The organism is Micromonospora sp. L32 (assembly GCF_052068055.1).
Lineage (GTDB): Bacteria > Actinomycetota > Actinomycetes > Mycobacteriales > Micromonosporaceae > Micromonospora > Micromonospora purpureochromogenes.
On record NZ_JBQHDD010000004.1, the window covers coordinates 171,251 to 395,272 of the forward strand.

The 224,022-nt window shown below is 74.0% G+C and carries 213 protein-coding genes, 1 tRNA gene and 1 other RNA gene (2 of these 215 only partly in view); 103 read left to right on the forward strand and 112 right to left on the reverse strand.

The genetic code is table 11. The annotated features are described in order from the left end of the window. Together ACTMTB_RS12670 and ACTMTB_RS12675 are read right to left on the reverse strand one after the other, a co-directional pair. Positions 1 to 418, reverse strand: partial view of a hypothetical protein gene (locus tag ACTMTB_RS12670; protein WP_441145237.1) — the 5' portion only. Its footprint begins 314 nt before the window's first position; the window shows 418 of its 732 coding nt (coding positions 1-418); the start codon lies at positions 416 to 418; its stop codon lies beyond the left edge, outside the window. Positions 419 to 512: 94 nt separating this feature from the next. Then, positions 513 to 962 carry an SAV_6107 family HEPN domain-containing protein gene (locus ACTMTB_RS12675; RefSeq protein WP_088961099.1) on the reverse strand — a complete coding sequence of 150 codons (450 nt, stop codon included), beginning with the start codon at positions 960 to 962 and terminating at the stop codon, positions 513 to 515. 1,021 nt (positions 963 to 1,983) lie between these two features. Here ACTMTB_RS12675 and ACTMTB_RS12680 point away from each other — a divergent pair. Genes ACTMTB_RS12680 through ACTMTB_RS12705 form a run of 6 tightly spaced genes read left to right on the forward strand, consistent with a single transcriptional unit; the run spans position 1,984 to position 7,252 of the window. After that, the gene (locus tag ACTMTB_RS12680) at positions 1,984 to 2,472 is read left to right on the forward strand and encodes a YbaK/EbsC family protein (RefSeq protein ID WP_357913360.1); all 489 of its coding nucleotides are present in this window, start codon (positions 1,984 to 1,986) and stop codon (positions 2,470 to 2,472) included. Continuing rightward, positions 2,469 to 3,230 carry a monooxygenase gene (locus tag ACTMTB_RS12685; RefSeq protein WP_441145240.1) on the forward strand — a complete coding sequence of 254 codons (762 nt, stop codon included), beginning with the start codon at positions 2,469 to 2,471 and terminating at the stop codon, positions 3,228 to 3,230. Before ACTMTB_RS12680 ends, ACTMTB_RS12685 begins: the two co-directional genes overlap by 4 nt. Further along, positions 3,227 to 3,811, forward strand: coding sequence for a GNAT family N-acetyltransferase (locus tag ACTMTB_RS12690; protein WP_441145242.1), 585 nt, complete (start codon positions 3,227 to 3,229; stop codon positions 3,809 to 3,811). The genes ACTMTB_RS12685 and ACTMTB_RS12690 overlap by 4 nt, the downstream gene beginning before the upstream one ends. After that, positions 3,811 to 4,626: a carotenoid biosynthesis protein gene (locus ACTMTB_RS12695; RefSeq protein ID WP_441145905.1), complete on the forward strand. Its 816-nt coding sequence runs from the start codon at positions 3,811 to 3,813 to the stop codon at positions 4,624 to 4,626. Before ACTMTB_RS12690 ends, ACTMTB_RS12695 begins: the two co-directional genes overlap by 1 nt. Beyond that, positions 4,623 to 5,753, forward strand: coding sequence for a glycosyltransferase (locus ACTMTB_RS12700; protein ID WP_441145244.1), 1,131 nt, complete (start codon positions 4,623 to 4,625; stop codon positions 5,751 to 5,753). Before ACTMTB_RS12695 ends, ACTMTB_RS12700 begins: the two co-directional genes overlap by 4 nt. An 11-nt stretch (positions 5,754 to 5,764) precedes the next feature. Beyond that, a complete protein-coding gene (locus ACTMTB_RS12705) occupies positions 5,765 to 7,252 on the forward strand; it encodes a phytoene desaturase family protein (protein ID WP_441145246.1) in 1,488 nt (495 codons plus the stop codon). Positions 7,253 to 7,259: 7 nt separating this feature from the next. Here ACTMTB_RS12705 and ACTMTB_RS12710 read toward each other — a convergent pair whose 3' ends face one another. Then, positions 7,260 to 7,949, reverse strand: a complete 690-nt coding sequence (locus tag ACTMTB_RS12710) for a CDP-alcohol phosphatidyltransferase family protein (RefSeq protein WP_441145248.1) — start codon at positions 7,947 to 7,949, stop codon at positions 7,260 to 7,262. Between the two features lie 44 nt (positions 7,950 to 7,993). Further along, positions 7,994 to 8,911: a methylenetetrahydrofolate reductase [NAD(P)H] gene (gene metF / locus ACTMTB_RS12715; RefSeq protein WP_441145250.1), complete on the reverse strand. Its 918-nt coding sequence runs from the start codon at positions 8,909 to 8,911 to the stop codon at positions 7,994 to 7,996. A 274-nt stretch (positions 8,912 to 9,185) separates the two neighbouring features. Between metF and ACTMTB_RS12720 the strand changes: the two genes are divergently transcribed. Continuing rightward, positions 9,186 to 10,607, forward strand: coding sequence for a helix-turn-helix domain-containing protein (locus ACTMTB_RS12720; RefSeq protein WP_441145252.1), 1,422 nt, complete (start codon positions 9,186 to 9,188; stop codon positions 10,605 to 10,607). Positions 10,608 to 10,616: 9 nt separating this feature from the next. After that, on the forward strand, positions 10,617 to 11,699 hold the full coding sequence (locus ACTMTB_RS12725) for a polyprenyl synthetase family protein (RefSeq protein WP_441145254.1): 1,083 nt from the start codon (positions 10,617 to 10,619) through the stop codon (positions 11,697 to 11,699). 109 nt (positions 11,700 to 11,808) lie between these two features. Here ACTMTB_RS12725 and ACTMTB_RS12730 read toward each other — a convergent pair whose 3' ends face one another. Next, complete coding sequence (locus tag ACTMTB_RS12730; RefSeq protein ID WP_441145256.1) at positions 11,809 to 12,198, reverse strand: Rv2175c family DNA-binding protein; 390 nt, start codon at positions 12,196 to 12,198, stop codon at positions 11,809 to 11,811. Between the two features lie 143 nt (positions 12,199 to 12,341). On the opposite strand from ACTMTB_RS12730, the gene pknB reads away from it, so the two are divergent. Together pknB and ACTMTB_RS12740 are read left to right on the forward strand one after the other, a co-directional pair. Continuing rightward, positions 12,342 to 14,324, forward strand: coding sequence for a Stk1 family PASTA domain-containing Ser/Thr kinase (gene pknB, locus ACTMTB_RS12735; protein WP_441145258.1), 1,983 nt, complete (start codon positions 12,342 to 12,344; stop codon positions 14,322 to 14,324). Positions 14,325 to 14,326: 2 nt separating this feature from the next. After that, positions 14,327 to 15,178 (forward strand): deoxyribonuclease IV, encoded by an 852-nt coding sequence (locus ACTMTB_RS12740; protein WP_441145907.1) that lies wholly within the window; start codon positions 14,327 to 14,329, stop codon positions 15,176 to 15,178. A 91-nt stretch (positions 15,179 to 15,269) separates the two neighbouring features. Here the strand turns inward: ACTMTB_RS12740 and ACTMTB_RS12745 are convergent, their stop codons facing one another. The 3 genes from ACTMTB_RS12745 to ACTMTB_RS12755 form a co-directional block, all read right to left on the reverse strand. Further along, positions 15,270 to 16,298 (reverse strand): threonine aldolase family protein, encoded by a 1,029-nt coding sequence (locus ACTMTB_RS12745; RefSeq protein WP_441145260.1) that lies wholly within the window; start codon positions 16,296 to 16,298, stop codon positions 15,270 to 15,272. Then, on the reverse strand, positions 16,291 to 17,697 hold the full coding sequence (locus ACTMTB_RS12750; RefSeq protein WP_280838227.1) for a class II 3-deoxy-7-phosphoheptulonate synthase: 1,407 nt from the start codon (positions 17,695 to 17,697) through the stop codon (positions 16,291 to 16,293). Before ACTMTB_RS12750 ends, ACTMTB_RS12745 begins: the two co-directional genes overlap by 8 nt. 69 nt (positions 17,698 to 17,766) lie before the next feature. Further along, on the reverse strand, positions 17,767 to 18,249 hold the full coding sequence (locus tag ACTMTB_RS12755; protein ID WP_441145263.1) for a hypothetical protein: 483 nt from the start codon (positions 18,247 to 18,249) through the stop codon (positions 17,767 to 17,769). A 265-nt stretch (positions 18,250 to 18,514) separates the two neighbouring features. Here ACTMTB_RS12755 and ACTMTB_RS12760 point away from each other — a divergent pair, with 265 nt between their 5' ends. Next, positions 18,515 to 19,489, forward strand: coding sequence for a helix-turn-helix domain-containing protein (locus tag ACTMTB_RS12760; RefSeq protein ID WP_441145265.1), 975 nt, complete (start codon positions 18,515 to 18,517; stop codon positions 19,487 to 19,489). Between the two features lie 68 nt (positions 19,490 to 19,557). On the opposite strand, the gene ACTMTB_RS12765 is transcribed toward ACTMTB_RS12760, so the two are convergent. Then, positions 19,558 to 21,186: a glycosyl hydrolase family 18 protein gene (locus ACTMTB_RS12765; RefSeq protein WP_441145267.1), complete on the reverse strand. Its 1,629-nt coding sequence runs from the start codon at positions 21,184 to 21,186 to the stop codon at positions 19,558 to 19,560. A gap of 143 nt (positions 21,187 to 21,329) precedes the next feature. Between ACTMTB_RS12765 and ACTMTB_RS12770 the strand changes: the two genes are divergently transcribed. Beyond that, positions 21,330 to 21,818 carry a glutathione peroxidase gene (locus ACTMTB_RS12770; protein WP_441145269.1) on the forward strand — a complete coding sequence of 163 codons (489 nt, stop codon included), beginning with the start codon at positions 21,330 to 21,332 and terminating at the stop codon, positions 21,816 to 21,818. Between the two features lie 129 nt (positions 21,819 to 21,947). Here ACTMTB_RS12770 and ACTMTB_RS12775 read toward each other — a convergent pair whose 3' ends face one another. Next, entirely contained in the window at positions 21,948 to 22,751 is an 804-nt protein-coding gene (locus tag ACTMTB_RS12775; RefSeq protein WP_441145271.1) for an SGNH/GDSL hydrolase family protein, read from the reverse strand. A 238-nt stretch (positions 22,752 to 22,989) separates the two neighbouring features. Between ACTMTB_RS12775 and ACTMTB_RS12780 the strand changes: the two genes are divergently transcribed. Further along, on the forward strand, positions 22,990 to 23,676 hold the full coding sequence (locus ACTMTB_RS12780; protein WP_441145273.1) for an NADPH-dependent F420 reductase: 687 nt from the start codon (positions 22,990 to 22,992) through the stop codon (positions 23,674 to 23,676). Between the two features lie 140 nt (positions 23,677 to 23,816). Here the strand turns inward: ACTMTB_RS12780 and ACTMTB_RS12785 are convergent, their stop codons facing one another. Then, complete coding sequence (locus ACTMTB_RS12785) at positions 23,817 to 24,041, reverse strand: GNAT family N-acetyltransferase (RefSeq protein ID WP_441145275.1); 225 nt, start codon at positions 24,039 to 24,041, stop codon at positions 23,817 to 23,819. A gap of 9 nt (positions 24,042 to 24,050) precedes the next feature. Then, positions 24,051 to 24,533, reverse strand: a complete 483-nt coding sequence (locus ACTMTB_RS12790; RefSeq protein ID WP_441145277.1) for a GNAT family N-acetyltransferase — start codon at positions 24,531 to 24,533, stop codon at positions 24,051 to 24,053. A 147-nt stretch (positions 24,534 to 24,680) separates the two neighbouring features. Between ACTMTB_RS12790 and ACTMTB_RS12795 the strand changes: the two genes are divergently transcribed. Together ACTMTB_RS12795 and ACTMTB_RS12800 are read left to right on the forward strand one after the other, a co-directional pair. Further along, entirely contained in the window at positions 24,681 to 25,544 is an 864-nt protein-coding gene (locus ACTMTB_RS12795; RefSeq protein ID WP_441145279.1) for a DUF4397 domain-containing protein, read from the forward strand. After that, positions 25,541 to 26,221 (forward strand): class F sortase, encoded by a 681-nt coding sequence (locus tag ACTMTB_RS12800; RefSeq protein ID WP_441145281.1) that lies wholly within the window; start codon positions 25,541 to 25,543, stop codon positions 26,219 to 26,221. Before ACTMTB_RS12795 ends, ACTMTB_RS12800 begins: the two co-directional genes overlap by 4 nt. 16 nt (positions 26,222 to 26,237) lie before the next feature. Here ACTMTB_RS12800 and ACTMTB_RS12805 read toward each other — a convergent pair whose 3' ends face one another. From ACTMTB_RS12805 to ACTMTB_RS12825, 5 genes are all read right to left on the reverse strand, one after another. After that, positions 26,238 to 26,588, reverse strand: coding sequence for a DUF2203 domain-containing protein (locus ACTMTB_RS12805; protein ID WP_441145283.1), 351 nt, complete (start codon positions 26,586 to 26,588; stop codon positions 26,238 to 26,240). 95 nt (positions 26,589 to 26,683) lie between these two features. Then, positions 26,684 to 27,502, reverse strand: coding sequence for a pyrroline-5-carboxylate reductase (proC, locus tag ACTMTB_RS12810; protein WP_441145285.1), 819 nt, complete (start codon positions 27,500 to 27,502; stop codon positions 26,684 to 26,686). A 73-nt stretch (positions 27,503 to 27,575) separates the two neighbouring features. Beyond that, positions 27,576 to 28,604, reverse strand: coding sequence for a 6-phosphofructokinase (locus ACTMTB_RS12815; RefSeq protein WP_357913608.1), 1,029 nt, complete (start codon positions 28,602 to 28,604; stop codon positions 27,576 to 27,578). Positions 28,605 to 28,783: 179 nt separating this feature from the next. After that, positions 28,784 to 29,287: a pyridoxamine 5'-phosphate oxidase family protein gene (locus ACTMTB_RS12820; protein WP_441145287.1), complete on the reverse strand. Its 504-nt coding sequence runs from the start codon at positions 29,285 to 29,287 to the stop codon at positions 28,784 to 28,786. Positions 29,288 to 29,354: 67 nt separating this feature from the next. Continuing rightward, on the reverse strand, positions 29,355 to 29,852 hold the full coding sequence (locus tag ACTMTB_RS12825; RefSeq protein WP_441145289.1) for a polyadenylate-specific 3'-exoribonuclease AS: 498 nt from the start codon (positions 29,850 to 29,852) through the stop codon (positions 29,355 to 29,357). Between the two features lie 283 nt (positions 29,853 to 30,135). Between ACTMTB_RS12825 and ACTMTB_RS12830 the strand changes: the two genes are divergently transcribed. Then, entirely contained in the window at positions 30,136 to 30,828 is a 693-nt protein-coding gene (locus ACTMTB_RS12830) for a Crp/Fnr family transcriptional regulator (protein WP_088961072.1), read from the forward strand. Between the two features lie 57 nt (positions 30,829 to 30,885). On the opposite strand, the gene ACTMTB_RS12835 is transcribed toward ACTMTB_RS12830, so the two are convergent. Further along, positions 30,886 to 31,101, reverse strand: coding sequence for a hypothetical protein (locus ACTMTB_RS12835; RefSeq protein WP_154943926.1), 216 nt, complete (start codon positions 31,099 to 31,101; stop codon positions 30,886 to 30,888). A 162-nt stretch (positions 31,102 to 31,263) separates the two neighbouring features. Here ACTMTB_RS12835 and ACTMTB_RS12840 point away from each other — a divergent pair, with 162 nt between their 5' ends. Then, positions 31,264 to 34,848 carry an ATP-binding protein gene (locus ACTMTB_RS12840; RefSeq protein WP_441145291.1) on the forward strand — a complete coding sequence of 1,195 codons (3,585 nt, stop codon included), beginning with the start codon at positions 31,264 to 31,266 and terminating at the stop codon, positions 34,846 to 34,848. Between the two features lie 288 nt (positions 34,849 to 35,136). Here the strand turns inward: ACTMTB_RS12840 and ACTMTB_RS12845 are convergent, their stop codons facing one another. Then, positions 35,137 to 35,847, reverse strand: a complete 711-nt coding sequence (locus ACTMTB_RS12845) for a lysophospholipid acyltransferase family protein (protein WP_441145293.1) — start codon at positions 35,845 to 35,847, stop codon at positions 35,137 to 35,139. Between the two features lie 247 nt (positions 35,848 to 36,094). Between ACTMTB_RS12845 and ACTMTB_RS12850 the strand changes: the two genes are divergently transcribed. Both ACTMTB_RS12850 and ACTMTB_RS12855 read left to right on the forward strand, forming a co-directional pair. Further along, the gene (locus ACTMTB_RS12850) at positions 36,095 to 36,943 is read left to right on the forward strand and encodes a DUF308 domain-containing protein (protein WP_441145295.1); all 849 of its coding nucleotides are present in this window, start codon (positions 36,095 to 36,097) and stop codon (positions 36,941 to 36,943) included. A gap of 181 nt (positions 36,944 to 37,124) precedes the next feature. Further along, positions 37,125 to 38,549 (forward strand): alpha,alpha-trehalose-phosphate synthase (UDP-forming), encoded by a 1,425-nt coding sequence (locus ACTMTB_RS12855; protein WP_441145297.1) that lies wholly within the window; start codon positions 37,125 to 37,127, stop codon positions 38,547 to 38,549. 10 nt (positions 38,550 to 38,559) lie between these two features. On the opposite strand, the gene ACTMTB_RS12860 is transcribed toward ACTMTB_RS12855, so the two are convergent. The 6 genes from ACTMTB_RS12860 to ACTMTB_RS12885 form a co-directional block, all read right to left on the reverse strand. After that, positions 38,560 to 39,354: an alpha/beta hydrolase gene (locus tag ACTMTB_RS12860; RefSeq protein WP_441145910.1), complete on the reverse strand. Its 795-nt coding sequence runs from the start codon at positions 39,352 to 39,354 to the stop codon at positions 38,560 to 38,562. Between the two features lie 76 nt (positions 39,355 to 39,430). Continuing rightward, positions 39,431 to 40,837, reverse strand: coding sequence for a flavin-containing monooxygenase (locus ACTMTB_RS12865; protein WP_441145302.1), 1,407 nt, complete (start codon positions 40,835 to 40,837; stop codon positions 39,431 to 39,433). Between the two features lie 107 nt (positions 40,838 to 40,944). Next, positions 40,945 to 41,661 (reverse strand): endonuclease/exonuclease/phosphatase family protein, encoded by a 717-nt coding sequence (locus ACTMTB_RS12870; RefSeq protein WP_441145304.1) that lies wholly within the window; start codon positions 41,659 to 41,661, stop codon positions 40,945 to 40,947. Beyond that, positions 41,658 to 42,605 (reverse strand): ROK family glucokinase, encoded by a 948-nt coding sequence (locus ACTMTB_RS12875; RefSeq protein ID WP_280838246.1) that lies wholly within the window; start codon positions 42,603 to 42,605, stop codon positions 41,658 to 41,660. The genes ACTMTB_RS12870 and ACTMTB_RS12875 overlap by 4 nt, the downstream gene beginning before the upstream one ends. Positions 42,606 to 42,678: 73 nt before the next feature. Beyond that, positions 42,679 to 43,347 (reverse strand): hypothetical protein, encoded by a 669-nt coding sequence (locus ACTMTB_RS12880; protein ID WP_441145307.1) that lies wholly within the window; start codon positions 43,345 to 43,347, stop codon positions 42,679 to 42,681. A 31-nt stretch (positions 43,348 to 43,378) separates the two neighbouring features. After that, complete coding sequence (locus tag ACTMTB_RS12885) at positions 43,379 to 43,834, reverse strand: SRPBCC family protein (protein ID WP_088961061.1); 456 nt, start codon at positions 43,832 to 43,834, stop codon at positions 43,379 to 43,381. Between the two features lie 209 nt (positions 43,835 to 44,043). Between ACTMTB_RS12885 and ACTMTB_RS12890 the strand changes: the two genes are divergently transcribed. The 5 genes from ACTMTB_RS12890 to ACTMTB_RS12910 all read left to right on the forward strand — a co-directional run bounded on the left by ACTMTB_RS12890 (position 44,044) and on the right by ACTMTB_RS12910 (position 51,052). Next, entirely contained in the window at positions 44,044 to 45,852 is a 1,809-nt protein-coding gene (locus ACTMTB_RS12890) for an AMP-dependent synthetase/ligase (RefSeq protein ID WP_441145309.1), read from the forward strand. A 14-nt stretch (positions 45,853 to 45,866) separates the two neighbouring features. Further along, the gene (locus ACTMTB_RS12895) at positions 45,867 to 47,558 is read left to right on the forward strand and encodes a GAF domain-containing sensor histidine kinase (protein WP_441145311.1); all 1,692 of its coding nucleotides are present in this window, start codon (positions 45,867 to 45,869) and stop codon (positions 47,556 to 47,558) included. A 7-nt stretch (positions 47,559 to 47,565) separates the two neighbouring features. Further along, the gene (locus ACTMTB_RS12900; protein ID WP_007072219.1) at positions 47,566 to 48,234 is read left to right on the forward strand and encodes a response regulator transcription factor; all 669 of its coding nucleotides are present in this window, start codon (positions 47,566 to 47,568) and stop codon (positions 48,232 to 48,234) included. A 213-nt stretch (positions 48,235 to 48,447) separates the two neighbouring features. Then, a complete protein-coding gene (locus ACTMTB_RS12905) occupies positions 48,448 to 49,260 on the forward strand; it encodes an SAM-dependent methyltransferase (RefSeq protein WP_441145317.1) in 813 nt (270 codons plus the stop codon). Positions 49,261 to 49,348: 88 nt separating this feature from the next. Beyond that, positions 49,349 to 51,052: a putative bifunctional diguanylate cyclase/phosphodiesterase gene (locus ACTMTB_RS12910; RefSeq protein WP_441145912.1), complete on the forward strand. Its 1,704-nt coding sequence runs from the start codon at positions 49,349 to 49,351 to the stop codon at positions 51,050 to 51,052. Here the strand turns inward: ACTMTB_RS12910 and ACTMTB_RS12915 are convergent. Further along, positions 51,041 to 51,754, reverse strand: coding sequence for a response regulator transcription factor (locus tag ACTMTB_RS12915; RefSeq protein ID WP_334573163.1), 714 nt, complete (start codon positions 51,752 to 51,754; stop codon positions 51,041 to 51,043). The genes ACTMTB_RS12910 and ACTMTB_RS12915 overlap by 12 nt on opposite strands. Continuing rightward, complete coding sequence (locus ACTMTB_RS12920) at positions 51,706 to 53,010, reverse strand: histidine kinase (RefSeq protein WP_441145319.1); 1,305 nt, start codon at positions 53,008 to 53,010, stop codon at positions 51,706 to 51,708. The genes ACTMTB_RS12915 and ACTMTB_RS12920 overlap by 49 nt, the downstream gene beginning before the upstream one ends. 142 nt (positions 53,011 to 53,152) lie before the next feature. Here ACTMTB_RS12920 and ACTMTB_RS12925 point away from each other — a divergent pair, with 142 nt between their 5' ends. Then, a complete protein-coding gene (locus ACTMTB_RS12925) occupies positions 53,153 to 55,270 on the forward strand; it encodes an MMPL family transporter (RefSeq protein WP_441145321.1) in 2,118 nt (705 codons plus the stop codon). Positions 55,271 to 55,677: 407 nt separating this feature from the next. On the opposite strand, the gene ACTMTB_RS12930 is transcribed toward ACTMTB_RS12925, so the two are convergent. The 4 genes from ACTMTB_RS12930 to ACTMTB_RS12945 form a co-directional block, all read right to left on the reverse strand. Beyond that, positions 55,678 to 56,802 (reverse strand): glycosyltransferase family 4 protein, encoded by a 1,125-nt coding sequence (locus ACTMTB_RS12930; RefSeq protein ID WP_441145323.1) that lies wholly within the window; start codon positions 56,800 to 56,802, stop codon positions 55,678 to 55,680. Continuing rightward, on the reverse strand, positions 56,799 to 58,058 hold the full coding sequence (locus tag ACTMTB_RS12935) for a M48 family metallopeptidase (protein WP_441145325.1): 1,260 nt from the start codon (positions 58,056 to 58,058) through the stop codon (positions 56,799 to 56,801). The genes ACTMTB_RS12930 and ACTMTB_RS12935 overlap by 4 nt, the downstream gene beginning before the upstream one ends. A 140-nt stretch (positions 58,059 to 58,198) precedes the next feature. After that, positions 58,199 to 58,411, reverse strand: coding sequence for a hypothetical protein (locus ACTMTB_RS12940; protein WP_154943950.1), 213 nt, complete (start codon positions 58,409 to 58,411; stop codon positions 58,199 to 58,201). A 121-nt stretch (positions 58,412 to 58,532) separates the two neighbouring features. Further along, positions 58,533 to 59,936 carry an NYN domain-containing protein gene (locus ACTMTB_RS12945; protein ID WP_441145327.1) on the reverse strand — a complete coding sequence of 468 codons (1,404 nt, stop codon included), beginning with the start codon at positions 59,934 to 59,936 and terminating at the stop codon, positions 58,533 to 58,535. 127 nt (positions 59,937 to 60,063) lie between these two features. On the opposite strand from ACTMTB_RS12945, the gene ACTMTB_RS12950 reads away from it, so the two are divergent. The 5 genes from ACTMTB_RS12950 to ACTMTB_RS12970 all read left to right on the forward strand — a co-directional run bounded on the left by ACTMTB_RS12950 (position 60,064) and on the right by ACTMTB_RS12970 (position 65,618). Continuing rightward, positions 60,064 to 61,821 (forward strand): DEDD exonuclease domain-containing protein, encoded by a 1,758-nt coding sequence (locus tag ACTMTB_RS12950; RefSeq protein WP_210776390.1) that lies wholly within the window; start codon positions 60,064 to 60,066, stop codon positions 61,819 to 61,821. A gap of 128 nt (positions 61,822 to 61,949) precedes the next feature. Beyond that, the gene (locus tag ACTMTB_RS12955; protein WP_441145914.1) at positions 61,950 to 63,737 is read left to right on the forward strand and encodes a RelA/SpoT family protein; all 1,788 of its coding nucleotides are present in this window, start codon (positions 61,950 to 61,952) and stop codon (positions 63,735 to 63,737) included. A gap of 79 nt (positions 63,738 to 63,816) precedes the next feature. Next, a complete protein-coding gene (locus ACTMTB_RS12960; protein ID WP_441145330.1) occupies positions 63,817 to 64,353 on the forward strand; it encodes an NUDIX hydrolase in 537 nt (178 codons plus the stop codon). A gap of 50 nt (positions 64,354 to 64,403) precedes the next feature. Then, positions 64,404 to 65,249, forward strand: coding sequence for a sugar phosphate nucleotidyltransferase (locus ACTMTB_RS12965; RefSeq protein ID WP_441145916.1), 846 nt, complete (start codon positions 64,404 to 64,406; stop codon positions 65,247 to 65,249). 81 nt (positions 65,250 to 65,330) lie between these two features. Continuing rightward, positions 65,331 to 65,618 (forward strand): Lrp/AsnC family transcriptional regulator, encoded by a 288-nt coding sequence (locus tag ACTMTB_RS12970; RefSeq protein ID WP_210776388.1) that lies wholly within the window; start codon positions 65,331 to 65,333, stop codon positions 65,616 to 65,618. Between the two features lie 67 nt (positions 65,619 to 65,685). Here ACTMTB_RS12970 and ACTMTB_RS12975 read toward each other — a convergent pair whose 3' ends face one another. The 5 genes from ACTMTB_RS12975 to ctaE form a co-directional block, all read right to left on the reverse strand. Next, the gene (locus ACTMTB_RS12975; protein ID WP_441145331.1) at positions 65,686 to 66,351 is read right to left on the reverse strand and encodes a DUF4142 domain-containing protein; all 666 of its coding nucleotides are present in this window, start codon (positions 66,349 to 66,351) and stop codon (positions 65,686 to 65,688) included. Positions 66,352 to 66,530: 179 nt separating this feature from the next. Beyond that, the gene (gene qcrB / locus ACTMTB_RS12980) at positions 66,531 to 68,159 is read right to left on the reverse strand and encodes a cytochrome bc1 complex cytochrome b subunit (protein WP_441145333.1); all 1,629 of its coding nucleotides are present in this window, start codon (positions 68,157 to 68,159) and stop codon (positions 66,531 to 66,533) included. Further along, complete coding sequence (gene qcrA / locus ACTMTB_RS12985) at positions 68,156 to 69,244, reverse strand: cytochrome bc1 complex Rieske iron-sulfur subunit (RefSeq protein WP_441145335.1); 1,089 nt, start codon at positions 69,242 to 69,244, stop codon at positions 68,156 to 68,158. Before qcrA ends, qcrB begins: the two co-directional genes overlap by 4 nt. Positions 69,245 to 69,311: 67 nt before the next feature. Continuing rightward, positions 69,312 to 70,145: a cytochrome bc1 complex diheme cytochrome c subunit gene (gene qcrC / locus ACTMTB_RS12990; RefSeq protein WP_280841516.1), complete on the reverse strand. Its 834-nt coding sequence runs from the start codon at positions 70,143 to 70,145 to the stop codon at positions 69,312 to 69,314. A 72-nt stretch (positions 70,146 to 70,217) separates the two neighbouring features. Beyond that, complete coding sequence (ctaE, locus tag ACTMTB_RS12995; protein WP_280841517.1) at positions 70,218 to 70,817, reverse strand: aa3-type cytochrome oxidase subunit III; 600 nt, start codon at positions 70,815 to 70,817, stop codon at positions 70,218 to 70,220. A 108-nt stretch (positions 70,818 to 70,925) separates the two neighbouring features. Here ctaE and ACTMTB_RS13000 point away from each other — a divergent pair, with 108 nt between their 5' ends. The 4 genes from ACTMTB_RS13000 (at position 70,926) to ACTMTB_RS13015 (ending at position 73,889) form a co-directional block, all read left to right on the forward strand. Further along, entirely contained in the window at positions 70,926 to 71,921 is a 996-nt protein-coding gene (locus ACTMTB_RS13000; protein WP_441145338.1) for a cytochrome c oxidase assembly protein, read from the forward strand. Between the two features lie 106 nt (positions 71,922 to 72,027). Continuing rightward, the gene (locus ACTMTB_RS13005; RefSeq protein ID WP_154943960.1) at positions 72,028 to 72,423 is read left to right on the forward strand and encodes a hypothetical protein; all 396 of its coding nucleotides are present in this window, start codon (positions 72,028 to 72,030) and stop codon (positions 72,421 to 72,423) included. Positions 72,424 to 72,512: 89 nt separating this feature from the next. After that, entirely contained in the window at positions 72,513 to 73,559 is a 1,047-nt protein-coding gene (gene trpD / locus ACTMTB_RS13010) for an anthranilate phosphoribosyltransferase (protein ID WP_441145340.1), read from the forward strand. Between the two features lie 117 nt (positions 73,560 to 73,676). Continuing rightward, positions 73,677 to 73,889, forward strand: coding sequence for a hypothetical protein (locus tag ACTMTB_RS13015; RefSeq protein ID WP_357616437.1), 213 nt, complete (start codon positions 73,677 to 73,679; stop codon positions 73,887 to 73,889). 185 nt (positions 73,890 to 74,074) lie between these two features. On the opposite strand, the gene ACTMTB_RS13020 is transcribed toward ACTMTB_RS13015, so the two are convergent. Further along, on the reverse strand, positions 74,075 to 74,503 hold the full coding sequence (locus tag ACTMTB_RS13020) for a cytochrome c oxidase subunit 4 (protein ID WP_441145342.1): 429 nt from the start codon (positions 74,501 to 74,503) through the stop codon (positions 74,075 to 74,077). Positions 74,504 to 74,513: 10 nt separating this feature from the next. Continuing rightward, complete coding sequence (ctaC, locus tag ACTMTB_RS13025; protein ID WP_441145344.1) at positions 74,514 to 75,485, reverse strand: aa3-type cytochrome oxidase subunit II; 972 nt, start codon at positions 75,483 to 75,485, stop codon at positions 74,514 to 74,516. 170 nt (positions 75,486 to 75,655) lie between these two features. Here ctaC and ACTMTB_RS13030 point away from each other — a divergent pair, with 170 nt between their 5' ends. Continuing rightward, positions 75,656 to 76,807 (forward strand): cysteine desulfurase family protein, encoded by a 1,152-nt coding sequence (locus tag ACTMTB_RS13030; protein ID WP_441145346.1) that lies wholly within the window; start codon positions 75,656 to 75,658, stop codon positions 76,805 to 76,807. Further along, positions 76,804 to 77,031 carry a sulfurtransferase TusA family protein gene (locus ACTMTB_RS13035; RefSeq protein WP_088961034.1) on the forward strand — a complete coding sequence of 76 codons (228 nt, stop codon included), beginning with the start codon at positions 76,804 to 76,806 and terminating at the stop codon, positions 77,029 to 77,031. Before ACTMTB_RS13030 ends, ACTMTB_RS13035 begins: the two co-directional genes overlap by 4 nt. Positions 77,032 to 77,080: 49 nt before the next feature. On the opposite strand, the gene ACTMTB_RS13040 is transcribed toward ACTMTB_RS13035, so the two are convergent. The 4 genes from ACTMTB_RS13040 to ACTMTB_RS13055 form a co-directional block, all read right to left on the reverse strand. Continuing rightward, positions 77,081 to 77,587, reverse strand: coding sequence for an AAA family ATPase (locus tag ACTMTB_RS13040; RefSeq protein WP_441145348.1), 507 nt, complete (start codon positions 77,585 to 77,587; stop codon positions 77,081 to 77,083). Continuing rightward, positions 77,584 to 78,561 (reverse strand): carbohydrate kinase family protein, encoded by a 978-nt coding sequence (locus tag ACTMTB_RS13045; RefSeq protein WP_210776408.1) that lies wholly within the window; start codon positions 78,559 to 78,561, stop codon positions 77,584 to 77,586. The genes ACTMTB_RS13040 and ACTMTB_RS13045 overlap by 4 nt, the downstream gene beginning before the upstream one ends. Before the next feature lie 183 nt (positions 78,562 to 78,744). After that, positions 78,745 to 79,113, reverse strand: a complete 369-nt coding sequence (gene erpA, locus ACTMTB_RS13050) for an iron-sulfur cluster insertion protein ErpA (protein ID WP_088961031.1) — start codon at positions 79,111 to 79,113, stop codon at positions 78,745 to 78,747. 173 nt (positions 79,114 to 79,286) lie between these two features. Beyond that, positions 79,287 to 80,423 (reverse strand): glycerate kinase family protein, encoded by a 1,137-nt coding sequence (locus ACTMTB_RS13055; protein WP_441145351.1) that lies wholly within the window; start codon positions 80,421 to 80,423, stop codon positions 79,287 to 79,289. A 68-nt stretch (positions 80,424 to 80,491) separates the two neighbouring features. Between ACTMTB_RS13055 and nadA the strand changes: the two genes are divergently transcribed. The 3 genes from nadA to ACTMTB_RS13070 all read left to right on the forward strand — a co-directional run bounded on the left by nadA (position 80,492) and on the right by ACTMTB_RS13070 (position 83,961). After that, entirely contained in the window at positions 80,492 to 81,691 is a 1,200-nt protein-coding gene (nadA, locus tag ACTMTB_RS13060) for a quinolinate synthase NadA (protein WP_441145353.1), read from the forward strand. 230 nt (positions 81,692 to 81,921) lie between these two features. Beyond that, positions 81,922 to 83,277: a UDP-N-acetylglucosamine 1-carboxyvinyltransferase gene (murA, locus tag ACTMTB_RS13065; protein ID WP_441145355.1), complete on the forward strand. Its 1,356-nt coding sequence runs from the start codon at positions 81,922 to 81,924 to the stop codon at positions 83,275 to 83,277. Positions 83,278 to 83,319: 42 nt separating this feature from the next. After that, positions 83,320 to 83,961 carry a DUF3043 domain-containing protein gene (locus ACTMTB_RS13070; protein ID WP_441145357.1) on the forward strand — a complete coding sequence of 214 codons (642 nt, stop codon included), beginning with the start codon at positions 83,320 to 83,322 and terminating at the stop codon, positions 83,959 to 83,961. Between the two features lie 53 nt (positions 83,962 to 84,014). On the opposite strand, the gene ACTMTB_RS13075 is transcribed toward ACTMTB_RS13070, so the two are convergent. Together ACTMTB_RS13075 and ACTMTB_RS13080 are read right to left on the reverse strand one after the other, a co-directional pair. Beyond that, the gene (locus tag ACTMTB_RS13075; protein ID WP_280841526.1) at positions 84,015 to 84,323 is read right to left on the reverse strand and encodes an AzlD domain-containing protein; all 309 of its coding nucleotides are present in this window, start codon (positions 84,321 to 84,323) and stop codon (positions 84,015 to 84,017) included. Beyond that, complete coding sequence (locus ACTMTB_RS13080; protein WP_441145360.1) at positions 84,317 to 85,135, reverse strand: AzlC family ABC transporter permease; 819 nt, start codon at positions 85,133 to 85,135, stop codon at positions 84,317 to 84,319. Before ACTMTB_RS13080 ends, ACTMTB_RS13075 begins: the two co-directional genes overlap by 7 nt. Before the next feature lie 67 nt (positions 85,136 to 85,202). Here ACTMTB_RS13080 and ACTMTB_RS13085 point away from each other — a divergent pair, with 67 nt between their 5' ends. Further along, positions 85,203 to 85,763: a helix-turn-helix domain-containing protein gene (locus tag ACTMTB_RS13085; RefSeq protein ID WP_441145362.1), complete on the forward strand. Its 561-nt coding sequence runs from the start codon at positions 85,203 to 85,205 to the stop codon at positions 85,761 to 85,763. A 24-nt stretch (positions 85,764 to 85,787) separates the two neighbouring features. Here ACTMTB_RS13085 and ACTMTB_RS13090 read toward each other — a convergent pair whose 3' ends face one another. Genes ACTMTB_RS13090 through ACTMTB_RS13100 form a run of 3 tightly spaced genes read right to left on the reverse strand, consistent with a single transcriptional unit; the run spans position 85,788 to position 88,427 of the window. After that, a complete protein-coding gene (locus tag ACTMTB_RS13090; protein WP_441145364.1) occupies positions 85,788 to 86,774 on the reverse strand; it encodes an ABC transporter ATP-binding protein in 987 nt (328 codons plus the stop codon). Continuing rightward, the gene (locus ACTMTB_RS13095) at positions 86,771 to 87,583 is read right to left on the reverse strand and encodes an ABC transporter permease (RefSeq protein ID WP_441145366.1); all 813 of its coding nucleotides are present in this window, start codon (positions 87,581 to 87,583) and stop codon (positions 86,771 to 86,773) included. The genes ACTMTB_RS13090 and ACTMTB_RS13095 overlap by 4 nt, the downstream gene beginning before the upstream one ends. After that, complete coding sequence (locus ACTMTB_RS13100) at positions 87,576 to 88,427, reverse strand: ABC transporter permease (protein WP_441145368.1); 852 nt, start codon at positions 88,425 to 88,427, stop codon at positions 87,576 to 87,578. Before ACTMTB_RS13100 ends, ACTMTB_RS13095 begins: the two co-directional genes overlap by 8 nt. A gap of 161 nt (positions 88,428 to 88,588) precedes the next feature. Between ACTMTB_RS13100 and ACTMTB_RS13105 the strand changes: the two genes are divergently transcribed. Together ACTMTB_RS13105 and ACTMTB_RS13110 are read left to right on the forward strand one after the other, a co-directional pair. Then, positions 88,589 to 93,418: a WG repeat-containing protein gene (locus ACTMTB_RS13105; RefSeq protein WP_441145370.1), complete on the forward strand. Its 4,830-nt coding sequence runs from the start codon at positions 88,589 to 88,591 to the stop codon at positions 93,416 to 93,418. 57 nt (positions 93,419 to 93,475) lie between these two features. Next, on the forward strand, positions 93,476 to 94,474 hold the full coding sequence (locus ACTMTB_RS13110) for an aldo/keto reductase family protein (protein WP_441145372.1): 999 nt from the start codon (positions 93,476 to 93,478) through the stop codon (positions 94,472 to 94,474). An 88-nt stretch (positions 94,475 to 94,562) separates the two neighbouring features. Here the strand turns inward: ACTMTB_RS13110 and ACTMTB_RS13115 are convergent, their stop codons facing one another. Together ACTMTB_RS13115 and ACTMTB_RS13120 are read right to left on the reverse strand one after the other, a co-directional pair. Beyond that, entirely contained in the window at positions 94,563 to 95,363 is an 801-nt protein-coding gene (locus ACTMTB_RS13115) for a site-2 protease family protein (protein ID WP_357913484.1), read from the reverse strand. After that, the gene (locus ACTMTB_RS13120; RefSeq protein WP_088961023.1) at positions 95,363 to 95,563 is read right to left on the reverse strand and encodes a hypothetical protein; all 201 of its coding nucleotides are present in this window, start codon (positions 95,561 to 95,563) and stop codon (positions 95,363 to 95,365) included. The genes ACTMTB_RS13115 and ACTMTB_RS13120 overlap by 1 nt, the downstream gene beginning before the upstream one ends. A gap of 145 nt (positions 95,564 to 95,708) precedes the next feature. Here ACTMTB_RS13120 and ACTMTB_RS13125 point away from each other — a divergent pair, with 145 nt between their 5' ends. The 4 genes from ACTMTB_RS13125 (at position 95,709) to ACTMTB_RS13140 (ending at position 101,972) form a co-directional block, all read left to right on the forward strand. After that, entirely contained in the window at positions 95,709 to 97,883 is a 2,175-nt protein-coding gene (locus tag ACTMTB_RS13125) for a protein kinase domain-containing protein (RefSeq protein WP_441145375.1), read from the forward strand. Positions 97,884 to 97,931: 48 nt separating this feature from the next. Continuing rightward, on the forward strand, positions 97,932 to 99,848 hold the full coding sequence (locus ACTMTB_RS13130; protein ID WP_441145376.1) for a bifunctional adenosylcobinamide kinase/adenosylcobinamide-phosphate guanylyltransferase: 1,917 nt from the start codon (positions 97,932 to 97,934) through the stop codon (positions 99,846 to 99,848). Continuing rightward, positions 99,838 to 100,611, forward strand: coding sequence for an adenosylcobinamide-GDP ribazoletransferase (gene cobS / locus ACTMTB_RS13135; RefSeq protein ID WP_441145378.1), 774 nt, complete (start codon positions 99,838 to 99,840; stop codon positions 100,609 to 100,611). Before ACTMTB_RS13130 ends, cobS begins: the two co-directional genes overlap by 11 nt. 65 nt (positions 100,612 to 100,676) lie before the next feature. After that, positions 100,677 to 101,972: a DUF2314 domain-containing protein gene (locus ACTMTB_RS13140; protein WP_441145380.1), complete on the forward strand. Its 1,296-nt coding sequence runs from the start codon at positions 100,677 to 100,679 to the stop codon at positions 101,970 to 101,972. A gap of 107 nt (positions 101,973 to 102,079) precedes the next feature. Here the strand turns inward: ACTMTB_RS13140 and ACTMTB_RS13145 are convergent, their stop codons facing one another. Next, positions 102,080 to 102,436, reverse strand: coding sequence for a winged helix-turn-helix transcriptional regulator (locus ACTMTB_RS13145; RefSeq protein WP_441145382.1), 357 nt, complete (start codon positions 102,434 to 102,436; stop codon positions 102,080 to 102,082). A 66-nt stretch (positions 102,437 to 102,502) separates the two neighbouring features. On the opposite strand from ACTMTB_RS13145, the gene ACTMTB_RS13150 reads away from it, so the two are divergent. Then, positions 102,503 to 102,808 (forward strand): putative quinol monooxygenase, encoded by a 306-nt coding sequence (locus tag ACTMTB_RS13150; RefSeq protein ID WP_441145384.1) that lies wholly within the window; start codon positions 102,503 to 102,505, stop codon positions 102,806 to 102,808. A gap of 81 nt (positions 102,809 to 102,889) precedes the next feature. Here ACTMTB_RS13150 and gcvT read toward each other — a convergent pair whose 3' ends face one another. Further along, positions 102,890 to 104,020: a glycine cleavage system aminomethyltransferase GcvT gene (gene gcvT / locus ACTMTB_RS13155; RefSeq protein WP_441145386.1), complete on the reverse strand. Its 1,131-nt coding sequence runs from the start codon at positions 104,018 to 104,020 to the stop codon at positions 102,890 to 102,892. A gap of 164 nt (positions 104,021 to 104,184) precedes the next feature. On the opposite strand from gcvT, the gene ACTMTB_RS13160 reads away from it, so the two are divergent. Further along, complete coding sequence (locus tag ACTMTB_RS13160; RefSeq protein WP_441145388.1) at positions 104,185 to 105,756, forward strand: leucyl aminopeptidase; 1,572 nt, start codon at positions 104,185 to 104,187, stop codon at positions 105,754 to 105,756. Between the two features lie 228 nt (positions 105,757 to 105,984). Here ACTMTB_RS13160 and ACTMTB_RS13165 read toward each other — a convergent pair whose 3' ends face one another. After that, complete coding sequence (locus tag ACTMTB_RS13165; RefSeq protein WP_441145390.1) at positions 105,985 to 106,314, reverse strand: hypothetical protein; 330 nt, start codon at positions 106,312 to 106,314, stop codon at positions 105,985 to 105,987. Positions 106,315 to 106,492: 178 nt separating this feature from the next. Between ACTMTB_RS13165 and lpdA the strand changes: the two genes are divergently transcribed. Both lpdA and sucB read left to right on the forward strand, forming a co-directional pair. After that, positions 106,493 to 107,881: a dihydrolipoyl dehydrogenase gene (gene lpdA / locus ACTMTB_RS13170; protein WP_441145392.1), complete on the forward strand. Its 1,389-nt coding sequence runs from the start codon at positions 106,493 to 106,495 to the stop codon at positions 107,879 to 107,881. Between the two features lie 73 nt (positions 107,882 to 107,954). Beyond that, positions 107,955 to 109,805 carry a 2-oxoglutarate dehydrogenase, E2 component, dihydrolipoamide succinyltransferase gene (gene sucB, locus ACTMTB_RS13175; RefSeq protein ID WP_441145394.1) on the forward strand — a complete coding sequence of 617 codons (1,851 nt, stop codon included), beginning with the start codon at positions 107,955 to 107,957 and terminating at the stop codon, positions 109,803 to 109,805. A gap of 100 nt (positions 109,806 to 109,905) precedes the next feature. On the opposite strand, the gene ACTMTB_RS13180 is transcribed toward sucB, so the two are convergent. Next, on the reverse strand, positions 109,906 to 110,850 hold the full coding sequence (locus ACTMTB_RS13180; protein WP_441145396.1) for an SDR family NAD(P)-dependent oxidoreductase: 945 nt from the start codon (positions 110,848 to 110,850) through the stop codon (positions 109,906 to 109,908). A gap of 202 nt (positions 110,851 to 111,052) precedes the next feature. Between ACTMTB_RS13180 and ACTMTB_RS13185 the strand changes: the two genes are divergently transcribed. Together ACTMTB_RS13185 and ACTMTB_RS13190 are read left to right on the forward strand one after the other, a co-directional pair. Next, a complete protein-coding gene (locus ACTMTB_RS13185; protein WP_441145398.1) occupies positions 111,053 to 112,396 on the forward strand; it encodes a low temperature requirement protein A in 1,344 nt (447 codons plus the stop codon). Between the two features lie 242 nt (positions 112,397 to 112,638). Further along, positions 112,639 to 113,553 carry an LLM class flavin-dependent oxidoreductase gene (locus ACTMTB_RS13190; protein ID WP_441145400.1) on the forward strand — a complete coding sequence of 305 codons (915 nt, stop codon included), beginning with the start codon at positions 112,639 to 112,641 and terminating at the stop codon, positions 113,551 to 113,553. 309 nt (positions 113,554 to 113,862) lie between these two features. Here the strand turns inward: ACTMTB_RS13190 and ACTMTB_RS13195 are convergent, their stop codons facing one another. Beyond that, complete coding sequence (locus ACTMTB_RS13195) at positions 113,863 to 114,090, reverse strand: winged helix-turn-helix domain-containing protein (protein ID WP_441145402.1); 228 nt, start codon at positions 114,088 to 114,090, stop codon at positions 113,863 to 113,865. Positions 114,091 to 114,355: 265 nt separating this feature from the next. On the opposite strand from ACTMTB_RS13195, the gene ACTMTB_RS13200 reads away from it, so the two are divergent. From ACTMTB_RS13200 to ACTMTB_RS13215, 4 genes are all read left to right on the forward strand, one after another. Continuing rightward, the gene (locus tag ACTMTB_RS13200; RefSeq protein ID WP_441145404.1) at positions 114,356 to 114,724 is read left to right on the forward strand and encodes a hypothetical protein; all 369 of its coding nucleotides are present in this window, start codon (positions 114,356 to 114,358) and stop codon (positions 114,722 to 114,724) included. Between the two features lie 34 nt (positions 114,725 to 114,758). Then, positions 114,759 to 114,992: a hypothetical protein gene (locus ACTMTB_RS13205; protein WP_441145406.1), complete on the forward strand. Its 234-nt coding sequence runs from the start codon at positions 114,759 to 114,761 to the stop codon at positions 114,990 to 114,992. Next, positions 114,989 to 115,249, forward strand: coding sequence for a hypothetical protein (locus ACTMTB_RS13210; protein WP_441145408.1), 261 nt, complete (start codon positions 114,989 to 114,991; stop codon positions 115,247 to 115,249). The genes ACTMTB_RS13205 and ACTMTB_RS13210 overlap by 4 nt, the downstream gene beginning before the upstream one ends. A 227-nt stretch (positions 115,250 to 115,476) precedes the next feature. Further along, entirely contained in the window at positions 115,477 to 116,376 is a 900-nt protein-coding gene (locus ACTMTB_RS13215; RefSeq protein WP_441145410.1) for a TIGR01777 family oxidoreductase, read from the forward strand. Between the two features lie 93 nt (positions 116,377 to 116,469). Here ACTMTB_RS13215 and ACTMTB_RS13220 read toward each other — a convergent pair whose 3' ends face one another. Next, on the reverse strand, positions 116,470 to 117,663 hold the full coding sequence (locus ACTMTB_RS13220; RefSeq protein ID WP_441145412.1) for an extracellular catalytic domain type 1 short-chain-length polyhydroxyalkanoate depolymerase: 1,194 nt from the start codon (positions 117,661 to 117,663) through the stop codon (positions 116,470 to 116,472). Positions 117,664 to 117,818: 155 nt separating this feature from the next. Next, positions 117,819 to 118,208, reverse strand: coding sequence for an SCO5389 family protein (locus ACTMTB_RS13225; protein WP_088961009.1), 390 nt, complete (start codon positions 118,206 to 118,208; stop codon positions 117,819 to 117,821). 153 nt (positions 118,209 to 118,361) lie between these two features. Here ACTMTB_RS13225 and ACTMTB_RS13230 point away from each other — a divergent pair, with 153 nt between their 5' ends. From ACTMTB_RS13230 to ACTMTB_RS13245, 4 genes are read left to right on the forward strand one after another with little or no spacing between them, the layout of a single operon-like run. Beyond that, positions 118,362 to 120,212 (forward strand): DUF2079 domain-containing protein, encoded by a 1,851-nt coding sequence (locus ACTMTB_RS13230; RefSeq protein WP_441145415.1) that lies wholly within the window; start codon positions 118,362 to 118,364, stop codon positions 120,210 to 120,212. Positions 120,213 to 120,240: 28 nt separating this feature from the next. Further along, positions 120,241 to 120,879, forward strand: a complete 639-nt coding sequence (gene lipB, locus ACTMTB_RS13235; protein WP_154943993.1) for a lipoyl(octanoyl) transferase LipB — start codon at positions 120,241 to 120,243, stop codon at positions 120,877 to 120,879. A gap of 5 nt (positions 120,880 to 120,884) precedes the next feature. After that, positions 120,885 to 121,277, forward strand: coding sequence for a VOC family protein (locus ACTMTB_RS13240; RefSeq protein ID WP_210779345.1), 393 nt, complete (start codon positions 120,885 to 120,887; stop codon positions 121,275 to 121,277). A gap of 39 nt (positions 121,278 to 121,316) precedes the next feature. After that, entirely contained in the window at positions 121,317 to 121,898 is a 582-nt protein-coding gene (locus tag ACTMTB_RS13245) for a mycothiol transferase (RefSeq protein WP_441145418.1), read from the forward strand. Between the two features lie 42 nt (positions 121,899 to 121,940). On the opposite strand, the gene ACTMTB_RS13250 is transcribed toward ACTMTB_RS13245, so the two are convergent. Both ACTMTB_RS13250 and ACTMTB_RS13255 read right to left on the reverse strand, forming a co-directional pair. Then, the gene (locus ACTMTB_RS13250; protein ID WP_441145420.1) at positions 121,941 to 122,699 is read right to left on the reverse strand and encodes an SRPBCC family protein; all 759 of its coding nucleotides are present in this window, start codon (positions 122,697 to 122,699) and stop codon (positions 121,941 to 121,943) included. Positions 122,700 to 122,774: 75 nt separating this feature from the next. Continuing rightward, positions 122,775 to 123,380, reverse strand: a complete 606-nt coding sequence (locus ACTMTB_RS13255; RefSeq protein WP_441145422.1) for an ArsR/SmtB family transcription factor — start codon at positions 123,378 to 123,380, stop codon at positions 122,775 to 122,777. Between the two features lie 152 nt (positions 123,381 to 123,532). Here ACTMTB_RS13255 and ACTMTB_RS13260 point away from each other — a divergent pair, with 152 nt between their 5' ends. The 3 genes from ACTMTB_RS13260 to ACTMTB_RS13270 are packed head-to-tail and all read left to right on the forward strand — an operon-like array spanning position 123,533 to position 125,552. Beyond that, the gene (locus tag ACTMTB_RS13260) at positions 123,533 to 124,243 is read left to right on the forward strand and encodes an SRPBCC family protein (RefSeq protein ID WP_441145424.1); all 711 of its coding nucleotides are present in this window, start codon (positions 123,533 to 123,535) and stop codon (positions 124,241 to 124,243) included. Next, complete coding sequence (locus ACTMTB_RS13265; protein ID WP_280841110.1) at positions 124,240 to 124,914, forward strand: DUF4166 domain-containing protein; 675 nt, start codon at positions 124,240 to 124,242, stop codon at positions 124,912 to 124,914. Before ACTMTB_RS13260 ends, ACTMTB_RS13265 begins: the two co-directional genes overlap by 4 nt. Before the next feature lie 14 nt (positions 124,915 to 124,928). Then, positions 124,929 to 125,552 carry a TetR family transcriptional regulator gene (locus tag ACTMTB_RS13270; protein WP_441145426.1) on the forward strand — a complete coding sequence of 208 codons (624 nt, stop codon included), beginning with the start codon at positions 124,929 to 124,931 and terminating at the stop codon, positions 125,550 to 125,552. A 42-nt stretch (positions 125,553 to 125,594) separates the two neighbouring features. Here ACTMTB_RS13270 and aspS read toward each other — a convergent pair whose 3' ends face one another. Further along, the gene (gene aspS / locus ACTMTB_RS13275; RefSeq protein ID WP_441145427.1) at positions 125,595 to 126,881 is read right to left on the reverse strand and encodes an aspartate--tRNA(Asn) ligase; all 1,287 of its coding nucleotides are present in this window, start codon (positions 126,879 to 126,881) and stop codon (positions 125,595 to 125,597) included. Between the two features lie 409 nt (positions 126,882 to 127,290). Here aspS and lipA point away from each other — a divergent pair, with 409 nt between their 5' ends. Both lipA and ACTMTB_RS13285 read left to right on the forward strand, forming a co-directional pair. Continuing rightward, on the forward strand, positions 127,291 to 128,280 hold the full coding sequence (lipA, locus tag ACTMTB_RS13280) for a lipoyl synthase (protein WP_088960998.1): 990 nt from the start codon (positions 127,291 to 127,293) through the stop codon (positions 128,278 to 128,280). A 60-nt stretch (positions 128,281 to 128,340) separates the two neighbouring features. Further along, positions 128,341 to 129,963: a DUF423 domain-containing protein gene (locus ACTMTB_RS13285; RefSeq protein ID WP_441145429.1), complete on the forward strand. Its 1,623-nt coding sequence runs from the start codon at positions 128,341 to 128,343 to the stop codon at positions 129,961 to 129,963. A 113-nt stretch (positions 129,964 to 130,076) separates the two neighbouring features. Here ACTMTB_RS13285 and ACTMTB_RS13290 read toward each other — a convergent pair whose 3' ends face one another. Further along, on the reverse strand, positions 130,077 to 133,232 hold the full coding sequence (locus ACTMTB_RS13290) for a helix-turn-helix transcriptional regulator (RefSeq protein ID WP_441145431.1): 3,156 nt from the start codon (positions 133,230 to 133,232) through the stop codon (positions 130,077 to 130,079). A gap of 5 nt (positions 133,233 to 133,237) precedes the next feature. Continuing rightward, positions 133,238 to 133,408: a hypothetical protein gene (locus tag ACTMTB_RS13295; protein ID WP_210779766.1), complete on the reverse strand. Its 171-nt coding sequence runs from the start codon at positions 133,406 to 133,408 to the stop codon at positions 133,238 to 133,240. A gap of 193 nt (positions 133,409 to 133,601) precedes the next feature. On the opposite strand from ACTMTB_RS13295, the gene ACTMTB_RS13300 reads away from it, so the two are divergent. Next, positions 133,602 to 134,288 (forward strand): DUF4191 domain-containing protein, encoded by a 687-nt coding sequence (locus tag ACTMTB_RS13300; protein WP_441145433.1) that lies wholly within the window; start codon positions 133,602 to 133,604, stop codon positions 134,286 to 134,288. A gap of 168 nt (positions 134,289 to 134,456) precedes the next feature. Here ACTMTB_RS13300 and ACTMTB_RS13305 read toward each other — a convergent pair whose 3' ends face one another. Next, entirely contained in the window at positions 134,457 to 134,870 is a 414-nt protein-coding gene (locus tag ACTMTB_RS13305) for an RDD family protein (RefSeq protein WP_441145435.1), read from the reverse strand. 276 nt (positions 134,871 to 135,146) lie between these two features. On the opposite strand from ACTMTB_RS13305, the gene glnA (ACTMTB_RS13310) reads away from it, so the two are divergent. Then, entirely contained in the window at positions 135,147 to 136,571 is a 1,425-nt protein-coding gene (glnA, locus tag ACTMTB_RS13310; protein ID WP_441145437.1) for a type I glutamate--ammonia ligase, read from the forward strand. Between the two features lie 148 nt (positions 136,572 to 136,719). Here the strand turns inward: glnA (ACTMTB_RS13310) and mptB (ACTMTB_RS13315) are convergent, their stop codons facing one another. Further along, positions 136,720 to 138,207, reverse strand: a complete 1,488-nt coding sequence (gene mptB / locus ACTMTB_RS13315; RefSeq protein WP_441145439.1) for a polyprenol phosphomannose-dependent alpha 1,6 mannosyltransferase MptB — start codon at positions 138,205 to 138,207, stop codon at positions 136,720 to 136,722. Positions 138,208 to 138,214: 7 nt separating this feature from the next. Beyond that, positions 138,215 to 139,624 (reverse strand): polyprenol phosphomannose-dependent alpha 1,6 mannosyltransferase MptB, encoded by a 1,410-nt coding sequence (gene mptB / locus ACTMTB_RS13320; RefSeq protein WP_441145441.1) that lies wholly within the window; start codon positions 139,622 to 139,624, stop codon positions 138,215 to 138,217. Between the two features lie 35 nt (positions 139,625 to 139,659). Here mptB (ACTMTB_RS13320) and ACTMTB_RS13325 point away from each other — a divergent pair, with 35 nt between their 5' ends. Continuing rightward, the gene (locus ACTMTB_RS13325; protein WP_441145443.1) at positions 139,660 to 141,237 is read left to right on the forward strand and encodes a hypothetical protein; all 1,578 of its coding nucleotides are present in this window, start codon (positions 139,660 to 139,662) and stop codon (positions 141,235 to 141,237) included. A gap of 175 nt (positions 141,238 to 141,412) precedes the next feature. On the opposite strand, the gene ACTMTB_RS13330 is transcribed toward ACTMTB_RS13325, so the two are convergent. After that, on the reverse strand, positions 141,413 to 142,036 hold the full coding sequence (locus ACTMTB_RS13330) for a helix-turn-helix domain-containing protein (RefSeq protein WP_441145445.1): 624 nt from the start codon (positions 142,034 to 142,036) through the stop codon (positions 141,413 to 141,415). A gap of 86 nt (positions 142,037 to 142,122) precedes the next feature. Here ACTMTB_RS13330 and ACTMTB_RS13335 point away from each other — a divergent pair, with 86 nt between their 5' ends. Beyond that, on the forward strand, positions 142,123 to 143,817 hold the full coding sequence (locus ACTMTB_RS13335) for an FAD-dependent oxidoreductase (RefSeq protein ID WP_441145447.1): 1,695 nt from the start codon (positions 142,123 to 142,125) through the stop codon (positions 143,815 to 143,817). A gap of 6 nt (positions 143,818 to 143,823) precedes the next feature. Here the strand turns inward: ACTMTB_RS13335 and ACTMTB_RS13340 are convergent, their stop codons facing one another. Continuing rightward, positions 143,824 to 146,838 carry a bifunctional [glutamine synthetase] adenylyltransferase/[glutamine synthetase]-adenylyl-L-tyrosine phosphorylase gene (locus ACTMTB_RS13340; RefSeq protein WP_441145449.1) on the reverse strand — a complete coding sequence of 1,005 codons (3,015 nt, stop codon included), beginning with the start codon at positions 146,836 to 146,838 and terminating at the stop codon, positions 143,824 to 143,826. A 1-nt stretch (position 146,839) separates the two neighbouring features. Then, positions 146,840 to 147,607 (reverse strand): type 1 glutamine amidotransferase, encoded by a 768-nt coding sequence (locus ACTMTB_RS13345; RefSeq protein WP_441145451.1) that lies wholly within the window; start codon positions 147,605 to 147,607, stop codon positions 146,840 to 146,842. Between the two features lie 78 nt (positions 147,608 to 147,685). Between ACTMTB_RS13345 and ACTMTB_RS13350 the strand changes: the two genes are divergently transcribed. Together ACTMTB_RS13350 and ACTMTB_RS13355 are read left to right on the forward strand one after the other, a co-directional pair. After that, complete coding sequence (locus ACTMTB_RS13350) at positions 147,686 to 148,615, forward strand: S66 peptidase family protein (RefSeq protein WP_441145453.1); 930 nt, start codon at positions 147,686 to 147,688, stop codon at positions 148,613 to 148,615. Positions 148,616 to 148,722: 107 nt separating this feature from the next. Next, positions 148,723 to 149,181, forward strand: a complete 459-nt coding sequence (locus tag ACTMTB_RS13355) for a hypothetical protein (protein ID WP_441145455.1) — start codon at positions 148,723 to 148,725, stop codon at positions 149,179 to 149,181. Positions 149,182 to 149,325: 144 nt separating this feature from the next. Here ACTMTB_RS13355 and ACTMTB_RS13360 read toward each other — a convergent pair whose 3' ends face one another. From ACTMTB_RS13360 to glnA (ACTMTB_RS13380), 5 genes are all read right to left on the reverse strand, one after another. Beyond that, positions 149,326 to 149,703: a VOC family protein gene (locus tag ACTMTB_RS13360; protein WP_441145457.1), complete on the reverse strand. Its 378-nt coding sequence runs from the start codon at positions 149,701 to 149,703 to the stop codon at positions 149,326 to 149,328. 96 nt (positions 149,704 to 149,799) lie between these two features. After that, positions 149,800 to 153,159, reverse strand: a complete 3,360-nt coding sequence (locus ACTMTB_RS13365; RefSeq protein WP_441145459.1) for an NACHT domain-containing protein — start codon at positions 153,157 to 153,159, stop codon at positions 149,800 to 149,802. 66 nt (positions 153,160 to 153,225) lie between these two features. After that, on the reverse strand, positions 153,226 to 153,918 hold the full coding sequence (locus ACTMTB_RS13370) for a helix-turn-helix transcriptional regulator (protein ID WP_280841377.1): 693 nt from the start codon (positions 153,916 to 153,918) through the stop codon (positions 153,226 to 153,228). Positions 153,919 to 153,953: 35 nt separating this feature from the next. Continuing rightward, the gene (locus ACTMTB_RS13375; RefSeq protein ID WP_441145461.1) at positions 153,954 to 154,379 is read right to left on the reverse strand and encodes a DUF350 domain-containing protein; all 426 of its coding nucleotides are present in this window, start codon (positions 154,377 to 154,379) and stop codon (positions 153,954 to 153,956) included. A gap of 80 nt (positions 154,380 to 154,459) precedes the next feature. Beyond that, positions 154,460 to 155,809, reverse strand: a complete 1,350-nt coding sequence (gene glnA, locus ACTMTB_RS13380; RefSeq protein WP_357612314.1) for a type I glutamate--ammonia ligase — start codon at positions 155,807 to 155,809, stop codon at positions 154,460 to 154,462. Positions 155,810 to 156,023: 214 nt separating this feature from the next. Here glnA (ACTMTB_RS13380) and ACTMTB_RS13385 point away from each other — a divergent pair, with 214 nt between their 5' ends. Together ACTMTB_RS13385 and panB are read left to right on the forward strand one after the other, a co-directional pair. Further along, complete coding sequence (locus tag ACTMTB_RS13385; RefSeq protein ID WP_441145464.1) at positions 156,024 to 157,784, forward strand: NAD+ synthase; 1,761 nt, start codon at positions 156,024 to 156,026, stop codon at positions 157,782 to 157,784. A 162-nt stretch (positions 157,785 to 157,946) separates the two neighbouring features. Next, complete coding sequence (gene panB, locus ACTMTB_RS13390; RefSeq protein WP_441145466.1) at positions 157,947 to 158,792, forward strand: 3-methyl-2-oxobutanoate hydroxymethyltransferase; 846 nt, start codon at positions 157,947 to 157,949, stop codon at positions 158,790 to 158,792. An 85-nt stretch (positions 158,793 to 158,877) separates the two neighbouring features. Here the strand turns inward: panB and npdG are convergent, their stop codons facing one another. Both npdG and ACTMTB_RS13400 read right to left on the reverse strand, forming a co-directional pair. Beyond that, a complete protein-coding gene (gene npdG, locus ACTMTB_RS13395; RefSeq protein ID WP_441145468.1) occupies positions 158,878 to 159,576 on the reverse strand; it encodes an NADPH-dependent F420 reductase in 699 nt (232 codons plus the stop codon). A gap of 107 nt (positions 159,577 to 159,683) precedes the next feature. After that, positions 159,684 to 161,117, reverse strand: coding sequence for an RNB domain-containing ribonuclease (locus ACTMTB_RS13400; protein ID WP_441145470.1), 1,434 nt, complete (start codon positions 161,115 to 161,117; stop codon positions 159,684 to 159,686). A gap of 73 nt (positions 161,118 to 161,190) precedes the next feature. On the opposite strand from ACTMTB_RS13400, the gene ACTMTB_RS13405 reads away from it, so the two are divergent. Beyond that, positions 161,191 to 162,237, forward strand: a complete 1,047-nt coding sequence (locus tag ACTMTB_RS13405; protein WP_441145472.1) for a hypothetical protein — start codon at positions 161,191 to 161,193, stop codon at positions 162,235 to 162,237. On the opposite strand, the gene ACTMTB_RS13410 is transcribed toward ACTMTB_RS13405, so the two are convergent. Further along, on the reverse strand, positions 162,234 to 162,437 hold the full coding sequence (locus tag ACTMTB_RS13410; RefSeq protein ID WP_280841559.1) for a hypothetical protein: 204 nt from the start codon (positions 162,435 to 162,437) through the stop codon (positions 162,234 to 162,236). The genes ACTMTB_RS13405 and ACTMTB_RS13410 overlap by 4 nt on opposite strands. A gap of 166 nt (positions 162,438 to 162,603) precedes the next feature. Here ACTMTB_RS13410 and ACTMTB_RS13415 point away from each other — a divergent pair, with 166 nt between their 5' ends. Further along, positions 162,604 to 163,047: a hypothetical protein gene (locus ACTMTB_RS13415; RefSeq protein WP_441145474.1), complete on the forward strand. Its 444-nt coding sequence runs from the start codon at positions 162,604 to 162,606 to the stop codon at positions 163,045 to 163,047. A 105-nt stretch (positions 163,048 to 163,152) separates the two neighbouring features. Then, positions 163,153 to 163,656 (forward strand): NUDIX hydrolase, encoded by a 504-nt coding sequence (locus tag ACTMTB_RS13420; RefSeq protein WP_441145476.1) that lies wholly within the window; start codon positions 163,153 to 163,155, stop codon positions 163,654 to 163,656. A gap of 19 nt (positions 163,657 to 163,675) precedes the next feature. On the opposite strand, the gene ACTMTB_RS13425 is transcribed toward ACTMTB_RS13420, so the two are convergent. From ACTMTB_RS13425 to ACTMTB_RS13440, 4 genes are all read right to left on the reverse strand, one after another. After that, on the reverse strand, positions 163,676 to 164,641 hold the full coding sequence (locus ACTMTB_RS13425) for a hypothetical protein (RefSeq protein WP_441145478.1): 966 nt from the start codon (positions 164,639 to 164,641) through the stop codon (positions 163,676 to 163,678). Then, positions 164,635 to 164,961 carry a PadR family transcriptional regulator gene (locus tag ACTMTB_RS13430; RefSeq protein ID WP_441145480.1) on the reverse strand — a complete coding sequence of 109 codons (327 nt, stop codon included), beginning with the start codon at positions 164,959 to 164,961 and terminating at the stop codon, positions 164,635 to 164,637. The genes ACTMTB_RS13425 and ACTMTB_RS13430 overlap by 7 nt, the downstream gene beginning before the upstream one ends. Before the next feature lie 116 nt (positions 164,962 to 165,077). Beyond that, a complete protein-coding gene (locus ACTMTB_RS13435; protein ID WP_441145481.1) occupies positions 165,078 to 165,848 on the reverse strand; it encodes a PH domain-containing protein in 771 nt (256 codons plus the stop codon). Between the two features lie 43 nt (positions 165,849 to 165,891). Beyond that, positions 165,892 to 166,464: a GNAT family N-acetyltransferase gene (locus tag ACTMTB_RS13440; protein WP_441145483.1), complete on the reverse strand. Its 573-nt coding sequence runs from the start codon at positions 166,462 to 166,464 to the stop codon at positions 165,892 to 165,894. Positions 166,465 to 166,782: 318 nt separating this feature from the next. Between ACTMTB_RS13440 and ACTMTB_RS13445 the strand changes: the two genes are divergently transcribed. Beyond that, a complete protein-coding gene (locus ACTMTB_RS13445; protein ID WP_441145485.1) occupies positions 166,783 to 167,262 on the forward strand; it encodes a hypothetical protein in 480 nt (159 codons plus the stop codon). A gap of 332 nt (positions 167,263 to 167,594) precedes the next feature. Further along, positions 167,595 to 168,875 (forward strand): low temperature requirement protein A, encoded by a 1,281-nt coding sequence (locus tag ACTMTB_RS13450; RefSeq protein ID WP_441145487.1) that lies wholly within the window; start codon positions 167,595 to 167,597, stop codon positions 168,873 to 168,875. Positions 168,876 to 169,450: 575 nt separating this feature from the next. Here ACTMTB_RS13450 and ACTMTB_RS13455 read toward each other — a convergent pair. Together ACTMTB_RS13455 and ACTMTB_RS13460 are read right to left on the reverse strand one after the other, a co-directional pair. Continuing rightward, positions 169,451 to 170,236, reverse strand: a complete 786-nt coding sequence (locus ACTMTB_RS13455) for a maleylpyruvate isomerase N-terminal domain-containing protein (protein ID WP_441145489.1) — start codon at positions 170,234 to 170,236, stop codon at positions 169,451 to 169,453. 159 nt (positions 170,237 to 170,395) lie between these two features. Next, positions 170,396 to 170,812 (reverse strand): tyrosine-type recombinase/integrase, encoded by a 417-nt coding sequence (locus ACTMTB_RS13460; protein WP_441145491.1) that lies wholly within the window; start codon positions 170,810 to 170,812, stop codon positions 170,396 to 170,398. Between the two features lie 10 nt (positions 170,813 to 170,822). Between ACTMTB_RS13460 and ACTMTB_RS13465 the strand changes: the two genes are divergently transcribed. Further along, a complete protein-coding gene (locus ACTMTB_RS13465) occupies positions 170,823 to 170,975 on the forward strand; it encodes a hypothetical protein (protein ID WP_441145493.1) in 153 nt (50 codons plus the stop codon). After that, on the forward strand, positions 170,972 to 171,661 hold the full coding sequence (locus ACTMTB_RS13470; protein ID WP_441145495.1) for an HAD family hydrolase: 690 nt from the start codon (positions 170,972 to 170,974) through the stop codon (positions 171,659 to 171,661). The genes ACTMTB_RS13465 and ACTMTB_RS13470 overlap by 4 nt, the downstream gene beginning before the upstream one ends. Positions 171,662 to 171,767: 106 nt before the next feature. Here ACTMTB_RS13470 and ACTMTB_RS13475 read toward each other — a convergent pair whose 3' ends face one another. After that, positions 171,768 to 171,962 carry a helix-turn-helix transcriptional regulator gene (locus tag ACTMTB_RS13475; protein ID WP_408630742.1) on the reverse strand — a complete coding sequence of 65 codons (195 nt, stop codon included), beginning with the start codon at positions 171,960 to 171,962 and terminating at the stop codon, positions 171,768 to 171,770. A 562-nt stretch (positions 171,963 to 172,524) separates the two neighbouring features. Here ACTMTB_RS13475 and ACTMTB_RS13480 point away from each other — a divergent pair. Further along, entirely contained in the window at positions 172,525 to 172,758 is a 234-nt protein-coding gene (locus ACTMTB_RS13480; protein ID WP_441145918.1) for a hypothetical protein, read from the forward strand. Positions 172,759 to 173,632: 874 nt separating this feature from the next. Here the strand turns inward: ACTMTB_RS13480 and ACTMTB_RS13485 are convergent. The 5 genes from ACTMTB_RS13485 to rnpB all read right to left on the reverse strand — a co-directional run bounded on the left by ACTMTB_RS13485 (position 173,633) and on the right by rnpB (position 177,832). Next, the gene (locus ACTMTB_RS13485) at positions 173,633 to 174,208 is read right to left on the reverse strand and encodes a hypothetical protein (RefSeq protein ID WP_441145498.1); all 576 of its coding nucleotides are present in this window, start codon (positions 174,206 to 174,208) and stop codon (positions 173,633 to 173,635) included. A gap of 233 nt (positions 174,209 to 174,441) precedes the next feature. Continuing rightward, complete coding sequence (locus tag ACTMTB_RS13490) at positions 174,442 to 175,131, reverse strand: hypothetical protein (protein WP_441145500.1); 690 nt, start codon at positions 175,129 to 175,131, stop codon at positions 174,442 to 174,444. A gap of 284 nt (positions 175,132 to 175,415) precedes the next feature. Then, positions 175,416 to 176,360, reverse strand: a complete 945-nt coding sequence (locus tag ACTMTB_RS13495; RefSeq protein ID WP_441145502.1) for a hypothetical protein — start codon at positions 176,358 to 176,360, stop codon at positions 175,416 to 175,418. Next, positions 176,357 to 176,689, reverse strand: a complete 333-nt coding sequence (locus tag ACTMTB_RS13500; protein ID WP_441145504.1) for a PadR family transcriptional regulator — start codon at positions 176,687 to 176,689, stop codon at positions 176,357 to 176,359. The genes ACTMTB_RS13495 and ACTMTB_RS13500 overlap by 4 nt, the downstream gene beginning before the upstream one ends. Positions 176,690 to 177,416: 727 nt before the next feature. Continuing rightward, positions 177,417 to 177,832: RNase P RNA component class A (gene rnpB / locus ACTMTB_RS13505), an RNA gene on the reverse strand. Between the two features lie 223 nt (positions 177,833 to 178,055). Between rnpB and ACTMTB_RS13510 the strand changes: the two genes are divergently transcribed. Together ACTMTB_RS13510 and ACTMTB_RS13515 are read left to right on the forward strand one after the other, a co-directional pair. Further along, positions 178,056 to 178,817, forward strand: coding sequence for a sulfite exporter TauE/SafE family protein (locus ACTMTB_RS13510; RefSeq protein ID WP_441145506.1), 762 nt, complete (start codon positions 178,056 to 178,058; stop codon positions 178,815 to 178,817). A 73-nt stretch (positions 178,818 to 178,890) separates the two neighbouring features. Beyond that, positions 178,891 to 179,367 (forward strand): MarR family winged helix-turn-helix transcriptional regulator, encoded by a 477-nt coding sequence (locus ACTMTB_RS13515; protein WP_441145508.1) that lies wholly within the window; start codon positions 178,891 to 178,893, stop codon positions 179,365 to 179,367. A gap of 192 nt (positions 179,368 to 179,559) precedes the next feature. Here ACTMTB_RS13515 and mctP read toward each other — a convergent pair whose 3' ends face one another. Together mctP and ACTMTB_RS13525 are read right to left on the reverse strand one after the other, a co-directional pair. After that, a complete protein-coding gene (gene mctP, locus ACTMTB_RS13520) occupies positions 179,560 to 181,215 on the reverse strand; it encodes a monocarboxylate uptake permease MctP (protein ID WP_441145510.1) in 1,656 nt (551 codons plus the stop codon). Further along, positions 181,215 to 181,481, reverse strand: coding sequence for a DUF3311 domain-containing protein (locus ACTMTB_RS13525; protein WP_357919046.1), 267 nt, complete (start codon positions 181,479 to 181,481; stop codon positions 181,215 to 181,217). Before ACTMTB_RS13525 ends, mctP begins: the two co-directional genes overlap by 1 nt. 204 nt (positions 181,482 to 181,685) lie before the next feature. Here ACTMTB_RS13525 and ACTMTB_RS13530 point away from each other — a divergent pair, with 204 nt between their 5' ends. The 5 genes from ACTMTB_RS13530 to ACTMTB_RS13550 are packed head-to-tail and all read left to right on the forward strand — an operon-like array spanning position 181,686 to position 183,726. After that, positions 181,686 to 181,988: a hypothetical protein gene (locus ACTMTB_RS13530; RefSeq protein WP_441145512.1), complete on the forward strand. Its 303-nt coding sequence runs from the start codon at positions 181,686 to 181,688 to the stop codon at positions 181,986 to 181,988. 13 nt (positions 181,989 to 182,001) lie between these two features. Then, positions 182,002 to 182,736, forward strand: coding sequence for a hypothetical protein (locus ACTMTB_RS13535; RefSeq protein ID WP_441145514.1), 735 nt, complete (start codon positions 182,002 to 182,004; stop codon positions 182,734 to 182,736). Then, on the forward strand, positions 182,733 to 183,146 hold the full coding sequence (locus ACTMTB_RS13540) for a YbaB/EbfC family nucleoid-associated protein (protein WP_441145516.1): 414 nt from the start codon (positions 182,733 to 182,735) through the stop codon (positions 183,144 to 183,146). The genes ACTMTB_RS13535 and ACTMTB_RS13540 overlap by 4 nt, the downstream gene beginning before the upstream one ends. Then, positions 183,146 to 183,517, forward strand: coding sequence for a YbaB/EbfC family nucleoid-associated protein (locus ACTMTB_RS13545; RefSeq protein ID WP_357618111.1), 372 nt, complete (start codon positions 183,146 to 183,148; stop codon positions 183,515 to 183,517). Before ACTMTB_RS13540 ends, ACTMTB_RS13545 begins: the two co-directional genes overlap by 1 nt. Beyond that, positions 183,514 to 183,726, forward strand: a complete 213-nt coding sequence (locus ACTMTB_RS13550) for a hypothetical protein (RefSeq protein ID WP_441145518.1) — start codon at positions 183,514 to 183,516, stop codon at positions 183,724 to 183,726. Before ACTMTB_RS13545 ends, ACTMTB_RS13550 begins: the two co-directional genes overlap by 4 nt. Positions 183,727 to 183,745: 19 nt before the next feature. On the opposite strand, the gene ACTMTB_RS13555 is transcribed toward ACTMTB_RS13550, so the two are convergent. The 5 genes from ACTMTB_RS13555 to ACTMTB_RS13575 all read right to left on the reverse strand — a co-directional run bounded on the left by ACTMTB_RS13555 (position 183,746) and on the right by ACTMTB_RS13575 (position 188,650). Beyond that, positions 183,746 to 184,906 (reverse strand): bifunctional RNase H/acid phosphatase, encoded by a 1,161-nt coding sequence (locus tag ACTMTB_RS13555; protein ID WP_441145520.1) that lies wholly within the window; start codon positions 184,904 to 184,906, stop codon positions 183,746 to 183,748. 3 nt (positions 184,907 to 184,909) lie between these two features. Then, positions 184,910 to 185,647 carry a zinc ribbon domain-containing protein gene (locus ACTMTB_RS13560; RefSeq protein WP_441145522.1) on the reverse strand — a complete coding sequence of 246 codons (738 nt, stop codon included), beginning with the start codon at positions 185,645 to 185,647 and terminating at the stop codon, positions 184,910 to 184,912. Further along, positions 185,644 to 186,510 carry a Nif3-like dinuclear metal center hexameric protein gene (locus ACTMTB_RS13565; protein WP_441145524.1) on the reverse strand — a complete coding sequence of 289 codons (867 nt, stop codon included), beginning with the start codon at positions 186,508 to 186,510 and terminating at the stop codon, positions 185,644 to 185,646. The genes ACTMTB_RS13560 and ACTMTB_RS13565 overlap by 4 nt, the downstream gene beginning before the upstream one ends. 318 nt (positions 186,511 to 186,828) lie before the next feature. Then, a complete protein-coding gene (locus ACTMTB_RS13570) occupies positions 186,829 to 187,407 on the reverse strand; it encodes a flavoprotein (RefSeq protein WP_441145526.1) in 579 nt (192 codons plus the stop codon). 16 nt (positions 187,408 to 187,423) lie between these two features. Next, positions 187,424 to 188,650 (reverse strand): helix-turn-helix domain-containing protein, encoded by a 1,227-nt coding sequence (locus ACTMTB_RS13575; protein ID WP_154942682.1) that lies wholly within the window; start codon positions 188,648 to 188,650, stop codon positions 187,424 to 187,426. Positions 188,651 to 188,899: 249 nt separating this feature from the next. On the opposite strand from ACTMTB_RS13575, the gene ACTMTB_RS13580 reads away from it, so the two are divergent. After that, positions 188,900 to 189,571: a bifunctional DNA primase/polymerase gene (locus ACTMTB_RS13580; protein ID WP_441145528.1), complete on the forward strand. Its 672-nt coding sequence runs from the start codon at positions 188,900 to 188,902 to the stop codon at positions 189,569 to 189,571. Between the two features lie 261 nt (positions 189,572 to 189,832). Here the strand turns inward: ACTMTB_RS13580 and ACTMTB_RS13585 are convergent, their stop codons facing one another. Genes ACTMTB_RS13585 through ACTMTB_RS13605 form a run of 5 tightly spaced genes read right to left on the reverse strand, consistent with a single transcriptional unit; the run spans position 189,833 to position 196,078 of the window. Continuing rightward, positions 189,833 to 190,555 carry an FAD:protein FMN transferase gene (locus tag ACTMTB_RS13585; RefSeq protein ID WP_441145530.1) on the reverse strand — a complete coding sequence of 241 codons (723 nt, stop codon included), beginning with the start codon at positions 190,553 to 190,555 and terminating at the stop codon, positions 189,833 to 189,835. 58 nt (positions 190,556 to 190,613) lie between these two features. After that, entirely contained in the window at positions 190,614 to 191,201 is a 588-nt protein-coding gene (locus ACTMTB_RS13590; RefSeq protein WP_441145532.1) for an FMN-binding protein, read from the reverse strand. A 13-nt stretch (positions 191,202 to 191,214) separates the two neighbouring features. Continuing rightward, positions 191,215 to 192,636: a ferredoxin reductase family protein gene (locus tag ACTMTB_RS13595; RefSeq protein WP_441145534.1), complete on the reverse strand. Its 1,422-nt coding sequence runs from the start codon at positions 192,634 to 192,636 to the stop codon at positions 191,215 to 191,217. Continuing rightward, positions 192,633 to 194,012: a DUF1501 domain-containing protein gene (locus tag ACTMTB_RS13600; RefSeq protein ID WP_441145536.1), complete on the reverse strand. Its 1,380-nt coding sequence runs from the start codon at positions 194,010 to 194,012 to the stop codon at positions 192,633 to 192,635. Before ACTMTB_RS13600 ends, ACTMTB_RS13595 begins: the two co-directional genes overlap by 4 nt. Positions 194,013 to 194,020: 8 nt before the next feature. Beyond that, positions 194,021 to 196,078, reverse strand: a complete 2,058-nt coding sequence (locus ACTMTB_RS13605) for a DUF1800 domain-containing protein (protein ID WP_441145537.1) — start codon at positions 196,076 to 196,078, stop codon at positions 194,021 to 194,023. 454 nt (positions 196,079 to 196,532) lie between these two features. Between ACTMTB_RS13605 and ACTMTB_RS13610 the strand changes: the two genes are divergently transcribed. Further along, complete coding sequence (locus ACTMTB_RS13610; protein WP_179801196.1) at positions 196,533 to 196,790, forward strand: DUF3040 domain-containing protein; 258 nt, start codon at positions 196,533 to 196,535, stop codon at positions 196,788 to 196,790. Positions 196,791 to 196,902: 112 nt separating this feature from the next. Here ACTMTB_RS13610 and ACTMTB_RS13615 read toward each other — a convergent pair whose 3' ends face one another. Further along, a complete protein-coding gene (locus ACTMTB_RS13615) occupies positions 196,903 to 197,766 on the reverse strand; it encodes an SWIM zinc finger family protein (protein ID WP_441145920.1) in 864 nt (287 codons plus the stop codon). Between the two features lie 107 nt (positions 197,767 to 197,873). Beyond that, complete coding sequence (locus tag ACTMTB_RS13620) at positions 197,874 to 200,975, reverse strand: DEAD/DEAH box helicase (RefSeq protein WP_441145539.1); 3,102 nt, start codon at positions 200,973 to 200,975, stop codon at positions 197,874 to 197,876. 66 nt (positions 200,976 to 201,041) lie between these two features. Between ACTMTB_RS13620 and ACTMTB_RS13625 the strand changes: the two genes are divergently transcribed. Together ACTMTB_RS13625 and ACTMTB_RS13630 are read left to right on the forward strand one after the other, a co-directional pair. Further along, positions 201,042 to 201,917, forward strand: coding sequence for a carbohydrate kinase family protein (locus tag ACTMTB_RS13625; protein WP_441145541.1), 876 nt, complete (start codon positions 201,042 to 201,044; stop codon positions 201,915 to 201,917). 110 nt (positions 201,918 to 202,027) lie between these two features. Continuing rightward, positions 202,028 to 202,225, forward strand: a complete 198-nt coding sequence (locus tag ACTMTB_RS13630; RefSeq protein WP_441145543.1) for a hypothetical protein — start codon at positions 202,028 to 202,030, stop codon at positions 202,223 to 202,225. Between the two features lie 23 nt (positions 202,226 to 202,248). On the opposite strand, the gene ACTMTB_RS13635 is transcribed toward ACTMTB_RS13630, so the two are convergent. Together ACTMTB_RS13635 and ACTMTB_RS13640 are read right to left on the reverse strand one after the other, a co-directional pair. Continuing rightward, positions 202,249 to 203,397: a polysaccharide pyruvyl transferase family protein gene (locus ACTMTB_RS13635; RefSeq protein WP_441145545.1), complete on the reverse strand. Its 1,149-nt coding sequence runs from the start codon at positions 203,395 to 203,397 to the stop codon at positions 202,249 to 202,251. A gap of 86 nt (positions 203,398 to 203,483) precedes the next feature. After that, positions 203,484 to 204,056, reverse strand: a complete 573-nt coding sequence (locus ACTMTB_RS13640; RefSeq protein WP_441145547.1) for a TetR/AcrR family transcriptional regulator — start codon at positions 204,054 to 204,056, stop codon at positions 203,484 to 203,486. Between the two features lie 76 nt (positions 204,057 to 204,132). Between ACTMTB_RS13640 and ACTMTB_RS13645 the strand changes: the two genes are divergently transcribed. The 4 genes from ACTMTB_RS13645 (at position 204,133) to ACTMTB_RS13660 (ending at position 206,780) form a co-directional block, all read left to right on the forward strand. Continuing rightward, positions 204,133 to 204,702 carry a dihydrofolate reductase family protein gene (locus tag ACTMTB_RS13645; RefSeq protein WP_441145549.1) on the forward strand — a complete coding sequence of 190 codons (570 nt, stop codon included), beginning with the start codon at positions 204,133 to 204,135 and terminating at the stop codon, positions 204,700 to 204,702. Positions 204,703 to 204,743: 41 nt separating this feature from the next. Further along, complete coding sequence (locus ACTMTB_RS13650) at positions 204,744 to 205,679, forward strand: phosphotransferase family protein (protein WP_441145551.1); 936 nt, start codon at positions 204,744 to 204,746, stop codon at positions 205,677 to 205,679. An 80-nt stretch (positions 205,680 to 205,759) separates the two neighbouring features. Further along, entirely contained in the window at positions 205,760 to 205,969 is a 210-nt protein-coding gene (locus tag ACTMTB_RS13655; RefSeq protein ID WP_441145553.1) for a DNA-binding protein, read from the forward strand. Positions 205,970 to 206,033: 64 nt separating this feature from the next. Continuing rightward, entirely contained in the window at positions 206,034 to 206,780 is a 747-nt protein-coding gene (locus ACTMTB_RS13660) for an SDR family NAD(P)-dependent oxidoreductase (RefSeq protein WP_441145555.1), read from the forward strand. Positions 206,781 to 207,014: 234 nt separating this feature from the next. Here the strand turns inward: ACTMTB_RS13660 and ACTMTB_RS13665 are convergent, their stop codons facing one another. Further along, positions 207,015 to 207,812, reverse strand: coding sequence for an alpha/beta fold hydrolase (locus tag ACTMTB_RS13665; RefSeq protein WP_441145557.1), 798 nt, complete (start codon positions 207,810 to 207,812; stop codon positions 207,015 to 207,017). Positions 207,813 to 207,940: 128 nt separating this feature from the next. Here ACTMTB_RS13665 and ACTMTB_RS13670 point away from each other — a divergent pair, with 128 nt between their 5' ends. Beyond that, complete coding sequence (locus ACTMTB_RS13670) at positions 207,941 to 208,636, forward strand: hypothetical protein (RefSeq protein WP_441145559.1); 696 nt, start codon at positions 207,941 to 207,943, stop codon at positions 208,634 to 208,636. Between the two features lie 50 nt (positions 208,637 to 208,686). On the opposite strand, the gene ACTMTB_RS13675 is transcribed toward ACTMTB_RS13670, so the two are convergent. From ACTMTB_RS13675 to ACTMTB_RS13695, 5 genes are all read right to left on the reverse strand, one after another. Next, positions 208,687 to 208,761 (reverse strand) — tRNA-Val (locus ACTMTB_RS13675). Between the two features lie 93 nt (positions 208,762 to 208,854). Continuing rightward, a complete protein-coding gene (locus ACTMTB_RS13680; RefSeq protein ID WP_210776123.1) occupies positions 208,855 to 209,322 on the reverse strand; it encodes a peroxiredoxin in 468 nt (155 codons plus the stop codon). 81 nt (positions 209,323 to 209,403) lie between these two features. Continuing rightward, positions 209,404 to 209,841, reverse strand: coding sequence for a DUF3052 domain-containing protein (locus ACTMTB_RS13685; RefSeq protein WP_154942662.1), 438 nt, complete (start codon positions 209,839 to 209,841; stop codon positions 209,404 to 209,406). A 111-nt stretch (positions 209,842 to 209,952) separates the two neighbouring features. After that, positions 209,953 to 212,544: a transketolase C-terminal domain-containing protein gene (locus tag ACTMTB_RS13690; protein ID WP_441145561.1), complete on the reverse strand. Its 2,592-nt coding sequence runs from the start codon at positions 212,542 to 212,544 to the stop codon at positions 209,953 to 209,955. Positions 212,545 to 212,595: 51 nt separating this feature from the next. Continuing rightward, on the reverse strand, positions 212,596 to 213,075 hold the full coding sequence (locus ACTMTB_RS13695; protein WP_210776121.1) for a MarR family winged helix-turn-helix transcriptional regulator: 480 nt from the start codon (positions 213,073 to 213,075) through the stop codon (positions 212,596 to 212,598). An 81-nt stretch (positions 213,076 to 213,156) separates the two neighbouring features. Between ACTMTB_RS13695 and ACTMTB_RS13700 the strand changes: the two genes are divergently transcribed. After that, positions 213,157 to 213,744: an NADPH-dependent FMN reductase gene (locus ACTMTB_RS13700; RefSeq protein WP_441145563.1), complete on the forward strand. Its 588-nt coding sequence runs from the start codon at positions 213,157 to 213,159 to the stop codon at positions 213,742 to 213,744. 245 nt (positions 213,745 to 213,989) lie between these two features. Further along, positions 213,990 to 215,657, forward strand: coding sequence for an alkaline phosphatase D family protein (locus ACTMTB_RS13705; RefSeq protein ID WP_441145565.1), 1,668 nt, complete (start codon positions 213,990 to 213,992; stop codon positions 215,655 to 215,657). A 132-nt stretch (positions 215,658 to 215,789) separates the two neighbouring features. Here ACTMTB_RS13705 and ACTMTB_RS13710 read toward each other — a convergent pair whose 3' ends face one another. Next, positions 215,790 to 216,194 carry a YjbQ family protein gene (locus ACTMTB_RS13710; RefSeq protein ID WP_441145567.1) on the reverse strand — a complete coding sequence of 135 codons (405 nt, stop codon included), beginning with the start codon at positions 216,192 to 216,194 and terminating at the stop codon, positions 215,790 to 215,792. Positions 216,195 to 216,217: 23 nt separating this feature from the next. Continuing rightward, positions 216,218 to 216,643, reverse strand: a complete 426-nt coding sequence (locus ACTMTB_RS13715) for a hypothetical protein (protein WP_441145569.1) — start codon at positions 216,641 to 216,643, stop codon at positions 216,218 to 216,220. Between the two features lie 182 nt (positions 216,644 to 216,825). Between ACTMTB_RS13715 and aceE the strand changes: the two genes are divergently transcribed. After that, complete coding sequence (gene aceE / locus ACTMTB_RS13720) at positions 216,826 to 219,570, forward strand: pyruvate dehydrogenase (acetyl-transferring), homodimeric type (RefSeq protein WP_441145571.1); 2,745 nt, start codon at positions 216,826 to 216,828, stop codon at positions 219,568 to 219,570. A 264-nt stretch (positions 219,571 to 219,834) separates the two neighbouring features. Here the strand turns inward: aceE and ACTMTB_RS13725 are convergent, their stop codons facing one another. Continuing rightward, positions 219,835 to 220,281, reverse strand: a complete 447-nt coding sequence (locus tag ACTMTB_RS13725) for an SRPBCC family protein (RefSeq protein ID WP_210776116.1) — start codon at positions 220,279 to 220,281, stop codon at positions 219,835 to 219,837. A 201-nt stretch (positions 220,282 to 220,482) separates the two neighbouring features. On the opposite strand from ACTMTB_RS13725, the gene ACTMTB_RS13730 reads away from it, so the two are divergent. The 3 genes from ACTMTB_RS13730 to gltX all read left to right on the forward strand — a co-directional run. Continuing rightward, positions 220,483 to 221,793, forward strand: coding sequence for a GH1 family beta-glucosidase (locus ACTMTB_RS13730; protein WP_441145921.1), 1,311 nt, complete (start codon positions 220,483 to 220,485; stop codon positions 221,791 to 221,793). After that, a complete protein-coding gene (locus ACTMTB_RS13735; RefSeq protein ID WP_441145574.1) occupies positions 221,790 to 223,067 on the forward strand; it encodes an MFS transporter in 1,278 nt (425 codons plus the stop codon). Before ACTMTB_RS13730 ends, ACTMTB_RS13735 begins: the two co-directional genes overlap by 4 nt. A 157-nt stretch (positions 223,068 to 223,224) precedes the next feature. After that, on the forward strand, positions 223,225 to 224,022 hold the 5' portion of the coding sequence (gltX, locus tag ACTMTB_RS13740) for a glutamate--tRNA ligase (RefSeq protein WP_441145575.1). It continues 612 nt past the right edge of the window; 798 of the gene's 1,410 nt are visible here — the first part of the coding sequence; it begins with the start codon at positions 223,225 to 223,227; its stop codon lies beyond the right edge, outside the window.

Sequence of the window (224,022 nt, forward strand, 5' to 3'; positions counted from 1 at the left end):
AGACGGAGACGGTCTGCGGCACGGCGGTCACCACCACGTCGACCCCGTCGATCAGCGCCGCCACGACGGTGGGCCACTCCGGGCCGGGGTCGGGCACCAGGGCGAGCCGGTCCAGCGCGATCCCGATCTCGGCGGCCGCGCCGGCCCCGAAGGTCGGCACCCCGACCACCGCGCACCAGGAGCCGGCCCGGGACGCCTCGGCGAGCAGCGCCAGGACCAGGGAGGTGCCGCCGCTGCGTCGGGGTTGGCCGGCGGAGACCGCGATCGTGCTGCCCCGGCGCAGCCCGCGGTTGGGCAGCAGGCCGGTCAGCTCGGGCGCCACCGGGAGCACCCGGTGGCCGCCGGCCGGATCCGGCGCGCTCGCCGGGCGCACCAGATCGGCCAGTGCGGCGGAACCGACCACCATGCGGCCCGCCATGGGACCAACCCCCCGTCGTGTTTCTGCTGGATCAGGTGTCGCTGTCGGATGGACGCCGGATGTGCCCGGCGGGGGAACCCGGGCGGGTGCCGGGTCAGGCGGCGAGGCCGTCGAGGGTCGGTTGGTGGGCCAGGCCGAGGGCGGTCTCCACCACCGAGACGAACTGCTCGGCGGCCCGGAGCAGGTCGTCGGCCTCCCGGGCGCTCACCACGCGGGGTATCCCCGCCTCGGCGGCGGCCCGCTTGCCGGCGCCGGCGGCGAAGTAGGCGGACCACTCGTCGAGCTCGGGGGCGACCGTGGAGAGCAGGACCCAGACGCTGGTGATCCGGTGGCGGCGGGCGGGCGCGGGGCGGGCGCGGGCGGCGAGCAGGGCCGCGGCCGCGCGCAGCGCGGCGAGGTGGGCGGCGGCGTAGCGCAGCCCGTCGGGGCGGGTCTGGGCGGCCTCGCTGAGCCCGATCCGGGCCACCGCGAGGAGCTGGGCCGGGGTGCGGTGCGGCAGCACGTGCGCGGGCACCGTCGGTGCCTGGGCCGGGTTGGTCGGCATGACTGTCTCCTCCGCGTGACCGGGGCGGGCGCGGCGCGCGGCGGAAGGATCCGTCGGCGGGCGCCCGGAGCGGGTGGTGCGGAGGAAGACGCACCGGATGGGGGCCGGCCGGGTGTGGACGCTTCCCCACACCACACCCGGCCGGCGAACCGGCGGGTTCGTCGTCCGCCGCCCGGGGGTCGTGGGCGGCGGACGACGATCCTGCCTTGACGGGACCGGGCTCGCGACTGCCCGGAACCCGGTGCGGTCCGCGAAACCGCACCTCTCCCGGAAGCCGGAGCCGCGAAACACCGCTCCCGGGTGTTGGAACGGGCGTACGACTCAATCGAACACTCGTTCTAACTGCTCTGACAGTACACCCTCCCTCCGACGAAAACGCAACGTGTGGCGCCCGGCGGGTACGCCACCGCCGCGCTCGTCCGGGGCGCGGACGCGCGGGACCGGCTGGCCACCCTGGACGGGCACGAGACGCTGGTGGTCGACGCCGCCGGCAGGGTGGCACCACCACCACCGCCGGCTGGCCGGGGCGGGGCCGGCACGCGCGATCGGCTGGCCGGGGCGATAGGGACTCACGGTGGGTCACGATCGGCCTCGACCCCGGCGTCGTTACCGTGCGTGACAGCTTCGTCCGGTGTGGCACCGACCCGCCCGGCGTCCCGCCGGCCCGTCTCGTCGTTGACCAGGGCGGGCGCCCGAAGACCGCCAGGGGCGGCACCAGCTCTCGCGCCCCCTTTGCTCTGCTGCCGCCGACGCAACAGTGACACCGCGTGCCTGTCGCGTCCGGGGCAGCAGAGCAAAGGACGAACGGGGGGTGCGGCCTGCCGGAAGCCCGGGTGACGCCGTGTGACGGTGACCGGGTCGTCGTCGCCCGCCGCCCCGACACCCACCACATCGGCCGGACCGGCCGGACCGGCCGGACCGGCCGGCTCCACCGGGTGCCGCCCGCCGCGCACGGCACCCGCCACGCCGACCGGACCCAACCGGCTCCACCGGGCCGGGGCGTACCGGGAAGAATGGGGGCATGCAGCCACACCCGAACGTGCAGGCGGTGCAGGCGGCCCTGGACGGCGCGGGCGCGCGTGACAGCGCGGGCGCGCCCAGCCTGGTCCGTCTGCTGCCCGAGGCGGTCCACACCGCGGCCGCGGCCGCCGCGGCGCTCGGCGTCGACGCCGGCGCCATCGCCAACTCGCTGGTCTTCGAGGCCGACGGCGAGCCCCTGCTGGTGCTGACCTCCGGCGCGCACCGGGTGGACACCGCCGAGCTGGCCGCCCGGCTGGGGGTCACCCGGCTGCGCCGGGCCACCCCGGAGTTCGTCCGGGAACACACCGGCCAGGTGATCGGCGGGGTCGCCCCGGTGGGCCACCCGCGCCCGCTGCGCACCCTGGTCGACACCGCTCTGCAGGAGTACGCCGAGATCTGGGCGGCCGGCGGGGTGCCCCAGGCGGTCTTCCCCAGCACGTACGCGGACCTGCTGCGGATCACCGCCGGCACCCCGACCGAGGTGGCGTGAGCGAGCCCGGTGGGGCGACTGCCGGCGACACGGTTCCCGAGCTGGTCACCCTGCACGTGTGGCGGATCTCCCGGGCCGCGCTGCCCCGGGCGCTCACCCGGATGGCGCTCGACCCGCGCCGGCTGCGCGCCACCCCCGGCGTACGGTTCGGCAAGCTGCTCGGCACCGGGACCGGCACCGGCTTCGGGCCCGGCGACGCCGACCTGACCCGGTGGGCGGGGCTGATCGTCTGGGACTCCCCCGACGCCGCCGACGGCTTCGACGCCTCCCCGGTCGGCCGGGCCTGGGCCCGGATCGCCCGGGCCGCCGTCCGGGTCGACCTGCGCCCGGTGAGCAGCCGGGGCGAGTGGTCCGGCCGGCGCCCGTTCGGCGACCCGCCCGGCGGCCGGGTCGGCGGACCGGTGCTGGCGCTCACCCGGGCCCGGCTGCGGCCCCGCCGGGCGGCCACCTTCTGGACGGCGATCCCCCCGGTGGCCGCCGCGCTGCACGCCGCGCCCGGGCTGCTCGCCCGGTTCGGCGTCGGCGAGGCCCCGCTGGGCTGGCAGGGCACGGTCAGCGTGTGGCGTGATCCCGCAGACCTCGTGGCGTTCGCGTACCGTCACCCGGAGCACCGCGCCGCGATCAGCCGCACCCCCACCGAGGGGTGGTACGCGGAGGAGCTCTTCGCGCGGTTCGAGGTGCGCGACGTGGTCGGCGACCGGACGGTGCTGGGGTGGGTCGCCGACGGCGACGCGGCAACGGTGAAGGGACACGCATGAGGTTGGTGCGGTGGACGCCGGACGATCTCGTCCGGCGGCTGGACGACGTGGTCGCCGTCTACGGGGAGGCGATGAACTACCGCACCGACCTGCTGGAGGCCCGCCGCGGCTACATCGCCACCCACGTGCGCCGCCCCGGCTTCCGCGCCGTCGCCAGCCTCACCACTGACGGCCGGCTGGCCGGCTTCGGGTACGGCTACCTGGGCGCGCCCGGGCAGTGGTGGCACGACCAGGTGCACCGGGCACTGGACCCGGAGGCCCGCCGGCGCTGGCTGACCGACTGCTTCGAGGTGGTGGAGCTGCACGTCCGGCCACCGGCGCAGGGGCACGGCCTGGGCACCCGACAGTTGACCGCCCTGCTCACGCTCGCCGAGGGCGCCACCACCCTGCTGTCCACCCCTGAAGCCGACGAGCAGACCTCGCGCGCCTGGCGGCTGTACCGGCGGTTCGGCTTCGTCGACGTGTTGCGGCACTTCCAATTCCCCGGCGACGAGCGGCCCTTCGGCGTGCTCGGCCGGGACCTGCCGCTGGCCGTGGCCGACCCGGCCGCCACAGTGCGGTCCGGCCCGGCCGCGCCGTGATCCGACGGCGAGCCCCCTGGGCGTTGCTGACTGTCCTCGTCCTCGCCCAGATCTGCTACCCGCTCACCACCGGCACGACCCGGGCCCGGCTGACCGTGGCCACCGTGCTGCTGGGCTACCTGCTCGCGGTCGGCCACGCCCTGCTGCACCGCGGCCCGCGTACGGCGGGGGCGCTGGTCGCGGTGGCCACCGGCGGCGGCTTCGCAATCGAGGCCCTGGGGGTCGCCACCGGCTTTCCGTTCGGCAGCTACGACTACTCCGGCGAACTCGGTCCGAAGCTGGCCGGGGTCCCGCTGATCATCCCGCTGGCCTGGACCTGGATGGCGTGGCCCGCCTGGCTGGCCGCCGTCCGGCTGACCTCGTCCGGGCCCGGGCGGATCGCGCTGGCCGCCGTCGGGCTGGCCGCCTGGGACCTCTTCCTCGACCCGCAGATGGTGGCCGAGGGCTACTGGGTGTGGCGCGACGCCGACCCGGCCCTGCCCGGGCTGCCCGGCATCCCGGTCAGCAACTACCTGGGCTGGCTGCTCTTCGCGGTGCTGCTGATGAGCGCGCTGCGCCCGCTGGCCGGGCCGTCCGTCGCGGTCACCGACTCCCGGGACGACCCGATGTTCGCGCTCTACCTGTGGACGTACTTCTCCAGCGTGCTGGCCCACGCGGTCTTCCTCGACCTGCCCGCCTCGGCGGCCTGGGGCGCGGCCGGCATGGCGGTGGCGGCGGTGCCGCTGGCGGTGACGCTGGTCCGCGCCGGCCGGCACGGCGACGACCGGCGGGCACCCCGCCGACCGGCGCGTCCCGGCGTCGACGCCACCGCATGAGCGCGGCGGTCCTCGCCCTGGTCCTCGCGCTCGCCGCGTTGACCGCGCACACCGGGGTCAACGCGGGCCGCTGGCTGCGCCGCCCCGCCGGCGGGCCGGTCGAGGTCACCGAGCCGGTGGCGGTGCTGCTGCCGCTGCGCGACGAGGCGGCCCGGCTCACGCCCTGCCTGCGGTCGCTGCTCGCCCAGCGGGGGGTGCCGCGGCTGCGGATCGTGGTGCTGGACGACGGGTCCACCGACGGGACCGCCGACGTGGTCCGCGCCGTGGCCGGCGACGATCCCCGGGTCACCCTGCTCACCGGGGTCACCACGCCACCGGGCTGGCTGGGCAAGCCGCACGCCTGCCACCAGCTCGCCGGCCGGGCCGATCCGACCGCCACCGCGCTGGTGTTCGTCGACGCCGACGTGGTGCTCACCCCGTACGCGGTCGCGGCGGCGGTCACCGAGCTGCGCGCCGCCGGGGCGACGCTGCTGTCGCCGTACCCCCGGATCGTGGTGCGGACGGCGGCCGACCGGCTGGTGCAGCCGCTGTTGCAGTGGTTGTGGCTGACCTTCCTGCCGCTGCGCGCGATGGAACGCTCGCCGCGGCCGTCGCTGGCCGCCGCCGGCGGGCAGTTCCTGGTGGTGGACCGGGCCGGCTACGACCGGGCCGGCGGGCACGCCGCGGTGGCCGACAAGGTGCTGGAGGACATCGAGCTGGCCCGGGCGGTCAAGCGTTCCGGCGGGCGGATCGCCCTCGCCGACGGCTCCCGGTTGGCCGCCTGCCGGATGTACGAGGACTGGCCGCAGTTGCGCGACGGCTACACCAAGTCGCTCTGGGCCTCCTTCGGTCACCCGGCCGCGGCGGCGGTCGTGGTGGCTCTGCTGCTCCTGCTCTACACCGCTCCCCCGCTGGTCGCCGTCGCGGCTCTGGTTGCCGGCGCGCCGTTGTCGGCCGCGCTCGCCACCGGCGGCTACCTGCTCGGGGTCGCCGGGCGGGTGCTCAGCGCCCGGGCCACCGGTGGGCGGGCCTGGCCCGACGCGCTGGCACACCCCGTGTCGGTCGTGGTCCTCGGTTGGCTGACTTTGCGGTCGTACCATCTGCGGAAGCGGCGACGTCTGTCCTGGCGGGGCCGCCCGGTCAGCTAGGAGGACGCGGCATGGCGCGGATCGTGGTCGTCGGCGCCGGGGTGGGCGGCCTGGCCGCCGCCGCCCGGTTGGCCGTCACCGGGCACGAGGTCACCGTCTTCGAAAGCGCCGACACCGTCGGCGGCAAGCTCGGCCGGTACGCGCACCACACCCCGGCCGGCTCGTTCCACTTCGACACCGGCCCCAGCCTGTTCACCCTGCCCCAGGTCTTCCACGATCTGTTCGGGGCCACCGGGGCCAAGCTCGACGAGTACCTCGACCTGGTGCCGCTGGACCCGATCGTGCGGCACGTCTTCCCCGGCGGCGGGCCGGCGCTGGACTCCTGCGCCGACCCGGCCGAGTTCGCCGCCCGGATCGGCGCGGCCCTCGGCGACCGGGCGGCCGCCGACTGGCAACGGCTGTGGCGCCGGGCCGCCCGGGTCTGGGAAGCCTCGCACCGGGACATCCTGCGCCGGGCCGTCGGCTCGCCGCGCGACCTCGCCGCGCTGGCCTGGCGGCTGGGCGACCTGGCCGCCATCGGTCCCGGCCGCAGCCTGCGCGGGCTGGGCCGGTCGCAGCTGTCCGACCCGCGGCTGCGGATGCTGCTCGACCGGTACGCCACCTACACCGGCGCCGACCCGCGCCGCGCCCCGGCCGCGCTGGTCGCCGTCCCCTACGCCGAGCTGACCTTCGGCGGCTGGTACCTGCGCGGCGGGCTGGGCACCCTGGCCGACGCGCTGCTGTCGCGCTGCCTGGACCTCGGCGTGGTCGTGCAGACCGGTGCCACGGTCACCCGGATCGACGCCGCGGGCGGCCGGGTGCACGGGGTACGCCTCGCCGGCGCCGCCGCGCCCGTCCCCGCCGACGTGGTGGTGGCCAACACCGACGCGCTCACCCTCTACCGGGACCTGCTGCCCAGCCCGCGCCGGCTGGCCGGGCTGACCGACCGCAGCCTGGCCGGCTTCGTGCTGCTGCTCGGGGTACGCGGCGACTCCGGGCTGGCCCACCACAACGTGTTCTTCCCGCGCGACCACGACGCCGAGTTCGACGCGGTCTTCGGCGACCCGGGGCGGGGCGTACGGGCGCGACCGGCGGTCGACCCGACCGTCTTCGTCACCGTCGCCGACGACCCGATGGTCCGCCCGGACGGGCACGAGTCGTGGTTCGTGCTGGTCAACGCCGCCCGCCACGGCACCGCCGCGGGGGCGGTGGACTGGCGCCGGCCGGGGCTGGCCGAGGCGTACGCCGACCGGATCCTCGACGTGCTCGCCGAGCGGGGCGTCGACGTCCGGGACCGGCTGGTGTTCCGGGAGGTGCGTACCCCGGCCGACCTGGACGCGGCGACCGGCGCGCCGGGCGGCACGATCTACGGCACCGCGGGCGGGCTGCTGCGCCCGGCCAACCGGGGCCCGGCCCACGGGCTCTGGCTGGTCGGCGGCTCCAGCCACCCCGGCGGCGGCCTGCCGATGGTGGCCCTCTCCGCGCAGATCGTCGCCGAGGAGATCGGCCCGGCCTGGTAGGCCGCCGTCAGCCGGCGTCGACGAGGGCGCGGCGCACGGTCGACAGCAGCTGTCCCAGGCCGAACCCGGCCAGCAGCACCCAGACCGCGGTGGCCATGGTGATGGTGCCGGCGGCCAGGTCCGGGTCGATCAGGCCGGTCAGGCCGGCCAGCAGCAGCCCCACCAGGGCCACGCAGACCCGCGTCGGGCGCTCCCCCACGGTCACCGCGCCGATGTCGCGCATCCCGGCGGCGACCGCGCGGGCCCGCACGTACTCGTGCAGCCAGGACAGCGCGCCGCCGGCGACGACCAGCGCTCCCGGCGCGCCGACCAGCCAGAACGCGGCCAGCCAGGCGACCTCACCGAGCCGGTCGGCGAGCGAGTCGTAGACGTAGCCGAGGCGGGTGGTCCGGTTGGTGGCCACCGCCACCGCCCCGTCGACACTGTCCGCCACCGAGGCGAGCAGCACGAACAGCGCGCCCACGATCGGCCCGTTGACCGACCGTACGGAGAACAGCGGCACGCAGAGGCAGAGCAGCACGCCGGCGACGGTCACCGCGGTCGGGGTGATCCGGAGCCGGCCCAGGATGTATCCCACGTGGTAGGCGAAGCGCAGCCAGGCCCGGACCACCGGCGCGGCGGCACGCGGGTCGAAACCGCCGTGCAACCGTGCCCAGGCGGTGGCGTAGTCGTCCCACTTCAGCTGTGTGCCCACCATCGGTCAACCGTCGTGGCGTGGTTCAGGTGGCGGGGTGCCCGCGTTCACACCCGGGCGCCGGCCTGGAGACTGCGCCAGACCTCCCGCGTCGCGGTGGACCGGTTGAGGGTGATGAAGTGGATCCCCGGCACCCCCTCGTCCAGCAGCCTGGCGCACATCTCGCTGGCCTGCTCGATGCCGAGCCGGCGCACCGCCTCCGGGTCGTCGGCCACCCGCTCGAAGCGCTCGGCGAGGGCGGGCGGGAACGGCGCCCCGGACAGCTGCACGGACCGCTCGATGGTGCCGATCTGGGTCACCGGCATCACGCCGGCCAGGATCGGGGTGTCGCAGCCGGCGGCGGCGACCCGGTCCCGCAGCCGCAGGTAGTCGTCGGCGTCGAAGAACATCTGGGTGATCGCGAACTCGGCGCCGGCCCGGCACTTGCGGACGAAGTGCGCGGTGTCGCTGGCCACGTCCGTCGAGCGCGGGTGCTTGTACGGGAAGGCGGCCACGCCGACGCTGAAGTCCCCGGCGTCGCGGACCAGCCGGACCAGTTCCTCGGCGTAGAGCACGCCCTCGGGGTGGCGGACCCACTCGCCGCCCGGGTCGCCGGGCGGGTCGCCGCGCACGGCGAGCACGTTGCGCACCCCGACGCCGGCCAGCCGGCCGATGACGTTGCGCAGCTCGGCGACCGAGTGGTTGACCGCGGTCAGGTGGGCCATCGGCAGCAGAGTGGTCTCGGTGGCGATCCGCTCGGTCACCGCCACCGTGGTGTCCCGGGTCGACCCGCCCGCGCCGTAGGTGATGGACACGAACGAGGGACGCAGCGACTCCAGCTCCCGGATGGCCTGCCAGAGCAGCCGCTCGCCCTCGGACGTCTTGGGCGGGAAGAACTCGAAGGAGAAGGTCGGCTGGCGCTCACGGATCAGCTCCCCGATCGCCGGCTGGGGATTGGGGAGGACGGAGGGAAGACCGAGCGCCACGACCCGACTCTAGCGGGCGGCGGCCCGCCGACCCACGATCTTCCCATCGCGGCATCGACGACGGTCTCCGAATGCCGGCGGGCCGCTCGGTACGGCGACGCACGGCGGGTCCGACGCGACGTCGTACCCCCGGGGTAGGAAGGAGCCAGCGCGGGTGGCGCCGGTCGGGGCCGGCGCCCGGGGGCACGCGCGGGGGTCAGCACCGACCGACGGCGCGCCGTCCCGTCCCGCGGGGCGGCCGGCGTCGCCGCGCCGACGCCCGACCGGAGGACCGATGACCCCGCCCGACCCGCGCCTGCTCGGGCCGCTGATCGCCCAGCTGCGGCTGGCCCGCGGCTGGAGCCAGCAGCGGCTCGCCACCGAGCTCTGCGCCGCCTCCGGCGCGGCCACCGTGACCCGGCACGAGATCTCCCGCTGGGAGCGCCAGGCCCGGGTGCCGGGCGACCGCTGGCTGCGCCGGCTCGCCCTCGTGCTCGACGCGCCGGCCGGGCTGCTGGTCGAGGCCGCCGGGCGCAGCCGGCACCACGGCCCGGTGGGCGCGGGCGGGTCCCGGTCCCGGTCGGCCCTGCTCGCACTGGCCCAACGCTGGGTGGCCGACCCGCACGCTCCGCTGCTGGTCGCGCCGGCGGCGCACCGGTCCGCCCCGGCGGGCGCACCCGGCCGGTCCGCCCCGGCGGGCGCACCCGGCCGGTCCGACCCGGGCGGGCCGGCCGGCCCCGGCGAGCTGGCCGAGCTGCGCCGGCTCGACGACCTCACCGGCGGCGCCGACCTGGCCCCGGCCGCGGCGTACCGGCTGCGGCGGGCGGCCCGGGCGCTGGCCGGGGCGGGTCCGGCCGAGCGGCGGCGGCTGCTGCCGGTACTGGCCGAGACGGCCCAGCTCGCCGGGTGGCTGCACGCCGACGCCGGCGACCCCACCGCCGGGCTCGACGCCTACCGGCTCGGCCTGCGGGCCGCCGCGGCGGCCGGTGACCCGGCGCTCGCCGGGCACGTGCTCGGGTCGGCCAGCCATCTGCTGGCCGGGGCCGGCGACCCGGAGGGCGCGCTGCTGCTGGCCCGCACCGCGTACGCGGGGGCCCGGCGGTCGGCCGGTCCGGGGCTGCGGGCGCTGCTGCTGCACCGGGCGGCGCTGGCGGCCGCGCTGGGCGGGCGGGCCCGGGCCGCCCGGCAGGCCCTGGACGCGGCGCGGCGGACGGCCGGCGCGGTCGAGCCGGGTGCCGAGCCGGCCTGGCTCTACTGGCTCGACGACACCGAGCTGGCGGCGATGACGGGCCGCGCCCTGGTCGCGCTCGGCCGACCCCGGCCGGCCCTGCCGCTGCTGCGCGCCGCCCGGCGCGGTGGCCGGCCCCGCCGGGCGGCGGTCTACGGCGGCTGGCTGGCCCGCGGCCTGCTCCAGCTCGGCGAGGTGGAGCAGGCCTGCGCGGTGGCCGGGGCCGCGCTGCTGGACGCGGTCCGCGCCGGGTCGGCGCGGGCCGCGACCCCGCTGGTCGAGCTGGAGCGGCGGCTGGCCGCGCACCGCACCGAGCCGGCGGTACGCCGCTACGCCGCGCTGCTCGCCGACGCCCGCGGCTTCCTGCCCCGCGGCCCGGTCACCGCCCCCTCCCGACCGCCCGCGCCCGGGCGGCGGGGCGGCACGGCGGGCGTGGCGGGCGCGACGCGCCGGCCCGGTGGGGGGACGCGGCCAACCCCGACCGGCTAGCGTCGGTACGTGACCCACGCTGCTCCCGTCTCCCCCGTCGACCGCGCCGGTCTGCGTCAGCGCGTCGACAAGGCCCTGGCCGAGTTCCTGGCCAACCAGCGCACCTGGATGACCGGCGTCGACGACGCGCTGGTGCCCGTCGCCGAGGCGATCGAGGCGTTCGTGCTGGGCGGCGGCAAGCGGCTGCGCCCGGCGTTCGGCTACTGGGGGTACCGGGGCGCTGGCGGGGTCGACTCCGACCACGTGGTGACCGCGCTGGCGGCGTTGGAGTTCGTGCAGGCCAGCGCCCTGATCCACGACGACCTGATGGACCGCTCCGACACCCGTCGCGGCGAGCCGGCGGTGCACCGGCGGTTCGCCGCCCGGCACCGGGCGGCCGGCTGGGGCGGCGACCCGGACGGGTTCGGCGACGCGGCGGCGATCCTCCTCGGCGACCTCTGCCTGGTCTGGTCGGACGAACTGCTGCACTCCGCCGGCCTGGATCCGCGGACGGTGGCCCGGGCCCGGCCGGTCTTCGACGAGATGCGCACCGAGGTCACCGTCGGGCAGTACCTGGACGTGCTGACCCAGGTCACCGGGGACACCTCGCTGGAGCGGGCCGGCAAGGTCGCCCGGTACAAGTCGGCCAAGTACACGGTCGAGCGGCCGCTGCTGCTCGGCGCCGCGCTGGCCGAGGCGTCGGCGGACGTACGGGCGGCGTACTCGGCGTACGGGCTGCCGCTGGGCGAGGCGTTCCAGCTCCGCGACGACGTGCTGGGGGTCTTCGGTGACCCGGCGCAGACGGGTAAGCCGGCCGGCGACGACCTGCGCGAGGGCAAGCGCACCTACCTGGTGGCGGCGGCCGTGGAGGCGACCGACGACGCCGGTCGGGAGCTGCTGCTCGGCCAGTTGGGCGATCCTGGGCTGGACGAGGCCGGAGTGACGCGGCTGCGGGAGCTGATCAGCGCCAGCGGCGCGCTGGCCCGTACCGAGCAGCGGATCGTCACCCTCACCGACGCCGCGCTGGCCGCGCTGACCACGGTCGACCTCGACACCGAGGCCCGCCAGGCCCTGGTCGACCTCGCCATCGCCGCCACCCGCCGCGCCGACTGACCCCCTGCCCCCTCCCCCTGCCAGAGTTGATCATGAAGTTGTCGCCCCGACACACCGGTGCCGGTGGCAACAACTTCATGGTCAACGGGGCGTTGGGACCCGGGGAGGGTCAGAAGCCGAGGGCCTGGGCGCGGCGTTTGACCTCGCGGGCGTGGTCGCCGCCGAGGGTGGCCGCGGCGGTGCCGCCGGAGAGGGTGTCGTCGGGCTCGTAGAGCCAGCGCAGGGCGGCCTCGTCGTCGTAGCCGGCGTCGGCCAGCAGGTTCAGGACGCCGGGCAGGTGCTTGAGCGCCGTCTTGTTCGCCACCAGGTCGACGGGAATCCGGCGGACGCCGTCGCGGCGGACGGCGATCAACTCCCGGTCACGGATCATCTGGTGGACCTTGCTGATCGACAGCTCGAGGCGCTCGGCCACCTCGGGCAGGGTCAGCCAGGCGGCCGGGTCGGACGGGCCGGCGAGAGCGGCGCCGGAAGCCTGGTCGGCGGGTACGGAATCGGTCACCCGACCACCCTGCCACGTCGCCCCGACCCGGGCGCAACGGCACCCCGGGTGGCCTGCGACAGCACGGCGGGACGGACCGGATCGTGTCCCGGCTGTAGCATCCTGTTCAACCTTCACCCTCCGGACACATAGACTGCCTGCCGATGGACACACAGGTCGCCGACACGTTGCTGGGCTCGCTGCTCGACGGGCGTTACCGCATTCGCGGGCGCGTCGCGCGCGGCGGGATGGCGACCGTGTACACCGCCACCGACGAGCGCCTGGAGCGCACCGTGGCGGTCAAGATCATTCACCCGACCCAGGCGCCGGAGGCCCGCGGCCGGACGGCCGGGTTCATGGCGCGGTTCACCGACGAGGCGAAGACGATCGCCCGGTTGACCCACCCGAACGTGGTGGCGGTCTACGACCAGGGCACCCACGGCGGGCTGCCGTACCTGGTGATGGAGTACGTCCGGGGTCGCACCCTGCGCGACGTGCTGGCCGAACGGCGCCGCCTCAACCCGGACGAGGCGCTGGCGATCATGGAGCAGATGCTCGCCGCGATCGCCGCCGCGCACCGGGCCGGGCTGGTCCACCGGGACGTGAAGCCGGAGAACGTGCTGGTCGCCGAGGCGCCCACCGGCGGCGTGGCGAACCTCGTCGACAGCGTGGTGAAGGTCGCCGACTTCGGCCTGGCCCGCGCGGTCGAGGCCAGCGCCGAGGAGGAGAACGGCAACCAGCTCATGGCGACCGTCGCGTACGTGGCGCCGGAGCTGGTCACCGACGGGCACGCCGATCCGCGCACCGACGTCTACTCGGCCGGCATCGTGCTGTTCGAGATGCTCACCGGGCGGGTCCCGTACGACGGGGACCGGCCGGTGGACGTCGCCTGGCAGCACGTCGACCGGGACGTACCGGCCCCGTCGACCCTGGTACCCGCGCTGCCCAAGGCACTCGACGACCTGGTGGCGCGGGCCACCCGGCGCGACCCCGGCGCCCGCCCGACCGACGCCGGCGCCCTGCTGGCCGAGGTGCAGGTGGCCCGGGACGACCTGGGCAACCCGAACACGCACACCGCCGTGCTGCGCCCGGTGGGCGACGAGACCTCGGCGGTGGCGCAGCCGACCATGGTCGTGGCGGCGGTCCACCCGGTCCAGCGGCCCGCCTGGGCACGGCTGCCCGAGGGGGGCCAGCAGCGGCCGCACCGCCGTCGGGCCGCCCCGGAGTCGGACCTCGGGGCCCGGTTCGCGGCGCTGCGCACCCGCCTGATGGGCAGCCCACGCGGCCGACTCTCGGTCGCCGCCGCGGTGGTGGCGCTCGGCCTGCTCGCCGCGCTGGGCGGCTGGTGGGTCGGGGTGGGGCGCTACACGGTCGCCCCGGAACTGGTGAGCCTGAGCAAGGCCGAGGCGCAGGCGCAGGCGGACCGGGCCGGTTTCACCCTGGTCTACGCCGAGCCCCGCTACGACGAGAAGACCCCCCGGGACAGTGTCGTGGCGCAGGATCCGGTCTCGGCCGCCAGGATCCTCAAGGGTGGCACCATCACGCTCACCCTGTCGCTGGGCCCGGAGCGGTTCCCGGTGCCGGACGTGGTGGGCAAGGAGTTCGAGCTCGCCGAGGTGGATCTGACCAGCGCGAAGCTGCTGGTGGCCAAGGGCACCCCCCGCTACGACGACAATCTGCCGGCCGGGGTGGTGCTGGAGACCAACCCGAAGGTCGGCGCCGAGGTGAAGCCGGGCACGAAGATCACCCTCATCCTGAGCAAGGGCCGGGCGCCGATCTCGGTGCCGAACCTGCTCGGCAAGAACGTCAACGAGGCGCGGGCCGCGCTGGCCCAGCTCGGCTTGGTGCCGGTGGAGACGTACAAGGACTCGGACAAGCCGAAGGACGAGATCCTCGGGCAGAGCCCGGCCAACGGCGCCGGAGTCGAGAAGGGCGCCCAGGTCCGGCTCGAGGTCAGCAAGGGTCCGGCCCAGGTGATCATGCCCCGGGTGGTCGACCTGCCGTGCCCGCAGGCCAAGCAGCAGCTGGAGAGCCAGGGCTTCCCGGTGACGGTGCAGTTCAACCCGAACGGAATCGTCCGGTTCCAGAACCCGCCCGAGAACTCCCCGGTGCCGCCGGCCACGCCGGTCACCATCGGGTGCCTGTGACCATGCGACCCGTCGGCTCGCACACCCCCACCTCGGGCGGACTGGCCCGGGCGGCCCTGCCGTACGTCGACGCGGCCGGCTCCGAGGTGGTGCAGGTCTACGTCTCCAACTCGCGCGGCTGGGCGCTGCCGGCCGGCGACCCGGCCCAGGACGCGCTGTTCCGGGACGGCTGCGCCGAGCGGGACGTCCCGGTCTTCATCCACGCCTCACTGCTGGTGAACCTCGGCTCCCCGACGCCGGCGACGGTCCAGCGGTCGGCGGAGACCCTGGCGCACGCGCTGCGCCGGGGCCGGGCGATCGGCGCCCGGGGCGTGGTGTTCCACGCGGGCAGCGCGGTCGACGCGGGGCACGCCGAGGCCGCCATGCGGCAGGTCCGCGAGACGCTGCTGCCGTTGCTGGACGAGGCGGCGGCCGCGGGCGGGCCGATGCTGCTGGTCGAGCCGAGCGCGGGCGGGGGCCGCTCGCTGGCCTCGCGGGTCGAGCAGCTGGGCCCCTACCTGGACGCGGTGGACCGGCACCCCGGGCTCGGGGTCTGCTTCGACACCTGCCACGCCTGGGCCGCCGGGCACGACCTGGCCGCCGAGGGCGGCATGACGGCGACCCTGGACACCCTGGTGGCGACCGTCGGGGCGGACCGGCTGCGGCTGGTGCACGCCAACGACTCCAAGGACCTGTGCGGTTCCACCCGGGACCGGCACGAGAACATCGGCAAGGGCAGCATCGGCGAGCCCGCGTTCGCCGAACTGATGGCCCACCCGGCCACCGCCGGCGTCCCCGTGGTGGTGGAGACCCCCACCGAGAAGCACGAGGGCCACGCCGCCGACATCGCCACCCTCAAACGCCTCCACCCCTGACCCACCCCCGCGGCCCCGCGGCCCCGCTCGGGCGGGCGAACGCGGCCGAGCCCCGGGCCGGGTCGGCGCGGGGCTCGGGTGCGGAGGTGGGTCAGGCGCGCAGCAGGCGGGTGAGGATCTCCACCGCGCGGTCGATCCCGGCGTCGTCGACGTCCATGTGGGTGACCAGGCGAGCGGTGCGCGGGCCGAGCACCGAGACCAGCAGGCCCTCGGCACGGGCGGCGGTGGCCAGGGCCTTCGCGTCCAGCGGGTGCTTGGTCAGGTCCAGCGGGACCAGGTTGGTCCGGACCGGCGCGGTGAGCACCCCGAACGGGGCGACCGCCTCGGCCAGCCGGGCGGCCTTGGCGTGGTCCTCGGCGAGCCGGGTGACGTGGTGGGCCAGCGCGTACCGGCCGGCGGCGGCGAGGACGCCGACCTGCCGCATGCCGCCGCCCATCCGCTTGCGGATGAACCGGGCCCGGTCGATCTTCTCGGCGCTGCCCAGCACCAGCGAGCCGACCGGGGCGCCGAGGCCCTTGGACAGGCAGACCGACAGCGTGTCGAAGAGCGTGCCGTACTCGGCCAGCGGCACCCCGTCGGCGACGTGCGCGTGCCAGATCCGGGCTCCGTCGCAGTGCAGCGCCAGCCCGTGGTCGTCGGCGACCCGGCGCAGCTCGCGCAGGGTGGTCAGCGGGATCACCCCGCCGCCGCCCCGGTTGTGGGTCTGCTCGACGGCGATCGCCCGGGTGGGCACCGCGAAGTACCCGTCGGGCCGCACCATGCCGGCGACCACGTCCGGGTCGATGTCCGCGCCGACCGCCGGCCAGGTCCGCGAGGAGATCCCGCCGTACGCGGCGGCGGCGCCGATCTCGTACGTGACGACGTGCGCGTCGGCGTCGCAGAGCAGCTCGTCACCGGGGGGCACGACGAGCTGGAGGGCGATCTGGTTGGCCATCGAGCCGGTCGGGGCGAACAGCGCCGCCTCGTGCCCGAAGAGCGCGGCGACCTCGGCCTCCAGCGCGGCGACTGTCGGGTCCTCGCCGTAGACGTCGTCGCCGACCTCGGCGGTGGCCATCGCCTCCCGCATCCCGGCGGTGGGCCGGGTCACCGTGTCGGACCGCAGGTCGATGAACTCAGCCACGCAGCATCTCCGCCACCAGGAAGGCCAGCTCCAGCGACTGCTGGGTGTTCAGTCGCGGGTCGCAGGCGGTTTCGTACCGATCGGGCAGGTCGAGGTCCTCGATGCCCTGGGCGCCGCCGAGGCACTCGGTGACGTCCTCGCCGGTCAGCTCCACGTGCAGGCCGCCCGGGTGGGTCTCCAGGCCGCGGTGCACCTCGAAGTAGCCGAGCACCTCGTCGACGATCCGGTCGAAGTGTCGGGTCTTGTAGCCGTTGGACGACTCGTGGGTGTTGCCGTGCATCGGGTCGCACTGCCAGACGACCTTGGCGCCGGCGGCGGTCACCTTGGCCACGATCGGCGGCAGCGCGTCGCGGACCTTGTGGTTGCCCATCCGGCTGATCAGGGTGAGCCGGCCGGGGACGTTGTCCGGGTTGAGCTTCTCGCAGAGCTCGATGGCCTCGTCCGGCGTGGTGGTCGGGCCGAGCTTGACGCCGATCGGGTTGGCGATCCGGGAGATGAAGTCGATGTGCGCCCCGTCGAGCTGCCGGGTCCGCTCGCCGATCCAGAGGAAGTGCCCGGACAGGCCGTACGCCCGGCGGTCGGAGACCCGGGTGAGCGCCCGGTCGTACTCCAGGGCCAGGGCCTCGTGGGAGCAGTAGAGGGTGACGGTACGCAGCGCCTCGTCCTCGGTCATCCCGCAGGCGCGGATGAAGGCCAGCGCCCGGTCGATCTCCCGGGCGATCGCCTCGTAGCGCTCGCCGGCCGGCGAGTTCTTGACGAAGCCCTTGTTCCAGTCGTGCACGGCGTGCAGGTCGGCCAGCCCGCCGGCCAGGTACGCGCGGAGCATGTTCATCGCGGCGGCCGAGTTCGCGTACGCCCGGATCATGCGCTGCGGGTCGGCGATCCGCGCCTCCGGCGTGGCCTCCAGCGCGTTGATCATGTCCCCGCGGTACGCGGGCAGCCCACGGGCGTCGGTCGGCAGGGACCGGGGCTTGGTGTACTGGCCGGCGACCCGGGCGACCTTGACCACCGGCAGCGAGGCGCCGTAGGTCAGCACGATCGCCATCTGGAGCAGGGTGCGGGCGTTGGCCAGCAGGTGGCTCTCGGTGTTGTCGGCGAAGGTCTCGGCGCAGTCGCCGCCCTGGAGCAGGAACGCCTTGCCCTCGCAGACCAGCGCGAGGCGCTGCCGGAGCTGGTCGACCTCGTAGGGCGCGACCACCGAGGGTACGACGTCGAGCACCTTGCACACCTCGGCCACCTGCGCCGGGTCGGGCCAGGGCGGGGTCTGTTCCCGGGGCAGGTCCCGCCAGCGGTCCAGGCCGAGGGCCGCGTCCTCGGCGGAGTCGACGGTGGGTCGGCTGGTCTGCAGCCCGGGGCTGCTCACGGCGGGGTAGCTCAGCTGATGCCACTCATGGCGCATGAGGGAAAGCGTACGGCGACGGTCGGGGTGACCGGCCGTCGAGGGGGACGGTTCCGGCAGATGGGAGGGTCAGGGGTTGACCGACGGCTCCGGGGTGTGCCCGCCGGGCGCTTCGCCGGAGATGCACCAGTCGGCGCCGCTGCGGGTGACCGTGAACAGCAGCGACCGGGGCACGTCCCGGGCGCCGACCGAAACGGTCACCGAGGCGCTGACCTCCTGCCCGCGCGGGCCGGAGCGCACGTCGGTGATGGCCGCCTTGGGCACCTCGAAGTGGTCGGCGAAGTCCCCGTTCGGGCCGGTGGCCGCCGCGTCGAAGGCCTGCTGCATCGGCGCGCAGAGCTGGCTGCGGCCGGCCGCGACGTCCTTGGCGGCCATCGCGTCGAGGTAGGCCTGCACCCGCTCGCGGGACTTGGTGGCCGCCTCCTCGGCGGGGGCACGCCCGACCGCGGGGCCGTCGCCCGCGTCGTCGTCGCCGCCGATCCCGCAGCCGAGCAGGGACAGCGGCAGCAGTGCCAGCGCGGCGACGCCGGCGGCGCGGTGCCTCGGGCGCATGGGTCCTCCCCTCGCTGCGGACATCGAGAGATGCCGAGCGGCGAGTCTGTCACATCGACCGACCTGCATGGCACGCCGTCATGGCCCCGCCGCTCTCCAGCCGACAACCCGCACGATCGAAAAGGGGTGACGGATACCCGACGACGGCCCCCGGCGGCCGGCCGGGGCACCGTCGCCGCGCGCACCCGACGGAGGCTGGCTAGTCTGCGGTGGTCGACGCGCCCGGGCGCGTCGCCGTGGCAGGAGGTGACCGCCCATCCTTTCCGTGGCGTCGGTCGACACCGGGTGGCTGCCACCGGCCGAGCGGTTCGACTTCTGGCAGGACCTGGTCGCCCGGGAGTCGGCGCCGGCCCGGATCAGCAGTGACCACGCCGCCGACTTCACCGCCTCGGCGCGGGTGGTCGACCTGGGCGTGGTCCGGCTCGGGGTGTGGCGGTACCCGTCGCTGGAGCTGCACCGGACGCGCCGGATGATCCGCAGCACGGATCCGGAGCTGTACCAGCTGGCCCTGCCGCTGTCCGGGCACGGCGCGATGTCGCAGCAGCGGCGTCAGGCGCCGCTCGCCCCGTCCAGCTTCGCCTTCGTCGACACCGTCCGCCCGCACGGGTCGTCGCACCGGGCCGACGGGACGGCCGCCGGTCCGCTGCGCACGCTGACCGCGCTGGTGCCCCACGCGGCACTGCCGCTCCCGGCGCACCGGATCGAGGAGCTGCTCGCCGCCGAGCTGCCCGCCGGCAGCGGGATGGGGCTGCTGCTGGCCCGCTTCCTGCGTCAGGTCGCCGACCACCCCGAGCAGTACGCGCCGACCGACGCCGCCCACCTCGACCAGGTCGCCCTGGCGCTGATCGCCGGCACCCTGGCCGGCCGACTCGACGACGAACGCGCCCTGCCGCTGGACGTCCGGGTCACCGGGCTGCGTACCCGGATCGAGGCGTTCGTGCAGCGGCACCTGGCCGACCCGGAGCTGACCCCGGCCGCGGTGGCCGCGGCGCACCACCTGTCGCTGCGGTCGCTGCACCGGCTCTTCGAGGGCACCGGCACCACGGTGGCCGGCCTGATCCGCGCTCGCCGTCTGGAGCGCTGCCGGCGCGACCTGGCCGATCCCCGGCTGGGCGGCCTGGCCGTGCACGAGGTGGCCGCGCGCTGCGGGTTCCGCGACCGGGCCCACTTCAGCCGGGCCTTCCGCGCCCGGTACGGCATGTCGCCGGGCGAGCACCGGGAGCGGGCCGCCCGACGGTGAGCGCACGGGGGCGGGGAGGGACCGTGGGTGTCCCTCCCCGCCGTGTGGGTGGTGCGTCGGCGCTCGGCTCAGCCGAGACCGCCCTTGATGGCGCCGATCAGCTCGCCGTTGCCGGTGTCACCGGAGAGCTCCCAGAAGAAGGCGCCACCGAGGCCCTGGTTCTTCGCGTAGGTCATCTTGCCGCCGATGGTGGACGGGGTGTCGTAGCTCCACCAGTTGCTGCCACACTTGGCGTACGCCGTGCCGGCGATGGTGCCGGTGGCCGGGCACGTGTTCTTGAGGACCTTGTAGTCATCGATGCCCTGCTCGTAGGTGCCCGGGGCGGGGCCGGTGGCGGTGCCGCCCGGAGCGGTCTGGGTGACCCCGGTCCAGCCCCGGCCGTAGAAGCCGATGCCGAGCAGCAGCTTGCTGGCCGGGATGCCCTTGGCCTTGAGCTTCTGGATCGCGGCGTCGGACCAGAAGCCCTGCTGCGGGATGCCGGTGTACGACGTCAGCGGCGAGTGCGGGGCGGTGGGGCCCTGCGGGTTGAAGGCGCCGAAGTAGTCGTAGGTCATCGGCATGATCCAGTTGAGGTACGACGAGGCCCCGGCGTAGTCGGTGGCGTCGATCTTGCCGCCGTTGCTGCCGTCCGCGGTGATCGCGGCGGTGACCAGGGCCGACGAGCCGAACTTCGACCGCAGCGCGCTGACCACGTTCCTGAAGGCGTTCGGGCCGCTGGAGTCACAGGTCAGGCCGCAGGCGTTCGGGTACTCCCAGTCGACGTCGATGCCGTCGAAGACGTCCGCCCAGCGCGGGTCCTCGACCAGGTTGTAGCAGCTGTCGGCGAAGGCGGCGGGGTTCTGCGCGGCCTGGGTGAAGCCACCCGACCAGGTCCACCCGCCGAAGGACCAGATCACCTTCAGGTGCGGGTACATCTTCTTGAGCTTGCGCAGCTGGTTGAAGCTGCCGCGCAGCGGCTGGTCCCAGGTGTCCGCGACACCGTCCACACTGTCGGCCGCGGTGTACGCCTTGTCGTAGTCGGCGTAGCTGTCACCGATGGTGCAGCGCCCTCCGGTGGTGTTGCCGAAGGCGTACAGGATGTGGGTCAGCTTGGCCGCGGACCCGCTGGTGTGGATGTTCTTGACGTGGTAGTTGCGGCCGTAGACGCCCCACTCGGCGAAGTACCCGACGACCTTCTTGTCCCCGGTCGGCGGCGGGGTGGTGGGCGGGGGCGTGGTGGGCGGCGGCGTGGTCGGCGGGGTCGTGGTGGGCGGGGTGGTGGTCGGCGGCGCGGTGGTGGTCGGCGGCGGGGTGCTGCCGCCGCCGCACGGCGCGCCGTTGACGGTGCAGTTCAGCGGCGCCTTGAACGCCCCGGTGCCGTTGTAGCCCCAGCTGAAGCTGGCGCCGGGGCCGAGCGGGCCGGCCCAGCTCTTCTTGACCGCGACGTAGTGGTTGCCGCTGCTGGTGACGTCGGCGTCCCAGAAGCTGCTGATGGTGGTGCCCGACGGCAGGTCGAACTCGATGCGCCAGGTGTCGACGCTGGCGCTGGAGCCGTTGGCGACGGTCACGCGGGTCTCGTGGCCGGTCCCCCAGTCCTGCGCCTTGGCGAACGTGGCGGTCACGCTACCGGCGCCGAACGCCGAGGTCACCGGCACCGCGGCGACGGTCAGCGCGACCACGGCGCCGGCCCAGAGGGCGCGGCGGAGCGATCTGTTCATGTGGCACCTCCTCCAACAGTTAGGAAACTTTCCAGAAGATGGGGAGACGCTACTCACGCTGTCATCACTTCGTCAAGATGTGCATTTATCGATTTCCCCGTGGGTCGCGGTGGCGCGTCGGCCGGGACGCGTAGCCTCGCGACATGACCGTCTTCAACATCGAGATCGACGCCCTGGCCGGCGGCCCGGCCGACCTGGCCGCGTACCGGGGCCGGGCGCTGCTGGTGGTGAACGTGGCCTCCCGCTGCGGCCTCACCCCGCAGTACGCCGGCCTCCAGGAGCTCTACACCACGTACGCCGACCGGGGCCTGGTGGTGCTCGGGGTGCCGTGCAACCAGTTCGCCGGGCAGGAGCCGGGCACGGCCGACGAGATTGAGGACTTCTGCCAGGTCAACTACGGGGTCACCTTCCCGCTGACCGAGAAGGTCGACGTCAACGGCCCGGCGCGGCACCCGCTCTACGCGGAACTGGTCGGCACCCCCGACGGCGAGGGGCACACCGGGGACGTGCGGTGGAACTTCGAGAAGTTCCTCGTCGCGCCGGACGGCACGGTCGCGGCCCGGTTCGCCCCGACCGTCACCCCGGACTCCGCCGAGCTGCGCGCCGGCATCGAGAAGGTCCTGCCGGCCTGAGCCGCCGCCTGAACCACCGCCCGCCCGGCCAGTGCGGGCCGGGGCGCGGCGTCACACCGGACGAAGGCGCGACCGTGCCGCCCACCGGTCAGTGGGCGGCGCGGCGCCGCTGGGAGCGGCGGTGGCGCGTCAGCCGGCCGCCGAGCGGAACACCGGGTAGTAGCCGCCGGACTGGCCGGCCGCCGTCGGGTGGTACGAGATGCCGATGTTGGCGTAGTTCAACGCGTGCAGCCACTTCTCCCCGTAGCTGCACAGCTGGTGCCCGACGAAGATCGAGCGGACGTCGGCGAAGGTGAAGCCGGCGGCGGCCGCGGCGCTGCGGGTGATGTCGTCGACCAGGTTGATGCCTTCGTTGATCTTCGCGCGGGAGGTGGCGCTGAGCCCGACGCAGAACGTGCCGAGCTGGTAGAAGACCGGGTAGCCGACGACCACCACCCGGGCGGACGGGGCCCGGCTGCGGATGCCGTTGTAGACGCCTGCCAGCAGGCCGGCCAGCTGCGCCCGGGCCTTGTCCTCGGCGGCCTGCACCGCGGCCACGCACTGCGTCTCACCCTGCAGCACGCAGGTGGTCATGATGCTGGAGAAGCCGACGTCGTTGCCGCCGACCGTGATGCTGACCAGCGTGGTGCTCGCCGAGAGCGCGGAGAGCTGGGTGTTGGTCACGCTGGTGGTGGTCGCCCCGGAGCAGGCCACCGAGCGGTACGAGGCGGGCCTGATGTTGGTGTTGTACAGCGCCGGGTACGCGCTGGTGCTGCGCTGACAGGAACCGCTCTCGGCGGTGTAGTTCCCGGCGCCGACGCCGGAGGCGTACGAGTCGCCGAGGGCGACGTACTGGTCGCTGGGGGATGCCTGGGCGGGCACCGCGATGCCGAGCGTGACGCCGAGGGACGCGGCGAGGCTCAGGGCGAGGGTCACGAAACGGGATCTCCGCACGTCGCACTCCTGGGGGTGGGAAGTGGTGGTGTGAGATAGATATCAATTGATCGGTGCGGGTCGGAAGATCACCGATTGCGCGGCAGGTGAAGATAGATCCTTAGCGATACAAACCATTGCCAGTGATGCGATCGACGATGAAGGATTCCTCCACGGGACGATCCGTGCGCGCCGCCGGCCGAATAACCAAGCACGGCGGTGGGGAATGCCGACGTCCACACCGGAGTTGGCAACGGACATGACAACTGTGGGACTGATCGGCAGCGGCAACATCGGTGGCACCGTGGCCCGGCTGGCGGTGGCCGCCGGTCACGACGTGGTGCTCAGCAACTCGCGCGGACCGGAGACGCTGCAGGACCTGGTGGCGGAGCTGGGCCCGCGGGCCCGGGCGGGCACGCCGGCCGAGGCCGCCGCGGCGGGGGACCTGGTCGTGGTCACCATTCCGCTGCGGGCCTACCGCGAGGTGCCCGCCGCGCCGTTGGCCGGCAAGACGGTCATCGACACCAATAACTACTACCCGGAGCGGGACGGGCACTTCCCGGAGCTGGACGACGAGTCGACCACCACCAGTGAGCTGCTCCAGGCGCACCTGCCGAAGTCCAGCGTGGTCAAGGCCTTCAACAACATCTACTTCGCGCACCTGCACGCCCTGGCCCGCCCGGCCGGGGCCGCCGACCGCAGCGCGCTGCCGATCGCCGGCGACGACGCCGGCGCCAAGGCCGCGGTGACGGCGTTCCTCGACTCGCTCGGGTACGACACCGTCGACGTCGGGCCGCTGGCCGAGGGCTGGCGGTTCCAGCGGGACACCGCCGCGTACGCCGCCCTCTACTCCGCCGACCCGGCCGACTGGGAGCGGCCCGCCGCGAGGAACGCGGAGCAGGTCCGGGCCGCGCTGGCCGCCGCCCGCCGCTACGCCGACAGCTGAGCGGCGACGCTCCATCCGGTGGCGGTGCCGGTCCGGCACCGCCACCGCTGCGGGCCGGCCCCCGTCGCGGCGTTCCGGCGGCCCGGGGCCTCAGCCGGAGCAGACCCGGCCGGTCGGGACGCCGAGCGGACGGGCCGGCGTCAGGCCGGCGAGCTCCACTCGTCGGCGAGCACCGACCAGACCTCGAGGTCGATCCGACCAGCCGGACCCGGGTAGAGCTGCCGCAGCGTGCCGTCCCGGCGCATGCCGAGCCGCCGGGCCACGGCGATGCTGCGCGTGTTGGTGGCGTTGGTGCGCCACTCCACCCGCTGGATGCCCCGCTCGCCCACCGCCCCGGCGGAACCGGTCAACGGCAGGGCGAACACGGCGACTCCTCAGGACGCGGGCAGGCTCAGGCGCAGGGTGGGGCCGGGGGTGTCCCGGAAGCCGAGCGAGCGGTAGAGCGCCTCGCCGGGCACCGACGCCCGCAGGTCGATCTTCAGTACGCCGCGATCCCGGTACCAGTCGAGCAGGCCCGACATGCACGCCCGGGAGTAGCCGCGCCGCCGGTACCCCGGGTCGGTGACCACGTTGAAGACGTACCCGGTCAGTCCACTGGGGTTGCCCGGCCCGCCCAGGCGACGCTCGATGGTGCCGGTCGCGCAGGCGGCGAGCACGCCGGGCCGGTCGGGGGCGTCCACCACGAAGACGGCCATCAGGTCCGCCGGGTCGGCGAGCCGCTCGCGCAGCACCTCCCGGGCGGCCGGCTGCCACGGCCCGGGCGGCGGCTCCGCCCCCTGCATCGACGCCAGCATCACCCCGCGCAGCCGGACGATCTCCGCCGCGTCACCGGGTCCGGCCCGCCGCACCTTGATCATGACCGGACGGTACCGCACCCCGGCGGCCGGGCGTGGCAGGTGATTCCGCTGTCGGGAACGGCGACGACACGCGCGCCGACAGTTGCGCCGCAGTCCCGCAAACGAGACTCTATGACCGGTCCCCCTGACACGCCTCGGAGGCGACGTATGCCCCAGCTCCGTACCGCGCCCCGCCGGCTGGTCGCCGCCGCCGGGGCGCTGCTGCTCGGCGCCGCGCTGACCGCCGCCGCCCCGCCCGCCCGGGCCGCCGCCCCGCAGGACGTCGGATACGTACGCCTCGCGCACCTCTCCCCCGACACCCCCGCCGTGGACGTCTACCTCTCCGCGCCGGGCGCGGCCGAGCCCCAGGTCTTCCCCGCCGTCGGCTATGGCGTGGTCTCCGAGTACCTGACCCTGCCCGCCGGCCGGTACGCGGTGGCGATGCGCGAGGCGGGCGCCCCGGCCAGCCAACCACCGGTGCTCACCACCGAGGTGGCCGTCGAGGCCGGTGCGGCGTACACGGTCGCCGGGGTGGGCCGGCACGCCGACCTCGGCCTGCGGGTGCTCGCCGACGACCTCAGCGCCCCGGCCCCCGGGCAGGCGAAGGTCCGCGTCGTGCAGGCGTCGGTCCGGGCGCCGGTGATCGACGTCGCGGCGACCGACGGGCCGGCCATCGCCGACGCGGTCCGCTTCGCCACCACCACCGACTACCGCGAGGTCGAGCCGGGACGCTGGCGGCTGCGGCTGGGCGGGGACAACGGCCCGACCACGGACGCCGAGGTCACCCTGACCGGCGGCCGGGTCTACTCGCTGCTGGTGCTGGACGGCCGGCGCGGTGGACTCGCCACCGAGCTGCGCGAGGACGCCCGGGGCGGGGCGGTCACCCCGGCCGGCGGGGTGCCGGCGGGAGCCGGTGGGCTGGCCGGGCGCGGGCTCGGGGCGTACCCGATGGTGGCCGGCGCCCTGCTCGCGGCGGCCGTGGTGGTCGGGGCGGCGCTGCTGGTGCGGCGCCGGCGGCGACCGGTCTGGTGACCAGCCGGCCCGGCTTCACGATCCGGCGGCACCGCGACCGCCGGGCGCCGCTGGCCGCGCTGGTCGCGGCCGGCGCGGCGGTCTGCCTCGCCGCCGGCACCGGCGTCGGGCTGGCCGGCGAGGCCGCGCCGGTGCCACCGGCGAGCTGGCGGCCGGGCTGCGCCGACGGTTGCGCGACGACCGCCGCGCCGCTGCCCGCGCCGCACGGTCCCCCCACCCGGGTACGCGTCGCGCGGATCGGCGTCGACGCCGACCTCGCGGTGCTCGGGCTGGACGCGGCCGGCCAACTGGTCCCGCCGGCCGACCACGACCGGGCCGGCTGGTACGGCGGTGGCCCCGCGCCCGGCGACCCGGGGCCGGCGGTGATCGCCGGTCACCTCGACTCCCGCCGGGGACCGGCCGTCTTCGCCCGCCTCGGTGAGCTGCGCGCGGGCGACCGGATCGAGGTCTGGCGCGGCGGGCAACGGCTGGCCTTCCGGGTCACCGGATCGCTGCGCACCCGCAAGGACGCCTTCCCCACCGCCACCGTGTACGGCCCCACCCCCGGCCCGGAGCTGCGCCTGGTCACCTGCGGCGGTGCCTTCGACCGGCGCACCGGCCACTACCGGGACAACGTGGTGGTCTTCGCGGTCGCCGAGCCGTCGGCCGACCCGCTCCCCCGCTCGGCGGCCGACTGAGCGTCCGGGCGGTGCGTCAGACCGGTCGGCGGCCGGCGAAGCCGCACTCGGCGCGGTGGTACCAGCGCACGTCGGTGTCCCCCTCCAACCAGCACCACAGCACCGGCCGGCCGTCGCGTTCGCCGGGGAAGTCCAGCAGCACCGGGGCGATGCCCTTGACCTGGATGTCGTGCGAGTTCAGCTCCTCCAGCACGGTGTGCAGCCGGGCCTCCAGCCCCTTGATCTCGGCTCGGCCGCCGAGGGCCGAGACCCCCGAGGCCGCCAGGTCGGCGCGGAGTTCGGCGAGGTCGGCGCGGAGCCGGATCAGCTCGTCGACGCGGGGGCGCAGGGTGGCCACCAGGTGCCGGGCCTGGGCGAGAGTGAACACCCGGCAAGTATGGGCCACCGGGACGTCCTCGACCGGACGAGCCCGCGCTCGGACCACCCCGGAACGGGTGTGCCCCGGCCGCCCGCCGGCGGGGCTCAGTCGGCCTGGGCGGCCAGCTCGCGGGCCCGGTCGCGGGCCGCCTCCAGCGCCGCCAGCATGGCCGCGCGGACGCCGTGGTTCTCCAGCTCACGGATGGCGGAGATGGTGGTGCCGGCCGGTGAGGTGACCGCCTCGCGCAGCTTCACCGGGTGCTCCCCGGAGTCGCGCAGCATCACCGCCGAGCCGATCGCGGTCTGCACGATCAGCTCGTGCGCCACCTGCCGGGGCAGGCCGAGCAGGATGCCCGCGTCGATCATGGCCTCGACCAGCAGGTAGAAGTACGCGGGACCGGAGCCGGAGAGCGCGGTGACCGCGTCCTGCTGGGACTCGGGCACCCGGATGGTGGCGCCGAGCGGGGTGAACATCTCCTCGGCCAGCTCCAGGTGCGCGCCGGTGGCGTGCGCGCCGGCCGAGATGGCGGTCATCGCCTGGTCGACCAGGGCCGGCGTATTCGTCATCACCCGGACCACCGGGGTGCCGTCGGGCAGCCGGCGGGCGAAGAAGCCGGTGGGCAGGCCGGCGCAGAGGGAGATGACCAGCTTGTCCGGCGGGACCTTGGGACCGATCTCCTCCAGCAGGGTCGCCGCGTCCTGCGGCTTGACCGAGATCGCCAGCACCGCCGCCTCCTCGACCGCGGTGAGGTTGTCGACCACCCGTACGCCGTACCGGGCGGTCAGCTCCTCGGCGCGCGCCGGACGTCGGGCGGTGGCCAGCAGCCGTTCCACCGGCCAGCCGGAGCGCAGCAGCCCGGAGAGCATCAGCTCGCCGATCTTGCCGGCGCCGATCACGGCGACCGTGTGCCTGCCCGCTGCCATCGCTGTGGTACCCCTTCCGTCACGGTGGCCGGCGGGGCGGCGGGTGATCCGCCGCGCCGCCGGTACCGGTCGATCAGCTGCCGAAGAAGACCTCGGCCTCGGCGTACCGCTCCAGCGGCACGGTCTTCAGCTCGCGGGTGGCCTCGGCCAGCGGCACCCGGACGATGTCGGTGCTCTGCATCGCGACCATCTTGCCCCAGTCGCCCTCGTGCACCGCGTCGATCGCCTGCAGGCCGAGCCGGGTGGCGAGCACCCGGTCGAAGGCGGTCGGGGTGCCGCCACGCTGGATGTGGCCGAGCACGACGGTGCGGGCCTCCTTGCCGGTCTTCGCCTCCAGCTGCTCGGCGAGCCACTGGCCGATGCCGCCGAGGCGGACGTGCCCGAACGAGTCGAGCTCCTGGTTGTGCAGCACCATCTGGCCGTCCAGCGGCTGGGCGCCCTCGGCGACCACCACGATCGGGGCGTACTGGTGCTGGAAGCGCTTCTCGACGTACCCGGCGACCTGGTCGACGTCGAACTGCCGCTCCGGCAGCAGGATCACGTTGGCGCCGCCGGCGAGGCCGGCGTGCAGGGCGATCCAGCCGGCGTGCCGGCCCATCACCTCGACCACCAGGGTGCGGTGGTGGCTCTCGGCGGTGGTGTGCAGCCGGTCAATGGCCTCCATCGCGATGTTGACCGCGGTGTCGAAGCCGAAGGTGTAGTCGGTGGCGCCGAGGTCGTTGTCGATGGTCTTCGGCACGCCGATCACGTTGACGCCCAGCTCGTGCAGCTTGGTGGCCACGCCGAGGGTGTCCTCGCCGCCGATCGCGATCAGGGCGTCGACGCCCTGCGCGGCGAGGTTCTCCTTGATCCGCTCCACCCCGTTTTCGATCTTGAACGGGTTGGTCCGGGACGAGCCGAGGATGGTGCCGCCGCGCGGCAGGATGCCGCGGACCTCCGCGATGCCCAGCGGCCTGGACAGGCCCTCCAGCGGGCCCTTCCAGCCGTCCTGGAAGCCCACGAACTCGTGACCGTAGGTGGCGACGCCCTTGCGGACCACCGCCCGAATGACCGCGTTGAGACCTGGGCAGTCGCCGCCGCCGGTGAGCACGCCGATACGCATGATCTGCTCATCCTCCTGGAGCATCAGGTGAAGCCCGGATAAGCCCCAGGATATGTGTCAGATCAGACCATCGGCGCCATTGCCGGCCCGGGGCGGGCCGTCAGTGCGCACTGTAGTCGGCGCGGGTGTCCGCCGACAGCGCGCCCCGGCCCGTCCCACCCGCCGAACCGGGCTACCGGTCAGTAGCTGACCTCGTGGTTCTCGCCCGCCTTCGGCGGCCTGCCGGTCACCGCCGCCCGGGCGAACCCGAGCAGGTTGACCACCGCGCCGCCCGGCGAGTCCCAGTACTCGGCGGAGTTGGCGTGCACCTTGATCAGCGTCAGGCCGGGGGTGTCGAGGCCGTCCGGGAACCAGGTCTTCAGCAACGGGTTCCACACCTGCTCGGCCTTCGCCCGGTCGTAGCTCTCCTGGGCGGTGCCGGAGACCGACACCCAGGCGTCGTGCCGCTGGTCGGAGAAGGCGACGTTCACCTCCGGGTTGACCCGGATCTGGCGCACCTTCGGCGAGTCCGCGTAGGCGAAGAACCACAGGTCGCCGTCGAACTCCGCCTCCTGCAACCCCATCGGCCGGCTCACCATCCGCCCGTCCACGCCGATGGTGGTCAGCATGCAGATCCGAGCCCGCCGGATCAGCTCGGTCACCCGGCGGCGGGCGTCGGCGGCGCTGGTCGGGTCACTACTCATCGTGAACTCCCTCGCATCGGCTCGTCGAACCGGTGCCCCGGACAGAACGGGTCAAACCCGCATGGCCTCACCGGCCCGTCATCGCCCGCCACCGCGCCAGGTTGTGCCGGGCGTCGACCAGGGCGTCGTGCCGGTCGGCGTCGGCGTCGGGCAGCTTCGGCCGACCCCGGTCGTCCCAGAGCTGGCGCAGCTCCTTGGTGAAGCGGGGGATCTCCCGGGGCAGCGCCGGCATCGCCCCCCAGAGCTGCGCCAGCACCACGTGGTCGTACGCGGCGTACCAGGCCCAGAGTTCGAGCTGCTCGCCCGGGCGGTCGCGGATCGGCTCCAGCAGGAAGTCGTAGAGGTCGTCGCGGATGCGCTCGCGCGAGCGCCAGGCGCGGTCGGCCGGGGACGGCAGCTTGTCGAGCACGTTGCGGCGCACCCAGGGCACGGCGCGGGAGTCGTCGAACTGGGTGGAGACCGCGTAGAACTCGCGGCCGTACTCGTCGACGACACCGATCGACACGAGGTCGACGATCTGGCCGTCCTCGATGAATTCGCAGTCGTAGAAATAGCGGTAGACCATCGCGTCAATCCTCGCGTACGCCCGGCGGCCTCCGCCGCCCGGGTCCGTTCCCGACCGGCTCCCCACCCTTGCCACGGGGGCGAAACCGCACCTCAGCCGGCACCCCGACCCCGGCCGGCGGCGTCACGCAGACGATTTGAGGGGTGTACAGCAAGCGACTGGACCGTCATGATCTGATGTGTACCGCTACCGGACGCCGAATTGGTGTCAGTTCACCTCTTCAGGGGCCGTCAGGTTCACCCGGTGAGCGAGTTGTGGTCCTTGACCGGGGAGGGGTTGGGCCGTGGAGATGCGCCTGCCGGAGCCGGGTGACGCCCTCACGGGCGTGGAGATGTTCGCCGGGCTGGAGCCGGAGGTGCGGCAGCGGGTGATCGCCGCGGCGGTGCCGCGCACGTACCGCAAGGGCCAGCTGCTCTTCGTGGAGAACGACCCGGGCGAATCGCTGATCGTGCTGCGCCGGGGGGCGGTGGCGGTGTTCCGCACCGCGCCGACCGGCGAACGGGCGGTGCTGTCGGTGATCCGGCCGCCGGACGTGCTCGGCGAGGTCTCGCTGCTGGACGCCTCCACCCGCTCGGCGTCCGCCGAGGCGATCGAGGACAGCGCCGCGCTGGCCCTGTCCCGACCCGCCTTCATGGAGCTGGTGCACTCCAACCCGCGCATCCTGGACGCGGTGATGCGCTCGCTGGGTGGCCTGATCCGCCGGCTGACCGAGCAGAACGCCGACCATGTCTTCCTGGACCTGCCCGGCCGGGTGGCCAAGACCCTGGTCCGGCTGGCCGGCGAGAGCCAGGCCCCGATGATCACCATCGAGCTCAACCAGAGCCAGCTCGCCGAGATGGCCGGCGGCTCCCGGCAGAGCGTCAACCAGGCGATCGGCTCCTTCGCCAGCCGGGGCTGGCTGCGGACCGAGGGTCGCCGGATCGTCGTCACCGACGTGTCCGCGCTGCGCCGCCGGGCCGGGATGAACGACCGCTGACCGCGCGACGCGGCCGGGCGCTGCCTGCGCCGGCCGCGTCGGCTCACTGCCCCCGGCTCACGGGGTGGTGCTGGTCGGCCCCGCCCAACTGGTGGTGGTGCCGGTCGGCCCGGCCCAGTCGGTGCCGTCCTTGCCGCCACCGGACTGCTCGCTGACGATCCCCTCGGCCTGGAGCACGGCCAGCGTGGCGGCGTCGACGTCGACCGACTCCCCCGCGGAGTGGGCGACGCCGTCACCGTCGGTCCAGTCGCTCTCGAGCTTCACATACACCATGATCTCTCCCCTTGATCATTGATGGGATTTCGGCCGCCTGAATGTAGCTCTCCCAACCGGCCGGAGGAGTGTCCACAAGCCAACAGCCCGGTACCCGACAGCGCCGGCAACGGCGATACTCACGGTGGACACCGGGCGACGACCGGCAGGCAGACCCACCCAGTGGAGGGCGTCATCTCCGCGCAGTGTGACCGTTGTGGACGTACCGCCGCCGACGGCGACCGCTTCTGCGGTGGCTGTGGGACGGAGCTGGGTGCGCTCTGCCCGCACTGCCTGCGGCCGCTCGCCACCGACGCGGTGTTCTGCACCTCGTGCGGCGCGCCCCGCGCCGGCTCCGGCCGGCCCGTCGCGACCCCGCAGGAGGACCGCCGCCGGGTCAGCGTGCTCTTCGTCGACCTGATCGACTTCACGCCGTACGTCGAACGGGCCGACCCCGAGCAGGTCCGCGGCATGCAGACCGGCTTCTTCTCCGCCGCCAAGCGGGTCGTCGGGCAGTACGGCGGCGTGGTCGAGAAGTACATCGGCGACGCGGTGATGGCGCTGTTCGGCGCCCCGGTGGCCACCGAGACCGACGCGCTACGCTGCGTCCGGGCCGGGCTGGAGCTGCAACGGGTACTCACCCGGTTCGCCCCCACCGGCGCCGACGAGCTGCGCTTCCGGGTGGGCGTGGCGACCGGCGAGGCGCTGGTCGACGTGGCCGCCGCCCGCGACGGCGGGCAGGCCATCGTCGCCGGCGACGTGGTCAACACCGCCTCCCGGATGCAGTCCGTGTCGCCGCCCGGCGGCGTGCTGGTCTGCGGCACCACCCACGCGCTGACCAAGGACGCCATCCGGTACGCCGAGCAGCCGCCGGTCACCCTGCGCGGGCGTTCCTCGCCGACCGAGGTCTGGCTGGCCCTGTCCCCGGTACGCCGGCAGCCGACCGACCGGGAACCCGACACCACCCCGCTGATCGACCGCGAACACGAGCTGGGCCTGCTGGTCAACGCCCTGCACCGGTCGCTGCGGGACCGCCGCCCCCAGGTGGTGACGCTCTTCGGCCGGGCCGGCATCGGCAAGAGCCGGCTGATCCGGGAGCTGTACCGGCACTCCGGGCGGCTGGTCGACGAGCCGGTGAGCTGGCGTACCGGGCGGTGCCCGCCGTTCGGCGAGAACGTCACGTTCGCCGCGCTGGCCGACATCGTCAAGACCGAGGCCGGCATCCTGGACACCGACCCGGCCCCCACCGCGTCCCGCCGGCTGAGCGCGGCGGTGGCCGAGCTGGTCGGCCCGGGCGAGCGGGACCGGCTGGTCGACGCGCTGCGCCCGCTGGTCGGGCTCGCCGGCGTCACGCTGCCCGCCGAGGAGACCGAGTCGGCCTGGCGTCGCTTCCTGCTGGCGCTGGCCGCCCGCCGCCCCACCGTACTGGTCTTCGAGGACCTGCACTGGGCCGACGACGCGATGCTGCGCTTCGTCGAGCTGCTCGGCGCCGGCGCCCGGGACGTGCCGCTGCTGCTGCTCTGCACCGCCCGCCCGGAGCTGGTCGACCGGGACCCGAGCTGGGCGGGCACCATCACCGGCTCGGTGACGATCACCCTCCCGCCGCTGCGCGACACCGGCATCGCCTCGCTCTACGCGCACATGTTCGGCCAGGCGGCCTTCTCCGCCGACATGCTCAGCCCACTGATCGAGGTGGCCGGCGGCAACCCGCTCTACGCCCACGAGTACGTGCGGATGCTGATCGAACAGGGCGCGCTGCGCCAGTCCGGGCGGGGCTGGTCGCTGGAGAAGCACCTCGACCTGCCGATGCCGGAGAGCGTGCACGCGGTCATCGCCAACCGCGTCGACCTGCTCGACGCCAAGGACCGCGCGGTGCTGCTGGCCGCCTCGGTGGTCGGCGTGCAGTTCTGGCCGGGCGCGGTGGCCGCCGCGCTGGGCCAGCCCGTCGAGTCGGTGGAGCGGTGCCTGCGCCGGCTGGAGCAGCGCGACTTCGTCCACGAGCAGGCGGCGTCCACGATGGCCGGGCAGCCGGAGTTCCGGTTCCGGCACGTGCTGGTGCGCGACGTCTGCTACCAGCGGCTGCCGCGTACCGAGCGGGTGGCCCGGCACGAGCGGACGGCCGGCTGGCTGGACGCGCTGTCGCAGAGCCGGGACACCGACCTGGCCGAGGTCCTGGCGCACCACCGCTGGGCGGCCCACGAGATCGCCCGCACGCTGGGCATGCCGATCCAGCGGTACGCCGGCCCCGCGCGGGCCGCGCTGCACCGGGCGGCCCGCCGCGCGTACGCCCTGCACGGGCTGGACGCCGCAGCCAGCCACGCGGGCCGCGCCCTCGGCCTGGCCGACGACAGCGACCCGGTCGACCGGCTGCAACTGGAGCTGCTGAGCACCGAGATCTCGTTCTACCGCGACGGCAACGCCTTCCTCTCCGGCGGCGGCCCGGAGCAGCTGCACGCGCTGGCCGACCGGCTGCTCGCGCACGGCGACGACGCCTGCGCCGCCCGGGCCTGGACGCTGCTCGGCCAGGCCGCCTGGCTGCGCGCCGACCGCAGCGCCGCGGTGGCCTGTCTGGACCGGGCGGTCGCGCTCTTCGGGCCGCTGCCGGACAGCGCCCAGAAGGCGGACGCGCACGCCGAGCTGGGCCGGCTGCACATGCTCAACTACGAGCGGGACGCGGCGGTCGCCGCCGCCGAGACGGCGGCCGGGATCGGCGAGCGCCTGGGCCTGGCGGAGATCCGCACCAACGCCCGGATCACCGCGGCCACCGCCCGGTACCAGGCCGGCGACCGGGCCGGCCTGGACGAGCTGCACGCGCTGGTCGAGTTGAGCCGGACCCAGCAGCTGCTCGCCCTGCCCCGGGCGCTGCAGAACCTCGCCTTCGCGCTGCGCGAGGAGGGCGACTGGTTGCGCTCCGACGCGCTGCTGTCGACCGCGCCGGCCGCCCGGGGCAGCGGGCAGACCCTCGCCACCAGCTACTCCGGCGAGGCGATGCGGGCGTACTTCGACGGGGACTTCGGCCGGCTGCTGGCCGCCGCCGACGCGTTCGTGGACACCCCCACCGGCGGCTGGGACATGCAGGTGCGCGGCCTGCGCTCGTGCCTGCTGGTGCTGCGGGGCCTGCCGGTGCCGCCGGCGCCGCGACCGCTGCCGGCCGCCGGGGACGGGCCGGCCGCCGTGGGAGCCGAGCGGCACCGCGACGACGTGGCGGCGGCGCTGGAGACGGCCCGCCGCAGCGGGTTCCACCGGCCCTACTGGACGATGCTCGGGATGGCCGCGCTCTGCCGGGCGTTGCAGGGGCGACTCGACGAGGCAGCCGCGCTGGTGGACGAGCTGGCCGACGCGTGGACGGCCGTGCCGGCGCTGGCCAGCGGCGAGTGGATCGCCGCGGCGGCGTACGCGGCGACGCTGGCCGGCCGGGACGCCGCCGTACGGGTCCGGGCGATGCTGGACCAGTTGGCCCACCGCACCCCGTGGTCGGAGGCGGCGCTGCGCACCGTGACCGGGGCGCTGGCCGCGGCGGACGGCGACCACCGGCGCGCCGGCGAGTTGCACCTGGCCGGGGCGGAGATCTACGCCCGCATCCCGGACGTCACCGACCGGGTGCTGGCCCTGGCGCTGGCCGCGGCGGAGCTGACCCTGGCCGGCGACCCGGCGGCCCGGGCGCCGCTGGCCGAGGTGCGCACCTTCGCCCTGCGCAACGACGCCCCGGGCCTGCTGGACCTGGCCCGCGGCCCGGTCCCGCAGGCCGGCCCCGCCCTGGCCTCCTGACCCCCGGCCGCCACCCGCCCGGCGACGCCACTCGCCGGCTCCCACCGCGCCCCGCCGCGCCGTTCCCACCCCACCCCGCCGGGCCTTGATCGGCACGAGATGCGGCGAGTCGCGGTGTCCAGCCGGTCCAGCCGCCCCGCCGGGCCCGTGATCGACGCGGTTTGCGGCGAGTCGCGGTGTCCGGCCGAGCGGTGACCGCGACTCGCCGCAAACGGAGTTGATCAGCCCGCCGCGAGCCGGGGTCGGTCACGCCGGGTGGTGGGGCGGTGGTGCGGCCGGCCGGGTCGGTCAGGCGGCGATCGGCTCGCGGGTGACCGGTTCGGTGGGGGGCTGGTTCTTCAGCTTGGCGGCGTACATGTCGATGTACTCGCGACCGGAGAGCTCCATCAGCTCGTACATGATCTCGTCGGTCACCGCCCGCTCGACGAAGCGGTCGCCGGCCAGGCCGGCGTAGCGGGAGAAGTCCAGCGGCGGGCCGAACCGGATCCGGACCCGGGCGATCTTGGGGATCAGCTTGCCGGGCGGCTGGATCTCGTCGAGGTTGAGCATCGCCACCGGGATCACCGGGGCGCCGCTCTCCAGCGCGAGCCGGGCCACCCCCGTCTTGCCCCGGTAGAGCCGCCCGTCGGGCGACCGGGTCCCCTCCGGGTAGATCCCGGCGACGCCGCCGGCCCGCAGCACGCTGAGCTGGGTGTCCAGGGCGGCCTGGGCGGCGCGGCCGCCGGATCGGTCGACCGGGATGCAGCCGGTGCCGGCGAAGAACGCCTTGGTGAGCCAGCCTTTGATGCCCTTACCGGTGAAGTATTCCGCCTTGGCCACGAAAGTGACTTTTCGCGGCACGATCAGCGGGGTGAAGATCGAATCCGAGAACGACAGGTGGTTGCTGGCGAGGATCACCGGACCGGTCTCCGGAACGTGGTGCAGCCCCTCCACCCGGGGACGGAAGATCAGCCTGAGCAGCGGGCCGAGGATGATGTACTTCATCAGCCAGTACAGCAACGGTGTCCTTCCGGAGCAGGGGCGGGCGACACCACCGGAGAAACGGGCCGGTGGGCCGCCGGGCGGACCCGGCGACCGCGCCGGGAATGGCCGTCGGCGGGCGGGATCGTCGGCCATGAGCCTACGAACCGGGAGCGGCACGCCACAACGCACTCCCGGAACCGGGTCCGGACGTGTCACGATTCAGGGCACGGCGTACGGGGCGCCGACACAACCGCACCGTGAGGTGCGCCGAGGAGGATGTCCGGTGTCAGCGGGTGGGGCCCGCCGGGGGCGGCGGGACAACGGGCTCGACGCGAGCGAGTACGCCGTCGCGGGCGACGTCGATCCGCGCGTCGGCGAGCACCTGCTCGACGTGCTCGCCGCCGGCGGGATCGCGGCCTACCTCCAGCCGTCGGCCGACCTCAATCCGATCACCCGCACCACCACCGTCCCGGCCCGCCCGGTCGACCGGCTCTACGTGGACCGCTCGCACCTGACCACCGCCCGGGACTACCTCACCCAGCTGGCCGACGAGTCGACCCCGGAGCCGCCGCGCGGCGAGCCGGACGTCGACGCCGAGTGGGACCGGATCGTCGCCGCCTTCCACACCGCCCCGGCCGCCGGCAGCCACCCCTGGCCCGCTGCCGAGGACGTCGACGACGACCCGACCGACCAGACCGACCCGACCGGCGCGGCCGGTGCGCCGGCGACCCGCGCCGAGGAGGCCACCGGCCCGACCGCCACCGACGTGCGGCGGCTGCCGTACGCGGCGGACATCTCCGGCGTCTCGGTGGACCGGCCGCGGGCCGAGGAGCCCTCGCTGCTGGACGGGCTGGACACCTTCGGCGCCGACCTGCCGGGCGAGGAGGACGAGGGCTACACCCCGCCCCCGCCCCCGCCGCTGCCCCGGGTGTCGAAGTACGCGGTGGTGGGCGTCCTGGCGATCGTGCTCGGCTTCGTACTCTTCCTCAACCCGGCGCTGCTGCCGGTGGACGCCTCGGTGGTGACCCTGCTCGGGTTCACCGGCATCCTCGCCGGCTTCGTCACGCTGATCTGGCGGCTGCGCCCCGGCGACGAGGACGACGAGGATCCGGACGACGGCGCGGTCGTCTGACGCTCCCCCGTCCTTTCGGCACGCTTCGCCCGTATCCCGGGACGCCCACGCCCCCGCCGCCGAGGTAACAGTGGTGTAACTTACGGTCAGTAGGAATACCGCTGTCCGTCAATTTCCCCTCCGGCTGCCCGGTTGTTCCTCCCTCGCGGTGGTCGGCCCGCTGCGGATCGGAATGCCCGAGATGCGACAGAATTCCAGTTCCCTCGTCGTGGTGGCCAATCGGCTCCCCATCGACGACAGCGTGGCGCCCGACGGCGCCTGCGAGTGGCGCCGCAGCCCCGGTGGGCTGGTGAGCGCGCTGCACCCGCTGCTGCGACACACCCCGGCCACCTGGGTCGGCTGGGCCGGCGGCACCGGTCCCGCGCCCCGCCTGCCCGACATCGACGGCGTCCGTATGCACTCCGTCGCGCTCACCGCCGAGGATCTGCGCGACCACTACGAGGGCTTCGCCAACGCCACCCTCTGGCCGCTCTACCACGACGCCGTCGAGCAGCCGGTATACCACCGCCGCTGGTGGGAGGCGTACCAGCGGGTCAACCGGCGGTTCGCCGAGGCGGCCGCGGCGGTGGCCGAGCCGGGCGGCCTGGTCTGGGTGCAGGACTACCACCTGCAACTGGTCCCCGGCCTGCTCCGGGCGCTCCGGCCGGACCTGCGGATCGGCTTCTTCCTGCACGTGCCGTTCCCGCCGCCGGAGCTGTTCATGCAGCTGCCCCGGCGGGCCGAGCTGCTGCGCGGCATGCTCGGCGCCGACCTGATCGGCTTCCAGCGGGCCCAGGCCGCGCACAACTTCGCCCAGCTGGTGACGAAGGTGCTCGGCCTCCCGGCCACCGACCGGCGGATCGGCGTCGACGACCGGGTGGTGCGGGTCGGGGCGTACCCGGTCTCGATCGACACGGCCGAGATGGCCGCGCTCGCCGGCCGTCCCGACGTGACCGCCCGGGCCCGCCGGCTGCGCCACGACCTCGGCGACCCGCAGCAGGTGATCCTCAGCGTCGACCGGATGGACTACACCAAGGGCATCGAGCAGCGGCTCAAGGCCTACAGCGAGCTGCTGGCCAGCGGTGACGTCAAGGTCCGGGACACGGTGCTGGTCCAGGTGGCGGTGCCCAGCCGCGAGCGGGTCGGCCAGTACCAGATCCTGCGGGACCGGGTGGAGCGCGAGGTCGGCCGGATCAACGGCGAGTTCGGCCGGGTCGGCGAGCCGGCCATCCACTACCTCAACCAGCCCTTCGACAGCACCGAGCTGGCCGCCCTCTACCGGGTCGCCGACGTGATGGCGGTGACCCCGCTGCGGGACGGGATGAACCTGGTCGCCAAGGAGTACGTCGCCGCCCGGGTCGACGACACCGGCGCGCTGCTGCTCAGCGAGTTCGCCGGCGCGGCGGCCGAGCTGGAGCAGGCGTACCTGGTCAACCCGCACGACCTGGAGGGCCTGAAGCAGATGCTGCTCACCGCGCTGCGGGCCGGCCCGGACGACGTCGGCGACCGGATGCGGGCGATGCGGGCGCACCTGCACCGCCACGACATCCACGCCTGGGCCCGCTCCTACCTCAGCGCCCTGGACCAGACCGGCTCGCTGCTCACCCGGCTGGGCAGCACCGGCTGACCCGGCCGGGTCACACCCGCTGCGGGTCCTTGACCAGCCAGTCGAGGATCGCGTCGATCGGCTCCCGCCACCGGGCGTCGAGCATCAGGTCGTGCCCCATGCCGGGGAAGAGCAGCGGAGCCGAGCCGTACCGGCGGGCGGCCCGGGTCAGCGCGGCCGGCGGCACCACCCGGTCGTCCGGGCTGCCCAGCACCAGCACCGGCGGGCGACCCACCGGCGGCTCCGGCTCCCGGCCGGCCAGCAGCTGCCACTGCGCGCGCCGCCCGGCCCGGCCGAGCCGCGCCACGTGCCGGCGGGCGTCCGCCTCGGGCAGTTCCCTGCTGAACAGCTGCCGGCGGTGCAGCCGCAGGCCGCCGCCGAACAGCGCGGGCAGCGTGCCGACCGGGTTGCGGCGCAGCGCCACGCCGGCCGTCGACCAACCGCCCAGCACCGGCGCGACCAGCACCGCGGCCCGGGCCGGGTAGCGGGCCAGCGCATGGGTCACCACGAGCGCCCCGGCGCCGTGCCCCACCAGCACCGCCTGGCGCGGCAGGCCCGCCGCCACCTGGACCACGTCATGGGTGTACGCCCGCAGCGTCGCCTCCGGCGCCGGCTCGCTGCCGCCATGCCCGCGCAGGCTCAGCGCGTACGCCGCGAAGCCGCGCGACGCGGCGTGCTCCAGCCAGTGCTCGGCGAACGCCCAGGCCCCGTGCCCGAAGCCGGGGACGAAGAGCAGCGGGGGCCGCCCCTCCTCCAGCTCCGGGGCCGCGCCCAGCACCTCCCGTCGGGCCGGGCGGACCGGGCGGGCCCACTCCCGGCCCCGCATGATCCGCAGCCGCTCGCTCACCGGGCCTGCCTTTCGTTCGCGCCTGCGGGACTCCGCTGCGCTGCGTTCCTCGCGCTCACCGGTCACCCTCCAGCTCGTGCAGGGCGCGCTGGACGGCGCGCAGGTAGTCGGCGTGGCCCACCTCGAACCAGTGCCGGCTGCTGTCCTTGACCTTGCCGGAGTACCGCTCCCCGGCGCGGGCCTCCACCTTGGCGGCGAACGCGGCGGCCCGCTCCGGGCGGCCCAGCCGGGCCTGGAGCAGCCGGGCGAAGAGCACCGCCTGCCAGTGCGACAGGGTGAAGATGCCCGAGTCCGGCTGCACCAGGCCGGCCACCGCGAGCGTGGGGTACCCGGGGACGAGGGCGTTGAGCCAGAGCCGGGGGCGGCCCGAGGCCTCGTCGTCGCCGAGCACCTTCGGGTCGAGGAACTCGAAGCGGGGCAGGTAGCCGGTGGCGAAGACGACCAGTTCCGGGTCGATCTCCCGCCCGTCGGTGAGGGTGACCCCGCCGGCGTGGAACCGGGCCAGCTCCGGCACCGGGGTGATCTCGCCGTGGCCGACGTAGTAGACCAGCTGGCTGTTGGCGATCGGGTGGGTCTCGTAGACCCGGTGGTCGGGCTTCGGCAGGCCGAACCGGGTCAGGTCGCCGACGGTCAGCCGCAGCGTCCAGTGGTAGAGCCACTGCCGGACCCGCAGCGGCACGCGCAGCGCGAGCAGGCCGTCGTTGACCTGGTCGGCCGGGCGGCCGAGGACGTACTTGGGGGCGTACCAGTAGCCGCGGCGGGTGGAGTGCCAGCAGCGCGACGCCTGCTGGGCGGCCTCGACCGCGATGTCGCAGCCGGTGTTGCCCGCGCCGACCACCAGCACCCGCTTGCCGCGCAGCTGCGCGGGGTCCTTGTAGGACGAGGCGTGCATGACCTCGCCCCGGAACTCCTCCAGCCCCTCGTAGCGGGGCAGCTTCGGCGACCAGTTGTGGCCGTTGGCGACCACCACGGCGGCGTAGCGGGAGGTGCGCTCCGGGCCGTACCCGCCGGTGCTGCGGGTGGTGACGTCCCAGCGGTCGCCGGCCACCGGCTCGACCCGGACGACCTCGGTGCCGAACCAGATGTGCTGGCGCAGGTCGAAGTGGTCGGCGTAGCGCTCGAAGTAGGACAGCAGCTGACTGTGGTGCGGGTAGTCCGGCCAGGAGTCCGGCATCGGGAAGTCGGGGAACTGGGTGAACGGCCGCGACGAGATCAGGTGGGTGCTGGCGTACACCGGGCTGCGGTCGTGCCGCCAGTTCCACGCGCCGCCGACGCCGGTCTCCCGCTCGTAGCAGTCGACGCCGAAGCCATGCTCTTTCAGGTTCTTCACGGCGGTCAGGCCGCTGGCGCCGGCGCCGATGACGCAGACCGTGTCGCCCCGGTCGGAGACCGGGCGGCCGTCCCGGCTCGGGGTCAGCGTGGTCTCCGGATCGGGCCGGCCGTGCTCGGTGGAGGGGGGCACCGGGGAATCTCCTTATGTGCGGCACGAACGCCGGTTCGACGGGCATCCTCCCCGTACCCGGAGCCGGTTGTCCAGCCCGGCACTCCGGGCGCGGACCGGCGCCGGGCTCAGGCGGTGGCCGGCAGGAGCAGGTCGACCAGGACCGGGAAGTGGTCGCTGGCCCGCCGGGTGAGCGGGGTGTCGACCACGTCGTAGCCGACCACGGTGACCCGCGGATCGACGAAGAGCGCGTCGATGCGCCGGCGCGGGTTGGCGCAGGAGTAGGTGTGCCGGTCGGCGGCGTCGGCGGCCACCGCCGCGTCGGTCAGTCCCTTGCCGACGGTGCGCCAGGCCTCGCCGTCCGGGCCCTCGTTGAGGTCCGCGCCCAGCACCACCGGCAGGTCGGCGCCGGCCAGCTCGCGCTTGAGCAGCGCAGCCTGGCCGGGCCGCTCGGCCGGGTCGGTGGACAGGTGCGAGCCGGCCAGCAGGAACCGCGCGCCGCCGACCGCGCACTCGGCGTACGCCGCCCCGCGCAGGTGCCGCCCGGGGGTGAGCGGGAACCGCTGGCAGCGGGTGGCCAGCACCCGCACCCTGAGGCTGGTGAGCAGCAGGTTGCCCAGCGACGGCAGGCCACCGGCGGCCACCACCAGGCCGAAGGACTCGGCGAGGGTGGCGCAGCGCTGCCGCCAGCGGAACCGGCGCGGGGCCTCCTGCACGATCACCACGTCGGGGGCCGCCGCGCGGACCACCGCCGCCAGCGCGGCCGTGTCGTCACGCTGGCTGTGGATGTTGTAGGACACCACCCGCAGCCGCACCGCGCCGGCGGGGGCCGGCGCGACGGTCACAGCCGGCGGGCGAGGTCGGCGGCGCCGATGACGCCGGCGGTGTTGCCCAGCTCGGCGGGGCGCACCTCGGCCACCGGGAGCCGGCTGCGCTGGGCCAGCGCGTCGGTGAACGAACGCCGGGTCGGGCCGAGCAGCAGGTCGCCGGCCTCGACGACGCCGCCGCCGACCACCAGCACCTGCGGGTCGAGGATCTGGGCCATGTCGGCGAGGCTGGTGCCGAGCCAGCGTCCGACCTGGGCGAACGCCTCGGCGGAGACCGGGTCGCCGGCCTTCGCGGCGGCGGTGACCATCGGGCCGGTGACCGCCTCGGCGTCGCCACCGGCCAGCTCCAGCAGGGCGGTGGCGCGCTGCGGCTCCTGCCGCGCGGCGGCCCGGGCGAAGCGGACCAGGGCGCTGCCGCTGGCGTACTGCTCGATGCAGCCGAGCCGGCCGCAGCCGCACTGGTGGCCGTCCGGGACGGTCAGCATGTGGCCCAGCTCGGCCGCGATGCCGTTGGCGCCGCGCAGCAGCTCGCCGCCGAGCACGATGCCGCCGCCGACGCCGGTGCCGATGGTGAACATGACCATCGAGTCGTCGGCGTCCCGGGCCGCGCCGTAGCGGAACTCGGCCCAGGCGGCCACGTTGCCGTCGTTCTCCACGATCACCGGCAGGCCGGTGGCGGTGCTGACGTACTCGCGCAGCGGTTCGTCCCGCCAGGCCAGGTTGGGGGCGAAGAGCACGGTGGAGCGGGAGGCGTCGATCCAGCCGGCCGCGCCGATGCCGACCGCGCCGATGTCGTGGCCGGTCGCCAGTTCGGTGACCAGCTCGATGATGACGTCGCGGGTCTTGCCGACGTCGTCCGCGGGGGTGTCCCGTCGGGCCTGCACGAGAACCTTGCCGGTGTCGTCCACGACACCGCCGGCCACCTTCGTGCCACCGACGTCGACTCCGATGGTCAGCGTCACCGCTGCCACTCCCCTCTGCTGTGCTGCCCGACATCGGCCGGACCGGCCGAATGCGATGTCGGATGTCCCGTGTTCAGGCCTCGTCGCCCGGTGCGTCCCCGCCCGCGCCGGCCGGCGCTCGCGAGGCGGGCACCACCGGACGGTCGGCCGTCGACCGGACCTGGGCCGGCGCGACCGGCCCGGCGTCGTCGACGGGCGCGGCGGCGGCCGGCACGACCACGTCCTCCGCCCGCGTGGCGGCGGACCAGACGTCCCGCTCCGGCGCCGACGGAGAATCATGCCCGGTACGGGTCGCCTCGCGCCACACGTGGTCGGCGTCGGCGTCCGACCCGGCGGCGGGTCCGGGCGCGCCGGCCGCTCCGGCCGCCCTCTCCGGGGCTTCCCCGCTGTCGGCGGGAGCGAACGCGCGCATCAGACTGGCGATCCCGGCGGCCAGATCACCCGCGCCGGTGGCGAGCCGCTCGGCGAATTCCGGACTCGGATCGCGTAGCGCCGCGATACCGCGGCAGACCGGGCAGACGCAGCATTCCGGCGATCCGGTGGCGAATCTTCCGGTGCCGCCGGCACCCCCGGCCGGGCCGGACGCTCCGCCACTGTGACCGAGGACACCGGAGAGGATCCCACCGAGCGGACCCCACGGAGCGCCGCCGGAGCCGGCGTTGGCCAGCCGTGCCGTGGCGAGCAGCGTGGCGACGAGCCGCTCGGCCTCCTCCCGGGCGGAGCCCGGTTGCGTACCCGCCATCGTCGGCTCCTCTACCGTGCCGCCGGCTGCGTCACTGTGCCGCACCGGTTGCTTCTACCCGGCGCTTGAGCTGCTTCAACGCCGTATCCATGATCATTTTCTCGGCCTTGCGGCGAAACATGCCGAGCATGCCGACCGACAGCTCGACCTCGAGGGTGTAGGTGACCGTCGACGTCCCGTCCGGGTTGCCGACGATGTCGTACGACCCGCGCTGGGACTTCTGCATCTTCGACGGCGCCACCAGGTGCCACTCGATCCGGGACAGGTCCTCGGCGTACTCGTACGCCAGCACGTACTCGTCGGCCATCACGCCGGCGTCGATGGTGAAGTGGACCTGGCTGGCGTAGCCGTCCTCGTACTCCTCGACCACCTCGGCCCGGCGCACCGCCTCGGTCCACTCGGGGTAGCTCGCGAAGTCGCAGATGACCGCCGCCACCCGGTCCGGTGACGCGCCGATGATGATCGACTGGGTGGAGGAGTCCGCCATGGGGGGGAGGCTACCCGGAGCGACCCCGGCGCGCGGCGCTTGACCCCGGCCATGCCTGGCGCGGCGGCGCCGACGGCCCGCGACGGCGGCGTCCCACCAGTCGGGCGGGCAACCTCCCTACCTCGCCCACCCGGGCGTGCGGGTAGGTTTCGACAAAGCCGACCCGCCACGGCGGCCGGCCCGGCCAGTGCGAGCACGAGGGAGTGCAGGTGCGCGAGTTCTCCGTCCCGCCGATCGTCACCATCGGCGACGCGGCCAACCTGACCGACCCGGTCTGGGACAACGCCGAGGCCGCGCCGGACGCGGTCCAGTTCGTCCGGCCCGCCGCCCGCGCCGAGGGTGCCGCCCAGGTGGACGTGACCTGCCGGCAGTTCCGCGACGAGGTCGTCGCCGTGGCCCGCGGCCTGGTCGGCTCCGGCATCAATCCGGGCGACCGGGTCGCGCTGATGAGCCGCACCCGCTACGAGTGGACCCTGCTCGACTACGCCATCTGGGCGGCCGGCGCGGTCACCGTGCCCATCTACGAGACCTCCAGCGCCGAGCAGGCCGCCTGGATCCTCGCCGACTCCGGCGCGGTCGCCGTCGTGGTGGAGTCCAACGCGCACGCCACCCTGGTCGCCGGCGTCCGCGACCGGCTGCCGGAGCTGCGCCAGGTCTGGCAGATCGAGCTGGGCGGGGTGGACGAGATCGTCGCGGCCGGCGCGTCGGTCGAACCGGAGGAGATCGAGCGGCGCCGCAAGGCGGTCCGCTCCGCCGACGTCGCCACGATCATCTACACCAGCGGCACCACGGGCCGGCCCAAGGGCTGCGTGCTGACCCACCGCAACATGTACGCCGACATCGCCAACGCGGTGCCGGTGCTGCCGAACCTGTTCCGGCCCGGCGCGTCGACCCTGCTCTTCCTCCCGCTGGCGCACGCCTTCGCCCGGCTCATCCAGATCGGCGTGGTGCAGGCCCGGGCCACCATGGCGTACTGCCCCGACACCAAGAGCCTGGTCGCCGAGCTCCAGGCGTTCAAGCCGACCTTCGTGCTCTCCGTGCCCCGGGTCTTCGAGAAGGTCTACAACGGCGCCCGGCAGAAGGCCGAGGCGGACGGCAAGGGCAAGATCTTCGACCGGGCCGAGCGGGTGGCCATCGCCTACAGCGAGGCGCTGGAGACCCCCGACGGCCCGGGCCTGACCCTGCGCGCCCAGCACGCGCTCTTCGACAAGCTGGTCTACCGCAAGCTGCGCGCCGCGCTCGGCGGCCGCTGCCGGGACGCGATCTCCGGTGGCGCCCCGCTCGGCGCCCGGCTCGGGCACTTCTTCCGCGGCATCGGGGTGACCATCTGCGAGGGCTACGGCCTGACCGAGACCTCCCCCGCCGCCGCCGCGAACCTGCCCACCGCCACCCGGGTCGGCACGGTCGGCCGGCCGCTGCCCGGCGTCACCATCCGGATCGACGACGACGGCGAGATCCTGATCTCCGGCGACCTGATCTTCCAGGGCTACTGGCGCAACGAGGCGGCGACCGCCGAGGCGATCACCGCCGACGGCTGGTTCCGCACCGGCGACCTGGGCCACATCGACAGCGACGGGTTCGTCAGCATCACCGGCCGCAAGAAGGAGATCATCGTGACGGCCGGCGGCAAGAACGTCGCCCCGGCCGTGCTGGAGGACCAGGTGCGGGCGCACCCGCTGGTCAGCCAGTGCCTGGTGGTCGGCGACCGGCAGCCGTTCATCGCGGCGCTGGTCACCGTCGACGAGGAGGCCCTGCCGAAGTGGCTGGCCGCGCACGGCCTGCCGGAGGACACCCCGGTCGGGGAGCTGCTCGACCACGAGGAGCTGCTGGTCGAGATCCAGGGCGCGGTCGACGTCGCCAACCAGGCGGTCTCCAAGGCCGAGGCGATCAAGGTCTTCCGGATCCTGCCCCGGGACTTCACCGAGGCCACCGGCGAACTGACCCCGTCGCTCAAGGTCAAGCGGCAGGTCGTGCACAAGACGTACGCGTCCGAGATCGCCGAGATCTACCGGAGCTGACTACCATCCGTCACGTGCCCGCCTCCACACCCGTCCGGCCCCAGCCGCATCCCCTCGCCGTCGCGGCGCGCGGGGTCATGCTCGTCCTGGTCGGCGTCCTGACCCTGGTCGTCACCCGCGACCCCGCCCAGCTCTGGTGGATCGCCCTGCTGGCGGCCGCCGGCCTGCCGGCGGTGCTCGCCCCCGAGCACCGGCTGCTCGGCCCGCTCAGCCGGGTCGCCGAGGCGGTGGTGCTGGGACTGGCCGCCAGCCAGGTCGCCGTCGAGTCCGCCCTCGGCGGATCGGTCGGTGGGCTCGGCGCCTCGGCGGTACTGCCCTACCTCGCGGTGCCGGTGACGGTGACCGCGCTGCGCCGCCGCTTCCGCGAGGGAGCGGCGCTGCTCGGCGTCGCCGCGGCGACCCTGCTGATCGCCGGGGCGTTCACCGAGGTGGACGGCGGGCGGCAGCTCGGCCAGCCCGGCTACCTGGCGGTCTGCGCGCAGTGGCTGATCCTGGCCGGGCTCGGCCTCTACGCGGCCGGCACGCTGCACCAGGTGATGCGGGTCCGGGGCGAGGGCAAGCCGCAGCCGTACGCGGAGGCGACCCGGCTGCTGACCCAGCTGCGCACGGTCGCCCGGCAGCTGCCCGGCGCGACCCTCGACCCGGGCGGCATCTCCGAGCACCTGCTGGAGGAGCTGCGCACCGTCGCGCCCAACAACCGGGCCGCGGTGCTCTCGGCCAGCGGCGGCGGCCGGCTCGTGGTGCTCGCCCAGGTCGGGGTGGACCGGGTGGACTGGGAGACGACGCTCGACGCGGACTCCGCCATCGCCGACGCGTGGGCCAGCCAGCAGCCGCAGACCGCGGCCCGGTCGCAGGCCCGCTCGCACCGCGGCGGGGACGTCTCGGCGCTGATCGTGCCGCTGGTCGCCGGCGTGCGCACGGTCGGGCTGGTGGTGCTGGAGGCGGACGCCGCGCACGCGTACCCGCCGCCGGTGGTGTCCCGGGTGACCGCGCTGACCGGCCCCGCCGCGCTGCGGCTGGAGGCGGCGCTGCTCTTCGACGAGGTGCGCTCGCTGGCCACCAACGAGGAACGGCAGCGGCTGGCCCGGGAGATCCACGACGGGGTCGCCCAGGAGCTGGTGATGGTCGGCTACGGCATCGACAACGCCCTGGCCACCGTCCACGACGACGCCGACGAGACCGCCGAGGGGCTGCGTACGCTGCGCGGCGAGGTGACCCGGGTGATCACCGAGCTGCGGCTGAGCCTGTTCGAGCTGCGCAGCGAGGTGGACCGGCACGGCGGCCTGGCCGCCGCGATCGCCGAGTACGCGCGCACCGTCGGCGCCTCCGGCGGCCTGCGGGTGCACCTGTCGTTGGACGAGTCCACCGCCCGGCTGCCCGCCGCCACCGAGGCCGAGTTGCTGCGCATCGCGCAGGAGGCGGTCACCAACGCGCGCAAGCACGCGGGGGCCTCGAATCTCTGGGTCACCTGCGAGGTGGACCCCCCGTACGCGCAGATCGAAGTGTCGGATGACGGTCACGGCATCGGTGACCAGCACGCGGACGGGCACTACGGTCTTGCGATCATGGCCGAGAGAGCGGAACGTATCCGGGGCCGGTTGGAGATCAGGCCGCGGCAGCCCAGCGGCACAACCGTGGCGGTGGTGGTCGGTTCCTCGCCCCGGCGCGATAACGTGCGTGGCAGCGCAGCAGCAGAAGGGGAGTAACCCGAGGATGACCACAAGCCCGACACCGGCCACTCGTACCAAGGTCCTCCTTGTCGACGATCACGACCTGATCCGCAAGGGGCTTCGGCACGCCTTCGAGCGCGACCGGCAGTTCGAGGTCGTCGGCGAGGCCGCCACGGCGGCGGAGGGCGTACGCCAGGCTGGCGCGCTGCAGCCGGACGTCGTGATCATGGATCTGCGCCTTCCGGACGGCAGTGGCCTCGAGGCCACCCGGGCCCTGCGCAAGTCCAGCGCGTCGATGGGGATCGTCGTGCTGACCATGTACGCCGGTGACGACCAGCTCTTCGGCGCGCTGGAGGCCGGGGCGAGCGCGTTCGTGCCGAAGACCGCGCCGGCCGACGAGGTGGTGGCCGCCGCCCGGCACGCCGCCTCCTCCCCCAGCGCCTTCACCGCGGCCGACCTGGCCGAGGCGATGAAGCGCCGGCTGGCCCCGTCCGGTCCGCAGCTCTCCCCCCGCGAGGGGCAGGTGCTGCGGCTGCTGGCCGACGGCATGAGCGTGGCCGGCATCGCCAAGCAGCTCTTCGTCAGCGAGTCCACCGCCAAGACCCACATCTCGAAGCTCTACGAGAAGCTGGGCGCGGCCAACCGCGCCCAGGCGCTGATGACGGCGCTGCGGCTGGGCCTGCTCGAGGCCCCGGACGCGCCGAAGTTCTGAGGGCTCCGGCCCGTCGTCGAGAGGTCCGCGCCGCCCACCGGTCGCGGACCTCTCGCCTGTCCGGGGCACGGCCGCGGCAGCGCCGCCAGCGCCCTGAGTGAGCGTGCCGTCGCGCAATGACCGTGGTCTTTGCACCGGGGCGAAGCGAGGGCAGAATACCCGGGTGGCCCGCGCGGGCGACGATCCTCGCGTTTGTCGACTAAAGGGGTGGGCATGCAGCGGCCGGACTGGGCACCCGACGACATCGACATCGAGCGCCCCAGCGTCGCCCGCATGTACGACTACTACCTCGGCGGCTCGCACAACTTCGCCGCCGACCGGGCGGCGGCCCGGGCAATGATGGAAGCGGTCCCCGAGGCCCCGCTGATGGCCCAGGCCAACCGGGCGTTCATGCGTCGGGCGGTGCAGTACCTGGTCGACTCCGGCGTCCGCCAGTTCCTCGACATCGGCTCGGGCATCCCCACCGTCGGCAACGTGCACGAGATCGCCCAGCGCGCCGCGCCCGACTCCCGGGTGGTCTACGTCGACGTCGACCCGGTGGCGGTGGCCCACAGCCGGGAGATCCTCCAGGGCAATCCCGGCACCGCGGTCGTCCAGGAGGACCTGCGCCGACCGGCCGCGATCGTGAGCCATCCCGAGGTGACCAAGCTGCTCGACCTCTCCCGGCCGGTGGCCGTGCTGATCGTGGCGGTGCTGCACTTCGTCCCGGACGCCGACCGGCCCGAGGAGATCCTGCGGACGCTGCGCGAGACGCTGGCGCCGGGCAGCTACCTGGTGATGTCGCAGGCCACCGACGAGGACCGGGGCCACACCGGCGAACGGGCCGAGGCCGAGCGGGTCTACCGCCGCACCGACAGCCCGCTCTCGATCCGCAGTCGGGCCGAGCTGACCGCGCTCTTCGACGGCTTCACGCTGCTCGAACCGGGCGTGGTGTGGGTGCCGCAGTGGCGGCCGGAGTCGCCGGAGAGCGCCGAGGACGCCGCGCAGGCGGTCTTCATGGGTGGCGTCGGACGCCTCGGTGGGTGAGACACCGGACCTGCCGGCGCACCCGTCGTGCCCCGGCGCGTTCGCCCGGGCCTGGGCCAAGGCGGTCTCGGGCACCAGCTACCTGCCGATGACCCAGGCGCAGCTGGAGCTGCTGCTGCAACGGCTCACCGAGCGGTTGGCCGGGGCACTGCGGGCCGAGCCGTTCGACCCGCGCGTCGGGCACCAGGTGGGCGCGGAGCTGGTCGCCGCCCACATCGCCTCGGCCGAGGGTCTCGGTCGCACCGTGGAGGTCATCCAGCTCCGCCTGATCCGCGACCTGGGGCTGGTCGCCGACGACGTCGAGGACCGGATGGCCCGGCTGCTGGCCACGGTCGCCACCGGGTACGCCCGGGCGCTGCGCGACCGGACGCTCGACGAGCAGGAGTCGATCCGCCGGGCCGCGACGGTGGCCCGGGCCCAGGCCGAGCGGGCGCTGCGCGACAGCGAGACCCGCTTCCGCCACCAGGCCACCCACGACCCGCTGACCGGCCTGCCCAACCGGGTCCTGTTCACCGAGCGGCTCACCGCGGCGATCGGCGCGCCGAGCCGGGGCGCCGACCGGGTGGGCGTCTGCTTCCTGGACCTCGACCGGTTCAAGGTGGTCAACGACTCGCTCGGGCACCAGGTCGGCGACGCCCTGCTGGTGTCGGTGGCGCGGCGGCTGCGCGCGGCGCTCGGCGAACACCTGCTGGCCCGTCTCGGCGGCGACGAGTTCGTCATCCTGGTCGAGCGCACCGCCCGGGTCGACGACGCGGTCGCGGTCGCCGAGGCGGCGCTGGCCGCGCTCGCCGAGCCGGCCCTGGTCGACGGGCACGAGCTGACCGTGACCGCCAGCATCGGCATCGTGGAGCGCCCGGTGGCCGGCACCACCCCCGGCGAGCTGATGCGGGCGGCCGACAGCACCCTGCACTGGGCCAAGGCGGCCGGGGGCGCCCGCTGGTCGGTGTTCGACCCGGACCGGCACCGCGCCGACCTGGCCCGGTACGCCCTCGCCGCGGCGATCCCCGCCGCGATCGACCGGGGTCAGTTCTTCCTCGACTACCAGCCGCTGACCTCGCTGCGCGACGGCACCTTGCTCGGCGTGGAAGCGCTGGTCCGCTGGCGCCACCCGGAGCTGGGCGTGCTCCGGCCGGGCAGCTTCATCGGGCTGGCCGAGGAGACCGGCCTGATCGTCCGGCTCGGCGGCTGGGTGCTCGCGGCGGCCTGCCGCGAGGCGGAGAGCTGGGGCGCCCGGGGCCCCTTCGTCAGCGTCAACCTGGCCGTCCGCCAGGTGCACCGGCCCGGCCTGGTGCAGGAGGTGCGCAGCCTGCTGGCGGCCACCGGCCTGCCGCCGGAACGACTCCAGCTGGAGATCACCGAGAGCACCATGATGAGCACCGCGGAGGAACCCGTCCGGGCCCTGCGGGTCCTGGCCGACCTCGGCGTACGGATCGCCATCGACGACTTCGGCACCGGCTACTGCAACCTGGCGTACCTGCGGGACCTGCCGGTGACCGAGCTGAAGGTGGCCGGGGAGTTCGTCACCGGGCTACGGTCGCCGGCGGTCGACCCGGCCAGCCGCACCGACGAGCGGATCCTCGCCTCGCTGGTGTCGCTGGCCCACGCGCTGGACCTGACCGTCACCGCCGAGGGGGTGGAGACGGCCGGGCAGGCCGAACGGCTGCGGGCGATCGGCTGCGACGCCGGCCAGGGCTGGTACTTCGGGCGGCCGGGGCCGGCCGAGGGCTGCCTCGGCCGCTCCCCCGCGCTGTCCACCGTGGCCGGTGTCGAGCCGGTCGCCTCACCCGGGTAGGGACGGCCCGGCGGCGGTACGCCGCGGCGCCCGGCCCGGCACCGGCAACTGGCTGTCGTCCCCGTTGAGGTACGTCAGCACCGCCAGCACCCGCCGGTTGTCGTCGTCCGACGGCGGCATCCGCAGCTTGCTGAAGATGTTGTTGATGTGCTTGCTGACCGCCTTCTCGGTGACGAAGAGCCGCGCGGCGATCGCCGCGTTGGACCGCCCCTCCGCCATCAGGCCCAGCACCTCGCGCTCACGGGCGGTCAGCTCCTGCAACGGCTCGGCCCCGGACCGGCTGGCCAGCAGTTGGGAGACCACCTCCGGGTCCATCACCGTGCCGCCGCCGGCCACCCGGCGTACCGCGTCGACGAACTGGGCCACGTTGGAGACCCGGTCCTTGAGCAGGTAGCCGACGCCACCGGCGCGGTCGGAGAGCAGCTCCCGGGCGTAGAGCTGCTCGACGTGCTGGGAGAGCACCAGGATCGGCAGGCCGGGGATCTCGGCGCGGGCTCCGATGGCGGCCTGCAACCCCTCGTCGGTGAAGGTCGGCGGCAGCCGCACGTCGAGCACCGCCACGTCCGGGCGGTGGGTGACCAGGGCCGACAGCACCGACGGTCCGTTGTCGACGGCCGCGACCACCTCGAAATCGAACGCCTCGAGGATGCGGGTCAGCCCGTCCCGGAGGAGGGCGAGGTCTTCGGCGATGACAACTCGCAAGGCAGCTCCATGGTCACGACTGTGGGCCCGCCGGGCGGACTGGTCACCACCATCGTTCCATCAAAGGCCGCGAGCCGTCGTCCGATCCCGGCCAGTCCGCTGCCCGCCGCCGGGTCGGCGCCGCCCCGGCCGTCGTCACCCACCACCATGGTCAGTCGACCGTCGCCGTAGCTCAGGTGGATCCAGGCTTGCGCGGCGCCGCTGTGCTTGGTGACGTTCGCCAGCCCCTCGGCCACCGCGAAGTACGCCGCGGACTCCACCGGCGCCTCCGGGCGGCCCGGCAGGTCCACCTCGACCGCCACCGGCAGCGGCACGGCCAGCGCGAGCGCCCGGACCGCACCGTCCAGGCCGCGCTCGGCGAGCACCGGCGGGTGGATGCCACGCACCAGGCCGCGCAGCTCGACCAGGGCCTGACCGCTGGTCTCCCGCGCCTCGGCCAGCAGCTTCCCGGCGGCGGTCGGGTCCTGCTCCAGCAGTTGCTCGGCCAGGCCGATGCTCATGCTCAGCGCGACCAGCCGGGCCTGCGCCCCGTCGTGCAGGTCCCGCTCGATGCGGCGCAGCTCGGCCGCCTGGGCGTCGACGGTGTCGGCCCGGGTGACGGTGAGCTGGCGGACCCGCAACGCCAGTTCCGCCGCCCGGGTGGGGGCCAGGAAGAGCCGGGCGAAGCGCAGGTGCAGCCAGACCAGCCAGGGGGCGACGGCCAGGCCGCCGAGCAGCAGCAGCCAGCCCTGCGGCAGCGCGGCCAGCGCCTCGGCCAGGTTGGTCATCGGCCAGAACAGGCCGTAGCCGTAGGAGTCGGCGATGAGGTAGACCAGCAGCGGCACCCCGAGCGAGCCCTCCAGCCCGTACAGCGGCAGGGCGAACGCGAGCAGGCACGCCCCGCCGGTGACCGCGCCGGGGACCAGCCAGGCGAAGTCCCGCCAGGTGGCCGGGTCGCCCACCACCCACCGGAAACGCCGCCAGGTGCCGAACTGCGCCCCCTCCGGCAGCGGCCGGTACGGCGTGGCGATGGGTACGCCGCCCCACCGGGCGAGCCGGCGCTGCAACCCGGTCGACAGCCGCACCAACGCCGTCGCCATCGGGAACAGCGCGAAACCGATGCCGAAGGCGGGGATGAGCAGCAGCGACACCAGCGACAGCACGAACAGCGCGACGTTGGTGGTCAGGGAGAGCACGGCGACGGCCAGGCCCTGGAGGGCGGCGGTCGCGCCGGGCCGGACCGTCTGGCGGGCGAACTCTCGTACGGGGCTGTCCACGGTTTCCATTCTCGGTCACGACCGCCCGGTGTTCGGTGGTGCTAGGACCACCGCCGTCGGGGACGTGGCACTCCTGTCCGCACGCCCGCCGGCCAGAAGGATCTGAGGCAGGAAGCGAACCCGATCCTCGGAGGAACCCGACATGTCCCGGCAAAGACTGGCCGGTCTGCCGTCCGGCCGACGCAGCAAGTACGCCCTGATCGTCTTCTGGCTGGTCCTCGTCGCGGTGGCCGGCCCGCTCGCCATCAAGCTGAGCGAGGTGCAGAACAACGACACGCTCGGCATGCTGCCCGCCAGCGTGGAGAGCAGCCGGGCCGTGGAGCGGGCCGAGGCGGCCTTCCCGGACTCGAAGAAGCCCGTGGCGATCGCCGTCTACGTCCGCGACAGCGGCCTCACCGACGCCGACCGCGCCAAGGCCGAGGCGGACCGGGCCGTCTTCGTCCGGTACGCCGACGGCGGCGCGGTGTCGCCCCCGGTGCCCAGCGAGGACGGGAAGGCGCTGCTGGTGTCCTTTCCGGTCGCCGGTGACGACACCCAGCGCCCGGAGGCGGTGACCGACGTCAAGGAGCGCCTCGCCCTCGACCAGCCCGCCGGCCTGCGCACCGCGCTGACCGGCGACGCGGCGGCGGAGAGCGACGTCCTCGACGCCTTCGGCGGGATGGACACCACGCTGCTGCTGGCGACCGCGGCCACCGTCGCGGTGCTGCTGCTGGTCACCTACCGCAGCCCGGTGCTCTGGCTGATCCCGCTGATCACCGTCGGCATCGCCAACCAGTTCGCCGGCGGCATCGTGTACCTGATGGCGAAGTACGGCGGCGTGACCGTCGACTTCCAGAGCCAGACCATCCTGACGGTGCTGGTCTTCGGCGTCGGCGTGGACTACGCCCTGCTGCTGATCGCCCGGTACCGCGAGGAGCTGCGCCGGCACGCCGACCGGCACGAGGCGATGCGCGTCGCGCTGCGCCGGTCGTTCGGCGCGATCTGCGCCTCGGCGGCGACCGTCGCGATCGGACTGCTCTGCCTGCTCGCCGCCGACCTGCCGTCCACCCGTGGCCTCGGCCCGGTCGGGGCGGTCGGCATCGGCGCCGCCCTGCTCGCGATGACCACCCTGCTGCCGGCGGTGCTCGTCCTGTGCGGCCGGTGGCTCTTCTGGCCGTTCGTGCCGCGCTACACGCCGACCGCCGTCAGCGCCGACGTCACCGCCGACCACGGGATCTGGCGCCGGATCGCGGGGCTGGTCGGGGGCCGTCCCCGCGCGGTCTGGATCGGCACCGCGGCGGCGCTCGTCGCGCTGACCTTCGGCATCGGCAACCTCAGCATCGGCCTGCCCAACGAGGAGTCCTTCACCTCCGAGGTCGGCTCGGTGACCGGCCAGCGGCTGATCGCCGCGCACTACCCGAGTGGTTCCGCGTCGCCGGCGGAGATCCTGGCCACCGCCGGTGCGGCCGACCAGGTGATCGCCGCCGCCCGGGCGGTGCCCGGCGTCGCCCGGGTCGACGAGCCGGAGCGCTCGCCGGACGGCGCCTGGGTACGGGTCCCGGCGGTGCTGGCCGACACGCCGGACAGCGACGCCGCGATGGAGACCGTGCAGCGGCTCCGCACGGCGGTGCACGAGGTGCCCGGCGCCCAGGCGCTGGTCGGCGGCAGGACCGCAGTGCTGGTGGACGAGGAGCGCATCGTCAGCCGCGACAATCGGGTGGTCATCCCGCTGATCCTCGCCGTCGTCCTCGTCATCCTGGTGCTCCTGCTGCGGGCGCTGGTCGCGCCGCTGCTGCTGATGGTGAGCGTGGTGCTGTCGTACGCCGCCGCGATGGGGGCCGCCGGCTTCGTGCTGGACGCGCTGGGCTACACCAAGCTCTTCGTGGGCATCCCGCTGCAGGCGTTCCTGTTCCTCGTCGCCCTCGGCGTCGACTACACGATCTTCCTGATGACGCGGGCCCGGGAGGAGGCGACGCAGCTGGGCCACCGGCCGGGCGTCCTGCGGGCGCTGACCGTCACCGGCGGCGTCATCACCAGCGCGGGGATCGTGCTCGCGGCCACGTTCGGCGCGCTGGGCGTGCTGCCGCTGGTGCCGTCGATGCAGACCGGGGTGATCGTGGCCGTCGGCATCCTGCTCGACACGCTGCTGGTCCGCAGCCTGCTCATCCCGGCGCTGGCGCTCGACCTGGGCGCCCGCACCTGGTGGCCGGGGAAGCTGTCCCGGCGGACCGCCCGGACCGCCCCGGCGACCCCGGCCGAGCGGGTGCTGGCCGGTCCCTGAGCCCGGGCACGACGCCGCGAGACCGGGCGGGCACGGGCGCGACAGCGTCCGTGCCCGCCCCAGCGCCGATCGCCACCAGGCACCCCGTCGACCACCGCGTCTTCCCGTGCCCCACACCGTGACTGACCGTGACGCCCGTGCCCTTGGATACGGCGAAGAGCGATATGCCTGTCAGGCATATTTATGACTGACAGGCATATCGCTCATCGGGAAATGTGCCGGCTCGGCGACGACCCGCCGGCTCGGCTCGCGGCCGCTGGCTTCGACGGTGGCCAGCGGCGCGGCACCGGGAGCTCGGGCGGCCGTTGCGGTGAGCCGGATCCCGGTTCCACACCCAGCCGATGAGCCGGGCCGCTCGTTCCACGCCCCACCGGCTGTAGCGGCCCCCAGAACCGGCCGGCGGGTGGTCAGCCGGCGAGCAGGGCGGCCATCCGCTGCGCCTGGGTCTCCCAGCGCCACTCCCGCTCCACCCAGGCCCGGCCGGCCGCCCCGAGCTGCCGGGCCAGGTCCCGGTCGGCGAGCAGGGTGGCCACCCGGTCGGCGAGCTGGGCGACGTCCCGGCCCCGCACCACGTACCCGGTCTCCCCCTCGCGGACCGCGTCCGGCGCGCCGCCGGAGTCGCCGGCCACCACCGGCAGGCCGGTCGCGGAGGCCTCCAGGTAGACGATGCCGAGCCCCTCGACGTCCAGGCCGCGGTTGCGGGTGCGGCACGGCATCGCGTAGACGTCACCGGCCGCGTAGTGCGCGGGCAGCTCGGCGGCGGGCACCGAGCCGGTGAAGACCACGTCGCGCTCCACGCCGGTGTGCCGGGCCAGCTTCTCCAGCGCCGCCCGGTACGGCCCGCCGCCGACCACCAGCAGCGCCGCGTCCGGCACCCGGCGGTGGATCTCCGGCATGGCCCGGATCAGCATGTCCTGCCCCTTGCGGGGCACCAGCCGGGACACGCACACCACCACCGGCCGGTCGGCCAGGCCCAGCCGGACGCGGACCGGCTCGCCGTCGACGGCCGGGTGGTAGGTGTCCACGTCGACGCCGGGAGCCAGCCGGTGCAGGTCGGTCACCCCGTGCAGCGCCCGTTCGAGCCGTACCCGGGTGTAGTCGCCGAGGTAGGTGACCACGTCGGTGCCGCGGCCGATCCGGCGCAGCGCGGCCCGGGCGGCGGGCAGCGCCGCCCAGCCGACCTCGTGGCCGTGGGTCTGCGCGACCACCCGGCGGATCCCCGCCCGACGGCGCAGCCCGGCCGCCAGCAGGCCGAGCGGGGCCGCGGCGCCGAACCAGACGGTGTCGCAGTCGTGCTCGCGGGCCAGCCGGGCGGCCCGCCGGGCCACCAGCGGGGTGGGCAGCAGCACCCGGGTCCGCTCCCGGACCACCTCGAAGGGCTGGTCGGCGTCGAACTTCGCCGCGCCCCGCCAGCTGGAGGCGTAGACCACCACGGAGCCGGAGGGCTGGCGGACGGCGAGGTTGTGCACGAACGACTGGATGCCGCCGGGGCGGGGTGGGAAGTCGTTGGTGATCAGCAGCGTCCGGCTCATCTGCCGGCCTCCCTGGCATAGGCGCGGGCGGCGGCCATCCGCTCCACGGTGGACGGGTGTGACGCCGACCAGAGGTACTCCCAGCGCGGCGGGTCGGGATCGGCCAGGTTGACCCCGGCCAGCCGGCGCTGCATCGCCTCGAAGGTGGCCGGGTCGCCGGTCAGCGCGAGGGCGTGCGCGTCGGCGCGCGCCTCGACCCGGCGGGAGATCAGCGCCTGCGCCGGCGCGGCGACCAGCCCGGCCACCGTCACCAGGGCGATCAGCAACGGGAACGCGCGCGGCTCGGCGACCGAGTCGACCCCGGCCAGCCGCAGCAGCGGCCCCCAGGAGCCCAGCAGGTAGAGCGCGACGACCGCGAGGGCGGCGCCGAGCGCGCCGGTGAGCGTGCCGGTCCAGACGTCCCGGTCCTTCGCGTGCCCCAGCTCGTGCGCGACCACGCTGGTCACCTCGGCCGGGGTGGCCTCACGCAGCAGGGTGTCGTAGACCACCACCCGCCGGGTCGGCCCCAGCCCGGAGACGTACGCGTTGACCGCCTTCGTCCGCCGGGAGGCATCGGCGACCAGCACGTCGCGCACCGGCACCCCGTCGCGGGCCGCCATCGCCATCAGCTCGGTGCGCAGCGGACCCTGCTCCATCGGGGTGAACCGGTTGAAGACCGGCTCCACCAGCACCGGCAGCACGAACGACAACAGCACGACCAGGCCGGCCGCCCCGGCGGCGCCGAACGCCCACCACCAGCGCGGGGCGAGCCGGGTCACGGTGTAGAAGCCGAGCAGCGCGATCGCACCGATGACGGCGCTGACCGCGTACGACTTAAGCAGGTCGACGGCCCAGCCGCTCCAGCCGTGGGTGCTCAGCCCGTACCGGGTGAGCACGGACTGCCGCCAGGCGGCGAAGGGCAGGGTGAGCAGGTCGGCGAGGAGCACCACGGCGAGCCCGCCGAGCACCGCGCGGGCGGTCCAGTGACCGCCGAAGGGGCGCCCGGCCAGCTCGACCAGGCGGGCGCCGAGCGGGGTGAGCCCGAGCAGCAACGCCACCAGCAGCCCGACCACCAGCGCGCCGTACGCGCCGGGGCGCAGCGCGGAGCGGAACTCGCGCGCGTGGGCCACCTGGTCGACGGGGAGTTCACCCAGCGCGGCGACCTGGTCGGCCCGGGGCGCCGGCGGCCGGCTCCACGGCACCAGCACGACGCTGGCGACCAGCAGCGCCAGCACCAGCCCGCCGAGGGTCAGCACCGCCCACCCGCGGGGGGTCACGCCGGCACCTCGTCCGCCGGCCCGCCGCCACCACGCCGTAACCGCGTCATGCCGCCGCTCCTCCCGCCGTGAGCGCCCATCCTATTGCCCGCCGCCGTCGGGGCCGGCCGACGGGAGCCGTGCCGGTGGCGGCGTGCTGGTCAGGCCACCCGGCGCCGGCGGGCGGCACGGGTCGGCGCGGCCTCGTGGGCCAGCACCGCCACGTCGAAGCCGGCCCGGGCGAACACCTCGACCGCCCGGAGCTCGGCCGGCCCGAGGTCGGCGGCCGGCGAGTCGGCGTCGAGCAGGGCGGTCACCAGGCAGCCGTTACAGCCGGCGCCCCGGATCCCGCACCTGTCGCAGTCGATGAGCATCGTGCCTCCCTGACGGAGTGCGGCGCGGCGGGGGCGACAGCCTGGTCACCACCCGCGCACCGTCGGTCAGGTCGGACACTAGTCACCGGGTACGACAGAACCGGACAACAGTGATCAAGAGTCAGGAACGGGCCAGCCGGCGCAGCAGCGAGTCCGCGCCGAGCGGATACGCGCCGTGCCGGCGCACGCCGTCGGCGACCTCGCGGTCCGACGAGACCACCACCACCGGCCGGCCGGCCGGCTCGGCCCGGACCAGGCGGCGGATCAGCTCGTCGGCGGTCTCCCCCTTGCGGGAGAAGAGCACCCGGACGCCGCGCGGGGTGGGCGGCAGCCCGTGCATCCGCTCCGCGCCGTCGAAGACCACGGTGACCTCGTCGCCGGTCTGCGCGGCGATCCCGCCCAGCCCGGTGATCAGCCGTTTGCGCTGCTGTTCGAGGGACATCTCGCCGAAGCCGCGCTTGGTGACGTTGTAGCCGTCCACCACCAGGTGCGCCCGGGGCAGGGCGAGCAGCTGGTCCAGCCGGGCCGGGTCGTCGGTGTCCCGGGCGCGGGCGGCGGTGCCGGCGGGCGTGACGGCCGACGAGTCGGCGAACGCGTCGGCCACGAAGTCGGCCGGCAGCTTCTCCACCGGGTCCAGCGCCAGCTCCCGGCGCAGCCCGACGGCGGCCTGGCCGATGGTCTCCAGCAGCAGCCAGAGCCGGGCGTCGTCGACCGAGCGGGCCTCCTTGGCGCTGGCCCGGGCGACCCCGGCCGCCGCCTCGGCCTCCGCCAGCCGGGCCCGCGCCCGGCGCAGCTCGGCGTCGCTGTCGGCGGCCGCCCGGGCCGCCCGGCCCCGCTCGGTGGCGAGCAGCTCGTTGGCCCGGCGTTCGCGCGCCTGCGTCTCCCGCAGCGTCCGCTGGACCTGGCGGTTCTCCTCCCGCAGCTGCCCCAGCTCCTCGCGGACCCGGGCCAGCTCGTCGCGGAGCTTCTCCGCCTCGACCCGGGCCACCGCCCGGTCGTGCTCGGCGCGGGTGGCCCGCTGCTCGGCCTCCCGGACCAGCTCGGCGATGACGGCGCTGTCCGCCTCGGCCCGCACGGCGGCGCCGCTGGCCTCGATCAGCTCCCGCCAGCCGCGGGGCCGGGCCAGGTACGCCAGCGCGGCCACCTCGACCGGGTCGGCGGCGGCCGGCGCGGTGCCCTCGACCACCGCGGCGCCCAGGTCGCCGGCGTCGGCGAGCACCCGCGCGGTGACCCGCTGGCGGAACAGCGGGTCGGCGGTGAGTTGGGCGGCGATCACCGGCGCGCCCAGCCGGGCGCGGCGGTTCGGGGCGAACTTGGCCACCCGGCGCAGCGGCACCGGCAACTCGTCGGCGGGCAGCCCGGGCAGCACCGCCGCGGTGAGCGTGACGATGCGCTGGCGGACCGGCTCGGGGAGGGTGGGCTCCGGCTCGGGCGCCCCCGCACCCGGTTCCGCTCCGCCCTCGGGCGCGGCGGTGGACGACCCCTCCTCCGGGAGGTGGTCGTCGTACGGCTCGGTGAGGGGCATGGGGCAAGTCTCCCACCGCGACCGGGCCCACCGCCGGGTGAGTGAGCCGATCTCTCATCCTAGACCGGCGGTGACGGCTGGGGCGCCTGCGACAGCAGTGTCGGACCGGCCCGCTAGCCTGCCGCGCGTGGCACCTGGCGAGTACGTCCAGCAGACGCTGGCCGGTCTGGATCCGACAGCGGGCGGCGGGGTGGACCCGGCGCTGCCGCTCTACGCGACGACCTTCGTGGTGGTCGACCTGGAGACGACGGGTGGCGCCCCGGACGGCGGCGGCATCACCGAGATCGGCGCGGTCAAGGTGCGCGGCGGCGAGGAGCTGGGCGTGCTGGCCACCCTGGTCAACCCCGGGGTGCCGATCCCGCCGTTCATCACCGTGCTGACCGGCATCACCCAGGCCATGCTGATCCCGGCCCCGCCGATCGAGCAGGTGCTGCCGAGCTTCCTGGAGTTCATCGCGGACGCCGTGCTGGTCGCCCACAACGCCCCCTACGACGTGGGCTTCCTCAAGGCGGCCTGCGCGAAGCACGGCTACCGCTGGCCCAACCCGCGGGTGCTCGACACCGCCGCCCTGGCCCGCCGGGTGCTCACCCGCGACGAGGTGCCCAACCGCAAGCTCGGCACCCTCGCCGCCTACTTCCGCACCGCCACCCAGCCCACCCACCGCGCGCTGGACGACGCCAAGGCCACCGTCGACGTGCTGCACGGGCTGATCGGGCGGCTGGGCGGGCACCGGGTGGACACGGTCGGCGAGGCCATCGAATTCGCCCGCGCGGTCACCCCCACCCAGCGCCGCAAGCGGCACCTCGCCGAGGGCCTGCCCAAGGTGCCCGGGGTCTACATCTTCCGGGCCGCCGACGACCGGCCGCTCTACGTCGGCACCTCCGGCGACATCGCCACCCGGGTGCGCAGCTACTTCACCGCCGCGGAGAAGCGGGCCCGGATCTCGGAGATGCTGGCCGCCGCCGAGCGGGTGGAGGCGGTCGAGTGCGCCCACCCGCTGGAGGCCGAGGTCCGCGAGCTGCGGCTGATCGCGGCGCACGCCCCGCCGTACAACCGGCGCTCCAAGTTCCCGGAGCGGATGGTCTGGCTCAAGCTGACCGACGGCCCCTATCCGCGGCTGTCGGTGGTGCGCAGCCTCGCCCCCGGCGACACCGCCTACCTGGGGCCGTTCCGCTCGAAGCAGGCCGCCGAGCTGGCCGCCGCCGGTTTCCACGACGCCGTCCCGCTGCGCCAGTGCACCCACCGGCTCTCGCTGCGCACGGTCACGCCGGCCTGCGCGCTGGCCGAGCTGGGTCGCTGCCCGGCGCCCTGCGAGCACCGGATCACCCCGGAGGAGTACGACCACCGCGCCGCCGCCCCGTTCCGTACGGCGACGGCCAGCGACCCGCAGGTGGTGGTCGACGCCCTGCTCGCCCGGATCGAGACGCTGTCGGCGGGCCAGCGCTACGAGGAGGCGGCGGTGGTGCGCTCCCGGCTGGCGGCGGTGCTGCGGGCGAGCGTACGCATGCAACGGCTGGCCGGGCTGACCCGGATCGCCGAGCTGACCGCGGCCCGGCGTGCCCCCGGCGGCGGCTGGGAGCTGGCGCTGGTCCGGCACGGCCGGCTCGCCGGGGCGGGGGTCTCCCCGCCCGGGGTCCATCCTCGACCGACCATCACCGCGATCCGGGCCACCGCGGAGACGGTGGAGCCCGGTCACGGGCCGGTGCCCCGCGCCTCGGCGGAGGAGACCGAACGCATCCTGTCCTGGTTGGAGCGACCGGAGACCCGGCTGGTGGAGATGTCCTCCGAGTGGTCCTCGCCGGTGTCCGGGGCGGGCCGCTTCCGCGACCTGCTGGCCAAGGCCGAGAACGGCGGATCCCACCAACTCTCGACCGAACGCTCATGAGCAAGTGACCGATCGGACGACGGTGACTGACTTAGGCTGTTAAGGGAGTGCAGTCCTGCCCGTTTCGTGGGCCTGCTTCCGGTTACCAGAGATGGTGATCGCGGAGCCGGGGTGAGGAGGTGTCCCTCGTGGACGTCGACGCCGGACACGGCGCCGCCCTGGGGGGCGCCCTCCCGACCCAGCCCGGGGAGCTGCCGCTGGCCCGCCGGCTGCGGTCACTGCTCACCTGGCCGACCAACGACACCGACCCGGTCAACCACCTGGTCCGCACCCACCGGGGCATCCACGCCAACGCCGAGACGTCGGTGCTGCGCCGGGCCTACACGATCGCGGAGAACATGCACCGCGGCCAGTTCCGCAAGAGCGGCGAGCCGTACATCACCCACCCGCTGGCGGTCGCCCAGATCTGCGCCGACCTCGGCATGGACACCACCACCCTGGTGGCGGCGCTGCTGCACGACACGGTGGAGGACACCCGCTACACGCTCCAGGCGCTCTGCGAGGACTTCGGCCGCGCGGTGGCCCACCTGGTCGACGGGGTGACCAAGTTCGACAAGGAGTTCTACGGCAACGCCGCCGAGGCGGAGACGATCCGCAAAATGATCATCGCGGCGGGCAAGGACGTCCGGGTGCTGATCATCAAGCTGGCCGACCGGCTGCACAACATGCGTACCCTCGGCGTGCGCTCGGCGGCGTCCCGCGAGCGGATCGCCCGCAAGACCCAGGAGGTGCTCGTCCCGCTCTGCGACCGGCTGGGCATCCAGACCCTCAAACGCGAGCTGGACGACGTGGTGCTGCTGCACCTGCATCCCGAGGAGCACGCCCGGATCGCCCGGCACGTGCACGACCGGCCCGGGTGGGACGCCTACCTGGACGACGTGGTCGCCCAGACCAGGACGGCGCTGCGCCGCAGCCGGGTCGACGCCGAGGTGAGACCCCGGCCGCGGCACCTCTACTCGATCTGGAAGGACACTGTCGCCGGTGGCCACACCGCCCCGTTCGACCTGCCCCGGGTCGTGATCGTGGTGGACGGCCCGCCCACCGACTGCTACGCCGCGCTCGGCGCGGTGCACGGGCGCTGGCGGCCCGTCCCCGGCCGCTTCAAGGACTTCATCGCCTCCCCGAAGAACAACCTCTACCGGTCGCTGCACACCAGCGTCTGCGGCCCGCAGGACCGCACCGTCGAGGTGCTGATCCGCACCCGCGAGATGCACCGCTCCGCCGAGTACGGCGTCGCCGCCGACTTCCGCTTCCCCCGCTCCTCCGGCGACGCGGCCCAGGCCGAGCAGCTGGCCTGGCTGCGCCGGGTGCTCGACTGGGAGCAGGAGGCCCCCGACCCGGCCCAGTTCCTCCAGTCGCTGCGCTGCGACCTGGCCGAGACCCAGATCCAGGTGGTCGCCGACGGCCGGCAGGTCGTGCTCCCGGCCGGGGCCACCCCGGTGGACTTGGCGTACGAGCTGGGCGCCGAGTGGGGTGACCACTGCCTGGCCGCCCGGATCAACGGCCGGCTGGCGCCGCTCTCGTCCGAACTGGACGAGGGCGACGTGGTGGAGATCTTCACGGAGAACGACGCGGAGAGCGGCTTCGAGGCCGACTCGGCGCCGCGCGGGCCCCGGCGCGAGTGGCTCGGCTTCGTCAAGTCGCCGCACGCGCAGATGCAGATCAGCCGCTGGTTCGCCGAGCACACCGAGCCGGGCATCTCGATCGCCGACAAGGTACGCCTCGGCCGGGCGACGATCGGGCTGGCGCTGCGCAAGCACGACCGGGGGCTGGCCAGCGACCTGCCGCTGCTGCGGCTCTCCGAGGAACTCGGCTACCCCGACCTGGAGACCCTGCTGGTGGCGGTCTTCGACCGGGCGGTCGAGCCGGATACCGTCGTCCGGCAGCTCATCGACCTGGTCGACCATCGCCAGTGATCCCCGCCCGGCCCAGCCGTCCCGGGGCGGGTGGTGGGGCCGGGGCGCGGGTGGGGGCCCGAGGGCCTAGCCTGGAGTCATGATCCCCCGCTCGCGCGCCACCGGCCGGGCCGTCGCCTACAAGGTCTTCTACCGCCTTCCGGTGGGGATGCGCCGCCGCCTGGTCCGGCTCGCCGTGCCGAAGTACGTCGTCGGCGCGGTCACCCTGGTCCGGGACAGCGAGGCCGAGGGGACCGGCCGGCTCCTGCTGCTGCGCCAACCGCCCGGGTACAGCTGGACCCTCCCCGCCGGCCTGCTCCAGCGCGCCGAGGCCCCGGTCGTCGGCGCCGCCCGCGAGCTGTACGAGGAGTCGGGCATCCAGCTCTCCCCCGACCGGCTCCGCCCGGCCGTGCCGAACGCCCTGGTGCACGCCAAGGGCTGGGTCGACATGGTCTTCGAGGCGGAGGTGCCGGCGTCGACCACCGAGCTGACGGTGGACGGCGCGGAGGTCTACGAGGCCGCCTGGCACCCGCTGGACGACCTGCCCCGGCTCAGCCGGGCCACCGCCTTCCTGCTCGGCCACTACGGCATCGGTCCGCTGGCCGGGCAGATCCCGCCCACCGGCCGAGCGGCGTGACCCCGATCCCCGACCGGCCGTCGCCCCGGCCGGCCGGTCACCCGGCGCCCGTGCCGCCGGCGGGGATCTGCGCCGTGGTGCTCGCCGCCGGCGAGGGGACCCGGCTGCGGCCGCTCACCGAGCGGGTGCCCAAGGCGCTCTGCCCGGTCGGCAACGTGCCGCTGCTGGACCGCGCGCTGGCCCGACTCGCCGGCCTGGGCATGGCCGGTCCCGGAACGGTCGCGGTCAACGCCAGTTACCTCGCCGACCAGGTGGTCGCCCACGTCGGCGCGCGGGCCCACCTCTCCGTCGAGCCGGACGGCCCGCTGGGCACCGCCGGGGGCGTGGGCAGGCTGCGGGACTGGATCGCCGGGCGCGGCGTGCTGGTCGGCAACGCCGACGCGTACCTCGCCGATCCGGCGGCCGCCCCCGGGCCGGACGTCGCCGCGCTGCTCGACGGCTGGGACGGGCGGAGCGTACGCCTGCTCGGCCAGCCCGCCGCGGACCCGGCGGCCCCCGGCACGTTCGACGGGCACGAGTTCACCGGGTTCTCCCTGCTGCCGTGGCGGCTGGTCCGGGAGCTGCCGGCGACCTTCGGCGACCTGGTCCGGGCGGTGTGGCGGCCGGCGGAGGCGGCCGGGGCGCTGGAGGTGGTGGCGTACCCCGGCACGTTCTACGACACCGGCACCCCGGCCGACTACCTGGCGGCCAACCTGCACGCCGCCGGCGACGGCGAACTGCTCGATCCCGGCGCCACCGTGACCGGCCGGGTGCGCCGCGCGGTGGTCGGGGCGGGCGCGGTGGTCCGCGGCGACGTGGAGCGGGTGGTGGTCTGGCCCGGCGCCACCGTCGACGAGGGCGAACGGCTGTGCGACGTGATCCGGGCCGCCGACGCGCTGACCGTGCCGGCGGCCTGAGCGGCCCGCGCCGGACCGGTCCTGCGCCGGCCGGTGAACATCTAGCATGAGCCACGACGTCGACGAACGGAGAAGCGTCCAGTGATCACCGCGATCGTCCTGATCGACTGCGCCACCGACTCGATTCCCGAGGTGGCCGAGACCCTGGCGAACCTGCCCGGCGTCAGCGAGGTCTACTCGGTGGCCGGGCACGTCGACCTGATCGCCATGGTCCGGGTCCGGGAGTTCGAGCAGATCGCCCAGGTCATCGCCGGCAGCATCTCCAAGGTGCCCGGCGTGCTCAACACCGAGTCGCACATCGCGTTCCGGGCGTACTCCCAGCACGACCTGGAGGAGACGTTCGCGATCGGGCTGGCCGGCGCCGACTGACCGGTGAACGCGCGGTGGCCGGCCCACCCCGGAGGGCGGACCGGCCACCGTCGGCCGTGCGGTGACGTCAGCTGGTGCCCGGAGCCGGCGTCCCGGTGGTGCCACCCGGCGACTCGGGCGTGCCGCCCGGGGTCGGGGACTCGGTGGGGCCGCCCGGCGCCGGCGTGGTGGTGCCGGTCGGGCTGGGCGTGGCGGTGGCCTCCGGCACCGGGATGCCCAGCTGCCGCGCGAGGTTCACCAGCTCGTCGTAGTGCGCCTGGAGCACCGGCAGCGCGGTCTGCGCCAACTGGATCACCGACTGCTCCTGACCCTGTGAGATCTCGGTCTGGGTGGCCTGGATCGCCTGGATGTGCGCGGCGAGCTGCGCGGTCACCCACTGGCGGTCGAACTCCTCGCCCCTGGCGTTCTCCAGCCGGTCGAGGATCTGCCGCTGGTCGGCGGTCGGCTCATTCGGCAGCTGCACACCCAACTGGGAGGCGGTCTGCTGGACCGACTGGTCCAGCTGGGTGTGGTCGGTCTTGAACATCTCGCCGAGCCGCTTGACCTCCTGGTTCTGGCCCTTCTCCCGGGCCAGCTCACCAGCTCTGATCTCGAACAGGTTGGACTGGTGCACCGCCTGCAGGTACTGGCTGTCCTGCGTCGACGGCTGTGCCGCGGCCTGCGCAGCCGCGGCAGGCGCCAGACCGACCAGCACCAGTGCGGCCAGCAGGCCGAGGCGCTTGATTCCCAACATGTTTCCCTCCCCGTTGACGTTGGACCGCACGGATACCCGGCTGGCGGGGGTTATTCCTGCGTTTCCACCCGTCAGTGGGCGGGTCGCGGGGTGGGCAGGGCGGACCCGGACGAACGTCGCGGAAATGGACGTGGCGCCCGCCGGAGAACTCCGGCGGGCGCCACGATTGGGGTACGTCGTCAGCGACGGCTCTCGCCGCTGCCGATCTCCTCCCGCTCGGGGCGGGGCTCGACCGGCGGGTGCCCCGGCGAGACCGGCGCCTCGGCCGGCTTCTCGATCGGGTAGAAGAAGCCCCGGATGGCCGGGCCGAGCGCCCCGAGCCGGTTCATCTTCTTCGGCACCACCCAGCCGACGTAGTCCAGCTCGCCGTGCCCGTCGTGGCCGTCGGCCGCGCTGAGCGGCTGGTGGACCTCGACGAACCGGCCGTCCGGCAGGCGCCGGATGATGCCGGTCTCCACACCGTGGGCCAGCACCTCCCGGTCGTGCTGCTGGAGACCGAGGCAGAGCCGGTACGCCACGTAGTACGCCAGCGGCGGGACCACCAGCAGGCCGATCCGGCCCGCCCAGGTCATCGCGTTGAGGCTGATCTGGAACTTGTCCGCGATCACGTCGTTGCCGCCGGAGAGGGTCAGCACCACGAAGAACGACACCGCCATGGCGCCCGCCGCGGTCCGGGCCGGCACGTCCCGGGGCCGCTGGAGCAGGTTGTGGTGCTTGCGGTCCTTGAGGTGCCGCGCCTCCATGAACGGGTAGAACAGGGAGATCGCGACCAGGATGCCCGGCAGCACGACCGTCGGCCAGAACAGCGGCGGGATGACGTACCCGTCGCCGATCGGGATGGTGATCTCCCAGGCCGGCATGAGTCGGGTCGAGCCGTCGAGGAACATGACGTACCAGTCGGGCTGGCTGGCGGCCGAGACCACCCACGCCTCGTACGGGCCGAAGTACCAGATCGGGTTGATCTGGAAGAGGCCACCCATCAGCGCGATCACGCCGAAGACGACCATGAAGAAGCCGCCCTGCTTGAGCGCGTAGCGCGGGAACATCCGCTCGCCGACCACGTTCTCGTTGGTCCGGCCGGGGCCGGGCCACTGGGTGTGCTTCTGCTTGAACACCAGGCCCAGGTGGACAGTGATCAGCGCCACCAGCAGACCCGGGATCAGCAGCACGTGGGCGATGAAGAAGCGGCTGATGATGATCTCGCCCGGGAACTCCCCGCCGAAGATCGACGAGGTGACCCAGGAGCCGATCACCGGGATCGACAGCATGATGGCCGAGGCGATCCGCAGACCGGTGCCGGACAGGCCGTCGTCCGGCAGGGAGTAGCCGGTGAAGCCGGCCAGGAAGCCGACCCAGAACAGCAGCGAGCCGATGATCCAGTTCGTCTCACGCGGCTTGCGGAACGCGCCGGTGAAGAAGACCCGCAGCATGTGCACGACGATCGAGGCCATGAACAGCAGCGCCGCCCAGTGGTGCATCTGCCGCATGATCAGACCGCCCCGGACGTCGAACGACAGGTCCAGGCTGGAGGCGTACGCGGCGGACATCGGCGTGCCCCGCAGCGGGGCGTAGCTGCCGTCGTAGATCACCTCGGTCATCGCCGGCTCGAAGAAGAAGGTCAGGAAGACACCGGTCAGCAGCAGCACGACGAACGAGAAGAGCGCGATCTCGCCGAGCAGGAAGGACCAGTGGTCCGGGAAGACCTTGTTGAGCAGCTTGCGCAGTGGGGTGGCCACCTGGAACCGGTCGTCCACCGCCCCGGCCGTCTTGGCCGGCACCGCTGCTACGTCGAACTTTCGGCGCTTCATGGCCGCTCCCAGAAGTCGGGGCCGATGGTTTCGGTGTAGTCGGACTTCGCCACGAAGAAGCCCTCCTCGTCCACCTCGATCGGCAGCTGCGGCAGCCGACGGCTGGCCGGACCGAAGATGGGCCGGGCGTTGTCGGTGATCAGGAACTGCGACTGGTGGCACGGGCAGAGCAGCCGGTTGGTCTGCTGCTCGTACAGGCTCGCCGGGCAGCCGGCGTGCGTGCAGATCTTGGAGTACGCCGCGTAGTTGCCCCACATGAAGTCCTGGCGGCCCAACCGCGCGTTGGCCTCGCGGGACTCCTGGGCGTCCGTCTCGCGCAGGTGGATCAGCAGGGTCGGCGAGTCGGCGTGCTTGTTGCTCACGCCGTGCTCGATGCCGGGGAAGACGGTCAGCTGGCCACCGGCGCTGATGTCGGCCGGGCGGATCGGCCGGCCGTCCTCACGGACCAGCCGGATCTTGCGGCCGCCCTCGGCCGGCGCGAAGCCGGTGGTGAACATCTGGTTGTTCTTGTGCGGCTGCGAGATCAGGCCACCGATCAGCGGGGCCGCGACGACCGCGCCCACCGGCAGCAGGCCCGCCGCCAGCGAGACGCCGAGCAGCGGACGACGCCGCACGCCCATCTCGTCGGCCAGGTAGAGCATGGTCTCCCCGGTGATCTTGCGATCCTCCGGCGCCCCCGGCTGGTCGTGCCGGCCCTGGATCGAGACCTCCTTGGGCAGCAGCTTCTTGCCCCAGGTGAGGATGCCGAAGCCGACGGCCAGGAGCGCGACGCCCAGGGTGACGCCGAGCAGCGGGGTGTACCACTTGTCACCGCCGCGGCCGGCCTCCCACTTCCACGGCCACCAGATGTAGATGACCAGGAAGGCGGTGGCCGCGAGGCCGGTGAGGAGGAAGAAGCTGGCGACCGTACGGGTCAGCCGGCGCTCGGCCTTGCTGCCCGGCGCGACCTGCTCCTCGTAGTGGACGATCTCGATGTCGTCCCGACGCGCGCCCTCCAGGACGACGTCGAACCGGGACAGCCGGGGGTCCATGACGTCGAGCGGCTCCGGACCCTGCGGGGCCTGGTGCTCGGTGTGGGTGCTCATGCCGTCACCTCGCTACGGGCGGTGCCGACGCACGGCACCACGGCAATGGTACTGACGTTCGACCGGGTCACGACTTGCCCGCAATCCACAGGCTGGCGAAGACCAGCGCGACAATGCCGAACAGGAAGGCCGCCAGACCCTCGGTGGAGGGGCCGTACCGGCCGAGGTTGAACCCACCCTGGTCCTGGTCGTGCTTCAGCGTCTCCTGGATGTAGGCGATGATGTCCGCCTTCTGCTCCGGGGTGATCTGGTTGTCGCCGAACACCGGCATGTTCTGCGGGCCGCTCAGCATGGCGGCGTAGATCTGCCGGTCGCTGGCCGGGCGCAGGCTCGGGGCGAACTTGCCCGAGGAGAGCGCCCCGCCGCCACCACCGAAGGCGTGGCACTGCGAGCAGTTGATCCGGAACAGCTCGCCGCCGGTCGCCAGGTCGGCGCCCTCACGCAGGTGACCCTCGGGGACCTGCGGGCCGCCACCGAGCTCCTGGACGTACTGGGCGAGCTGGCGCACCTGCTCGTCGGTGAAGACCGGGGGCTTGCGCTGGGCCTGGGCCTCCTGTCGGGCCATCGGCATGCGGCCGGTGGCCACCTGGAACTCGACCGAGGCGGCGCCCACGCCGACCAGGCTCGGGCCACGACCGTCGACACCCTGCGCGTTGCGACCGTGGCAGGTCACGCAGCTCACGTCGAACAGCGCCTTGCCCTCGGCGGCGGCGCCGGTCAGCGGCGGGTTTTCCTGCGCCTGCACGCCAGGGGCGAAGACGGTGTAGGCGCCGCCTGCCAGCGTCAGCGCGGCGATCAGCCGGACCGCGGCGCCCAGCCGGCGGCGGCCCCTGCTGCGCGCTACGGGCCGCCCGCGCAGGCGCGCGAGCAGACCGCGTCGGCGGTCGTTGTCAGAAGTCATGACCTGTGTCCTTAACCGGTTGGACCTTGTCTCAGGGGACGGAGCAGCGGCGCGGTTCGTGACGCGCCAAGATCACTGGAGCCAGTAGATCATGGCGTAGAGCCCGATCCACACCACGTCGACGAAGTGCCAGTAGTACGACACGACGATCGCCGAGGTGGCCTGCGCCGGAGTGAACCGGCCCATGGTGGTGCGGATCATGAAGATGACGAAGGCGATCAGGCCGCCGGTCACGTGCAGGCCGTGGAAGCCGGTGGTGAGGTAGAACATCGACCCGTAACCGTCTTCGTTGATCTTCACGCCCTCGTGCACCAGGGTGCGGTACTCGTTCACCTGGCCGAGCACGAAGATCAGGCCCATCACGAAGGTGATCGTGAACCAACGCCGCAGGGCGTGGACGTCGCCCTTCTCCGCCGCGAAGACACCGAGCTGGCAGGTCACCGAGGACAACACCAGGATCACCGTGAAGGTGGTCGCGTAGGGGATGTTGAGGTGCTCGGTGTGCTTCTCCCACTGCTCCGGCGCCGCCGCGCGGATGGAGAAGTACATCGCGAACAGCGCCGCGAAGAACATGAGTTCGCTGGAGAGCCACACGATCGTCCCGACGCTGACCATGTTGGGTCGGGTCAGGGAGTGGATCCGGCTCTTGTCAATGGCTGGGGCCGCAGTCACGCGGTCATTATTGCCCTTGACCGGGGCGGGCGATCAGCGGGGGGCCAAACCCGGGCGGGGGATGGCCCGATCGTGGTGGTCCGGTTCGCCTGGCCTAGCCTGAAAAGCGTGCTGCACGTCGATTCGATCTTCGCCGCGACCTCGGCGGGCCCGTCGGCGGTCCTCGCCGCCGGAGGCGAGGCCGTCCCGCCGCCGTTCACCGTCACCCGGGTCTTCACCGAGACCCGGCTGGACAGCTGGCTCGCCCTCGGGCTGGTGCTGGCCGCCGGACTCTACCTCTACGGGGTCTACCGGTTGCGGCTGCGCGGGGACGCCTGGCCGGTCCTCCGGACGATCTGCTTCCTCGGCCCGGGCCTGGGCGGCATCGCCGCGGTCACGGTCAGCGGCCTGCACGCGTACGACACGGCGCTGCTGTCGGTGCACATGGTCCAGCACATGGTGCTGTCGATGATCGCGCCGATCTTCCTCGCCCTGGGCGCCCCGGTCACCCTGGCCCTGCGCACCCTGCCGGTACGCCCCCGCAAGCGGCTGCTGGCGATCGTGCACAGCCGGGTCGCGAAGGTCTACAGCTTCCCGCTGGTGGCGTTCAGCATCTTTGTGGTGAACCCGTTCGCGCTCTACTTCAGTGGCCTCTACCACTACACGCTGGAGCACGCCTGGGCGCACGAGCTGGTGCACGCGCACTTCATCGCCACCGGCTGCGTGTTCTTCTGGCCGCTGCTCGGCCTCGACCCGCTGCCGGGGCGGTGGCCGTACCCGGCGCGGGCGTTGCTCATGCTGCTCTCCGTGCCGTTCCACACGGTGCTCGGCCTCACCATCATGCAGAGCACCACGCTGCTCGGCGGCGACTGGTACCCGTCGCTCAACCTGTCCTGGTCGAACCCCTGGAACGACCAGGTGGTCGCCGGCGGCATCCTCTGGGCCGGCGGCGAGTTCGTCAGTGTGACGATGCTCGCGGTGCTGGTCGTGCAGTGGATCCGGCAGTCCGAGCGGGAGGCCCGCCGGCTCGACCGCGAGCTGGACCGCCAGGAGGCCCGCGACCGCGCCGCCGACGCCGCCGCCACCGCAGCGACCGCGACCCCCGCTCCGGGCAGCCCGGCCTGAGCTGCGCCGACGCGGCGTCCGCGCCGCCCGGCCGGGCGGGATGTCGGGTACGCCACACCGGCGGGTACCATCAGCGGGCAGCTACGAGGTGGGAGCCAGTCCAGCGATGAGCGATCGTCAGTGCACCGTCCTGCTCTACAGCGACGACCCGCAGGTCCGTGACCGGATGCGGCTGGCCGTCGGCACCCGCCCGGCGCCCGGCCTCGAGATCGAGTTCGTCGAGGCCGCCACGTACGCCGAGTGCATCCGACTGGTCGACGACTACGAGATCGACCTCATGCTGCTCGACGGCGAGGCCAGCCCGGGCGGCGGCATCGGCATCGCCCGCCAGATCAAGGACGACCGGGACGACGCCCCGCCCACCTGCGTGGTCATCGCCCGCTCCGCCGACCGATGGCTCGCCGCGTACGCGCAGGTCGACGCCACGCTGGTGCACCCGCTCGACCCGGTGACCACCGGCACCACGGTCGCCGAACTGCTGCGTACGCACGCCGCCGCCTGAGTCTGCGCGCTCGGCGGCGCCTCCGGCGCCCGGGCTGACGGGCGCCGCCCCCGTCCCACCCGCACCCACGCCCGCTCGGGAGGCCCACCATGGGCGAACGGACCTGGCCGCACCTGCTCAACGCGCTGCTGCGCGGCGACGAGCTCTCCACCGCGGACACCGCGTGGGCGATGGACGAGATCATGACCGGCGCGGCCGCCCCGTCCCAGGTCGCCGGCTTCGCGGTGGCGCTGCGGGCCAAGGGCGAGACCCCCGCCGAGCTGGCCGGCCTGGTGCAGGCGATGCTCGGCCGGGCGGTGCCGGTCGAGCTGCCCGAGGAGCTGCGGCGCACCGCGCTGGACGTGGTCGGCACCGGCGGTGACCTCGCCCACACGGTGAACATCTCCACGATGACCGCGCTGGTGGTGGCCGGCGCCGGGGTCCGGGTGGTCAAGCACGGCAACCGCGCCGCCTCCTCGCTCTGCGGCACCGCCGACCTGCTGGAGTTCCTCGGCGTGCCGCTGGACCTGGCGCCCGAGCAGGTCGCCCGCTGCGTCGAGGAGGCCGGGATCGGGTTCTGCTTCGCCGGCCGGTTCCACCCGGGGATGCGGCACGCCGGCCCGGTCCGCCGCGAGATCGGCGTACCCACCTTCTTCAACTTCCTCGGCCCGCTGACCAACCCGGCCCGTCCCCGGGCCGGCGCGGTGGGCTGCTTCGACGCGCGGATGGCACCGGTGATGGCCGCCGTCTTCGCCGGGCGGGGCGACTCGGCGATCGTGATGCGCGGCGAGGACGGCCTGGACGAGTTCACCACCGCCGCCCCCACCCGGGTCTGGGTGGCCCAGCAGGGCACCGTCAGAGAGGCCGTGCTGGACGCGACGGACCTCGGGGTGCCCCGGTCCACCCTGGCCGACCTGCGGGGCGGGGACGCGGCGTACAACGCCGGGGTGGCCCGCCGGCTGCTGGCCGGGGAGACCGGCCCGGTGCGGGACGCCGTGCTGGTCAACTCCGCCGCCGCGCTGGCCACCCAGGGGCCGCTGGACGGCGACCTGACCGAGGCGCTGCGGGCCGGGCTGGGCCGGGCCGCCGAGTCGATCGACTCGGGCGCGGCGGCCGCCGTCCTGGAGCGCTGGGTCGAGGTGGCCCGCAGCCTCTGAGCGGGTGGCGCGGCGGAACTGTCGGAGGGGCGTGCCAAACTACACGGGAGTAATTTTCCGTTTTCCGCCGATGGCTCCGATGGTCGTCGGCGGGCACCGGAGCGAGAGGAGACGCCCGTGTCGGACCGCGAGCTCTACTGCGACACCTGCGAGGGCGTGCAGCCGTTCGAGGTCCCGCCCTGCGTCGACGGTCACGACCTCGACTGCCCCGAGCTGATCTGCACCGGCTGCGGCGCGGCCGTGCTGATCGCCACCTTCGCCTTTCACGCCCCGCGCCTGGCCGACCGGCGCCCACGGGCGACATCCCGGTCGGGCCGCCGCGCGGCCTGACCCGCGGCCCCGCCCTCATCGCGCGCTCTCACTCGCCGTGCCCGCCGGGCCGTTGGCCCCGCCGGCAACCGCACCCTCGGCTCACCGATCCTGTCGACCTGATGTCGTGGACGACTCAGGGGGCCGGAACACGCGTAGGCCCGCGTCCCGGAGCGGGACGCGGGCCTACGGGCGAAGCCGTCGGATCAGTGCTCGGCGGTACGCCGGGTGCCGGTGTAGTACTCGAAGAGCAGGCCGCACGCGGCGAAGATGACCGCGACCAGGCCGACGCCCACCAGCCAGAACTGCCAGTACACCAGGCCCATGCCGGCCACCGCGGCGGCCAGCGCCAGGCCGAACGGCCAGTAGCTGCCCGGGCTGAAGAAGCCGATCTCGCCCGCGCCGTCGGCGATCTCGCCGTCCGGCCGGTCCTCCGGCCGCAGGTCGATCCGGCGGGAGACGAACCAGAAGAAGCCGCCGCACATCGCGCAGAGCAGGAACGACAGCAGCAGGGCCACGGTGCCGACCCACTCGACCCGGCCGCCCGAGTCACCCCAGGTCCAGACGCCGTAGAGCACCGTCGCGCCGAGCAGGAACGCGGCGATAACCAGGAAAATACGCCACTCGGTCTTCATGTCGGCTCCCTCAGTTCCTCGGGTCGGAGTGCGACTTGTCGGGGTTGAAGGTGGCCACGTTGCGCCGCGTCTTGAACGGCTCGGTGGTCTTCGCGTACGGGTCCTCGCCGATGGCGCTGAGCGCCTCCTGCGTCGACTTGCCGTCCCGCTTGGCCGCCAGGAACTGGTCGTACTTCTCGGGGGAGACGACGCGCAGCTCGAAGTTCATGAAGGCGTGGTAGCTGCCGCAGAGCTCGGCGCACCGGCCGACGTACGCGCCCTCGGACTCGAGCTTGGAGATCTCGAAGACGTTGCGGACGTTGCCCGGCATGACGTCCCGCTTGAACAGCAGCTCCGGCACCCAGAACGAGTGGATGACGTCGCGGCTGGTCTCCTCGAAGCGGATCGACCGGTCGGTCGGCAGGACCAGCACCGGGATGACCTCGCTGGTGCCCAGCACCGACGCCACGGTGTTCGCCTCGGGGCCCTGACCGTCGCGGTAGTTGAACTGCCAGTTCCACTTGAACGCGACGACCTCGACGGTCACGTCGGGGTTCTTCGTAATCCGCACCACATCGGTCTGCACGACCGCCGTGTAGTAGAAGAGCACGGAGACGATCAGGATCGGCGCGATGGTGTAGAGGAACTCCATCGGCAGGTTGTACCGGGTCTGCACCGGCAGCTCGTTGCCCCGCTTGCGGTAGCGCACGACGCACCAGAAGATCAGGCCCCAGACGAAGACGCCGACCGCGAGCGCGGCGATGCAGGAGGCGATCCACAGGTCGTACATCCGGTGCGACTCCGGCGAGATGCCGCCCTGCGGCCAGCCGAAGCCGTCGACCGCGCTGCCGACGTTGCAGCCGGTGAGCAGAACCAGCAGCGCCGCTCCGCCGAGACCGAGCCCGGCGAGTCGACCAGCACCACGCCGCCGGCGCCCACCGGCTCCTGGGGAAGCGCTGTGCCGTACGGCCGAGGGCCGTACCTCCGAACTCCTTGCGACCACCTGGTCCTGCCTCCCTAGCGCGCCGCGGTGGGTTTCCCTGAAGCACCGACGGCAAAGGCGTCACCGACGGTCGCAGATTACTCGACCATGACGGGCTCGACCGTGTTGGGGTCACTGTGCGCCCCCATCGGGGGGCTCGTGGGCATACCGACCCGATAGCGTGGGCTGTCGTGAGCCCTACCCCCGTCTACCTGGATGCCGCCACCGCCGCGCCGCTGCACCCGGTCGCCCGGCAGGCGCTGCTCGCCGCCCTCGACGACGGCTGGGCCGACCCGGCCAGGCTGTACACCCAGGCCCGCCGGGCCCGCCAGCTCCTCGACGCCGCCCGCGAGGCCACCGCGGCCACGCTCGGGGTCCGCGCCGACGAGCTCTCCTTCACCCCCAGCGGTACGACCGCGGCGCACGGGGCGGTGCTGGGTGGCCTGGCCGGTCGGCGGCGGGTCGGGGCGACGCTGGTGCACTCGACGATCGAGCACTCCGCGGTGCTGCACGCCGCCGAGCGGCACGTGGCCGGTGGTGGCGCCGCGGTCGCCGTGCCGGTGGACCGGCTCGGCCGGCTCGACCTGTCCGCCTGGTCCGACGCGGTACGGGCCCCCGGGGTCGCGCTGGCCGCGCTGATCGCCGCCAGCCACGAGGTGGGCACGGTCCAGCCGGTGGCGCGGGCGGCCGCCGAGTGCGCCGACGCGGGTGTCCCGCTGTACGTCGACGCGGCCCAGGTGGTGGGGCGGGCGCCGGTGCCGGCGGGCTGGTCGGTGCTGACCGCCAGCGCGCACAAGTGGGGTGGGCCACCCGGGGTGGGGCTGCTGGTGGTGCGCAAGGGCACCCGGTGGGAGTCGCCCTGGCCGGCCGACGAGCGGGAGTCGGGGCGTACCCCGGGGGTGGTCAACCTGCCGGCGGTGGTGGCGGCGGCGGCGAGCCTGCGCGCGGCGGCGGCCGACGCCGCGGCCGAGGCGGCCCGGCTGGCGCCGCTGGTGGACCGGATCCGAGCCCGGGTGGCGGCCGAGGTGCCGGACGTGGAGGTGGTCGGCGACGCGAGCGACCGGCTCCCCCACCTGGTCACCTTCTCCTGCCTCTACGTCGACGGCGAGGTGCTGCTGCACGCGCTGGACCGACGCGGCTTCGCGGTCTCCTCCGGCTCCTCCTGCACCTCCTCGACGTTGCGCCCGTCGCACGTGCTGGAGGCGATGGGGGTGCTCTCGCACGGCAACGTGCGGGTCTCGCTGCACCGGGAGACGACCGAGGCGGACGTCGAGCGGTTCCTGGCCGAGCTGCCCGGGATCGTCGCCGAACTGCGCGCCGAGGCGGGGGTGGTGGGGCTGTGACCGACCCCACGGAGGTGCTCGACTGCCGGGGCCAGCGCTGCCCGCTGCCGGTCATCGCGCTGGCCCGCCGCCTGCCCGAGCTGCCCGTCGGCGCGGTGCTGCGCGTCCTGGCCGACGACCCGGCCGCCGCCGTCGACATCCCGGCCTGGTGCCGCATGCGCGCCCAGGACTTCGTCGCCGCCCACCCCGACACCACCGCCTACGACGTCCGCCGCACCCACTGACCCCCTCCCCCCACCCCCAGACCTGTGCACTTTGAGGGGGGCGCCGGGGTCAGGTCAGGTAGGTGAGGATGGCGGGGAGGGGGTCCAGGTCCACGGCGGTGTCGACCACGAGGCGGGGGCCGATGACCGGCTCGTACTCGGCGCGGCGGAGCAGGGTCTGGTCCCAGGTGGGGAGCAGCGGGTCGGGCTCGGCGGGCAGCCGCGCCTCGACCCGGCGGCGGTGCTCCGCCTCGTCGCCGCAGTGCACCTCGATCAGCCGTAGCGGCACCCCGGCCCGCTCGGCCAGGTCGTGCCAGAGGCCGCGGGCGCTGGCCACCGGGTTGACCGCGTCGACCACCACGGTCAGGCCGAGCCCCAACTGCACCTCGGCCAGCCCCGCCACCGCCTGGTACGCCGCCATCCCGGGCACGTCGCCGACCAGCCCGTGGTGGGCCAGCGCCCGCTCGACCGGGTCCACCGGCAGCACGGGCGCGCCCAGCGCCGCGCCGACCCGCCGGGCGAGGGTGCTCTTGCCCACCGCCGGCAGGCCGGCGAACGCGACCAGGACGGGCCTCACGGCAGCAGGTACGGCCGCACGTCCTCGGCGGCGGCGTCGCCGTACGACTCGGCCAGGCGCTTCACGAACAGGTCGCGGCGGACGTCGTACTCCTGGGTGCCGACGGTCTCCAGCACCAGGGTGGCCAGCAGCGAGCCGACCTGCGCGGCCCGCTCCAGGCCGAGGCCCCAGGAGAGCGCGGCGAAGAAACCGGCCCGGAAGCCGTCGCCGACGCCGGTCGGGTCGACCGCCTGGATCTCCCGGGCGATCGGCACGTGGATCGTCCCGAAGTCCCGGCCGGCGATCTCCGCGCCGTCCTTGCCCAGCGTGGTGACCCGCACCTTCACCCGGTCGAGCAGCTGCTCGTCGGTGAGGCCGGCCTTGCTCTGCAGCAGGGACTTCTCGTAGTCGTTGGTCATCAGGTAGTCGGCGCCGTCGATCAGGCCGATCACGTCCGCGCCGTCCATCCGGGCGAGCTGCTGGGACGGGTCGGCGACGAAGGCGTACCCGCGCTCCCGGCACTCGGCGGAGTGGCGGATCATCGCCTCCGGGTCGTTGGCGCTGACCAGCACCAGGTCGAGACCGCCGAGGCGCTGGGCCACCGGGGACAGCTCGATGTTGCGGGCCTCGCTCATCGCCCCGGCGTAGAAGGAGGCGATCTGGCACATGTCGGTGTCCGTGGTGCAGACGAACCGGGCGGTGTGCGCCACCTCGCTGACGTGCACCGACTCGCAGTCGACGCCGTGCCGCTCCAGCCAGGAGCGGTAGTCGGCGAAGTCGGCGCCGACCGCCCCGAGCAGCACCGGGCGCAGCCCGAGCTGCGCCATGCCGAAGGCGATGTTGGCGGCCACCCCGCCGCGACGCAGCACCAGGTCGTCCACGAGGAACGACAGCGACACCTTGTGCAGCTGGTCGGCGATGAGCTGGTCGGCGAAGCGACCGGGGAAGCTCATCAGGTGGTCGGTCGCGATCGAGCCGGTCACGGCGATCTTCATGTCAACCCTCGGGGTCGGGAGCACGGCGCCGGTCAGCCTACCGGGCCGCCCCGGGAGCCGGTCCAGGGTCGGTCGACAATGCGCCACCCGCCGCTCATCCGGACGTCACCCCCCGCGGAGGCGCACAGACGGCGGCGGGGCCGCCCCGAAGGACGGCCCCGCCGGACGCAGGTGCTGGTCGACTCAGCTGAACGAGTCGCCGCAGGCGCAGGAGCTGCCCGCGTTGGGGTTGTCGATGGTGAAGCCCTGGGCGTCGATCCGGTCGGCGAAGTCGATGGTGGCGCCGGCCAGGTAGGGGGCGCTCATCCGGTCGACGACGACCTCGACACCGTCGAAGTCGGTGACGACGTCACCGTCGAGCGACCGCTCGTCGAAGAACAGCTGGTACCGCAGGCCGGAGCAGCCGCCCGGCTGCACCGCGACCCGGAGCCGCAGGTCGTCGCGGCCCTCCTGCTCGATCAGGGCCTTGACCTTCTGCGCCGCGACGTCGGTGAGGACGACGGAAGTAGGGGCCTGGGCCTCGGTCGACTCGGTCTGCGCTGGCGTGGTCACGTGGAAATCTCCCTGCGCGGTATGGGTCCGGACGCACTGGCCAACGTCGCGCGTCGTCCAGTGATTCCCGGTGTGGTCCAGATCCGATCGTACGCCGTCCCGGCCGGCGCGACCCGGGGGCGTGACCAGACGGTCGTCACCCGCGCCGCAGGTCCGCACCTCCGGCCGGGTGCTCAACGGCTCCACTGCCCGGCCAGCCGGGCGCCCAGCGCCCGTAGCCCCTCGGCCGGGCGGCTCATCGCGGCCTCGACGCCGCCGCGTTCCTCCCCGCCGAAGTGCTCCACCAGGCTGTACGTCTCGGTGACGCCGACCGAGGCGGCCTCCCGCCGCCCCGTGCTCACCCGCCCCGCCAGCACCACGCAGGGCACCCCGCGGTCGCGGGCGGCCCCGGCCACCCCGGCGACCACCTTGCCGCGCAGCGACTGGTGGTCGAAGGACCCCTCCCCGGTGATCACCAGGTCGGTGGCGTCGAGGGCGGCGTCCAGCCCGATCGCCCGGGTCACCAGGTCGATGCCGGACTCGCAGCGTCCGCCCAGGGCGAGGATCGCCGCGCCGAGGCCGCCGGCCGCGCCGCCGCCCGGGAGCGCGCCCAGTCCGGGTGGGCAGCCGGGCAGGTCCCGTTCGAGCACCGCCGCCCAGCGCTCCAGCGCGGCGTCGAGCAGCAGCACGTCCGCCCTGGTGGCGCCCTTCTGCGGGCCGTAGACGTTGCTCGCGCCGTGCAGCCCGAGCAGCGGGCTGTCGACGTCGGTGGCGGCGACCAGGGTGGCCCCGCGCAGCCGGGGCGCGCCGTCGAGGGTGGCGACCGCGGCCAGCGCCGCCCCGCCGTACGGCAGGGCCCGGCCGGCGTCGTCCAGCGGCGTCGCGCCGAGCGCGGTGAGCAGGCCGGCCCCGCCGTCGTTGGTGCCGGAGCCGCCCAGCCCGACCACCACCGTGCGCGCCCCGTGCTCGACGGCCGCGGTGACCAGCGCCCCCAGCCCGTACGAGGTGGTCGCCTTCGGGTCCCGCTCGGCGGCGGAGAGCAGGTGCAGCCCGCAGGCCTGGGCGCTCTCCAGGTAGGCGGTGCCGTCGTCGGTGAGCAGGATCTCACCGGTGGCCGGCCGGCCGAGCGGGTCGACGGTCGGCACCGGGATCCGCCGCCCGCCGAGGGCGTCGGCGAGCACCGCGACGAAGCCCGGCCCGCCGTCGGCGAGCGGTCGGATCAGCAGCTCGTCGCCGGCGGCGACGGCCCGCCAGCCCTCGGCGACGGCGGCGGCGACCTCCGGGGCGGCGAGGGTGCCGGCGAACTTGTCCGGACACAGCAGCACGCGCATGCCTGGCAGTGTGGCAGCCCACACCGGCGGAGGCTGCGCGGCAGCCACGCTGTGGGACCATGGGAGGCGTGACTTCGACCTGGGTGGAACCCTCCAACACCGCCACTGCGCTGCTGCTCCTCGGCCGCGGCAGCGATCCCGCCACCGAGCGTGGCGTGGAGTGTCCGGGCGACCTGCCGGCGCCGAGCGACCCCGACCTGGTGGCCCGGGCGGCGGCGGCGAAGGCTGCGCTCGGCACCAAGGTGTTCGTGCTGGGTCACCACTACCAGCGCGACGAGGTGATCCAGTTCGCCGACGTGACCGGCGACTCGTTCAAGCTGGCCCGGGAGGCGGCGGCCCGGCCGGACGCGGAGTACATCGTCTTCTGCGGCGTGCACTTCATGGCCGAGAGCGCCGACATCCTCACCTCGGACGCGCAGAAGGTGATCCTGCCCGACCTGGCCGCCGGCTGCTCGATGGCGGACATGGCGGTGCTGTCGCAGGTCGAGACCGCCTGGGACGTGCTGACCGAGCTGGGCGTCGCGGCGGACACCGTCCCGGTGACGTACATGAACTCCTCGGCCGACATCAAGGGCTTCGTCGGACGCAACGGCGGCGTGGTCTGCACCTCGTCGAACGCCAAGCGCGCCCTGGACTGGGCGTACCAGCAGGGGTCGAAGGTGCTCTTCCTGCCCGACCAGCACCTGGGCCGCAACACGGCGGTGCTGGAGATGGGCCTCTCGCTGGACGACTGCGTGCTGTACGACCCGCACAAGCCGGGCGGCGGGCTCACCCCGCAGCAGCTGCGCGACGCGAAGATGATCCTCTGGCGGGGCCACTGCTCGGTGCACGGCCGGTTCACCCTCGACAGCGTCAACGACGTGCGCGCGCGGGTGCCCGGGGTCAACGTGCTGGTGCACCCGGAGTGCCGCCACGAGGTGGTCACCGCCGCCGACCACGTGGGCTCCACCGAATACATCATCAAGACCATCGAGGCGGCTCCGGCCGGCTCGGCCTGGGCGGTCGGCACCGAGCTGAACCTGGTCCGCCGGCTGGCGCTGGCCCACCCGGACAAGCAGATCATGTTCCTGGACAAGGCGGTCTGCTACTGCTCGACGATGAACCGGATCGACCTGCCGCACCTGGTCTGGGCGCTGGAGGAACTGGTCGCCGGGCGGGTGGTCAACCAGATCACCGTCGATCCGGACACCGCGCACCACGCGCGAGTGGCGCTGGACCAGATGCTCGCCCTGCCGGGCGCGGACACTCCGCCGCCCACCGCCCGCTGATCACCCACGGTCACATCGCTGGTACGGAAACATGCCGGAATCCCCGGTTCGTTCCGTGCCTGGCGATGTGACCGATTCCGTTTTCGTCACCGAGGGCTATGCTGCCGGGGCGACGACATCGCGGACCGTTTTGCGCCGGTCCCATTCCGGGTAGCTGAACAGCCGGCAAGAGCTGGACAGCTCGACCCCACCCTCGACACAGCACCACCCGACGCGCGCTGGAGGTTGCGTTGACCGACGACGTCCTGGTCGTACACGGAGGCACGCCGCTGGAAGGGCGGATCCGCGTGCGCGGCGCGAAGAACCTGGTCTCGAAGGCGATGGTCGCCGCCCTGCTGGGCGACACCCCCAGCCGGCTGTTCGACGTGCCGCGCATCCGTGACGTCGAGGTGGTCCGCGGGCTGCTCGGCCTGCACGGGGTCAAGGTCACCGACGGCGCGGAGGAGGGCGAGCTGGTCTTCGACCCGGCCAACGTCGAGAGCGCCAGCACCGACCAGATCAACGTGCACGCGGGCTCCAGCCGGATCCCGATCCTGTTCTGCGGCCCGCTGCTGCACCGGCTCGGGCACGCCTTCATCCCGGACCTGGGCGGCTGCCACATCGGGCCGCGCCCGATCGACTTCCACCTCCGGGCGCTGCGCGAGTTCGGCGCGACGGTCGAGAAGACCCCGGAGGGGCTGCACCTGTCGGCGCCGAACGGGCTGCACGGCACCAAGTTCGCGCTGCCGTACCCGAGCGTGGGCGCGACCGAGCAGGTGCTGCTCACCGCGGTGATGGCCGAGGGCGTCACCGAGCTGCGCAACGCCGCCGTCGAGCCGGAGATCATCGACCTGATCTGCATCCTGCAGAAGATGGGCGCGATCATCAAGGTCCACACCGACCGGGTGATCGAGATCCAGGGCGTCAAGCGGCTCAGCGGCTACACCCACCGGCCGATCCCCGACCGGATCGAGGCGGCGAGCTGGGCGGCGGCGGCGCTGGCCACCCGCGGGCACGTCGAGGTGCTCGGCGCCCAGCAGGTCGACATGATGACCTTCCTGAACATCTTCCGCTCGGTCGGCGGCGCGTACGAGGTGACCGACGCCCGCGCGCCGAAGCTCGGCGACCCGGGCCAGGAGGGCGGCATCCGGTTCTGGCACCCGGGCGGCGAACTCAACGCCGTGGCGCTGGAGACCGACGTGCACCCGGGCTTCATGACCGACTGGCAGCAGCCCCTGGTCGTCGCGCTGACCCAGGCCCGCGGCCTGTCGATCGTCCACGAAACGGTCTACGAGCAGCGGCTGGGCTACACCGAGGCGCTGAACACGATGGGCGCCAACATCCAGGTCTACCGGGACTGCCTGGGCGGCACCCCGTGCCGCTTCGGCCGGCGCAACTTCAAGCACTCCGCGGTGATCGCCGGGCCGAGCAAGCTGCACGCGGCCGACCTGGTCATCCCGGACCTGCGCGCCGGGTTCAGCCACCTGATCGCGGCGCTCGCCGCCGAGGGCACCTCCCGGGTGTACGGCGTCGACCTGATCAACCGCGGTTACGAGGACTTCGAGGCGAAGCTGGCCAGCCTGGGCGCGCACGTCGAGCGGCCGTAACCGAACTCCCCTGAGCTCCGAACGAGCGCCCGGTGCACCGTGATGTGCACCGGGCGCCGTCGTTTGGCTACCCTTCACCTCGTGCCGTCGCTGTTTCGCCGCAAGTCCGCCGACCCCGACTCCTCCGCCACCGACGTGGTGACCGAGGAGCAGCCCTCCGCGCACCCCCGGGGCTACACCCCGAGCAAGAAGGAACTGGGCCTGCAGACCCCGAAGCGGCCGGTCGCCGGTCGTCGCCCCGCCGGGCCGACGAAGCCGCTGACCAAGGAGGAGGCGCGGGAGCAGCGCCGGCTGGCCCGCGCCGAGGCGGCGGCGGAGTTCCGCCGCGAGGGCGGCCCGCGCGACCGCGGCCCGGAGCGGCTGCTGGCCCGCAACGTGGTCGACTCCCGGCGTACGGTCGGCACCTGGTTCTTCGGTGGCGCGCTGATCGTGCTGATCGGCTCCAACCAGGCCATGCCGCCGGCGATCCGGCTGGCGTCGAACATCGTCTGGGGTGCGCTCGCCCTCGGTGTGGTGATCGACTCGATCCTGATCTCTCGCAAGATCAAGAAGCTGGTGCGGGAGCGCTTCCCGAACAGCGGCGAGCGGATGGGGTCGCTCTACCTCTACGCGATCATGCGCTCGATCACCTTCCGCCGGATGCGGGCGCCCGCGCCGCAGGTCAACATCGGCGACAAGATCTGACCCCACCCGGTCCGGACCTGGCCCCTTCCCGGCGTAAACGGGGAGGGGCTTCGTCATTGCACCCCGAGCAGGCGCAGCAGGGCCGTGGTGCCGGCCGCCGCGACCACCACCAGGACGAACGGTGCCCGCCGCCAGGCGAGCAGCACCCCGACCAGCACGCCCGCCGGCCGGGCGTAGCCGGCGAAGCCGCCCGCCTCGGTCAGCGCGGCGGTCGCGGCCAGCGCGGCCAACAGGGCGGCGGCCCCGACCGGCAGCAACCGCCGGGACCACTCGGGCAGGTCCAGCCGGTCCCGCAGCAGCACTCCGGCGACCCGGAAGCCGTACGTTCCCGCGGCCAGGGCAAGGATCACGGCGATCAGCACGAGGTCTCCTCCGTCCGGACGGCCTGTCCCGGGCCGGCTTCCCGGGCGAGCCCGTCGGCGGGTCCGCTTCCTGCGAGCGAACCGACGGTGGCCGGGGCGTCCGCTCCGCTCTCCGGGCCCGGGCCGACCGCTGCCTGGCCTTGCCGGTGGCGGCGTACCAACGGCACGACCAGGCCAGTGAGCGCGAGCAGCACCGGCAGCCCGGCCGGCAGCACCGGCGTGGCGAGCACCGCAAGCGCAGCGCCGGAGAGCGCGACCTGACGGGTCTCCCGGTCCCGCAGCGTTGGCAGCAGCAGGGCGGTCAGCCCGGCCGGGAACGCGGCGTCCAGCCCCAGGGTGGTCGGGTCACCGACCGCCCCACCAGCGAGCACGCCGAGCAGGGTGCCGGCGTTCCAGGCCAGGAAGAGCAGCGCCCCGGCGAGCCAGAACGCCCGGTGGCGCGCGGGGCCGGCCGGTCGGGCCAGCGCGAACGCGGTCGCCTCGTCGGTCATCAGATGGCTGCCGACCAGCCGCCGCCAGCGCTGCCCGCCGAGGCTGTCGCCCAGGGTCAGGCCGAACGGCAGGTGCCGGGCGTTGAGCAGCAGGCCGGCCAGGACGGCGGCGAGCGGGCTGCCGGCCGCCACCAGCCCCACTGCCATGAACTGGGCTCCGCCGGCGTAGACCAGCACCGACATCGCGACGGTCGCCCAGGCGGGCAGGCCGGCGGCGACGGCGACCGCGCCGAAGGAGGCGCCGACCGCGATCATCGCCGCGCCGATGGCGGCGACATCGCGGAGCATGCCGCTGCCGGCCGTTCGCTCTACCGTACGCATGGTCCATTATGATGAACACAGCCCCCGTGTTCGTCAAACCGAACAAACAGACCTCTGGAGCGAACAAATGGCCGGAGAACCCGCTCCGCCGTTGGCCACCATCGCCGCCGCCCTGCGTCGCGAGCGCGAGCGGGCCGGCATCTCGCTGACCGAGCTGGCCCGCCGCGCCGGCATCGCCAAGTCCACCCTGTCCCACCTCGAATCCGGGGTGGGCAACCCGAGCGTCGAGACGCTGTGGGCGCTGGGAGTCGCACTCGGCGTACCGTTCAGCCGCCTGGTCGAGCCACCCGCGGCCACCGTCCGGGTCATCCGGGCCGGCGAGGGCCCCCGGGTCCGCTCGGACCACGCCGACTTCGCCGCCACCCTGCTCGCCGCCGGCTCGGCGCACAGCCGGCGCGACGTCTACCTGATGGAGCTCGAGCCGGGGGCGGTCCGCATCGCCGAACCGCACACGCCGCGCAGCGTCGAGCACATCGTGGTCGCCGCCGGCCGGATGCGGGTCGGCCCGGAGCCGGACCTGGTCGAACTCGGTCCGGGCGACTACGCGACGTTCCCCGGCGACGCGCCGCACCGGTACGAGGCGCTGGCGCCCGGCACCTTCGCCGTCCTCGTGATGGAGCACCCCTGACCGCCGCCGCGGCCGGGCCCAGGGTCAGCCGGTGACCGGGGCCGCCCGGCTCGCCGGGGACCGGTAGAGCCGGGTCACCACCTCCTCGATGTCCGGCTCGACGATCGAGATGTCGCGGAGTGTGGCCAGACCGGCGAGCCCGGCCACCACCTCCGCCGCGCCGGCCGACTCGCAGGCGTAGACCAGCCGGCGCCCGTCCGCCTCGATGCGTTCCAGCGGCGCGCCGGGCAGCGTCGGCGGGGTGGCCAGCGCGGTGTCCAGCTCGGCGACGACCAGCCGGCGGGAGCCGTACCGGCTGTGCAGGGCGGCGATCGAGCCGTCGTGCACCACCCGGCCGTGGTCGATCACCACGAGCCGGCGGCAGAGCCGCTCGATGTCGGCCAGGTCGTGGGTGGTGAGCACCAGCGTGGTGTCGCCGGCCTGGCGCAGTTCGCCGAGGAAGTCGCGGACGGCCTGCTTGCTCACCACGTCCAGGCCGATGGTGGGCTCGTCGAGGAAGAGCACCCGCGGGCCGTGCAGGAGGGCGGCGGTCAGCTCGCCGCGCATCCGCTGCCCGAGGGAGAGCTGCCGCACCGGGGTGTCCAGGAACTCATCGAGGTCCAGCAGCGCGCGGCAGCGGCGCAGCCGGGTCGCGTGGTCGCCGGCCGGCACCCGGTAGACGTGCCGGAGCAGGTCGAACGAGTCGCGCAGCGGCAGGTCCCACCAGAGCTGGGAGCGCTGCCCGAAGACCACGCCGATGCCGAGGGCCAGCCGGGTGCGCTGGGCGACCGGGCGCAGCCCGCAGACGCGTACCTGCCCGGCGGATGGGGTGAGCACGCCGGTGAGCATCTTCAGGGTGGTGGACTTGCCCGCCCCGTTCGGGCCGATGTAGCCGAGCGTCTCGCCGCGCTCCACCCGCAGGTCCACGCCGTCGACGGCGGTGACCGTCCGCTTCTCGCGGCGCAGCCGGCCCACCTTGACCCGGACCGTGAACTCCTTGCGCAGCCCCTGCGCGTCGATCACCAGGCTCATGATCCCGTACTCCGGTAGTGGCGGACACCGACGCGCCAGGCCGCCGCCGCGCCGGCGGCGGCGACCAGCGCGACCCCGGGCGCGGCCCAGCCGGCCCAGGCCGGCAGGCCCAGCGGGTCGGCCCGGCCGAGCAGCGCCAGCGCCGGCTGGTAGCTGACGAAGGCGAATCCCAGCCCGTACGCGAAGGCCGCCCGGAACCAGCCCTCGAAGATCGTGACCGGGTACGAGGTGAAGTCCCGTCCACCGTAGGTGACCGAGTTGGCCAGCTCCCCCGACTCCACCCAGTAGAACGAGACGGTGGCGGTGGCCACGAAGAGGGAGCCGAAGAAGACCACCCCGGCCAGCGGGGCGACGACGGCCAGCGCCACCCGGCCGGGCGTCCAGTCGATTCCGGCGGTGGCCAGCGCCACCACCAGCACGGCCAGGCCGAACAGCGCCCGGGACACCTTGCGCAGCGGCAGGTCCATCAGCAGCAGCTGGGGCAGCGCGCCGAGCGGTCGCAGCAGCACCGCGTCGAGCAGCCCGGTGCGCACGTACCGCGGCAGCCGCTCGATGTTGCCGACCAGCAGGTCGGCGGTGGCGAAGGCGCAGGAGGAGAGGCCGACCATCACCAGCGTCTCGCGAAGGGTGAAGCCGCCCAGCTCGTGGGTCACCCCGTAGAGCACCAGGACGGTGACCACGTCGAAGACGGTGGCCCCGACGTTGCCCAGCAGGTCCACCACGAACGACGTCCGGTACGCCGTCTGCGACCTCGCCTGCGCCCGCAGCAGCGCCCGGTACGCGGTGGCCGCGCCGCCAACCTCAGCCACCCTGCACCACCAGCCGCCGTTCGGCCCGCCGCTGCACCAGCCGACAGGCGGCCAGGATCAGCACCGCCCAGCAGAGCTGAAGGGCGACCAGCCCGAGCTGGGTGGCCGGCGGGTCGCGCTCGACCAGCACGTCCAGCGGGGTCTGGAGCAGGCTCGGGAAGGGCGTCCCGAGCCAGAGGGCGAGCTGGAGCGGCTCGGGCAGGAAGCGCAGCGGGAAGTAGAGCCCGGCCAGCACCCCCGAACCGAGCGTCCAGAGGATCATCGGGCCGCGGACGTCCTGCAACCAGTACGCCGTGGCGTTGACCAGGTACCGGCAGCCGAAGCAGAGCACCAGCGCGGTGACCACGGAGACACCGAAGAGCGGCAGGGTCGACCAGCGGGTGGGCAGGTACACGTCGAAGAAGAGCGGGCCGATGAGCAGCGGCGGCAGGAAGCGGGCCAGCACGGCGTACCCGGCGCGGCCCAGGTCGGTGGCGAGGTAGCTGGTCACCGGGTGCACCGGGCGGAGCAGGTCGCCGGCGATGTCACCGGTGCGGATCCGGTCGGCCAGGTCGCTCCAGCCCCACAGCAGGATCACCGCCAGCAGGCCCTGCGCGACCCAGACGAAGGTGGCGAGCTGGGCCCGGTCGTACCCGCCGACGCTGCCGGCGGTCCCGGCCGCCGCGAGCAGCACGTAGCAGTGCAGGAACCCGAAGACGGAGTTGGTGACGGCACCGGCCAGCGCGGCCTGACGATAGGTGGCGTATCGTCGGAAGCCGGATCGGGATATCGCCCAAAATGTCCGAAACCATAGGATAACGTTTGAGTCCGTGGACGGTGCCACAGTGGCGGTGACCGAGCCCACGCCGTTACCCTCCATCCGCAGCCATGCCGTGCCGGGTCGGGCGACTCTACCGGCAGGTGGAGGCCCCGGCACGACAATTTCCAACGAGGTGACACCGCCGTGAGCGAGCGACGCGAGCCGGGCATCGGGCCGCGCCGCACGGGCGGCGACGAGGGCCCTCGATGACGGGCGGCTACCGCGACCGCTGGCACGACCCGGCCGAGCCCTCCTGGGTCGTCGAGCCGACCACCGAGTGGCAGCCGCAGTTCCCCGGCCAGCGCTACCCCGGCGACATCGGCGCCCGGCACCTCCCGGCACCGCCCCCGCGCGGGCGGGCCGCCGTGGTCGGCCGGGCCGAGGTGCCGCCGCTCGCCCCGACCCGTCCCGACGGGACGTACCTCGGGCGGTCCTGGGACGACCACGACGAGGAACCGCCGCGCTGGGGCGGCCCCCCGGTCGCCGATCCGCAGCCCCACGCCGACGAGGCGCACCGGCGCGACGACGACCTGTACCGGCGGCCGGCCTCCGACCTGACCTGGCAGCGCGAGCGCCGCCGGCCGGAGCCGGAGGCCCCGGCCCCGCGCACCGCCCGTACCGCCTGGGCCGACCGCCACCCCGATGTCGCAGACCGGCCACGCGAAGGTGCCGACCGGCCACGCGAGGGCGCCGACCGGCCGCGCGAGGCGGCGTGGCACCGCGACCGGGGCGCCGCCGACCGGTACGACGGCCGTCCGCAGCGCCCCGCCCCGGGCGTCGCCCCGGTCTCCCCCGGGCCCAGGCACGAGCCGGCCCGTGGCGTCGAGCCCGGCTGGGTGCCCGAACCCGACGAGGCGCCGCCGGCGCGCCGGCCCGGCACCGGGTACGACCGCCGTCCGGCCGACGACGGCCGCCGGCGGGACGGTCACGAGCAGTTCCCGGCCGACCGGCGGACCCGCCCCGACCAGGAGGTCCCCGGCCGGTACCGCGAGCCGGACGAGCGCCGCCCGGCGCGCCACGACGAGCGCCCGCCGGGCCCGCCCGGATACGACGACCGCCCGCCCGCCCGCGACCACGCCGGCCACCGACCCGGACCGAACGGGTACGCGGACCGGCCCACCCCGAACGGGTATGCCGAGCAGCGGCCGGCACCGAACGGGTACGCCGAACAGCGGCCCGCGCCGAACGGGTACGACGACGCGCGCCGCCCTTCGTCCCGAGGGTCGGACGAGCGCTGGCAGCGCGGGTACGACGAGCGCCGCCACCCCGAGGAGCGGGGACCGTCGCGCGAGGCGGCCGCCCGCGCCGAGGCGTACCCGGACCGCCGGCCGCGCGAGGCGACGCCGCCCGCCGAGGCGTACCGCGAGCAGTGGAGCCGGCCCGGCGCGGACCGCGACGGCCGGGGCGGCCCCGGCCCGGAACACGGCCGGCACCCGGAGCAGCGGCCCGCCCGCCCCTCGTGGCACGAGGAGCGGCCCGCCGCCCACGGCCCGGTGCGTCCGATCTCTCCCGCGCCGGTCTCCGGGGCGCCGTCGTCCGGCGGCCCGGCCCCGGCCACACCCGTCTCCCCCGCCCCCACCTCGGGCGCGCCGGTCTCCGGCGCTCCCGTCCGCCCGGTCGCCGATTCGCGTGCCCCGCACGGCCGGGACCAGTTCCCGCCCCGCGCCGCCGGCACGCCGCCCTTCGCCGGGACCATGCCCCCGGTCTCCGGTCCGCCGCGCCCCGCGCCACCGGCCACCGGCGGCTCACCGGGCCGGACCCGCGACGACCGACCCACCTCGGCCCCGCCCGGCCCGGACCGGGACGCGCCGATCTCGTCGCCCCCGGCGGCCCGGCCGCGGTCTGAGTTCCGGCCCGGCCAGGAGGGCGCGGCGCGCCCCATCGCGCCCGGCGATGCCGGCCCGACCGCCCAGCGCCCCGTCCCGGCCGACCACCGGCCGGCGTCCGCGCCTCCGGCCGACGCGCGACCGGTCTCCGGTGCCCCCGGTGCGGGGTTCCGGTACCCCGCCGACGACCGGGTGCCGCCGGCGCACGGCCGGCCGTTCCCCGGCCAGCAGCCGACGCCCGGTCCGACGCCCGACCGACGCCCGGTGTCGGGAGCGCCCGTCGGGCACCAGCCCGTGCCGGGACCGTCCGTCGGCCACCGGCCGGTCTCCGGGCCGCCCGTCGGCCCGCCCCCGCCGCCCGAGGCCCGGGTCGCCCCGCAGCGGCCCGCCGGCCCGGCCCCCGCACCGTCCACCCCGGCGAGCACGGGCTCGGCCGCCGGCCCGTCGCTGGAGATCACGCCGGACAAGCCGCGCCGCTACATCCCGCCGGCGCCGCAGCCCACCACTCCCGTGCCCCCGGTGGCCCGCAGCACGGAGCCGAACAGCTCCGAGGCGTGGTTCCGGCCTGCCCGCCCGACGCCGGCCGACGAGGCCGACGACCGCCCGGTGTCCGCCCCGTCCGGCGCGGCGGGCCCGTCCGCGCCGGCGGCCCGCCCGTCCCCGGACGCGGACCGGCCGACCCCGGTCGATCCGCCCCGGGACGCGTCCCGGTCGGCAGCCCCGGTGTCCGCGCCGCCCGGGCAGCCGGCCGAGGCCACCCACCCCTCGGACGAGCGGTCCCCCGTGCCGTCGCCGGACGCCGAGCCGTACCGGCCGGTCTCCGCGCCGCCGGCGTTCCGGCCGGTCGCCGACCGGGCCGCGTCCGACGTCACGGCACCGGCAGCGGCGCCTCCGGTCGCGGCCGGCTCCGGGCCGGCCGCCGCACCGGTCGAGCCCGCGGCTCCGACGCCGGAGCGGGACACCGCCGACGAGATTGCCGCACCGCTGCCGGCCGAGGCCACCGCGTCCGCGCCGGGGACCTCCGCCGCGCCGGCACCGGTCCCCGCGGCCCACCATGACGCGGCGGCGGTCCGGCCGCGCTCGGCACCACCGGTGCCTTCGGACGCTCCCGCCGGCCCGGCTTCCGACGACGCCCACCACCCCACCTCCGCGCCCTGGGCCGAGATCCCGGGGCCGTCGGTCCCGGTGTCCGCGCCGCCGGCGGACGCCGCTGTGGAGTCGCCCCGGCCCATCTCCGCACCTCCCGCCGATGCCCTGGAGCCGGTCCGACCGATCTCCGCGCCACCGGCCGAGGCTCTGGAGAGGGCCCGACCCGTCTCCGTGCCACCGGCCGACAACTGGGCGGCCGGTACGGCCGAATCAGACGCGTCCGACGCAGCCGAACCGGCCCGACCGGTCACCGCAACGCCGGCCGAGCCCGACCCGGCCGGAACGGACGCCATCAGCACGTCGACCCGACCCGTCTCCGCACCGCCGGCCGGCACGCCCGAGCAGTCCGCCCGGCCGGTGCCGGAAGTCCCGTCGCCGGTGGCCGACGCAAGCGATGCGCCGTCCATCCGGCCGGTATCCGCACCGCCCGGGGTGGACACCGACGAGGAGCCCGTCCATCCGGTCTCGGCTCCGCCGTCGCCGACCGGTGCGGGTCCGACCGCACCCGAGGCGTCGACGCCGCCCGCCACCGCTCCGGAGCAGTCCGCCGGGCTCGTTCCGACGCCCCCGGTCGCCGCTGCCACCACCGAAGCGGCACCCGACCCGGACCCGGCCGACACGGCCACCCCGCCGGCCGACACGGCCACCCCGCCGGCCGACGTGACCGCGCCGCCGGTCGCCGAGGCGGAGCCGGCCCCGGCGGACCCGCCGGCCACCACCGCCGCGGAGACCACCACCACCGTGCCGGACGAGCCGCCGGCCGACCCGGAGCAGGTCCTGGCCGCGTACCGGTGGCGGCTGGACCCCGAGACGCTGCGCGAGGTCGTCGACGACGCCGACGAGCTGCGGACGCTACGCCGGCGGCTGACCGAGAAGCTCGGCGCGTCCCTGGACAACCGGGCCCGGGCGCGGCTGCTCAGCCTGCGCGCGGTGGTCTCCCGGGTCGTCCACGACCTGGACGACGCGCTCGCCGACGGCCGGCTCGCCCTCACCTACGCGGAGGCGACCGGCGAGCTGCGGCGAACCGCGCTGGCCCGGGCCCGGCTGGCGGAGGTGCTGCGCTGGAAGGGCGAGTTCGCCGAGGCGGACCGGCTCTTCGCCGAGGCCAACTCGGCCGAGCTGCCGGACCGGCTGCGGGCGGCGCTGCACGAGCACGCCGGCCGCTCCTGCTACGACCAGGGCCGGCTGATGGAGGCCTGCGAGCACTTCGAGCGCGCCCTGGACCTGCGCCGGGCCGACGACCCGGAGCTGACCGAGCGGATCCGGGTCTGCCTGGACGCGGTGCACACCCGGGCCACCGCCCGGGGCGGCTTCGGGCCGTACCCCCGCAGCCGGGAGGAGGTGCTGCGTGGGCGCACCTCCCCGGTGCCCACGCTCGACGGCGGCCTGGGCCGGTGGGGGTACGCGGACGCCGACGGCGAGCTGGTCCTCGACTACCGGTACGCCGAGGCGCAGCCGTTCCGCGAGGGCCTGGCCTGGGTACGCCGCCCCGACGCCCCGGGCTGGGAGCTGATCGACGAGGCCGGCCGCACCCTGATCGGCCCCTCGTACGCGGCGGTGCGGGCCTTCTCCGACGGTCTGGCCTGGGTCTCGCGCCGCGGCGAGGCGGACTGGATGGCGATCGACTCCGAGGACACCGTGGTGGTGCCGGCGGGCTTCGAGGACGCCCGGCCGTTCACCGCCGGGGTCGCCGCGGTGCGCCGGGGCGGCTGGGGCGCGGTGGACCGCAACGGCCGGCTGGTCGTCCCGACCCGCTACCACGGCTTCCGCACCGCGCTGGCCGACGGCCGCCGGCTCGACGGCTTCACCGACGAGGGGCTGGCCGTGGTGGAACTGGGCGGCTTCCGGGGCGTGGTGGACCGCACGGGCCGGGTGCTGGTCGCACCGGCCCACCCGGATCTGGTGATCCACCCGGTGGCGTTCCTGGCCAACGACCGCACCGGCCGGTGGGGCGCGCTGGACCGGCGGGGCGAGCCGCTCATCGACCCGGTGCACCCCGGCCCGGACGCGGTGCTGGCCGAGATCGACCTGCTGCTGACCGACGCGCATCCGGTGCTCTGAACCACGCCGCCGCCGCGCCGTCCCCTGGTCATGATCGGAGCGGACTAGGGTCGGGGCATGGAATTCCGACACCTGGGCCGTTCCGGCCTGATGGTCAGCGAGATCTCGTACGGCAACTGGATCACCCACGGTTCGCAGGTCGAGGAGGACGCGGCGCTGGCCTGCGTCCGCGCGGCCCTGGACACCGGCATCACCACCTTCGACACCGCCGACGTCTACGCCGGCACCCGCGCCGAGGAGGTGCTCGGCAAGGCCCTCGCGGGCGAGCGCCGGGAGGGCCTCGAGGTGTTTACCAAGGTCTACTGGCCGACCGGGCCGGGCCGCAACGACCGGGGCCTGTCCCGCAAGCACATCATGGAGTCGATCGACGGCTCGCTGCGCCGGCTGCGCACCGACTACGTGGACCTCTACCAGGCCCACCGGTACGACTACAGCACCCCGCTGGAGGAGACGATGTCGGCGTTCGCCGACATCGTGCACGCCGGCAAGGCGCACTACATCGGCGTCTCGGAGTGGAAGGCCTCGCAGATCCGCGAGGCCCACCAGCTCGCTCGCGAGCTGCGCATCCCGCTGGTGTCCAACCAGCCGCAGTACTCGATGCTCTGGCGGGTCATCGAGACCGAGGTCGTCCCGACCAGCGAGGAGCTGGGCATCGGGCAGATCGTCTGGTCGCCGATGGCCCAGGGTGTGCTCTCCGGCAAGTACCTGCCGGGCCAGCCGCCGCCGGCCGGCTCCCGCGCCACCGACGAGAAGTCCGGCGCCGGGTTCATCGCCCAGTGGCTGACCGACGAGGTGCTGACCCGGGTGCAGCGGCTCAAGCCGCTGGCCGAGCAGGCCGGGCTGACCATGCCGCAGCTCGCCATCGCCTGGGTGCTGCAGAACCCGAACGTCTCGTCGGCGATCGTCGGGGCGTCCCGCCCCGAGCAGGTGCACGACAACGTCAAGGCGGCCGGCGTGAAGCTCGACGCCGACCTGCTCAAGGCGATCGACGAGATCGTCGAGCCGGTCACCGAGCGAAACGCGGCGAAGACCGAGAGCCCGGCCCAGCGGCCGTGACGCTCCCCCGGGCCGGCGCGGCGTCCGCGCCGGCCCGGGCTCTTCCCCGGGTACGCCGGCCGCGCAGCGCCCCGCCGGCTCGGCGGACTCAGCCCTGCCAGAAGCGGATCAGGTCCAGCCCCAGGCCGTAGAGCCAGCTCGGCAGGCCGAGCAGGTCGCCGATCGCGAAGACCGCGTCGAAGAACCAGCCGCCGATGCGCGGGTTCCACAGCAGCGCGAAGAGCAGGATGAAGCCGTACGGGGCGAACATGTCGTACATCCGCCGCCACTGCGGGTTCAGCCAGGGCTGGATCATGTTGCCGCCGTCCAGTCCGGGCACCGGGAGCAGGTTGAGCACGCTCGCGGTGAGCTGGAGGAACGTCAGCAGCGCCACCCCGGCCCAGAACTCGATCGGCCCGCCGACGGTCCCCGTGCCGATCCGCAGCGCCGCCACCAGCAGCAGCGTGAACAGCACGTTGGTGGCCGGGCCGGCGAGGCTGACCAGGGTGTGCCGTAGCCGGCCCGGGATGGCGTGCCGGTCCACCCAGACCGCGCCGCCGGGCAGGCCGATGCCGCCGAGCAGCACCACCACCACCGGCAGCACGATCGACAGCAGCGGGTGGGTGTACTTGAACGGGTTCAACGTCAGGTAGCCCCGGTGGGCGATGTCCCGGTCGCCGGCCCGGAACGCGACCACCGCGTGGGCGTACTCGTGCAGGCAGAGCGAGACCAGCCAGCCCGAGACCACGAAGAGGAACACGTCGAACTTGACGTTGCCGAACCGGTTCCAGGCCATCACCCCGCTGGCCACGAAGAGCGCGACCAGGGCCAGGAAGACCGGGCTGGGCCGGAACGCCGCCCGGGGCACGCCGAGCACGAGCGGCTCGCCGCCCGGGCGGTCGTAGCCCATCACTCCGCCGTCGGGAGCAGGCTCATCCGGTACTCCACCCGGTCGTCCTCCACGAGCGCGACCGAGGTGACGCCGGACGCCGCGAGCTCCCGCCAGGTCTGGCCGATCCACGATTCGGCGTCCGCCTGACTGCCGAACGACTCCGCCGGTCCATCGACCGACGCGCCGTTCGCGCCCTCGTACCGCCAGCTCCACGCCATGCCGCGTCTCCCCTCGCCGCTACACCGTCCCCCGGGGACGGACCCCCGCAAGCGTAGTCGGCCGTCCGCGCGCCGGCCCGACGCTCACCCCCGCCGGGGCCGGCCGGTGATCACCATGAGTGTCCCCGGCCGGTACGGTGGCGCGGTGCTGACTCAAGGAGTGGTGCTCAGCAACCGGTACCGGCTGGGCGAACGGGTGGCGACCGGCGGCATGGGCGCGGTCTGGCGGTGTGTCGACACGTTGCTGGACCGCGAGGTGGCGGTGAAGGTGCTGCTCCCGGCGCTGGTGGAGGACCCGGAGTTCACCAGCCGGTTCCACGCCGAGGCCCGGATGATGGCGGCCCTGCGGCATCCGGGCATCGTCGCGGTGCACGACTTCGGCTCGGCGACGCTGGCCGACGGCAGCCAGGTCAGCTACCTGGTGATGGAGTACGTCGACGGCGAGCCGCTGGTCACCTGGATCCGGCGCGCCGGCCGGCTCGACCCGACGTCGACCATGTCGGTGGTGGCGCAGGCCGCCGCCGCGCTGCACGCCGCGCACACCGCCGGCATCGTGCACCGGGACGTCAAGCCGGGCAATCTGCTGGTGAAGCGGGACGGGACGGTGGTGCTGGTCGACTTCGGCATCGCCCGGTCCAGCACGATGGCTTCGCTGACCGCCGCGCACATGGTGCTCGGCACGGCCTCGTACATGTCGCCGGAGCAGGCGGTCGGCCAGCCGGTCTCGGCGGCCACCGACGTCTACGCGCTCGGGGCGGTCGCCTACTACTGCCTGACCGGGCAGCCGCCGTTCGTCGGGGAGAACCCGTTGCAGGTGGCGCTGCGGCACGCCCAGGAGGAGCCGGCGCCGCTGCCGCCGGGCACCCCGCCGGCGGTGGCCGAGGTGGTCGCGCGGGCCCTGGCCAAGAGCCCCGGTGACCGCTGGCCCAGCGCCGCGGCCCTGGCCGACGCCGCCCTGGACGCCCGGGACGCCACGCTGGCCGTGCTGCGGGTGCCGCCGCGTCCGCCGTGGGCGCTGGCGGGTCCGGCCCTGCCGGCGCCGACCGGGCCGTTGACGCCGTCCGGCCCGTTGACGCCGTCCGGCCCGGCGGGCGACCCGTCGAAGGCGGCGTCCGCCGGAGCGCGGGACACCGGCACGGGGACCGGCTCGGGAGCACTTCCGGCCGGACCGCCGACGCCGCCCGCCGCGGGGACCGGGGCGCTGTCCGGCGCGGTCTCCACGCCACCCGCGCCGCCCGCCGGCCCCGACCGGCGTTCCGGCCCGGGCGCTGCTCCCCTCCCGCCCGCCGGGCCTGGAACCGGCCCGGCACAGGTTGCCGGCCCAGGGCACGGACGCGGACCCGGGCCCGCCCACGGTGGCGCTACGCCGGCGGGGCAACTGGGCGGTGAGGGGATTGGCGTCGGCCCCGGAACCGTGGCGCCGCGGTGGCAGCAGAGCGGCCCACCCGCCACACCGGCGGGCGGCACACCCGCTCCGACCGGGCACCCGGCTGGCGCGCCCTTCCCGGCCCCCGGGCAGCCGTATCCGGGCGGGCCGTACCCGGCCGTGGTGGGCGGCCAGCAGGCGACCCCGCCCGCCGGCTACCCCAGCCGGTTCGTCGTACCGGAGACCACCCCGACCCGGGAGGACCGGGCCGGCGGCGCGGCCCGGCGGCGCCGGCTCGCCCTGGCCGGCGCGGCGGGCGGGGTGGTGGCCGTGGTGGCCGCCGTGGCCGCCGTGGTGGCGCTCCAGCCCGACGAGCCCGCCCGGGGCGGCCCGGCGCTGACCGCCGAGTCGGAGTCGGCGGCACCGGTGCTGCCGGGCCCGAGCGTCAGCACCCGGGGCGGGAAGCCGAGGCCCAGCGCGAGCGCCACCGGCTCCCGGCCGGCCTCGGCGACGCCGACCGCCGGGTCGACCGGCACGACGACGGGCCCGGGACCGAGCGCGTCTCCCACCACCTCCGCTCCGCAGCCGGGGACGACCACCACCCCGCCGGCGAGGACCAACCCGTACACGCCGGCCCAGGTCTGCGGCAGCGGCTACCAGGTGATCGACTCCGCCTCGTTGACCGCGAACGGGGTCCGGCGGGGAAAGGTCTACCTGCTGTGGAACGAGGCGGCCAAGGCCAACTGCGTGGTCACCATGAAGGTGACCGCGGTCGGCGAGCGCACCACGGCGTCGGCGTTCCTGGAGGTGCAGGGGAAGACCCGCGCCACCGACAGCGGCGCGTTCGAGTACTACGCCGGCCCGGTCCGCGCCGGAGCCGGCGGGACCTGCGTGAAGTGGGGCGGGGCGACCGGCGGCGCCAGCTACGCCAGCGGATTCGAGCACTGCGGCTGAGCCCGGGCCGGGCGGCGACCGCAGCCCGGGCGGCTTTAAGGTACGGGCATGTCCGTTGACGGCTGGAACACGGTCCTGGTGCTCGGCGGTATCCGCTCGGGCAAGTCGGAGTTCGCCGAGTCCCTGGTGGGTGACGCCCCGTCGGTGCGCTACGTGGCGACCTCCGCCGACGCGGACCCGGACGACACCGAGTGGGCCGCCCGGCTGGCGGCGCACCGGGAACGCCGGCCGGGCAGCTGGACCACCGAGGAGACCGCCGACGACCCGCGCCGGCTGGCCGACGTGATCGCCTCCGCCGGGCCGAACGAGACGCTGCTGGTGGACGACCTGGGTGGCTGGGTGACGGTGCTGCTCGACCCGGCGCACCAGCCCGCCGACGACGTGGCCACCATCGCCGAACTGGCCGCGGCGGTGCGCGCCAGCGAGGCGCGGATCGTGCTGGTCAGCCCCGAGGTGGGGCTGTCGCTGGTGCCGACCACCCCGCTGGGTCGGGCCTTCACCGACGCGCTCGGCGCGGCGAACCGGGCCGTCGCGGACGCCTGCGACGCCGTGGTGCTGGTGGTCGCCGGTCAGCCGACCTGGCTCAAGCCTGCCGTCACTCCGCGCGCGGCCGGGGTGCCCGCCCAGGCCGGCCCGGCCCGCCACGACGTGACCGCCGCCGCCGCGCCGGCCGAGGCGCCGCTGCCGGACGTGCTGACCCCGACCGCACCCGCCGCGCCCGCCGCACCCGCGGAGACCAACGGGACCGCCTGGGCGGCGCCGACCATGGCGCTGCCGATGGTCGCCACCGGCCTGGTCATCCAGCCCGGCATGGAGCTGCCCATGCCGGACGAGTACGCCGGCCCGCAGGCCGTCGACCGGCTCGCCACGCTGGACCTGGCGGGGGCCGGCTTCGGCGAGCTGGAACGGGTCGTCGGCTTCGCCGCCGCCACCCAGGGCACCGCGACCCCCGCCCCGTGGGCGAGCGTGCGGGTGCTGCTGCTGCACGGGGACCACCAGGGCGGCGCCGCCGCCGGCACGGTCCCCGGCGAGTCGTCGCGCCGGGCCCGGCAGGCGCGGGCCGGCCGGGGCGCGCTGGCGAGGCTGGCCGCCGAGAACGGCGCCAGCCTCCAGGTGGTGGACACCCCGTCCTCGGCGCCGATGGAGCAGGAGCCGGCGCTGGCCGGCGCCGCCGTCGAGTCGGCCCTGCGCTACGGCTGGCGGCTGGCCGAGGAGGCCGCCGACGCGGGCGTACAGCTGCTGGTGCTGGGGGCGTGCGGCGCCGGCACGGAGGCGGCCGCCGCGGCGGTGCTGGCGGCGACCGCCGGCGCGGAGGCCCCGGCGGTGCTCGGCCGGGTGATCACCGCCAGCGGCGAGATCGACGACGCGGCGTGGATGACCCGCTGCGCGGCGGTCCGGGACGCGCTGCACCGGACCCGCCGCTCCCCGCGCGACGCCAAGGACGTGCTGGCCGAGCTGGGCGGCGGCGACATCGCGGTGGCCACCGGCGTGCTGCTCGGCGCGACCGCCCGCCGGCTGCCGGTGATGCTCGACGGGCCGGTCGGCGTGGCCGCCGGCATGATCAGCCGCGACCTGGCCGGGCAGGCCCGGCACTGGTGCGTGCTGGCCGACCACGGCGGCCACCCGGCGGTCCGGCTCGCCGCCGACGTGCTCGGCCTGACCCCGCTGCTGGACCTGCGGCTGGACCTGGGCGAGGGGGCGAACGCGCTGACCGCGCTGCCGCTGCTGCGCTCGGTGCTGGCGCTGGCCGCCGCGCTGCCCGCGCACCCCCGGCTCGGCGGCGGGGACCCCGACTCCGACGAGCCGGACTTCGCCGAGCCGGAACCGGCGGGCCCCGGCCCGACCACCGTGGAGCCGGACGGCACCGAGCCCGACTTCAGCGAGCCAGACTTCAGCGAGCCGGAGCCCGCCGGCCCGGGGCCGACGACCACGGAGCCGGACCCGTCCGGCCGGCGTGCCGGCTGAGTCGCGGGTCGTCGACGGCCTGCGGCTGGCGCTGACCACCTTCACCACACTGCCGGTGCGCGCCGGCCGGATCGACCGCCCGACGGCGGGCGCCGCGATGGCGCTCGCCCCGTTGGTCGGGGCAGTGCTCGGCGCGGTGCTCGCCGGGGTGCTGCTGCTGTTGGCCGCGTTCGCTCCCCCGCTGGTCGCCGCCGGGGTGACGGTGGGCTGCGCCGCCCTGCTCACCCGCGGGCTGCACCTGGACGGGCTGGCCGACACCGTGGACGCGCTGGGGTCGTACCGGCGGGGAGCGGCGGCGCTGGAGATCATGAAGAAGCCGGACGTGGGGCCGTTCGGGGTGGTCGCGCTGGTGGTCGTACTCCTGCTCCAGACGGCGGCCCTCGCGGAGCTGGCGGGGCGGTCGTGGCCGGCGGTGCTCGCGGGCGTGGTGGCCGCGACGGCGGCGGGGCGGCTCGCGGTGACGGTGGCCTGCCGGCGCGGGGTGCCGGCGGCCCGGCCGGAGGGGTTGGGCGCGCTGGTCGCCGGGACGGTGGGACCGGTGGCGCCGGCGGTCGGCGCGGTCGCCGTCGCGCTGGCGGCGGTGGCGGCGGTGCCGGGCCGCCCGTGGCAGGGGCCGCTCGCCGTCGCGGCGGCGCTCACCGTCGCGGTGGGGCTGCTGCGCCACGTGGTACGCCGGCTCGGCGGCGTCACCGGCGACGTGCTCGGCGCCACCGTCGAGGTGGTCACCACGCTGGTCTACCTGGGACTGGTGCTGTCCGGCTGAACGCGGCACCCGGCGGCGGGTAGCGTTTGCCCCGACAGCACCGGCACGGCCTTCCGGGGGACGACTTGCTCATCACGGACGACTTCCTCCCCATCCCGGTGCCGGAGTCGCTGAGCGCGACGTACCTGGTGCCGATGGCGGGGCTGCCCCGGGTGAGCCCGAAGACGGCGGTACGGGCGCTGGAGGGCCGGCTGGCCGAGCCGGTGCACGGGCTGGCAACGCAGATGCTGGACAGCCCGCTGATGACGGTGGACACCCGGTCGATCGACGAGTTTCCGCAGCTGCCGCCGGACCTGCTCACCGCGTTCGGCGCCACCGAGGCGCAGCTCGGTCGGCTGGCCGCGGCCAGCCATCTGGTGGTGGTGCAGGCCGAGTACCGGCCGGGCTGGCCGCCGGCGCACGAGTGGGCGGCCCGCGCGGTGGCCGCCGCGGTCGCCGAGTCCGTCGACGGCGACGTGGTGGACGTGTTCGGGTTGCAGTTCCTCGACCCGGCGGCCGCGCTGCGCTCGCTGCCGGACGCCGAGGGCCGGGTACGCCTGGTCGACTGGGTGCTGGTGCCCTACTCCTCCGACGCGGAGGGGCTCTGGTTCACCACCAAGGGGCTGCGCCGATTCGGCCTGCTGGAGTTGCAGACCCAGGGCGTGCCGGACCACCTCACCCGGGCCTGGGGCGCGGTGATGACCGGGGCCGCCCGGCGGCTGCTGCGGGACTGGACCGACGGGCTGGCCGGCGAGGAGGTGCCGGCGTTCGTGCAGCTGCCCGTGCTGGCCACGGTGACCGGGCACGACATCGCGGTGGCGTACGGCAATCCGGAGCAGCACGGCGCGACGGCCCCGGTGCTGCTGCGGCTGGAGCTGGACCCGGCCACCGACCCGGAGGCCGACTCGTTCCTCAGCCTGCGCCCGCCGCCCGGGCACCCCGGCCCGCCCGGGAAGTACTTCGCCGCGGCCTGCGCGACGCTCTTCTCCGGCATCCAGCCCGACGTCCGCTACGCCCGGCCGGGTGACGCGATGAGCAAGGCGATCGCCACCGCGCGGGCCGGGCTGGACGACATCCGGGCCCGGTTCCTCGCCGGCAAGCTGCCGCCGGAGTCGCAGCTCGTGGTCAAGTACGGCCTGCCCGGCGACGAGGGCCCCGAGTTCGTCTGGGCCGGGGTGACCTCCTGGGAGGTGCCGGAGCGGCTCGTCGGCGCCAGCGCCAGCGACGCCAACACCGACCCCACCGTCCGGATCGGCTCCCCCGTCGTGATCGAGGCCACCGACGTGGTCGACTGGGCCCTCCTCGACGGCACCGGCGTCATCGAGGGTGGCTGGACCCAGGCCGTCCTCGACGCCGGCGAACGGCCCGGCCCCACCCACTGACCCCTCCCCACCCGCCCGACCTGCCCCGCCCGACCTGCCCCGCCCGACCTTGTTGATCAAGAAGTTCGCGTCAGGATCCGGGGGTCCGGGCGACGCAAACCTCTTGGTCAACGTGGGTCAGGTAGCGGGGGTGGGGCGATCAGGGTGTTGGTGCGGGCGGCGCGGGCGGCGCCCCAGGCGTGGAGGGCCTCCAGCACCGGAACGAGGGTGCGGGCCTCGTCGGTGAGGTGGTACTCGACGTGCGGAGCGCGCGGGGTGCCGCGGTCCACCCGGGTGACCAGGCCGTCGGCCTCCAGCTCGCGCAGGCGCTGGACGAGCATCTTCTCGCTGACGTCCGGCATCCGCCGGCGCAGCTCGCCGTAGCGGTGCACGCCCTCCTTGAGGTGGGCGAGGATCACCGGCCGCCACTTGCCGCCGATCACGTCGACGGCCAGCTCCACCGCGCAGTGATAGCGCTTCGGCATCGGGCACCCTACTTACCGGAAAGTGCGTACTTGATCACGCGTCGGATCGGGTGGTGGGCTGTCGGCATGATCGTCGAGTACATCAGGTACCGCGTACCGCAGGAACGCCGGGCGGAGTTCGTCCCGGCGTACGCCCGGGCGGCCCAGGCGCTGGACGCCGCCCCCGAGTGCCTCGGCTACGAGCTGAGCCGCTGCGTGGACGACCCGGCCGCCCACATCCTCCGCATCCGCTGGACCTCCGCCGAGGCCCACCTCGACGCCTTCCGCACCGGCCCGCACTTCCCCGGCTTCCTGACGGAGATCCGCCCCTGGATCCAGGACATCGAGGAGATGCGCCACTACACCCCCACCGAGGTCACCTCCACCCCCTGACCCGCCCCCGGCCCGCGTCGATCATGAGGTTGACGGCGATGTCGATCTCCCGGACCGCGGCCAACCTCATGATCGACCGAACTACTTGACCGAGGGGGTCACGAACGGGGGGCGGGTGACGCGCATCTGGGCGCGGCGGCCGCGGATGTCGACCTCGACGAGGTCGCCGTCGGCGAGCTTGGCGTCCGTGTCGAGCAGGGCCAGGGCGATGCCCTGCTTCTTGGTGGGCGAGAACGTGCCGCTGGTGATCGTGCCGAGCTCGGTGTCGCCGGCGTAGACGGTCATGCCGGGGCGCGGGATGGCCCGGTCGACGGCCTCGAGGCCGCGCAGCGTACGGCGCGGGCCGGCGGCCTTCTCGGCGAGCAGCGCCTCGCGGCCCCAGAACGCCGGCTTGTCCCAGCCGACCGCCCAGCCGGAGCGGGCCTGCACCGGCGTGATCTCCAGCGACAGGTCCTGCCCGTGCAGCGGGTAGCCCATCTCGGTGCGCAGCGTGTCCCGGGCGGCCAGCCCGCAGGCCCGCAGCTCGTACGCCGCACCGGCGGCGAACAGCGCGTCCCAGACCGCGACGGCGTGCTCCGCCGGCACCACCAGCTCGTAGCCCAGCTCCCCGGTGTAGCCGGTGCGGCAGACGGTCAGCTCCACTCCGGCCAGGGTGGCGGCGGAGAAGCTCATGTAGCCGTGCTCCACCGGCAGGCCCAGCCCGCCGAGCAGTTCCGCCGAGCGCGGGCCTTGCACGGCCAGCACCGCGTACGCCTCGTGCTCGTCGGTGACCGTGATCCCGGCCGGCGCGGCGGCGCGCAGCCGGCGCACCACCTCGGCGGTGTTCGCCGCGTTCGGGATGAGGAAGACGTGGTCGTCGGCGTGCAGGTAGGCGATGATGTCGTCCACCACGCCGCCGGTCGCGTCGTCACAGCAGAGCGTGTACTGCGCCCGGCCCGGGCCGATGCGGCTTAGGTCGTTGCTGAGGCAGGCGTTGACGAAGTCCGCCGCGCCCGGCCCGGTGACCCGCGCCTTGCCCAGGTGGGAGACGTCGAAGACACCCACGGCGGTACGCACCGCCGTGTGTTCCTTCAGCACGCCGCCGCCGGCGTACTCCAGCGGCATCTCCCAACCCCCGAAGGGGGCGAACTTGGCGCCGAGAGCGGTGTGCCGCTCGTGCAGCGGGGAACGGCGCAGCCGGGTCGCGGCGGCGTCGGAGGTCACGTCCGTCATGGGTGGCAACTTACCGGGGTACCCGCCGCTGGTTAGCATCGGCGGGACCCGCCGCGACAGCCATCGGCGGGACAGCCAAGCTTCCGGCGGGTAGGTTGCCGCCGGAGACCTTCATCGCCGGTACGCGACGACGCGACCGGCCCGGCCCGCCCGGAGTAGCTTCAGTGACATCGCCCAGCACCACCCTGAGCCTGGTCGACACCGACCCCGCCGAGCTTGCCGTCGACGCGATCGTGATCGGCGTGCACAGCCAGACCGGAGAGCAGGACGCCACGAGCGGCCTCGCCGGCACCCTGCTGCTCGCCAGTGGCGCGGAGAGCATCGCCGCCGCCTTCGACGGCAAGCTGACCGAGACGCTGGCGCTGCTCGGCGCGACCGGCGCTCCGGGCGAGGTGACCAAGCTGGCCACGCTGGGCACGGTGACCGCGCCGATCGTCGCCGCGGTCGGGCTCGGCCCCGAGCCGACCGGCGCCGCCCCCGCCCCGGAGACGCTGCGCCGGGCCGCCGGCGCCGTCGTCCGGGCGCTCGCCGGCGCGCCCCGGGTGGCGCTGAGCATGCCGCTGCCCGACGACGCCGACGCCCCGGCCGCGCTGCGCGCGGTCGCCGAGGGCGCGCTGCTCGGTGGCTACCGGTTCGCCGGCTACAAGACCAAGCCGCAGCCGACCCGGCGTACGCCGGTGGCCGAGGTGCTGATCTCCGTGCCGGACGCCGGTGACGCGACCGCCCGGGGCGAGATCGACCGGGCCACCGCGGTGGCCGGTGCGGTGCGTACCAGCCGGGACTGGGTGAACACCGCCCCGAACGAGCTGCGTCCGCCGGCCTTCGCCGAGGCCGTCGCGACGGCCGCCCGCGCGGCCGGGCTCGGCGTCGAGGTGCTGGACGAGGAGGCGCTGCGCGCCGGCGGGTACGGCGGCATCGTCGCCGTCGGGCAGGGCTCGGAGGCCCCGCCGCGCCTGGTCAAGCTCACGTACACCCCGTCGGGCGGCGGCAGCGGCAAGCGGGTGGCGCTGGTCGGCAAGGGCATCACCTTCGACACCGGCGGCATCTCGATCAAGCCGGCGCAGGGCATGTGGGAGATGAAGTCGGACATGGCCGGGGCGGCCGCCGTCGGCGCCGCGATGCTGGCGATCGCCGCGGTGAAGCCGTCGGTGGCGGTGACCGCGTACCTGCCGATGGCGGAGAACATGCCGTCGGGCACCAGCTACCGGCCGGGTGACGTGATCACCATGTTCAACGGCAAGAAGGTCGAGGTGCTCAACACCGACGCCGAGGGCCGCATGATCCTGGGCGACGCGATGGCGCGGGCCTGCGCGGACGGCACCGACTACCTCTTCGAGACGTCCACTCTCACCGGTGGGCAGGTCATCGCGCTGGGCAAGAAGATCGCCGGCGTGATGGGCACCCCGGAGCTGTGCGAGCGGGTCAGGGCCGTCGGCGAGTCCGTCGGCGAGCCGGCCTGGCCGATGCCGCTGCCGGACGACGTGCGCAAGGGCATGGACTCCGACGTCGCGGACATCTCCCAGGTCAACGCCGGCATGGACCGGGCCGGGCACATGCTGCAGGGCGGCGTGTTCCTGCGCGAGTTCGTCACCGAGGACGTGGCCTGGGCGCACATCGACATCGCGGGCCCGGGCTACCACTCGGGCGAGGCGACCGGCTACTGGACGAAGGGCGGCACCGGCGTCCCGGTCCGCACCCTGGTGCAGCTCGTCGAGGACGTCGCCGCCAACGGCTGACGCCCACCCGCGACCCACGATCGGGGCGCCTCCCACACTTGGGAGGCGCCCCGCCCGCATTCCACCCGGCAGCCGGCCCCGCTTCCCACGCCCCGCGCCAAGGTCGACCCCGTTTGCGGCGTGTCGCGGTGTCAGCCCGCCCGGACACCGCGACACGCCGCATCTCGCGGGACGGCGCACGGCGACGCCCGGCCGGGCGAGGCAGGGCCGGGCAGGGCCGGGCAGGGGTCAGAAGAGTTCGGGGCGGCGTTTGCGGCGCTCGTTGTAGTCGCGCATCCGCTGCGGGTAGCCCATCAGGCGGACGTCGTAGATGGGGATGGCCAGCCGGTGGGCGAAGCGGCGGGCCCCCTCGGGGCCGTCGACGCGGCGGCGGGTCCACTCCCCGTCGTCGGCGATCAGGATGACCGTGGTCTCGGTGACCGTGGTCCGCGGCTCGATGTACGCCTCGACGCCCCGCCGGGTCCGGACGAAGTCCTCAAGATGGTCCAGATCGGCCCGGTCGGCGGGGCGGCCACGACTGACCGCGCCCGTCTGCTTTCGTCGCCGGAATAGCCCCACCGACTGTCTCCTCCCCCGTCCGTCATCGAAGACGGTGCCAAGAGTACGTGTCGACGACGTGTCGTTGGGCACCTCGGTACGCGCCCCGCATCCCCTAGTGACAAGATGACCGAGGTGGGGTGTGTCCCTGTTACCCCTCCGTGACCCCCGATGCAGCGACGCGACCTGGGAGTTGGACGTGAGCGAGCCGAACGAGACCTTCGACATCGTCATTCTCGGAGGTGGCAGCGGCGGCTACGCGGCGGCGCTGCGCGCCGCCCAGTTGGATCTCTCGGTCGCGCTGATCGAGAAGGGGAAGCTCGGCGGCACCTGCCTGCACAACGGCTGCATCCCCACCAAGGCGCTGCTGCACGCGGCCGAGATCGCCGACCAGACCCGCGAGTCCGAGCAGTTCGGCGTGAAGGCCGAACTGGTCGGTATCGACATGGCGGGGGTCAACTCGTACAAGGACGGCGTGGTCTCCCGCCTCTACAAGGGCCTGCAGGGCCTGGTGGGCAGCGCCAAGAACATCACCTTCGTGGCCGGCGCCGGCAAGCTGGTCGGCAAGAACGTCGTCGAGGTCGACGGCAAGCGCTACACCGGCCGCAACGTCGTCCTGGCCTCCGGCTCGTACGCCAAGAGCCTGCCCGGCCTGGAGATCGACGGCGAGCGAATCATCACCAGCGACCACGCGCTGACCCTGGACCGGGTCCCGGCGTCGGTGATCGTGCTCGGCGGCGGCGTGATCGGCGTCGAGTTCGCCAGCGTGTGGAAGTCCTTCGGCGTGGACGTCACGATCGTCGAGGCGCTGCCCCGCCTGGTCGCCGCCGAGGACGAGGAGTCGTCCAAGGCGCTGGAGCGGGCCTTCCGCAAGCGGAAGATCAACTTTAAGGTCGGCAAGCCGTTCGAGAAGGTCGAGAAGACCGACAACGGCGTCAAGCTGACCATCGCCGGCGGCGAGACCGTCGAGGCCGAGCTGCTGCTGGTCGCCGTCGGGCGTGGTCCGAACACCGCCAACCTCGGGTACGAGGAGCAGGGCGTGAAGATGGACCGCGGCTACGTGCTGACCGACGAGCGGCTGCGCACCAGCGTGCCGAACGTCTACGCGGTCGGTGACATCGTGCCCGGCCTCCAGCTCGCCCACCGCGGCTTCCAGCAGGGCATCTTCGTCGCCGAGGAGATCGCCGGCCAGAACCCGGCCGTGATCGACGAGGCCGGCATCCCGCGGGTCACCTACTCCGACCCGGAGCTGGCGTCGGTGGGTCTGACCGAGACGAAGGCCAAGGAGCAGTACGGCGCGGACAAGGTCAAGACCTACAACTACAACCTGGGTGGCAACGGCAAGAGCCAGATCCTCAAGACGGCCGGCTTCGTGAAGCTGGTCCGGGTGGAGGACGGCCCGGTGGTCGGCGTGCACATGGTCGGCGCCCGGGTCGGTGAGCTCGTCGGCGAGGCGCAGCTCATCTACAACTGGGAGGCGTACCCGGCCGAGGTGGCGCAGCTCGTGCACGCCCACCCGACGCAGAACGAGGCCCTGGGCGAGGCGCACCTGGCCCTCGCCGGCAAGCCGCTGCACGCGCACGCCTGATCGAGAACTGATTCCGCGGCGTCCGGCGGCAGACGGGCGAGATCGCACCAGGGGAATGAAGGAGTCATAAGAGATGCCGGTATCGGTCACCATGCCTCGGCTCGGCGAGAGCGTCACCGAGGGCACCGTCACCCGCTGGCTCAAGCAGGAGGGCGACACCGTCGAGGTCGACGAGCCGCTGCTCGAGGTGTCGACCGACAAGGTCGACACCGAGATCCCGTCCCCCGCGGCGGGCGTGCTGAGCCGGATCGTGGTCGGCGAGGACGAGACCGCCGAGGTGGGCAGCGAGCTGGCCGTCATCGCCGGTGAGGGCGAGCAGGCCGGTGGCGGCGAGGCCGCCCCGCAGCAGGCGGCCGAGCCGGCCGCCGAGCCCACCGCCGCCGCGGCGGGCACCGGCCCGGAGCCGGAGCAGGAGCAGCCCGCCGCGCCGCAGCCGCAGGCCGAGGCCGCCCCGGCGCCGTCCGGCGAGGGCACCGCGGTGAAGATGCCGGCCCTGGGCGAGAGCGTCACCGAGGGTACGGTCACCCGCTGGCTCAAGCAGGTCGGCGAGACCGTCGAGGTGGACGAGCCGCTGCTGGAGGTCTCCACCGACAAGGTCGACACGGAGATCCCGTCGCCGGTCGCCGGCACCGTGCTGGAGATCAAGGTCGCCGAGGACGAGACCGCCGAGGTGGGCGCCGACCTGGCGATCATCGGTGCCGCCGGGGCCGCCCCGGCGAAGCCGGAGCCGAAGCCCGAGCCCAAGGCGGAGGCCAAGCCCGAGCCGAAGCCCGAGCCGAAGCCGGAGCCGAAGCCGGAGCCGAAGGCCGAGGCCAAGCCGGAGCCCAAGGTCGAGGAGCCGACCCCGGGTCTGTCGTACAACGAGCCGGCGGCCGAGGCGGAGACCGCCGCCGAGCCGGCCAAGGCCGAGCAGGCGGCGCAGCCGTCCGCGCCGACCCCGACCCCGCAGCGGCCCACCGCCCCGGCCCAGGGCGGCGAGGAGGCGGCCGGCTACGTGACCCCGCTGGTGCGCAAGCTGGCCGGCGAGCACGGTGTCGACCTGTCCTCGGTCAACGGCACCGGTGTCGGCGGCCGGATCCGCAAGCAGGACGTGCTGGAGGCGGCGGAGAAGGCCAAGGCGGCCAAGGCCGCGCCGGCCCCCGCGCAGCAGCCCGCCGCGGCTGCCCCGGCCAAGCCGGCCGCGAAGCCGCAGCCGAGTGGCAAGCGCGGCACGACCGAGAAGCTGCCCCGGATCCGCAAGGCCATCGCCAAGCGGATGCACGAGTCGCTGCACGAGATGGCGCAGCTCACCACGGTGATCGAGGTGGACGTCACCAAGATCGCCAAGCTGCGGGCGCAGGCCAAGGAGTCGTTCCAGCAGCGGCACGGCGTCAAGCTGTCGTTCCTGCCGTTCTTCGCGCTGGCGGCCATCGAGGCGCTGCAGGCGTACCCGATCGTCAACGCCAGCATGGACCTCGAGGCCGGGACGATCACCTACCCGGACGCCGAGCACCTGGGCATCGCCGTGGACACCGAGCGGGGTCTGCTGGTCCCGGTCATCCACAACGCCGGTGACCTGAACCTGGGCGGCATCGCCAAGCGGGTCGCCGACCTGGCCGAGCGGACCCGGACCAACAAGATCAGCCCGGACGAGATCGCCGGCGCGACCTTCACGCTGACCAACACCGGCAGCCGGGGCGCGCTCTTCGACACCCCGATCGTGCCGTCGCCGCAGTCGGCGATGCTCGGCACCGGTGCCGTGGTCAAGCGCCCGGTCGTGGTCAACGACCCGGAGCTGGGCGAGGTCATCGCGGTCCGCTCGATGATCTACCTGGCCCTCTCCTACGACCACCGGCTGATCGACGGCGCCGACGCGGCCCGTTTCCTGGTCGCGGTCAAGGAGCGCCTGGAGGGCGGCAACTTCGAGGCCGACCTCGGCCTCTGATCCTCCCGTACGCGCAGGGCGCCCCGGTCACACCGACCGGGGCGCCCTGCGCCGTTCCGCCCTGTGTGCGGCGACCGCGGAACCGGCGCCGCACCCCGCGTCAGGCCCGGAGGGTCTCCTCGGAGACCGCCCAGAGCCGCTCCGCGGCCTCCGGGTCGCGCGCGTACGGCGCGTAGCCGGTGCGGGTGCCCGGCTGGTTCGGCCCGGCCTCCTGGCAGTCCTCGAAGTAGCGCCCGCCGATGCCGTCGAGCAGCGGTGAGGTGGCGACCAGCACGGACGTGGCCGCGCCCTGCTCGGCGCTCTTCCAGTAGGCCGCGCCGCCGCCGCTCTGCGCGCGCATCCGGTTCAGCTCCTCCTCGCTGATGTAGCGCTGGAGGTTGGTCCGGATCGCCCCGGGCATCAACGCGTTGCTGGTGATGCCGTCGTCGACCCAGCGCCTCGTCAGCTCCACCGCGAAGAGCACGTTGGCCGTCTTGGACTGCCCGTAGGCCTCCCACGGGTCGTACGGACGCCGGGTGAAGTGGATGTCGTCGAAGACCACCGGCGAGCGCAGGTGGGCCGCCGAGCTGACCGACACGACCCGCGCGCCCCCGGCCGCCGCCAACGCCCGGTGCAGCCCGGTGGCCAGGGCGAAGTGGCCCAGGTGGTTGGTCGCGAACTGCATCTCCCAGCCCTGCGGGGTGCGCATCTCGGGCGAGGCCATGATGCCGGCGTTGTCGACCAGGATGTGCAGCGGCCCGTCCCAGGTCCGCACGAACCCGGCCACCGACGACTGGTCGGCCAGGTCGAGCGGGGCGACGAGGATCCGGTCGTTGCCGGTGGTGTCCGTGATGTCCGCCGCGGCCCGCTGGCCGGCGTCGAGGTTGCGTACGGCGAGGGTGACCTCGGCCCCGGCGGCGGCGAGCGCACGGGCGGTCTCCACGCCGATGCCGGACGCCCCACCGGTGACGACGGCCCGTCGACCGGTGAGGTCGATGCCGCGCACGACCTCCATGGCGGTGGACTCGCGGGAGAACGGCGTGCTGACAGGTGTGCTGGTGGTCATGATCCATCCTTGTCCGAGGCGGGGGCGGGCGGCTGCTGGACGCCGCGGTGCGGGCGTTTTCCCACCAGGGCGCGGAGGTAACGCGGACGTCGGCAGCCGGGCCAGCGCGACCTCGCCGGCCGGCGGCTGGACCTGCTGATGGACGGTCTGCAGGCTGAGGGGAATCGCCTCCGGGCCGAGCCGACGCTGCGAGAGTGGACGGGTGGGCAGCGGGCGGTGGAGGCGGCGCGGGACGCTGGGGCCCGCCATCTCCGTCGCCCCCGGCGCCCGGGTGGACCGCTTCGAGGTCTTCTTCGACCTGGTCTTCGTCTTCTCGTTCTTCATCATCACCCGGGCCACCGCCGTCCAGATCACCGGTTCGGCGTTGCTGCACGGCATGCTGGTGCTGGCGGTGCTCTGGTGGGCCTGGGTGGTGCACAGCGTGGTGGCCACCCGGGTGCGGCTCGGCGAGGGTTTCGTGCCGGTGCTGATGGTCGTCGGGATGGCTGCGCTCTTCTGCTTCGCGCTGGCCCTGCCGCAGGCGTTCGGCGACCCCCGTGCGGCGGCGGCCGGGCCGGTGGTCGTAGCGGTCACCTACGTGGTGATCCGCGCGGTGCACTTCCTCCTCTACCTGCACGTCGTACGGGACAGCCCACGGGAACGCAAGCAGCTGATCCGGTTCGCGCCGGAGTTGGTGTTCAGCACCCTCCTGCTGCTCGGCGCGGCGTTGATCCCCACCCGGATCGACGACCCCGACATGGCGGGGATGGTGCGCGACGGCCTCTGGCTGTGCGTGGTGCTGCTCCAGTACGGGTCCGGACTCCTCGGCGGCACCGGGGGCTGGGGGGTGGCCTCGGCCGAGCACTGGACGGAGCGCTACGAACTCATCCTGATCATCGCGCTGGGCGAATCGGTCATCTCGGTCGGCGTCGGCAGCAACCTGCTCGGCCAGCCGCCGACCTGGCCGGCGGTCGCGGCGGCGACGCTGGGCATCTTCTTCACCGCCGCGCTCTGGTGGGCCCACTACGACGTCATCGGCCCGGCCGCCCGGATCGCCCTGCACGTCGCGGAGGGGCGAGAACGGGTGGCGATGGCGCGGGACGCGTATGCCTACCTGTACCTGCCGATGATCGCCGGGATCATCCTGTTCGCCCTGGGCTCGGAGGGGATCGTGCACGAGATCGCCGATCCGTCCGTGCCCCTCGAGGAGCCGGCGCACGGCCCGAGCGTGCCTCTGCTCTTCGGCGGGGTGATCTGTTACCTGTGCGGGAACATGCTCTTCCAGTTGCGCACGCTGCGCACGCTGTCCTGGACCCGGGTCGCCGCGGTGCTCCTGCTCGCCCTCGGCATCCCGGTCGGCTCCCACCTGCCCGGGCTGGCCACCCTGACTCTGCTCACCGCGATCTGCGTCGGGTTGGTGGTGGTCGAGGTGGTGACCATGGAGGAAGGCCGGCGCGCGCTGCACGAGGTGGTCTTCCACGAAAGGACCACCTACGAGGCGCACGAGGCGGCCTTCCGGGCCCGGTGGAAGGAGACCGGGACGGACGAGACGGGCACCTCGACGTAGGAGCTGGCCGATGACCCGGCCGGCGTCGACGGGGTACGCGCCGAACTGGACGGCCTGAGCGCGCTGCTCGAATCGCACTTCCTCTACGAGGAGAAGAAACTGGTGGCCGCCCTGAACGCGGTGCGCGACGGGGCCACCGAAGAGCTGCTCAGCGTGCCGCTGCCCGAGTGAGGATTCGCCGGTCAGCAGAATCGGCCCCTCCGGGCTGGCCGGCGAGGTCCCCGACGGCGCAGGCTGGCCCGGTGACCGTCTTCTGCCTCCAGGCCACCCCCACCGACGCGGCGAGCTGGCTGGACCTGGCCCGCCGCGCCGAGGCCGCCGGCTTCGACGCGCTGCTCGCCGCCGACCACCCCGGGGCCGTGACGTCCCCGTTCGTGGCGCTGGCCGCCGCCGCGTCGGTGACCTCGACGATCGGCCTCGGGTCGTACGTGTCGAATCTCGGCGTCCGCGAGCCGATGCTGCTCGCCGCCGACGTGGCCACCCTCGACCTGGTCTCCGGCGGGCGGGCCCGGCTCGGCGTCGGTGCCGGCCACACCCCGGCCGAGTGGCGCGCCGTCGGCCGCGAGCGCCCGGACGTCGCCGGCCGGGTACGCCGTTGCGTGGCCGTCGCCGAGGCGGTCCGCGCCCTGCTCGACGGCGACGAGATCACCGTGGACACCCCCGAGCTGGCGGTCCGGGAGGCCCGGCTGACCGCGCCCCGCCCGGTGCAGGACCGGATCCCGCTGACCATGGGCACCGCCAACTCGACGCTGCTGCGCTGGGCCGGCGCGCACGCCGAGGTGGTCGGGCTGACCGGCTTCGGGCGTACCCTCGTCGACGGCCACGCCCACGACGTGCGCTGGCGGACCGACCAGATCGAGGCGCAGCTCGACCACGTCGCCGCCGGCGCAGCGGGTCGGGACGACCCGCCGGCGCTGGAGGCGCTGGTGCAGAGGGTGGTGGTCACCGACGACGCGGAGGCCGCCGCGGCGGAGACCGCGCGCGAGGTCGGGCTGACCGTCGCGGAGGTGCTGGCCACGCCGTTCGTGCTGATCGGAACGGCGGACGAGATCGTCGCGGCGGTCGCGGAACACCGGCGCCGCTGGGGCGTCACCCGCTTCGTGGTACGCCGGGACGCCCTCGAACCGCTGGCTCCGGTGCTCGCCCGGCTGTCCTGACCGCTGGCGTTTGGCGGCCGGTTGTCAGCGGCGAGCCGACGCCGGCCCGGGAGCCGAGCGTCTCATCGAGACGCTTTAGAGCTGATGACGTAAACGATTCAGGGTCGGCGGCGTCGGCGTCAGCGGCAGACCCAGCCGGGGGCACGGGTGACCCGGCCGTCGCCGCGGTCGACGCAGAGCTCGTCGGTGTCCCGGTCGATCCAGTAGGTCTGGCCTGGCCAGACCAGCACCGGTCGGTCGAGGTTGAACTACTCGACCTGGTTGAGCAGGACGAGCCGGTCCGCCCTCACCCGGTCCTGCATCGTGCTGTCAGTCCCTGGGCCGCTCGGTCACAAAGACGCCCAGGCCATGGACGCCCTCGACCAGTCCCTCGGTCTTGAGCACGATCATGGCGTGATTGACCACGCCGGCTGACACGCTGTGCTCAAGGCACAGCTGGGACGTGGACGGCAACTTGTCGCCGGGGGCGAGTTCTCCGGACGCGATCTGCTCGCGGATGAGGTCCGCGAGCTGCGCCCACTTGGGCTTGGCGGGCATGTCATCTCCCTGGTCTGCACCGCCATTTGATCACGCCTTCCTTCTACCGACAAGTAAGAGGTAGTCGGTAGTTGACCTATGAGCAGTACTAAGTACAAGTTCGTGGCGGCTGGCTCCCTGGTCTGCAAACCCGGAGCTGGTTGTCCTGCAGGACGCACCCGGCCGACCCCTCCCCCGGAGGTCGGTCGGGTGCCAAGGATGCCCGCGACCCCAGGTCGACGGGCTCAGAGCAGGCCCGGGGCGGGTGCTGGGCCACCGGTCATCCGTGGAGGGGCGGACGACCGACCCCGCCCGCCTCGGTGCCGCACCCCTGATCAGCGAGAGGACGGCCGTACGCGTGCAGCCCCTGGTCAACGAGCCGATCGACGCGGTGGAGAAGGTGCTCGGCGAGCTGCCGATGCCCCCGTACGTGACGGGCGAACACGTCCGGCTGGCCGTGCGGGCGGTGGTGGTCCACTCCCCCGAGTCCTGGCCGGCCGGCCCGATGTGCCGCAGCGACCGGACCCCGTACCCGTGTCGCCTGCACCGTTGGGGGCGGCGGGTGCTGCACTCGCGGGGCCTGTCCGAGCGGGCGGTCGACGAGCTGGCGGCCCGCGCCGAGCGGCAGCTCCGCGTACCGGAAGGGCGGCCCTGAGGTGTGGCCGGGCCGGCGGCGCAACGACGGCCCAGTGCCGCTCGGGCCTCGGCACCGGCGGACCTGGCGGCGCGGGCGGCGCTGGTGCTCGTGCGGCCTGCGCTGGGCCGCCTGCCCGGACCGGCACGCGCCGGTCCCGACCGAGCCGCCCACGCCGCCGCTGAACACCCGCTGGTGGGACGAGGCGACCTGGGCGAACCCACAGGTCGGCCGGGTCGGGCGGCTCACCCCGGCGCAGACCTGGCGGGCCAAAAGCGGCCGCTGGTGAGCCCGCCACGCCCGCACCTGCCGATCCGTCCGCTCTGGCTCTGCCGGATCTGCGCCGCGCCCTGGCCGTGCGCGACCGCGCGACTCACCCTGCTGCGGGAGTACGCGCACGACCGGGTGGCGCTGCTGGTCTACCTCGGCGGGCTGCTGCACGACGCGGCCGGCCAACTTCACACCCTCAACCCGCACGAGTACCCCAAGCCGGCTCAGCTCTTCGACCGCTTCCTGGGCTGGGCACTGCCCCGCAGACGAACCTGAGGGGTCGTAGTCACTCTGGGGATCTGCCACCGGCGGGCTCAGCCCTCGTCATTCGAATTGGTGTTCTGGCGGACCGTGGCGATGGTGCCGGCGATCCCGAGGAGCAAGGCTGCAGCACCCGGCAGCCTCGGCCCCGCCTGCCGTCCATCTGACGTACGGCGGACAGCCCGGACTTGTGATGTCCTTCATCCGAATCCAAATCGGGCCACGTACCCGAAGATATGAACATGCGGATCCTCATGGCCGGCGCGTCCGGCTTCCTCGGCACCCGGCTGGTCGACCGCCTCACCACCGACGGGCACCAGGTCACCCGCCTGGTGCGACGGCCGCCGCGTACCCCCGACGAGCGACAGTGGACCCCGTCCGCCGCGCAGCTCGACCCGGCCGTGGTGGCCGAGGCCGACGCGGTGGTCAACCTGGCCGGCGCGGGCGTCGGCGACAAGCGCTGGAACGACGACTACCGGAGGCTCATCCGGTCCAGCCGGGTGGACACCACCACCACCCTGGCCATCACCATCGCCGGGCTGCCGGCCGCCGACCGGCCGACGGTGCTGCTCAACTCCTCCGCCGTCGGCTGGTACGGCAACACCGGTGACCGGGCGGTCGAGGAGGACTCCCCGGCCGGCGAGGGTTTCCTGGCCGACGTCTGCCGGGTCTGGGAGGCGGCGACCCGGCCGGCCGAGGACGCCGGGGTGCGGGTGGTACGGCTGCGCACCGGGCTGCCGCTGCACCGCGACGGCGGGCTGCTCAAGCCGCAGCTGCTGCCGTTCAAGCTGGGCATCGCCGGGAAGCTGGGCAGCGGCCGGCAGTGGCTGCCGTGGATCTCGATGCGGGACTGGCTGGACGCCGCGCTGTTCCTGCTCGACCGCGACGACATCGGCGGCCCGGTCAACGTGGTCGGTCCGGCCCCGGTCACCAACGCCGAGTTCACCCGGGAGCTGGCCCGCCAACTGCACCGTCCGGCGATCATGCCGATCCCCGCGCTGGCCCTGAAGGTCGCCCTGGGCGGCTTCGCCCAGGAGGCCCTGACCAGCACCCGCGTCCTCCCCGGCGTCCTCACCAAGGCCACCTTCCGCTACACCCACCCCGATCTGGCCGGTGCGCTACACGCGGCGCTGACGGAGTGACCCTCCGCCCGAGGCGGTGATCATGAAGTTGTTGCCCCGACCCGCCGATGCGCGGGGCAACAACTTCATGATCGACGGGGTGGGGACGGGGGGTCAGCAGCCGATGACCCAGTAGGAGGGGGCGGTCTGCTTGAGGGTGCTGGTGTTGAAGGTGTTGTAGAGGCCCATCCGCTGGTTGCTGCCGAGGGCGTAGGCGTAGCCGCCGGACTGGTAGGCGCGGCCGGCGGTCACGTGGGCGTAGTTGCTGGCGGTGACGCAGGTGGGGGCGGTGGTCGGGGTCGGGGAGGCCGTCGCGGTGGGGGTGGGGGTGACGCCGCCGCCGAGGCCGAAGAAGAGGGCGTCCCGGTAGGTCGAGCAGATGGTGTCCAGGAAGTACGCGGTCGCGGTACCGCACTGGTCGGCGGCCGAGCCGGGGTCGACCGGCGTGCCGTGGCCCATGCCGGAGACCCGGTAGAGCCGGACGGCGTCGTTGCCGTACACCTCCAGGCTGGTGCCGCCGGTCAGCGACGCGGTGCTGGTCGGGGTCTGTGACACACCGAGCACGTTGGTCCACTGGTCGCGGGACTCGGTGGCGTTCATCGGCACCACGGTGGTGTCCGAGGTGCCGTGCCAGATGGCGACCCGGGGGCGGCGGCCGGTGTAGCCGGGGTAGGCGTTGCGGACCAGGTCGCCCCAGGCCGCCGGGCTCTTGTCCACCCCGGTGTACTGGCAGGTGTTGGTCGACGCCGGCGGCGAGCAGCGGTACGGCAGGCCGGCGATGACCGAGCCGGCGGCGAAGACGTCCGGGTAGGTGGCCAGCATGACCGAGGTCATCGCCCCGCCGGCGGACAGCCCGCTGACGAAGATCCGGTTGCCGTCGAGGCCGTAGTTGGTCCTGGCGTGGTCGACCATCTGCTTGATCGACAGCGCCTCGCCCTGGCCCCGGCTGATGTCCCCCTCGACGAACCAGTTGAAGCAGCTCAGCGACTGGTTGGCGCTGGACTGCTGAGGCACGATCAGGGCGAACTTCCACTGGTCGGCGTACTTCTGCCAGCCGGAGTTGGCGAAGTAGCCGGTGGCGTTCTGGGTGCAGCCGTGCAGCAGCACCACGGCCGGTGCGTTGGCCGGCAGCCCGTCCGGGCGGTAGGCGTACATGGCGAGGTTGCCCGGGTTCGAGCCGAAGCCGGTGACCTGGGTCAGCGTGGCGGCCTGGGCGGGCACGGCGACCGCGACCAGGGCGGCCGCGGCGACGACGGCCCCGGCCAGTGCCCCGGCGAGCCGGGCGAGGACGGATGGGGAACGGTGCACGGCGACCTCCTGTTGCGGCGTGTGAACTGGGTCACCCCCGAGTTGCCGAGACGTTACGTCCGTGTTTCAAACCAGCGACATGGTCGCCGCTCACACATTCGTCGTCGCCGATGTGGCGGTCGGGGGCCCGGCAGCCCGGACCCCGACCCGACCCCTCAGCAGTTGCGCAGCTCCGGGCTCTGGTTACGGATCTGCGCCAGCGGCGAGACGAACTGCCGGTGGGCGTCGCCGCCGACCAGCGCCGGCGGGAAGGCCGCCACCCGGTGACAGTTCTGGAAGGCCAGCGTCACGTTGAAGTGCCGCTCCAGCCCGCCCCGGATGGCGTCGCTGGCCAGCGCGCGCAGCAATTGCCCGCGCTCGGCCTCCGACGGCGGCGGCACGGCGTGCTCGGCCATCCGGCCGCCGTCGGCCGCGCGCGCGGCGACGTCGGCGACCACCGACCAGGCGTACGGCAGGGACCGCCGGACACAGTCGACGAACTCCTCGTCGTCCACCCGGCCGGCCTCGGCCCGCTCCAACAGGGCGGTGGGTACGTCGAGAGACATGGTGCTCCTCCGATCTGCGCACTGACGCGCGATCTGCGCGATGGCGCAACTCCTGCAATTGGAAGTCATTTCCAACAAGGAATCAAGATTCTGCGTCCGACCGGCTTTCGTGTCTGAGCGGTGCCGCCAGATCCGGTTGGTAACGTCCGCTCCGTGCCGACCTCCCCGACCCTGGCCGCCGACCAGCCGCCCGCCGCCGCACCCGCCACCGGCCAAGGTCGCCGGGCCGATCTGAGCGTGGTGCTGGCCGCCGTGGTGCTGGCCGTCTGGGTGACCAGCGGCCTCTGGCGCGACCCGAACAGCCGGGCGATCACGGTCAACTCCAGCGACCAGGCCCTCTTCGAGTGGCTGCTCGCCTTCGGCGGGCACGCGCTGACCCACGGGGAGAACCCGTTCTTCACCCAGCTGGTCAACGTCCCGGACGGAGTGAACCTCGCGGTCAACACCTCGATCACCGTCTACGCGGCGGTCTTCGCCCCGCTGACGTACCTGATCGGGCCCCCGGCGACGTTCCTGGTGATCCTCACCCTCAACCTGGTCGCCACCGCGCTCGCCTGGTACTGGCTGCTCTCCCGGCACCTGGTCCGCAGCCGGCTGGCCGCCGGCGTCGGGGCGCTGTTCATCGCCTACTCCCCCGGCATGGTCTCGCACGCCAACGCGCACCTGAACTGGACCGCCGGCTGGCTGGTGCCGCTGCTGACCTGGGGGGTGTTCGCGCTGCGCCGGCCCGGGCGCTGGCTGCGCGGCGGGATCGTGCTCGGCGTGCTGGTGGCGGTCGCCTTCTCGATCGCCGCCGAGGGGCTCTTCTTCACCGCGCTGGCGCTCGCCGTCTTCCTCGCCGTCTGGGCGTTGCACCCGGCCCGGCGGGCCGAGGCGCGGGCGGCGCTGCCCACCTTCCTACGCGGGCTCGGCGTCACCGCGCTGGTGGCCGGGGCGCTGCTGGCGTACCCGCTCTGGCTGCACTTCGCCGGCCCGCAGCGCTTCCACGGCACCGGTTTCGACGCCGTGATCCACTCCGAGGACATCGCCGCGTTCGGGGCGTACCCGCAACGGTCGCTGGCCGGCGCGGCGGGCCTGGGCACCAACCTGGCACCCAACCCGACCGAGGAGAACTCCTTCTTCGGACTGCCGCTGCTGCTGCTCGCCGTCGCCTGCTTCGTGGCGCTGTGGCGGCGGGCCGACCCGGGCCGCCGGGCCACGCTGGCCGCGCTGGGCGTCACCGCCGCGCTCTTCTCGGTGCTCTCCTGGGGGTCGCTGGCGAAGTGGGACGGGCGGCGCACCGACCAACTGCTGCCGTTCGGCCTGCTGGACGGGCTGCCGGTGGTCAACGCCGCGCTGCCGTCCCGGCTGGCGCTGGTGGTCGCGCCGGTGATCGGCCTGCTGCTGGCGTACACCGTCGACCAGCTCCGGGCCGACCCACCCAGGCGGCGGGGGGTGGCGACGGCGTGGGCTGCCGGCTTCGCGGTCGCGCTGCTGCCGCTGCTGCCCACGCCGCTGGCGACCAGCGCCCGGCCGCCGGTGCCGGAATTCATCACGGCCGGAACCTGGCGACAGCACGTCTCGCCCGGCGGGGTGCTCACCCCGCTGCCGCTGACCCTGGACGTGACGCCGGACGGGCAGCGCTGGCAGGCGTACGCGCTGGCGCACCGGCAGGGCGAGTTCCGCATCCCGGCCGGCTTCTTCCTCGGCCCCGGCGGCCCGGACGGCCGGGGCCGGATCGGCCCGCCGCCGCGTACCTTCGACACGCTGATGGACCAGGCCGGCCGCACCGGCCTGGTGCCGATCGTCACCGAGGGCAGCATCCAGCTCTGCCTGGCCGACCTGCGGTACTGGGGCGTCGAGGCGGTGGTGCTGCCGGACGAGGTGCACGGGGCCAAGTACGACCTCGACGAGGACGCCCTGCGCCGTACCGCGACGGCCCTGCTCGGTCCGCCGCGGCGGGTCGACGACGTCTGGCTCTGGGAGGTTCCGGCCGCCCGACGCGACGAGGCTCACCCCCGGTGAGCCCCGGTGGCGGGTCTAGGCTGGTGAGGTGACCGCGACGACTTCCGGCCTGACGGCCGTCCGCGCCGGCCTGCTCGACTACCAGGCCGCCTGGGACGAACAGCGCCGCCTCCACGAGTCGGTGGTGGCGGGTGAGCGCGGCGACACCGTGCTGCTGCTGGAGCACCCGAGCGTCTACACCGCCGGCAAGCGCACCGAGCCGTGGGACCGCCCGATGGACGGCACCCCGGTCGTCGACGTGGACCGGGGCGGCAAGATCACCTGGCACGGGCCGGGCCAGCTCGTCGGCTACCCGATCCTGCGCCTGCCGGACCCGGTGGACGTGGTCGCCTACGTGCGCCGCACCGAGCAGCTGCTGATCGACGTCTGCGCCGAGTTCGGGCTGGCCGCCGGCCGGGTCGAGGGGCGCAGCGGCGTCTGGGTGCCCGAGGACGACCGGGGTCCGGCCCGCAAGGTGGCCGCCATCGGCATCCGGGTGGCCCGTGGGGTGACCCTGCACGGCTTCTCGATCAACTGCGACTGCGACCTGACGTACTTCGACCGGATCGTGCCCTGCGGCATCCGGGACGCCGGGGTCACCTCGCTCACCGCCGAGCTGGGCCGACCGGTCAGCGTCGCCGACGTCCTCCCGGTGGTCGAGCGTCGCCTGCCCACCCTGCTCGGCTGAGCCGCGTGCACGTCGATCTCGTCACCGTCGTCGTCGCCGAGTACGACCCGGCGATCGCCTTCTTCACCGAGGTGCTCGGCTTCGACCTGGTCGAGGACTCCCCCTCGCTGACCACCGACGGGCGCCCCAAGCGCTGGGTCGTCGTCCGCCCGCCCGGGGCGCAGACCGGCCTGCTGCTCGCCCGCGCAGACGGAGAGCGCCAGGAGCGCGCGGTGGGCGACCAGGTCGCCGGTCGGGTCGGCTTCTTCCTCCAGGTCGACGACTTCGACGCGGTGCACCGGCGGATGGTCGACGCGGGCGTCGAGTTCGTGCGGCCGCCGCGCACCGAGCCGTACGGGCGGGTCGCCGTCTTCCGCGACATCGCCGGCAATCGCTGGGACCTGCTCGGCCCCGCGTAGGGCCGTCCGACGGTCGTACCCCGGCTCTACGGTGGTGCGATGACGGACAACGACACCCCCTGGGAGCCGCCCCTCGCGGGCACCGAGGTCGCGCAGCTGGTCGGTGCGCTGGACCGCCTGTGTACCACCTTCCGCTGGAAGGCCGACGACCTCGACGCGGCCGGGCTGCGGGCCCGGGTCGGCGCCTCCGCGCTGACCCTCGGCGGCCTGCTCAAGCACCTCGCCGTCGTGGAGGACCACATGTTCACCGTCCGGCTGAGCGGCGTGCCGCTGGGCCCGCCGTGGGATATCGCCGCCTGGGACAGCGAGGCGTGGCCGTTCACCTCCGCGGCCGCCGACAGCCCGGACGAGCTCTACGCGCTCTGGGACGGTGCCGTCGCCCGGTCCCGCGCGCGGCTGGCGGCGGCCCTCGCCGACGGCGGGCTCGACCAGCTCGTCCACGCCTCCGCCCCGGACGGCACCCGGGCCAGCCTGCGCCGGCTCGTCTGCGACCTGATCGAGGAGTACGGCCGGCACACCGGCCACGCCGACCTGCTCCGCGAGGCGGTGGACGGGCTGACCGGTGAGGACCCGCCGCCCGGGTGGCGCCCACGAGCGGGGCAGCCGATCCCGGGCAGCTGACGCGGACGAGGCGAGCCCCGGCCGGACCCGGGCCGGACCCGGTCAGCCGATCGGCAGCCGGGTCAGCCAGTCCTGCCAGGCCTGCTCGGCGCGGGCCGGGTCCGGGTCGGCGGCGAAGAGGTGGTGCCCGAGCACCAGGACGTTGCCCCGGTCCGTGCCGGAGTGCAGGAACCGGTAGAGCGCGTCCGAGGTCCGTACGCCGAAGTACGTCGGCAGGCCGACGAGGTCGACCACGCCGTCGACCGGCGGCAGCCCGGGCAGCTCGAGCCGGACCGGCTCACCCCCGGTGACCGGGCCGGTGAGCCCGAACGCGCCGGCCACGGCCGCCCAGACCTCATCCGGTTCGCCCGCCCCGGGCCGGAACGCCGCGACCGGGGTACCGGACCGACCGGCGAAGTGCGCCAGGTACGCCGCGAGCGTCTCCAGGTACATGTCCCAACCGGTCCGCATGGCCTCGTACTCGGTCTCCCAGTTGTCCCCGAGGACGCCGCTCTGGACCAGCCGCAGCACGGTGCCGCCCTGCTCGCGGCCCTCGATCAGGTACTCGATGGCCATGAAGGTGCCGTCCGGCCCCGGGTCGCTCCGGTACGCGAACCGCTTACCGGGCTCCCAGGCCGTCACGGTCGACTCGGCGACCTCACCGGCCATGGTGAACCGGGTCCGGCCGCCCTCGCGGGGCTCGACCTCGCTGCGGCCCATGAACCAGGAGTCGATGCCCGGGCCGGTCGCGATCGCCGCCCACACCTGCTCCGGCGTGCCGGGCAGCGCGATGTCCTTGCCGAGTTCGAACGGGTGTCCCATGGTGGTGCCTCTCTCTGTGAGGTGTGCGGAGTGGGTCGTCGAGCGGGATTCAGTTGGCGCGGGCCGGGGTGATCGTCAGGAGTCCTCGGCGGCGCCGGTCGGGAGGTCGACGCTGGGGTGCAGGGCGAGGACCACCCGGTGCCGCCGGCCCCCGGGAGCCTGCTCGTCGTGGTACCGGCCGACCAGGCCGGCGACGGCGGCCGCCAACTCCTCGGCGAACGCGGCCCGGTCGGTCGCCGAGGCGAACCGGACGTCGGCGTCCACCGCGAAGGTGGCGACCCGCTTCCCGGCCCGGTCCGCGCCGGTGATCAGCGCGCCGACGTCCTGGACGAGCCGGGCGGCGAGCGCCAGCAGCCACCGCGCGGAGAGCCGGTCGGGTGCCTGGGCCGGGTCCGGGCGCACGGCGCCGAGGGCAGCCGGCGAGATGACGTACGACGCCGCGGTGGCGCGCATGACCCGCTCGGTCACGTTGCCCTTGCGGCGCTCCTCGACCAGCTCGATCAGGCCGTGCTGCTCCAGCGCCCGAAGGTGGTAGTTGACCTTCTGGCGGGCCAGCCCGACCCGGGCCGCGAGCATCGTCGCCGAGGCCGGCTCGGCGAGCGCGGCGAGCAGCCGGGCGCGTACCGGGTCCAGCGACGCCTCGGCGGCCGCCGGGTCCTCGATCACTGCGATGTCGAACATGCCCACAGCCTCCCACCGACAATATTTCTTGTCAAGACAATGCAAGTTGTCGGTGGACCGCCCGCGCCGCCACGCTCCCCCACGCGAGGGATTGAGCGGTCGCTCAACCGCCGATACCGTTCGTTGAGCGACCGCTCAAAAGGGAGGCTGACGTGCGGGGCATCTACGTGGAGACACTGATCGACGCGCCGGTGGAACGGCTCTGGCAGGCGACCCAGGACCCGGCGGCGCACCGCCGCTGGGACGCGCGGTTCGGCCGGATCGACCCGGTGCCGGGCAACACCCCTGCCCGGTTCCGGTACGCCACCACCGTGCTGCCCGGCGTGCGGATCGCCGGCCACGGCACGCACGCCGGTGAGCAGCACCGCCCGGACGGCACCCGCACGTCGGCGCTGCGCTTCGGCTCCGACGACCCGCGTTCGCTGATCGCCACCGGGTCCGGGTACTGGCGCTACCTGCCCGGGCCGGACGGCGTGCGGTTCCTGACCGGCTACACGTACACCCCGCGCTGGGGGCTCGCCGGCCGGCTGGCCGATCTCGCCTTCCGACCGCTGTTCGGCTGGGCGACCGCGTGGTCGTTCGACCGGCTGCGGCTCTGGCTGGAACGGGGCGTACCGCCCGAGCGCGCCCGGCGGCAGGCGTGGCGGGAGGTGGCCCTGCGGGCGCTCGCGGTGGCCTGCGTCGGCGCGCTGGCCGCCCGGCTGGGCGCGGGCGGCGCGGGCCTCACCGGCACGGTGCTCGCCACGGCGGCGGTCGCGCTGGCGGTGCCGCCCCACCCGCACACCCCGGCCGCCCGCCGGTGCCGACGCCGGCCGGCGGACCGCCTCGCCGCCCGGACGCCGTCGCTGCTGGAGCAGCTGTGACCTCCGTCTTCCAGCGCGCCCTGGGCGCCGACTTCGACCGGCTGCACCCCCGACTGCGGCGGCGCTTCGGCGTCGACGGCCGTACCGACCTCGGCTGTGTGGGCACCGGCGTGATGGACCGGGTCTGGCGCGGCGCCGCCTTCACCGCGCCGTTCCTGCGGCTGGGCACCCTGCGGCACGTGCTGTTCCCGGAGACCGGCACCGGCGTGCCGTTCACCATCGAGAACTACGCCTACACCGACTCGTACCGCCGCCCGACGCTGACCTTCGTGCGTACCTTCGAGGTCGCCGCGCACCGCCGCCGCCGGTTCGACGCCACGATGGTGTGGAGCCCCCGGCGCGGCGTCCTGGTGGACTACCTGGGCACCCACCAGCACCTCGCGGTCGACCTGCACCTCGGCGTCGACGCCGCCGGGGCGCTGACGATCCGCAGCGGCGCCCAGCGCTTCCGCGGCGGGCTGCCCTGCCCGCCGGCGCTCAGCGGCGAGGCCCACCTGCGCGAGTGGTACGACGACCGAACCGGGCGGTTCCACATCGAGGTACGGGTCACCAACCGCCGCTTCGGGCCGCTGTTCGGGTACACGGGCAGCTTCACCGTCGACTACGTGCCGCCGGACGGGGCACCGGTGCCCGCCGCCGTGCGGCCGCTGCGGGAGAATCCCCGGGACTGACGGAGAGGATCACCATGGCCGCCACCCGGCAGAAGCTGATCGACGGGGCGCTCGCGGCGATCCGGTCCCACGGCATCGCCGGCGCCTCGGCCCGCACGATCGCGGCGGCCGCCGGGGTCAACCAGGCCCTGGTCTTCTACCACTTCGGCACCGTCGACGCGCTGCTCGCCGAGGCGTGCCGCAGCGCGACAGCGGCCCGGGTGGCGGTCTACCGGGACCGGTTCGCCGAGGTCGGATCGCTGCGCGAGCTGCTCGACCTCGGGCGCGCGCTGCACGAGCAGGAACGCTCCGCGGGCAACGTGGCCGTGCTGGCCCAGCTGCTCGCCGGGGCGCAGACCGACCCGACGCTCGCGCCGGCCACGGCCGCCGCGCTCGGGCTCTGGACGGCCGAGATCGAGACGGTGCTGCGCCGGCTGCTGCGCGACTCGCCGGTCGCCCCGGTCGTCGACCCGGCCGGGCTGGCCCGCGCGATCTCCGCCGCCTTCATCGGGCTGGAACTCTTCGAGGGCGTCGACCCGGCCGGCGCCCACGACGCGTTCGACGCCCTGGAACGCCTCGCCGTCCTCATCGAGGTCGTCGAGGACCTCGGACCGCTGGCCCGCCGTACCCTGCGCGCCAGACTCCGCCCGCACACCTGACCCGCCCCAGCCCGGTGCCGACCGGGCCGGGGCGGGGACCCGTCAGGGGGTGAGGCGGTGCAGGTCGCGGGGGAAGGCGGTGACCTCGCGGACGTTCGCGGCGCCGGCCAGCCGGGCGACGAAGCGTTCCAGGCCGATGGCGAAGCCGCCGTGCGGGGGCATGCCGTGCCGGAACGCGTCGACGTAGCCGGCGTACGGCTCGACCGGCTCCCCGCGCACGGCCAGCGCCGCCAGGTAGTCGTCGTACCGGTGCAGCCGCTGCCCGCCGGTCACCAGCTCCATCCCCCGGAAGAGCAGGTCGAAGCCGTTGGAGTACGCCGGCCGCCGCGGGTCCGGGTGGGTGTAGAAGGGCCGCTTCGCCATCGGGTACCCGGTGACGAAGAGGAAGTCCGAGCCGTGCTCGGCCCGCGCCCACTCCCCCAGCGCCCGTTCGTGGGCGGGGGCGAGGTCCGGCTCGTCGGCCGGCGCGCCGGCGATCCGCAACGCCTCGGTGAAGTGCACCGCGGGGATCTCGGCCGGCACCTCGGGCAGCCCGACGCCGAGGGTCGCCACCGCCGCGCCGGCCCGGTCCGCCACGCCGGCCAGCATCCCGGCGAGGGTGGCGCGCAGCACGGCCATCACGTCCCGGTGGTCGGCGACGAAGCCCAGCTCCACGTCGAGCGAGGTGTACTGGGCCAGGTGCCGGACGGTGTCGTGCGGCTCGGCCCGGAACACCGGACCGACCTCGTAGACCCGCTCGAAGACCCCCACCATCAGCTGCTTGTAGAACTGCGGCGACTGCGCCAGGTACGCGGGCCGGCCGAACCAGTCCAGCGCGAAGACGTTCGCCCCGCTCTCGGTGGACGAGCCGACCACCTTCGGGGTGTGGACCTCCACGAAGTCACGGGCGTCGAGGGTGGCCCGGAACCCGGCCACCGCCGCCGCCGAGATCCGCAGCGCCGCCGAGCGGGTCGGGTGCCGCAGCGCGGTGGGCGCGTGGTCGAGCTGGGTGGGCAGGGTCGCGGTCAGCGTCGGCCGGTACAGGTTGAACGGCGGCGGCACGGCGGCCGGGCCGAGTGGTCGTACCGTCGGGTCGGTCAGCTCGACCCCGGCGGGCGCCGTCGGGTTCGCGACCACCGTGGCGGTGACCTCGACGACCGTCTCCTCGGTGAGCTTCTCCAGCGCGGCGCGGACGGCCGGGTCGGTGACCACGACCTGGCTCAGGCCGGCGGCGTCCCGCACGATCAGGAAGGCCACCGACTTGAGCAGCCGGCGGCGGTGCACCCAGCCGGCGATCCGGACGGTCTCGCCCACCTGGGCGGGAAGTTGGGTGGAGAGGATGCGTTGCACGGTGGTACCTCCTCGATCGATCGCAACGCGATCCCAGGGAGGTGTGGGCGAGCGGGAACCTCGCGGTGCCACCACACCTTCGCCCCCGCGGGCGGAGGCCTCGTTCGTCGCCTTTTCACCGGGGCCGGCCGGGCGGGCTCTACTGGGCGCGAACGCCGTTCTTCCCGCAGCTCAGGAGGGTCTTCGCGCCCCGGCGCCAGACCGCCTTCCAGCATCCGGCGGCTCTCTGCACTGGCGGGTCGGGGCCCTACTCGGCTCCGTCACAGCTCTGCGGCAGACGCTAGCACCACTCCCGGGACCGGTGTGACGTGGTTTTTCGGCCCCCGGTGTCCGGTGTCACAACATCTGCGGCGTGACGCCGGTCGCCCGCGGTTCATCGACCGCCACCGCCGGGCGTAGTCTCGGTTTCGTGACGATCGAGCACTCCACGCCGACGACCGAGCAGGCCGGCCGCACCGCGACTGCCGCACCTGAGGGGCGGCGGCTGCTGCGGATCGAGGCCCGCAACGCCGAGACGCCGATCGAGCGCAAGCCGCCGTGGATCAAGGTCAAGGCCAAGATGGGCCCGGAGTACACCCAGCTGCGCGGCCTGGTCTCGCGCGAGGGGCTGCACACCGTCTGCCAGGAGGCCGGCTGCCCCAACATCTACGAGTGCTGGGAGGACCGCGAGGCCACCTTCCTCATCGGCGGTGACCAGTGCACCCGGCGCTGCGACTTCTGCCAGATCGACACGGGCAAGCCGGCCGAGTTCGACGCCGACGAGCCGCGCCGGGTCGCCGAGTCCGTCGCCGCGATGGGGCTGCGCTACGCCACCATCACCGGCGTCGCCCGCGACGACCTGCCCGACGGCGGGGCCTGGCTCTACGCCGAGACGGTCCGGCAGATCCACGCCCTGCAGTCCGGCTGCGGCGTCGAGCTGCTGATCCCCGACTTCAACGCGGTCCCCGAGCAGCTCGCCGAGGTGTTCAGCTCCCGTCCCGAGGTGCTGGCGCACAACGTCGAGACGGTGCCGCGGATCTTCAAGCGGATCCGGCCGGCGTTCCGCTACGAGCGCTCGCTGGACGTGATCCGCCAGGCCCGCGCCGACGGCCTGGTCACCAAGAGCAACCTGATCCTGGGCATGGGCGAGGAGCGCGCCGAGGTCTCCCAGGCGCTGCGCGACCTGCACGAGGCGGGCTGCGAGCTGATCACCATCACCCAGTACCTGCGCCCCTCCCCCCGGCACCACCCGGTCACCCGCTGGGTCAAGCCGGAGGAGTTCGTCGAGCTGCGCGAGGAGGCTGAGGAGATCGGCTTCGCCGGCGTGATGAGCGGGCCGCTGGTGCGCTCGTCGTACCGGGCCGGGCGGCTCTACAAGCAGGCGCTGGAGGCCCGCGAGGGCGTCACCGCCGCCGGCTGAGGCCGGCCGACGGCCGCGTCACCGGCCGCCGGCCCCGGTCCGGATGCCATGATCGCAGGCATGACCACCGGGGTACGCCAGGCGGCGCGCGACGCCACCCGCCCGCGCGCGCCCCGGTGGCCCGCGCCGGTGGTGCTCGCCCTGCTGGTCGGCCTGGCCGGGGTGGGGTACCGGCTCGCGTTGCTGCTCGGGGACACCCCGCGCACCAACAGCGACGAGGCGACCATGGGGCTCGCCGCGCTGCACATCGCCCGGGGCGAGGACTTCCCGGTCTTCTTCTACGGGCAGGCGTACATGGGTGCGCTGGAGGCGTACCTGGCCGCGCCGCTGGTCGCGCTGGCCGGGCCCTCGGTGCTCGCGCTGCGGCTGCCGCTGCTCGCCCTGTACGCGCTCTTCCTGCTCCTGAGCTGGCGGCTGACCCGCCGCCTCGGCGGGGACCGCTGGTTCGCGCTGCTGGTGGTCGGGCTGCTGGCGCTGGGCGCGGACCGGATCGTCAAGAACCAGCTCATCGCCGGGGGCGGCTATCCCGAGCTGAACCCGATCGGGGCGGGCCTGGCCCTGCTGACCCTCGACCTGGTCGCCGGCCGGCCGGCGGGACGCCGGTGGCGCCTCGCCGGGTTCGGCTTCCTCGCCGGGCTGACCGTCTGGGTCGACCCGCTGCTGCTGCCGTACGTGCTGGCGCTCGGGGCGGTGCTCGTCACGATCACCTGGCGGGACCTGCGCGGGCGCCACGGCGTCCTGCTGGCCGGGGCCGCGCTGGTGGGGGCGGCGCCACTGCTCGGGTACGGCCTGGCGCACGGCCACAATCCGCTCGCCGCGGCCGTCACGGCTGGCGGCGGGGACGCGGTGGCGAGCTGGGCGGACCGGCTGCACGGCGGGCTGGTGCTCGGGCCGGCGCTGGGCATGGGCCTCTGCTCCCCGGGACACTGCGCGACCTGGCAGCTCTGGTGGGCGCTCGCCCTGCCGCTGCTGCTGGTGCTGGCGGGGTTGTCGGCCTGGCGGACGGTGCGCGCCGACGGCGTGCGGGCAGTGCGGGCTGACGACGCTCGGGCGGTGCGGGCTGACGGCGCTCGGGTGGTGCGGGCCGGCGCGGCGGTCCGGCTCGGGCTGCTCGCCGGGGCGGTGGGCACGCTGGCGGCGTACACGGTGAGCAGCGCCGCCGGGCGGACACCGGTGGAGAGTTCCCGCTACCTGTCCTGCCTGGCCATTTCGCTCCCGGCACTGCTCTGGCCGCTGTGGACCATGGCGCGGCGACGCGGTCCGGTCGACCTCCCGCGACTCGCGGCCGTCGGCGCGCTGGTGGCCCTGCTCGGCACCGCCACGGTCGCCACCGCCGGCGCGCTGGCCACCGTGCCCACGAACCGGGCGGAGGCGCAGCGGCACCGCGCGCTGGTCGAGGCGCTGCGCGAGCGGGGCGTCCGGCACGTGTACGGCGAGTACTGGACCTGCAACCGGCTCACCTACGCCACCGGCGAGGAGATCGTCTGCGCGGTGCTCGACGAGACGCTGCGCCCCGGCTTCGACCGGCTGCCCGCCTACCCCCGCGCCGTCCGCGACTCACCGGCCCCGACCTACGTCGCCCCGGTCGGCTCCCCCCTCGCCCGGCGCCTGGACCGCTCCCCGCCCCCCGCCCGACACCCCCACACGGTCGCCGGCTGGCGCCTCTGGCTCCCCCACCCCTAACCCACCGCCGCGTACTCCTTTGCCGTGCACTCCTCCGCCGTGCACTTTCAGAGAAAGCGTGGCCTCCTGGGCGGAAATAGCCACGCTTTCTCTGAAGGTGCGGCCCCTGGAGGTCAGGGTGGAGGGGTTAGGAGGTTGAGGCGGTGGGCCAGGGCGGCGGCCTCGACGCGGTTGGTGACGTCGAGCTTGGCGATGATCCGGGAGACGTGGACGCTGGCGGTCTTCGGCGAGATGAACAGCTGCTCGGCGATCCGGCTGTTGCTGTGCCCCTCGGCGACCAGCCGCAGCACCTCCTGTTCGCGGGAGGTGAGCAGGTCCGCGCCGGGGCGGCCCCGGCTCGCCCCGCGCAAACCGACCCGGCGGGCCAGGGTGGCGGCCTGCTCGGCCAGCGGGGTCGCGCCCAACCGCTGGGCGATCCCGGCGGCCTCCGCCACCGCCTCGGCGACCTCGTCCCGCTCCCCCGCCGACGCGGCGGCCTCGGCCAGTGCCAGCAGGGCCCGGCCCAGCGGGTACGGCTGCCCGTCGGCCCGCCACGCCGCGACCGCCGTACGCCAGGCCGGCAGCGCGCGACCGCCGGCCGTCAGCAGCGCGGCGACCTGGGCCGCGTGGGCCTGCTCGGCGGGCTGCCGGACGGGCAGCTCGGCGGCGAGCGCGGTGACCGCCGCGGCCAGCTCCCGGTCCTCGACCCGGGCGGCGGTACGGGCGACGGCGCTGAGCACCGGCCACCCCTCGCGGGGCAGGTGCGGCAGGCGGTCGTCGGCCAGCGCTGCGCGGGCCGCCCGGACCGCCTCGACCTTGTCGTCGGCCGCCAGCGCCGCTTCGATCCGCAGTTCGTGCAGGGGCAGCCGGTGGTTCGGCCACAGGTACGGCCGGGCGAGGAAGCCCAACGCGCGGCCGACCAGCTCGTCGGCGGCCGGGTGGGCCCGGGCCAGCCGCAGCCCGGCGCGCAGCTGGAGCCAGTGCAGGCCGGAGACGCCGGGCGGGTCGATCCGGGCCGCATCGGCGCAGGCCGCGTCGGCCTCGTCCCAGCGGCCCAGGGCGAGCAGCGCCTCGGCCTGGTTGGACAGCAGGTACGCCCCGCCGGAGCGGCTGATGCCGACCCGCCGCGCCTCGCTCACCCCGACGGCGGCCGCGTCGGCGGACTCGGCGTAACGGCCCAGCTCGAACAGCACGTCGGAGAGGTGGACCAGCGCGCTGACCAGCGCCGGGGCGTTGCCGGCGGCGCGGGCCAGCGCCTCGGCCCGGCGCAGCTCGGCCAGGCCGAGGTCCGGGGCCTGGTCGGTGCGGCAGAGCATGGCGATCCGGGTGGGCAGCAGGGCGAGGTCCTCGCCGACCGCCTCGGCGACCGTGCGCGCCTCGGCGGCGACGGCCGCGGCCAGCTGCGGATCGATCTTCACCAGGTGCGCGGCGATGTCGGCGAGGAGTCGGACCCGCTCCGGTCCGTCCGGCACCCCGCCCGCCAGCCGGTACGCCTCGCGCAGCTCGGCACTGCCGTCGCTCTTGCCGAGCAGGGCGAGCAGCCGGCCCCGCCGGTCCAGCAGCCGGGCGGCGCGCAGCGGCGCGGCGTCGGCGTCCACCTCGGCCAGCGCGGCCCGGGTGAGGGTGAGCGCGCGGCTGTAGTCGCCGGCCGTGGTGGCGGCGCCCAGGGTCTCCTCCAGCACCGCCAGGTGGTCCATGCCAAGCCGGTCGGCGGCGTCGGGCACCAGCTCCCACAGCTCCAGCACCCGTTCCAGCAGCCGGCTCTGCTCCGCGTACGCGTACCGTTCGGCGGCGGCGCAGGCCGCCGCGCGGGCGGTGACCAGGGCGCGGGGGTGGTCGTGGGCGGCGTACCAGTGGTGGGCCAGCTCGGCCGGGGCGCGGCCGGCGGCGACCAGGTGCGGCTGCGCCTCGATGGCGGCGGCGTACCGGGCGTGCAGCCGGGCGTGCTCGCCGGGCAGCAGCTCGTCGTGGACGGCCTCGCGGACCAGGGCGTGCCGGAACTCGTAGTCGCCGTCCGGGTCGGCGACTACCAGCTGGGCGGCGACGGCGGCGCGCAGCGCGTCCTCCAGCTCGGGCTCGGGCAGGCCGGCGACCTCGGCGAGGAGCTGGTGCGCGAAGCGGGTGCCGCCGGCGGCGGCGATACGCAGCACCCGCTGCGCGGCGTCGGGGAGCCGGTCGACCCGGGCCAGCAGCAGGTCGCGCAGGGTCTCCGGCAGGGTGGCGCAGCCGACCGGGTCGCCGGCTGCGGCCAGCTCCTCGATGAAGAACGGGTTGCCCTGGGTACGTTCGTGGACGTCGTCGACGGCGCGGGCGGCCGGCTCGGCGCCGAGGATGTCGGCGAGGATCGCGGCGGTGCCGTCCCGGTCGAGGCGGCCCAGCTCGATCCGCTCGACGCTGCGGACCCGGTCCAGCTCGGCCAGGAACGGCCGCAGCGGGTGACCCCGGTGCAGCTCGTCGGTGCGGTACGTGCAGACCAGCAGCACCCGGGCGGTGCGGGCGGCCCGGACCAGGAAGCCGATCAGGTCGCGGGTGGACCGGTCGGCCCAGTGCAGGTCCTCGATCACCAGCACCAGCGGCTGGTCGGCGGCGAGCCGGTGGAACAGCTCCCCGACCAGGTCGAACAGGTAGCCCCGGGGGGCGTCGGAGAGGGCCGGCCCGGCCGGCGCGGCGACGGCGGCGGGCCCCCGGCCCAGCTCGGGCAGCAGGCGGGCGAACTCCGGCTCGTACCCGTCGAAGACGCCGGGACCGTCGCGGCGCAGCACCTCGCGCAGCGCGGCGGCGAACGGCGCGAAGGGCAGGCCGGCCTCGCCCAGCTCCAGGCACTGGCCCACCAGCAGTCGGGCGCCGGCGGCGCCGGCCAGCGCGCCGAACTCCTCCAGCAGCCGGGTCTTGCCGACGCCGGCCTCGCCGCCGACCAGGACGGTGGTGGGTTCCCCGGCCCGGGCGCGGGCCAGGGCGGTGCGCAGCGACCCGACCTCGCCCTGGCGGCCGACGAGGACGGTGCTGGCGGCGCGTACGGTCACGGCACCGAGCATGCCACGCCCGCCACCGGCACCGGCCCCACCGACCGGGCGGTCCGCGACCGCCGCCGCGGTGGGGCCGGTGGTCGCCGCCGCAGCGGTGGGGCCGGTGGTCGCCGCCGCAGCGGTGGGGCCGGTGGTCGCCGCCGCAGCGGTGGGGCCGGTGGTCGCCGCCGCAGCGGTGGGGCCGGTGGTCGCCGCCGCAGCGGTGGGGCCGGTGGTCGCCGCCGCAGCGGTGGGGCCGGTGGTCGCCGCCGCAGCGGTGGCCACGGTCGTCACCGGCGGGCGGCGTCGGTGCGGCCCGGGCGGCTGCGGCGGCTCAGCCAGCTACGGCCGTGCCGGCGCGGCAGGGACCGGGCGAGCCGGGCCGCCTCGGCGTCGGCCTGGAGTTCGGCGGCGTGGCTGCGGTGGATGGAGAGGAGGAAGTCTGCGTCGTTGCCGAACATGTCGGGCTCCTTCGGGGTCGTCGTTCGCTGATGTCGACTTTCCGCGCGAAGGTGCCCCCGGGGCATGGGTGCGCTGCCTGATCTTCGGGCCTGCGCCCTCCTTACCGGGGCCGGAAACGCCCGCTGAGGCGGCGTAAGGTACTCAGCCGGCCGCGGATCATTCGCGGCGGCGGGGACCACTAGACTCTGGGGCATGGCAAAGCCCCAGGAGAAGGTCTCGTTCGGCCAGCGGCTGAAGCAGATCGGGATGGTGTTCCGGTTCACCGCCAAGCAGGACAGGTGGTTCGCGCCGCTGACCGCTGCGGCGGTGCTGATCCCGCTCGCGCTCACCGTGGTCGCGGTGATCCTCTGGAGCTGGATCTGGCTGCCGGTGGGCATCCTGATCACCCTGCTCGCCGTGCTGATCGTGCTCAACCTGCGGTCGAACAAGGCGATGATGAACGCGGCCGAGGGGCAGCCCGGCGCGGCGGCGCAGATCATGGAGAGCATGCGCGGCGACTGGCGGGTCACCCCGGCGGTCAGCTCCACCACCCAGATGGACATGGTCCACCTGGTGATCGGCCGCCCCGGCGTGATCCTGCTGGCCGAGGGGAACCCGCAGCGGGTGCGCGGCCTGCTCGGCCAGGAGAAGCGCCGGCTGGCCAAGGTGATCGGCTCGGCGCCGCTCTACGACTACGTGATCGGCCAGGGCGAGGGCGAGCTGCCGATCCGCAAGCTGCGGACGACCCTGATGCGGCTGCCGCGCAACCTCCAGGGCAAGGACGTCAACGCCCTGGACAAGCGGCTCAAGGCGCTCACCGCCCGCCCGCAGATGCCCAAGGGCGCGATCCCGAAGAACATGCGGCCGCCGCGCGCGTTCCGCCAGACCCGGGGCCGCTGACCCCCGACGTACGCGAAGAGCCGGGCCCCTTCGGGGGCCCGGCTCTTTCGTGCCGCCCGGAGGCGGTGATCCACTCCGTTCCGCCGATACGGCGGGATCCGGACGACCGGGACAGGCCCATGTCGGCGACCTGGAGTCGATCATGCCCCGGAACCGGCCGGCGGCGCGTCAGGGGCGGGTGGGGCGGGGCGCGTCGGTGATCACCGAGCCGGTGAGCCGGTCGTGCAGGCCGCGCCGGTGCTCGTCCATGAGCAGCGCGGGCACCACCAGGGCGAGCAGCAGGCCACGCAGCAGCGCCCGGAGCAGCCCGATCCGGCCGCCGTCGGCCCAGCCGACGCAGCGCACCTTGGTGACGAACATGCCGGGGGTCTGCGCGAAGAGGCCGAGGAAGAAGCCGTACTCCAGGATCAGCACCAGCGGTGGGGCCCAGCCGTCGCTGACCGGGTCGGCGAAGCCGCGGGCGACCAGCAGGCAGAGCACCCAGTCGATCACCAGGGCACCGAACCGGCGGCCGAGGCTCGGCGGGGTGAAGGACGGGTCGGCGGCGGGCGGCACCGGTGCCGCGGCGTGCGGGTTGGTCACGACGGTCAAGGGTAGTCAGCGCCCCGCCGACGGCGGCCGGGGCGGGCGGCGGACGCCGGATCGGCACGTATCGCAGAATCGGGCCAACCGCATCAATTAGCTATACACCCTCCCAGCGGGTATCGTCCGAACGGTGACCCGCCGAGGGCTGAGCGGCGCCGATGACGCTCCGCGAGCGACGTAACACGGCGGAAACAGAGGAGACACGGCCGGGCAACCGCACGGCCATAGCGTCGTCAGTGCCCAGCCACCGGAGTGGACGTGCCAGGAGGACGTGTGTTTGCCAATCCCGAGGAACTCCTGCGATACCTCAAGAACGAGGACGTGAAGTTCGTCGACGTACGTTTCTGTGACCTGCCCGGCGTGATGCAGCACTTCAACCTGCCGGTCGAGTCCTTCGACGACAGCGTCTTCACCGACGGCCTCGCGTTCGACGGCTCGTCGATCCGCGGCTTCCAGGCGATCCACGAGTCGGACATGCTCCTGCTCCCGGACGTCGCGAGCGCCTTCATCGACCCGTTCCGCGCGCAGAAGACCCTCGCGCTGAACTTCTTCATCCACGACCCGTTCACCCGCGAGGCCTACTCGCGGGACCCGCGGAACGTGGCGAAGAAGGCCGAGGCGTACCTGGCGGCCAGCGGCATCGCCGACACCGCGTACTTCGGCGCCGAGGCCGAGTTCTACATCTTCGACTCGATCCGCCACGAGACCTCCGCCCACCAGTCGTTCTACTACATCGACTCGATCGAGGGCGCGTGGAACACCGGCCGTGAGGAAGACGGCGGCAACCGCGGCTACAAGACCGCCTACAAGGGCGGCTACTTCCCGGTGCCGCCGGTGGACCACTACGCCGACCTGCGCGACAGCATGGTCCGCCGCCTCATCGACGCCGGCTTCACCGTCGAGCGCTCGCACCACGAGGTCGGCACCGCCGGCCAGTCGGAGATCAACTACAGGTTCTCCACCCTGCTGCACTCCGCCGACCAGCTGCAGCTGTTCAAGTACCTGATCAAGAACGAGGCCTGGGCCGCCGGCAAGACCGCCACCTTCATGCCCAAGCCCCTGTTCGGCGACAACGGCTCCGGCATGCACACCCACCAGAGCCTCTGGCTCAACGGCGAACCGCTGTTCTACGACGAGACCGGCTACGCCGGCCTGTCCGACACGGCCCGCTGGTACATCGGTGGTCTGCTGCACCACGCCCCGTCGCTGCTGGCCTTCACCAACCCGACGGTCAACTCGTACCGCCGGCTGGTGCCGGGCTTCGAGGCGCCGGTCAACCTGGTCTACTCCCAGCGCAACCGCTCCGCCTGCACCCGCATCCCGGTCACCGGCAGCAACCCCAAGGCCAAGCGGGTCGAGTTCCGGGTGCCGGACCCGTCCAGCAACCCGTACCTCGCCTTCTCCGCGATGATGATGGCCGGCCTGGACGGCATCAAGAACAAGATCGAGCCGCCGGCGCCGATCGACAAGGACCTGTACGACCTGCCGCCGGAGGAGTGGGGCGACGTCAAGCAGGTGCCGGGCTCGCTGCCGGCCGTGCTCGACGCCCTCGAAGCCGACCACGACTACCTCCTCGACGGCGGCGTCTTCACCCCCGACCTGATCTCCACCTGGGTCGGCTGGAAGCGCGCCAACGAGGTCGACCCGGTCCGCCTGCGCCCGACCCCGCACGAGTTCGCCATGTACTTCGACTGCTGAACAGTCGACCGACACCGGCCCGGGCCGGCTCCGCGATTCGCGGAGCCGGCCCGTTCCGTCGTACGGCCCCCTTGATCGACCCCGTTTGCGGCGTGTCGGGGTGTCGGACGACGCGGACACCGCGACACGCCGCAAACGGGGGTGCAGGTCAGGGTCGGGCGGCCGGCGGGGCGAGGCGGCCTCGGCGCCACGCGCGCCAGGCCCGTGCCGCGAGCACCACCACCAGCACGGTCATGGCGATCGCGCCGGGCGCCTTGGTGTACCGGGCCAGGGACGTGCCGTCCGGCAGGGCCAGGAAGGTGGCCACCGCGGCGGGCAGCACGAACCACCCCGTCCGGGTCGCCGACACGGCGAGCAGCAGCAGCGGCCACGTCGCGTACCAGGGGTGGAAGACCGGGGCCAGCACCACCGTGGCGGCCAGCGCGACGCCGGCGGCGTGCAGGGTCACCCGGGGACGGGCCGCCGCCAGCCGGCGTACCCGCTGCCGGACGTCGTTGAGGGCGCGCAGCACGGTCCAGGCCCGCCAGAAGAGCACCACCAGCAGCACCGTGAGCAGGACCAGCGCCACCACCCGGGTGACCGCCACCGCGGCCGGCTCCCGCCCGGCCCACTCGCCGAGGTAGTCCGCGACGATGCCCACGGCGGTGGGCGGGGAGGTCCACTGCTCGGTGTCGCCGCTGCGGGCCAGGCCGGCGAGCCAGCCCAGGCCGAGCCCGGACAGCGCCGAGGTGGCGGCCAGCGCGGCCAGCACGCCGCCGGCCAGCCAGCCCCCGTCCCGCAGCAGCCCACGCGGGGTGTACCGGCCGAGCACCGCCGCGAGGGCCGCGAACGGCAGCACCACCACGGCGGTGGCCTTCACCGTCACCGCCAGGCCGAGCAGCACCCCGGCGACCATCAGCGCCTTCGGCTTGCCGGGCAGCCGGACCAGCACCAGCAGGCCGAGCAGGAGCAGCCCGAGCATCACCGCGTCGTTGTGCGCCCCGGCCACCAGGTGCACCCCGACCAGCGGGCAGGCCAGCGCCAGCCAGGCCGCCCGGGCGGTGGGGACTCCGGCGGCCCGGGCCAGCCCGGGCAGGCAGAGCGCGGCCAGCAGCACCCCGGCCAGCGCGACGAGCCGCAGCAGCACGACGGTGCCGACCAGGCCGCCGCCGAGGGTCGCGGCCAGCGCGGCGAGCAGCATGAAGAACGGGCCGTACGGCGCGGGAGTGTCCCGCCAGATCGGCGCGACCGACTCGACCCAGGGGCAGCCGGCCGCCGCCACCCCCATCTCGTACGGGTGGTGGCCGGCCGCGTACCCCCAGCCCTGGCAGGCGTACGAGTAGACGTCCCGGCTGCCCAGCGGCGGCGCGGCCAGCAGCGGGACCAGCCACAGCCCGGCGGTCAGGTAGGCCCACCGGGTCGACGGGGCGCCTCGGCGCAGCGACCACCAGGCCCCGACCAGCAGCGCCGTGCCGAGCAGCCAGCAGCCCAGCGCCCAGGGAGCGTTTGCGGCGCGCCAGGGGCCGGCGGGCGGGATGTCGGGCAGCGCCCCGCCCAGCCAACCGGCGACGGTGAGCAGCACCGCGCCAAGCAGGCCGGCGTACCGGGCGAGCCGGGCCCGGCCGGCAAGCCCTGGCCCGGCGTCGCTCACCGGCAACCTCTCCTCAGTCCGCGAGGGCCGGCCGGCGGGCCGCCCGAGCCGACCGTACCAACCGGACGGCCACCACGATCACCAACAGCGTCATCAGCGGCGCGCCGGGCATCTTGGTGTACCGGGCCAGGCCGGTGCCATCGGCCAGCACCAGGAACGACGACACCAGCGCGACCAGCGAGAACCATCCGGTACGCCGCGCGGTGGCGGCCAGCACGGTCAGCGGCCAGATCCAGTACCAGGGGTGGAAGAGCGGGGACAGGGCCACCGTGGCGGCCAGTGCCAGCCCGGCGTGCCAGAGCGGGTCCCGGGTACGGGCCCGCCACCACAGCCACACCAGCAGCACGGCGAGCACCAGCACGCCGATCGCCCGGGTCACCGGCAGCGCGTCGACGTGCGCGCCGAAGAGCGCCGCGACGTACCCGACGGTCTGCCCGACCGCGGTGGACGGCGAGGTCCAGGCGATCACCAGGCTCCCCTGCTCCAGCCCGCTGATCCAGCCGAAGCCCAGGCCCGACGCGAGGGTCGCCGCGACCGTCGCGGCGAGCGCCCCGCCGACCACCGGGCCGCCGTCCCGGATCAGCGTCCGGATCCGGTACGGCCCGGCCATCGCGGCCAGCGCGGCGAACGGCACCACCACCAACGCGGTGATCTTCACGGCGGCGGCGAGCCCGAGCAGCACTCCCCCGGCCAGCAGCGCCCAGCGGCGACCGGGCCGGGATGCCACCACCGCCAGCCCGGCGACCATCATGCCGACCATCAGCGCGTCGTTGTGCGCGCCGGAGATCAGGTGCACGCCGACCAGCGGGGACGCGAGCGCCAGCCAGAGCGCCCGCGGCACCGGAACCCCGCAGCGACGGGCCAGCACCGGCAGGCACCAGGCGGTCAGCGCCACCCCGGCCAGCGCCAGCAGCCGGAACAGCGCGGCGGCGGCGGTGAGCGAGCCGGTGGCCTTGACGATGGCGCCGGAGATCATGACGAACAGCGGCCCGTACGGCGCGGGGGTGTCCCGCCAGATGTACGAGATGGTGTCCAACCACGGGCAGGGCAGCGCGGAGACGCCCTGCTCGTACGGACTGATCCCGGCCGCGTAGCTCGCGCCCTGGCAGGCGTACGCGTAGACGTCCCGGCTGCCCAGCGGCGGCGCGACCAGCAGCGGGACCAGCCAGAGCCCGGCGGTGACCAGCGCCCAGCGGGCGGACGGCACCCGGTCGCGCAGCGACCACCAGGCCCACGCCATCAGCGCGGTGCCGGCCAGCCAGAGGCCGATGACCAGCGGCCCATGCCGGCCCTGCCAGATGCTGACCGGGGTGGGGCGCAGCGGGGATTCCGGCAGCGCGCCACCGAGGTACGCGGCGACGGCGAGCAGCGTCGAGCCGGCCAGGCCGATCCAGCGCGAGAGGTGGTGAGGCACGTCCGACATGCTGCCAGTACGGTGGTCGCGGACCGGAGGTGGGCATGCGGCGCAGCAGGGTGGTGTGGCTCTCCGCCGGCTGCGCCGCCGTGGCCGGCGCGGTGTGGCTGGCCCTGCCGCCGATGGGTTCGGACCTCTCCGCCCAGGTCGCCCGGGCCGACTTCTTCGCCGCGCACGGCACCGCCCTGGTGGACCTGCGCTGGTACGCCGGCATCCACCCGCTCGGCTACAGCCTGGTCACGCCGCCGCTGATGGCCACCCTCGGGGTGCCCGTCACCGGCGTCCTGGCCCTGGTCGCGGCGGCCACCGCGTTCGCGGCGCTGCTGGTGCGCACCCCGGTGCCCCGGCCCCTGCTCGGCAGCCTGGTCGGGGTGCTCACCATCACCGGCAACCTGATCTCCGGCCGGGTCACCTACGCGCTCGGCGTGGCGTTCGGGCTGGCCGCGCTGCTCGCGCTGACCCTGCCGACGCACGGCCCGCCGGGCCGGCGCTGGGCGCGCCCCGTCCTGGTCGCGGCCGGCGCGCTGCTGGCCTCGGCGACCAGCCCCGTCGCCGGCCTCTTCGTCGGCCTGGCCGGCGCCGCGCTGCTGCTCACCCGCCGGTACGCCGACGGCCTGCTGCTCGGCGTCGCCGCCGCGCTGCCGCTGGGGGTGACCGGGCTGCTCTTCGGCGAGGGCGGCTGGATGAACATCAGCCGCACCGACACGCTACGGGCGGTGCTGACCAGTCTGCTGGTGGCGGCGCTGGTGGCGTACCGGCCGGTGCGGGTGGGGGCGCTGCTGTCGGCGGCAGGGGTGCTGGCGGCGGCGCTGGTGCACACCCCGGTCGGGTTGAACGCCACCCGGCTGGCGGTGATGTTCGCGCTGCCGGTGCTGGCCGCCGCCGCCCGTCCGCCCCGCTGGCTGACCGGGGTGGCCTGGTGGGGCCGAGTGGCCCGCGGCGTGGCGCTCGCCGTGTTGCTGGCGGCGGTCTGCGCATGGCAGCCGCCGGTGGTCGCCGCCGACCTGGGCAGCGTCGACGACCCGACCGCCGCCCGGTCGTTCTTCGCGCCGTTGCGAGCCGAGTTGGCGCGGCGCGGGCTCACCGGCCGGGTGGAGGTCCCGCCGACCCGCAACTACTGGGAGGCGGCCCGGCTCGGCGAGGTGCCGCTGGCCCGGGGCTGGCTGCGGCAGGCCGACATCGCCCGCAACCCGCTCTTCTTCAGCACCGTGCCGGGGGCCACCGGCACGGGCGTATCGCTGACCGCCGAGAGCTACCGGGCCTGGCTCGACGAGTTCGCCGTGCAGTACGTGGCGGTGCCCGACGCGCCGCTGTCCTGGGTCGGCCGGGCCGAGGCCGAGCTGGTCTCCGCCGGCCTGCCGTACCTGACGGAGGTCTGGTCGGACGAGCGGTGGCGGCTCTACGCGGTGGCCGACCCGACGCCGGTCGTGGGCCCGCCCGGCGAGTTCGTCGGGCAGGACGGGGCCTCGCTGACGTTCCGCACGTCCGCCGCCGGCACGGTGCCGGTCCGGGTGTGGCACACCCGCTGGCTGGCCGCCTCCGGCGGCGCCACCGTCGCCGCGGACGGGGACTGGACGACGGTCACCGTGCCGCGCGCCGGCACCTACACGCTGAGCGGGTGACGGACCGCCGGCCGGCGGACGCTGCCGGGTGTCCCCTGCACGCCCTTTCGAGCTGATGTCGTAGACGATTCACGGCGGTAGCGCCGGATCCGTAGGGCGGAAAGCCCGCTGACTCGTCTACGTCATCAGCTCCACAGGGCCGCACGGCCGGCCCGGCCAGGACGGGCCAGGCCGGTCAGCCGGGGTCGCGGCGTACCGGGGAGGGGCGGGCGCGGACGTGCAGCCGCTCCCCCTGCGGACCGAAGAGGCTGAGGATCTCCAGCGGACGGTCGTACGGGTTGCCGAACCAGTGCGGCGTACGGGTGTCGAACTCGGCGACCTCCCCCGCCTCCAGGGTCAGCTCGTGGCTACCGAGCAGCAGCCGGCACCGCCCGGAGAGCACGTAGAGCCACTCGTACCCCTCGTGCACCTGCTGCTCGGGCTCCCCCGGCCGGCCGCCGGGCGGGTAGATCATCTTGTAGGCCTGCACCCCGCCGGGACGGCGGGTCAGCGGCACGATGGTGACCCCGTTGCGGTCCACCGACCGGAGCCGGACCCGGGGGTCGCCGGTCTCCGGCGCGCCGACCAGGTCGTCCAGCGGCACCCGGTGGAACCGGGCCAGCGGGAGCAGCAGCTCCAGGGTGGGCCGGCGGCCACCGGACTCCAGCCGGGACAGGGTGCTCACCGAGATGCCGGTGGCGGCGGAGAGCTGGGCCAGCGTCACGGCGCGCTGCTGGCGCAGGGCCCGCAGGCGCGGCCCGACCGCCGTCAGCACCTCGTCCTGGGCCGCGCTGTCGTCCGCCATCCGTCCGTTTGCCATCTCAGCAACGATACTTGTCGACCCGGGAAGTAGCGCGGACGATCCGGGGCATGGGCGGAACGGACCCGCCCGGAGGGGGAACGAGGATGCGGGAGCACCGGATCTACGACGTGGTGGTGGTCGGCGGCGGCGCGGCGGGGCTCAGCGGCGCGCTCACCCTGGGCCGGTCCCGCCGGTCGGTGCTGGTGATCGACGGCGGGGCGCCGCGCAACGCCCCCGCCGGAGGAGTGCACAACTACCTCACCAGCGAGGGCGTCGCCCCCGCCGAGCTGTACGCGACGGGCCGGGCCGAGGTCGCCCGGTACGGCGTCGAGGTGGTCGACGGCACGGTCACCAAGGCGCACCGGGTCGAGGGGCACGACCGGGCCCGGTTCGAGGTGGAGCTGGCCGACGGCGAGCTGGTGCGGGCGCGGCGGCTGCTGGTGACCACGGGGCTGGTCGACGAGCTGCCCGCGATCCCGGGGCTGGCCGAACGCTGGGGCCGGGACGTGCTGCACTGCCCGTACTGCCACGGCTGGGAGGTGCGGGACCAGGCCGTGGGCGTGCTGGCCACCGGGCCGATGACCACCCACCACGCGCTGCTGTTCCGCCAGCTCACCGACGACGTGGTGGTGTTCACGCACACCGGCCCGCCGCTGGCCGCGGAGCAGGCCGAGCAGCTCGCCGCCCGGGGCGTACGGGTGGTCGAGGGCGAGGTGACGGGGCTGGAGGTGACCGACGACCGGCTCACCGGCGTACGGCTGCGCTCCGGGGAACTCGTCGCCCGGCAGGCGCTGGTGGTCGGACCCCGGTTCGCCGCGCGGGCCGACCTGCTGGCCGGGCTCGGCCTGGCGACCAGCGAGTTCGTCGTCGGCGGGCACGTCTTCGGCGACCACGTGGCCGCCGACGCCAGCGGGGCGACCGCGGTGCCGGGGGTCTGGGTGGCCGGCAACGTGACCGACCCGCAGGCCACCGTGATCGCCGCTGCGGCGGCGGGGGTGAAGGCCGGCGCGGCGCTCAACGCCGACCTGATCGCCGAGGAGACCGACCGGGCGGTCGCCCGGCTCGCCCGCGCGGGCGCGCACGCCGGCGCACACGACCACGGCGGAACCGGCACGCACGACCACGCCGGAACCGGCACGCACGACCACGCCGGGAGCGGCGCGGATGCCGTGGACGCCGTGGACGCCGAGACGGCGCGGCACTGGGACGAGCTCTACCAGCGGCGGGAGCGGATCTGGAGCGGGCGGGCCAACCCGCACCTGGTCGATGTCGTCGACCCGCTGCCGGCGGGCACCGCGCTGGATCTCGGCTGCGGCGAGGGCGCCGACGCGATCTGGCTGGCCGGTCGCGGCTGGCGGGTGACCGCCGTGGACGTCTCCGCCACCGCCCTGGACCGGGCGGCGACCGAGGCTGCCGCGGCCGGGGTGGCGGCCCGGATCGACTTCCAGCGGCACGACCTGACCCGCACCTTCCCGGAGGGGGTGTTCGACCTGGTCTCCGCGCAGTTCCTCCAGTCGCCGCTGGAGTTCCCCCGGGCCGAGGTGCTCCGGGCGGCGGCGCGGGCGGTGGCGCCCGGGGGCCGGCTGCTGATCGTCGAGCACGGCGAGGTCCCGCCGTGGTCCCGACTGGCCCACCCGCACGTGCGCTTCCCCACCCCGGAGGAGACGCTGGCCGAACTGGACCTAGACCCGGACGGGTGGCGGACCGAGCGGTTGGACGCGCCCCGGCGCGCGGTCACCGACCCGGACGGGCAGCCCGCCACCCTGGTCGACCACCTGGTGCTGGTCCGCCGCCGCTGACGGCGCTCAGGCCTCCAGCACCCGTTCCATGGCCGCTCGGGACCGGCGGGCGGTGCGCAGGTACTCGTCGAGGAACTCGCCGGGGTCGTCGCGGCCGAGCAGCCGGACGACCCCGGCCAGCTCCACGCCGTGCCGGGGCAGCTGGTCGCCGGCGCGGCCCCGGACCAGCATGAGCGCGTTGCGGACCTGCGCGGCGAGCGTCCAGCCGGCGGCCATCCCGGCGGCGTCCGCCGGGTCGACCAGGCCGGCGTCCCGGGCCGCCGCCAGCGCGTCGAGGGTCCGGGTGCCCCGCAGTCGCGGGTACGCCCCGGCGTGCCGGAGCTGGAGCAGCTGCACCGCCCACTCGACGTCGGCCAGGCCACCCCGCCCCAGCTTGGTGTGGGTGGCCGGGTCGGCGCCCCGGGGCAGCCGCTCATGCTCCACCCGGGCCTTGATCCGGCGGATCTCCACCACCTGCTCGCGGCTCAGCCCGTCGGCCGGCCAGCGGACCGGTTCGACCAGCGCCTCGAACTCGGCGCCCAGGTCGGCGTCGCCGCAGACGAACCGGGCGCGCAGCAGCGCCTGCGCCTCCCACACCTTCGACCAGCGGGCGTAGTACTGCGCGTACGCGGCGAGGCTGCGTACCAGCGGGCCCTGCCGGCCCTCGGGGCGCAGGTCGGCGTCGACGCCGAGCGGCGGGTCGGGAGCGGGCACGCCGAGCAGTCGGCGCAGCTCCTCGGCGATGCCGTGGGCGGCGGCGCTGGCCGCCTGCTCGTCCGCCCCGGGGGCCTGCGGGTCGTAGACGAAGAGCACGTCGGCGTCGGAGAGGTAGTTCGACTCGTACCCGCCGAGCCGGCCCATGCCGATCACGGCGAACCGCAGTCCGGGAGGCCCCGGGTTGGCGGCCCGCGCGGTGCGCAGCGCGGCGGTGAGCGTGGCGTCGGTGACGTCGGAGAGCGCGGTGCCGACCCCGGTGACGTCGGCCAGGGGCGCGGCCGGCGAGCTCCGCTCCGGGCGCGGGGCGAGCCCGCCGGCTCGGCTGAGCAGGTCGGCGCAGGCGATCCGGACCAGCTCCCGCCGGCGGAGCGCGCGTACCGCCCGGATCGCCTGCTCCGGGTCGGCGTACCGGCCCGCGGCGGCGGCGAAGCCGTCGCAGAGCACCTCCCGGGTACGCGGGGCCAGCTCGCTCTCCTCCGCCAGCAGGCGCAGCGCCTCGGGCTCCCGGGCCAGCAGGTCGGCGGCGTACCGGGAGGAGGAGAGCACCCGGGCCAGCCGGCGGGCCACCGGGCCGGAGTCGCGCAGCAGCCGCAGGTACCAGGGGGTGCTGCCGAGCTTGTCGGAGACCTGGCGGTAGTTGAGCAGGCCGCGGTCCGGCTCGGGGGCGTCGGCGAACTCGCTGAGCAGCACCGGCAGCAGGGTGCGCTGGATGGCGGCGGTGCGGCTGACCCCGCCGGTGAGGGCCTGGAGGTGGCGCAGCGCCCCGGCGGGGTCGGCGAAGCCGAGGATCTCCAGCCGGTGCCGGGCCGCCTCCGGGGTGAGCCGCAGCCCGTCGGCGGGTACCCGGGCCACCGACTCCAGCAGCGGCCGGTAGAGCAGCTTGGCGTGCAGCCGGCGTACCTCGGTGGCGTGGGCGACCCACTCGGCGCGGAAGCTCTCCACGGCGCTGCGGCCCGGCGTGGCGGTGCAGCCGAGCGCGGCGGCGAGCCAGCGCAGCGCGGCCGGATCGGTCGGCACGGTGTGGGTCCGGCGCAGGCCCTGGAGCTGGAGCCGGTGCTCGACCGCGCGCAGGAAGCGGTACCCGCGCAGCAGCGCCTCGCCGTCGGCGCGGCCGACGTAGCCGCCGGTGACGAGCGCGCGCAGCGCCGGGATGGTGCCGGGCACCCGCAACGACTCGTCGCCGCGGCCGTGCACCAGTTGCAGCAGCTGGACGGCGAACTCGATGTCGCGCAGCCCGCCCGGCCCGCGCTTGATCTCGCGTTCCAGCTCCTTCGGCGGGACGTTGTCGATGATCTTGCGGCGCATGGCCCGGACGTCGGAGACCGCCTCGGGCCGCTCGGCGGCGGTCCAGACCAGCGGGGCGAGCGCCTCGATCCACTCCCGCGCCAGGGCCAGGTCGCCGGCAGCCGGCCGGGCCTTGAGCAGGGCCTGGAACTCCCAGGTCCGGGCCCAGCGCTGGTAGTAGGCCAGATGGCTGGCGAGGGTACGCACCAACGGCCCCCGATTGCCCTCGGGTCGCAGCGCGGCGTCGACCGGCCAGGCGACCAGCCCGCAGACGCCGATCAGCCGGGCGGCGACGGTGGTGGCGACGGTCAGGTCCGCGTCGTCGGCGGCCACGAAGATGACGTCGACGTCGGAGACGTAGTTCAGCTCGTCGCCGCCGCACTTGCCCATCGCGACCACTGCGAGCCGGGGCCGGGGTGTGCCCGCGGGCAGCTCGTCGACGGCGATCTCGTACGCCGCCGCCAGGGTCGCGTCGGCCAGCGCCGAGAGCGCGGCCATGGTCTGCTCCAGGCCGCGCCCGCCGGTCAGGTCGGCCGCCGCGATCCGCAGCAGCGCCAACCGGTACGCCTGCCGCAGCACCGCCACCGGCGCGGTGGCGGTGGTCAGCCGGCCGGCGGCGGCGAGGTCCAGCCGGCCGTCGGCGGTGGGGGCGAGCCCGTCCGGGGCGGTGGCCAGCACCGCCCACTGCTCCGGGTTGGCGACCAGGTGGTCGCCGAGCGCCGACGAGGCGCCGAGCACGGCGACCAGCCGGCGGCGCAGCCCCGGGTCGGCGTGCACCGCGTCGAGCAGCACGGGCGGCTCGACGGCTCGGCGCTCCGCCTCGACCAGCCGGTGCAGCTGGCGCAGGGCCAGGTCCGGGTCGGCGGCCCGGGCGAGCGCACCCAGCAGCTCGGCGGCCGGCTCGTCGACCGGCTCCTGCTCCTCGACGCGCCACAGCCCGAGACCGTCCGGGCCGAGCAGGTCGGCCGCGCGGGAGCCGCCGTCCCCCTGCGCCGTGCCGAAGCCGTACCGGGCGAGCCGCCCCCTGGCCGGTCTGGTCATCTCACTGCCCGAGCAGCGGCAGGCTGCGCCGAGGGGTGTCGTCGTCCAGCTCGCCGAGGGCCAGCGCGGCGAAGCGGACGGCGAACGGCTGCCAGACCTCCTCCACGTCGGCCATCACCCGGTCGCAGGCGGCGACCACCAGCTCCGGGTCGTAGCCCAGCTCGGCCAGCACGTCGGAGTCGCGGGCCCAGTCGGCGATCATCGCGGTGTCGCACTCGATGTGGAACTGCAGCCCCCACGCCCGGTCCCCGAGGCGGAACGCCTGGTTCGGGTAGCGGGTCGAGGCGGCCAGCAGGGTGGCGCCCCGGGGCAGCTCGGTGATCTCGTCGGTGTGCCACTGGAGCACGTCCGGGATCAGCGGCACGTACCGGAACAGCGGGTCGGCGTCGGCGGCGTCCCGCTTGCCGACCACGCCGGGGCCGATCTCCGGCCCGGACGGGCTCCGCTCGACCAGGCCGGCGTGCGCGGTGGCGAGCAGCTGCCCGCCGAGGCAGACCCCGAGGGTCGGCACCCGGTACCGGACCGCCTTGCGCAGCAGCCCCTCCAGCGCCGGGAACCAGGGCGCGCCGGGGCTGCCGTCGGGCAGCGGGTACGCCTGCTGCTCACCGCCGAGCACCACCAGCGCGACGTACCCCTCCAGGTCGGCGGGGAGCGCGTCGCCGGCGTGCGGGCGGAGCACCCGCAGGTCGAGGCCCCCCTCGGTCAGCCACTCCCCCAGCCGGCGGAGGTCGTCGGTCGGGTCATTCTCGATCACCAGCGCGGTCGCCACGGTGTCGAGGCTATCGGGTGCGCCGGCGCCGACCCGGAACGGCTCGGCCGCTCCCGGCGCCGACTAGGCTCGGCCGCTGTGATCACCGACGAATGCCTGCGCCCGCCGGTCCTGCGCCCCGGTGACACGGTGATGCTCGTGTCGCCGTCCGGCCCGACCCGGCCCGAGCGGGTGGCCCGCGGCGTCGAGCTGCTGACCGGTTGGGGGCTGCGCCCGGTGCTGGCGCCGAACGCGTACGCCCGGCGGGGCTACCTGGCCGGCGACGACGCGCTGCGCGCCGCCGACCTGAACACCGCCTTCGCCGACTCCGAGGTGCGCGGGGTGATCTGCACCCGGGGCGGCTACGGCGCGCAGCGGGTGGTCGACCTGCTCGACATGGCCGCCGTACGCCGGGACCCGAAGGTGGTCGCCGGCTTCTCGGACATCACCGCGTTGCAGTTCGCGCTCTGGCGGGGCGCCCGGCTGGCCGGCGTGCACGGCCCCGGCGCGGCCTGGCTGGATGAGCGCCTCCCGCTGCGCTCGGCGGAGTCGCTGCACGCCGCGCTGATGACCACCGAGCCGGTGACCGTCGCCGCCACGCCGGACGAGGAGACCTTCGCCGTCCGGGTGCCCGGCCGGGCGGTCGGTCCGCTGCTCGGCGGCAACCTCTGCCTGATCACCGCCTCCATCGGCACCCCGGACATGCCCGACCTGACCGGCGCGGTGCTGCTGATCGAGGAGGTGCAGGAGCCGCCGTACAAGGTCGACCGGATGCTGACCCACCTGCGCCGGGCGGGCGTGCTGGACGGCGTGGCCGGGGTGGCGGTCGGCCAGTTCACCGAGTGCGCCGACGGCTGGGACACCACGGTCACCGACGTGCTCACCGAGTGCCTGGGCGAGCTCGGCGTCCCGGTCCTCGGCGGCCTCCCGGTCGGCCACGGCGTCGGCCAGCTCACCGTCCCGGTCGGCACCCGCGCCACCCTCGACGCCGACGCCGGCACCCTCACGGTGGCCCCCGCCGTCCGCTGACCGGGTGGGATTTTCAGCTGGGTGACAGGGTCGGCACGGGTGCGGCCCAGGTTTGGTGGTCACTGTCGGTGAGGTCATCGCACCAACCACCGATCACTGGAGGACTGATGTCGCGCACGATGTCGAAGAAGCACCTGCTGGCCGGGCTCGCCGCCGCCGGAGTGCTCGGCGTGGGGATCGCCGCCCCGACGGTGGCCTTCGCCGAGGACGCCACCCCGTCGCCCAGCGCCAGCAGCAGCGCCGATCAGGGCACCGACCGGCAGCAGCGGAAGGCCGACCGCCAGGGCGAGTTCGCCGAGGCGCTGGCCAAGGAGCTCGGCGTGCCCACCGAGAAGGTGACCGCCGCGCTGGAGAAGCTGCGCGAGCAGCGCAAGGCCGACCGCCCGGAGCGCCCCTCCGCCGAGGACCGGCAGGCGGCGCTCAAGGACCGGCTGGCCCAGGCGGTCGAGGACGGCAAGCTCACCCAGGAGCAGGCCGACGCCATCACCAAGGCCGCCGAGGCCGGCGTCTTCCCGGGCCCGGGCGGCCGTGGCCGCCACGGCGGCATGGGTACGACCGGCAGGTGACCCGGGTGGCCCCGCCGTCCCCCTCCCCCCGCCCGTCGGTCTCCTCCCGGCCGGCGACCCCGGCGGGGCCATCCCCGTACCCGATCCGACCGCGCCCGACGTGGTCCGCCCCGGCGGCGCTGCCGGGGCGGACCGGCGGGCGGCTCAGGCCCCGGCGGGCGGCGCGAAGACGCCGAAGTGGTTGCCGGCCGGGTCGAGCAGGTGGGCGAAGGTCAGGCCGTTGTCGTTCGACTTCAGCGGGACCAGCACCTTGCCGCCGGCCGCCTCGGCCCGCCGGCAGGTGTCGGCCACGTCGGCCACCTGCACGTAGAACACCGCGTAGTTCGGGCCGGCCCCGCCGGTGGCCCGGATCGCACCCTGGATCGACCCCTCCGGCCCCGGCTCCACCACCCGGTACGACGTCTCCGGGCTGCCCTGTTCGGTGAACGCCCAGCCGAACACGTCGGTGTAGAACCGCCCGGTCTCCTCGGCCCGGTCGGTGCCGACCTCGAACCAGCTGACCGCGTTGGTGATCGTGGACATGTGTCGCCTCCCGTCGCAGGCACCGGCCGGTCGGCCGGGCTCGTCAGGGGTCAGCCTCGGGGTCGTCCGCGACACCGTCCTGTCGGTGTTTCCGTGTCAGTCGGCCGGACCGGCGCCGGGCAGCGCGAGCGTGCCGGGCGACGACCGGACCGGAACGGGATCCAGCACCAGCGGTTGGATCCGGCGGATCAGGTCGGGGCGGCGCTCCGCCAGCAGCAGGGCCAGCCGGGCCGCCTCGTCCGGGGTGATGTGGTACTGGGCAACCCCGAGTTCCGAGAGCCGCACCAGAGCATCCACCGCCAACTCCTCGGTGCGCGGCCCCCACGAGCCCTGGTCGGCGTGGACCGCCTTCTTCACCAGGTGGCCGACCTCCCGGGTAACCGGATCGTCCGCTTCGATCAACGCCAGGCAGCAGCGCAGGTAGGCGAAGCCGATCTGCTCGTCACGGACCAACAGGAAATCGAGTTTCCCCAGCAACTCCGCGGCGAGAGCCCGGGACACGGTGCCGTCGGTGGCGAGTCGGTCGAACAGCAGTACCGCCAGATCGACGAGGTACGGGCCGGCCGTGCTGCGCATCTCGACGAGCAGCGACGCGACCGTCCGGTAGTGCCAGGCCCGGTCGGCCGGTTCGACCTGCCGCGACCTCAGCAGCATCGCCAGCAGCACCCGGGCCATCGACTGCCGCTGCGGACCGGGCGCGAACACCACCGTGTTGAGCGCCGGCGGAAGCACTTCGACGAGCGGTTCCAGCGCGTGCTGGGCGACGTCGTTGGTGACACCGCACTCGAAGTTCGCCATCCGGCGCACAATCTCCGGGTCCGGGTCCGACTGCACCTGGAACCAGGCCCGGTCCGACGACGGCGTCGCCTGGTACGTCCACGCCAGCTCGGCAGTCGGCGGCCGCCAGGACTCGTCGGCGAGTCGCAACCGGATCTCCCGGTGCGCCGCGTCACCGAGCCGGTCCAGCGCGACCGCGTTCACCAGGCTGCGGTACTCCCCCTCGGCGAGCTGGGCGCGCCAGAGCAGGGCCTGCCGGGTCCACGACGAACGCACGTCCTCGGCCGCCGGGTAGAGCTGCCCGCCCGACAGCTCACCCGCCGCGCAGAGCCCGAGCACGAAGAGGTTCGCGCTGTAGACGGCGTGCCGCTCGGGAACCGACAGCGCGCGGGGCAGGTACGAGGTGAGGTGTCGGGCCGGACGGGCGTCGTGGACGGTTCGGAAGAGACGCAGCAGCACCTCGACGATGTCGCTCCTGCGGTCCGGGCCGCAGGTCTGGAGCGCTTCGGCGAGGAAGCCGACGATCGGCGCCCGCCCGGTCAGCGTGGCGAAGGACAGCAGCGCGTGCAGCGGGTCGTCGTCGACCGACGCGCCGCGCAGCATGCTGGTGGCGGCCTCCCGCGCCGCCAACTCACCGAGCACCAGCGCGGTGGTCCGGGCGACCAGGAACTCGCCGAAGGTGGCGTGCAGGAACTCGTACGTCTCCGCCCGCCGGTCACCTCGGACGGCCTGGGCGCGGTGCACGAAGAAGAACCGCCCGAGCACGATCTCCGCGGCCCGCAGCGGCGCCCGCAGGTTCCCATCGGTCCGGATGCCCGGCGACTCACCCGCCAGGAACGGCAGTGCGGCCAGATCGGCTTCCAGTTCCTCCTCGGTGACCCACTGGACGCCCCGGTTGAACATCGCGAACGCCACCACCGCCAGCCGGCGCAGCTCGCGCTCGGTGGCGCGGGACGTTTCTCGCTCGGACAGTCCCGGTTGGTGCTTGAGCACTTCCCGACGGGCGAAACTGCGCAGCAGACGCTCGTACAGTTCGCCCCGGCGCAGCGTCCCGGCCGAGTGAAGGTCGTTTCCGTCGGCGTCGTAGAGGGCCAGCATCAGCAGCAGTAGCGGCTGTTCGGCCAGCTCGCGGTGGGCGAGCACAGCGGCCGGGTCGAGCGGCGGCACGCCGAGCGTCGGGAACCGGTCGGCGTTGACCGCGTTCCAGGTGGCCACCCAACGGGCGACGCGCGACGGATCGAACGGTTCCAGCCGTAGGGCGATCGTGTCGGACGGCGGCTTCGCCCGGTCCGCGACGCTCGTCCGGGTGGTGACCAACACCGCCACCGGCCGCCCCTGGTCGGCCTCCCGCCGCTGGAACGCGGCCACCTTGAGCAGGTAGTCCGTCTGAGTCACGCCACTGGCCTGAAGCAACTCGTCGAAGCCGTCGAGCAGTATCACCGGCAGCGCGTCCCCGGCGGAGCGGGCCAGCGCCGGCCAGTCCAGCCGCTCCCCGGTGGCATCCCGGATGGCCTGCTCGATCTGGTCCTGGAGGTCAGCTTCGAGCCGTACCTCGCGCAGCACCACCCGGACGACCAGGAAGTCGGTGGCCGGAAGCTGAGCGGCGAGCACCCTGGTGAGCACGGACTTGCCGGACCCGGGCTGGCCCAGCACCAGAAGCGGTGCCCTGGTCGCCCTGGACGAGGTGAGGTATCCGGTCAGAAAATCGACCAGGTCGTCCCGAACCGGCTGCTCCGCCCACCAGGATTCGTCGCTGGGCCGGGCCCGCTCACCCATCGCGGCCAGCCGGCACAGCGGCGGGACGTACGCCTCGCCGAGCGCCGGCACCCGCAGCCCGTCCGGCACCTCCCCGGAGGTGATGATCGGCCGGTCGAGCTGCGCCCGATAAGCGCCGGCCAGCGCGTCCCGCCGATCGGTCGGGACCCGCCCCGTGGACATCGCCGCCAACGCTTCGCGCAGCTCGACGAGGCCGACCGCGAGTGCGCGCACCTCACCCCGGGTGGCCTCATGCTCGTGCAGCCCTGACCAGTAGGCGACCTCGGCGAAGTCCACCGCCAACGCGGTGAGCAGGTCCCGGTGGCGGTCGACCGCCACAGCCGGCACCCGTCCCAGTGCCTCCTGAAAGGCACGCTCCCCGTGCGGGATCATCCGGTTCCGCAGGGCCAGGCCGTCGACGAACACGTCGACGTGTCCGGCCATCGTCGTGAAGTACTGCAAGAGGGCCTGCCGCAGCGCCGGGTAGGGCAGCTCCGGCCCGGGAAGGGGAGCGGGGATCTCGAACAGGGTGCGGACGACCGCGCGGGCCTCGACCGGCCCCGTCCCGGCCAACGACAACTGCTCCGGCCTGCGGAGCTCCAGATCGGCGAAGTCAAACGGCAGGTCGGCCTCGCTCAGCGCCTCGAAGAACGCGGTCACCGCGATCACCGCGTGGGCGGCCTCCAGCCGCTGCGTCCGCCCGTAACGGGACAGCCCGGACCGCTTCTCCGCCACGCTCCGCATCAGCTCATGACCGAGCCGGACCAGCTCGCCCTTTGCGTCGAAGATGCTGAGCAGCGCAGGCAACGGCACCGCGGCGGCCAGCAGCGCTCCGCCGGTCAGCTTGTCGAACCAGTCGACGAACCTGCTCTTCTCCCCGCCGAGCAGACGTACCGCGTCGGCGTAGCTGAGCGTGTCGGGCACGCGGTCCTCCCCGGGAACTGCAGACCTGCCACCATCCCGCGTCCAGCCGACCGGCGCTGTCGGATATCAGACCAGGCTCAGCGCGCGCACCCGCTCGTGCGGGATGTCCAGGTCGTCGAGGCGCAGCTCGCGGGTGACCACCTCGGGCAGCGCCTGCACCCCGAGGATCCGGTCGGTGCGGAAACAGCGCAGCCCGTCGCGCAGGCGGCACCAGGCGAGCAGGTACCAGTGTCGGGGGTTGCCGAGGTAGCCCAGCGGTTCGACCTCGCGCGCCGACGCCGCCCCGGCGCGGTCGGCGTACCGCAGGCGCAGCACGCGCCGCGCGGAGACCGCGTCGGCGACGACGGCCGGGACGGGCGTGGCCGGCCCCTCGCCGATCAGGTGCACCCGGCCGGCGAGCCGGTGCGCCTCGGCCGCGTCGGCGGCCGGCATGACCGCCAGCAGCTTGCGCAGGGCGGTGGCGCCCGCCCCGGCGAACGGCGTGCCGCCGAGCCGGTGCAGCGCGACGGCCATCGCGACCGCCTCGGCGGCGGTCAGGTTGACCGGTGGCAGGGTGTGCGCCCGGTCGACCACGTAGCCGCCGGTGCGGCCGGGCTCGGCCCAGATCGGCACGCCGGAGCCCTGCAACGCGCTGATGTCCCGCTCGATGGTGCGGGTGCTCACCTCGAAGCGCCCGGCCAGCCAGCGGGCGCTGCGCGGCCGGGGCGACACCGCCCGCAGCTCCTCCACCAGGGCGTAGAGGCGGTCGGTCCGGTTCACCCCCGCAACCTAGGCCGGGGGTACGACAGCGGCGCTCAGGCGATGCAGGCGCAGACGATCAGCGCGGCGCCGAAGTGGGTGGCGGCGCTGACCCGGGCCGCGGGGTGCGGCTCGTCGGAGCAGACGATCTCGCCCAGCTTGCCCGGGGTGAGCAGGTCGAGCACGAAGAAGGCCAGCGCCATGATGGCCAGCCCGATCAGCCCGAAGATCACCGTGGACGCGAGCCCCTTGGCGAAGTCGCTGTAGCTGGTCAGGATCGCGGTGAAGACGATCCCGGCGATGCCGAGCTGGTTGGCGGCGAGCAGCAGCGCGGCGTTGCCGTTGCGCCGCACCCAGATCAGCTCGCGCAGCCTTCCCGGGGTCAGCACGTCGACCAGCAGGAAGCCGGCCGCCATCAGGGCCACTCCGACGACCCCGAACACCACGCTCTGCCACGCCCCGCTGAGCAGATCCTCCAGCACCGACTGCCTCCCGGCCTCCTACGCCCGGCGAGGGTGCCGGCGCGGTGATCGAGACGATAGCGGCACCGCGCCACCCCGATCTAGAGCGACAGGTATCGCTGCCGCTCGTACGGGGTGACCTCGCGGCGGTACTGCTCCCACTCGGCGCGCTTGTTGCGCAGGAAGAAGTCGAAGACGTGCTCGCCGAGCACCTCGGCGATCAGCTCCGAGCCGGCCATCACGTCGATCGCCTCGGCGAGGTTCTCCGGCAGCGCCTCGTACCCCATGGCCCGCCGCTCGGCGCTGGTCAGCGACCAGACGTCGTCCTCGGCGCCCGGCGGCAGCTCGTAGCCCTCCTCGATGCCCTTGAGGCCGGCCCCGAGCAGCACCGCGAAGGCGAGGTACGGGTTCGTCGCCGAGTCCAGCGAGCGGACCTCCACCCGGGCCGAGTTCGGCTTGCCGTACGCGGGCACCCGGACCAGCGCCGACCGGTTCAGGTGGCCCCAGCAGACGTACGCCGGGCTCTCGGTGATCCGGTCCGGCAGTGCCAGCGGGAAGAGCCGCTTGTACGAGTTGACCCACTGGTTGGTGACCGCGGTGTACTCGCGGGCGTGCATCAGCAGGCCGGCGATGAACGACTTGGCCACCTTGGAGAGCTTCATCGGGTCGCCGGCGTCGTGGAACGCGTTGCGCTCCCCCTCGAACAGCGACAGGTGGGTGTGCATGCCGCTGCCTGGCTGGTCGGTGAAGGGCTTCGGCATGAAGGTGGCCTGCACGCCGGTGGAGAGCGCCACCTCCTTGACCACGTGCCGGAAGGTCATGATGTTGTCGGCGGTGGTCAGCGCGTCGGCGTAGCGCAGGTCGATCTCCTGCTGGCCGGGGGCCACCTCGTGGTGGCTGAACTCCACCGAGATGCCGATCCGTTCCAGGGCCAGCACGGCCTGGCGGCGGAAGTCCCGCGCGACGGCGTGCGTGGTGTGCTCGAAGTAGCCGCCGGTGTCCACGGGCACCGGCAGAGACCCGTCCATCGGCCCGTTCTCCAGCAGGAAGAACTCGATCTCCGGGTGGGTGTAGAAGGTGAAGCCCTTCTCGGCGGCCTTGGACAGCATCCGGCGCAGCACGTGCCGCGGGTCCGCCCAGGAGGGGCCGCCGTCGGGGAGCAGGATGTCGCAGAACATCCGGGCGCTCTCGCCGCTGACCCCGCCCTCGAACGGGAAGACCTGGAAGGTGGTCGGGTCCGGCATGGCGACCATGTCGGACTCGAAGACCCGGGCGAAGCCCTCGATCGCGGAGCCGTCGAACCCGATGCCCTCCTCGAAGGCGGCCTCCAGCTCGGCGGGGGCGACCGACACGCTCTTGAGCGTGCCGAGCACGTCGGTGAACCACAGCCGGACGAACCGGATGTCCCGCTCTTCCAGCGTACGGAGGACGAACTCCTGCTGACGGTCCACTTCCCCAACCTCTCGCGACACTCTTTGTCCGCCTTCGACCGGGCTGCGCCCGACCTGACCGCCCAGTCTCCCCGGGCCTCGTTACGCCGACGTTACGCGAAGCACCGCCGCCCGTCCCGTCGTGTCCCGCCCGCCGGCGGCCATCCCGGGAGGGTGGCCGCCGTCTCGTCCCGGCCACCGCCTCGGTAAGCCGACGCTGGGGCAAGATGAGGGCATGCCCACCCTGCGTCTCGCGCTGTCACAGGTCAACCCGACCGTCGGCGACCTCGCCGGCAACGCCGAACTGGTCCGCACCTGGAGCCGCCGCGCCGCCGACGCCGGCGCCCAGCTCGTCGCCTTCCCGGAGATGATGCTGACCGGCTACCCGGTCGAGGACCTGGTCTTCCGCCGCTCCTTCGTGGCGGCCTCGAAGGCCGCGCTGGAGCAGCTCGCGGCCGACCTGGCCGCCGACGGCCTCGGCGACCTGCCGGTCGTGGTCGGCTACCTGGACGCGGACGGCCCGCCGCAGGTCAGCGGGGACGCCCAGCCGGGCCGGGGCGCCCGCAACGCCGCCGCACTGCTGCACTCCGGCGGCGTCGTGGCCACGTACTTCAAGCACCACCTGCCCAACTACGGCGTCTTCGACGAGGACCGCTACTTCCTTCCCGGCGACGCCCTCACCGTCGTGCGGGTCGGCGGGGTGGACGTGGCGCTGACCATCTGCGAGGACCTCTGGCAGGCCGGCGGCCCGTTCGCGGTGGCCCGGCAGGCCGGCGTGGGGCTGGTGGTCAACATCAACGGCTCGCCGTACGAGCTGAACAAGGACGACATCCGGCTGCCGCTGGTCCGCCGCCGGGCCGCCGAGGCCGGCGCGACCATCGCGTACGTCAACATGATCGGCGGCCAGGACGAACTGGTCTTCGAGGGCGACTCGATGATCGTGGCGGCCGACGGCACCCTGCTCACCCGCGCCCCGCAGTTCGTCGAGCACCTGCTGGTGCACGACGTCGAGCTGCCCGAGGCGGGCGAGCGCGGCGCGGACGAGCAGGAGCTGGCCGACGGGATGCGGGTCGTCCGCCGTACCGTCGGATCCCTCCCGCCGGCCCCGACGGGCCCGGCGGCCGCCGGCGGGGTGATGGAGCCGGTCGCCGACGAGGCCGAGGTGTGGCAGGCGCTGGTGCTCGGCCTGCGCGACTACGTCAACAAGAACCGCTTCCCGTCGGTGGTGCTGGGCCTGTCCGGCGGCATCGACTCGGCCGTGGTGGCCGCGCTCGCCGTCGACGCGCTCGGGCCGCAGCGGGTGGTCGGGGTGTCGCTGCCCAGCCAGCACTCCTCGGAGCACTCGCGGGCGGACGCGGAGGACCTGGGCAAGCGGACCGGCCTGGACTACCGGGTCGAGCCGATCCAGCCGATGGTGGACACCTTCCTGGCCAACATGTCGCTGTCCGGGGTGACGGTGGAGAACCTCCAGGCACGGGTCCGGGGCGTCATCCTGATGGCGCTGTCGAACCAGGAGGGCCACCTGGTCCTCACCACCGGCAACAAGAGCGAGCTGGCGGTCGGCTACTCGACCCTCTACGGCGACTCGGTCGGCGGCTTCAACCCGGTCAAGGACGTCTGGAAGACGCTGATCTGGCGGCTGGCGAAGTGGCGCAACGCCGACGCGGCCGGCCGGGGCGAGACCCCGCCGATCCCGGAGAGCTCGATCGGCAAGCCGCCGTCGGCCGAGCTGAGCCCGGGCCAGCTGGACAGCGACACCCTGCCCGACTACGACGCGCTCGACCCGATCCTGATCGGCTACGTCGACGGCGACCTGGGCCGGAAGGGGCTGCTGGAGTCCGGTCACGACCCGGCCGTCGTGGACCGGGTGCTCCGGATGGTGGACACCGCCGAGTACAAGCGCCGGCAGTCCGCCCCGGGCACGAAGATCTCCATCAAGGCGTTCGGCCGGGACCGCCGGCTGCCGATCACCAACCGCTGGCGCGAGCAGGGCTGAGCGGAACTGTTCCCGGCGCGGCCGCGACCGGTCCCGGTCCCGCCGCGCCGGTTGCGCCGAGTGAAATCCTGCACTGTGCCCTGCCGTGAGGCGGTCGTCCGGTGCGACGATCGCGGCGGAACCCGGGGACCGCGACGGCGGCCTCGAGGAAAGGAGACAGTCATGGTGGAGTCCACCCCGACCGAGGTGACCGCCCTCTACGGCGGCCCGGCCACCCGGCGGGTACGCACCCGCGACCTGATCGCCGCCAAGGAGCGCGGCGACCGCTGGGCCATGCTCACCTCGTACGACCAGTACACCGCCTCGATCTTCGACGCCGCCGGCATCCCCGTGCTGCTGGTCGGCGACTCGGCGGCGAACAACGTGTTCGGCTACGAGACCACCCTGCCGGTGACCGCCGAGGAGCTGCTGCCGCTGGTCCGGGCCGTGGTCCGGGCGACCCGGCACTCGCTGATCGTCGGGGACCTGCCCTTCGGCTCGTACGAGGAGGGCCCGACCCAGGCGCTGCGTACGGCGGTGCGGTTCATGAAGGAGAGCGGCTGCCACGCGGTGAAGCTGGAGGGCGGCCGGCGCTGCGCCGACCAGATCGCCGCGATCGTCGGCGCCGGCATCCCGGTGATGGCGCACATCGGCTTCACCCCGCAGAGCGAGCACACCCTGGGCGGCTACCGGGTCCAGGGGCGGGGCGACGCCGCCGACGAGGTGATCGCCGACGCCCGGGCGGTGGCCGAGGCGGGGGCGTTCGCGGTGGTGCTGGAGATGGTGCCGGGCGAGGTGGCCAAGCGGATCACCGCGGAGCTGCCGATCCCGACGGTGGGCATCGGCGCCGGCCCGGACACCGACGCGCAGGTGCTGGTCTGGCAGGACATGGCCGGCCTGCGTACCGGCCGGGCGCCGCGGTTCGTGAAGCGCTACGCGGACCTGGCCGGGACGCTGTCGGAGGCGACCCGGCGCTTCGCCGACGAGGTACGCGGCGGCGAGTTCCCCGCCGCCGAGCACACCTTCTGACGTACGCCCCGGGGCGCGGCGGCGGGACACCGCCGCCGCGCCCGTGGGTGCCGTCGCGGACGGGCCCGATGGTGGGGGGCGTCGGTCAGACGTCGGTGACGCGGATGCCGGCGTGCGCCTTGTAGCGCTTGTTGATGGCGATCAGGTTGGCGGTGAACGCCTCGATCTGGTGGGCGTTGCGCAGTCGGCCCGCGTAGATGCCCCGCATGCCGGGGATCCGGGCGGCCAGCGCGCCGACGATGTCGACCAGTTCCCGGTCCTCGGTGCAGATCAGCACGTCGAGGTCGATCCGGTCGATCTCCGGGTCGGCCAGCAGCGGCGCGCTGACGTGGTTGAACGCCGCGCAGACCCGGGAGTCCGGCAGCAGGGCGGCGGCCTGCTGCACGGCGCTGCCCTCGGGGACCGGCAGGGCGTACGGGCCCTGCTTGTCGAAGCCGAGCGGGTTGACGCAGTCGACCACGATCTTGCCGGCGAGCGGCTCGGCGAGAGCGGCGACGATGGCGGCGTGCCCGTCCCACGGCACCGCGATGATCACCACGTCGCTGCGGCGGGCCACCTCGTCGTTGTCGGCGCCGGTCACGTCCACTCCGGCTGGTACGCCGGGCAGCGCCGCGATCTCGGCGGCGGCCGCCGCGGCCCGCTCGGCGGAACGGGAACCGATCAGCACGGTCTGCCCGGCCCGGGCGAGCCGGTAGGCGAGGCCCCGCCCCTGGTCGCCGGTGCCACCGATGATGCCGACGGTCAGCCCGGAGACGTCGGGCAGCGTGGTCGCGTCGTAAGCCATGCGGTCATCCTCGCAAACCGTCCCCGCCCCCAGCACCGCCCGCCCCTGTGACAATCCCCGCTACCCACCCGCTCCCCCGCCCCTCGGGGCGGGTGGGTGCGGCGGGTTCAGGCGCGTTCGAAGATGACCTTTCGCTGGGTGGGGTCGGCGGTTACCAGGCGGACCTGGATCCGTTCGCCGAGCGGCAGCTCGCCGGTGCAGCGGGCGCGCACCGGCGGGGCGTCCAGCGCCACCGAGCCGCCGGGCGGGCGGCCGGGCTTCGACTGGCCGTTCGGCGGGGCGTCCACGTCCAGCACCGCGGCCTCGAAGACCTCCCCCACCCGGTGCTCCAGCAGCACCGCCTCGGCCAGCTCGATGGCGCCCCGGGTGGCCGCGCCCGCCGTCCGGTCGGTCGCCGCCATCACCTCGGGCAGCTTCGGCAGCGCCGCGCGGGCCCAATCCGGCACCGGCCGCTCCTCGTGCAGGGCCAGGCAGACCTCCGTCGCGTACCGGTCGGCCAGCCGGCGCAGCGGGGCCGTGACATGGGCGTACGCCGCCGCGACCCCGCCGTGCTCCGGCTGCTCGGGCAGCTCGCCGTCGAACGCCGTGTACGCGGCGCCCCGCATCAACTCCGCCGCCTGGTCCACGAAGGCGGCGGCCCGAGGCTGCGAGGCGTCCAGCCCGGCGAGCACCTCGCCCACGCCGACGCCGTCGGGCCACGGCACGCCCAGCGGGGCGGCGGCGGCGCGGAGTCGGGCCACCGCCTCGGGCTTCGGCGGCGGCATGGTGCGCAGCAGCCCGATCCGGCCGGCCAGCATGATGTCGGCCGCGGCCATCCCGGTCAGCAGGGAGATCTGCGCGTTGTGGTCCTCCATCGGGACGGGACCGCGCAGCACCAGCCGCCAGCCGTCACCGTCCGGCTCGACGTCCTGCTCGGGCAGGGGCAGGTTGACCGCGCCCCGGCGCAGGCCCCGGGCGGTGAGCAGGGCGCCGATCTCGGGCAGCAGGGCAACCGGTTCGGGCAGCCGCCCGGCGTCCGCGGCGGCCTGCACCCCCTCGTAGTCGAGCTTGGCCCGGCTGCGGACCCGGGCGCGTTCCAGCGCGACGCCGGTGGTCGCGCCGTCGGCGTCGAGGTCGATGGTCCACACCACCGCCGCCCGGTCGACGTCGGGCAGCAGGCTGGCCGCGCCCTCGCTGAGGGTGTGCGGGTGCAGTGGCACGTTGCCGTCGGGCAGGTAGACGGTCTGCCCGCGCCGCCAGGTCTCCTCCTCCAGCGCGCCGCCGGGGCGTACGTGGGCGGCGACGTCGGCGATGGCGTACCGCACGCGGTAGCCGCCACCGGGGCGGCGGGCGAGGTGCATCGCCTGGTCGAGGTCGCGCGACGCCGCCGGGTCGATCGTGACGAACGGGACGTCGGTACGGTCGACCCCGCTGGCCGGCGGTGCGGCGGCGGCCTGGTCCGCCTCGCGCTGCGCCGCGTCCGGGAAGCCCTCGGGCAGTCCCAGCTCGCGGCGCAGCGCGCCGAAGTCGATACGGGGCGCCAGTACGCGTCGGATGACCACGGGGTCAATCCTGGCAGTCCTGCGCGTGATCCGCCCTCCGGCGATGCGACGGCGGTCGCCGTACGGTCAGCCGGTGGCCTTGCGGGCCCGGGACCGGGCGCTGGTGGGCGCGGTGGCCCGAGCGGCGGCCGGGCGGGCCGGTGCCTTGCGGGCGGTCACCTTCTTGGCGGCCGTGGTCCTCGTCACCGGCGCCTTCTTCGCGGTCGCCTTGCGGGTGGTGGTCGCCGAGGTGGCGGTCGCCTTTCTCGCCGGCGCCTTCTTGGCGGTCGTCTTCGACGCCGGCGCCGTCCCGGCGGTGGTCTTCTTCGCCGGTGCCTTCTTCGCCGCGCCGGTGGTCTTCTTCGCCGCGCCGGTGGTCTTCTTGGCTGCGGTGCCGGTGGTCTTCTTCGCCGCGCCGGTGGTCTTCTTGACCGCAGTCGTGGCCTTCTTACCCGTGGAGGTGACCTTGCGGGCGGCGGTCGAGGCCTTCGCGGCCGTGGTCTTCTTCGCGGCGGTGGTGGTCTTTTTCGCCGCAGGCGCGGTCTTCTTCCCAGCGGCGGTGGTGGTCTTCTTCGCCGCGGGCGCGGTCCTCTTCGCGGCGGCGGTGGTGGTCTTCTTCGCCGCGGGTGCCGTCTTCTTCGCGGCGGTGGTGGTGGTCTTCTTCGCCGCGGCCGTGGTCTTCGCGGCGGCCTTGCGGGCGGGGGCCTTCGTCGCCGTCGCCTTCGACGCGGCGGTCTTCTTCGCCGTGGTCCTGACGGCGGGGGCCTTCTTGGCGGTGGTCTTGGTGGCGGGCGCCTTCTTGGCGGTGGTCTTCGAAGCGGGGGCCTTCTTGGCCGCCGTCTTCTTCGCGGCGGTCGCCGTGGTGGTCGGGGTCCGTCCCGCCCCGGCGCCCGCCGCACTCGTCGCCGCCCGGCCGGCCGGCGCCTTCCGGGCCGCCGCGGTGGTCGTGGTGGGCCGGCGTGCCGCGGTGCTGCGGGTGGCGCCCGCCGTCCGCGTGGCCGCGGCGGACTTCCTGGCGGCCGGGCGGGTGGTGGCCTGTTGTGCTTCGGCCATCTCGGTTCCCTCCTTGGGGACATGCGCTCGCGCGCCCCCGGTGCGGAGGCACGGAGTTCCTCGACACGGGCCGTCCCGCGCCGTTTAGCTGCCCTCCCCGGCCCAGCGGGCGTCCTCGGCCTCCCACGCCTCGTTGCGCTCCCGCACCGTCTGCAGGGCGTTCTCGGCGTCGGCGGACGAGGCGTACGGTCCGAGAACGTGCTTCGCAGGGCACACGTCGGCATCGGTCTCGACCCGGTGGTGTCGGGTGCACCAGTAGTAGTGCCCACCACTTCCGCTGTCGTTCATGAGATCACTGTGCACCGGGAGCAGCCCGGCCGCCACCGGATCGCGCAAATAGTCGCGACGACCTCCACAGTAGACGTGCTGGTGGGGGCCGCGCGGCGGAATGCGGTAAGCCGTACCCGGACGGACGGGGCAGCCGGAAGGGCGGTCGGTGGCGGAGAATTCCCCGGTGCGTCTCGGGGGCAGAACATCGGCACGGGTACGCCGCGGCCTGCTCGCCGCGGCCGTGGTCACAGTCTTCGCCGTGACAGCGGTGGCGGTGGCGGCACCGCTGCTGCGGGACCGGTCGCAGCAGCGGCTGGAGCGGCGGGCCGAGCGGGAGGTGACCGCCATCGCGCAGCGGGCGCGGGGCGAACTGCTGGCCGATCCGGCGGCCGCAGAGGCGGATCTGCGCCGCGCCGCGGAGCGGGTCGACGGCGTCGAGGTGTTGGCCGTGGAGGGTGGCGCGCAGCGCCGGGAGGCCGGGGTGCGCCTGGTCTTCCGGGTACGCGTGGCGAAGACCGCGGCCAGCGTCTTCGGCTGGCAGCGGGCCACCACCGAGCGGTGCTTCGCGCAGCTGGTGCGCCCCGGCACCGGTCCGGCCGCGCTGGAGCGGGTGCCCTGCCCGGCGTGACCGGGCCGCTGGGGCGGGTGAGCCGGGCGGTGGCCTGGTCCGGCTGACGCCGACGGCGCGGCCATCGGTCGGCACGGGCGGGGCCGTGCCGGTTAGGGTCGCCGGATGGGCGTACCGGACTACATCCTGCGGATGCGCGAACACGTCGGCCACGACCTGCTCTGGCTGCCGAGCGTCAGCGCGGTGGTCCGCAACGACGCCGGCGAGCTGCTGTTGGGGTTGCGCTCCGACGACGGTCGCTGGTCGGTGGTGAGCGGCTTCGTCGAGCCGGGCGAGCAGCCGGCCACCGCCGTGGTGCGCGAGGTCGAGGAGGAGACCGGCCTGCGCGTCGAGCCGGTACGCCTCAGCAGCGTCGTGTCGCACCCGCACACCTACCCGAACGGTGACCGCTGCGAGTACCTCAACCTCGGCTTCCACTGCCGACTCGTCTCCGGTACCGCCCGGGTCAACGACGACGAGTCGGTGGCGGTCGAGTGGTTCGGGGCGGACCGGCTGCCCGAACTGGACGCGCACGCCCGGCTGGTGATCGCGCGGGCGCTCGCCGACGAGCCGGCCTCCTGGTACCTGCCGGCGGGCGCGACCTGGGACGAGTTCTCGGGCGCGCGCTGACCCGGCTGCCGGTCGGGACTCAGGCCGTGGCCTGCGCCGTCGCCGCCTCCGCCGCGGGTTCCGCCCGCGCCGTCCGGATCGCCCAGGTGAGCGCGTACGGGGTGCAGGCCAGGTAGAAGTTGGGCTCGACCAGCACGAGGTCGGTGATGAGGAACCGTTCCCAGTCGGTCGGCCGGGGCAGGCCGAAGGACCAGTCGGTCCAGCAGTTGAGCAGCCAGAGCGGGGCGGAGATCCGGTCGACGCCGTCCGGCGGCAGCTCGGTGACCGGCTGCCCCGGGTCGATGGGCGGGATGGCGGCGACCACGGTGGCCACCACCGCGACGTCGGCAGCGGCGAACGCCGCGAGCACGCCGACCGTCCAGGCGAGCCGGAGCCGTCCCCGCCGGGCCAGCGTCGCCGCGGCCCAGAGCGCCAGGGTCAGCGCGGCCAGCCAGACCAGTACGCCGGGCAGGACGCGGGCCAGTTGCCGCGCGTCGTCGAGCAGGGCGACCTCGGCCGGCACGACGGTGATCGCGACGGCGAGCCCGACGCCGACCGCGGTGGCCGACGGCCCCACCCGTACGCCGTGTCGGGCCGCCCGGGCCGCCACCACGGCGAGCAGCACTCCGAGCCCGGCGCAGAGCGTCGAGAACAGCGGCAGTTGCAGCCGTTGCGCCCACCCGAATCGCAGCTCCAGCGCACCGTGCACGGCGGCCGTCGCGAACAGGGCGACCGCCACGATCGCGACGCAGGCGGGCGGGGCGAGCAGCAACGCGGCAGCCGTACGCCGCACCTGCCGTCGCCACACGGCCCGGTCGACCATCGGGGCATCGGCGCGGCTGGCGGCCAGGCTGGCGGCGAAGCGCAGCATCCGGACCCGCTGCCCGGCCTCGGCGAGGACGTGCAGCTCGGCGGTCCACTCCCGGCGCAGGTCGTCGCGGAGCGCCACGGGCCAGCGCCGGGCGGCCGCGCGGAGCAGCGCCTCGGCCACCCGCCGGGTCACCATGCCGGCGCTCCGGCCGGCCCGCTCAGGGCCGGACCGGTCCTGGGGGCGAGGGCGCGCAGCTCGGCGAGCGCCTGCCGGGCGGCGGTCACGCCCTCGGCGGTGAGCAGGTAGTACCGCCGGGCCGGCCGGCCGGCGGCGGCCGGTTCCACCTCCTCCCAGTCGGCGGTGAGCCAGCCGGCGTCCTGGAGGCGGTGCAGCACCGGGTAGAGGGTGCCGCTGGGCAGGCCGGTCGCCCTCATCAGGTCGAGGCCGTAGCGCGCGGCGTCGGGCTCGGCGAGCAGCGCCGCGAGCACCTTGGCCACCGGAATCGTCATCCGCATGCGGCGGACTATATCTGTTCTCTACATAGGGTGCTGCCCCGTCTTCGGCGCTCGCCGGTCAGGCGGCCACCGCCCTGCTCCGCCGACCGCCCTCGGCCGGCACGGCCGACAACTGGTCAGGAGCCGGTCCCGCCGACGATCGTCCGCAACCTGTCCAGTTCCGGCGCGGTGCCGATGGCGGACCGCGGCTCCGGATGCTCCACGTAGTGGCGGACGCTGCCGGCGAGGAAGACCGCGTCCACGTGCGCCGGACCGACCGCCAGCGATCGCGGCACCGGCCGGCCCGCCGGCGTCCTCGGCTGTTCGGAGAGGACGAGCGTCGCGAAGGCCTTCCCGGCCGGCGCGGGCGGCCCGCCGGGAAGCAGCCGGTCCCACCGGACGGTCCTGCGCCGCACCAGGCCCCGCACCGTGATACCGGTCTCGTCGAGCGTCAGGCGGGGCCGGTCGTCCAGCAGCACCAGCACCACGACCACCAGGACGGCCACCACCGCGAGCACGTTCCAGACCAGGGCGTCGCCGGATTCGAAGAACCGCACCCGGTCCTCGCCCGGCACCCGTTCGGTGATCAGGAGCCCACCCGCCAGCCAGCTCACCATCGCCGACCACGGTCCGGCCCAGGCCGGGGCGGCCGGTGCGGTGAAGCGCCGCCCGGCGGAGTCGATCCGGAAGGTGGCCGGCCGACGGCGGGCCTCGCGGGTGAGCAGCAGGTGACCCACCGCCGGCACCAGGATGCTGCCGGCGATGCCCGCCGCCCAGGCGAGCAGGGCCACGGCGGTGGAGTCGATCCGCCAGGTGAGCGGCTTCAGCCAGAACTCGACGCCGATCCGCAGCAGGAACGCGGCCAGGGCAAAGGGCAGCGCGAGCAGGCGTGCCGTACGGGGGGTCACCGGCGGGAGTGTAGGCCGATGGATCAATGAGGGCGGCCGGGTGTCAGGCGTCGGTGTGCAGGCGGGCGTGCAGGTGCATGTCGTGCCAGCCGTCGGCGTGCAGCCCCTCGCCGCGCTTCGTACCCTCGGCGGTGAAGCCGGCGCGGCGCGCCACCCGGCAGGACGCCTCGTTCGCCGTGGAGTGGCACAGCTCGACCCGGTGCAGCCGGAGGGTGTCGAAGCACCAGGCGGACACCGCGGCGAGCGCCCGTGGGGCGACCCGGCGGCCCCGCGCGGCCGGCAGCACCCAGTACGACACCTCGGCCAGTCCGTCGGCGAGGACGACCCGGCGCAGGCTGAGCTGCCCGACCACCACCCCGGCGTCGCGCACCGCCCACCCGGCGCCGGTCTCCGCCCGCCACCGACCCGGCCAGGCGGCGATCCAGTCGGCGGCCTCGTCGTCGATCATCGACCGGCAGTGCCAACGTCGGATCGCGGCGTCGGCGTACGCGGCCACCACCACCGCACGGTCCGCCGGCAGCCACGGACGCAGGTGTACGCCGTCGGCGCGCAGCTCCGGCTGCGCCAGCGCGGCCATCGATCCGGGCGGTACGGCGGGCGCGGCGAGCATCGGCACGAGTGGACTGTAGGCGGTGTTCCTGCCCCAGGTGGGGCCGCGGCGCGGTACCGGATCCTGCACGCCGAACGGGTCCGCCAGCGGGTCGCGTCGTGCCGGCCGGCGAACACCTGATCGCCGCGTCCGTCCGGCTCTCCAGGGGCGACGCGGAGGGCATCTCCTGGGCCTGGGAGTTCGGGCACGCCGCCTGGGCCGAACCGATCGTGTCGTAGCGGTACGTCTTCGACAGTGGGGGTCGGTCGCCGGATCGGGATGGTGCGCCGGAAGACGGCGGACCTATGCTCACCGCCTGAAGATCGATGAGTCTGGGGTGTGCCGGTGAGGCGGCTCGACGTTTTCCACAGCGCGGTCGTGCTGGCCGCGTTGGCGCTCGCCGTCAGCGGGTGCGGCCGGTTGGGCGACGCGATATCGGGGGACCTCTCCGACCGCGCCTGCCACCCCGATCCGGAGACGGTCGCCGCACTGCGCCAGGAGCCGGTGTTGACCCGGACGCCACCCGGCGCCACCGCCGGGCCGACGACCGAGACCGTCAGTTGCGGCGATGAGCCACCCAGCTTCGGAATGCTCGACCGCGAGGTGACCGGGGCCGGCACCGCCGACGACGTGTCGCGCTTCTACGCGGACCTCGGCCGCTCCAGCGGCTGGGAGAGGTTCGACCATGGCGTCCACGTCTACGACGCCGGCAAGCCGGACGACACCAGGTGCACGTGGCGGCTTCAGGTGGTCAGCACCGCCGAGGGGACGTACCACGTGCAGGTCTTCTATACGCCTCGGGATCTCCGGCCCACCTGCCTCTGATCGGACGCCTGCCGGTCCGCCTCCGTGAGAGAGCGCCAGGCGCCGGCCGAGGTTTTCATCATTCGGTCCACCATCGAGCGGGCGGGCGCATCGTCCGAAAAGTCGTACGAGACCTCGTGTCCTCCGTCGCCACCGAGACGGCTGCGGATTCGCCAGAGCCGGCCGTCGTAGACCATCCATATGTCCCGTCGGGCCGTGCGGTCCCACGCGCCGTTCCACCAGCGACCACCTATTTCCACTACCGATACCTTGGTCACACACATGTTCGAACGGCCGGCAGCGTTTCTTGCGCTTTCTCCGTGTTCGGACCTGTCAGGCTGAAGAATGAGTCGGTGATCGAGGGTGGGACCGGTGGCCGGCGGGCCGGACGTGGACGGCCGAATCAGGAACCGCCCGGCCAGGAAGTGGTAAGTACGGGGAGCACCGCGGGAGATAAGCGCCGGGCGAACTTCCTGGAGTTGTTTTTCGATCTGGTGCTGGTCTTTGCCTTGTCGGGAGTCGTCTCGCGGGTCGTGTCGGACCTGTCCGCCGACACCTTCGCCCGGCAGTGGGCGGCGCTGCTGTACATCCTCGTGCTGGTCCTACCGATGATGTGGCTGTGGACGACCACCTCCCACATCACGAGCCGCTTCGACCCGCGCCGGCCAGCCGTCCAGGTGATGGTGCTGCTCACCGCATTCGGCGTGGTGTTCATGGCGTCGTCTTTGCCGTACGCGTTCGTTGGGCGCGGCTGGGCGTTCGCCGTACCGTACGTAGCCCTCCAGGTGGGGCGACCACTGGTCCTCATCGGACTGTCGCGCGATCGTGCGCAACGAGTCCTCTACGCCCGGTCGGCGATCTGGTTCACCGTATCGGCCGTGCCATGGCTGGCAGGCATCCCGGTTCAGGGCGGTGCCCGGGTAGGCCTGTGGGCGCTGGCCATCACGATCGACCTCGTGTCGGCCCGCTTTTCCTGGCCAGTGCCCGGCCTGAGCCGGCAATCGGACAGCGCCTGGGAACCCAGCAAGACCCATCACCTTGCCGACCGGTACGAGCAACTCCTGCTGATCGCACTCGGCGAGAGCGTGCTGTCGCTGGGGATCACCTACACCGATACGCCGGTGTCGCTGGCCACGACGCTGGCTCTGGTGGTCGGCTTCGTCACCACAGTGCTCCTGTGGCGGATCTACTACTACCGGGTGGGGCAGGTGCTCCCCGAAGCCGTCGACTTGGCCGGAGACCAGGTCAGAGCCGGCCAGACCGTCGGACGCGCCCACGTGCTGATGGTCCTGGGCATCGTGCTCGTGGCGGCCGGCTACGAAATCGTCGTGACCAACCCAGTCGACCATGTGCGCCCAGCCTGGCTGGCCGCGGCCCTCGGCGGGCCGGTCGTCTATATCGTCGGCCGGATCGGATTGGAACGCGTGGTCTTCAACCGGCTCTCCCGGCGCAGGCTCATCGGCATCGCGGCCTTAGCGGCCGTGGCACTCCCGCTGGCCTTCACCACACCGTTGATCGTGGCGACAGGCGCCCTCGCAATACTCCTCGGCATGGCCCTGGCCGACGCCCGACAGGCCCGGGGTCGACCACCAGAAGTCCCATCGCCAGCCACCACCCGGCCGAAGAGAACCTGACTCCGCAGAGCGGCATTGACATCGGCCAGCCATCGTCGGAGCCGGGGCATCGAAGCCGCCGGGTTCCCCGCCGACATCAACAAGCCCGACACCCAGGCCGTCAGGCGTCGCAGGCGCGAAGGCCAGCGGCAGGGCCAGAGGCGTGCCACTGGTAGCGCTTGACATTCATGCCCCGACGGAAGTCGCGGTACCTCCGCGCCGCCGCCCGTGGAGTCCGCACCACAACGGCGCACCAACGAGGATCCGATCTACAGGCTCACGCAGGCTCCACCGGTCCTTATCAAGAACCACGTCGCTGTAGATCTCCGCGAACCACTCGGCGTCGACCGCATCGCCAAACGTGTATCCACGCCTCCACGGCTCGCCCGGGGCTTCGCGCGACTCCTGAGTGAAGCCCTGGTCAAACGCGATCTTCATCGCCTCCACCGAGATCGATTGCGGGTCATCGCGCCGTAGGCCGCTCGCCGTGCATCTCTCTGCCAACCATCTCGTGATCGACCACATCGCGGAAGAGCTCCAGCCGCTTGCCACGGGGTCATGGGCCCCGGGTGCACGAGATCGCATGTCGTCGGTTGTCACACGGACGGGTCCCAGGCTGCGAGCTGATCGAAGATACGACGGTCGCCTTCGAATTTCAGCGAATCCAGCGGTATGCGGCCGTAGAAGAACAGGACCAGGTCACTGGCCGTGCCCCGGGCGGAGACGTCGGCCGTGTCGGGGTCCTCGCCGGCAGCGGGCGTGAGGTGGGCGACCTGTGCGCCGTCGTGGGAAAGCCGAAGGCGCCAGGAGTGGCCTTCGGTGGCGTGGTAATCGACGATGGCGGGGTCGTGTGGCCAGGCGACCGTCGTCGCGCAGAGGGTGAACTGGCAGTCGTCGAAACCGTCGAGGGCGACCTCCTCCGATAGCGGATGCGGGGCACCCACCGTGAGCTGGGCGTCGTAGGTGTGCACCGCGATCTCGGGAACCTGGCGCCGCGCCCATGCACCAGAGGTTTGCGGTGACGGCGAGTCACCCCACCACGTCCAACAAGGGCGATCCGGGCCGGCCTCACGCAGCGCGCTCGTCAGCTGCTCGACGGACTCGGTCCACCAGGCCAGCAGAGCCTCGCGTTCCCGAGGCGCACCCATGCCGTCCTCCCAAGCCGACTTCTCCGGAGGCGCGTCTGCGGGCCCTGCGGCGACGATGGCGGCTGATTTGCGGCGGCCCATGCCCACGTGTTGCACGAGATCGAACAGCGTCCGCTCGGGATGGGTCGGCACCTGCAGGTCGAGGCTGGGTGCCGCGGCGACCGCAGCGCGGAAGGCGGTCGACCGTTCGTTGATCAGCCGCAGATGATCAGAGAACGTGAGAATTTTGTGCACCCGGCTTTCTATCACTGTGCTCCAACGACCGGACAGCGAATTTCGCAGCCGACGCGGCGGCCGCCCCGGCACTGATACGTGCCCTTGGATGACGCGCGGAGAACGACATCCGCAACGCGGAAAATCACTCGTACGGCTGCCACTCGGCTAGGTCGTAGATCAGCCTGTGGACGGGGGTTCTTGGAAGAGATCATCGATTGCGCGGCGGGTACGTTCCTCGCTGGCCGGCATCAGGTGGGTGTAGACCCGGAGCGTGAAGCCGGGGTCGGAGTGCCCGAGGTACGAGGCGAGGGCCTTGATGCTCTCCCCCGCGTCGAGCAGCGCCGAGGCGTAGTAGTGGCGCAGCGCGTGCATCCCGGTAGACCGGGTCGGAACGATGCCGGCCGCCTTCACCGCTGGACGCCAGCTCTTGTCGTCGAAGGTGGCTCGTTTGATCGCACCTCGGCGGGTGGTGGTGAAGATCAGCGGCACGGTCAGCCGCTCCTCGCTGAACGGGTCTTCCCACGGCAGGGTGATCGAGAGCGGGTCGTACTTCGTGGCGTGTTCCTTGAGCGACCGGGCCACCGAGTCGGGCAACGGCAAGCCGATGGCGATCTACGACGCGATGGGCAAGGACGCGATCCTCTTCCCCTTCACGCCCAGCGACGAGGACACCAGCAATGACGCCCTCTATAGCGAGCAGGCCCGCGCCTGGTTCGACAGCGTGTGGGGCACCATCGCCCGCGAGTACGCGTCGTGACCGCCGCCGACCTGGCCAAGGTGATCGACCGCGTCCGCGTGATCCTGCTCGACTTCGACGGCCCCGTGTGCAGCATCTTCGCTCAGCATCCCGCGTCGACCGTCGCTCACGAGTTGCGCCGGCTGCTCGTCGACCAGGCCGTGACCCTGCCGCCCGAGATCCTGGCCGAACGTGACCCGCTCGCCGTGCTGCGCTTCACCGCAGCGCTTGGACGCCCGGCGGTCGTTCGTTTGATCGACCAGGCGATGACCCGCGAGGAGGTCACCGCGGCCTGCACCGCCCAGCCCACGCCGTACGGCCGAGAGGTCATCGTCGCCGCCCACCAGACTGGCCGCCGAGTCGCCGTCGTCTCGAACAACTCGGCTGAGTCCGTCCATGCCTACCTGGCCGCTCGCCGGTTGACCGGCTACATCCATCCGGTCATCGGCCGGCCCGAGGCAGCCCCCGAGCGGATGAAGCCGGACCCGTTCCCGGTGCTGGCAGCCGTCCGCGAGTTGGGCGCCGAGCCAGCAGAATGCGTGCTGGTCGGCGACTCCCTTACCGACATCGAGGCCGCCCACGCCGCCGGAATCGCCGCCATCGGGTACGCCAACAAGCCCGGCAAGCGCGAACGGTTCACCTCCGCAGAGGCAGTCATCGACAGCATGGCCGAGATGGTGGCGGCGTTCGCCGTCGACGAGCTGTAAGCACCGCAACCACCGCACACGAGCGCCCCGGGAGATCCTCACCGGGGCGTTTCTCGTTGCCTCAGTCCTGAGTTCGACGCACAGCGCGAAGGACAGCGGCTACGAGCTAGTCCAGGTCTCCGCGCCTCGTGGCGATCCACGCCTCAACGTCCTCGGCGAGCCACACGTTGCCCATCTGAAGCGTTGCCACAGGCTCAGGGAAATCGCGCCGGTTGGTGATCTGGTAGACGCGCTGTCGGGAGACGCCGCCAAGCATGATCCGGATCTCGCCCGAACCCACCAACCGCAGCTTCTTGCCCATGACGCTGACGCTAGGCATGCGTCGACTAGGCATGTATCAAGTTGATGGACGCCTAGCTCTCTGACGCCTAGTCACTTACTCTTGACGGGTGACTAGGTTCAAGTGGTTCCAGCGCCCTGGTCAGCCGGTGGACTATGTAGCCGGCGAGCCAGTCGCATCCAAGCACCCCCGTCCGGAGACGCAGCGGTGGATCGGCCGAGCCGCTGTCCCGGTTCTAGATCAGCCCTTGATGACCATGGCCGCCGCCTGGCGTTCGTCGAAGGCCCTCAAGCGCCTCAACCAGAGGTGAACCGTGCTGATCCCTCAACGGCAACCAGAGCCCCCGTTCCCCGTCCTGATGGCCGGCTACGTCATCGACTTCCATCACCGATCGGCCTGCTCGAAGTGCTCTGACGACGGATGCCCGCGCCTGGTGGCGGCCGGCGAGACCCTACGCACTTGGCGAGACAGAAAGAGCCACCGTGGAGGCCGGTGACGTGCTGCACCTGACCCATGCCGCGACCCGCCCAGCCCCGTCCCTCATTTGGCCTTGCCGACTCCGCGCACTCAACGGACGGTGGCAGTGACCCTCCCAAAAGCCGGGGACGTCGTCCACCTCACCCGAGCCGCGAGCGTGCAGTTCATCAACCCCATTATGTTCCGCGTCATCCGCGTACTCGACTGGCCTACCTATGACCACTGGACATGGCTCGACGGCTACGAACTCGACCGCAAGGGAGACGCCGTCGCCCGCCGCAGCGTCTTCGTGCAGAGGGAGGGGCTACGAGTCATGCACGCCGGAGGACTTGACCGCTGACCACAACGAGGCCGGGCCCGTTCTTCCAGGTCCAAAGGTCACGCAGCCAGTCATGCCGCCACGAGTGCCCCTTCGCCGTTGGTCGGCGACCCCAGCTTGGACTTCTACACCAGGCGCTTGATCCGCTACCCTGTGTGGACCCGCGACAGAGATCACATGTCCAGACGTACGGGGGTGCCTGGTGTCGATGGCTGAGGCGCGACCGGCGGCAGAAGCAGAAGGGTCTGGGCCGGTACGGCTTCTTCCCACCCATCAGCTAGCAGTAATCGGCTTGCCGAATTGGCCTGTACTAGATCAAGGCGCTCCGCGCGGCGCGGGCCGGGGCGCGGCAAACGGCTCCTACGGAGCCGCCGCCCCGGCTGCCTACGGCGCCGGGGCGGAAAGTCAGCCGGCCCGGAACCCACGCCCCGCCCCGCGCGTCCGCCTCCATAGGCAGGAGATCCGGTGACGATTCCAGGAGTGACCGAAGGCAGGGCGGACATGCCTCACCCGTTCCCACGATCCAGGTGGCGCCCGAAGGCTCCTAGTTGACCACGGGGCAGGCTCGGAGTTGCCGAACGGCTTACGCGGGCCACTGGGGGCCCGCACCAGGGGGAGGAAGTGGGGAGGGTGAGTGGTGAGGGAGGGGCGGGGTTAGAGCTGCCTCCGGCGGGGGCCAGACGACTCCGGGATGGAGTTGACCATGAGTTGCGGTGGTGGAGTGGTTGAGGAGCTGCCATCCCGTCCACCACCGACCCAGGCAAGCCGAGCAGACCAGGGCCAGGGCGACAAGGTCGTACGTCCGGTAGGGCGCTCCACCTTGTCGCCCTGGCCCTGGCCCGCTCCACGGAGTGTGGGTCGGCGGCAGACGGGATGACAGCCTATACAGAGCGAGCTATTCGCCCCACTCCTTTGCAAGAGCCCGTCTACACTCCTTCACCTTCTCCGCCATCTGAGCTCCTAGGCGAGATTGTGTCATTGATAGGTTGATCATCCGGTGCACCAGGTTGTGCAATGCGGAGCCCTGGCCAGCCGCAGCCTCCCCGGCCGCTTGAGCGAAGGAGTCATCCCTGGGCATACGGGTGGCAAGGATGGCTAGGAGCACAGCTTGCGAGGCCAGCGTGCCGAGAACGGCAAGGCTCTCTATTCTGCTGTTGACGCTTTCCAGATTCCTCGCCGCAGCGCGAAGGCTCTCTACGTGCGTCAACTCATCATTGAGGGCACCGTCCTCCAGTTCGTCAAGGATTTCAGCAATTGCGTTTAGTGCTTGGCTGGCCATCTGAAAGTCTTCGCGATGTCGCTCACGCCTAATTCCGCGCAGTTCTCGCTCGCGCTCCTCCTTGACCCGCATCTCGTCACGCTGCTCACGTCCGCGGGTTTCCTGCTCCTGTCGGACCCGTTCTTGTGCAAGCTCAAAGGTTCGGTCGCGCCGTTGTAGCTGATAAACGAGGAACGCCAGCACGCTGGTCACCGCCAATGACGCTAGGCCTACTCCTGCGCCTAGCCAGTCACCTGGTGTGATGCCGCCCTGTGGTGCGTCGAGGATCGCAAGCATCCACAGAGGATGTCACTCCGCGCACCCCTTGTCTTCCCCGCGCTACCCCGCGCGGTGGCATTGGTCAGCCTTCGTCCACAGTCCTCTACCCTGGCGCCACCGCGAAGCCCTCTCGTTGAAACGAGGCCAGAGGAAGACGGGCACGAGGGTCAGTCCTTCCAGCGCTTCTCTATGCGCGCCTCTAAGCGTTTCACGATGCGGTTCCGCCGCACATGTGCGTGGCGCTTAAGCCAACGGACTGGTTGCCTGACCCAGAACGGTACGCCGTAGGCCTCTGCTGCCAATTGGATGATGGATTGTTCCGTCTCTGGCGTGAAGAATGATTTCCTCGGCTGCCCGCTTCCACTCCTGAACCAGCGGGCACCCGCGGCATCAACGAACATTATCTCCAGTTCGAAAGAACGCGGTTCCCCCGACTCCCAACTCCGCCAAGGCCTTGGATCGCCGAATTCCCAAAATCCCGTGACTCTTGAGTCTGCCGTGACGATCTGCAAACTTTTGTGAACCGTATTGTGGCCGGCAAACAGCCCGTACTCAATGTCATCGTCGAAGCGAGGGAGGACAATTAGATTGGAAATCGGCGCTGCACTCTCGTTCCGAACGAACCAGCTAGCCCCAGTCCATCCTTTATCGTCGTTACCCAAAAATCGGTCCACACCCACAACGACCAACTGAGCCTGGGCTGACTCTGCGCTCTCCTTCTCGTCGCGGCGCACGCGGATCTCATGGCGAAACAGAAGTCCGGTAAGCAGCACGGCCAGCGTCGACATCGCCAAGCCGGCAACGCTGCCCCATGCCTGCATCCAGTCGGTGATCTTTGGATCCTCAGCGGCCAGCACCGCGTCAGGGTAGGCCAGGCTCGCCACGCCCAGACAAGACCACGTTCCCGTCATGTTCCCGTGGAGGCTCAGGGAGCACCGGATCAGACTGGACTGGGCTGGACCCCACGAGAAGGGCCCCCAACCGGCATCTCTGCTGGTCAGGGGCCCGTCTCTGAACCTGGTGGCGGGTAGAGGATTCGAACCTCTGTAGCTTTCGCGACGGATTTACAGGCCGCCAGCGCCCGAAGTAGCCCGGCGACTAGCCCTCCGCCACAGCCAACGACGACGTGGCGCGGAGCCTGCTAGACGCGGGCCTGGCGGCGAAGGCCGAGGGCGCCGGCGGTTAGCAGGACGAGGGCCCCGATGACGAACGTCCAGAACCACGTGGCGCCGAGTACCTCGGGCTGGCCCCAAGCGCCCCAGGCTCCGAGCGACAGCATGGCGATGATCAGCGGGACGAGCAGCACCGCGGCCGCGATGGTCGCCCGGGCATCGACGGCAACCCACAGCAGGAAGCCGGCCATCACGACGACGGTGGCCCCTGGTTGCAGGTTGATCGTCACGTCGTAGTCGGTGGGTAGTAGGAACACCGCGACTGGCACGGCTAGCAGCCAGGCCATCGGCCGCCGCGTGCCCGGCGCCGGCCAGAGAATCAACGGCACGATCAGCAGCACGGCGATCGGCAGCGGCCAGAGGGCCGAGTCAGCCATGGCCATGTTGAGTACGAACTCGATCGGTGGATAGTGGCGCTCGCCGGTGACGCTGTCGACGCCGACGAAGCTGAGGCGCAGGACGACCAGCGTCGCGGCAAGCGCGCTAAGCGTCGCCAGCAGGCCCAGCACGTATCGCCCGCCGGCTACCGCGACGACCGCCAAGGCGGCGATGACGGTTACCAGTGGATGGATGAGCTCAGGTGGATAATCCACACCGTCCGGGACGACGCGAGGGAGGACTCTGCCGGTCTCGGCCAGGCTGCCGGCGGTGGCGTATGCCAACAGCAGGAGCACGGCCAGCCGCAGCGACCCACGGAAGCCCCGGCTTGTCGAACGCGCGTCGCGCGTCCCGGCACGGGTCTGCAATCCCCGCAGGATCAGGATCGCCGCCTCCCGCGCCGTCGGGCGCCGCTGATCAGGGCCGGCCGCCTCCATGAGCGTGCCGATCATCTCAGCGCCGCGCTCACGCCGGTAGCGCTTCGGGTACGCCCACAGGAGCAGCCGGTACCGCGCCTCAAGTGTCTCCTGAGTCATGCCGGCCTCACCGCCCGCACCCGCAGTGCCGATCGGTCGGTCACGACGCGCGCCGCCTGGATCATCCGATCGGCCTCGGCACGGAGCACGGCAACGCCCTCGTCCGTGAGGTCGTAGTACCGCCGGGCCCGCCCGTTGACCACCTCCTCGTCGACCATGCGGAGGAGCCCTTCGGCGCTGAGCCGGTCGAGCGCCGCATAGAGGGTGCCGGCCGCCATGCGTACCCGACCGCCCGACAACTCCTCGGCACGCTTGATGATTGCGTATCCATGGAGTGGGCCGTCCATCAGCGCGGCGAGCGCGTAATAGCTCTGTTCGCGGATAGCCATGGCGAGAGAATATGCAGTCGGACTAAGTATGGCAAGGTTGGTGCGGTACTCGGCGGGAAGACCACGCATTGCTGGCACGCTTCAAGGCAATGCCCCCGCATGGCGCGCAAGCGCCGTACAGCAGCGAGGTACAGCAACCCACCGGCCCGCAGCGTCCCTCGCGGGGCGACCAAGGGCGATCGGCCATCGCGGGTAGCCGTAGAGGACCGCATTGCCCGGAGCTACGGATCAAAGGCGGCTATGGGCCGTGACGCGAAGCACGAGTGTTCTTGCCCGTGGTGTTGATGGGCTCCGCTGTGGGCGTCCTCTGCCAACTGAGGTACGCCCGCAAACGTGGTCATGATGTTGACGGCGACCGCTCCGATCATGGCGGCCGCAGACCCACCGTAGAAGATCCAGCGAGACGCTTCCGCTCCACTGGCCGCGGCCTCCGCCGCGAGGCCCCCCTGCATGACGGCGGCGAGGACAGCAACGAGCGCTGCGGCCACCGTACGCAGGCGAGGAGTGCACCGCGAGCGGCGGGCCTTGAACCCGCGACTTCGCCCCCAGCGCAACCCATCAACACCACCCACCCATTGTGACTGGCGACAGCAAGGCCAGGGCGTCGCCAGGGCGTGAGGGCGTCTGCAGGGCGTCAGACGGCGACCAGCGATGGCCAACGACGACCATAGGCAGCCCGGAATACAAGCAGGTCGCAACCTTGTCGAGGCTGCGACCTGGTGGGCGACGGACGAGTCGACCTGTACGCCGGATTCTGTGCGCGGCGCGTACCCCTCGCGGGGTACGGGCCGGCGGCGGCCATCCATCTCGGCCTGCCGTTGCCGGCAGGCTCATGCGGCCTACCCGCAGACATCGGGCGGGCAACCCTCAAGCGTCTGCGCCGGGTCGCCATCTTGCGGTGACGACCCTTTCTTGGCCTTGCTCCGGGCGGGGTTTACCGAGCCACCCCGGTCACCCGGGGTGCTGGTGGGCTCTTACCCCACCGTTTCACCCTTACCGACCCGATGGGCCGGCGGTCTGTTTTCTGTGGCACTGTCCCGCGGGTCACCCCGGGTTGCCGTTAGCAACCACCCTGCCCTGTGGAGTCCGGACGTTCCTCGGCGGCGGGCCGGAGCCCGCCGACGCGACCGCCCGGTCGACTCGTCCGTCGCACCCTCATCCTAACGACGCCGGCTCCCCGCCCATTTCCGCCCCGGACGACCTCCGGGGAGTCCCCGCTGTCCGGTTTGCGCCGTGTCGCGGTGTCCGGGGGCCGGGACACCCCGACACGCCGCAAACAGCACGCGCCCGCGCAGGTCGCGGCGGACGGTGGGGCGGGGTGGTCGGGGCGCGGTGGTCGCGCGGGGCGTACTAGCCTCGGGGCACCATGGATCTTTCCGACGCCGCGCTCCTGCTCGCCGCCGGGCTCGCCGCGGGCACGGTCAACGCGGCGGCCGGGGGCGGTTCGCTGATCACCTTCCCGGCGCTGATCGCGGTGGGCCTACCGCCGGTGCCGGCGAACGTCACCAACTCGGTCTCGGTCTGCCCCGGTTACCTGGCCAGCGTGGCGGGCAGCCGGGCCGACCTGCCGCCGAGGCGTTCGCTGGTGACGCTGGCGCCCGCCACGGTCGTCGGCACGATCGTCGGTTGCCTCCTGCTGCTGGCGACCCCGGCCCGGACGTTCGAGGTGGTCGTACCGTTCCTGGTGCTCGGCGCGACCGCGATGCTCGCCTTCCAGGATCCGCTGCGCGCGCTGGTCGGGCATCCGCGCGACCTGTCGCCGCGCCGCCGTACCGTCGCGGTGCAGGCCATGGTCGCGCTCGGCGCGGTGTACGGCGGCTATTTCGGCGCGGCCCTCGGGGTGATGCTGGTCGCCGGCCTGGCCCTGGTGCTGGACGCGACGCTGGCCCGGGTCACCGCGATCAAGAACCTGCTCTCGGCGGTGGTCGGGCTGACCACGGTGGCGGTCTTCTCGCTCTTCGGGCCGGTGAACTGGGCGGCGGTCGCGGTGGTCGCGCCGGCCACGCTGGTCGGCGGGTACGCCGGCGCCCGGCTGGTCCGCCGGTTGCCGCCGGTGCTCCTCAAGATGCTGATCGTGGCCTTCGGCACGGTGATCGGCCTCTACCTGCTCTGGCGGGCGCTGGGCTGATCTCGGTACGCCGATCCACTCCGCCGCCCAGATGGCTGTATCGTACAGATAGTTTTGTTTGTACGATACAGCTATGAGCGACGACCAGCGCGCGGGAGCGGACGACCAGGCCACCCTCGGCCGGATCGAGACCGAGGTGGCCCTGCTGATGCGCCTGGGCGAGGCGACCCGCCGGGCCACCGGCACCGCCGAGCACCGGGTGCTGGACCGGGCGGCGTACGTGATCCTGCGGCACCTGGACGCGGCTGGCCCGCAGAACGTCTCCGCGCTCGCGGCGCAGCTCAACCTGGACGGCTCGACGGTCACCCGGCAGGTCTCGGCCCTGCAACGCGACGGGCTGATCACCCGCGCCCCCGACCCGGCGGACGGGCGCGGCACGGTGGTCTCCCCCACCGCGGCCGGCCTGCAACGGATGGCGGCGGTGCGGGCGGCGCGCACCCGGCTCTACGGCGACATCCTCGGCGACTGGGACGCCGAGGACCGGGACACCCTGGCGCGGTTGCTGGGCCGGCTCAACGAGGCGCTGAGCGCCCGCAACCGCCGCCGCTGAACGAAAGCCACCCCTCGCCCCGCACCGGCAAGGACGGGCGGCGGACGGTACGGAGCTGATGACGTGAACGACTCAGCGGCCGGGCGTCGCCACCGATCCGTTCACGTCATCAGCTCCACAGCGTCTCGGCACAGCGGCCGGCCGCGGGACCCCGGGTACCCACCGCAGCGGGCACCCGGGGCGGATCGACCCTTACGCCACCGGCTCGCGGGCCGAGTCGGCGTCGCGCTCGGGGCCCGGAGTGACCCGGGGGTCGCCCTCGTCGGCGAAGTAGTCGTCCGGCGTGGTGTGGTCCACCCCGTTGGTGACCTTCGCGGCCCGCAGGACCAGGGTCAGCAGCGCGGCCACCACCAGGTTGACCAGCACCGCCACGATGCCCACGTAGATCGTCTTCTTGGTGTCGAAGCCGAACTCGGACAGCGGGAAGGCCGAGCCGGCGAAGTGCTTCTTCCCGGTCACCGGGTTGGCGATCTGGTAGAGCATCCACATGCCCATGCCCATGCCGGCCGCCCAGCCGGCGATCAGCGCGGTGCGGTGGAACCAGCGGGTGTACAGGCCCAGCGCCACCGCCGGCAGCGTCTGGAGGATGATCACGCCGCCGATGAGCTGGAGGTCGATGGAGAACTGCGGGTCGAGGAAGATGATGAACGCCAGCGCGCCCACCTTGACCAGCAGCGAGGTCACCTTCGAGACCTGCGCCTCCTGCGCCGGGGAGGCGTCCCGCTTCAGGTACTCCTTGTAGATGTTGCGGGTGAACAGGTTCGCCGCCGCGATCGACATGATCGCCGCCGGCACCAGCGCGCCGATGCCGATGGCCGCGTACGCGACCCCGGCGAACCAGTCGGGGAACTGCTGGTCGAACAGGACCGGCACCACCGTGTTGTTGTCCACGCTCCCCGCCGTCGCCCCGGGCAGCGGCTTCACCCCGGCCGCGATGGCCATGAAGCCGAGCAGCGCGATCAACCCGAGCAGCAGGCTGTACGCCGGCAGCGCGGACATGTTCCGCTTGATCACGTCCCGGTTCCGGCTGGCCAGCACGCCGGTGATGCTGTGCGGGTAGAGGAACAGCGCCAGCGCCGAGCCGAACGCCAGGGTGATGTACTGGAGCTGGTTGTTGGCGTTGAGCAGGATGCCGTCGCCCGGCGCCGCTGACGCCTTGAACTTCGCGTCCGCCGCGTCGAAGATCTCGCCCCAGCCGCCGAGCTTGTAGGGCAGGTACAGCACCGCCACCAGGATCACGATGTAGATCAGCGTGTCCTTGACGAACGCGATCAGCGCCGGCGCCCGCAGCCCGGACTGGTACGTGTACGCGGCCAGGATGGCGAAGGCGATGATGATCGGCAGGTGTCGGGCCAGGGTGCTCTCGCCGGTCACCCCCATCGTCTTCAACACCGCCTCGATGCCGACCAGTTGCAGCGCGATGTAGGGCATCGTGGCGACGATGCCGGTGATCGCGACCAGCAGTGCCAGCACCGGCGAGTCGAACCGGTTCCGGACGAAGTCGGCCGGGGTGACGAAGCCGTGCCGGTGCGAGACCGACCAGAGCCGGCAGAGCACCAGGAACACCAGCGGATAGATGACGATGGTGTACGGCACGGCGAAGAAGCCCATCGCGCCCGCGCCGAACACCAGCGCCGGTACCGCGACGAAGGTGTACGCGGTGTAGAGGTCACCGCCGACCAGGAACCAGGTGATCCAGCCGCCGAAGTTGCGCCCGCCCAGCCCCCACTCGTCGAGGTGGGCCATGTCCCGCGGCGCCCGCCAGCGGGCCGCGACGAAGCCCATCGCGCTGACCAGCAGGAAGAGGATCGTGAAGACGATGATCTCGGTCAAATGGTCACGCCACATCACCGACCACCCCGCTTCTTCGTCATCTGGTACACGAGCGTCGTGGTGGCCACCCCGAGCAGGATGTAGGCCAGTTGCAGCCAGTAGAAGCGCGGGAAGCCGAAGAGCCGGGGCGAGTCCGCGTTGAAGAACGCCGGGATCAGCGGCACCAGGATCGGGACGAAGAGCAGCCAGTTCCAGGGACTGTGGTCCTTCGCCCTGGACGACGCCGTGCCCGCCGCGGGATCCGGTCCCGGCTCGGCCGGTGGTGTTCCGGGATCACTCATCTGCGTCTCCGAAGGGTCGTGGGTCGGTGTGATCGCGCGGAGGCTAACCACCCTGTGACTGCCGTCACGCCACTCGTCGCCGCACCCTGCGCCGAGCGGCAAGTCCGCTGCGCCGAATGACGTGCCCGGCCCTGGACGGGGCAGCCGGCCGGGCCGCGCGCCGCTAACCTGGGGCCTCACGCACTGACACGGGGGTGGCGCAGGGTGTCGCTGTACGCGACCGAGGCGATGCGGGCGTTGGGCTCCTCCTTCTCGACGTACGTCGACGAGCTCGACCAGCAGACCCGCCCGACGCTGGCCGGGCTGGAGCTGCCGCAGGGGGCCTTCCCGCTCTTCGCGATGTCTGCGGCGGACGACTACGCGCAGTCCCTGGCCGCGGTGGGCGCGGTGACCACCGCGCTGCGTGACACCTTCGACGCGATCGGCACGGCGCTGCACCGGGTCGCCGGCCACTACGAGCAGTTGGAGGCCGACCAGGCGGCCGGCTTCCAGCGCAGTCACGACTGACCGAGGGGGACGGATGCCGGCGGGCTGGGACGAGGGCGGCTGGACCGACACCGACAGCGACGCGTTCGACACACTGCTGATCCGGGGGCTGGTGGTCGCCGCCACCAGCGGCCTGATCGTCGCGCTGGAGCCCTCCGGGGCCGGTATGGCGGCGGCCGCCCTGACCGGGCTGCTGGTGATGCCGAACGTCGTCGATCCTGAGCCGTGGATCAGCAACTCCGGCACCTGGGGCGAGCTGAAGAACGCGTACGACAGCATGCACGCCCAACTGCTGAGCCAGATCGAGAAGGTCGACGGGTTCTGGCAGGACTCGGCGGCCACCCAGTTCCACGCGTTCGCCACCGGCGACCTGCTGCCGGCCCTGGAGCGACTGGCGCAGACCTGCTCCCTGATGGACTCGTACTGCGCGCAGCTGGCGGCCGGCGTGATCACCACCCTCGGCGCGTTCCTGGTCGCCACGGTCAGCGCCGCCGTCGCCGCCGTGGCCGCCAACGCCGCCGGCCCGGTCTCGCCGGCCGTCAAGATCGGCATCTTCGCCTCCTGGGCGGCCTTCGCGGTCGCCGTGATCGGCCTGCTGGCCGGCTTCGTCATGACGGTCTGGCTCTCCGCCAAGACCCTCGGCGACGCCAACGACGAGCTGGCAAACAAGTTCGCCGACCGGAGCGGGCGGATCGACACGGCCAGCATCCGGCTGCCCGAGTCCCTGAAGATCGTCATCGGCGATCCGGCCGAGTGGGTGCAGCGGTGAACGCGGACGCGGAGGCCATCGCGGCGGCGGCGGACGAGGCGCGCCGCCAGGGCTACACCGACCCCTCGCTGCGCGCCGTCCGGGAGCGGGTGGACGGCCTGGCCGCCCGGATCGCCGCGCTGCGGGAGGAGAGCGTCGAGGCCAGCGACGCCACCGGCACGGTGACCGCCCGGGTGACCGGCGACGGCGAGGTGGCCGAGGTCTACCTCAGCCCGCAGGCCGTCCGGGACCTCGACGCCGACCAGCTCGGGGCCGCCTGCCTGGAGGCGGTACGCCAGGCCCAGATTCGGCTGTCGACCACCCTCACCGACCGGATCCGGGAGATCACCGGCAACGACGGCGTCGACCAGCCGCCCGCACCCCGGCAGGCGCTCGACGAGTTCCTCCGCGGCACCGGGGCGGTGGGCTGATGCAACGACCGGACCTGAGCGCCCTGGCCCGGCAGATGACCTCGGCGATGACCGCCGCGGTCGAGTTCGCGGAGGGGGCCGCGCACCGGCGGCACGTCGTCTCCTCGCCCGACGGCGAGGTCACCGTGGAGATGTCCGGGGCGCGGGAGCTGCTGGACATCCGCATCGACCCCCGAGCCCGCCGTACCGTCGACAACCTGACCCTCGGCGAGCTGGTCACCGAGACGATCCGGGCGGCCGGCCGACAGGTGGACGAGGCCCGCCAGGAGCTGCTCGATTCGCTGCGGGTCGGCGACCACGCCGTCGGTGACGTGCTGCGCGACCCCCTGCGACTGGTGTCGCGGCTGACCGAAGGGACGCCCCGCCCGTGACCCGCCCACCCCGCCCACCCCGCTCGCCACGCCGCAACGCGGCGATCCTCGGCTATCTGCTCGTCGTGGCCACCATCGGCCTGGGTTTCCTCGCCCTCCAGCCGGGGCTGCCGGGCCTGGTCCGGCTCGCCGTGGGCCTGATGTGGCTGGCGGTCGCGCTGCCGTGCCTCTACCTCATGCGCTGGCTGCTGCGCTCCGGTCGCGGCTGACCTACCGGTCCCCCGCCGGTCAGCGCGCCGCGAGGTGGGCCGTGTCGTTGATGCTGCGTACCGCCACGCCGCCGTCGGGCCACATGTCCAGCACCGAGATGCCGGCCGCGTCGAGGTAGAGCCGGTGCAAGAAGGCGTCGCCGGCCGCCAGGGCGTCGCGCAACGCCAGCTTGATCGGCGAGACGTGCGAGACCACCACCACGGTCTCCCCCGGGTACGCCTCGCGCAGCGCCGCCACCGCCCGGTCGACCCGCTCGGCGACGACGGTGAACGACTCCCCGCCGGGCGGCGCGATCCGGGTCGAGGCGAGCCAGGCGTCCAGCTCCCCCGGCCACTGGTCGCGTACCTCGGCGAAGGTCTTGCCGTCCCAGTCGCCGAAGTCGCACTCGATCCAGTCGTCCTGCGGGCGTACCGGGATGCCGCCGAGCGCCCCGGCGATCGCCTCGGCGGTCGCCGTACACCGGGACAGCGGTGAGCTGAGCACGGCCGCGACGGACGGGGCCAGCTCGGCCACCCGCGCGGCCGTGGCCCGGGCCTGGGCCCGGCCCTGGTCGGAGAGCGGGACGTCGGCGCGGCCGGCGTAGCGGTGCTGCACGGTCCACTCGGTCTCGCCGTGGCGGACCAGGATCAGCCGGGTGGCGGTGAAACTGGGCCGCGGCTCCCAGGAGGGCTTCATCGTCGCCGGATCGGTCGCGGCGGTCCGGGTGGCGGCGCGGGCGGCGACCTCGCGCGGCGGCTCGGCGACGGCGGGGCGCTTCGGCGGCCTGCCGGCGGCGGCGTCCATCGCGGCGTTGGCCAGCGCGTCGGCGTGCCGGTTGCGCTCCCGGGGGATCCAGCTGAACCGGACCGACTCGAAGCGGTCGACCAGCGCGGCGGCCTGCGCGGCGAGCGGGCGCAGCCCCGGGTGCTTGATCTGCCAGCGGCCGCACATCTGCTCGACCACCAGCTTGGAGTCCATCCGCGCCTCGACCTCGGCCGCGCCCAGCTCGGCGGCGGCCTCCAGCCCGGCGATCAGCCCCCGGTACTCGGCGACGTTGTTGGTGGACACCCCGATCGCCTCGGAGCGCTCCAGCAGCACCTCCCCGGAGTCCGGGTCCCGGACCACCGCGCCGTAGCCGGCCGGGCCCGGATTGCCCCGGGACCCGCCGTCGGCCTCGATGACGACCGCGCGCACCGCCACCGGCTACAGACCCGACTCGTTGGTGCGGACCATGATCCGGCGGCACTCCTCGCAGCGGACCACGTCGTCCGGCGCCGCCTTGCGGATCCGGGACAGGTCGGCGCCGGAGAGCTCCAGCCGGCAGCCGCCGCAGCGCCCCGCGGTGAGCAGCGCCGCACCCAGGCCGGTGTCCTCGCGGACCTTGTCGTAGAGGGTGACCAGATCGGCCGGGAGGTCGCCGGCGAGCGGCTTGCGGGCGGCCTTCTTGAACTCCTCCTCCTTGGCGATCTCGGCCAGCGTGTCGTCCCGACGCTGCTCGGCCGCCACCCGGCGCTCGCGCGCCTCGGCCATCCGGGCCTCGATGCCGTCGAGCACGCCCTGCGCGGTCTCCCGCTGCTCCATCAGCTCCAGCTCGGCGTCCTCCAGATCGCCCTGCCGCCGGTTGAGCGAGACCAGCTCGTGCTGGAGCGCCTCCAGCTCGCGGGCCGGGCCGGAGCCGGCGGCCAGCCGCGCCTCGTCCTTGCTCTTGCGGGCGCGGACCTGGTCGATGTCCTTCTCCAGCCGGGCGATGTCCCGGTCCAGGTCGTCCACGGCGACCTGGGCGCGGACCCGCTCGTCCTCCAGCGCGGACAGCTCACGGGCCAGCCCCTCCAGCTCGGCCCGCTCGGGCAGGGTGCGGCGGCGGTGGGCCAGCTGGGCGAGGGAGGTGTCGATGGCCTGCAGATCGAGCAGGCGGCGCTGGACCTGGGGTTCAGCCTTCACGGTCGGGGCTCCTTGTCGTCCAGTACGGGCGCGGCGGCGTGCACGGTCCACGGGTCGGTGTCCAGGTCGGACACCACGGTCTCGACGCCGAGGTCGTCCCGCAGGTGGGCGGCCAGGTCGTCCAACCAGGGTCGTTCGGTCGCCCAGTGGGCGGCGTCGAGCAGGGCGGGCCCACCCGCGGCGAGGTGCTCGCCCGCCGGGTGGTGCCGCAGGTCGGCGGTGAGGAAGGCGTCCACCCCGGCGGCGGTCGCCTCGGCCAGGAAGGCGTCGCCGGAGCCGCCGCTGACCGCGAGGGTACGCACGATACGCGCGGGATCGCCCGCGGCGCGAACTCCCCAGGCGGTGGCGGGCAGTACGGCGGCGGCGTGCCGGGTCAGTTCGGCCAGGGTCAGCGGGGCGGGCAGCTCCCCGATCCGGCCGATGCCCCGGCCCGGGCCGTCCGCCGGGGAGCCGGGCGACGGGCGGTGCAGCGGGCGCAGCCCGGTCAGCCCGAACCGGGCGGCCAGCGCGTCGGAGACGCCCGGGGCCGCCACGTCGGCGTTGGTGTGCGCGACGTACAGGGCGACGCCGGCCCGGATCAGGTCGTGCACGATCCGCCCCTTGTACGTCGTCGGGGCGACCGAGGAGACGCCGCGCAGCAGCAGCGGATGGTGGGCGACGATCATGTCGGCCCCGGCGGCGCGCGCCTCGGCGACCGTCTCGGGCACCACGTCGACCACGCAGGCGACCCGGCGTACGGCGGCGGCGGGCTCACCGAGCACCAGGCCGACCCGGTCCCACTCCTCGGCCCAGGAGGGCGGATACCGGCGCTCCAGGACCGCCACCACGTCGGCGACGGTCGGTGGGGCTGCGGTTGTGCTCACGGCCGGTCAGCTTACCGGCGCGGACGGGCCGCCACGGCCTCGCCCGCCGCCCGTGTCCCCCGGCACAGCCCACCCCGCCCAGGCTGATCGCACCCGCCACGCCCCCGGGCCGCCGCCCGGCGTGGCCCCGGTCGCGCCCGGCGTGATCCACACCGTTTGCGGCGTGTCGGGGTGTGCGGGGCCCCGGACGCCACGACACGCCGCAAACGGGGGCGGTGGATGCAGGCGGGCGCGGGGACACCGCGACACGCCGCAAAACGGGGGCGACGGATGCAGGGGGCGAGGGATGCGGGGGGGATCAAAGCCGGGGCGGGCGGCTCAGGCGGCCGAGGTGACGCGCGAGCGGTCGCGCAGGGCGACGAGCCCGACCTCCCACGGGAAGGCCTGGAGGTGCCGCTCCCCCGTGCCCGGGGCGTGCAGGGGGAAGACGTGGTCGCCGAAGAGCACCGTGGTGCCCCACTCGCGCAGCCGGGCCAGGCCGGCCCGGAATGCCGGGTGAGCGGCCATCGCGGCGTTGGTGAACGGCACCGCCACCACCGGCAGCCCCATGCCCTGCCCCTCCACCAGCAGGCCGAGGGCGAGGGTGTCGGTGATCCCCGCCGCCCACTTGTTGACCGTGTTGACCGTGGCCGGGCAGACGATCATGGCGTCGGCCGGGGGCAGCAGGTCGGGGTCGCCGGCGTTCTTGTAGTGGGTGCGTACCGGGTGGCCGGTCTGCCGGGCCAGCGCGGCCCGGTCGACGAACTTCGCCCCGTCGGGCGTGGTCACCAGGCACACCTCCCAGCCGTCCTGCTGGGCCAGGTCGACCAGGCGACCGACGTGCCGGGCCAGCGGCGAACCGCAGGCGATGACGTAGAGCACCGCGCGGCGCTCGCTGCTCGGGTGCGGGCCGCTCATCCGGCCGGCACCGTGTTCATACCCCGACTCCCATGTGCTCAGCCAACTCCGCTATCGGCGGAGGCGGCGCACCACGTGTGCGACGCAGCACGTCCGACATCACCTCGTGGGCGATCGGCCGGCAGCGGATCTCCGAGGGCGCGAGCCGGTCGCCGCGCAGCAGCATCTCGCCGGCGTTGGCCACGTCGCCGATCTGGGCGAAACCCCGGGCGATGTCGAGCAGGTGGTGCGCCCGGCGTTCGGGCAGCAGCGCGTTGAACGCGGGCTCCGGGAGGCGCTGGTGGATCTCCACCGCCCGGCCGCCGTCGCCCAGCTCGACCGCGGCGGCGGCGCGGTGCAGCTCCAGGTTGGTCGGGCCGAACGAGGTCCAGTAGTGGTTCTGGTCGCTGCCGAGCAGGGTGGCCGCCTCGTGGGCGCCGTTGAGCAGGTCGTCGACGGTGGCGGAGTCGCCGATCCGGGCGGCCGCCATCGCGCCCTGGAGCAGCAGCATGCCGTAGACGGAGAGCCGGTCCGGGGAGGCGTCGTTGCTCCCGCCCGGGGCGAGCCGGTTGGCGATGGTGACGTTCAGCTCCAGCGCGGGCCGGGCCCGGCCCATGGCGACCAGGGCGTTGCAGACCCGGGTGGTGGCGACGCCGGCCAGCAGCTGGTCGTCGGCCCGCTGGGCGACCGCCATCGACCGGTCGGCGGCCAGCCAGGCCAGGTCGCACTCGCCCAGCTTGCGCAGCACCGAGGAGGCGATCTGGTAGACCTGCCCGAGCAGGTGGGCCGCTTCGCACGCCTGGTCGCCGCGGTAGCCCGCGTCGGCCGCCTGGGCGTCGCGCAGCAGCTTCGGCAGCGCCCGGGTCAGCATCCCGTAGCGGCCGTACTGGTAGGTGAGCCAGGCGTGGTTGACGGCCTTGCGCATGTCGGCCAGCGGCGGCGGGTACGGCGCGGCGTCGAAGTAGGCGCTCATCGAGTCGTACCGCTCCAGGGCGGCCCGGATCTCCTGCACCTCGATCTGGTCGATGCAGTTGAGCGCGTCGGTACGCCGCTCCGGGTCCTTGCCGAGCAGCAGTTGCACGTCGACCTGGAGGATGTCGGCGATCTCGTAGAGGACGGAGAACTTGTCGAGCCGGCGTACCCCGCGCTCGACCTTGTCTACCCAGCTCTTGGACTTGCCCAGCCGGTCGGCGAAGACCTGTTGCGACATCTTGCGCCGGCCTCGCCAGTAGGCAACCCGCCGGCCTATGGGCAGCTCGTCCATCCTCTTGCTCCTCCCCCTCGTCGCCCGTCCGGCGGATTCCCGGACGGTCCCCCGCGGGTGCGGCGCTCCGTCCGTCTCAGGTTTTCGCTGGTCGCACAGGTTGTACGTCGGCCATACGGCCAGTCCTCGTAGTTTTCGTGCAAGTTGCACGGGGCCGTTCGACAGCTCAACGATCGTGGGTTACGGCAGTGACGGTGTTCGACACGTGCCTGACGGGTGTCCGGTCGGGGCGAGGGGAGATCACGGATTATGTGGGGGAACGTCGGACCTCGGGTCGCCCAGCTGTCGCCGATCGAGCGGGTCCGGCTGCGCCGGATCGCTGTCCGGTACGCCATGCACGGCTGGGAGGTCACCCCGGGCGCCTGCCTGGCCCGCAGCCGCTTCGTCTGCGGTCGGGCCGGCTGCCCCACCGTCGGCTGCCACCCCGCTCTGGAGGACTGGGAGCAGGCGGCCAGCGCCGACCCGGCCCGGGTGGCCACCTGGTGGCACAGCCGGCCGCACGCGGTGCTGCTGCCCACCGGGCGGGCCTTCGACGTGCTGGAGGTGCCGGCCCACCTCGGTCGGCGGGTACTCGACGCGCTCCCGACCCACCCGGCCGGTGCCGCGGTCCGGGGTCCGGTGCTGGTGACCCCGACCGGCCGCTGGATGTTCCTCGTCCGCCCCGGCGATCCGCTGCGCCCGGAGCTGGAGCACTGCTTCCACGTGGTGCGCCACGGGCCCGGCTCGTGGATCGCGGCGCCGCCGACCCGGCTGCCGGAGGGTCCGGTGCGCTGGGCGGTCGCCCCGGAACAGGCACGCTGGCAGCTGCCCGACTCGTACCTGTTGCAGAACACCCTGGTCGACGCGCTGCGGGCCACCGGGGTGACGCTCGCCCCGGAGCTGCTTCCCGGCCAGCTCCCGCTCCCCCGACGGGGTCACTGATCCGCGAATCGGTGCACGGCAGCGTCCCCGCCGGTGCCAGGGTCGTTGAACCGGTGACGGCGCGGACGCGCCGGGAGCAGGGGTACGTGATGGCCAGGGACGACGCGACGGGGCCCGCCGGCGGCGCCGAGCCGCCGCCGCACCACCGGCGGTCGCGCCGCCGGTCGGGCACGCGCCCGGGCGGCTCCCGGCCGGAACGCGCCCGCCCCGCCGGCTCCCGTCCGGCCGGCAGCCCCCGCCCGGCCCGCTGACCCGGGCCGGTCAGTCGGTCAGCGGCAGGCGGGTGGAGTGCAGCAGGCGGCCGTCGTCGGTGACGACCGCGTGCAGGTGGTCGGGGAGGCGGTCCAGCCAGCCGATGCCGGCCTCGCCCATGGCCACCGCCGCGGTGGCGTACGCGTCGGCGACGCCCAGGTCCGCGCCGACCACGGTGACCGAGCGCAGGCCCCGGGCCGGCTCGCCCCGGCGCGGGTCCCGCACGTGCTGGCCCCGGTGCTGCACGCCGGAGGTGGCGACGGCCAGGTCGCTGCCGGCGAGGACCAGACAGGTGGCCATCGGGTTCCACGGGTGGGCGACGCCGATCCGCCACGGCTCCCGGATCGGTGACAGTCCCCGGACCACCACGTCACCCCCGGCGTTGAGGCAGTGGTTGGCCGCACCGGCGGCGACCAGCCGGTCCGAGGCGACCTGCGCCGACCAGCCCTTGACGTACCCGGACGGGTCGAGCCGGCCGGTCGCGTACGCGTCGAAGTAGCCGTCGGTGGCTGCCCACAGGTCGGCGCAGCGTTCCAGCACCGCCCGCAGGTCCGCCGACGCGTCGGCCAGCCGCAGCTCGCCCCGGTCCAGCCGGCACACCTCGCTGTCGTCCCGGTAGGTGCTGAACCGGGCGTCGACCTCGCGCAGCCAGCCGAAGGTCTCCTCGGCGAGGTCGTGCAGGGTCGCGGCGGGCAGGTCGTCGGCCAGGTCGAGGCTGATCGCCGTACCCATGACGTGCTCGACCCGGCGCAGACCGGGACGGGCCGGCGAGACCGGCGAGACCGGCACCTCAACCGGCCCGGTCGATCGCCGCCTGGAGCGACTGCTGGTACGCGTCGCTGGTGGCGGTGGCGTCGCTGACGGTGTTCAGGTCGGCGCTCTGCTTCTGCACCACCTCGCCGCTGGTGCCGCTGTAGGTGCGCTGCACGTCGTCGCTGCGCTGGCCCGACTGCCCGCTCTGCGGCAGGCCGATCCCGGTGACGTTGACGATCCGGCTGCCGGAGAGGGTGATCTGCACCGACAGGGAACCGTACTCGTAGTTGACGGTCGGGCCGCTTACCGTACGCAGCGCGGGTTTCGGCGCGGCGGTGGTGGTCCGCGGCGCGGCGGGGGCCCGGGTGCCGGTGGTGGACCGCGCGGCCGGGGTGCCTGGTGCGCCGGTGGTGGGGCGCGCCGCCGGGGCGCGTCCGGAAGCGGCGGGGCGCGGCGTCGGGCGGACCCCGCCGGCCGTGCCCGGGTCGCCGGCCGCGGGAGCGACGGACGCCTGGTCGGCCGGGAGGTCCTGGGCGACCAGGCTGGCGCCCGGGGAGCCCTTGAGCACCACCAGCGCGCTGGTGCTGGCGGCCAGACCGGTGATCGCGAGGATCGCGCGACGCATGTCGGGTGCCTTTCTACAGCTCGAACGTGGCGAGGTGGATCTGCCGGCGCGGCACGCCGGCGGCGCGCAGCACCCGCACCGACTCCTCGACCAGCCCGGACGGGCCGCAGAGGTAGACGTCGCGGCGGGCCACGTCGGGCACCAGCCGGCGCAGCCCCTCCGGGTTCATCACCTGGCGGGGGCCGGCGTCGTCGCGGGAGCCGATGACGTACCAGACGGAGACCTGACGGGCCTGGGCGAGCCAGTCCAGCTCGTGGTGCAGCAGCACGTCGGCGGGGGTGCGGGCGCGGTAGATCAGTGCGGCGCCGGGCGGCAGCTCCTCCAGCATCGCCCGCAGCGGGGCGATGCCGCTGCCGCCAGCGATCAGCAGGGCCCGCTCCCGGGTGCGGTGCGCGGCGGTGAAGGTGCCGGACGGTCCCTCCGCCCAGACCCGGGTCCCCGCGTCGAGGTCGCGCAGGTCGGCGGTGTGCGCGCCGACCACCTTGACGGTCAGCCGCAGCCAGCGGCCGTTGGCGGCGGCGGAGAGCGAGAACGGGTGCGACTGCCACCAGCAGCCGCGGGTGAGGAACCGCCAGCGGAAGTACTGCCCGCCGAGCATGTCGATCTGGTTGAGCCGCGCGCCGGTCAGGTAGATCGAGATGGTGTCCGGGGTCTCGGCGATCACGTCGGCCACCCGGAGCCGGTGGCGCAGGTTGAAGCGCAGCGGGGCGACCAGCCGCCCCCAGACCAGGGCGGCGACCACCAGCAGGTAGGCGGCGATCCAGCCGGTGCGCACCGGCCCAGGCTGGAAGAGCTGGGCGCCGTTGCTGAACTGGTGGCCGAAACCCAGCAGCAGGGCCGCGTAGCTGGTCAGGTGCAGGTGGTACCAGAGCTCGTAGGGCAGCAGGGTGCGGATCGCCCGGACGCCGGTGAGGCCGACCAGCACCATGATGCCGGCGGCGGCGAACGCGGCGAGCATGTCCTCGTAGTCGCGCAGCAGCACGCCCACCTCGCCCACCACCGACTGCTCGTCGGCCTCGGCGTAGGCCACCAGGAGCAGCGACATGTGGGCGAGCACCGCGACGAGCAGGGTGGCGCCGACGTCCCGGTGCAGCCGGGAGATCCGCTCGCCGCCGAGCGAGCGTTCCAGCACGCCGAGGCGGCTCATCATCAGCACCTGCACCAGCAGCAGGTAGCCGGCGACCAGGCCGGTGATCCGCCCGGCGGCGGTGAGCACGTCGCCGGTGTCGGCCAGCGCGCCGGCCGGGGTGTCCAGCCACCAGGGCAGCACGCTGGCCACCAGGCCGAGCCAGAACAGCGCGGACACCGCCCGTCGGCCGCCGGGCCCACGCCGGGGCAGCGCCGGTGTCGGGGGTACGGGGGCGGCCGAACGGCCGCCGTGCCGGGACGAGCTCCCGGTACGGCGGCCGCCGGCGTACGTCTCCTGGTACGTCACGCGTACAGCTTCATGGGGGTGTACTTCTGCCTCGGGAAGATCTTGTCCACCTCGGCGTTGGTCAGGCCGAACCGCCCCTGCGCCACGCTTCCGTAGACGTTGAACATGTTGTTGTACTCAGGTACGTCGCCACTGTCGAGATCGTTCAATCCGTTCCAGGTGCCGAGCAGCGAGCCGGCGAGCTTGCGGCCGGAGAGCAGGGTGACCACGCCGCCGTGGCCGTGGTCGGTGCCGCCGCTGTTGGAGGCGACCCGGCGGCCGAACTCGCTGGACACCATGATGGTGACGTCGGCGGCCCGGTCACCGAGGTCCGTGAAGAACGCGGCCATCGCCGTGGCCAGCTCGTTGAGCCGCCGGTGCAGCTGGCCGCCGTCGCGGGTGCCCTGGTTCTCGTGGGTGTCGTAGCCGCCCATGCCGACGGTGGCCACCCGGACGTTCGCCCCGCCCTTGATCAGCTGGGCGAGCTGCTGGAACGCCGACCCGACGCCCTCGTACGTCACCCCGGCCGCCGGCTGGTACGGCTTGGCCGCCAGCCGCTGCGCCGTGGCCAGCGCGCCCATGCCGTCGAGCACCGCCTCCTCGACGGGGTGGTTGATCCCGGTGAACAGGCCCCGGATCGCCTTCTCGGTGGCCGCCCGGTACTTCTCGTCGCCGTTGAGCCGCAGCGAGCCGACATTGTTGATCGACAGCGCGCCGTTGGTGCCCACCAGCGACCGGGGCAGCGTGCTGCCGATGCCGACACTGCGGAACGCGGTGCCCTTGCCCAGGGCGTCGACCAGGCTGTCCAGCCAGCCCCGGCCGCCGGTCTCGTTGGGCAGGCCGCCCAGGTTGCAGGCGTCCGCGGCCTGGAAGTGGCTGCGGGACAGCCGCTCGTCGGAGACCGCCGGGATGAAGCCGAGCTGGCCGGCCTTGAGCCACCGCTCCAGCGGCTGGAACGCGCTGGTCAGCTTGAAGCCGCGGCCCAGCGCCAGCGAGTCGTTGCCGAGCAGCAGGTCGGGCCGGGCCTTGGCCAGCACCGGGTCGTTGTCCGGAGCGACCAGGCTGAGCCCGTCCAGCCCGCCGTAGAGGAAGACGTGGATCAGGGTGCCGGTCTTCGTCGCCGCGAACGACGCCGAGGTGGTGACGAACTGTGCGGTGGCCAGCGCGGTGGCGGTGGCGGCGGCGCCGGCGACGAAGGTCCGCCGGGTCACCCCCCGCCCGTCCTGCTGGGCCTCCTCCAGGTCCTCCAGCCGGCGGTAGCGGTCGGCCTCGGCGGCGCTCTCGGCGGCGACGACGTCGGCCTCGGCGCGCAGCAGCGCCTCGGCCGGGTTGTCGGCCAGCCGCCGCAGGTCGGGGCATTCGGGGTGCAGGGGGAACGAGTGCACAGTCTTCTCCATCGGGTGCCTCACCGGAGGTGGTGCTGGGGGGAAGCGAGGATCGCCCGCGCGACGGCGGTGACGGCCCCGTTGAACGTCGCGTCGACCTTGGCGCCGGCCGGCACGCCGGCGACACCGAGGATCAGCGCCTTCTCCTTGGCGCTCAGCTTCTGGTGCACCAGCCGCTGGGCGAGCGCGTCCACGTACGCCCCGGCGGTCGCCGGCGGCTTCGCCACCAGGTTCTCCGCGCTGGTGTAGGTGAACTCGGTGCGGTGGCCGTTGAGCAGGTCGCCGGCCTCGTTCCAGCCGTTGACCATGGTGCCGGCCGAGGTCCAGGCGACGTAGACGTCCGGGTAGCCGTCCGGCGTGGGCTGGCCCATCGGGTACTGGCCGAGCTCGCGCAGCTTGTCGTGGACCTGGCGCAGCCCCCGGGCGAACGCGGGGCGCCCGCCGTCGGACTTGAAGCCCCGCGACGCCTCCGGCCGGACGTTGAGGGTCCGGTAGGTGGCGATCAGGTACTCCATCGGCCGGCGCACCTTCTGCCCCACCGCCGCCCAGAACTCCGAGGAGCTGAAGAGCGTCATCAGCAGCGGCTTCACCATGCCCTTGTTGACCGTGTACGTCTTGGCCAGCCGGTCCACCAGGGACTTCGGCGGGGTGTCCGAGACGAACCGGGTGGCGAGGCTGCGTGCCACGTACTGGGCGGTCGACGGGTGCAGGGCGATGTAGCGGAGGTACGAGTCGATGACCGCGTCGGCCTTCTTCGGGTCCGCCGAGGCGTTCGCGTGGCTGAAGCCGAGAATTTTGACCTTGCCGAGGTAGTGCTGGTCGGCGCGGAAGACATACTTGCCGTCCTGGACACCGCGGCCGGTCTGGAGCATGGCCGCCTGCCGCACGTCCTTCTCGGTGTAGCCGCCGTCGACGCCGACCGAGTACAGCTCGAGGTTCTCCCGGGCAAGGTTCTCGTTGATGGCGTCCTTGCGGGAGTCGTTCTGGCTCAGATAGAGCAGCAGCGCGGGGTGCTTGTTGGCGGCGACCAGCATGTCCGGGTAGCTGCCCAGCGCGTTGGCCCGCACGACGTCCCGGTCGAACGAGTTGCGGTAGACCTCGCCGCCGTCGAAGTCGGCGGCGACGTGCAGGAAGTCGTTCCAGAAGTCGACCATCACCTCGAAGAGCTGCCGCTCGGACCAGATCTGGCGGGCGATGGTGGCGTCCACCATCTCCTTCTCCGGCTGCACGCCCTTGTCGTTGAGCTGGTCGCGCTGCTCGCGCAGTTGCACCGGGCTCAGCTTGAGGCTGGGCAGTTCGGCCAGTTTCAGCTCGGCCGGGCTCGGCGCGATCTTCTCCGGGTCGAGCTGCCAGCGGAGCCAGCCGTCGATGCCCATCCGGCGGATGTCGGCGAGGGTCCTGGGCGAGGCGCCGAAGGTGGCCCGGCTGGCGAGGTGCCGTACCGGGTCCTTGGCCAGCACCGTCTTCACCGTCACCGGCGTCTCCGCCGCGGCGGCGGCCGGGCCGGAGAAGGTCCGCCCGCCGGTGGGGGCGTTCTTCTTCAGCGCCGCCCCGGCCCGGGAGCCCATGTAGCTCTCGTTCTGCTCGGTGTAGGTGCGCACCGTGCTCGCCTGCTGCCCGCTGGGACGGGCGGCGGTGCCGTCGGTGACGGTGGTGCCGGTGGCGTCACCTGCCACCGCGCCGTCGCCGCCGAAGAAGCCGCGCACCGACGAGTTCATCGCGAGGGCGGCGCCGCCGGCGACCACGGCGGCGGTGCCGCCGATCGCGGCCAGGGCGCGCCGCCGGCCGACCCGGCCGCCGGGCTCGTCGCCGTCGTCCAGTGGGGGCAGTCCGGTGCCGGCCGGCTGGTGGAACGACTGCCGGCCCAGGCCCTCCGGGCCGACCCACTGCGGGCCGCGGGGGGCCGGCTGGGTGGCGTACCCGGCGTGCGGCTGGCCGGGGTCGACCTGGCCCTGGTACTGCACGGCGTACGGGGTGGAGCGGTGGACGTCGCGGTATCCGTCCGGGGTGGGGTGTTGTCCAGCAGTCCAGCCGCGGTCTTCCCACGGTCCGCGCGGTGGCACATTCTGGTCGGCCATGCACCAATCCCGATTTCTTCAAGGCGCCGACACGCTGCGACCGGAGCGGGGCGGAGGGTGCGGCGACTGTTGCCTGAGGGGGTTGGTACGGGAAGGTAACCAAGGGGTGGGGGGCCTTCAAGGCGCTCACCAGCGGCTCCGGACGGCACTTAAGACACCGCTCAGCGGGCCCTCCGGCGGCCCGGTTTCCGCCCTGCCGGGCACCGACGTCCGGAGCAGGGGCGACTCTTTCCCCCAGGGCCGGGACGTAACGTTTCCGGCCCACGCGACGCTTTTAGCCGCGTTCAGAGGCACAGCGAAACTTAAGGAAGGGATAAGCCTGTGCTGAGCCGTTCCTGACCCGCGTCCCCGCCACCCCACCGGCGGCGCAAAGTGGCAGCAGCGGGAGGGCGTGAGCCGCCGCAACAGCGGGTAAGCCGCCGGACCGCTGAAGCCGTGAGGGGAAGGCATCGCCATGCTCAGCAAAGAGGATCAGCGCAGATTCGAACAGATCACCCGGCAGCTCCGGGAGAGCGACCCGAAGTTCTTCGCGAGACTCGACCATCGGGCGCGAGCCCGACGCGGGCGCTGGCTGATGATCCTGACGATCGTGCTCTGGGCGTCACTGCCGGCGATGACCGTGCTGGCCGGACGCATGGCCGGGGCGATCTGCGCCGTCGTACTGGCGGCCAACGCCGCCCTGATGTGGCGCTTCCGCCGCCGCTGGCTATGACCCGCCGGCCACCACGGCCCGGCACCGGCGCCACGTCGCCCGGATCGAGATCGTGGGCGGTCGGCGCCCAGTGCGGACGGCGACTGTCCACGATCCGCCGCGGGCGGCGGGGTCAGGAGCGGCCGAAGGTCCGGTACGCCCGGCGCAGCCGCTCCAGCAGACCCGGGCCGCCGATGGCCGGCGCGGGCGCGCCGAGCTGCCGCAGCAGCAGCTCGGGGCCGGTCGCCAGGGTGGGCGGCCGGTCCGGCAGCGGCACCGGCGGCAGCCAGAACCGGTCCACCGCCTCGTCCAGCGGGATGGCGGGCAGTCCGGCGAGCACCCGCGCCGCCCCGGCGGCCGGAACCGGTTCCTTGCCGGATGTCGGGCCGGCGATGGCCGCGTCCGGCGTGCCGGTGTCCGGACCGGACGGTCCGGGCGTACCGGCGGGGTCGGTCGCGCCGGCGCGCAGGGCACGCAGCCGGTCCAGCAGCTCGGCCCGGCCGCGGCCGCGCCAGTGCAGCAGCTGGAACGGGTCCGCGTCGAACGCCTCGGCGAGCAGGTAGAAGGTCGCCGCCAGGTGCTTGCAGGGCACCGCGAAGTCGGGGCAGCTGCACCGCTGGGTCAGCTCCGCCACGCCGCTCGGGAAGAGCGGGGCGCCGGCGTCGGCGAACACCTCCTCCAGCTCGGCCGGAAGGTCACCGGCGAGCAGCCGGGCGCTGAAGAACGCCTGCGCGGCGAGGTTCCGCTCGACCCGCTCCCAGAGCGTCGCCGGGAACACCGGCAGCTCGATGCCGACCCGGTACGGCTCGGCCCGGGAGCCCTGCACGGTGGCCTCGACCCGGCCGGGCGTCACGTCCAGCCGCAGCACCTGGCCCTTGCGGGCGTACGACCGGCCGCGGGTCAGCCGGGTGCCGAGGGCGAACGACTCCAGCACCTCCAGGAAACGCCGCGACCACCAGGAGACGCCGATCGCGCCCCGGGTGCTGCGCGCCTTCAGCCCGCCGTCGACCCGCCGGGGTGGTCCGAAGTCGGCGAACCGGCCGGCCGCGCCCGCGTCGCCGTCGGGCGCCGGGTCGCCGGGCGGTGGCGTGCGGTCGGGGCCGGTCACTCGACCACCGCCCCGGCCTCCAGCGCGAACAGCTCGCGCAGCTGGGCGGTGGACAGCTCGGTGACCCACTGCTCGCCGCTGCCGACCACCGAGGCGGCCAGGCTGCGCTTGTCGGCGATCATCGCGGCCACCTTCTCCTCCACCGTGCCGGCGCAGACGAACTTGCGTACCTGGACCCGGCGACGCTGGCCGATCCGGAACGCCCGGTCGGTGGCCTGGTCCTCCACCGCCGGGTTCCACCACCGGTCGACGTGGACGACGTGGTTGGCGGCGGTCAGGGTCAGCCCGGTGCCGCCGGCCTTGAGCGACAGCACGAAGATCGCCGGACCGTCCGGCGACTGGAACCGGGTGACCATCGCGTCCCGGTCCGCCTTGCCGACCCCGCCGTGCAGGAAGAGCACCTCGCGGCCGAACCGGGCCGACAGGTGCCCGCGCAGCATCCCGCCGAACTCGGCGTACTGGGTGAAGAGCAGGGCCTTCTCCCCCGCCGCGAGCACCTCGTCGAGGATCTCCTCCAGCCGTTCCAGCTTGCCGGAGCGCCCGGGCAGCGCCGAGCCGTCGCGCAGCAGCTGCGCCGGGTGGTTGCACACCTGCTTGAGTCGGGTCATGGTGGCCAGCACCAGGCCGCGCCGCTCCATCCCGTCGCTGGACTCGATCTTCGCCAGCATGTCGTCCACGATGGCCCGGTAGAGCGACGCCTGCTCCGCGGTGAGGTTGCAGAGCACCTCCATCTCCAGCTTCTCCGGCAGGTCGGAGATGATCGAGGAGTCGGTCTTCAACCGGCGCAGCACGAACGGGCCGGTCATCCGGCGCAGCCGGGCGGCGACCTCGGCGTCCCCGTGCCGCTCGATCGGCACCGCGTACGCCTTCCTGAAACTGGCGGCCGGGCCGAGCAGCCCCGGGTTGGCGAACTGCATGATCGACCAGAGGTCTGCCAGCCGGTTCTCCACCGGCGTACCGGTGACCGCGACCCGGTGCCGCGCGGGCAGCGACCGGACCGCCTCGGCCTGCCGGGTCGAGGCGTTCTTGATCGCCTGCGCCTCGTCCACCACCACCCGGTGCCAGCCGACCGAGGCGAGCGCGACGGCGTCCCGAGCCGCCACCGAGTAGGTCGTCACCACCAGGTCGGCGGCGTGCACCGCCTCGGTGAACTCCGCGCCGCGTGCCCGGTCCGCGCCGTGGTGCACGTGCACCCGCAGCCCGGGGGTGAACTTCGCCGCCTCCCGCTGCCAGTTGCCGACCAGCGACATCGGGCAGACCAGCAGGGTCGGCCCGGCCGCCGGCGGGTCCCCGGCGAGCAGGGCCAGCAGCTGCACCGTCTTGCCCAGCCCCATGTCGTCGGCGAGCACCCCGCCGAGCCCGAGCGACTGGAGGAAGGCCAGCCAGGCCAGCCCGCGCCGCTGGTACGGACGCAGGGTGCCCTTGAAGCCCGGCGGCGGGTCGAGCGGGGTGAGCCGCCGTTCGGCCTCCCCGGCGAGCAGGTCACCCAGCGGACCGTCGGCGGTCACCTCCAGCACCGGCAGCGCCTCGGGCCGGTCGGCGCCGGACAGGCCGAGCCGGAGCAGGTCGGCGACGGTCAGCTCGCCGGAGGACCGCAGCAGCCGCAGCCCGGCGGCGAGCCGCTTCGGGTCCAGCTCCACCCACCGGCCGCGCAGCCGCACCAGCGGGGTCTTCAGCGCGGCCAGCGCGGCCAGCTCGTCGGCGTCCAGCGTCTCGTCGCCGAGCGCCACCTCCCACCGGTAGTCGACCAGGGCGTCCAGCCCGAGCCCGCCGGCGGCGCCGGCGACGGTGCCCGGGGCGGTACGCCCCCGGGCCTGCAACCGGGCGCCGAGTCGCGTCGACGGCCGCTGCCACCAGGAGGGCAGCAGCACCCCGAAGCCGGCGGCGTGCAGCACCGGTGCGCCGTCGCGCAGGAACCGGTGCGCGCCCTCGGCGTCCAGCTCCAGCTCCTCCGGGGCCGGGGTGCGCAACGCGGCGTCCAGCGCGGGCCAGAGCCGGCCGGCCCGGCCCAGCTCGGCCAGGAGGGTCTCCTGCGGGTCGTCCCGCCGGCCGGCGAGCGCGGGTACGGTCTCCGGCGCCCGCCAGACCTGGGCGGCGTCGACGTGCAGGCTCGGCTCGTCGGCGGCCTGGAGGCCGAACTCGACCCGCCAGCGGCCGGCGGGCCGGACCACCGTGGCCGGGTCGGCCGGCACCACCACCAGCGGTTCGACGATCTCCTCGGCCGGCGGCTCGACCAGCCGGAAGCTGGCCCGTACCGCGCCGCCGGCGGCGTCGCGCTGCCAGTCGTCCAGCTCGGCGCGGAGGGTTGCCAGCGCGGCGGGGTCGGCGGTGAACTCCCGGTCCGGCCCGGACAGCGCGGTCAGCCAGCCGGCGACCACCCCGTCGCGGCGCCCGCCCCGGGCCAGGTCGGTGTCGGCCAGCGCGGCCCGGGCGGCAGCGTCGGTCAGCGCGTCCAACGCGTCGGCGACCAGCGCGCCCGGCCCCGGATCCACCGGCCCGGCACCGCCCGACGCGGCGGACCGGGCGGCCGGAGGCAGGGCCAGCGCGAGCGAGCGGGCCCAGCCGGCGTCGGTGCCGGTGAGCAGTGGCCGCCAGAGCGCCCGGGCCACCGCCACCGCGCCGCCCTCGTCCGCGGCGGGCTCGGCCAGCCCGGGCAGCAGCCGCCCGCGGGACACCAGGTCGACCGCGAACTCGGCCAGCTCGGCGAGGTGGCGCAGGGTGGCGCCCGGCACGGCGGCGGCCCCGTCGAGGCCGCGCAGCAGGGTCAGCGCCTCGTCCGGGGCGTACGTCAGGACGGGCACCCGCCACCCGGCCAGGGTGACCGGACCGCGGACCGGTTCGGCGACGGTGGTCCGCACCAGCTCGGGCGAGTCCAGCGGGGATCCGGCCCGGGTGGGCAGGGTGAGCGGCAGCGAACCGGCCTCGGCCGGGACGTCGCCCAGCGCGGCGGCGAGCGTGGCGTGGCCGGCGGCGAACGGGTGGGCGCGCTCGCGCGGGGCCCGGCCGGGCCGGCGCGGCGCCCGGGCCGGCGCGGTGCTGTCCTCCGCCCAGACGGCGAGACCGACGCCGACCAGCCACAACCCGTGGATGACCAGCACAGCGCTCTCCCCCTCGTCGACGCCCGGCCCAAGGATAGGCGGCGGTCACCGGCTAGCGTCGGCGCCATGTTCGACCTGCTCGTGGTCGGCGGCCTGGGGGTGGATCTGCGGGTACGGGTGCCCGCGATCCCGCCCCCCGCCGCCGACTCGCTCATCGTCCCGCCGATCGAGGCCCGGATCGGCAACACCGGCGCCGGGGTGGCCCTCGCCGCGCACGCGCTCGGGCTGCGGGTCGCCCTGGTGGACGTGCTCGGCACCGATCCCGCCGGCCAGGTGGTGCGCGCGGCGCTGGCCCGGACCTCGGTGCACACGGTGCTGGTCGACAACCCGGGCGGCACTCGGCAGTCGGTGAACCTGGTCGACCCGGCCGGCCGGCGGATGTCCCTGTACGACCCGTCCCCCTGGACCGGCGCGGCGGCGCCGTTCGCCGACGACGAGCTGGCGAAGCTGGTGCGCGACGCCGCCCACGTGCACGTCTCGATCATGGACTGGGCCCGGGACCGGCTGCCGGTGCTGCGCGCCGCGCTGCCCGACGGGGTGCCGCTCTCCACCGACCTGCACGACTGGGACGGGCAGAACCCCTACCACCGTCCGTTCGCCGAGGCCGCCGACCTGGTCCTCGTCAGCGGCGTACAACTGGGCGACCGGGCCCCGACGGTGGGCGCCGGGCTGGCGCCGCGCACGGTGGTGGTGACCCGGGGCGCGGACGGCGCCGACCTGCATCCGGGTGGCGGCGCGCTGGTGCGGGTGCCCGCCACCGTGCCGGCCGCGCCGGTGGTGGACACCAACGGGGCCGGGGACGCCTTCGCCGCCGGGCTGGTCGCCGGCCGGCTGCGCGGCGCGGCGCTGCCTGAGGCGGCGGCCTACGCGGCGGCGGTGGCCGCCGCGGCCTGCACCCACGACGGGATGGAGTACCCGCCGGGGCTGCTGCCGCGCGGCTGACCCGGAGCACGCCGGTCAGCTCGCGGCGGATCCTGGACCGTGACCCCGGCCCGTCCGGGCCGCTGCCGGCAAATCCTGCGGTGCGGCGATCGCCGGGGCAGGATGGGCCCATGGCATCAACGGTGCGGATCCCGCTGGCGGACGGTCCGGCGGACGGCGAGTCGGTCGTCGTCGAGCTGGACAGCAACAACCGTCCGCCGCTGACCCATCACCACCTCGGCCCCGAGGGGCTGGCCGACGCGCAGATCTACGAGCTGGAGTCCGTCGGCGGCGAGTACTGCTACCGCTGGCGCGGCCCGGCGGTCTGAGCGGTCCGGGGTGGCGCCGGCGGTCAGGCTTCCATCCGGGCCAGCGCCCGGGACCGCAGGCTCTCCAGCACGGCCTTGGTGACCTGCGAGGTGCCCCGGGCCTGGTCGCAGACCTCGGCGACCAGGCGGGCGGTGGACTCCGCCCGGGACTCGCGTTCGTCCCAGAGCCGGTCGACCTCCGCGAGCAGCGGGCCCTCCACCTCCCGCTCCACGCCCCGCAGCGCCGGCACCCCGAGCCGCTGGGCCAGGTCGAAGACCTTTCCCGCGTACGGCAGGGGAAGGAACGGCGTGCCCGCCATCGCGGCGAAGATCAGGAAGTGCAGCCGCATGCCGACCGCCAGGTCGAAGTGCCGCATCAGGCCGAGCACCTGTCGGGGCGAGTAGTCGCCGTGCAGCACCCGGCCCCGGTCGGCGGCGATCATGTGGGACATCACGCCGTGCGAGTGCCGGATGTCGTCGCGCTCCATCGGGACGAAGAGGACGTAGGCGTCGATCCGCTGCACCAGGAAGTCGCCGATCTGGGCGATCAGCCGGTGGTACCCGTCGATGTCGAGCCGCTCGGCGGCCCGGCCTGGCTCGCGGACGCTCAGCCCGACCAGGCGCTTGCCGGCGGGCACGCCCTCCTCGCGCAGCAGCTCGGCGGGGAAGTCCTCGGGTTCCAGCAGGAACGCCGGGTCGGCGGTGACGGTGATCGGATTGAGCAGCCCCGCCTCCTCCAGCACCATCCGGGACTCCTGGTCCCGCACGGTCACCTCGATGGCGTCGGCCAGGGTCTCCCGGACCATGCCGGTGTCGACCCCGTCGCTGAGCGGTCCCACCCCCACCGCGTACGTCAGCAGCGGCAGACCCCGCTCCTGAGCGACCCGGACGACGCGCAGGTAGCGGCGGGCCTCCCGGTCGTACAGGATGCCGCCGCCGCCGAGGATCAGCAGGTCGAGCTGGCCGAGCACCTCCGCGGAGTCGACCCGACTGACCCCCTCCCAGGGCACCGCCTCCACGTCCGGGTGGGCGAGCGCGGTGTGCGACGGGTTGCGGGAGAAGACGATGATCCGGGCGTTGGGTTCCTGTTCACGCAGGTCGGCCAGGAGACCGGTCAGGATCGCCTCGTCGCCGAGGTTGCGTCCGCCGTACGAGCCGAGCACACCGATGGTCAGGCTGGCGCCGTCCCTCATCCGTCACTCCTCCCGGGGTACGTCGCAGGCGGTTTCCCGTTGCGGCCGGTGGCATACCTCGGGCGCACCGGGCGGCGGGGGTGTGCTCAGGCGCGGGCGACCAGCCGGGACACCAGGGCGGAGACCACCTCGTCCGGGTCGAAACCGGCGTCGATCGAGGTCGTGAGGAGGTCGAGCAGGAGCCCGTCCAGCGCGTAGTGCAGCAGGGCCACCTCGAACGCCCCGCCGGGCAGCCCGGCGGCGACGTGGAACGCGACGTCGTCGCGGTAGCCGCGGCGCAGCGTGTCGCCGAGGATCCGGGCCAGTTCCGGCCGGCGCACCGCCTCCAGCCGCAGCTCGATCAGCGCCCGGGTCAGCTCCGGCTGGGCGGTGGTGCGCTCGACGATGTAGCGGACGTAGTCGGTGAACAGTTCCAGTGACGGCTCCCGGGCGCCCAGCTCGGCGAGGGTGCGCTCGTCCGGGGCGAACCGCTCCATGATCCGCTCGCCGAGCGCGCCGAGCATGGCGTCGCGGGAGCGGAAGTAGTTGGAGGCCGTACCGAGCGGAACGGCGGCCTCGGCGTCCACGGCGCGGTGGGTCAGCCCCCGCGCCCCGGTCGCCGCCAGCACTCGCAACCCGGCGTCCGCCAGCGCCGCCCGCCGTTCCACGTTTCTCGCCACGGAATGACCCTAGCGCAAACCACGACAGGTGTTGTAGTTTCTCAACCACGACAACCGTAGTGATTGAGGAGTTCGTTTGCGCAAGCTCGTGTACTACGTCGCCAGCACGCTCGACGGCTTCATCGCCGCTCCCGACGGGTCGTATGACTTCATCCCGCTCGATCCCGACGTGTTGGAGCACCTGGTGGCGAACTGGCCCCAGACGTTCCCCACCTTCACCCACGAACGGTTCGGCATCGACCGGCCGCAGGGCCGCTTCGACGCGGTGGTGATGGGCCGCGCCACCTACGACCCGGGGCTCGCCATCGGCGTCACCAGCCCGTACGCCCACCTGACCCAGTACGTCTTCTCCCGCTCGCTGCCCCCGGCGGACTATCCGGACGTGCAGCTCGTCGACGCCGACCCGGTCGAGTTCGTCCGCGAGCTGAAGCGGCGCGACGGCGGCGACATCTGGCTCGCCGGCGGTGGACAGCTCGCCGGCCAGTTGCTGCCCGAGGTCGACGAGCTGGTGGTCAAGCTCAACCCGTTCCTGATCGGCCGGGGCGTGCCGATCGTGGACCGGGAGTTCGACCCGCGCCCCTTCCGGCTGGTGGAGACCCGGCCCTTCGACAGCGGGGTCGTCGTGCTGCGCTACCTCGCCGCGTAACGCGGTTGCCCGCCGGCCCGGCGCTGCACCACGCTGGACGGATGGGTGAGCTGGTGAGGACCCGGATCGGCTGGGCCGACCTGCCCGACCACGTCCGGTCGGCGGTGCAGGACGTCCTCGGCGACCGGGTGGTCGAGGCGGTGTCCCAGCCGGGCGGCTTCTCCCCCGGCACCGCCGACCGGGTCCGCACCGCCGACGGACGGCGCGCCTTCGTCAAGGCGGTCAGCCGGGCGCGGAACGCCCACAGCGTCGCGCTGCACCGCGCCGAGGGGGCCGTCGCCGCCGCGCTGCCGCCGTCCGCCCCGACGCCCCGGCTGCTCGGGCGCCACGACGACGGCGAATGGGTGGCGCTGGTCTTCGCGGACGTCGAAGGCCGGCACCCGGCCACCCCCTGGCGTGCCGACGAGCTGACCGCCGTGCTCGACACGCTGGCGGCGATGGCCGCGGCGCTCACCCCCGACCCGGTCCGGCACGCGCCGACCGCCGTCGAGCGGCTGACGTACGACTTCACCGGCTGGGACCGGATCGCCGCCGACCCGCCCGCCGACCTCGACCCGTGGGCCCGCGCGCACCTGGACGACCTGCGCGCCTCGGCCGCGCGGGGGCTGGCCGCCCTCGACGGCGACACGCTCTGCCACATCGATCTCCGGGCCGACAACCTGCTCGTCGATCCGGCCGGCCGCGTGACCGTGGTCGACTGGCCGCACGCCTGCCGGGGTCCGGCCTGGTTGGACACCGCGCTGCTGCTGGTCAACGTCGCGCTGCACGGCGGGCACGACACCGAAGCGCTGCTGCGCCGGCTCCCGCTGACCGCCGTCGTCGACCCGGACGCGCTGACCGGCGTCTACGCCGGCCTGGCCGGCTTCTTCACCGACGGCGCCCGGCAGCCGCCCCCGCCGGGCATCCCCACCGTCCGGGCCTTCCAGCAGGCCCAGGCGGACGCCCTGCTGCCCTGGGTACGCCGCCGACTGGGCTGATCAGCAGGTCGCCGACCGGCACGACACCGGTCCGGGCCCGTGGCACCATGACCTGTGATCCACCCGGGAGGAGCCGTCAGGTGAGCGACGTGGACATCCCGCCGGCGGTCGGCGCGCCCGCCCGGCGGGCGTTGGCCGGCGCGGGCTGGACCCGGCTGGACCAGCTGACCGCCGTCACCGAGCGGGAACTGCGGGCCCTGCACGGCATGGGACCGAAGGCGATCGGCGTCCTGCGGGCGGCGCTGCGCGATCGCGGCCTGAGCCTCGCCGGGGAGCAGGCCGACACCTGACCACCCGAACGAGGCGTCCGATCGCCGCCAGACCTCCGGCCCCTCCGCGCCGATGCTGAGCTGCATGACGACGACACTTCTGGACGGCAAGGTGGCCCTGGTGACCGGCGGCGGGCGGGGCATCGGGGCGGCGACGGCACTGCGCCTCGCCGCCGACGGCGCCGACGTGGCGGTGACCTGGCAGCGCGACGCCGAGCGGGCAGCGACGGTGGTGAAGCAGATCGAGGCGCTCGGCCGGCGGGCGATCGCCGTGCGGGCGGACAGCGCCGACCCGGCCGCGCTGCGGGAGGCGGTGGACCGGACGGCGGACGAGTTGGGCCGGCTGGACATCCTGGTCAACAACGCCGGGGCCTTCCTGGTCGGCGCGATCGACGAGTTCACCGCCGACGACCTGGAGCGCACCATCGCGGTCAACGTCCGGGCGCCGTTCGTCGCCGCCCAGGCGGCCGTGCGGCACATGACCACCGGGGGCCGGATCATCTCGATCGGCAGCAACGTCGGTGAGCGGGCGGTCTTCCCCGGCCTGGCCGCGTACGCCATGAGCAAGACCGCGCTCACCGGGCTGACCCGGGGCCTCGCCCGCGAGCTGGGGCCACGGGGCATCACCGTGAACCTGGTCGTCCCCGGGCCGACCGACACCGACGCCAACCCCGCCGACGGACCGAACGCCGACGCCATCCGAGGGTTCACCGCCCTGGGCCGGTACGCCGCGCCGGAGGAGATCGCCGCCACGGTGGCCCACCTGGCCGGCGACGACGCCGGCTACGTCACCGGTGCGGTGATCGCCGTCGACGGCGGCTTCACCAGCTGAGCCCGGGGGGCGGATGGCGCGGCGCCGGAGGGCTGAGCCGGTGCCGCGGCGTCCCCCCCGGCGCTCAGGGCGAACCGAACCACGAGCGTGATACCTCAGCGGCATATTGATACCTCTGAGGTATCACCCGCTCAACGGTCACCCGGGCCCATCAGCTCGGGTTCGGTCACCCGGGGCGGTGATCGGTGTCGGAGCCGGGACCGGCCCCGAGCGGGCCGGAGCCGGCCGGGTCGCTCACTGCGGTGCGCGGACCTCGTGGGTGAGGAACGGCAGGACGGCGGCGGGCAGGGCCGGTGCGGCGACGATGTCGTAGTGGGTGAGGCCGGGCAGCACGGCCAGCCGGGACGCCGGCCGGTCGGTGCCGTCCCAGCCGGCGTCCCGCCGGCCGCCGCCGAGCAGCCCGAAGAACTCCGCCATGTGGGTGACCGGGATCGAGTCGGCGTCGGCGTAGACCAGCATGGTGGGCACGGTGAGGGCGGCGACCTCGGCCGACCAGTCGTACTCGCGGCGCAGCAGGTCGCCACCCTTGGCCCAGAGCCGCGGCCAGTCCTCGGGGCGGGGCGCGACCCGCGCGTACAGCTCGTGTGGGGGCGTGCCCCGCATCCGCTCACCGACCCGCTCGTCCTGGCCGGCCATCGCGGCGAGCACCTCGGGATACCAGCCCTGCCGCCGGCACGGGGTGGAGACCAGCACCAGCCGCCGGATGAGCCCAGGATGCTGGATCGCGGTACGCAGCGCCACCCCGCCGCCGAGGGAGTAGCCGAGCAGGTCGACGCCGGGCAGGTCGAAGTGCCGCAGCAGCGCCGCGACATCCTCGGCCATCGTCTCGTACCGCAGTGGACGGTCGACGTCGGCAGTGCGCCCGTGCCCCTGGAGGTCCACGGCGATCACCTGCCGCCGCTGCGCGAGGACGGGCAGGACCGGGGCGAACATCTCCACCGCGCCGTACCCGCCGTGCAGCAGCACCAGCGGCCGGCCGCTGCCGTGCGTCTCGTACCAGAGGTGCAGACCGTTGACGTCCGCGTAGCTCACCGGCGGTGCCTCCCGTTCGTCCCCGTGCCGCCCCCATCCTGACAACGCCGTACGACACCGCGCGGGCACCGGTCACGAGATGCCCCCGGAGACGGTTTCCGGTCGGACCCGTCGTCTAGCCTCGGCTCGTGGCCGTCCACGAGCTCTCCCGCATCGACGCGCGCCGCATCGCCGTGCGGGCACAGCTCCTGGACAGCTCGCGGCCGGCCCACCTGCTCGACCTGGTGCGCCGCCTGACGCTGCTCCAGATCGACCCGACCGCCGCCGTCGCGCCGAGCGCCGATCTCGCGGCGTGGAGTCGCCTCGGGTCGTCGTACTCACCCGCCGAAATGGAGGCGGCCCTGGCGGACCGGACCCTGCTCGAACTTCGGGCGATGATCCGGCCCGCCGAAGACCTGGCCCTCTACCGCGCGGAGATGGCCGAGTGGCCCGGGCGCGGGGAGCGGCGCGACTGGCAGGAGGCCAACCGGGACTGGGTACGGGCCAACGACGCGTGTCGGCGCGACATCCTCGACCGGCTCGGTGCGATGGGGCCCCTGCCGTCACGCGATCTTCCGGACACCTGCGCGGTGCCGTGGAAGTCGAGCGGGTGGACCAACAACCGCAACGTCACCCAGTTGCTGGAGTTCATGGTGCGGCGGGGCGAGGTCGCGGTCGCCGGGCGGAAGGGCCGGGACCGGCTGTGGGACCTGGCGGCGCGGGTCTACCCGGCTGGTGGGAAAGGTCGACGCCACCGTCGACCGTGGGGCCGGGGCGCTCCGGGTCGACGCGATCCACGAGGACGTCGCCTTCGACCGGGCCGTGACCGCCGCCGTCCGGGGTGAGCTCAGGGATCTGGCCGACTGGCTCGCACTGGATCTCGTACTGCGGTGAGTGGTGGGCGCGGCAGGTTTCGAACCTGCGACCCCCCGCTTGTAAGGCGGGTGCTCTCCCACTGAGCTACGCGCCCGGAACGCCCCGTACGGCGGGCCGGAGGGTGGCAAGCTTACCTGCCGGCCTCCGGCCCGGTCGAACGGTGTGCCCGGTTAGCGGCTGTCGGGCGTCAGGCGGCGACGGCCTCCGCGAGGGCCTTGCGCCAGCCCTCCTGGTCGCGCGCCTCGCCCGGCATGTTCATCTCGGCGAAGCGGACGACGCCGGCCTTGTCGATGACGAAGGTGCCCCGGTTGGCGATGCCGGCGACGTCGTTGAAGACGCCGTACGCCTGGGCGACCGCCCCGTGCGGCCAGAAGTCGGCCAGCAGCGGGAACTGGTAACCCTCCCGCTCGGCCCAGATCTTGTGGCTGTAGACCGAGTCGACGCTGACGGTGAGCACCTGGACATCGTCGTTGACGTACTCGTTGAGGTTGTCCCGCACCTCGCACAGCTCGCCCTGGCAGATGCCGGTGAAGGCGAGCGGGTAGAAGACCAGCAGCACGGTGCGCCTGCCCCGGAAGTCCGAGAGCCGGACCTCCTGGTTGTTCTGGTCCTTGAGCACGAAGTCCGGCGCCTCGGCGCCAACCTCGATGGGCATGCGAGCTCCTTGGGTTGAGTCTGGAGGTGGCAACAGCCTGCCACACCCGGCGGCGACCGCCGGCGGGCCACAGGCGGGGGGCTACTTCTTGCCCTTGGACCCCCGCCGCAGCACCAGGCGGGCACCACTCCAGTCCCGGCCGGCGTTGATCGTCGAGGTCTGCTGGAGCCCGGCGGTCTGCGCCGACTCGGCGACCTCGCTCGGCTCGACGTGTCCGTCCCGGCCGGCCTTCGGGGTCAGCAGCCACACGACTCCGGCGTCGGCCAGCGGGCCGAGGGCGTCGACGAGGAGTTCGAAGAGGTCACCGTCGCCGTCGCGGTACCAGACCAGCACCGCGTCGACCACCTCGTCGGTGTCCTCGTCGACCAGATCTCCACAGCGGTCGGTCAGGGCGTCGCGGAGATCCTGGTCGACGTCGTCGTCGTACCCCATCTCCATGACGACCATCCCCGGCTCGATCCCGAACCGGTCCGCCAGGCTGCGTACCCCGTCGGCGGCCTGACCTGCGGTCGCGCTCACTGTCGCGTGCCTCCTCATCTCATCCCTGCTCGCGGCGTCGGGCGACGCCGTCAGGCAAAGTCCACACAGTTGCGGGCCCACGCGCAAGTGGCGCACCGGGTGGAACGGAATTTACCGTGCCAGCAGCGTACGGGCACCCTGGGTAATGGCTTCCTCGGAGACCAGAACCTGACGGGCGGCCGGACCTAATGGTACAAACGAGTCGACTCCGGCTACTCGTCGCGCGGCACCCACATATCCGGCGTCGACCAGCGCCGCGATGATCCCCTCGCCGACGCCGCCGGACCGGCGTGTCTCGTCCACCACCAGCACCCGGCCGGTCGCCGAGGCCTCGCGGATGATGTCCGCCACCGGCAGCGGGGCCAGCCACCGCAGGTCCACCACCCGGGTGCCGATCCCCTCGTCGGCCAGGACGGCGGCGGCCCGCAGCGACATCCGCACCCCGTTACCGAAGGTGAGGATGGTGACATCCTGGGCCGAGCCGACGCCGTAGACCCGGGCGCGGCCGATCGGCACGTGCCCGGCCGCCCACCCGCCGGGCTCCGCGTACTGCCCCAGCCACTCGCCGTCGCCGGGTTCGTACAGGTCGCGGGTGTGGTAGAGCGCGATGGGCTCCAGGACGACGCAGACGCTGCCGTCCACCGCCGCGGCGGCCAGGCAGGTGCGCAGCAGCGGCGCGGCGTCGTCCGGCCGCGCCGGCACCGCGATCACCAGGCCGGGCACATCCCGGAGTACGGCCACCGAGTTGTCGTTGTGGAAGTGCCCGCCGAACCCCTCCTGGTACGCCAGCCCCGGCACCCGCACCACCATCGGGTTGCGGAACGCCCCCTGCGAGAAGAACTGCATGGTGGCCGCCTCGCCGCGCAGCTGGTCCTCGGCGTTGTGCAGGTACGCCAGGTACTGGATCTCCGGCACCGGCAGCAGCCCGGCCAGCCCGGCGCCCAGGCCCAGCCCCAGCACGGAGGTCTCGTCGAGCAGCGTGTCGAAGACCCGCGCCGGGCCGAACTTCTCGCGCAGCCCCTTGGTCACCCCGTACACCCCGCCCTTGGCGGCGACGTCCTCGCCGAAGACCGCCATGTGCGGATGGGCGAGCAGCCCGTCGGCCAGGGCCGCGTTGATGCTCTGCGCGAGGGTGAGCGGGCCGGCCAGCTCCGGCGGCTTGCCGCCGAACGCCTCGACGCGGGCGCCGGCCGCTGACCCGCCGGCCCGCGCCGCCACCTCCGCCACCGCCGCGGCGACCCGGGCCGGCCGGCGGGGCGCGAGCGGGGCCACCACCTCGGCCGCCGTGGCGAGCTTGGGCTCGTCGAGCACCTCCTCGGCGATCCGGCGGATCTGCCAGCCGCGCTCGTCGTAGCGGGACAGCAGTTCCCCGCCGGTGGCCAGCCCCGCCTCGACCAGCAGCCGGGCGGTGGCGAGCAGCGGGTCGCGCGCCTCGTCGGCGGCGATCTCGGCGGCGCTGCGGTAGGCGCTCTCCGCGTCCGCGCCGGCGTGCCCCAGCAGCCGTACGGTGCGCAGGTGCAGCACCGCCGGCCGCCGGTGCCGGCGCACCCAGGCCGCCGCCTCGACAGCCACCCGGTACGTCTCGACCGGGTCCGCGCCGTCGGCGGCGAACCAGCGCAGCCCGGGCCGGGCCCGCAGGGTCCGCTCGACCCAGCCCTGCGGCGAGCGGACGCTGATGCCCAGCCCGTTGTCCTCGCAGACGAAGAGCACCGGGATGCGCAGCCCGGTGTGGTCGTACCAGCCAGCGGTGTTCAGCGCGGCGGCGGCGCTGGCGTGGTTGACCGAGGCGTCGCCGAAGGAGCAGACCACGATGGCGTCCCGCGGCCAGGGCGAGCGCGGCGGGGCGTCGGCGCCGTCCCGACGGCCGGCGGTCTCCACCCGGCGCAGCCGCTCCAGGGCCAGACCCAGGCCGACCGCCCGGGGCAGGTGCGAGGCGATCGTCGAGGTGGTGGGCACCACCGCGAGGTCGGCCCGGCCGAAGACCTTGTGCCGGCCCCCGGCGAGCGGCTCCCGCGTCGAGGCGACCATCCCGCGCAGCACGTCCCGCGCGGCGGCGGCGTACGCGTCCGGCTGGACCGCACCGAACGCCGGGTCGCCCGAGGTCGCGCCGCCACCGGCAGCCGGGTCGGCGTCGGTGGGGTCCGCGACCGGGTCGGCGGGGGCGGGGACCGCCTCGGCGGTGCCGTCCGCGCCGACCTGGTAGGCGGCCGCGCCCGTGGGTGCACCGCCGACCAGGGACGGGTCCGGGCGGGTCGCCCCCTCGTCGGACGGCTCGTCACCCGACACCGGCGACGTGGCGTGATCGGGGGCGCCGGAGGTGGGCGTGGCCTCGTCGCCGCCGGCGGCCGGGAACTCGCCGGCGGCCCGGGCGGCGCGGACGCAGTAGAAGGCGCCGGAGCGGTAGTGCAGCAGGGCCGGATCGGTGGGACGCAGCGCGGCGGCGACGGCGGCGTTGGCCTCGTGCCCGGCCGAGCCGATGGTGTAGAAGCCCTCCCCGAAGCTGCGCAGCCAGCGGCCGGCCAGGTCGAGCTGGCGGCTGGTGACCTGGGCGTCGAAGAGAGCGAGCAACTGGTGCCCGGTCAGCGCGGCGCCGTCGCGGACCGGCTGCGCCGGGTCACGTCGCCGCTCGGGCTCGGGCAGCGCGCCCAGGCTCTCCCGGAACCGGTCGTCGAGATGCTGCGGGGTGGTCACGTCGATCAGCATTACCGACGGAGGCCAGGGTCGCCCACTCGGACACGATCCGCCCGGCCGGGCTCACTCCGGGCCGCACTGCTCCGGGCAGCCGCCGTCGGAGACCTTCCACACCAGCTCGCGCAGGGTGGCCAGCTCGTCGGTGCTCAGGCCGGCGAGCAGTCGTGAGTCGCTCATCACCCGGTGCACCCGCTCCCGCATCCGGCGGCCGGCGTCCGTCACGACCAGCGTCTTCTGCCGCCGGTCGGCCGGGTCGACCCGGCGCTCGACCAGCCCGGCCTGCTCCAGCTTGTCGACCAGCGCGGTCACGTTGGACCGGTCGCAGCGCAACTGCTCGGCGAGGTCGCGGGCGGGCAGGGGCCGGTCGGGGTCCAGCTCGTCCAGGGCGCGGGCCGCCGCCGGGGTCAGCCCCAGCTCGCCGATTTCGACGTCCTGGTAGTGCCGGATGGCGGAGGCGATGTGCATGATCCGGCGCACCGCGTCCCCCGCCAGCCCGGAGCGGTCGCCCAGGTCGGATCCGGTGGCGGCGGTGCTCTGCGTCATGTCTCACATCCTACTTGCGGGCAAATAGTTGAGCAGCTCTACTATTGGCAAGCTCACGCATCTCAACCGAAAGGCTCCACCATGTCCGACCTCACCGTCCTCGCCATCTCCGGCAGCCTCCGCGAGGCGTCGTTCAACACGGCGCTGATCCGGGCCGCACAGCGGCTCGCCCCGGCCGGCCTGACCATCGAGCAGTACACCGGCCTCGGCGCGATCCCACCGTTCAACCAGGACGTCGAGGCCGAGCCGTCGGCGGCCGTGCTGGACCTGCGGGAGCGGATCGCGGCGGCGGACGGCCTGCTCATCGCCACCCCCGAGTACAACTACGGCGTACCGGGCGTGCTGAAGAACGCCCTCGACTGGGCGTCGCGCCCCAGCTTCCCGATCACCTCGTGGGTCTCCCCGCTGGCGCACAAGCCGATCGCCATCGTCGGCGCCGCGCCGACCGGGATGGGCACCGTCCGCGCCCAGCTCCAGCTGCGGCAGCTCTTCCTCTGGACCGACTCCGCGGTGGTCACCAAGCCGGAGATCATCGTCACCAACGCCCACGAGAAGCTCACCGAGGACGGCGCGGTCAAGGACGAGACGACCGAGACGCTGCTGCGCGCCCTCCTCGACGCCCTGGTCACCAAGATCCGCGTCACCCAGCTCGCCGCCGCCACCGCCTGACCCGCCACCCACCCCTCCCCGGGCGCACTTTCACGGAAAGCGTGGCCATTCGACGCGGAATGGCCGCGCTTTCCGTGAAAGAGGGCGCCGAGGCGGCCCCGGGGAAGGCGGCGTCGGGATCACCGGGGTGGACGTTCTGCTGTTCCTCAGGTGTCGGCGGGGTGGGGCGCTGGGCGTCACCTGGCGGTCACGCACGCTCGCGACGCTTCCCGGGTCGGTACGGAACCGGACCCTGGGGAGGAAACATGGCACTGTCCCGACGTGCTGTTTTGATCACCGGCGCGACGCTCGGTGCGGTCGGCGCGACAACCGGCCTGCCCGCCGCGGCCGCCGCCGGCGCGGACCACTCGGCGGGACCGGTCGGCGGGGCCACGTTCCGCCGGCTGGCCTGGCCGTTCACCCTCGGCGTGGCCTCCGGCGACCCCGACCACGAGGGCTTCGTCCTGTGGACCCGGCTGGCGCCGCAGCCGCTGGCCGAGGACGGCCTCGGCGGGATGCCCCGCCGGCCCGTGGAGGTGCGCTGGGAGGTCGCCGCGGACGAACGCTTCCGGCAGGTGGTCCGGCGGGGCACGGCGACCGCCCGCCCCGAATCGGCGCACAGCGTGCACGTCGAGCTGGCCGGTCTGCTGCCCGGCCGGGAGTACTTCTACCGCTTCCACGCCGAGGGGCACACCTCACCGGCCGGGCGGACCCGGACCGCCCCGGCGCCGTGGACCCTGCCCGCCGCTCTGGCCATGGGCTTCGTCTCCTGCTCGCACTATGAGCAGGGCTGGTTCACGGCGTACCGGCGGCTGGCCGAAACGGAGCCGGAACTCATCCTGCACCTGGGCGACTACCAGTACGAGTACGCGCGGGAGTTCGGGCCGAACCGGCCGCGCGGCCACGAGGGCCCGGAGACCCGCACGCTGGCCAACTACCGGCAGCGGCACGCCCAGTACAAGAGCGACGCGGACCTGCAGGCCGCGCACGCGGTCGCTCCCTGGGCGGTGGTCTTCGACGACCACGAGGTGGAGAACAACTGGGCCGACGAGGTGCCCGAGACGCCGGACCCGGACTTCCCGGCCCGGCGGGCGGCGGCCTTCCAGGCGTACTACGAGAACATGCCGCTGCGCCGCAGCTCGGTGCCGCGCGGCATCGACATGCAGCTCTACCGGCGGCTGCGGTGGGGCCGGCTGGCCACCTTCCACCTGCTCGACACCCGGCAGTACCGCGACGACCAGGCCTGCGGGGACGGCTACCGCGACTGCGCGGCGGCGGCCGACCCGGCCCGGTCGATCACCGGCGCCGAGCAGGAGGCCTGGCTGCTCGACGGGTTCCGCCGCTCCGAGGCCCGCTGGGACCTCCTCGGCCAGCAGGTCTTCTTCGCCCAGCGCGATCGGGACGCCGGGCCGGTCACCGTGACCAGCATGGACGCCTGGGACGGGTACGTCGCCTCCCGGGACCGGATCACCCGCGGCTGGGTCGCCGCCGGGGTGCGCAACCCGGTGGTGCTCACCGGGGACGTGCACGCGCACTGGGCCAGCGACCTGAAGCTGGACTACGCCGACCCGACCTCGCGGACGGTCGGCAGCGAACTGGTCTGCTCCTCGGTGACCTCGGGCGGCGACGGCTTCGACTCCGCCAGCGGCTCGCACCCGTGGCTGAAGACCAATCCGCACCTGCGCTTCCAGAACAACCTGCGCGGCTTCGTGCGCACCACGATCACCCCCGGCCAGCTGAAGGCCGACTTCGCGGTGCTGCCGTACGTGAGCCGGCCGGACGCGCCCGCGTACACCCGGGCCTCGTTCGTGATCGAGGACCGGGTGCCCGGACTGCACCAGACGTACGACCGGCCTCCCGCGCCCACCGCCCGCCTGGCCCCCGCCATCGACCAGGACCGCTACACGGTCGACACGGAGACCTCGCGCCCCTGACCCCGCCGCCCCCGCACCCCCGGGGCGCCCTCTGGGCGCACTTTCACGGAAAGAGTGGCCATTCCGCGCGGGATGGCCACTCTTTCCGTGAAAGAGGGGCCTTCGGACGCAGTTGCGGGCGGGCGGGACCGGTCAGGCGGGGAGGAAGGAGAAGCGGACCTGGCGGGTGGGGTTGTCGCCGTTGGTGTCGACCAGGGTGAGGGACTGCCAGGTGCCCAGCGCCAGGCGGCCGTCGAGCACCGGCAGGGTCGCGTACGGGGGCACGAACGCCGGGAGCACGTGGTCGCGTCCGTGCCCCGGCGAGCCGTGCCGGTGCCGCCACCGGTCGTCGGTGGGGAGCAGGTCGTCCAGCGCCCGCAGCAGGTCGTCGTCGGAGCCGGAGCCGGTCTCGATGATCGCCAGGCCGGCGGTGGCGTGCGGCACGAAGACGTGCAGCAGCCCGTCGCCCTGGCCGGCGACGAACCGCTCGGCCTCTGCGGTGATGTCCTGGACGGTCGGCCGGGACCCGGTCCGGACGGTGATCACCTCACTGCGCATACGGCGCATTCTGCCGCACCGGCTCAGTAGCTGCCGCCGCCTCCGCCGTCCGAGCCGCCCCAGCTCGATCCGCCACCGTCCGAGCCGCTGAGCGAACCCGAGCCGCCGTCGCCCCGGAAACCCCCGTCCCGGAAGCCGCCACCGTCGGAGCCGCCGCCCCGACCGGAGTCCGCTCCACCGTCGCGGCCGCCGCCGTCCGGATCCGCGCCGACGTCCCCGTACGGCCCCGGGGTGTACCAGCCGGCCGCCGCGTCGTCGGCGCGGGACCGGCGGCGGGGACGGCGGGCGTCGCGGGCCAGTCCGACGACGAGCAGCAGCGCGAGCGCGCCCAGTGCCAGGAACCCCACCATCTCCGGCCTTCCCGCCACCAGGCCGGCCAGCCCCACGCCGACGCCGGCCACGCCGGCGACGGCCGTCACGAGCCCCAGGAGCAGCAGTCGCGATCGCATGCCCGAAGGGTAGAGACGGCGGACAAGCGACCGGTCGGCTAGCGCATCGGCCGGTTGCGCAAAGTTACTGACGGGTACCTGTGTTGAGCGTCGCGTCTGGGGGAGCTAGACGTGACGACGGGTGCCACCAGGGGGCAGGATGGCGCTAGAGACCTATCCCACACACAACCGAGGGAACGCCTGTGGCTACGGAACGCAAGCGCCCGGTGATCACCGCTGGTCTGCCGAGCCAGCTTCCGGACATCGACCCTGACGAGACCGGCGAATGGGTCGAGTCGCTCGACGGTGTCATCGACGAGCGCGGAACCAAACGCGCCCGCTATGTCATGCTGCGCCTGCTGGAGCGGGCCCGCGAGCGCCAGGTCGGGGTGCCGTCGCTGACCACCACCGACTACATCAACACCATCGCTCCGGAGCGCGAGCCGTGGTTCCCCGGTGACGAGCACGTGGAGCGGCGGATCCGGGCGTACGTCCGGTGGAACGCGGCGATGCTGGTGCACCGGGCGCAGCGCCCCGAGATCGGCGTCGGCGGGCACATCTCCACCTTCGCCAGCTCGGCCTCGCTCTACGAGGTGGGCTTCAACCACTTCTTCAAGGGCAAGAACCACCCCGGCGGCGGCGACCACATCTACTACCAGGGTCACGCCTCCCCCGGCATGTACGCGCGGGCGTTCCTGGAGGGGCGGCTGAGCGAGGACCAGCTCGACGGGTTCCGCCAGGAGCTGTCCCACCCGGGCGGCGCCCTGCCGTCGTACCCGCACCCGCGGCTGATGCCGGACTTCTGGGAGTTCCCCACCGTCTCGATGGGGCTCGGCGGCCTGAACGCCATCTACCAGGCCCGGTTCAACCGGTACCTGCACCACCGGGGCATCAAGGACACCTCCCAGCAGCACGTCTGGGCGTTCCTCGGCGACGGCGAGATGGACGAGCCGGAGACCCTCGGCGCGATCGGCGTGGCCGCCCGTGAGGAGCTGGACAACCTCACCTTCGTGATCAACTGCAACCTGCAGCGGCTGGACGGCCCGGTCCGGGGCAACGGCAAGGTCATGCAGGAGCTGGAGGCCTTCTTCCGGGGCGCCGGCTGGAACGTGATCAAGGTGGTCTGGGGCCGGGAGTGGGACCCGCTGCTCGCCGCGGACACCGACGGCGCGCTGGTGAACCTGATGAACACCACGGCCGACGGCGACTACCAGACCTACAAGGCGGAGTCCGGGGCGTACGTCCGGGAGCACTTCTTCGGCCGTGACCCGCGGACCCGCAAGATGGTCGAGCACCTCTCCGACGACGAGATCTGGAACCTCAAGCGGGGTGGCCACGACTACCGCAAGCTCTACGCGGCGTACAAGGCGGCGACCGAGCACACCGGGCAGCCGACGGTCATCCTGGCCAAGACGATCAAGGGCTGGACGCTCGGTTCGCACTTCGAGGCCCGCAACGCCACCCACCAGATGAAGAAGCTGACGCTGGAGGATCTGAAGACCTTCCGCGACCGCCTCTACCTGGACATCCCGGACAAGGCGCTGGAGGACAACCCCTACCTGCCGCCGTACTACACCCCGGGTGAGAAGTCCGACGAGATCGCGTACCTCAAGGAGCGGCGCCAGCAGCTCGGCGGCTACCTGCCGTCCCGGCGGACCAGCAGCAAGCGGCTGACCATCCCGGGCCCGGAGCGGTTCGCCGACGTCAAGCGCGGCTCGGGCAAGCAGAAGGTGGCCACCACGATGGCCTTCGTCCGCCTGCTCAAGGACGTGATGAAGGACAAGGAGTTCGGCAAGCGCTGGGTGCCGATCATCCCGGACGAGGCCCGCACCTTCGGCCTGGACTCGATCTTCCCGACCGCGAAGATCTACTCGCCGCACGGCCAGCGGTACACCTCGGTCGACCGGGAGCTGTTCCTGTCGTACAAGGAGTCGACCACCGGGCAGATCCTGCACGAGGGGATCAACGAGGCCGGCTCGGTCGCCTCGTTCACCGCGGCCGGCACGTCGTACGCCACCCACGACGAGCCGATGATCCCGATGTACATCTTCTACTCGATGTTCGGGTTCCAGCGCACCGGCGACGGGCTCTGGGCGGCGGCGGACCAGATGGCCCGCGGTTTCCTGCTCGGTGCCACCGCCGGCCGGACCACGCTCAACGGTGAGGGTCTGCAGCACGAGGACGGGCACTCGCTGCTGCTCGCCGCCACCAACCCGGCGGTGGTCGCCTACGACGCGGCGTTCGCGTTCGAGCTCGCGCACATCATGGAGAACGGCCTGCACCGGATGTACGGCGAGGGGCAGGAGAACATCTTCTACTACCTCACCGTCTACAACGAGCCGATCCACCAGCCGGCGGAGCCGTCCGACGTGGACGTGGAGGGGCTGCTCAAGGGCATCTACCGCTACTCCCCGGCGCCGCAGGTGAACGGGGACGGGCCGAAGGCCAACATCCTGGCCTCCGGCACCGGCATGCAGTGGGCGCTCAGGGCGCAGCAGTTGCTCGCCCAGGACTGGGGGGTGGCCGCCGACGTCTGGTCGGTGACCTCCTGGACCGAGCTGCGCCGGGACGCGGTGGAGTGCGAGGAGCACAACCTGCTCAACCCGGGCAGTGAGCCGCGGGTGCCGTACATCCAGCAGAAGCTGGCCGACGCCGACGGGCCGAAGGTCGCGGTCAGCGACTGGATGCGCGCGGTGCCGGACCTGATCTCGCGCTGGGTGCCCGGCGACTACACCTCGCTCGGCACCGACGGCTTCGGCATGTCGGACACCCGGCACGCGCTGCGCCGGCACTTCCACGTCGACGCCGAGTCGGTGACGGTCGCGACGCTGCGGCAGCTCGCGCTGCGCGGCGCGGTGCCGGCGACCGTGCCGGCCGAGGCGGCCAAGAAGTACGCCCTCGAGGACGTCACCGCCGCCCCGGTCGGCGAGACCGGCGGCGACAGCTAGTCCCCGCGTACGACGGACGGGCCCGGCGCACCACGCGCCGGGCCCGCTGTCGTTCCCGGCACGCCGCCTCCTGATCGACTCCACGTCGGCGACGTGGCGGTGTCCCGGTGCCGACGATGCCGCCACCTCGCCGACCTGGAGGCGATCTCCACCCGCCGCGCGGCGCCGGAGCGGGCCCGGCTACGGAAGCGGCGGTGGTCCGGAGCCCCTGGCGGGGACGCCGGGCCACCGCCGTCGCGGGTGACGCCGTAGGACGCGCCCTGCTCAGCCGACGGCGGCCAGGTCGGTGAGGCGGGCCAGCGAGTCCTCCAGGTCGGCGCCGACCCGACGCAGCCCGAGCCGGAGCAGGGCCGCCTTGACCGGACCGGCCGGCCACCGTACGACGATGAGCCGCACGATCGTCCCGCCCTGCTCCTCGTCGGGAGTCAGCTGGACGTAGATCTCGGTGCGCGCCTCGGCCCGGGCGCCGGCGCCCCTGGCCCGCTCCCGCCACCCGATCAGGGTCGGCTCCTGGTAGGCGATCACCTCTGCCTCGTGCGCCGCGCCGCGCCCAGCCTGGACCAGCTGTCGCCGGCCGAAGCCCTCCCCGGAGAGGACCTCGGCCGCGCGGACGCCCGCCAGCCAGGCCGGCAACTGCTCGGCCCGCTGCACGACGTCCCAGACCGCTTCCATCGGCGCCATCACGTGCGCACTGCGTTCCACGAGGATCATTTCTGTCTTCCCCCACTGAGGACATCCGCGATATTCCGCACTGTATGCGCAAATTCGGACGTACTGGGACGGGTTCGGAAAAGACACGCCGAAAAGCCTTGCGCCCGCAGCGCTGCGGGCCTATGGCGCTTCGCGGGTCCGCGTCCTAGAGTCCCGAACACGTCTCATGTTTCTGGGAGGGCGACTGTGACGACCGCGCCGATGCCCGCGTTCCCCGCCGGCTTCCGCTGGGGGGTCTCCACCTCCGCGTACCAGATCGAGGGTGGCGCCGACGCCGACGGACGCGGGCCGTCCATCTGGGACACCTTCGCGCACACCCCGGGGCGGATCGCCGACGGCAGCACCGGCGACGTGGCCTGCGACCACTACCACCGGCACGGCGAGGACGTCGCGCTGATGGCCGGGCTGGGCGTCTCGGCGTACCGGTTCTCGATGGCCTGGCCCCGGGTGCAGCCCGGCGGGACCGGGGCGGCCAACCCGGCCGGCCTCGACTTCTACGACCGGCTCGTCGACGACCTGCTAGCCGCCGGCATCGACCCGGTGGCCACCCTCTTCCACTGGGACCTGCCGCAGCCACTGGAGGACGCCGGCGGCTGGCTGAACCGGGACACCGCGCACCGCTTCGCCGAGTACGCCGACCTGGTCGCCGCCCGCCTCGGCGACCGGGTGAAGCTCTGGATCACCCTGAACGAGCCGTTCATCCACATGAGCCTCGGCCACGGCACGGGGGTGCACGCGCCGGGCCGGTTCCTGCTCTTCGACGCCCTGCCGGTCGCCCACCACCAGCTGCTCGGGCACGGCCTCGCGGTCGCCGCGCTGCGCGCCCGCAGCAGCAGTCCGGTCGCCATCGCCAACAACTACTCGCCGGTGCGGCTGCTCGGCGGCACCGACGCCGACCGGGCCGCCGGGGCGGCGTACGACGCGCTGCACAACCGACTCTTCACGGATCCGCTGCTCGGCCGGGGCTACCCGCCCGGCTTCGAGGACGCCCCGGTGCGCGACGGGGACCTGGCCATCATCGCCGCGCCGATCGACGTGCTGGGAGTCAACTACTACAACCCGACCGGGATCCGCGCGCCCGAGGAGGACGCGCCGCTGCCGTTCGAGATGGTGCCGCTGGAGGGCTACCCGAGGACCGGCTTCGACTGGCCGGTGGTCCCGGAAGGGCTGCGCGAACTGCTCACCTGGCTGCACGACACCTACGGCGAGGCGCTGCCGGAGATCCAGATCACCGAGAGCGGCTGCGCCTACGACGACGTACCCGATGCCGACGGCCGGGTGCACGACCCGGAGCGGATCGCGTACCTCGACGGGCACCTGCGGGCGGTCCGGGCGGCGATCGACGACGGCGTCGACGTGACCGGATACTTCGTCTGGTCGCTGCTGGACAACTGGGAGTGGGCGGAGGGCTTCACCAAGCGCTTCGGCCTGGTGCACGTCGACTTCGACACCCAGGTCCGCACGCCCAAGTCCTCGTACGCCTGGTACCGGGACCAGGTCGTCCGGCGATGACCACGATCGACCCGACGCCGACCTCGCTGCCGGCGGCGCTCGCCGAGCCGATGGTGCCGGTCCGGCGGGGCTGGATCGCGCTGATCTTCGCGGCCAACCTCGGCGTCTGGATGGCCTTCTTCACCCCGATCCAGGTGCTGCTGCCGCAGCAGGTCGAGCGGATCGCCCCGCTCGACAAGGAGGCCATGCTGGCCGTCGTCACCGGGATCGGCGCGCTCGCGGCGGTGCTCGCCAACCCGCTCGCCGGGGCGCTGTCGGACCGTACCTGCCTGCGGATCGGCGGGCGGGAGTTCGGCCGCCGGCACGTCTGGACGGCGGGCGGCGCGGTGCTCGGCGCGCTCGCCCTGGTGCTGCTGGCCCGGCAGGACACCATCGCCGGGGTGACGGTGGGCTGGGTGGCCGCGCAGGTGTGCTTCAACGCGATGCTGGCCAGCCTGACCGCGGCCATCCCGGACCGGGTGCCGGTCGCCCAGCGTGGCGGCGTCTCCGGCTGGGTGGGCATCCCGCAGGCCCTCGGCCTGGTGGTCGGCGCGGTGCTGGTCACCGCCGTGGTCAGTGGCACCACCGCCGGCTACGCGGCCATCGCGGTGGCCGTGCTGCTGCTCTCGCTGCCGTTCGCGCTGCTCACCGCCGACGACCCGCTGCCCCGGGCGCACCGCCCGGCGCTGCGCTGGCGGGCGGTGGCCGCCTCGATGTGGATCAGCCCGCGCCGGCACCCGGACTTCGCCTGGGCCTGGATCACCCGGTTCCTGGTCCAGATCGGCAACGCGCTCGGCACCCTCTACCTGCTGTACTTCCTCACCGACGGGGTGCGCCACCCCGACCCCGAGGGCGCGCTGCTGGTGCTGATCCTGCTCTACACCGCCGGGATGATGCTGACCGCGGTGATCGCCGGCCGGCTCTCCGACCGCTCCGGCCGGCGCAAGGTCTTTGTGATCACCTCTGGAGTGATCATGGCGGTGGCGGCGCTGCTGCTCGCCGTCGCGCCGGTCTGGTCGACGGCGGTGGCCGCCGCGCTGCTGCTCGGCGCCGGCTACGGCGTCTACCTGTCGGTCGACGCGGCGCTGATCACCGAGGTGCTGCCGCGCGCCACCGACCGGGCCAAGGACCTCGGGGTGATCAACATCGCCAACTCCGCCCCGCAGGTGCTCGGCCCGGCCATCTCCGCCCCGATCGTGGTCCACCTCGGCGGCTACCCCACCCTCTACGCCGCCACGGCCGCCGTCACCCTCCTCGGCAGCGCCCTCGTCCTCAAGATCCGCGCCGTCCGCTGACCCCACCCCCGACCGCCCGCACTTTCCCGGAAAGAGTGCTCATTCCGCGCCGAATGGCCACGCTTGCCGAGAAAGTGCGCTGGGATCTTGGGTGGAGGGAGGGCCGGGGCGGGACCCGTGGGGGAATGGGGTGGCGGGCGGCCGTAGGCTGGAGGACGTGACGGTACGTGTGCGCTTCGCCCCTTCCCCGACCGGTATGTTCCACGTCGGCGGCGCCCGCTCGGCGCTGCAGAACTGGATCTACGCCAAGCAGCAGGGCGGGGTCTTCGTGCTGCGCATCGAGGACACCGACGCGGCGCGCAACAAGCCCGAGTGGACCGAGGGCATCCTCTCCGCGCTGGAGTGGATCGGCATCGCCCGGGGCAGCTACGAGGGCCCCTACTTCCAGTCGCAGTACGCCACCGAGCACCGCGCCGCCGCCCAGCGGCTCCACGAGGCCGGCCGCGCGTACTACTGCGACTGCACCCGGGAGGACGTGCAGGCCCGCACCGGCTCGCAGTACCAGGGCTACGACGGCTTCTGCCGGGACCGGGGCCTGGAGCCCGGCCCGGGGCGCGCGCTGCGCTTCCGCACCCCGGACGAGGGCGAGACCGTGGTGGTCGACCTGATCCGCGGCGAGCCGACCTTCGAGAACAAGCTGATCGAGGACTTCGTCATCGCCCGCGGCGACGGCTCCGCGGTCTTCCTGCTGGCCAACGTGGTCGACGACATGACCATGGGGATCACCCACGTGGTCCGGGCCGAGGAGCACCTGCCCAACACTCCCAAGCAGCAGCTGCTCTGGGACGCCCTCGGGGTGAAGCCGCCGGTCTGGGCCCACGTCCCCGTGGTGGTCAACGAGAAGCGGCAGAAGCTCTCCAAGCGCCGCGACAAGGTCGCCCTGGAGGCGTACCGGGACGAGGGCTACCTCGCCGACGCCATGCGCAACTACCTGATGCTGCTCGGCTGGGCGCCG

Excerpts from the sequence above, each read along its gene's own strand:
- ACTMTB_RS12820 (WP_441145287.1), bottom strand. The coding sequence starts at position 29,287 with ATGAGTAGTGACCCGACCAGCGCCGCCGACGCCCGCCGCCGGGTGACC.
- ACTMTB_RS13360 (WP_441145457.1), bottom strand. The coding sequence starts at position 149,703 with ATGTCCACGATCACCAACGCGGTCAGCTGGTTCGAGGTCGGCACCGAC.
- ACTMTB_RS13580 (WP_441145528.1), top strand. The coding sequence starts at position 188,900 with ATGTGGGGGAACGTCGGACCTCGGGTCGCCCAGCTGTCGCCGATCGAG.
- ACTMTB_RS13080 (WP_441145360.1), bottom strand. The coding sequence starts at position 85,135 with ATGCGTACGGTAGAGCGAACGGCCGGCAGCGGCATGCTCCGCGATGTC.
- ACTMTB_RS13590 (WP_441145532.1), bottom strand. The coding sequence starts at position 191,201 with ATGCGTCGCGCGATCCTCGCGATCACCGGTCTGGCCGCCAGCACCAGC.
- ACTMTB_RS13330 (WP_441145445.1), bottom strand. The coding sequence starts at position 142,036 with ATGGCAAACGGACGGATGGCGGACGACAGCGCGGCCCAGGACGAGGTG.
- ACTMTB_RS13115 (WP_357913484.1), bottom strand. The coding sequence starts at position 95,363 with ATGGGCTACGACCGCCCGGGCGGCGAGCCGCTCGTGCTCGGCGTGCCC.
- ACTMTB_RS12790 (WP_441145277.1), bottom strand. The coding sequence starts at position 24,533 with ATGATCAAGGTGCGGCGGGCCGGACCCGGTGACGCGGCGGAGATCGTC.
- ACTMTB_RS13145 (WP_441145382.1), bottom strand. The coding sequence starts at position 102,436 with ATGCCGAAGCGCTATCACTGCGCGGTGGAGCTGGCCGTCGACGTGATC.
- ACTMTB_RS12680 (WP_357913360.1), top strand. The coding sequence starts at position 1,984 with ATGCAGCCACACCCGAACGTGCAGGCGGTGCAGGCGGCCCTGGACGGC.
- ACTMTB_RS13110 (WP_441145372.1), top strand. The coding sequence starts at position 93,476 with ATGGAATTCCGACACCTGGGCCGTTCCGGCCTGATGGTCAGCGAGATC.
- ACTMTB_RS13070 (WP_441145357.1), top strand. The coding sequence starts at position 83,320 with ATGTGCACCGGGCGCCGTCGTTTGGCTACCCTTCACCTCGTGCCGTCG.
- ACTMTB_RS13525 (WP_357919046.1), bottom strand. The coding sequence starts at position 181,481 with ATGAGTGATCCCGGAACACCACCGGCCGAGCCGGGACCGGATCCCGCG.
- ACTMTB_RS12925 (WP_441145321.1), top strand. The coding sequence starts at position 53,153 with ATGTCCCGGCAAAGACTGGCCGGTCTGCCGTCCGGCCGACGCAGCAAG.
- ACTMTB_RS13680 (WP_210776123.1), bottom strand. The coding sequence starts at position 209,322 with ATGCCCATCGAGGTTGGCGCCGAGGCGCCGGACTTCGTGCTCAAGGAC.
- ACTMTB_RS13020 (WP_441145342.1), bottom strand. The coding sequence starts at position 74,503 with ATGAAGACCGAGTGGCGTATTTTCCTGGTTATCGCCGCGTTCCTGCTC.
- ACTMTB_RS12945 (WP_441145327.1), bottom strand. The coding sequence starts at position 59,936 with ATGCCCCTCACCGAGCCGTACGACGACCACCTCCCGGAGGAGGGGTCG.
- ACTMTB_RS12910 (WP_441145912.1), top strand. The coding sequence starts at position 49,349 with ATGACCCAGGCGCAGCTGGAGCTGCTGCTGCAACGGCTCACCGAGCGG.
- ACTMTB_RS13510 (WP_441145506.1), top strand. The coding sequence starts at position 178,056 with ATGGATCTTTCCGACGCCGCGCTCCTGCTCGCCGCCGGGCTCGCCGCG.
- ACTMTB_RS13410 (WP_280841559.1), bottom strand. The coding sequence starts at position 162,437 with ATGAACGACAGCGGAAGTGGTGGGCACTACTACTGGTGCACCCGACAC.
- ACTMTB_RS12885 (WP_088961061.1), bottom strand. The coding sequence starts at position 43,834 with ATGGCGGACTCCTCCACCCAGTCGATCATCATCGGCGCGTCACCGGAC.
- ACTMTB_RS13500 (WP_441145504.1), bottom strand. The coding sequence starts at position 176,689 with ATGGCTATCCGCGAACAGAGCTATTACGCGCTCGCCGCGCTGATGGAC.
- ACTMTB_RS13085 (WP_441145362.1), top strand. The coding sequence starts at position 85,203 with ATGGCCGGAGAACCCGCTCCGCCGTTGGCCACCATCGCCGCCGCCCTG.
- ACTMTB_RS13180 (WP_441145396.1), bottom strand. The coding sequence starts at position 110,850 with ATGACCACCAGCACACCTGTCAGCACGCCGTTCTCCCGCGAGTCCACC.
- qcrB (WP_441145333.1), bottom strand. The coding sequence starts at position 68,159 with ATGAAGCGCCGAAAGTTCGACGTAGCAGCGGTGCCGGCCAAGACGGCC.
- ACTMTB_RS13535 (WP_441145514.1), top strand. The coding sequence starts at position 182,002 with ATGCCGGCGGGCTGGGACGAGGGCGGCTGGACCGACACCGACAGCGAC.
- gcvT (WP_441145386.1), bottom strand. The coding sequence starts at position 104,020 with ATGACGGACGTGACCTCCGACGCCGCCGCGACCCGGCTGCGCCGTTCC.
- ACTMTB_RS12675 (WP_088961099.1), bottom strand. The coding sequence starts at position 962 with ATGCCGACCAACCCGGCCCAGGCACCGACGGTGCCCGCGCACGTGCTG.
- ACTMTB_RS13005 (WP_154943960.1), top strand. The coding sequence starts at position 72,028 with ATGAGCGATCGTCAGTGCACCGTCCTGCTCTACAGCGACGACCCGCAG.
- ACTMTB_RS13120 (WP_088961023.1), bottom strand. The coding sequence starts at position 95,563 with ATGGCGTGGAGCTGGCGGTACGAGGGCGCGAACGGCGCGTCGGTCGAT.
- ACTMTB_RS13735 (WP_441145574.1), top strand. The coding sequence starts at position 221,790 with ATGACCACGATCGACCCGACGCCGACCTCGCTGCCGGCGGCGCTCGCC.
- ACTMTB_RS13055 (WP_441145351.1), bottom strand. The coding sequence starts at position 80,423 with ATGCGCGTGCTGCTGTGTCCGGACAAGTTCGCCGGCACCCTCGCCGCC.
- ACTMTB_RS13605 (WP_441145537.1), bottom strand. The coding sequence starts at position 196,078 with ATGGCCGACCAGAATGTGCCACCGCGCGGACCGTGGGAAGACCGCGGC.
- mctP (WP_441145510.1), bottom strand. The coding sequence starts at position 181,215 with ATGTGGCGTGACCATTTGACCGAGATCATCGTCTTCACGATCCTCTTC.
- ACTMTB_RS13285 (WP_441145429.1), top strand. The coding sequence starts at position 128,341 with ATGACCACCGGGGTACGCCAGGCGGCGCGCGACGCCACCCGCCCGCGC.
- ACTMTB_RS13610 (WP_179801196.1), top strand. The coding sequence starts at position 196,533 with ATGCTCAGCAAAGAGGATCAGCGCAGATTCGAACAGATCACCCGGCAG.
- ACTMTB_RS12795 (WP_441145279.1), top strand. The coding sequence starts at position 24,681 with ATGCCCCAGCTCCGTACCGCGCCCCGCCGGCTGGTCGCCGCCGCCGGG.
- ACTMTB_RS13425 (WP_441145478.1), bottom strand. The coding sequence starts at position 164,641 with ATGGTGACCCGGCGGGTGGCCGAGGCGCTGCTCCGCGCGGCCGCCCGG.
- ACTMTB_RS12750 (WP_280838227.1), bottom strand. The coding sequence starts at position 17,697 with ATGCGCCATGAGTGGCATCAGCTGAGCTACCCCGCCGTGAGCAGCCCC.
- ACTMTB_RS13625 (WP_441145541.1), top strand. The coding sequence starts at position 201,042 with ATGTTCGACCTGCTCGTGGTCGGCGGCCTGGGGGTGGATCTGCGGGTA.
- ACTMTB_RS13105 (WP_441145370.1), top strand. The coding sequence starts at position 88,589 with ATGACGGGCGGCTACCGCGACCGCTGGCACGACCCGGCCGAGCCCTCC.
- ACTMTB_RS13045 (WP_210776408.1), bottom strand. The coding sequence starts at position 78,561 with ATGAAGATCGCCGTGACCGGCTCGATCGCGACCGACCACCTGATGAGC.
- ACTMTB_RS13475 (WP_408630742.1), bottom strand. The coding sequence starts at position 171,962 with ATGGGCAAGAAGCTGCGGTTGGTGGGTTCGGGCGAGATCCGGATCATG.
- ACTMTB_RS12700 (WP_441145244.1), top strand. The coding sequence starts at position 4,623 with ATGAGCGCGGCGGTCCTCGCCCTGGTCCTCGCGCTCGCCGCGTTGACC.
- ACTMTB_RS13690 (WP_441145561.1), bottom strand. The coding sequence starts at position 212,544 with ATGCTGATCGACGTGACCACCCCGCAGCATCTCGACGACCGGTTCCGG.
- npdG (WP_441145468.1), bottom strand. The coding sequence starts at position 159,576 with ATGGCTTACGACGCGACCACGCTGCCCGACGTCTCCGGGCTGACCGTC.
- ACTMTB_RS13385 (WP_441145464.1), top strand. The coding sequence starts at position 156,024 with ATGCCCACCCTGCGTCTCGCGCTGTCACAGGTCAACCCGACCGTCGGC.
- ACTMTB_RS13725 (WP_210776116.1), bottom strand. The coding sequence starts at position 220,281 with ATGATCCTCGTGGAACGCAGTGCGCACGTGATGGCGCCGATGGAAGCG.
- ACTMTB_RS12815 (WP_357913608.1), bottom strand. The coding sequence starts at position 28,604 with ATGCGTATCGGCGTGCTCACCGGCGGCGGCGACTGCCCAGGTCTCAAC.
- ACTMTB_RS13430 (WP_441145480.1), bottom strand. The coding sequence starts at position 164,961 with ATGCGGATGACGATTCCGGTGGCCAAGGTGCTCGCGGCGCTGCTCGCC.
- pknB (WP_441145258.1), top strand. The coding sequence starts at position 12,342 with ATGGACACACAGGTCGCCGACACGTTGCTGGGCTCGCTGCTCGACGGG.
- panB (WP_441145466.1), top strand. The coding sequence starts at position 157,947 with ATGGTGGAGTCCACCCCGACCGAGGTGACCGCCCTCTACGGCGGCCCG.
- ACTMTB_RS13215 (WP_441145410.1), top strand. The coding sequence starts at position 115,477 with ATGCGGATCCTCATGGCCGGCGCGTCCGGCTTCCTCGGCACCCGGCTG.
- ACTMTB_RS13130 (WP_441145376.1), top strand. The coding sequence starts at position 97,932 with ATGTCCGTTGACGGCTGGAACACGGTCCTGGTGCTCGGCGGTATCCGC.
- ACTMTB_RS13335 (WP_441145447.1), top strand. The coding sequence starts at position 142,123 with ATGCGGGAGCACCGGATCTACGACGTGGTGGTGGTCGGCGGCGGCGCG.
- ACTMTB_RS13695 (WP_210776121.1), bottom strand. The coding sequence starts at position 213,075 with ATGACGCAGAGCACCGCCGCCACCGGATCCGACCTGGGCGACCGCTCC.
- ACTMTB_RS12770 (WP_441145269.1), top strand. The coding sequence starts at position 21,330 with ATGACCGTCTTCAACATCGAGATCGACGCCCTGGCCGGCGGCCCGGCC.
- ACTMTB_RS13635 (WP_441145545.1), bottom strand. The coding sequence starts at position 203,397 with ATGAGGGACGGCGCCAGCCTGACCATCGGTGTGCTCGGCTCGTACGGC.
- ACTMTB_RS12705 (WP_441145246.1), top strand. The coding sequence starts at position 5,765 with ATGGCGCGGATCGTGGTCGTCGGCGCCGGGGTGGGCGGCCTGGCCGCC.
- ACTMTB_RS13355 (WP_441145455.1), top strand. The coding sequence starts at position 148,723 with ATGTCGCGCACGATGTCGAAGAAGCACCTGCTGGCCGGGCTCGCCGCC.
- ACTMTB_RS12780 (WP_441145273.1), top strand. The coding sequence starts at position 22,990 with ATGACAACTGTGGGACTGATCGGCAGCGGCAACATCGGTGGCACCGTG.
- qcrC (WP_280841516.1), bottom strand. The coding sequence starts at position 70,145 with ATGACTTCTGACAACGACCGCCGACGCGGTCTGCTCGCGCGCCTGCGC.
- ACTMTB_RS12740 (WP_441145907.1), top strand. The coding sequence starts at position 14,327 with ATGCGACCCGTCGGCTCGCACACCCCCACCTCGGGCGGACTGGCCCGG.
- ACTMTB_RS13195 (WP_441145402.1), bottom strand. The coding sequence starts at position 114,090 with ATGCCCGCCAAGCCCAAGTGGGCGCAGCTCGCGGACCTCATCCGCGAG.
- ACTMTB_RS13245 (WP_441145418.1), top strand. The coding sequence starts at position 121,317 with ATGACGGACAACGACACCCCCTGGGAGCCGCCCCTCGCGGGCACCGAG.
- ACTMTB_RS13255 (WP_441145422.1), bottom strand. The coding sequence starts at position 123,380 with ATGTTCGACATCGCAGTGATCGAGGACCCGGCGGCCGCCGAGGCGTCG.
- ACTMTB_RS13660 (WP_441145555.1), top strand. The coding sequence starts at position 206,034 with ATGACGACGACACTTCTGGACGGCAAGGTGGCCCTGGTGACCGGCGGC.
- ACTMTB_RS13545 (WP_357618111.1), top strand. The coding sequence starts at position 183,146 with ATGCAACGACCGGACCTGAGCGCCCTGGCCCGGCAGATGACCTCGGCG.
- ACTMTB_RS13570 (WP_441145526.1), bottom strand. The coding sequence starts at position 187,407 with ATGAGCGGCCCGCACCCGAGCAGCGAGCGCCGCGCGGTGCTCTACGTC.
- ACTMTB_RS13575 (WP_154942682.1), bottom strand. The coding sequence starts at position 188,650 with ATGGACGAGCTGCCCATAGGCCGGCGGGTTGCCTACTGGCGAGGCCGG.
- ACTMTB_RS13515 (WP_441145508.1), top strand. The coding sequence starts at position 178,891 with ATGAGCGACGACCAGCGCGCGGGAGCGGACGACCAGGCCACCCTCGGC.
- ACTMTB_RS12975 (WP_441145331.1), bottom strand. The coding sequence starts at position 66,351 with ATGTTGGGAATCAAGCGCCTCGGCCTGCTGGCCGCACTGGTGCTGGTC.
- ACTMTB_RS13325 (WP_441145443.1), top strand. The coding sequence starts at position 139,660 with ATGCGGCGCAGCAGGGTGGTGTGGCTCTCCGCCGGCTGCGCCGCCGTG.
- trpD (WP_441145340.1), top strand. The coding sequence starts at position 72,513 with ATGGGCGAACGGACCTGGCCGCACCTGCTCAACGCGCTGCTGCGCGGC.
- ACTMTB_RS13710 (WP_441145567.1), bottom strand. The coding sequence starts at position 216,194 with ATGCGCAGTGAGGTGATCACCGTCCGGACCGGGTCCCGGCCGACCGTC.
- ACTMTB_RS12690 (WP_441145242.1), top strand. The coding sequence starts at position 3,227 with ATGAGGTTGGTGCGGTGGACGCCGGACGATCTCGTCCGGCGGCTGGAC.
- ACTMTB_RS13090 (WP_441145364.1), bottom strand. The coding sequence starts at position 86,774 with ATGAGCCTGGTGATCGACGCGCAGGGGCTGCGCAAGGAGTTCACGGTC.
- ACTMTB_RS13295 (WP_210779766.1), bottom strand. The coding sequence starts at position 133,408 with ATGTTCGGCAACGACGCAGACTTCCTCCTCTCCATCCACCGCAGCCAC.
- ACTMTB_RS12930 (WP_441145323.1), bottom strand. The coding sequence starts at position 56,802 with ATGAGCCGGACGCTGCTGATCACCAACGACTTCCCACCCCGCCCCGGC.
- ACTMTB_RS12855 (WP_441145297.1), top strand. The coding sequence starts at position 37,125 with ATGCGACAGAATTCCAGTTCCCTCGTCGTGGTGGCCAATCGGCTCCCC.
- ACTMTB_RS13340 (WP_441145449.1), bottom strand. The coding sequence starts at position 146,838 with ATGACCAGACCGGCCAGGGGGCGGCTCGCCCGGTACGGCTTCGGCACG.
- ACTMTB_RS13650 (WP_441145551.1), top strand. The coding sequence starts at position 204,744 with ATGGGTGAGCTGGTGAGGACCCGGATCGGCTGGGCCGACCTGCCCGAC.
- ACTMTB_RS13495 (WP_441145502.1), bottom strand. The coding sequence starts at position 176,360 with ATGACTCAGGAGACACTTGAGGCGCGGTACCGGCTGCTCCTGTGGGCG.
- ACTMTB_RS13300 (WP_441145433.1), top strand. The coding sequence starts at position 133,602 with ATGGCAAAGCCCCAGGAGAAGGTCTCGTTCGGCCAGCGGCTGAAGCAG.
- ACTMTB_RS13715 (WP_441145569.1), bottom strand. The coding sequence starts at position 216,643 with ATGCGATCGCGACTGCTGCTCCTGGGGCTCGTGACGGCCGTCGCCGGC.
- ACTMTB_RS13465 (WP_441145493.1), top strand. The coding sequence starts at position 170,823 with ATGGCGATCTACGACGCGATGGGCAAGGACGCGATCCTCTTCCCCTTC.
- ACTMTB_RS12900 (WP_007072219.1), top strand. The coding sequence starts at position 47,566 with ATGACCACAAGCCCGACACCGGCCACTCGTACCAAGGTCCTCCTTGTC.
- ACTMTB_RS12765 (WP_441145267.1), bottom strand. The coding sequence starts at position 21,186 with ATGAACAGATCGCTCCGCCGCGCCCTCTGGGCCGGCGCCGTGGTCGCG.
- ACTMTB_RS12960 (WP_441145330.1), top strand. The coding sequence starts at position 63,817 with ATGATCCCCCGCTCGCGCGCCACCGGCCGGGCCGTCGCCTACAAGGTC.
- proC (WP_441145285.1), bottom strand. The coding sequence starts at position 27,502 with ATGGCAGCGGGCAGGCACACGGTCGCCGTGATCGGCGCCGGCAAGATC.
- qcrA (WP_441145335.1), bottom strand. The coding sequence starts at position 69,244 with ATGAGCACCCACACCGAGCACCAGGCCCCGCAGGGTCCGGAGCCGCTC.
- ACTMTB_RS13600 (WP_441145536.1), bottom strand. The coding sequence starts at position 194,012 with ATGGAGAAGACTGTGCACTCGTTCCCCCTGCACCCCGAATGCCCCGAC.
- ACTMTB_RS12710 (WP_441145248.1), bottom strand. The coding sequence starts at position 7,949 with ATGGTGGGCACACAGCTGAAGTGGGACGACTACGCCACCGCCTGGGCA.
- ACTMTB_RS13730 (WP_441145921.1), top strand. The coding sequence starts at position 220,483 with ATGCCCGCGTTCCCCGCCGGCTTCCGCTGGGGGGTCTCCACCTCCGCG.
- sucB (WP_441145394.1), top strand. The coding sequence starts at position 107,955 with ATGCCGGTATCGGTCACCATGCCTCGGCTCGGCGAGAGCGTCACCGAG.
- ACTMTB_RS13420 (WP_441145476.1), top strand. The coding sequence starts at position 163,153 with ATGGGCGTACCGGACTACATCCTGCGGATGCGCGAACACGTCGGCCAC.
- ACTMTB_RS12940 (WP_154943950.1), bottom strand. The coding sequence starts at position 58,411 with ATGCTCATCGACTGCGACAGGTGCGGGATCCGGGGCGCCGGCTGTAAC.
- ACTMTB_RS13225 (WP_088961009.1), bottom strand. The coding sequence starts at position 118,208 with ATGTCTCTCGACGTACCCACCGCCCTGTTGGAGCGGGCCGAGGCCGGC.
- ACTMTB_RS12880 (WP_441145307.1), bottom strand. The coding sequence starts at position 43,347 with ATGGCGGGTACGCAACCGGGCTCCGCCCGGGAGGAGGCCGAGCGGCTC.
- ACTMTB_RS13150 (WP_441145384.1), top strand. The coding sequence starts at position 102,503 with ATGATCGTCGAGTACATCAGGTACCGCGTACCGCAGGAACGCCGGGCG.
- ACTMTB_RS12720 (WP_441145252.1), top strand. The coding sequence starts at position 9,186 with ATGACCCCGCCCGACCCGCGCCTGCTCGGGCCGCTGATCGCCCAGCTG.
- ACTMTB_RS13250 (WP_441145420.1), bottom strand. The coding sequence starts at position 122,699 with ATGGGACACCCGTTCGAACTCGGCAAGGACATCGCGCTGCCCGGCACG.
- ACTMTB_RS13270 (WP_441145426.1), top strand. The coding sequence starts at position 124,929 with ATGGCCGCCACCCGGCAGAAGCTGATCGACGGGGCGCTCGCGGCGATC.
- ACTMTB_RS12860 (WP_441145910.1), bottom strand. The coding sequence starts at position 39,354 with ATGCGGGGCCGGGAGTGGGCCCGCCCGGTCCGCCCGGCCCGACGGGAG.
- ACTMTB_RS13705 (WP_441145565.1), top strand. The coding sequence starts at position 213,990 with ATGGCACTGTCCCGACGTGCTGTTTTGATCACCGGCGCGACGCTCGGT.
- ACTMTB_RS12825 (WP_441145289.1), bottom strand. The coding sequence starts at position 29,852 with ATGGTCTACCGCTATTTCTACGACTGCGAATTCATCGAGGACGGCCAG.
- mptB (WP_441145441.1), bottom strand. The coding sequence starts at position 139,624 with ATGTCGGACGTGCCTCACCACCTCTCGCGCTGGATCGGCCTGGCCGGC.
- ACTMTB_RS13700 (WP_441145563.1), top strand. The coding sequence starts at position 213,157 with ATGTCCGACCTCACCGTCCTCGCCATCTCCGGCAGCCTCCGCGAGGCG.
- ACTMTB_RS13630 (WP_441145543.1), top strand. The coding sequence starts at position 202,028 with ATGGCATCAACGGTGCGGATCCCGCTGGCGGACGGTCCGGCGGACGGC.
- ACTMTB_RS12755 (WP_441145263.1), bottom strand. The coding sequence starts at position 18,249 with ATGCGCCCGAGGCACCGCGCCGCCGGCGTCGCCGCGCTGGCACTGCTG.
- ACTMTB_RS12905 (WP_441145317.1), top strand. The coding sequence starts at position 48,448 with ATGCAGCGGCCGGACTGGGCACCCGACGACATCGACATCGAGCGCCCC.
- ACTMTB_RS12835 (WP_154943926.1), bottom strand. The coding sequence starts at position 31,101 with ATGGTGTATGTGAAGCTCGAGAGCGACTGGACCGACGGTGACGGCGTC.
- ACTMTB_RS13585 (WP_441145530.1), bottom strand. The coding sequence starts at position 190,555 with ATGGGTACGGCGATCAGCCTCGACCTGGCCGACGACCTGCCCGCCGCG.